Source organism: Citrobacter sp. RHB25-C09, from assembly GCF_013836145.1.
In the GTDB taxonomy this organism is placed as follows: Bacteria; Pseudomonadota; Gammaproteobacteria; order Enterobacterales; family Enterobacteriaceae; genus Citrobacter_A.
The window spans coordinates 3685061-3915746 of the sequence record NZ_CP057483.1 but is presented as its reverse complement, the minus strand read 5'-3'; the positions used below and the strand labels follow the sequence as shown (position 1 = coordinate 3915746).

The window sequence follows — 230686 nt, the reverse complement described above, 5'->3', positions numbered from 1 at the left end:
CGAACATGCGGAATGGCTGCCGATTCGCCCAACCACCGATGCGGCACTGGTCGCAGGGATGGCCCATACGCTCATCACCGAGCAACTGATTGATGAAGAGCAGGTCAACAAATACTGCGTCGGCTATGACCGCAGCACGCTGCCGGAAGGCGCGGCGGAGAATGCCAGCTATAAAGATTACGTGCTGGGAACAGGCAGCGACGGTATCGCCAAAACCCCGGAATGGGCGGCGGATATCACCGGTATTCCGGCGACGCGCATTCGCCAACTGGCGCGTGAAGTTGCCGCAGCGCGCGCCTGTTATATCTGCCAGGGCTGGGGGCCGCAGCGTCATGCCAACGGTGAGCAAACCGTTCGTGCCATCCAGACGCTGCCTGCATTAACTGGCCATTTCGGACTGCCGGGCACCAACAACGGTAACTGGCCATACGGCACACCTTATGGCGTCCCGCTGTTACCGATTTTGACCAACCCGATCAAAACGTCTATCCCGTGCTATCTGTGGACAGACGCCATCCAGAGTCCGGAGAAAATGACCGCCACCACCATGGGGGTGAAGGGCGCAGAAAAACTGAGTACCGGCATCAAACTGTTTTTCAACCAGGCCGGTAACACCTTGTTGAATCAGCATGGCGAAACCAATCGCACGCGCAAGATCCTTGCGGATGAGTCACTGTGTGAAACCATCATCGTGATTGAAAACCATATGACGCCGAGCGCGAAGTATGCTGACCTCCTGCTGCCGGAAACCAGCTATCTCGAAGCGGAAGATCTGGTCGACAGCTCGTATTCAACGGGCTCGCACAATTACATGATCGCCCTTCAGAAAACGGTCACCCCGATGTGGGAAGTGCGCAGTACTTACGATATCTGTGCCGACATCGCAGGGCATCTGGGGCTGCGCGAACAGTACACCGAGGGGAGAACTCAGGCGCAGTGGGCAGAAACACACTATCAGCAGATTCGTGAAAAACGCGCCTATCTGCCGGAGTGGTCGGTGGCGAAAGAGATGGGCGTGATTGACCAGCAAATCGCCACGGATAAGCAAAGCCTGGCGTTTGCGGATTTCCGCGCCGACGTAGAAGCCAACCCACTGAAGACACCGTCCGGTAAAATTGAAATTTACTCGCAGGCGCTGGCGGATCTGGCACAGGCGTGGACGCTGCCGGAAGGCGACCGCATTCCGGCGGTGCCGGAATTCTGCGAAGTGAAGGAATCTCACCTGAACAAAGTGATGACGGTGAAATATCCGCTGCAACTGAGCGGTTTTCATACCAAGGGCCACACCCATTCCACCTATACCAACGTGCCGATGCTGCATGAAGCGGTACCGGATGAAGTCTGGATCAACCCGCTCGACGCCGAGGCGCGTCAACTGAAATCAGGCGATCTGGTGCATGTCTTTAACGATCGCGGCGTGGTGGCGATCCCGTGCAAAGTGACCCAACGTATTATCCCCGGCGTGGTGGCAATGCCGCAGGGGGCGTGGACTCGACTGGACAGCAAAGGCGTGGACGTGGGCGGGTGCATCAACACCCTGACCAGCCACTTGCCTTCGCCGCTGGCGAAAGGGAATCCGCAGCATACCAATCTGGTTGAAATCAAACGCGCTTAAGGAGCCGCCACATGAAACAGTATGGTTTTTACGTAGACTCCTCGCGCTGCTCAGGGTGTAAAACCTGTCAGGTTAGCTGCAAGGATAATAAAGATCTGGACGTCGGTCCGAAGCTCCGCCGCGTATATGAATATGGCGGCGGTAGCTGGGTAAAAGAGGGGAATAGCTGGCATAACGACACCTTTACCTACTATCTCTCTATCGCCTGTAACCACTGCGATGATCCGGTGTGTGTGTCCGGTTGCCCAACCGGCGCGATGCACAAGCGTGAAGAAGATGGTCTGGTGCTGGTGAATGACAGCGTTTGTGTGGGCTGCCGTTACTGCGAAATGCGCTGTCCGTACGGCGCGCCGCAGTTCGATGCGCAGGCAAAAGTGATGCGTAAATGCGACGGCTGTCTCGACAGACTGCAGCAAAATCTGCGCCCGATTTGCGTAGATTCCTGCCCGCAGCGTGCGCTGGATTTCGGCCCGATTGACGAATTACGGGCGAAATATGGTACTGAAAATGAGATTGCACCGCTGCCAGCCGCGTCATTCACCCATCCGAACCTGATTATCAAGCCGCATCCGAAGGCCAGGCCGACGGGCGACAAGGAAGGCGCCATTGTGAATAACGGGGAGGTGCGTCATGCATGAGTTACCACTGGTCTTTTTCACTGTCTTTACTCAGAGCGCGGTCGGGGCGTTTGTATTGTTGCTGATTGGCGGCACTCTGGGACAGATCGAGGCGCGGCGAATGGCGGTCGGGCTGTTTTGCGCGATGTGTCTGTTCGGTATTGGCGTGGTGTTAGGGATTTTCCACGTCGGCCAGCCGCTGCGCGCGTTGAATATGCTGCTTCGTGTAGGGCATTCACCGATGAGCAACGAAATTGCGTTGTCGGCAGCGTTTGCTGCGCTTGGCGGCCTGGGCTCTCTCGGACTGCTAATCAGCCGTGGCACGAACGGGCTGTGTAAAGCACTGGTATGGCTGGCGGCGGCAGTCGGCGTGGTCTTTATCCTGGCGATCCCGCAGATTTACCAGCTACCGACGGTAGTGACGTGGCGTTCCTCTTACACCACGGTGATGATGATCCTGACGGCACTGATTGGCGGCGGAATGCTGGCAGCGCTATTTGGCCTGCGTCTGGGGCTGTTGGTTAGCGTACTGGCGATCCTGGTCAGCTTCTGCCTGCGTTCAGGGTATATATCGACGCTTATGAGTGCGGATGGCGTGTTAACTGCCGCGCAAACAAACTGGTTTACCGCACAGGCTGCGCTGCTGGCGCTGGGCATTGTTGGGGTTGTGATCTGGGTACGTCTGAAGGCGAATCCGGCGATCCTCGCGGTGACGGCAGTGGCAGTTATCGCCGCTGAACTGGTTGGCCGAATTGCGTTCTACAACCTGTGGACGTTGCCGATGTAACCTAACATCGCCGGATAGCGGCTTGCGCCTTATCCGGCCTACAGGTCCATCACCCCGTAGGCCTGATAAGCGTAGCGCCATCAGGCATAAATTCAGGAGTTTCCCACATGACCCCCAGTGCTGTCTTACCGCGCATCTTCGGTGCACTGTTTTATTACTCTCCGCAAAGGCCCGAGGTGAAGGCGCTTTTCGACTGTCTGCCAACGCTGCCAGAGCTTTATCCCTGGCGCGACGTGCAGAAAATAGCGCACCTTTGTGCTGACTGGCCTGTGCCGGATGAGGCCGCGTTCGCCTGGCAATTTTCCGTCCTGTTTGAAGGTCAGGGTGAAATGCCGGTGCCGCCGTGGGGCTCCGTGTATCTGGAAAAAGATAATCTGCTGATGGGTGAAACAACGGCAGAGTACCGCCAGTTTTTACGTGCGCAGGGTATGGTTTTTGAGACGCAACAAAAAGAACCTGAAGATCAGTTCGGCCTGATGCTCCTCGCCTTTAGCGCGCTGTTAGAGGCGGGCAACGACGCTGCGGCAAATCAGCTTTTCGCTGAGCACCTGCTCCCGTGGGGATACCGGTATCTTGAACGGTTGCAGGATAACGCCATCAGTCCCTTCTATGCCCGTCTGGCCGCCGTGGCTACCTGCTATTTACAGGATGTTGTGCACCAGCAGGGGCTGAAGCCGACAGTCAGACGGCTGTTTTTCTGATGGGCAAATCGGAAAAATATTATCAGGAACTCATGACCCACCGACACGTCAGTCGGCGTGGGCTGTTTCGTGCGTTTGTCAGCGCGGCGAAACAGTCGACCCCGCAGACATCGTCTTCTCATCCCGTTCATCCTTTGCCGCCGGGTGCTCTCCCGGATGCGCAATTTCGGCGCCAGTGTACGCAGTGCAACGCGTGCATTGAGGCTTGCCCGATGGGTATTTTGCAGCAGCACGATGATGGTTTTCCCCAGTTGGCAATTGAGTATGCCAGCTGTGATGGCTGCGGTTTGTGTATCGCTGCCTGTGAGCCGCAAGCGCTCCGGCCGCAGAGCCGCTTTGACACCGCGTTACGTCCTGTTTTCAGTAATGCCTGTCTGAATCCAACCCGGCCATGCCATCAGTGCGCCGAGCATTGTCCGGAGCTGGCCTGCACATTTGACCACGCGGGAATACCCATGGTGGATACTGAACGCTGTAACGGCTGCGGTGAGTGTCTGGTTCAATGTGATGTAGAAGCGGTGCGTCTGGAATTACGCAGCTAAATTAAAAAATTTCCAATATTTCCAGTTTCAGCTATATTTTATGAAATATCTTAATGTTCATTTTCTGCTGTTTCTAATTTCCCCGGAAAATCCCTCTCGCTATTAAGATTATTCACACCGCTTCGCGAGATATAAATCTGCCGTTCTTATTCCTGCGAGTTAACAATGCGTATGTATTCCACAGCAAACGTAGTGCTTTGTGGTGAAATTTTCCTTTGCTAGCATTTCAATCAGTTCAAGGGAGTGGCGCTAATTAATGCTGAACCATACAGGGTTAATTAATACCAGGACGTTACCGGAACAAAACAGAGAGTTGTTAGTAACCAAGCGAAATAACGATCGCGACATAATGACTCTTTATTTCTCAGGATATTGGTACAAACAGGAAATTGTTATGAAAATGAATAAAGTTGCTATTGCTGTTGCTTTCACTGCTGCGCTGGGTTCTATGTCTGTTTTAGCTGACACGACAAATGGCCAGATCGAATTCCAGGGTGAACTGGTGAATACCGCATGTGGCCTGGCACCAGGTTCCAGCCCGGTGACCGTTGATTTTGGTCAGGTTCCTGTTTCTGCACTGGCTAACGGTGCCCGTGCGGGTAACGTACATCAGAACATCGAACTGCAGCACTGTGACACCACCGTTGCGACCTCCGCTGTTGTCGCCTACAACCCAACCAGCATCAACCCAGGTGATGCAACGCTGGCTGCGTTCACTTCTGGTACAGCTTCCGGTGCCGGTATCGGCCTGCGTGACAGCGCCAGCCAGGATGTGGTTTGGGGCCAGGGTACTACAGCAGTTCAGCTGGTTAACGGCACTAACACCATTCCGTTTGTTGCCTACCTGAAAGCTGACAACGCTGCCAACACCGTGATGGCTGGTGCATTCCAGTCAACGGTTAACTTCGAGATTACTTACCAGTAATTGTGCAGAAGTGCTGAGTGCGGGAGCAAATCCCGCACTTATTTATCGGTATGAATGGAACCAGGGAGCGATGGAATGAAATTAAGCAACGCACTGACATTGCCGCTTTATTTGTGTGCCCTAGTCGGCTTTACGTCTGCTGCAGCCCCCTCTACCGTGACGATGGGTAAATTTGCCATGAGCGGTGAGCTGATTGAAGCGGCATGCAGTATCGATCCTAACACACGCGACGTGGAGGTTGAGTTCGGCGAAGTCTCCGCCAGCCTGATTAACCGCAACGATGAAGGGAATATCACGCGCCCATTCCGGGTTCGCCTTATCGGATGTTCCATGGTGAAAAGAGGCAACGATGGTTCGCTTTATCCTTATGCCAGGGTCACCTTTTTAGGAAGTGCTGCGGCATCTGATCCAACCGCGTTAATCATTAACGGTGAAGCCGATGGATTTGGCATCCGTTTACGTGACAGTCAGGGGGAAATATTAACGATTGGCCAACCCTCGCCGGGATACGAACTGAGCGAGAAGGATAACGATTTACAATTTTCCGCATCACTGGTGCCGATTGATCAATATATCAAGGCCGGCGAGTTCACTGCGGTTGCTCAATTTTTCATGGACTACAACTAACACAATAAAAATAGCGTGGCGGGACGCAGGACGTTTTTAACGGATTTATTCGGGACGAAAAATCATGTCGGTTAAATTAAAAACTAAAATCACCATCATTGCACTTCAGGTCATGAGTTGCTGTTACTCAGCGACGACATGGGCTGAAGATAGCGTGGAATTTAATACCGATGTCCTGGATGCTGCGGATCGTACTCGAATTGATCTGACGCGCTTTGCGACAGATAACTATATTACCCCTGGCGATTACCTGCTGGATATCCGTATTAACGGGCAACCGGTCGGCCAGGAGAAAATTCGTTACATCGACTCCCCTGAAGGCAAGCGCACGCTGCCGTGCATCAACGGCGATCTGCTGGACAAGCTGGCGCTGAAAGAAGAGGCGCGCCTTCAGGTTACTCAGGTTTACGAAAACTGCTACTCGCTGCAAAGTTTACCTGGGGCAAAGTTAACCAACTACGCCGGGGTGCTGGAAATCACCGTGCCCCAGGCCTGGATGAAGTACAACGATCCTAACTGGACGCCGCCTGAACGCTGGGACGAAGGGGTCGCAGGGCTTATTTTTGACTACAGCCTGAACGGACAGTTAACTCGCCAGTTTAATGACAACGAAAACTACAGTTCGATTTCCGGCTATGGACAGGCAGGAGCCAACATCGGCGGCTGGCGCGTGCGCGGCGAGTACCAGACCAGCTATTACAGCCAGAACCATCAGTTTGATTTCGAATGGAATCAGATTTACGCCTATCGTCCGCTGCCGATGATGGCGGCGAAACTGACGCTCGGTGAGATCTACCTCAACTCACAGGTGTTTGACACGGTGCGCTTCACCGGGGCCAACCTCGCCAGCGACGAGCGGATGCTGCCGCCGGCATTACAGGGTTATGCTCCTGAAATTCATGGTATTGCCCGCACCAACGCTAAAGTCACGGTCAGCCAGAGCGGACGGGTGATTTACGAAACGACCGTACCTGCCGGGCCGTTCAACATTCAGGATTTGCGCAGTTCAGTACGCGGCGTGCTCGATGTGCGGGTGGAGGAACAGGATGGTTCCGTCTCTACTTTCCAGGTCAACACCGCCAATATTCCTTACCTCACGCGTCCGGGCTACGTACGCTACAACATTTCTGGCGGTACGCCTTCACGTTATAACCACACGCTTCAGGGGCCAACTTTCGTTTCCGGTGATTTCTCCTGGGGTGTGACCAACGCCTGGTCGCTGTACGGCGGCTTGCAGTCCTCGGGCGAAGAGTACACCGCCGTGGCGCTGGGTATCGGCCGTGATTTAAGCGCCTTTGGCGCGATTTCTGTGGACGCCACGGAGTCATGGAGCCGCGAGCCAGACGGCGAACGTCTGAAAGGCACCTCTTACAAACTGAGCTACGCCAAAACGTTTGATGACTACAACAGCTCCATCACCTTCGCGGGCTATCGCTTCTCGCAGGAAGATTTCCGCACGATGGCGCAATACCTCGACGAGCGTTATCAGGGCTATGACCATATCGGCCGGGAAAAAGAGCTCTACACCATCACCGGTAATAAAACGTTCTGGGCCGATGATCCCAGCATGGCAACCACCGTTTTTCTCACCTGGACGCACCAGAACTACTGGGACAGACGCAGCCAGGATCGTTACGGCATGTCGATGGGACGTTCTTTCCGTATAGGCGCCATCAGCGGTATCACGGCTAACCTTTCTGCCTACCGTACCGACTACAAAGGGCGCAAGGATGACTCCATCTCTTTCTCCCTCTCCGTGCCGATTGGCGACAACAAGTGGGCGGGGCTGGATGTTCAGACCAACAACGGCAGAACCAGCCCGATGGCGTCGTACACCGACAACAGCGATTACAACAACCTGTGGCGTATTCGTGCAGGCGCCAGCCAGGACGGCAACGTGAGCGTCGATGGCTACTACCAGCATCGTTCACAACTTGCCGAAATCAACACCAACGCCAGCTACCAGCAAAACGAGTACATGGCGCTGAGCACGACTCTGCGCGGCGGCTTTACCGCCACCCGGCATGGCGCGGCGATGCACAACAGCGGCGCGACGATCAATACCGCCCGCGTAATGGTGGATACCAACGGCATTGGTGGCGTGCCGCTCAACGGCGAGAAGTCGCGAACCAACCGTTTCGGCATCGCCGTCGTACCGGATGTGGTGAGTTACAACAGCTTCGATACCCGCGTGGATGTGGATGCGATGGCCAACGATATCGAACCGTCAAAAGCCATCAGCACGACGACTCTCACCGAAGGGGCCATTGGTTACCAGGCCTTCGGTATGGCGAAAGGGATGAAGATGATGGGCACTCTGCGCCTTGCCGACGGAAGCGTACCGCCGTTTGGCGCAGAAATTTACAACGCCGATGGCGTCAGCGTCGCGATGGTTCTGGAAGACGGGCAGGCCTGGCTTGCGGGTGTGAACGCCAACGAAACACTGAACGTGATGTGGGGCGGGAAGCAGCAGTGCAAGGTCACGATACCGCCCGGCGCGGAGGGTTCACGTCCGGACACATTATTGCCGTGTCGTTAAGCGCAGCAAGAACGAGTTATCTCACTGTAATAAAAGGCCAAAAATGAGCAAGAAAAGACATAACGGATACCTGATGGCGGCGTTGGTGCTGGGTACGATTGCGGGCCATGCGCAAGCGGGGGTCTCCCTGGATCGTACTCGCGTCATTATTACGGAAAAAGATGCATCGTCGAGTGCGAATCTGTCTAACACCAGCCCAGAGATCCCTTTCCTGGCGCAATCGTGGGTGGAAGACGAGAACGGTAAAAAAATCACGTCGCCGCTGATTGTGTTACCGCCGTTACAGCGGATCAACGGTGGGCAGAAAGGGATCGCACGCGTGACCAAAACGGCAGGCATTGAGAAGCTGCCGCAGGATCGCGAGAGCCTGTTTTACCTCAACGTCAGAGAGATCCCGCCGAAGCCGGATAAGCCGAACACGTTGCAGTTAGCCATGCAGTCGCGCATCAAATTGTTTTACCGCCCGGCAGCCGTGATCCCGAAGAGTAAAAGCGAAGTCTGGCAGGACCAGGTGGTCTTCCATAAAAACGGCAACCAGATGACCGCCCAAAACCCGACGCCTTACTACATCACGATCCTTGGGCTGTCGAAAGGCGCCGGACAGAAGATCACCCGTTTCCCGGGGATCATGATTGCACCAAAGTCCAGTCAGCAGTTTGCGGTGACGGAAGGCGGTGTAGGCCAGTTCTCCATGATGTACGTGAATGATTATGGCGGCCATCCGGAACTGAAATATCGTTGCGATGGCAATACCTGTAAAGCGTTGCCGCCTGCACAGCAGGGCTAATCAAGAAGGAACCTGACAATGCAAAATCCTTTTCCCTATGTTGCCCTTCTGGCGCTGGGCGTCGCGTTTCAAAGCTGGGCGGATGTTCCGGCGCAGTCCCAACATCGCGCTCAGGGTCATGCCAGTGAAGATAGCGGCATTGTCCGGTTTCACGGCTCGGTTTTCGCCTCTCCTTGTGTGCTGATGACGCAGGGACGTATTCAGGACGTCGAGATGGGTGAGATCAGCGCCCAGCGCTTTCGTCAGGCCGGAGATCGCAGTGAGCCCGTGCGCTTCAAGGTCTATCTGAAAGATTGTCTGAAGGGCGCATCACAAGGGCGCAGAAGCATTGCCTCTCGTACCACCGGTAACGACTGGCGCGCCTACAGCACCGGCGAGCAGGCGGTACAGATGTCGTTTGTTGGCGAACCGGATGTCAATAATTCCCAGTTGTTACAAACCACGGGCAGTTCGCGCGGCGCAGGCGTGCGTTTGCTGGACCACGGTGGAAATGCGCTTAATGTGGGGCAGACCCACGCTCCCTGGCTGATTAATCCTGGGGACAGTGAAATGAATTTTATGGCTTCGCTGGAATCAACCGGGCAACACGTCAGCGCCGGTGATTTTCACAGCCTGGTTCGCCTGAAAATGGAGTATCAGTGATGAAATTGTCTGGCCTGTTATGCCGAAAAACGCCTGCTTTTCTGGCGCTGAGTATGTTCGCACTGCCGGGCGCGGCCTTGGCCGTGGATGGCGAGATTGAGCCAGTCAATGGAACCTATGACTATCTGATTAACATTGAGAATCACGATATTACTTCCAACCAGCCCGGTGCGACCGTGGTGGATGAATTTGACCTGGCGGGGATGTTTCAGGGCCGTGCTTACTGCTCGCAGCCAATGTCCAATCAGCCGGTCTATTTCTCCGCGCAGGCGACGTTAACCCAGTCCGGCATGACCGCAGGTTTTCTCAAGCTCAACGACTACATGGACGTCAAAATTGAGATCTACATCGGCGGTAACCTGCAACAGTACAAGACTGTGCCGTTTGAAAACGTCTCGAATGACGTGAACCAGAACTACTGCAACGTGCCCAGCACGATCCTGCAAAACCAGTTTGCCTCCGGCGCGCGCGGGAAGGTGACCTTTATGATCACCAAGCCCATTATCAACGGCGTGAACCTGCGCGGGTCTGAGATCGCCAGACTGTTTGGCCGCCTGGGACCTGGACCGATGGGAAGTACGCCGTTGTCACGCGTGACGATCGCCTCTGGGGTGATCACTGTGCCGGACAAATGCAAGATCAACCAGGGAACGCCGATTGTCGTCGACTTCAAAACGATCCCCGGAACGGGCAGTCGGTTGAACGGCACCAACTACAGCGAGAACGTGCCGATTCACGTGAAGTGTGAAGGTGGCAGTTTTGCCCAGGGCGCGCTGAACATCAAGCTGGGCATCCAGCAGGCGAACCCGGCCTTCGTCGACGGAAAGTACCTGAGTACGCAGGGGACGGTGGATCGCTCCGAGTTGGGCATTGCGCTGCGCGACAGCCACGGTACGCCGGTGATTCCCAATACGTTCTATGACGTACCGGGGTTTGCCAATAACGAAGGGGACTGGAACCTGATTGCCGCGCCGGTAGCCAGAAGCGCCACCTCTGTTATCCCGGAAGGTGAATTTCACGCTTCTGCCACGATTGTGGCTGAATTCCAGTAAGGAGGGAATATGAACCGTATGACGATCGCCCTCGCCATTTTGCTGACGACGTTATCCTCGCAATCTGCATGGGCGCTGGGCGAACTCATTGGCGGCGACCTCAGCTTTAAAGGCGTGGTGGTGGCTTATCCATGCAGTATCGCTCCGGAGTCAGAAAGGGTGCCCGTTGATTTTGGCAATATTTCCACAAAGTCATTGTATATCAACGGGAAAACAACGCCGATTCCGTTCACGATTAAATTGCAGGACTGCAACCCGAGCGTACTTAGTACCGTCACAGTGACGTTTAGCGGAACCCCGAATGCAGAACTGGCGGACAGATTGCAGATCACGGCATCTGCACCGGGCAACGCCAGCGGAGTGGGAATTGGGTTGCTGGAAGCCGATGACACGCCCGTTCGTTTGAACATCGCAACCACACCTGCGCCAATCAACGACACGATCCTGCAGCTGAACTTTAAGGCGTTTGTTGAAGCGGAGCCAGTGGCTTTAGCCAACGGGACATTAGCAACCGGACCTTTCACCGCGACGGCAAATTACACATTGAACTATCAATAGCGGTGTCAACAGGGAATTGAGGCATGGTATATCAGTGTTTCCTCTACGATAAAAATTTCTTTTATTCGCAGGGAATAAAAACCGTTATTACCGGTGTACTTGCCGACCGTTCTGAAATTTTCTATTCCTCAACGGACGATTATTTTCAGTTAATTGAACAGTTGCAAGTGAAGGTGAGTGACGATTGCTGTCAGTGGATCCTCTGCGATCTGGACAGTTTACCGCGTGAGCGGTTTCGCGCATTACAACTCATGAACGATTTTTATGAGCATAAAAATAAAAACCTGGTTATTTTGTTAAGCGAACATAATATGCCGCTCTTTTTTGCTCTGTATGCCTTGCTGCCGATGGCGCACTGGTTATTAAAAAGTGAAGAACTGGAGCATATTACACCATTTTTCCATGACTTATTTGCTAAACGACAGCAAAAGAGTTGTTTTAGCTATTCGCTGGTGAATTATACGCGACGAACGCTGCATAACGGAGAATCGTCGCATTCTATTTCCGGCAATGAGTGGTGGTTGATGGAGGAAATATTTAAAGGCAAGTCGCTTTCCCAGATTTCCGGGGAGACGAACATCGACGTTCGTCGCCTGAGCTATATCAAACGGCACTTAATGAAGAAACTGAATATCCGGAATAACATCGCGTTATTTTCCGCATTCAAAGGCATTATGCCCTGAGCGAAAGAAGTCGTTTTCGGTGGAATTGTCCGCCGATCGCACGGTGTAAATGATTACACCCTATTTAAACCACAGTAAGGAAAACAGAGATGAAGAAATTAACTGCTATCGAAACTGCTCACATTGTTGGCGGTACCTGCAAAACCTGCTCTACCAGCTACCAGAACGTGACCATTGGCGGCGTGACTTCCTGTAAAGAGCTGACCACCTGTAAGGATAAACACGGCACTACAACCACCATGAAAAATGCTGATGCCAGCAAGTGTGGTGGTATTCCTAACCGTTTTTAATCGGTCCTGGCCTGGGGGCGATATCCTCCAGGCCTTTCTGTCCCGTTGTGAGAATATTATGGCAACTCATTTTAAACGTATTACGATTATTAGCTATTCGCTGTTTCTGATCGTGACTTCATCGCTGATAACGGTGCTGTGTTATCACCTTTTTGTTTTTAATACTTTTTCGACGGACGATTCACAAACCCAGGCTTTTCGTGAAGTCAGTGCGGAACAAATTAGCAATAGTCCGATCAAAGAAGAACGAAGTATTATCGAAGTCATGTCCTATGGTTGCCATTATTGTGCCGCCAACGAAGAAAATCTGGCGGAGTTTTCGCGTAGTTTACCGCCGGGCAGCACATTTACCTCTATTCATATCGCCAGCGACAGTAATGGACTGGCCCAATATGCGCCAATTTTTGCCACGCTGGAAGAAATGGGTATTGAAAAAAACATCCGCGATAGCGCTTACAATACCATTATTACCCGCAACGTTAATCTTACCGAGCAAAAGGCGCTGGACGCCTGGTTAGCGAAGAATAATATCGATAGCGCAAAATTTAATGCGGTCCGCCAGAGTGCGGCGGTTAAAGAACGGCTCAGCTATATGGCTGCGATTACCGACCACTACGCTATTAATGCGACACCGATGTTTATTATCAATAAACGCTATGTCGTGGCTCAGGATAGCGAGTTCCCTCAATTTGCGCAGCGAATGCTGCAATTGCTGAAACAGGATAAATAAGACTCGTGGTCAGATTTTTCATTATCTGGGGCGTATTCAGTTTTAAAAACAGCGCGGAGACACTGGTCGCCGCGCGCCGCTATTTTTCGCGCACTACGCTGTTAGCGCTGCGCAAAATCCTGCGCTATGGACATCTGCCTCTGATTCTGGCGGTGACAAAAGGGCTGTGTGCGCTACGGTTGGTGGGACGACCGTTTCGTTTACAGAACGCGGTGGCGAACGAAAATTATCGCTGCCTGACGGGGCAGGCAGGGCGGGTGAACGCAACCTGGATTGCCGTTCGCCGTCGTCTGTTAGAAGAAGCTGCAACCTGGGGGCAAAACCCAGCGGTGTTGCAGCAAATTCGCGGCTGTGCGGCAGAGCTTGATGCCGTGATCGCGCCGTTACATCAGCAAAAAACGCCGTATATCCTGGCACCGCTGCATACCGTGTCTGACGTGCTGGCCGCCATGGTCGCCGCCTGCGTCACGCCGGGGCGGGCGAGTGTGGTGGTGTCTTCCAGCGCTGAGCTTTATAACGCGCAAACCCGCGCGCTCGGCGGCATTGCGCTTTCTTACTGTTCTATCCATCAGGAGAACAGAGCGCTTGCTGGCAACCTGATGAAGCTCGTCACCGATGTCGCCACCGGTCAGGAAAATATGGTGATTTTTCCGGATATCTCACCCGACTACACCCTTCAGGCCGAAGGTGCGCTGGCGGCGAAACTGCCGTGCCGTTTATTTGGTCGCAGCGCGAAATTGCACAATGGCGTCGTGCGACTGGCGGGGGTGATTTCAGCGCAAGTGGTGTTTTATCACCTCAGCTATGACAACGGCTTGCGCATCCATATTCATCCCCCGGTTGCCAGCAAGCAGGTCGCCAGCGCACTGCCCGGCATTATTGAATCCACGCTGCGGGAGCACCCGCAGGATTGGTTACTTTGGCACAGCCACTCTCTCTACTTTATTAATCACTAACTATAAAAATGAAAACCACGATCCCGAATTTGATTTTTCAGGAAGAAACCAACGAATGCGGACTGGCGTGCGTGGCGATGCTGGCACAAACGCAGGGGCAAACCGTGTCGCTGGAAACGCTTCGCGATATTTTTCCGGCGTCCGATCACGGCACGTCGCTGGATACGCTGATGGGCATCCTCGCGCGTCTTGGGATCGCGACGACGCCCGTGCTGTTTGAACATGATGAACTGAGCGATCTGCCGCTGCCAGCCATTCTCCATTACGGGGCGAGCCACTACGTGCTGCTGGCCTGGCGTAAGGGGAATCACGTCTGCGTGATGAACCCGGCCATTGGCGAGCAGTGGCTACCTTTTTCTGCGCTCAAGCAGGAGATCAGCGGCTATGCGCTGATAGTTGAACCGGAGCAGATGCTGGCGGCAGACCCTGATTTACCGCAATTGCAAAATGAAAAGCCCGCGCCGAGCGCGATGAGTATGAAGGAGACTGCTGCGGTACCGGGCATCTATCGCCTGATGCTGCTGACTTTCCTCGTCTCGCTCACGCTGTTTTTAATGCCGACGATGGTGAGTAACGCCATCAACCAGGCGTTTTCCGACGCGGGGAACAGCGACTTCCCCTACGGCTGGTTTATCGTGGCGTTCGTGGTGTCCACCCTGATCGCGCTGGGAGTAAGGGTGATCAGCGAGCGTTACATCAAGCGCTTTGTCCTGATCCACAGCGGTGTGGGTTTTTCGCGTTTGCTGAGTAACCCGCTGCGCTTTTTTGAAAAACGTGCGCCGGGGGAAATCTTCAGCCGCTTTACCGCCTGGCAGATTGGCCTGCTGCAAAAAATAGAACTGGATAACGGTCTGCGCTCTGACTGGGTGATCTGCGTGATTGCGTTAGCGATTATGTTCTGGATTGCCCCGGTACTGGCGGCAATCTCGGCGGTCGGCGTGACGGTGATGGGGATTATCAGTATCTGGGCGGTGATCCGCGACCGTTGGTTTACCCAACAGCTTCAACTGAAAAGCGCCAACCTGAACGACTTTTTCATGGAGACGATTCAGGGCATTTTGACCGTCAAAACCGCCGGGCTGGAAGCTCAACGTCAGGGGCAGTTTGCCAGTTTTAGTCGCGATCTGTTCTCTTGCCTGCAACGGCAGAAGGTCTACCAGCAGGTTAAAGAGGGGCTGTATCAGCTCACCGGAAGTCTGGAAATGGTGGTCTTTATGCTGGTGGTATTGCCGATGGTCCACAGCAAGCTTATCTCGCTGGGGGATTTCTTTGCCTACAGCTTCCTGCGGCAAATATTCACTTCCTACATCACGCAGATCTTCTACGCCATTATTCAGAAATCCCAGCTCAATGTGATCGACACGCGCGCCCATGCACTATTTGCCCAGCGGGACAGCGAACCCCCTGCGCCGCTGACGATGCAACCGCCCACCGATACGGTGCCGGACCTGAAATTTGACGGACTTTGCTATGCCTACGATCCCGCAAAACCTGTGCTTTCATCCGTTTCGCTGTTGCTGCATGCGGGGGAACAAATCGCGATTGTCGGCGAATCCGGCGCGGGGAAGAGTACGCTGCTGCGACTGATTGCCGGGCTGTTTTCCCCACAGGCGGGCGGATGCTATGTCGGCGATGTCGCAGTGCCACCTCAACAGTTGGCGCAGTTTGTCTGCCTGCAAAGTCAGGAGGACATTCTGTTCAACGCTTCAGTACGCGAAAACATCACCCTGTTTGATGCGCACTATCGTGAGAGCGATCGCGGGCGCATTGAAGCGCTGTTGAATTCCCTGGCTCTGGGCGATGTGGTGAGCGGATTACCGGGCGGAATTGACGCACTGATTCGCGAAAGCCACGCGGCGCTCTCGCTCGGCCAGCGCCAACGCTTACTGCTGGCGCGCGCCCTATACAGTTCACGTCCGGTTCTGCTGCTGGACGAGCCGACCGCCAACCTCGACGACGAGACGGCAGCCATCGTCATGGAGACGATCCGCACCCACTGCCGCAAAACCGGGAAATCGCTGATTGTCGTGACTCATAGTGACCAGGTGCTGTCGCGCTTTCAACAGGTGTACCAGTTGGCTGAGAGTCGGCTCACGCGTCTGGAGGCCAACGTATGACGCGTAAATCTCGTTGGCTGTTGATTGCTGTTGTCCTGCTGTCCGCCGCTATTACCGGCGTGGTGTGGACAACAATGGCTTCGTCTTCCGGGCAGGAAGCGCTTCCGCTGGAGACTATCGGTACGGGCGATATCGAAAAAGTGGTACTGGTGACGGGGACCCTGAAACCCGCCGTGCAGGTCAATGTCGGTGCCCAGGTCAACGGACAACTGCGCAAACTGTACGTTCGTCAGGGCGACAAAGTGCAAAAAGGCCAGTTGTTGGCGGAAATCGATCCGACGATACAGGAATCCGATCTCAACAATACCCGCGCCCAGCTTGCCAGTGCCAAAGCGCAAAAGCTGTCAGCTCAGGCCACGCTGTTGCATGATCGCCAGGAACTGAATCGTCAGAGCATGATGATGCGCGATGGCTCCGGTGTGCGCAGTGAATATGAGCAGGCTAAAGCGCAGTACGATGCGCAGGTGCAGCAAATTGCGGTCAGCGACGCGCAGATTGTACAGGCTGAAATGGCGGTAAAAACCGCAGAGGCCAACCTCAGCTATACGCGGATTGTTGCCCCGATTGACGGTGAGGTCCTCGGCATCGTGACACGTGAAGGGCAGACCATTGTCTCCTCACAGACAGCACCAACGATTCTGGTACTGGCCGATCTCGATACGATGCAGGTGCAGACGCGTATCTCAGAAGCGGACGTGCAAAAGATCCACCCCGGACAGTCGCTGAGTTTCTATGTGATTGCCAACCCCGACAAACGCTACACCAGCACGATGGGCTTTGTGCAGCCCGCGCCGCAGGAGGCGCTGGAAGCGACCGGCGAGAGCGGTATGGGCAACAATCAACAAGCAATGGCGGTGTATTACACCGGCACCTTTGAAGTGCCAAACATCGAGCGTGAGCTCAAGACATCAATGACCGCGCAGGTGTTTATTCAGATTGCGCAGGCGAAGAATGTCCTGCGCGTTCCGGTCGCCGCTTTGGGTCAGGCGCTGGATACCGAGCGCTACACCATCACCACCGTGGAGAACGGCAAGACGCACACCCGCACGATTCGCATCGGCATAAACGACAGACAGTACGCCGAAGTGCTGGAAGGGTTAAAGGCTGGCGATAGCGTAGTACTGGCGCAGGATACGGTGCAGGGGTAGCGGATGGAGCCAATCATCGTATTACGTCACGTGTGTCGCCGCTTTACTGCCGGGACGCAAACACTGCCGGTACTGAGCGACATTTCACTGACCATTAACGCCGGTGAAATGGTGGCGATCGTCGGCGCGTCAGGTTCCGGCAAGTCGACGCTGATGAACATTATCGGCTGTCTGGACAAACCCACTTCCGGCGAAGTGCTGATCAACGGGACGGCGGTGCACGATGCTGACAGCCTGCATCTTGCCGATCTGCGCAGCCGCTACCTGGGGTTTATTTTCCAGCGCTACCACCTGATGCCATACCTGACCGCGGAAGAGAACATCGCTATTCCGGCGCTGTACACCGCCATGTCGGAGCTGGAGCGTAAAGCGCGCACCGATCAACTGGCACGACAGCTCGGTCTGGAAAACCGTTTACAACACCGACCCGCGCAGCTTTCCGGCGGACAGCAGCAGCGGGTAAGCATCTGCCGGGCGCTGATCAACGGTGCGCATATCATTCTGGCGGATGAACCGACCGGCGCGCTCGACAGCGTTAGCGGCAAGGCGTTGATGGATGTGTTTCACCAACTGCATGTGGCGGGGCATACGGTGATTATTGTCACTCACGATCGCGACGTCGCCCGTCAGGCGCAGCGGATAATCGAAATCAGCGATGGGCGCATCGTCAGCGACGTTCGCCACGCGGCGGTGAGTCATCCCGTTGCGCTACTGGAGCGGGACAACGGGCGCGCTTCTCTGGGGCGCAGCCTGCGTGAATGTATCCGTATGGCGTGGCGTTCGCTATTGGGGCATCGGATGCGCGCATTTCTCTCGATGCTGGGGATCATCATCGGCATAGCGTCGGTAGTGTCGTCGATGGCGGTTGGTGAAGGTGCGCGTCAGGCGATCATGAGTGAGATCGGCAAGCTGGGAAGCACCACGCTGGAGATCCGTCCGGGAACGGGCTGGGGCAGCAAGCGGCCGGATATGGAGCGCGCATTGTCGATGGACGATGTCCGGAGCTTACAGGCACTGCCGTGGATTATGGGCGTTTCGCCCGTGGTAAGCAGCACTACGGTGGCACTGCGCCGCGGTCTTGATTCTTCAATGATGCTGTCCGGCGTTTCGCAGGATTTTTTCTCGCTGCAAGGGCTGCGCTTTGTGCAGGGGAACGGTTTTACCGTCCGTGATGTGGCGGAAGGGGAACCGGTGTTAATCCTTGATGAAACCGGGCGCGATACGTTGTTCCCCGGCGGTGAAAATCCGTTAGGCGAGATTGTGCAAATAGCCGGTGCGCCATGGCGGGTGATTGGCATTGCGTCTCGTCCGGGACCGAAGGTGGTCGGCGGGTTTATGGCCGCCTGGGTTCCGCATACGTCGTTACAACAGCGGATCACCGGTGAAAAACCGCTGGAATCGCTCATTTTGCGTTTCCACGAACCGCTGGAGCCGCACGAGGCGGCGCAAAAAGCAGAGCGTCATCTGCTGCGGGAACACGGGAAGAAGGATTTTTTCATCCAGACCGACGATCAGTTGGCCAACGCGTTACAAAAAACTTCCGATTCAATGTCGCTGTTGATCACGGCGATCGCAGGGATCTCATTGCTGGTGGGCGGCGTTGGGGTGATGAATATCATGCTGGTATCGGTCACGGAGCGGACGCATGAGATTGGTATCCGCTTATCCGTGGGGGCTCGACCGGTAGACATCATGAATCAGTTTCTTATTGAGGCGGTGATGATTTGCGCCTTCGGCGGGCTGATGGGCGTTTTAGGCTCGTGGCTGGCGGGGCAAATTTTCGCGTTTGCCACCGACGCATTCTCCATGGTGTTTACCGCTTTTCCGGTGCTGATGGCCTGTGGATTTTCCGCGCTGATCGGCCTGACGTTTGGCTATTTCCCGGCGCGCAGAGCGGCTCGCCTCAACCCCACGGAGGCGCTGGCACGCGAATGAGTATGCATCTGAAAAACATGCCCGATGGCACTGCGCTTATCGGGCCTACGGCGACGGTTCGGCGGCTCGGCGTTATTTGCCTGATGGCGCTGCTGCTCTCTGGTTGTGGTCAATTGACCCGTAGCGATTATCAGCGTCCTCTGCTGTCACTGCCTTCCCAATGGCAGCCTTCAACCGGAGATTCGCCGGTAAACGGCTGGCAGCGCTTTGGCGATCCCCGTCTTTCGCGGGTGATTGATCAGGTGCTGGAGAGCAATAACGATCTCGCTGCGGCGGCGATAACGCTTCAGCAGGCGCGCGTGGCCGCCGGGTTGACGAACACCAACCTGACGCCCGACGTGGCGGTCAGCGGTTCTGCCAGCAATAACAAAAACCTGCGCCGTAACACCGCGTCAGAGGAGAGCTACAGCAGCGGTGTCAGCATCAGCTACGAGCTGGATCTGTGGGGCAAACTGGCGCGAACCCGTGAGCAAAGCGAGTGGGAAGCGGTGGCGAGTGAACAGGATTATCACGCGACGGTGCTTTCCACCATTGGCACAACGGCTCAGCTTTACTGGCGCATCGCACTCTATAACCAGCAGATCCGCAATCAGCGTGATGGCCTGGCGATATCGGCGCAAACCGTACAGCAGGTGGCCTCCTGGTTTAATGCCGGAAAGGTCGGGCAGCTTGACGTCCTTCAGTCACAGCAGGCGTTACTTGAACGCCAAAACCAACTGCGGGAAATGGTGCAGCAGCGAGCGCTGGCGCGTAATGCGCTGGCGCTGTTGCTTAACAGACCGGCGGAACAGCATACCGACGAAGCGCCTTCGCTCGATGTTAACCAGCAGGTGCCGATTGCGCAGAAAACGCCGCTGCGGGTGATTGCTCAGCGACCCGATATTCAGGCGGCAGAGTCCCGCCTGCGCGGGGCGCTGGCCGGTTACGACGCCTCGCGGTTGCAGTTTTACCCCGCGCTTACTCTCGACGCTTCACTGAATGCCGGGAGCCAACTTTTCAGTCAGTGGTTTAGCAATCCGATTCGTACCGTTGGCGGAGCGCTGGCGTTGCCGTTTATTCAGTGGAATACCCAGCAGCTCACTGTAAAACAGGCCGACCTGGCAGTAAAACACGCGGCGATTGCCTTTCGTTCCACCGCCTACACCGCGCTTGCCGAGGTTGATGAGTTCATGGAAAACCGCGTAAGCGCGAGCGAACGGCGCACTCGAATTCACCAGTCACTGGCCCTCAGCCAGCGACGCTTAACCCTGACGGAAAGCCGCTACCGCGCAGGCGCAGTTGATTTTCAGACGCTACTAAATGCACAGGACGATCTTTTGACGTTAGAAAACTCCCTTGCACAAACCCAATACGACTACCTCTACGCCACATTGCAGCACTGGCTGGCGCAAGGGGGTGGCGAAACGCAATACAGGATAATGAATCATGAAGCTGAATAATGAATTTAAGCGAGTTGTCGTTACCGGGTATGGCGCCGTGACCCCGCTTGGCGTAACGGCCGACGAGAGCTGGCAGGCCATTATGGATAATCGCCTGGGTTACCGCTATGTCGATAAATCGGCGCAAAACATCAAAACCCATTTTCTTGGGCTGGTGGATAACGAACCGAGCCTGGCAGGCATTCCAGCCGCTATTCGTCGTCGCCTGCCGCGTTTCGCACGTTTTACCGTGGCTGCAGCGCGTCAGGCGATGACAATGGCTTTTGACGATAAACCACCTCAGGAGTTTTATAACACGCTGGACTGCGGCGCTATTATGGGAACCGGCTGGGCCGGGCTGGACGAATGCTACGATGCGCAGAGTGAATTTGCCGCAACGGGCGTGTCATCGCCGTTTAACTGTTTCTTCTCCATGCCCAGCGTGACGACCGCAGCCTGTAGCCAGTTTTGGGGGCTAAACGGTTATCAGAATACCGTGATTGCCGCCTGTGCGACGGGAACCATTGCCATTGGCGATGCCTTTGAAGTGATCCGCAGCGGCAGAGCGAAAATGATGTTGGCGGGCGCTGGGGAATCGCTGACCAGCCACTGTGCGGTATGGAACATTGATGTGCTGGGTGCCCTCAGCAAAGAAGAGTCCGATCCTCGTCGCGCCAGCTGTCCGTTCAGCGCCCATCGCAGCGGATTTGTCCTTTCGGAAGGTGCCGCGGTGCTGTGTCTGGAAGAGCGCGAAGGCGCACTGGCGCGTGGCGCAACGATTCTTGGCGAAATCACCGGCTATGCGAACTTCTCTGATGCCTGGGACTTTACGTCGCCCGCGGAAGATTGCCTCGCGCGGGTACAAACCATCACCCATGCCTTGCAACAGGCCGGGCTGGACGCGGAACAGCTTGATTACATTAATGCCCACGGTACGTCGACGCCGCTGAATGACATCAATGAAACGCAGGCGTTGAAAATGGCGCTGGGCGATGCGGCTTATGACATTCCCGTCTCCAGCACAAAATCGTATTCCGGACACTTGATATCCGCTGCGGGAACCTTCGAGAGCATTGTCTGTTTGCAGGCGATCGCGAACGGCGTTATGCCGGCGACCGCTAACTTTGAACAGGCGGATGAGCTCTGCGATCTCGATTATATTGTCGAGGGCCATCGTGCCGGTAATCTCCGCCGCACGCTGAATCTGAGCTTTGGCTTCGGCGGGGCGAATGCGGCGTTGATCCTGGAGAAACATGAATGATGCCACTCCATTACACCCAACTGGACGCCCGACGCTGGGCGGCATTCTCAGGCGACTATAACCCGGTTCATTTTGATGAAGCATGGGTGAAAGCGCAGGGCGGAACGTCGCTGAGCGTACACGGTATGCGTGCCTTACTGGATGTGAAGCGGTTTATCAGTCCTCCCGTCGACAGCATGCCATTCCTGAAATGTACGGTGCGGTTGCGCAGACCCCTGTGGCGCGATACCGCCTATCGCCTGATGCGCGAGGAGCATAAACGGGTTGCGGCGTCGGTCAGAGATGACACCGCCAATGAGACATGCCTTTCATGCCAGCTCATGCCGGAATACCACTTCCCGCTGACGACCGGGGAAAGCATTCAGCGTCTGGATGTTCAAACCCTGGTCGGCCTTCATCAACTGTTTGCGCCCCTGCTTGCCGATGCGCAGCAGTGGCATTTTCTGGATGCGCTGTTGTTTCGCCATCTTCTTCAGGACGATGCGCTCCTGCGCCAGGACGCCATCGCGTCCATGTTGCCGGAATGCCGCACGCTGGATGCATTATTCTCGCGTTACCCCGTGGTTCAGACCCACCAGGAAGTCATTTTTGACAGCCATTTATTGGCCCCCTGGCGGGCTGACGCTTTACCCGAAAGCCTTGAAATCGAGACTTTGCCTGCGCTGGTTGTGGGCGACCTCGTCAACGGCGCAGTGGTCCGTATTGCTGCGCGAACCTGCTATCAAAATCACTACATCAGCAACGCCGTGACGCTAAAAGTCGGCACTCTGACAAAAGGAAAACCCTATGAGCCAGCATGAAATTATCTACGACAAAATCAGTGAAATGATCTGTGACGCAAAAGATCTGGCGCCAGGCTCTCTGACGCCCGAAACCACGCTTCCCGAACTGGAACTGGACAGCCTGGACTATGTTGAGCTGATGGTGTTAGCGAAACGCGAATTTAATGTGACGCTCAATGCCGAGATGTTTGTGCAGAACCCGTATATGACGCTTCGCGAGCTGAGTGAGCGTATCGCCAAAGAAATGGCGGACTGATATGGCAAAGAAATGGATGCTGATCACCGGCGGCAGTCGGGGAATTGGCCAGGCGTTAGTGAATCATCTGCTGCCGGAATGGAACATCGTCTTTACTGGCCGAAACGAGGCTGGCCTTGCGAAAACACAGGAAATGGCGCGCGGTAAAAGTACGTCGAACTGGGTTAAGGGGTTTATCTGTGACGGCAGTGATGAGGCAAGTGTTGAGCAGTTGGCCACGTCGCTTATCGAGGAGTTGGGCGCGCCAGCGGCGATTATTCATAACGCCGGAATGACCCGGGATGCGCTGCACATCCATCAAAAAGCGCGGGACTGGGAACAGGTTCTGGGTAATAACCTGATTGCGGTCGTGAACTGGAACCGGATCCTCCTTCCCGCAATGATGATGCAGGGAAGCGGCGCGATCGTTTTTATGTCCTCCGTAACGGCGATAAAAGGCAACAGCGGGCAGACCGCGTATGCGGCAAGCAAGGCCGCGATGATTGGCCTTACACGCTCACTGGCGCGGGAGGTGGGCCGTTTTGATATTCGTGTCAACTGCCTGGCGCCGGGACTGATTGAAGGCGAAATGGTGCAGGCCATTCCTGAGGCGCAGTTGAAAGCGATGCGGCAGAACATTCCGCTGCGTCGCCTTGGCCGAACTCAGGACGTAGCCCGCACCGTTGCCTTTCTGGTGGGTGAGGGGAGTAACTACCTCACCGGGCAGACATTGGTTCTGGACGGTGGTTTGTCGGCATAAAAATAGACAACCGCGAGAACGTCAGTTTCTCGCGGTTTATGTCTGATTCAGGCGATTGATTCGTTCTACCAGTGCGAGCCGTTCTTTCACCGACTCCTGGAAAATTTGCAGTAACACGGCGCTCTGTTGCTGGACCATTCCCGCTAGTTCTGGCGCGATTTCTGCGGCGTCCCCCACCCGCGCTTTAAACTCTGAAGAGAGCGTAACTCCTTGCAGTAGCGAGGCCAGACAGACGCTGGCGCGAAGAATCATCACCTCCGGCGGGTAGGCGGATTTCGCCACAACGGTTTTCTGGATTTGACACCAGCCTGCGATATCTCTGATCGCTTCAATGGGGTGAAGCTCCTCCCATACGGCATTTTCATCGCCCGTATGCGCAGGAGCAGAGCACAGCGCCAGTGAAGGCAGATTATGCAACAGCCCCCCAATTTCTATTTTCAGACATTGCACCGGCGCAATGCCTATTTCTCGTGCCAGATAACCGGATATCCGGCCAACGACCAGCGAGTGCTGGACGCCATGTTTACTGAACCCATCGATAATAAACGCCAGCATTGCGGCAATATCACGGAAGTTATGTAATGAAACTGAATCATTGTGAATGCGAGGTATTTCTTTTATATAATCATCAAATTCCGTGGATTTAATCCGTAACCAAAAATGATCGCAGTTTGCTATTTTTCTGAATGCGTTGACATATTCTGGCTTATAAAGCGTATTTTCGCCCTGTATCACAATGTTAATTATTTCTTCTTTCACCGAAAGAATATCATTTGCCCGATAGCGTGCAATCAGAACATCTATACGATCGGCCAGATAAATGACATGGCTTTCTTTTGGCACTTTCTGTCCGTGAACATAAGCACCTTTGCCTCCATCCCAGCGCGTGTGGTGATAGAGGACAATCGGGCTTAGTGGCGTCAGTAATGGAACGCTTGCCAGAAGTTCGCTACCGACGGCAGCGTGGTTGTTGAGTTCATTGTCGTAGTAGCTCAGTGGCTGTAGGCGTAACTCCTCGTTCAACCCGCCAATATCATGGAGCAGGGCGGCAAGCAGTGTCTTGCGACACTGCGCAGGCGTGAACTGGGACTCCCGAGCTAAATGCCAGGCAATAAAGGCGGTTCTGACATGATGTAAGTTAAGCCTTGGGTTGATCATGTCTATTATTTTTGAAATGCAAGCCAGTGATTCTATTAAGTTTATAGTCATAATATGAGAAATGTAACTTAAGCTGTGCTTCGTGAAAGAAAACCACACAAATTAATTTCGTTTGCAACCATACTGCGGGAATGCGTGGTTACCAAAGAGTATTACATTATTATTAAGTTTATTCAGAAAAATAATTTTCTCATCAGCACCCTTGCCAAACAATAGGTCGATTGCAATCTTATCATCGACATTGTCTGTGCTGTCGCGGACAGTTTTGGTGCTCATTAATTTGTATAAGTGCGTATTCGCATTATACGTTTTGTATTTCATTTTCATTGTTCGCGAGATTAAATACTTTTTATCATTATGTGTGAGTAAACCGTCAATATTGAGTAGGAGTCGGTCATTTACTACATTGATGTATATTATTCCCTCAGCGCGAATATTGTCATTGTTAATGCTTTGAGCAACAGAGAACTGTGATTTACACGAAAATTCAGGCGCCCTGGCAAAGCAGTAAACGACACCGATCAGCATAAGCCCAACACAGGCTAAAAGAGACAGGATTCGTTTAGACATTGTTTTTTTCTCTGTAATAAAAGCTTATGCAGTTGCCCTGGTCACATTCGACCAGTAACAGTTGCATAATATTACCCAGTGTGCCGTGTACTTGTTGTCTGTATAAATACAACTCTTTCGCCCGTGAGCAGTCAAAGGGATGGCTGGTAAAATTAAAACTATTTTTGACATCGTTGAGAGAAAGTGACGAAGGCATAAAAATGATACATTGATCTTCGACCAGTTTCTGTACTCCCGTGTCAGCCCTGAAAGTCTCAGGTTTTATAATGAGAAGCAGAAACGCGATCGCCAGAGCGATAATTCGGAAAACCGGCTGACCTGTTCGCGGTGGCGGTGGAGCGACCGGAATTTCAGGCGTTTTTTCTTCCAGAAATGGCGTTCTGTACTCGCGATCGTTATTGATAATCGCATCTTCTGCAATTTTAAAACCGATGCGCGGAACCGTGACGATGATTTCTTTCTGTACCCCCAGATCGCTCAGATTTCTGCGTAAAGTTGAGATATATTGATTTAGATTACTATTTGACGCGCGAGCGCCATATTTATCAAAAACGGATTGAAAGATTTCATTTCTGGAGAGGATATCACCTTGATGGCTGAGTAATTCGGCCAACAGGCGTGTGGAGGTTTGGGATAATTCAACACAATCCCCCGTTAGCAGGTTTACGAGAGAAGTATCCTCTGTGTCAAAAGTGATAAATCCCTCAATATCGAACCTCATGCTCATCTCCGTACTAAGCGATGCTTCATTCTAATTTGCAGCGTTTTTATGATAAAACAAGATTAATATTAGATAAAAATCCTGTATCTGTGTTTATCATTAGCTAATGTTGCTGGATGATCGTGTGGGCTTCATACTACAAACATCTTTGAAACCCAGGAGTCTGCCAATGAAACTTTCTTTGTGTTCATACAACCCGGGTGCGGTACATCCAGGCTACAACTCGTCTCGCGACAATCTGCAGAGAATAGCGGCGGATATGGGAATAAGCGGCCTGGCGACAATCCGCGTACCAGAGCAAGTATTTATTCTCAATCTTTTAAAAGATCACAATGCCCATGGGCTTTCGACCAGGGAGCTAGCCGATCTCTGCGGCATTTCAATTTATAAAGTGAGGCACTTGCTTCTTCCGTTGGAAGAATATGGACAAGTTATACGAGATAAAATGCAAAAGCACCATCAATGGTTTTTGTCGAAAGAATCTTCTGAATTTAGCTGGCATTCTAACAAGGGGTATTTTCGTTTGCAACAATGACTGGAAAGTCAACGAGATAAGCTTAAAAAAAAGAAAGTGATTTATAATTATCTCGCGAAGTGTTCGGAAAAATCTCAATAAAATTTTAATGTCCCATCTAAGTCATCTATACGTCTTCTTTATTACGCCCGTGAAGCGCAATGCTCACGGGCAAACCCATGCGGTTTGTCTTTACGTTGCATACGCACGTTAATTAATAATTTAAAAAAACTTCCGTTGTATATAAAATAGCCAGCATCATGAGTCAATGGCGCTGTAAATCGACAACATTTAATCGGCGAGTACTTTTTTGCGTAATTTTGTTGTCCTTCTGTTAAAAATTACGCAAGGCGTAAAGTGACTGCGAACGACAGGTGAGTGTGGCGTTGATGCTGTTCATCGACATAATATGAAGGAAACTCATAAGTAAAGTGATTATTTTTTCAATGTGCAATTTGGATAACATGTTGATTAGCAACATGTGTAAAGCTAATTATTTCCCCCAGACAATTAATATTATTAATTAAACAAATTGCAGTTGAAGTCGATAACCATAGGAATATTTACCCCCCTCCTAAGGTATCTCTCTATGTCGTTGAAAAAATCATCACTGTTTGTATTGCTTTGCTTATTATTTTTCTTTGTTGCCAGCACGATCACCAGTATCGGACTTATCGTCAAAAGTAACAATTCCCTGGATAACGTGAATAATGAAATCCAGGTTGTGCTGTCTATTATTGACCCCATCAACCACAGCCGAACCCTGCGCGTGAGGGTGATGGAGTATGTGAAGATGGTGGAAGCGGGGGATTTAACGGACTCTGCGGCGAAACTGGAGGCCGTTAAAGAGGCGCTGACCAAAGCGGATAACGCGTTTGCGGCTTTTATGGCCTCACCGCGTCTGACGGACGAGTCACCGCAGGTCAGTGCTTACAAGGAGGCCTGGCAAACCTACCGTAATCAGGGGCTGGAGCCGTTGATTAATGCCGCTGCTGCGCACGATTTTGCGAAATTTGACGCAACCATTCCTGCGGTTTCTCAGCTCGATCGCAAATTTGAGATTGAACTTGACCAGGTTCTTTCCGTTCACCAGAAATACGCTAAGCGGCTGAATGAAGACGCAAGCAGCAATTTTATCTCCGGTCTGGTGATTATTACTGCCATTGCGCTACTGTTTGTGGTGGTGATTATCGCTGTAAGCATGCTGATGAAGCGCTTTGTACTTACGCCGGTAAATCTGGCGCGTGAACACTGTAGCCAGATCGCGGCAGGTAAGCTGGACAATCCTGTTCCGGTGAGGAGCAATGCACGCAACGAGATCGATCACCTGATGGGCTCCATGGAGCAGATGCGTCTGGCACTGCTGACGACCATTTCACAGGTTCGCGATGCCAGCCATACCGTGACCCATGCGGCACAGGAAATTGCATCCGGAAATATCGATCTTGCTTCTCGTACGGAGCAGCAGGCCTCTGCGCTGACCCAAACTGCGGCCAGCATGGAAGAACTGAGCGCGACCGTGGCGAATAACACTGATAACGTTCATCAGGCAGGCAAACTGGTGCAGGACGCTGTGAAAAACGCCCGCACTGGCGAGCAGGTTACCCGTGAAGTTATCGACACCATGAATACCATCGCGGATAACTCAAAACGCATTGAGGATATCACTAACGTTATCAACAGCATTGCATTCCAGACCAACATTCTGGCGCTGAACGCCGCCGTTGAAGCCGCCCGAGCCGGCACGCAGGGGCGTGGATTTGCCGTGGTGGCCAGTGAAGTGCGCACGCTGGCACAGAAGAGTGCGGCTGCTGCGAAGGACATTGAAAGCCTGATCTCGCAATCTGTTTCCAGCGTTAAAAATGGTGCCCGACTGGTGAACCGTTCAGGAGACGTGATTAACTCGATTATCGACTCCGTTAATAAAGTGAATACCCTGATGGAACAGATTTCTGTTGCTTCTGAAGAGCAAAGCCGGGGAATTGGTCAGGTTGGTCAGGCGGTGACTGAAATGGACGGCGTGACGCAGCAAAATGCCTCGCTGGTTCAAGAATCCGCCGCCGCGGCAGCTTCGCTGGAAGAGCAGGCTCAGCAGTTGTCGCAGAGTATTTCGAGCTTTAGTTTGCCAGCCCATGCGTGACGTTGATGCCTGATGGCGCTGCGCTTATCAGGCCTACGGAGCACGTTTTTTACGCCGCTATCCGGCAGAGGATGACAGACCCCCAGAAAGCATAAACCCGCCTTTTGGGCGGGTTCTTTAAATAGTGGTACCGGACTCGGGCTAACGCGGGAGGCGTTGAACAGCGCGCTCGGCGCGCTGGCCCCGAAGGGGTGAGCCGCTTGCGGCGAATAATCGAACGAAGTTCGATGGAGAGTCCGTTTCACCAAAAGCAAAAACCCGCCTTTTGGGCGGGTTCTTTAAATAGTGGTGCCCGGACTCGGAATCGAACCAAGGACACGGGGATTTTCAATCCCCTGCTCTACCGACTGAGCTATCCGGGCAACGGGGCGCATTAAACCGTAATCCACACACTCCGTCAACCAAATTTCACGTTTTATCTTCCGGTTGCTTAAGTTTGCGGCGATTAGACAGTCAGTAGAGAGAATTTGAGTTAAATCATTGGTTATGGCTGTCGTTTTCTTTGTCCTTGTAAGCTTTTACCTCACTCACAAAAGTGGGCAGCATCCGGGGTCCTCCCAGTTGGATTTCCCGACACCCTTCGGTGATGTATGCAAGGCTGTGGACGAAAGATTTTCCGTCCCAGGCCCACTCATCTCCGCTCAGGCAGTCAGCGATGCCACGACCTTTACTGACGAACGTTCTTTTGCCTTCCGCGTAGCTGGATGCGTCTGTAGTAACTGAACATCTTTAGTCCCTGTGCGTTGTTGAGATTCGTCAATCTTCAGAAACGTGGCATTCGCATCAGCGCTGGAGAGCGTTTTGCGCTGCCCGTTAAGGGCGATTTCAATTTTCATATCATGAGTCAGTGCCTGGATAAGCGCGATAATCTGGTTGCCATCCAGACGAAAATGTTCTTTATCTTGCGCTTTCAGCGCTCCCCAATTTTGGTCAGCAATAAACAGGCTCACGCTGGCATTATCCGGAATGCTGTTTTCAATCTGAGCGAATGTCGCCACAGTGTTGACGTGCTGTTGCAGACCCGCCTGGCGAGTGAGGAGAAAGCCAACCTCTCCACTATTAACACCATAGCCCGCCGCCCGGCAGGTGCCGGTGTTATCGCACGAGACTTCCCAGTCTTTGTGGGAAAATGAGAAACCGTTTAACGGTTGGGCAAGCAGGGGCGCGGTGATAAATACAGCGAGGAGAGCGCTGAAGAGAAGACGCATATAATTCCTTTTAGCGTGTCAATTATGACGAAATTATATGCGTTTCTGCAAGGCTTCGAAATCCGAATCAGGTTAACGCGCCGCCCTGTCGGCACTGGGCGAAGCGCAGGATGTCTTCCGCCAGCCGGTGCGCCGTTTCCACATCGGCGTGGCTGCGATTGACCAGCATCCGACTCAGGCAACCTTCCAACACCAGTTCCATCTGTCTGGCAACCATTGCCGGGTCGTCAATCTCCAGCGTGGTCAACTGTTCATGGGTAAAGTTATGCGCTGCCGTTTTCTGCTGATCGGCCAGTTGATGGATGGGGTGCGCAGGATCGGGATAAAACGTACAGGCAGCAATAAACAGACAGCCAGGATAGCGTTTATTGCTGACGCATTCCGCCAGCGCGTTGTAACGGGCCAGTAGCTTCTGTTCCGCACTCAGGGTGTCATCCAGCATCAACTGGCGACGCCAGATGTCGACCTGCTGACTAAGATAACGTAGCGCGTCATATAAAATGGCTTCTTTATCCGGCCAGAAGCGCTGCAGCTCATCAAGCGGGCGATCAACGCGCTCGGCCACCATCTCCAGCGTGGTGTTGGCTATCCCCTGGTTCTCTAATAATTTTAAGGCTTCTCCAAGGATATCTTCACGTTGCACGGTGTTTTCCTCCGTTTCTACTTTTGCAAGTGTTGCTCACGGTTGGCGATCGCGCAAATGTGCACTAAACGTCGCAGCATCCATAAAGCCTGTAACGCGTTCCTGCGGGTGTTCTTGTCCCTGGACATCAAAGAACAGGATGGTGGGCAAACCCAGCACCTGTAAATGCTTGAGCAGCGCCACGTCCTGCGCATTATTGGCAGTGACGTTGGCTTGCAGTAATACCGTGTCTCCCAGCGCCTGCTTTACCTGCGGATCGCTAAAAGTATATTTCTCGAACTCTTTACAGGCTACGCACCAGTCGGCATAGAGATCGAGCATCACCGGTTTGCCTTTTGCCTCGGCCAGCGCCTGATTCAACTGCTCAACGGTCGCCACCGGTTTAAAGTCCAGGTGCGCTTGCTGTTGAGTGACCGTAGTGCCGAATGCCCAGTCCTGTAGAGGACGCACGCTGATGAGTGCCGCCGCCAGCAGGACAATCTGTACCAGACGCATCCAGCCGCGCTTTGCTTGCAGACTGGTGATAAACGCCCAGCCAAAGAAAGCCACGCCAAGCAGCGACCACAGGCGTAATCCCCACGCATCGCCGATGACCCGCTCCAGCAAAAAGACCGGTAGTGCGAGGATGACAAAGCCAAAAGCGGTTTTGACATGCTCCATCCACGGGCCGCTTTTCGGCAGCAGTCGGTTGCCGAAGACGGTGACCAGCATCAGTGGCAGCCCCATCCCCAGCGCGTACAGATACAGCGTTCCGCCGCCAAGCCACATGTTCCCGCTCTGGGCGATGTAGAGCAGAATGGCGCTCAGTGGCGCAGTGGTACAGGGCGAGCAAATCAGTCCGGCAATGGCCCCCATTGCAAATACGCCGCCTACAGAGCCCCCCTGCTGGCGGTTGCTCATCAGCGTCAGGCGCGTTTGCAGCGAGGATGGCAGTTGCAGGGTGAACAGGCCAAACATTGACAGTGCGAGGAGAGTGAAGACAGCCGCCAGCCCGATTAACACATAGGGATGCTGAAGCGCGGCCTGGAACTGTAGCCCGGCGGCCGCGACCACCAGACCCAGCGCGGTATAGGTGAGCGCCATGCCCTGCACGTAGATGAAGGTCAGCAGTAATGCCCGCCCGGTAGAGAGCCGCTGTTTACCCCCCAACACGATACCGGAAATCAGCGGATACATGGGCAGGACGCACGGCGTAAAGGCGATACCAATCCCAATCAGCAAGGCCCACAGGGCTGAAAATGGCAGTTGCGCTTGAGGCTGCTCGGGTGCAAGTACGGGCGCTGCCGGAGCCGTTGGCTGCGGTTTTGCGCTGGCAACCACTTCGCTTAACGGTACCGTCCTGGTTTCGGGAGGATAACAAAAACCTGCATCGGCGCAGCCCTGATACGTCACCGTCAGCGTGGCGCCAGACGAGGCCTGTTCTACTGTTACTGGAACCGTCAGTTGCTTACGGTAAATTTCACTTTTGCCGTAGAACTCATCCTCATGCCACTCGCCTGCCGGGAGGGTAACATCAGCAATTTTTGCCTGTGCCGGGGTAATGTTGATTTGTTTACGGTACAGGTAATAGCCGTCCTTTACCTGCCAGGTGAGGTTGAGATCGTGCTGATTTTGCTGAAAATCGAAAGCAAAGGCCTGGTCAGCAGGTACAAACTGCGTCCGACCCGGCGCGTCAAAAAGTCCGGCAAAGGCGGTTGTGCTGCAAAAAAGCAGGATCAGCGTAAAGATGCGTTGAGCCATGAGAGGTAATCACTGTCTCCGTGAGTAACGGGTAAAACCAGAAGTTCGGGCGTTTGATATGGATGATGAGACTTCAGGCAATCGAGTAAGGCTTGCTGGTGCAAAACCGAGGTTTTAAGGATCATTTGTACTTCGTATTCCTGCTCCAGCTTTCCTTCCCAATAGTAGAGAGAAGTAGCACCAGGAATCAGTGTGGCACAGGCGGCCAGTTTTTCCGCCAGTACTTTGGCTGCCAGATCCTGGGCTGTTGCTTCATCGGGCGCAGTACAGAGCACGACGACGGCATCGGGGATGGACATATCCTGACTGCTAACATCAAGCATAAACACCTCGAAAGAACAGAATGACCCATAAATGAGTGGTCACTATACAACGGACGAGGGAAGGATGTTAGACAAAGGGTGGGGAAATGCGGGGCGCGAACACGCCCCGCAGGTGATACTTACAGCATCATACCGCCCAGCAGGAAGCCGAAGCTGACCGCGAGAGCGACGCCCAGGGTACCTGGGATGAAGAACGGGTGGTTAAAGACGAATTTACCGATACGGGTTGTGCCGGTGTCATCCATCTGTACTGCCGCAACCAGTGTTGGGTAAGTTGGCAGAATGAACAGACCAGATACCGCAGCGAAAGAAGCAACCGCAGTCAACGGAGAAACGTTCAGTGCCAGTGCCATCGGCATCAGTGCTTTAGCGGTTGCTGCCTGAGAGTACAGCAATGCAGAAGCAAAGAAGAAGATGACGGCCAGCAGCCAAGGCGTGCCCTGAATCACTTCACCCGCAGTGTCTTTGATCCAGTCAATGTTGTGGGACACGAAAGTGTCACCCAGCCACGCAACGCCCAGGATACAAATACAGGCGCTCATACCTGCTTTGAAGGTGCTGGAGTTGAGGATGGCATCGGTTTCCACTTTACACATGATGGTGGTCAGCGTCGCGACGCTCAGCATGATGATCAGGATCGCGTTAGTGGTGTTCATCAGCGGCTTCGCAACCAGGCCGAGGCTCGGGCTGTTGATAATCGCATAAATCACGACACAAACGACGCCCAGCAAGAACAGCCAGACGGAGCTTTTCGCCATCGGTTTGATTTCAATCTGCTTTTCACCGCGCAGTTCAATCAGACCCTCTTCCAGACGCTTCAGGTAAACCGGATCGTCAGAAAGTTTAGAGTTGAACAGCATGGTGACCAGGAAGGACATTACCAGTACCGCCAGCAGCGTGGACGGAATAACCACGGACAGCAGGTGGATGTAGCTGATGCCATGACCTTCCATAACAGAAGACATGTAAACCACTGCCGCAGAGATTGGCGACGCGGTGATCGCAATCTGTGCGGAAACCACTGCCGTAGAGAGCGGACGGCAAGGCTTAACGCCTTGTTCCTTCGCCACTTCAGCGATAACCGGCAGCGTTGCCAGAGAGATGTTCCCGGTACCTGCAAAGATGGTCAGGAAATAGGTCACAATCGGAGCAAGGATCGTGATGTATTTCGGGTTACGACGCAGCAGTTTTTCTGTCTGGTTAACCAGATAGTCCAGACCGCCTGCAACTTGCATAGCAGAGATGGCAGCGATAACCGCCATGATGATGGAAATTACATCGAACGGGATGTTACCGGGTTTTACGCCGATCGCGGCAAGAACCAGAACACCCAGTCCACCTGCGAATCCGATACCAATGCCCCCCAGTCTGGCACCCAAAAAGATTGCCAGCAAAACAATGATAAGTTCTACAACTATCATATTAGCCTTCCTAGTTGTTTAACGAGTTGATATTAAATTGTTGTTATTTAGTAACTTCTTATATGAAAAAGGGCACGTCAACTGACGTGCCCTTTTCGGTACTACCCTGTACGATTACTGTTCGCTTTCATCAGTATAACGTTTTGCTTTGTAAGCCGGGTGCATCAGGTTTTGAGCGGAGAAAATATCGTCCAGCTCGGCTTCAGTCAACAGGCCGCGCTCGAGAACGACTTCGCGGACGCTCTTGCCGGTTTCGGCACAAATCTTACCAACGATGTCGCCATTGTGGTGGCCGATGAACGGGTTGAGATAGGTGACGATACCGATGGAGTTATAAACGAAGGCTTCACACACTTCTTTGTTCGCGGTGATGCCGTCTACACATTTCTCCAGCAGGTTGTAGCAAGCGTTGCTCAGGATATGAATGGATTCAAACATCGCCTGACCAATCACTGGCTCCATAACGTTCAGCTGCAGCTGACCCGCTTCTGCGGCCATAGTGACGGTGATGTCGTTACCGATGACTTTGAAGCACACCTGGTTCACGACTTCCGGCACAACCGGGTTCACTTTTGCTGGCATGATGGAAGAGCCCGCCTGCAGTTCCGGCAGGTTGATCTCATTCAGGCCGGCACGTGGGCCAGAGGAGAGCAAACGCAGGTCGTTACAGATTTTGGACATTTTCACAGCCAGACGCTTCAGTGCGCTGTGTACCATCACGTAAGCGCCGCAGTCAGAGGTCGCTTCGATCAGGTCTTCCGCAGGAACGCAGGCGAAACCGGTAACTTCAGCCAGTTTCTGTACAGCCAGTGGAGAGTACTCTTTAGGGGTATTCAGACCGGTACCGATAGCCGTTGCGCCGAGGTTAACTTCCAGCAGCAGTTCAGCGGTACGTTCGATGTTTTTCACTTCTTCTTTCAGCAGTACGCTGAAAGCGCGGAATTCCTGACCGAGGGTCATTGGTACCGCGTCCTGCAACTGGGTACGACCCATTTTCAGGATGTCCTGGAACTCGACAGCTTTACGCTCGAAGCCTTCACGCAGTTGGTTGAGGGCATCAATCAGTTTAATAATTGAAGCGTATACCGCGATGCGGAAACCGGTTGGGTAGGCGTCGTTGGTAGACTGACATTTGTTCACGTGGTCGTTCGGGTTCAGGTACTGATATTCACCTTTCTGGTGACCCATCAGCTCCAGCCCGATATTGGCCAGCACTTCGTTGGTGTTCATGTTAACGGAGGTACCTGCACCGCCCTGGTAAACGTCTACCGGGAACTGGTCCATGCATTTGCCGTTGTTCAGGACTTCATCACATGCGGCAATGATGGCATTCGCCACACTTTTAGGAATGGTTTGCAACTCTTTGTTCGCCAGAGCCGCGGCCTTCTTGACCATAACCATACCGCGCACAAATTCAGGGATGTCACTGATTTTGCTATTGCTGATGTAAAAGTTTTCAATCGCTCTCAGAGTGTGAACACCATAGTAGGCTTCAGCTGGAACTTCCCTGGTACCCAACAGATCTTCTTCGATACGAATGTTGTTTAACATGTGAACCTTCTTGTTTAAAACTGCCAATGAATGCACTAAACACACAGAATATATGTGGTTTCGATTGTTTATTGACCGACGATTATCCCCTCCGCCGGTCTGGTAAACGAGATCATATTCTGCTTCAGAAATTGTGCCGTAATCTGGATCACTATAAATAGCGTAAATTACCCCTTAATTATTATTTTGTGAAATAGGTCAAGGCTTGAGGATTTACACTAGAAATAAGTGTACAAAGCGCTTGAAATTTTGCGAACAACCTCAATATCTGACTAATGCCGTATGTAACTATATTCCGGCCGACGTACCAGAAAACGGCGGTCATTAACAGGAGAACCCCTTGCGCTGGATACCTCTGATTGCTGTCTTTCTCTATGTTTACATTGAGATTTCTATTTTTATTCAGGTCGCTGGAGTGTTAGGCGTGCTGATGACGCTACTGCTGGTGATCTTCACCTCGGTGGTTGGGATGTCGCTGGTTCGCAACCAGGGATTTAAGAACTTTTTGCTGATGCAACAGAAAATGACTGCTGGTGAAAGCCCGGCAGAAGAGATGATAAAGAGTGTGTCGCTGATCATCGCTGGCCTTTTGTTGCTGCTGCCAGGCTTTTTTACCGACTTCCTCGGTCTTCTTCTTTTATTACCCCCAGTGCAAAAGCATCTGACGTTGAAGCTGCTGCCGCATTTGCGTTTTTCCCGGATGCCGGGGGGCGGTTTTAGCGCCGGAACGGGCGGTGGGGAGACATTTGATGGCGAATATCATCGTAAAGATGACGATCGCGACCGCATCGAACATAAAGACGATCGCCGCGACTGATCGCTTGCTTGACGAGTGACCCGGTAGCGTCGCGCTACCGGGCAACCGCGTAGGCATTGCCGGATGGCGCTAGCGCTTATTTGGTCTACGGGGCAAAAACAGCCACAGTACCGCCAGCATAATCAGCGCATACAGGCTCTTCCAGCCGACCATTGCCAGCAACAGCAGGCATAGCAATCCGCCGACCACCGCCAGCACGCGATATCGCCCCTGCAGTAATTTGCAGCCAGCCAACATGCACAGCAGATAGATCATAATAAAGATGCCGTTGGCGTAGATGATGAGCGCATCAAGATTGATCTGTAACGCATAAATGCCCAGGGTGCTAACGACGCAGCAGCCCAGCACGGCGTTTAATGCGTTGCGCGGGATATGGCGCGCAGAGAGCCGGGCCAGATAATGCTCTGGCTTGTATTGCGTCTGTGACCAGACCAGCCGGGCAAAACTCTGTATATAGATGTTGAGACTGGCGAAGCAGGCCAGATAGCCAATCACGCAGGCTACCCACAGCGCCTGAACGCCGAACAGTCGCACCACAATGTCAGGCAGCGAGGCCGCCGCCGCCATCGTTTCGCCGTAGGCATCAAAATGAAGTACCACCACGGTACAACCCCAATAGACAGAACCGGCAAGCAGCAGGCCAATCATCAACGCACGCGGAAAGTCGCGTTCGGGGTTTTTAAATTCCGATGCCAGATGGGCGAATGCTTCCAGCCCAACAAAGCACCAGAACATTACCGACAGCGCGGAGAACAATCCTGACATTTCAACATCGCCCGGCGCCGGGAAAGGAATCTCTGAAGGGGTAAGATCGCCTGCCCACCAGATGGCGACAATCAGCGCCACAATCAGCCCGGCTATGACGGTTTGCAGGTTGGCACTGGAGCTGGCACCGCGCGAACCGATGTACCACACCAGCGCCAGCGTACCCAGTTCCGCCAGCAGAAGTTGCCATCCCTGCCAGCCAAACATTGCCTGACCAAATCCGGCGGCGATATGCAGGGCAGCAGGGAGACCGACAGGAATGACCGATAAAAATAACCAGCCGGTCACGCGTTCAAGATGCGAACCAAACGCCATGCCGACGAAATGCGCCACGCCGCCCGCGCTGGGGTAGTGGCGACCCAGCAGGGCAAAAACAATCGCGATGGGAAAGACCAGAACGATCAACACCGGCCACGCCCACAGGCTGTTATTGCCTGCTACCAGCGCGGCCAGGGCCGGGACAGCGAAAACGCCTGTTCCTAATAATGATGTCGACAACAGGCCAATGCCCTGAGCCAGTCCCAGCTCTTGTTTCAGTCCACTCATGAGATGTTATCCGTTTGCGCCTGAATTTCAGGCAACTGCGCAGATTTTCGATGTTATCACAATCGTATTTGCTTATGACGTTGCGGGAAAAATAGGCGAGAAATGTGAGGTAAGTGGCTTTTTTACAGGATTTTTTGCTGTTCAGAATTTTTTTTTGCATTGCCCCTTGAAGGGGCAAATGCCCATCCCCATCTCTCTGGACACTAGCCGGGAACCATTAGCGGGCCGGCGTCACCCATAACTGATAAAGACTTTCTCAAAGGAGAGCTATCAATGAGTATTCGTCCGTTACATGATCGCGTGATCGTTAAACGTAAAGAAGTTGAATCCAAATCTGCTGGCGGCATCGTACTGACGGGTTCTGCTGCGGGTAAATCAACGCGTGGCGAAATCATCGCTGTCGGTAAGGGTCGCATCCTGGATAATGGCACCGTGCAACCGCTGGACGTGAAAGTCGGCGACATCGTCATTTTTAACGACGGTTACGGTGTGAAGTCTGAGAAGATCGACAATGAAGAAGTGTTGATCATGTCTGAAAGCGACATCCTGGCAATTGTTGAAGCGTAATCCGCGAACGATTCTGAACATACGAATTTAAGGGAAAGAAAAAATGGCAGCTAAAGACGTAAAATTCGGTAACGACGCTCGTGTGAAAATGCTGCGCGGCGTAAACGTACTGGCAGATGCAGTGAAAGTTACCCTCGGCCCGAAAGGCCGTAACGTAGTTCTGGATAAATCTTTCGGTGCACCGACCATCACTAAAGATGGTGTATCTGTAGCGCGTGAAATTGAACTGGAAGACAAGTTCGAAAACATGGGTGCACAGATGGTTAAAGAAGTAGCCTCTAAAGCGAACGACGCTGCGGGTGACGGTACTACCACCGCAACCGTTCTGGCTCAGTCCATCATCACTGAAGGTCTGAAAGCCGTTGCTGCGGGCATGAACCCGATGGACCTGAAGCGTGGTATCGACAAAGCGGTTGCTGCTGCAGTTGAAGAACTGAAAGCCCTGTCCGTACCGTGCTCCGACTCCAAAGCGATTGCTCAGGTAGGCACCATCTCCGCTAACTCCGACGAAACCGTAGGGAAACTGATCGCGGAAGCAATGGATAAAGTCGGTAAAGAAGGCGTGATCACCGTTGAAGACGGTACCGGCCTGCAGGACGAGCTGGACGTCGTTGAAGGTATGCAGTTTGACCGTGGCTACCTGTCTCCGTACTTCATCAACAAACCAGAAACTGGCGCAGTAGAACTGGAAAGCCCGTTCATTCTGCTGGCTGACAAGAAAATCTCCAACATCCGTGAAATGCTGCCGGTTCTGGAAGCCGTTGCTAAAGCAGGCAAACCGCTGCTGATCATCGCTGAAGATGTTGAAGGCGAAGCGCTGGCTACCCTGGTAGTGAACACCATGCGCGGTATCGTGAAAGTTGCAGCGGTGAAAGCACCTGGCTTCGGCGACCGTCGTAAAGCGATGCTGCAGGATATCGCTACCCTGACCGGTGGTACCGTGATCTCTGAAGAGATCGGTATGGAACTGGAAAAAGCTACCCTGGAAGATCTGGGTCAGGCAAAACGCGTTGTGATCAACAAAGACACCACCACCATCATCGATGGCGTGGGTGACGAAGCGGCAATCCAGGGTCGTGTGACTCAGATTCGTCAGCAGATCGAAGAAGCAACCTCTGATTACGACCGTGAAAAACTGCAGGAGCGCGTAGCGAAACTGGCTGGCGGCGTTGCGGTTATCAAAGTCGGTGCTGCAACCGAAGTTGAAATGAAAGAGAAGAAAGCACGCGTTGAAGATGCCCTGCACGCGACTCGTGCTGCGGTAGAAGAAGGCGTGGTTGCTGGTGGTGGCGTTGCGCTGATCCGCGTTGCTTCTAAAATCGCTGACCTGAAAGGCCAGAACGAAGATCAGAACGTCGGTATTAAAGTTGCGCTGCGTGCAATGGAAGCTCCGCTGCGTCAGATCGTTCTGAACTGCGGCGAAGAGCCGTCTGTGGTGGCTAACACCGTTAAAGCAGGCGACGGTAACTACGGTTACAACGCTGCAACTGAAGAATACGGCAACATGATCGACATGGGTATTCTGGACCCAACCAAAGTTACCCGTTCTGCTCTGCAGTACGCGGCATCTGTTGCTGGGCTGATGATTACCACCGAATGCATGGTAACCGACCTGCCGAAAAGCGATGCGCCTGACTTAGGTGCTGCTGGTGGTATGGGCGGCATGGGTGGTATGGGCGGCATGATGTAATTTAATCTTCATTCTTCACGCCGCAGCCTTCCTGCAACGTGAATTATTCGATTAAATACATATAGCGAACATATCGCGAAAAATGAGAAACCCCCGGGCAGAAATGCGCGGGGGTTTTTCTTTTGGTCATCTTTTTAGTATAAGATTCATACATGGGCGTGATTAGAATCGTCCAGCTCTTTGATTATGGGGAATAACATGCACGTGAAATACTTAGCAGGGATCGTCGGTGCCGCGCTACTGATGGCGGGTTGTAGCTCCAGCAATGAACTGAGCGGGGCTGGGCAGAGCGTCCGCTTCGTAGAAGACAAGCCGGGTGCTGAATGTCAGTTAATTGGCACTGCAACAGGAAAGCAGAGCAACTGGCTTTCTGGTCAGCACGGTGAAGAAGGCGGTTCTATGCGCGGTGCGGCAAATGACCTGCGCAACCAGGCCGCTGCAATGGGTGGCAACGTGATTTACGGCGTAAGCAGCCCATCACAGGGCATGTTATCCAGCTTTGTCCCGACCGCCAGTGAAATGAGTGGTCAGGTCTATAAGTGCCCGAATTAATCGCGTTGGCGTTGCCGGATGGCGGCGCCACGCGTCTCAGTTTAGTGTCTGTAGGCCTGATCAGCGCAGCGCCATCAGGCAGTCTGCGCCTTCTTAATGGCCTGTACGCGTAAATGATGTAGCGCATGCAGGCATTGATCCTGACTCAGCCTCTGAGACTTATCCGCCGTCAATGTTCTGACCATCACCTCACATGATTTACCTGCCAGCTTTTTCAGCCTTGGGCTAAAGTCGAGAATGCGACGAGAAATAGCTTCCGCTTCTTTGCTGCCGGACGGATCGCGGGTTTTGACCACCGCACCGCTAAACAGCGCTGCACCCGTTTCATCAGTAAAGCGATAAAGCACCGCGAGATAATGGCTAAAGAGAGCATGTTTCCAGTCTGGCTGAGCGTAGGCATCATATTCCAGGTTTTCGCTGTCTTTACAGTCCGCATCAAACAGCGGCAAAAAGTCTAATAACGAGGTAATGCGGATTGCCAGTTCGCGCATGCCGGCGTTATCGAGCGCCCGAATAATGGCATGTGCGAAAACCTCAATCTGCAACTCGTTAACCAGCAGTTCGCAGGTATTACCGTCATGAAGCGTGAATAAGAGAGTCAGGTTATCGCCACTGGCATCAGTAAGGACGACGGACATAACACGGTGCTTGATATCCGCATTGCGAAGTTCGCCTTCAACCATCTCAGGGATGTTTTCCAGCATCTTCTTGCTGACTTTAGCCCGTACTTTTTCATAGTGCTGACGTTCGTTGGCGTTCAAATGCTGCTTTTGATGCAGCCTGCTTTCCAGTGCGATAAGCAGATCCCGCAGTTCCAGCGCAGGCAGGAAAAACAGCGATTCCTTGTTTCTTGGCTCTTTGATTTTAAGGGCCAGCGCAAGGAATTCATTCGCTTTACGAATAACACCGGTATTCACGCCTTTGATAGTAATAGCCATAAAGGTTCTCCCTAACCAATTATTAATTAATCAATTGATTTATAGCGATATATATAATTATAAAATATCTCTTAAGCGAAGCAGGGCTAAAATAGCATATTGATGCGGCTTAATTAGGGTGTTTTGGTTAAGGGTGTCCGGAATCGGACACCCGATCGTTAATCATTGTTGGCGCAACTGCAAGTCCAGCGGCGTTTTACTGGGTTCCCCGCCGATCTCCCGCGCCAGTTTAGGCACCAGGTACCCCGATACCAGGGTTAACAGTTCACGCATAATCTGCCGCGCTTCATCATCCGTTACCATAAAGTGTGCCGCGCCCTGAACCTTGTCCAGAACGTGCAGGTAATAGGGCATCACACCGGCATCAAACAACGCGTTACTGAGACTGGCCAGCGTCCCGGCATTGTCATTTACGCCGCGCAGCAGCACGCTCTGATTGAGTAACGTAACGCCCGCAGCGCGCAGTTTTGCCACTCCCTGACGAAATGCGTCGTCAATTTCGTTGGCGTGGTTAATGTGATTCACCAATAAAATTTGCAGCGAAGAGCGGGTGAATCGGCTCACCAGTCCCTCGGTAATCCGTGCGGGAATGACAAGGGGCAGACGGCTGTGAATACGCAGGCGCTTGATATGCGTAATGGCTTCCAACTGAGTGATCAGCCAGTCAAGCTCATGATCTTTGGCCATCAGCGGATCGCCACCAGAGAAGATGATCTCATCCAGTTCCGGGTGCGCACTAATGTAGTCCAGGGCGGTCTGCCAGTTGCGCTTGTTACCCTGATTTTCGGCGTAAGGGAAGTGACGACGGAAACAATAGCGACAATTTACCGCACAGCCACCTTTTACCAGCAGCAGCGCCCGGTTACGGTATTTATGCAGCAAGCCGGGTACCACGCTGTGTTGTTCTTCCAGCGGATCGGTCGAGTAGCCGGGGGCGGCAACAAACTCTTCCTGCGAGGTAAGCACCTGACGTAAAAGCGGATCGTCAGGATTACCTTTCTCCATACGCGCGATAAAAGCACGCGGTACGCGCAGGGCGAAAAGCTGTCTCGCGTCGCGTCCAGCTAACAGTTTTTCATCAGCATCTATATTAAGAAGATGCAGAAGTTCATCGGGATTGGTCACAACATCGGCAAGTTGCGATAACCAATCTTCTCTGGATGGGGTATTTAGGGTTACAATATGCGCCATTTTGTGGCTTAGCTACCAGTTAACAATATTCAGAGGGCCTTATGGCAACGTACTATAGCAACGATTTTCGTGCTGGTCTTAAAATCATGTTGGACGGCGAACCTTATGCGGTTGAAGCCAGCGAATTCGTTAAACCAGGTAAAGGCCAGGCGTTTGCGCGCGTTAAGCTGCGCCGCCTGCTGACCGGTACTCGTGTAGAGAAAACCTTCAAGTCTACCGACTCTGCGGAAGGTGCAGATGTTGCCGATATGAACCTGACCTTCCTGTACAGCGATGGTGAATTCTGGCACTTCATGAACAACACCACGTTTGAACAGCTGGCTGCGGATGAGAAAGCAGTAGGTGATAACGCGAAGTGGCTGCTGGACCAGGCTGAATGCATCGTGACCCTGTGGAACGGTCAACCGATCGCTGTGACCCCGCCGAACTTTGTTGAACTGGAAGTTGTTGAAACCGACCCAGGCCTGAAAGGTGATACCGCAGGTACTGGCGGTAAGCCGGCAACGCTGTCTACTGGCGCAGTGGTTAAAGTTCCGCTGTTCGTACAGATTGGCGAAGTGATTAAAGTGGATACTCGTTCAGGCGAATACGTATCCCGCGTAAAATAATCCCCTTCCTCTCTGGCTGCCGTGATGCGGCGTGAGAGAATAGGTGGATTAATGAAATCATGGCGCAGTAGCCCTGCTGCGCCATCTCTTTACCAGGGCAGGAATGATGAAACGTCTTCTCGGTCTGATAACACTGATCCTTCTCACCACATCGTTGCTGGCAGGATGTAATACCGCGCGTGGCTTTGGTGAGGATATAAAGCATCTTGGCAGCTCTATCTCCAGCGCGGCCAGCTAATTTCTTCCCTTCGTCTTAAAAATCGTCCATCTCCCGTCATTTTGCGGGATCTTGTCTATGCTTAATGAGCAATACACAAATAACATTGGCTAGAAAAGGAAGACGTTATGGTTAAGAAGACAATTGCAGCGATCTTTTCTGTGTTGGTACTGACTTCTGTACTGACTGCTTGTAATACCACGCGTGGTGTCGGGGAGGATATCTCCGATGGCGGCGACGCCATTTCAGGTGCTGCAACTAAAGCGCAGCAATAGCAGTGTAAGCGGTACGACAGCTTTGTCGTGCCGTTAATTCTTTTGCTCAGAGAGCGCAAGAAACGGTGAAAAACGATTGTCCATATGCAACTTCATACGGATATTGCGTTTATAGGTATATACCGTTTTGCTGTGAATACTGAGCGCGCAGGCTATCGCATTGTTACTTGCGCCTTCCATCCACATGGTCAGAACCTTATCTTCCTGCGGCGTCAGCAGCGGCGATGCATTGCGCGGCGCTTCTGAAGTGGGGCCGGCCAGTAGTGCATCATGAATATTTTCAGCCAGCTCAGGCAGAGCAATCTGCTTGGATAACGTGGCATGTACCGGGTAGCGGTGCGTTTTTCCCAACCCGCCTGACTCCAGCAAAATCAAGGGACTCGTACCACAGGCCTGAAATAAAGGCTCAATGTGCTGGACCGATAAGGCATCATTGAGGAAACCATAGAGATCGGCTATTACCAGGTGCGGTTTCCACTGCTGAATATGTTCCTTAACCAATAAAAGATTGTTAAGGCCAGAAACCAGGAACGAACGGTTAAAGAATTCAGAGTGATTGAGCCATGCCTCTATTGCTGTGCGGGTAAAGTAGCAACGGTCAATAACGAGTATTTTCAGCATAATATTTTCGCATTCAGGAATGAGGCCTATGAGTTCCTGGCTTCAGAAAGCCTTTCATCATAGTGAATCAGTTAAATGCTGAATGCGTAAAGTGCGAGGCGAAATGCGTCTAATTCTTCCTTTTAGCAGCTTATGGCTAAAAGAGTTGAAATTCGCAACCACGCGGGCAAAAATACATTTTCAACCATCAGCTTTGCAGGACGACCTGCAAACGCTTCTTTCATCGGGGACGGCCCCATTTCTCTGGAGCCTGATATGTCCTGGATAGTCTTATTTATTGCCGGTTTACTGGAAGTGGTTTGGGCCGTTGGGCTGAAATATACCCACGGATTTAGCCGCCTGACCCCGAGCGTGATTACCATTGTGGCGATGGTGCTCAGCATGGCGCTACTGGCCTGGGCGATGAAAACCCTGCCCGTTGGTACCGCCTACGCAGTATGGACCGGCATTGGCGCCGTGGGCGCAGCCATTACCGGTATTCTGCTGCTGGGTGAATCTGCGAACCTGATGCGTCTCGCCAGCCTGGGGTTGATCGTGGTCGGCATTATTGGTCTGAAGCTCAGCACGCATTAATCGGACTGCTTCACCCAGATTAATTTGCTGACATCAAAGCCTTCCCGCGTCGCGACGGCCAGCATCTGCTGCTTCATCTCATCTGAAATCGTTGGTGAGCGTGACAGTATCCACAGGTAGTCGCGATTCGGGCCGCAGACCAGCGCGTGCTGGTAATCTCTGTCGAGCGCAATCACGTTATAGCCGCCGTAAAAAGGCCCGAAAAAGGAGACTTTCAGCGCCGCGCGAGTGGAGTCACCAGTAAAATAGGCTTTCCCTTCCGTTTTCTGCCACATGCCCCTTTCCGGGTTAAAACCTTTGTTGAGCACATTAATTCCGCCGTCATCACGTAGACTGTAGGTGGCGGTGACGCTATCCAGACCACGTTCAAAGCGGTGATCAAGGCGGGCTATCTCATACCACGTACCGAGATACCGTTTGGCATCAAAATTACTCACCACGGTAACGCCTTTAGGTGGCGTAGGTGTACTACAGGAGATAACAAGAAATGCAGCGGTCACAACAGCAACGATGGGAAGCAGGCGCATAGGCATTTTCCTTAGGTGGGGTGATTACCTAAGTGTAGAACCTGGCGAGGAAAAGACGGCGGAACGGGGGAAAGACGCCCTCTTATCGTGGATAAGAGGGCGGATAGCTTAGATGGTCAGAATACCAATCGCGGTGACGACGGTCAGGATTGCCGCCAGACCGTAGAATACCCATTTGCCTGCCGGCACGTGGATTTTCAGGTCATGCATCGCATGGTGCATACGGTGTAAGCCACACCACAGCGGCAGTACGATCATCAGGAACAGGAAAGCGCGACCGATAAAGCTCTGAGCAAATGCCAGAACGCGCTCATAGCTGAAGGCATCAGGAACGAAGCCTAGCGGCAGCATAATACCGACCAGCAGGATCATCACTGGCGCAATGATTGCGCTCCACATACCGCCTGCACCAAACAGGCCCCAGAATACGGGTTCATCGGAACGTTTTGGATTTGGATTAATCATTCCGGACTCCTTACCAGAACAGGGCAACAAACAGTATTACTACTGTCGCAACCACAGTAACCGCCCAAAGCCCTTTGATGATTGGCTCTGGCCCCATTTTTTCGTCTTTTACGATGATGTTGGCGGCTTTCGGCGCCAGCTCAAACCAGGTTTTGGTATGCAGCAGCGCTGCAGCCAGGGCGATCACGTTAAGGATCACCACCACCGGGTTTTGCAGGAACTCGACAAAGCCAGCCCAGGATTCTACACCGTGCTTGAGCGCGAACAGGCCGAAGATCAGCTCAATACTGAACCAGACAGCCGGAACGGCTGTGCCTTCACGCAGCATGTAAAAGCGATAAAACGGCAGTTTTTTCCACCAGGTGGACGTCATCGGCCGCACATAGGCGTTGCGTTTAGTCGTCATGTTGCACTCCTTAGCGTGGTTTCAGGGTAGCGATAAGAAAGTCTTTCGAGCTTTCTACTTTGCCCTGCTGAATGGCAGCAGCCGGATCGACATGCTTCGGACAGACTTCGGAGCAGTAGCCCACGAAAGTACAGGTCCAGACGCCGTTCGGACTGTTCAACTGCGCCATACGCTCCTTCTTACCGTGGTCACGGCTGTCTTCGTTGTAACGATGCGCCAGAGTAATTGCAGCCGGTCCAATGAACTCAGGGTTCAGGCCGAACTGCGGGCAAGCGGCATAGCACAGACCACAGTTGATGCAACCAGAGAACTGGTGATACTTCGCCATTTGCGCTGGGGTCTGGGTGTTTGTACCCTGATCCGGCGTGCGTGGGTTACCAATGATGTACGGCTTAATCGCTTCCAGGCTCTCGATAAAGTGCGTCATATCGACAACCAGATCGCGTTCGATCGGGAAGTTGCCCAGCGCTTCAACCTTCATGCCGTTGGTGTAATCACGCAGGAAGGTTTTGCATGCCAGCTTCGGCACATTATTGACCATCATGCCGCAGGAGCCGCAGATCGCCATACGGCAGGACCAGCGATAGCTCAGGTCTGGCGCCAGGTTATCCTTGATGTAACCCAACGCATCCAGTAGTGACGTTGTTTCATCATAAGGCACTTCATAGAAAACATTGTGCGGTGCGGTATCGGTTTCCGGGTTATAGCGCACCACCTCAATTTTCAGGTTTTTCATCTCAGCCATTACGCCTTCTCCTTCTTATCGGCTGCTTCCGCTTCCGCACCGTAAACACGTTTCGCTGGCGGCAGTGTGGTGATTTTCACGTCGCTATAGTCGAGGCGAGTCGTACCATCAGCATCACGGAAGGCAAGGGTATGTTTGAGGAAGTTGACGTCGTCACGCTCGGTGCAGCCTTCGTCCAGACGCTGGTGCGCCCCGCGTGATTCCTTACGTGCCAGCGCGGAGTGCGCCATACATTCAGCAACGTTCAGACCATGACCCAGCTCGATGGTGTAGAGCAGGTCGGTATTGAACACGCTGGACGTATCGGTAATACGTACGCGCTTAAAGCGTTCCTGCAGTTCAGCCAGCTTATCAACGGTTTTCTGCATGAGTTCTGGCGTACGGTAGATACCGCAACCTTCTTCCATGGAGAGACCCATTTCATCGCGGATCTTCGACCAGTTTTCGTTGCCTTCCTGGTTGACCAGGTCTTTCAGGCGTTTTTCAACACCGGCAACCTGCGCGTCGAGCGCAGCGTCGTTAGCTGTACCCGCCGTAGAAGCACGTTCCATCGCCTGCTCACCAGCCAGACGACCGAAGACCACCAGTTCTGCCAGGGAGTTAGAACCCAGACGGTTTGCGCCGTGCAGACCCACAGAGGAACATTCGCCGACGGCGAACAGACCTTTAATGCGGGTTTCGCAGTTCTGATCGGTTTCGATACCGCCCATAGTGTAGTGTGCGGTCGGACGAACCGGAATCGGCTCTTTAACCGGATCCACACCCACGTAAGCTTTCGCCAGTTCACAGATGAACGGCAGACGTTCGAGCAGTTTTTTCTCACCCAAATGACGCAGGTCGAGGTGAACCACATCGCCACGCGGCGTGGAGATGGTGTTGCCTTTACGCCATTCGTGCCAGAAAGCCTGCGAAACTTTGTCACGCGGACCGAGTTCCATGTATTTGTTTTTCGGCTCACCCAGCGGAGTTTCCGGACCCATGCCGTAATCTTGCAGGTAACGGTAGCCATTTTTGTTGACCAGGATACCGCCTTCACCACGGCAGCCTTCGGTCATCAGGATACCGGAACCCGGCAGACCGGTCGGGTGGTACTGAACGAATTCCATATCACGCAGCGGAACGCCGTGGCTCAATGCCATACCCATCCCGTCACCGGTCACGATACCGCCGTTGGTGTTGTAGCGATACACACGGCCTGCGCCGCCTGTTGCCATCACCACCGCGTTAGCGCGGATCTGAACCAGCGTGCCTTCCATCATGTTCATCGCGACCAGGCCGCGAGCATGACCATCATCTACGAGGATATCGAGGACAAAGTGTTCGTCGAAGCGTTGGATCTGCGGGAATTGCAGGGAAGTCTGGAAAAGCGTGTGCAGCATATGGAAGCCGGTCTTATCCGCAGCAAACCAGGTACGCTCAATTTTCATCCCACCGAAGCGACGAACGTTGACGCTACCGTCTTCACGACGACTCCACGGGCAACCCCACTGCTCCAGTTGGGTCATTTCAGTAGGACAATGGTGGACAAAGTAATCCACGACATCCTGTTCACACAGCCAATCTCCGCCAGCTACCGTATCATGAAAATGGTAGTCAAAGCTGTCATGATCCTGGGCGACAGCAGCTGAGCCCCCTTCGGCAGCAACAGTGTGACTGCGCATAGGGTACACTTTTGAGATCAGTGCGATTTTTGCATTAGGATTTGCCTGCGCGGCAGCAATTGCGGCACGTAATCCCGCGCCACCGGCGCCTATGATGGCAAGATCGGCTTGAAAAGTTTGCACGACATTCCTCCAGATTGTTGTAATTTCGCAACCATGCATGTCGGGTATAATTCCCTGACGTTAGCAGGTAGCGAACGTGTTTCCACTGCTCCTTTATAGGTACGTCAGTATAGTCGGTGCTAAGTGTGGGAAATTTGACGCGTTCGATTTTTTTAGTGCGTCAGTGGGCTGAATTATCACTGAATTTGATTAATTTAATTACTAAACCATCGATTCGCAATTTTTTAACCTGTAAGCATCACTTTAGTATTCCTGCGCAAAATTTGTTTCATGGACGCGTTACGAGTAGACTTCGTGCCCTTGTCTTAAACTGGAGAAATTACCATGAGCGAAACGGCATCCTGGCAGCCGAGCGCATCCATCCCAAACCTACTGAAGCGAGCCGCAATAATGACGGAAATTCGTCGTTTCTTTGCCGATCGTGGCGTACTAGAGGTGGAGACGCCCTGCATGAGCCAGGCGACGGTCACAGACATTCATCTGTTCCCGTTCGAGACGCGTTTCGTCGGCCCTGGTCACTCTCAGGGAATGAACCTGTATTTGATGACCAGCCCGGAATACCACATGAAGCGCCTCCTGGTCGCGGGGTGTGGCCCGGTGTACCAGTTGTGCCGGAGTTTTCGTAATGAAGAGATGGGGCGTCACCACAACCCGGAATTCACGATGCTGGAATGGTATCGTCCTCATTACGACATGTACCGTCTGATGAACGAAGTGGACGATCTGCTGCAGCAGGTGCTTGAATGCCCGGCGGCGGAAAGCCTCTCCTATCAGCAGGCATTCCAGCGCCATCTGGAGATCGACCCGCTCTCCGCAGACAAAACGCAGCTGCGTGAAGCGGCAGCAAAGCTGGACTTAAGCAACATCGCGGATACCGAAGAAGATCGCGATACATTACTGCAACTGTTGTTTACGATGGGCGTAGAGCCGCACATTGGGAAAGAGAAGCCGACATTTGTCTATCATTTCCCGGCGAGCCAGGCATCACTGGCGCAGATCAGTACTGAAGATCACCGCGTGGCTGAACGCTTTGAGGTCTATTATAAAGGTATTGAGCTGGCAAATGGTTTCCATGAACTGACGGACGCACGTGAACAGCAGCAACGTTTTGAGCAGGATAATCGCAAACGTGCCGCGCGGGGGTTACCGCAGCAGCCTATCGATAACAACCTGCTTGAGGCGCTGAAAGTCGGTATGCCAGACTGCTCTGGTGTTGCACTGGGCGTCGATCGTCTGGTGATGCTGGCACTGGGGGCCGAGAGCCTCGCTGAAGTTATTGCTTTCACCGTTGATCGTGCGTAATACATTCTGATGCCAAATAAAGTGGTGCTAAAAGCGCCACTTTGTAGCACAATTTTTCACTTTCCCTCTAATAGCCACATTTTACCTCTGGTGATTTGATATCATTCGGGTATCAATTCTGTATTGACTCCAGATTGCTGCCATCTTTTCTGTAAAGGTGGTGCGTTTCAGTGAGCGTGATTTACGCAATGCGCTCGTATGAGGGAAGGTTAAATGAGCCCAACAATTAAAAAGATGAGCCTGACTGGTCTCATCTTGATGATATTTACGTCCGTTTTTGGTTTTGCTAATAGTCCTTCCGCGTTTTACTTAATGGGTTATAGCGCCATCCCGTGGTATATCTTTTCTGCATTATTATTCTTTATTCCATTCGCATTAATGATGGCTGAAATGGGGTCCGCCTATCGTAAAGAAGAAGGCGGAATTTATTCGTGGATGAATAATAGCGTCGGTCCACGCTATGCGTTTATCGGCACGTTTATGTGGTTTTCTTCTTATGTGATATGGATGGTAAGCACTGCCGCGAAGGTCTGGGTGCCATTCTCAACGTTTGTGTACGGCGCGGATATGACGCAGCACTGGCGGATTGCCGGACTTGAGCCTACACAGGTTGTCGGGCTGCTCGCGGTGGCGTGGATGATTCTGGTGACCTGTGTTGCCGCCAGAGGCATTAATAAAATCGCGCGTATTACTGCAGTGGGCGGTATTGCGGTAATGTGTCTTAATTTAGTTTTACTGTTAGTGAGTGTCGCTATTTTGTTATTAAATGGTGGGCACTTTGCGCAGGATATTAATTTTACAGCGTCACCGAACCCGGGTTATCAATCCGGCCTTGCAATGTTGTCATTTGTTGTGTTTGCTATTTTTGCTTATGGCGGAATTGAAGCCGTCGGCGGTCTGGTTGATAAAACAGAGAAACCGGAAAAGAATTTCGCTAAAGGAATTGTTTTCGCGGCTATTATCATTTCCATCGGGTATTCACTGGCGATATTTTTGTGGGGTGTCAGTACCAACTGGCAGCAGGTACTCGGTAATAGTAGCGTAAACCTCGGCAATATCACTTATATTCTGATGAAAAGCCTGGGTATGACATTAGGCAATGCGCTACATCTGCCACCGGAATCGGCGGTGGCGATGGGCGTCTGGTTCGCGCGTATTACCGGGCTTTCGATGTTCCTCGCCTATACCGGCGCTTTTTTCACGCTCAGCTACTCGCCGCTGAAAGCGATTATTCAGGGAACGCCGAAAGCGTTGTGGCCTGCGCCTGTGACGAAGCTGAATGCTGTCGGGATGCCCGCTACGGCGATGTGGATGCAGTGCCTGCTGGTGAGCCTGTTTATTCTGTTGGTTTCGTTCGGCGGCGACACGGCTTCAGCGTTTTATAACAAGCTGACGCTGATGGCGAACGTCTCAATGACGCTGCCGTATCTGTTCCTTGCACTGGCTTTCCCATTCTTTAAAGCGCGTACGGATCTGGAAAGGCCGTTTGTGATTTTTAAAACGCGAGCGGCGACGTTACTGGCAACAGGCGTGGTGGTATTGGTAGTGACGTTTGCCAACGTGTTCACCATCATCCAGCCGGTGATTGAAGCCGGGGACTGGAACAGCGCATTGTGGATGACCGGCGGCCCGATCTTCTTCTCGCTGCTGGCGATGGCGATCTATCAGAACTATAGCCGACGGATGGCGAAGCTGCCGCAGTGGGTGACGGAGTAACATCCAGGCCGGATATGGCGGCGAAGCCGTATCCGGCTATTCTTGCCTGATGGCGCTGCGCTTATCAGGCCTACGCGTTACGCAGTCATGCGCTGCACCTTACAAACTCCCCGCCGGGCGGCTGGCTCTGCCCGCAGAACTTAAGGTTCTCCCCGTTTGTTTACCGCCCAGGCTCTCCAGACGCATCTGGAACGGTGGGAACGGCATATCGATGCCATGCTGATGGAAGCCCGCCAGGATCAGCTGGTGAATCTCATGGCGCAGCGGCATACGGTGTCCCATCTCAGCAGCATAGATACGCAGCTCAAAGATTTGAATCCCCTGTTGGAGATCCACCAGGAACACTTCGGGTGCGGGGTTGTCGATCACCAGCGAGCAGCGATGTGCCGCCGTCAGCAGAATTTGCGTCACCTCTTCGCTGTTGGCATCGGAAGGTGCCGGAATGGTCAACACCACGCGCGTTACCGAATCTGACAGCGACCAGTTGATAAACTGCTCGGTGATAAACGCTTTATTCGGCACAATAATCTCTTTGCGGTCCCAGTCGCTGATGGTGGTAGCACGGGTATTAATCTTCGTCACGCTGCCGGTAAGATCGCGAATAGTGACCGTATCGCCGATACGAATCGGTTTTTCAAACAGGATAATCAGGCCGGAGATAAAGTTGGCAAAGATCTCCTGTAGGCCAAAGCCCAGACCAACACCGAGGGCAGCGACCAGCCATTGCAGTTTTGACCATTCGATACCAATCATCGAGAACCCTACCAGTCCACCCACCAACATCAGCAGGTATTTGGTGATGGTGGTAATGGCATAGCCCGTGCCTGGCGTGAGATCGAGGTGCTGTAACAATGCAAGCTCCAGCAGCGCCGGAAGATTGCGCACCAGTTGGGTGGTGATGATAAACACCAGAATGGCGATCAGCACAGCCCCCAACGTTATCGGCTCTAAGCTTTCGACCCCCTGCACCGTGGAAGTCACATCCCACAGGGAGATATTTTCCAGGAAGCCGAATGCAGAATGGATCTCTGACCACAGCACAATGACCGACAGCAGGGCAATCAGCATCAGAATGGAGCGCACCAGACGCAGAGACTGCGCGCTGATGGCGTCGAGATCGACTTCGCTCTCATCGACATCAACGGTCCCCTCAAGGCTCATGGCATGCGCCGACTCGTCCTCGCCACGCGCGCGTTGCGCTAACATTTCTGCCCGGCGGTGTTTGGCACGATCAAACGCCAGTCTCCGGCGTTGAATTAGCATCCACCGACGAATAACGTGGTAGATCACCAGCAGCAGGAACCAAATCGCAACGGACGTTTCCAGACGCGCCAGCAAGGCCTGGGACGTTGCCAGATAACCCACTGCCGCCGCCAGAATCGCCAGCACTGGCGCGCCAATCATCATATTCCACAGGATGTGGTTGACCATATTGTCGCCGCTACCTTCTTTATCGAGATACAGCGGAATCCCGGCTTTTTTGAGGCTCAGCGTGACGAGGGCGAGGGAGCCGCAGATTAACATAAAGCACAGGCGGCCAAGCGAGCCGGAGAACTCCCGGTCATTCAGGTTATCGAACATAATGAGTGCCATAATCAGCGGCACAATCAGCCCGATACTCATCAGGTAATAACGCATCGCGCGAGAAACCCGCTCACGCGGCCAGCCGAAGTGGGCGATAAACAGTCCATTTGGACGGGCGAACGCCGCGCAGATCATCACTACCCACAGCAGCGGCACCGTCGCCGTGACCCCATCGCCGATGGCGACCGCAAGAGGATAAGGCCAGGCTTCTCGTAATCCATAGCCCAGCGTCATCCAGAGAACCGGCAGCGGTGAGGCGACCAGGATCGACCAGAAAACGGTGCGTAATGTCAGCCAGAAGTGGTCCTGTGTCACTTTGCCCACTCTGGCGGCAGAGCGTTCAAGAAACTCGGTGAAATGGCGGCGTGAATAGATACTGAACCCCACCAGAACCAGTGCACCAAACAGAGGTAACAGGCTCTCCCGGCTGGTTAACATCATCAGGCTGGCCTTGCCCAACTGGCTAAAGGTATCGAGCGAGAGCAGGCGACGCAGATCCTGCACGATCTCCAGCGGCCAGGCGAAGGTCATTGGCCGAACATCTGACGTCCAGAACAGATAGCGGTGAGTGGCTTCATTCACTTCTTTTAAGGCATCTTCGAGCTGACTATTGGAAACTTTTAGTTTGGTCAGTTCCAGGATCAGCGTATCGCCGCCCTGTAACAGTGACGTCAATAGTTCGCGCTGGGTACGCAGTTGTGCTTCCAGAATGCGATTTTGTTCGGCGGTCAGCGGCTGCCCATCCGCCTGCACAAGCTGGCGAAGCTGGGGCTGTTTATTGAGACGGTCTTCATAGCGCAGGCGCTGGACGCGCAGCTGTGCCAATTCCGTATCCAGTTGCTGCGGCTTCGGCATTTCCGGCAGTCGCGATACCTGGGCGCGCAGAGCTTCACCCAGCAGGTTTGAAGAGCCTAACCACTGTGACTGCTCACGCAGGGTGCTTAACGCCTGACGCACTTGTTGCGTCTGGCTTGCGGCCTGACGCTGCTGAGAGGCAACAAGATCCATTCGCTGCGCCTGTTGATTGAGCGCAGCTGACAGTTCACGGTTCACTTTAAACTGCGCGACAATATCCGGCGGCAGGTCGGCGCTGTTCTCCGCCAGCAATTCGGTACTTTCCAGCGCCTGTTCGGCTTCCCGCTGGCGCTGACTGTTGAGTTGGTTACGCAGCGCCTGCAACCAGGCATCGAGCTGCTGGCTTTGCTTGTCCGCCAGTTCGGAACGCATTCGTGCCAGTTCCTGACGGTTATTCGCCGAAAGTTGTGCCAGTTCCAGTTCGTCCACCTGCGCTTTCAGGCGGGCAGACTCGGCCTGCATGCTAAGATTTTGTGCCTGATTGAGCGGCGTGTTACCCGTGGCGGTGCCGAGGCGTCGTTCAATCTCGTTGAGCTGTCGGCGCGCATCGGTTTGCTGTTGGGGAAGTTGGCTCAGCGAGTCGGCTATTTCACGGGCACGCTCCTGCTCCTGCTGGGCCTGACGGCTTTTTTCCAGTAACTGGCTGCTAACCTGGAGAATTTCCTGGTTCAGCGCATCGGTGGACATGCCCGGCGGGACGCTGCGTGGCTCATCACGCAGGTTAGCAAGCTGCGCGCGCAGAGTAGCGGACAGCTTCGGGAAATTGTCGATAACCTGCTGATACTGTTTTGCGCGCTCAAGGGAACCTTTACGTTCCTCAAGCGCGTTCAGGGCGGACTGGAGCGCCTCTACGGTTTCCGGCTGGGCGGGTTTTGCCGCTTTTGCCTGCTCCAGTTCCTGGGTTATCTGTTTGGCGTCGGGGGCCGTCGCAGCGTACGCCCCCTGGCTGAGGCACCAGGCCATCAGAAAAGTGATAATCAGGCGCACAACAACCATCCTTTTTAATCAGGTTTCGTCTTTTTTGTCATCAACCAACGGGCTGGCTTCATGTTCTGCCCGGATCTCTTCTTCCGGAAGTGGCGCGGGCTCGGCATCAACGGGCGCAACGAACGTTTCCGTAGAGATGGCCAGCGGCTGGCCGATTTTGGTCACTGACAGGCTTTCCAACTGTTCGACGAGGTCAACTTTACCCGGTGCAAACAGGTTAATAACCGTAGAGCCCAGCTTGAAGCGGCCCATCTCCTGGCCTTTCAGCAGCGCCACAGACCCTTCGCTTTCCCCGGCAGGCCAGGTCCAGCGCTTGATAACACCTTCGCGCGGCGGCGTAATCGTGCCCGCCCAGACGGTTTCAATGCTGCCAACAATCGTAGCACCGACCAGGATTTGCGCCATTGGGCCAAACTCCGTATCAAACAGGCAGATCACACGCTCATTGCGGGCAAACAGATTCGGCACGTTCTGAGCGGTAAGATGATTCACTGAGAACAGATCGCCCGGTACGTAGATCATCTCGCGCAGAATGCCGTTGCATGGCATATGTACGCGGTGATAGTCGCGAGGGGAAAGGTAAGTGGTCACAAACGAACCGTTACGGAAAAGGTCTGCCATCAGGTAGTTACCCGCCAGCAGCGCTTCCAGGCTGTAGTTGTGGCCTTTGGCTTGCAAAATTTTATCTTCTTCGATGCGGCCAAGCTGACTGATGACACCATCGGCAGGCATTACCAGCACGTTCGGGTCAGTGTTCAGCGGGCGAACATCGTCACGCAGTGGGCGGACAAAGAAATCATTGAAGGTACGATAGCTGGCGGTATCTGGTTTTTGCGCCTCTTGCATATCGACCTTGTAGAACTTCACAAACAGGTCAATAACCAGTTTGGTCAACCATCCCGCTCGTTTGCTCGCGCCCCAGCCCGCCAGGCGAGTGAGCCACAGTTTTGGCAGAATATATTGCAGCGAAAGTTTAAATGAGTTTAACAAGGTAGCCTCCAGGCCATTGTTTATCATTCCCGATCCGGCGTTATGACCGGATCCTGAAAAAGGAGGACGATTCTAACGATGCTTAGCCTATCTGTCAGTCGTCGGTATCAGAAAAGTTTTTACGCGTTTTTACCTGATCCATGCTTTCAAGAATGCGGTGATAGTTTTCGAAGCGGGTTTCCGCAATTTCACCGTTCTCAACCGCGGCGCGGATAGCACAGCCAGGGTCGTTATCATGTTTACAGTCGCGATATTTACAAGCGCCTAAATATTCATGGAATTCGACAAAGCCATTAAAAATTTGTTCCGGTTCAAGATGCCACAAACCGAATTCACGCACCCCAGGGGAGTCAATGACGTCGCCGCCGTGCGGGAAGTGATACAGACGCGAAGCGGTCGTGGTGTGTTGACCCAGACCTGAAACGCCCGAAACATCGTTGGTCAGAATTTCCTGCTGGAGCCCAAGGAGATTATTCAGCAGGCTGGATTTACCCACCCCGGATTGCCCTGCGAAAATACTGATGCGGTCGGTCAGCGCTTCCTCAAGCGGCTTTAGCCCATCTTTGGTATGACTGGAAACCATCAATACCCGGTAACCTATTTTGCGGTAGATATCCATCTGTTCGTTAACAAATGCCAGGCCTTCGTCATCCAGCAGATCGATTTTGTTAAGCACGATAATCGGCTCGACTTCCAGCGTTTCGCAGGCAACCAGATAACGATCGATAATGTTAAGCGACAGCTCTGGCAAAATAGCCGAAACAACAACAATTTGATCAATATTGGCGGCAATCGGTTTTACGCCGTCATAGAAGTCCGGGCGGGTGAGAACAGAGGTACGTTCATGCACGGCTTCAACAATACCTTTGACGTTGACCCCTTCCGCTGCGGCTTTACCGGGACGCCAGACGACGCGGTCACCGGTAACCAGTGAACGAATGGTGCGGCGAATATTACAGCGGTGAATATCACCATCGGCAGATTCGACGTCAGCGTGCATGCCAAATCGACTGATCACAATGCCTTCAGCGGTTTCGCCAAACAGGTTGTCATCGTAGTCGGGCTTCTCTTTAGACGTTTTAAGACGACGCTGGTGATTGGCGTTCACGCGGCGCTGCTGGCCTTTAGAGAGTTTATTTTTACTCAATCGTACTGGCTCCTGGTCGCCCGTGTAGGGCAAAACCTCTATGATACACACTAATTAATACTAGTTAACCTGCTATGGCCGGTTATGCGAGAAGGGTGGAAAATAACATGAGTGCAAATGAAAACAACCTGATTTGGATTGATCTCGAGATGACCGGGCTTGATCCCGAGCGCGATCGCATTATTGAAATTGCCACGCTGGTCACCGACGCGAACCTGAATATCCTGGCTGAAGGGCCGACCATTGCGGTACATCAGCCGGATGAACAACTGGCGTTGATGGATGACTGGAACGTGCGTACCCACACGGGTAGCGGACTGGTAGAACGCGTCAAGGCCAGCGCGATGGGCGAACGTGAAGCGGAGCTTGCGACCCTTGAATTCCTGAAGGCGTGGGTACCGGCGGGCAAGTCGCCTATCTGTGGTAACAGTATTGGTCAGGATCGCCGTTTTTTGTTTAAGTACATGCCGGAACTGGAAAATTATTTCCACTATCGCTATCTGGACGTGAGCACGCTGAAAGAGCTGGCGCGCCGCTGGAAGCCAGAGATCCTGGACGGGTTCACCAAGCAGGGTACGCACCAGGCTATGGATGATATTCGCGAGTCGGTGGCGGAACTGGCTTACTACCGTGAGAACTTTATTAAGCTGTAAAGCTGAATGTTTGTCAGACGGCGGCTACGCTTAACCCGTCCTGGTGTGAACGGCGGGTTAGCTTGCGAAGGCGAGTAATTGGCGCTAAATTAAACGACTTGCTGATAAAATCATCATTCAGAAAGATTTCACAAAAATTTGCGTTGGGAGGGGTTGCAGGAGAAAGGATTTCTCGTATAATGCGCCTCCCGTAACGACAGAGATTTTCGCGTTACGACAGCAAGAAAATAATCACAGAATTTCAGGTAAGTTCCTGAAAGACGAAGATTAAGCGGGAATAGCTCAGTTGGTAGAGCACGACCTTGCCAAGGTCGGGGTCGCGAGTTCGAGTCTCGTTTCCCGCTCCAAATTTGAAAGCTGTAACAGACACATCCAATTAAAGGATTTCAGGTAAGTTCCTGGAAGACGAAGATTATGCGGGAATAGCTCAGTTGGTAGAGCACGACCTTGCCAAGGTCGGGGTCGCGAGTTCGAGTCTCGTTTCCCGCTCCAAAATTTGAAAGTGCCTATAAAGCACGGACCACCCAGTCGTAGTATTTCAGGTAAGCATCTGGAAGACGAAGATTAAGCGGGAATAGCTCAGTTGGTAGAGCACGACCTTGCCAAGGTCGGGGTCGCGAGTTCGAGTCTCGTTTCCCGCTCCAAAATTTCACATCCCTTAAAAGTATCCACAGTGTATAACAGCAGTGGGGCTATTTTATTTCGTCTTTGACAATCTTTTGTAAACAGAGTTATCCACAGCTTAAGATAATTCTCGCCGGAAAAGAAACGATTCGCACGGTGAACGATATCTTTATAACTATCTGAAATCTAACTGCAATTTAAGATCTTAAATTGTCGCTTAGATCACTTGACGATTTTCTCATTCTTGAATAGCAATGTGTTTTTATTTTTATACACAGCCTGTGGATGTTTCACGCATCCCGAATTAAACCCTTTTCAATGACTCTTACCAGCCGTTTATGCTGCGCAGTCTGCACCTCGACAACATCAGCATTTCGCTTCGCAATTTGCTGGGCCACCGCCCATTCAATATGTTCATCGAGAAGTGGGTGCTCACCCCGGCGACTTTCCAGCGCGGAAAGTGAGGCGTCGCTCCAGGGCGCATTACCGAGTGCTATTGCAATATTACGCAACCAGCGCAAATGCCCAATACGACGAATGGCTGATCCTTCAGTCACTTTTAAAAACGTTGCCTCACTCCATGCGAATAATTCAATTAACTCTGGCGCATGAAGTTGCTTGCGGGGACTGAAATCCTCTTCCGTCGTCAATTGCGAATAACGGTTCCACGGGCAAATCAACTGACAGTCGTCACAGCCGTAAATCCGGTTTCCCATTAATGGGCGAAGATCCTCGGGGATCGCCCCTTCGTGTTCAATCGTGAGATAGGAGATACAGCGACGCGCATCGACCGTATAAGGCTCAACGATAGCACCCGTCGGACAGAGGGTCATACAGGCCACGCATTTTCCACATCCTTCCTCTTGCGGCTTGTCCACTGGCAGGGGGATATCCACCAGTAATTCACCCAGAAAGAAGAAAGAGCCAGCCTCGCGATTAAGGATAAGTGAGTGCTTACCTGTCCAGCCAAGCCCGGCTTTTTCCGCCAGCGGGCGCTCAAGAACAGGCGCAGAATCGACAAAAGGTCTAAAATTCAGCGAAGCACTGTGCTGCTGAATCTTCTCACCCAGTTGTTTGAGACGGTTACGTAAAAGTTTATGGTAGTCGCGACCCAGCGCATAGCGGCTGATATAACCCTGTTCGGCGTTTTTTAGCGTACGGGCAAAGGCGGCATTGGCAGGAAGGTAGTTCATTCGCACGCTAATGACGCGCAACGTGCCCGGCAATAGCTCATGGGGACGCGCGCGCATCATGCCGTGACGGGCCATCCAGTCCATTTCACCGTGGTACTGTTTGTCCAGCCATGCCTGCAGTTTGGGTTCGGATTCGCTTAGGTCAGTATCGCAAATACCGACCTGCTGAAAGCCCAGTTCCAGCCCCCACTGCTTAATTAATTGTGCCAACTGATTGTAATCGAGGGGCTCTGACATGACGGACCATACAATGAAGAAAAACCTCACAAGTATACCACACTCCGTCTGGCCCGCCGACGACGTCAAGCGCCTGGAGTATGAAGCGGCCGATGCGTTGGGATTAACCTTATTTGAACTTATGCTGCGCGCAGGTGAAGCCGCGTTCCAGGCTGCCCGTGAAAACTGGCCTTATGCCCGCCGTTGGCTGGTGCTCTGTGGGCACGGTAATAATGGCGGTGACGGCTATGTCGTGGCGAGGTTGGCTAAAGCGTCAGGGATTGATGTCACGTTGCTCGCGCAAGAGAGTGAAAAGACGCTGCCAGAAGAGGCGGCGCTCGCACGTGAGGCCTGGCTCAATGCCGGTGGGTTGATCCATGCCCCGGACGTTAGCTGGCCGGAAAAGGTCGATTTAATCGTCGACGCACTCCTTGGCACGGGCTTAAAACAAGCGCCATATCCATCGGTTGGCGAACTCATTGAGAAGATGAATGCCCATTCTGCGCCCGTAGTGGCACTCGATATTCCTTCTGGTCTGTTGGCTCAAACGGGAGACGCACCCGGCGCAGTGGTTCAGGCCGATCTGACTGTGACCTTTATTGTTCTCAAACCCGGCCTGCTGACGGGCAAAGCGCGCGATGTGACCGGGAGGATACATTTTGATGCGCTGGGACTGGAAGAGTGGCTGGTGGGGCAAGAAGCGCCGATCCGGCGCATGGAAGCCAGCCAACTGGCGCGCTGGCTGCCTCCGCGTCGGGCAACGTCGCACAAAGGCGATCACGGCAGGTTGGTCATAATGGGTGGCGATCGGGGTATGGCTGGGGCGATTCGCATGGCTGGCGAAGCGGCCTTGCGTACCGGTGCCGGGCTGGTTAGGGTGCTTACGCGCGGGGAGAATATCGCGCCACTTGTGACTGCCCGTCCTGAACTCATGGTGCATGAACTGACGCCACAAACTCTGGATGAGAGCCTGGCGTGGGCGGATGTCGTCGTCATTGGTCCGGGTCTTGGCCAGGGAGAATGGGGCCGTAGCGCGCTGCAAAAAGTCGAAAATTTCCGTAAACCGATGCTCTGGGACGCTGATGCGTTGAACCTGCTGGCAATCAATCCCGATAAACGTCACAATCGCGTCATTACACCGCATCCGGGAGAAGCCGCACGGTTGCTGGGCTGTTCTGTTGCAGAAATTGAAAACAATCGCTTACTTTCTGCGCAGCGTCTGGTAAAACGTTACGGAGGCGTTGCGGTGTTGAAAGGCGCGGGAACGGTGGTTGCCGCTGAACCGAATGCGTTGGGGATTGTGGATGCCGGTAACGCGGGCATGGCTAGCGGCGGTATGGGCGATGTGCTATCGGGTATTATTGGCGCATTGCTTGGGCAGAAGCTTACCCCGTATGATGCGGCCTGCGCAGGATGTGTTGCCCACGGTGCGGCAGCCGATCTGTTAGCTGCACGTACGGGTATGCGTGGCATGCTGGCGACCGATCTCTTTTCTACGCTTCAGCGTATTGTTAACCCAGATGTGATTGACGTATATCATGATGACTCGAGTAATTCCGCTACCTGACGAACAGGCCACATTAGACCTGGGGCTTCGCGTAGCCAAAGCCTGCACTGGCGCGACCGTAATTTATTTATATGGGGATTTAGGTGCGGGTAAAACCACATTTAGCCGCGGCTTCCTGCAGGCGTTAGGCCATAAAGGGAATGTCAAAAGCCCGACCTACACGCTGGTCGAACCCTATTCGCTCGATAACCTGATGGTTTATCACTTCGATCTGTACCGCCTTGCCGATCCCGAGGAGCTGGAATTTATGGGGATCCGCGATTATTTTGCCGACGACGCCATTTGCCTGGTGGAATGGCCGCAACAGGGTAAAGGAGTACTCCCGGACCCGGATGTCGAAATACATATTGATTACCAGGCGCAAGGTCGTGAGGCGCGCATCAGTGCTGTCTCCACATCAGGTGATTTGTTGCTGGCGCGTTTAGCCGGTTAACCTCAAGGGTGGCGGGATGATTTATCGCATCAGAAAATGGATGGTGACTACGCTGGTCCTGCTGTGCGCGCAGGTCGGAGCGGCCAGCCTTTCCGATATACAGGTGTCCAACGGCGATCGGCAGGCGCGTATTACGCTCAGTTTTATCGGCGATCCCGAGTACGCCTTTTCGCATGAAAGCAAACGCGCCGTTGCGCTGGATATCAAACAAACCGGCGTGATCCAGGGACTTCCGCTGCAATTTAGCGGTAATAATCTGGTGAAGGCGATCCGTTCCGGCTCATCGAAGGATCCTCAGACATTACGCCTGGTGGTGGATCTCACCGAAAACGGTAAAACCAACGCGGTGAAACGGCAGAATGGTGGGAACTACACGGTTGTCTTTACCATCAATGCCGATGTTCCGCCGCCGCCACCACCGCCAGTGGTAGCAAAACGCGTGGAAGCGCCGGTGGTGTCGCCGCGTCCGAGCGAGCCTGCGCGCAATCCGTTTAAAGCCAGCAACGATCGGACCACTGCGGTGACCAGCAGTAATACGGTCACCCGTCCTGCGGTGCGGTCTATGCCCAGTAACGGCGACAAAGTCGTGATTGCGATTGATGCCGGGCATGGTGGGCAGGATCCCGGTGCAATTGGTCCTGGCGGTACGCGGGAGAAAAACGTCACTATTGCTGTTGCCCGCAAACTGCGCACATTGCTGAATGACGATCCGATGTTTAAAGGCGTCCTTACTCGCGACGGCGATTATTTTATCTCCGTGATGGGACGCTCTGACGTGGCGCGTAAGCAAAATGCCAACTTCCTGGTGTCGATTCACGCGGATGCGGCACCTAATCGCAGCGCGACTGGCGCCTCAGTGTGGGTGCTTTCTAACCGTCGCGCGAACAGCGAAATGGCAAACTGGCTGGAAGAGCATGAGAAGCAGTCTGAACTGCTGGGCGGTGCAGGTGACGTGCTGGCGAACAGTCAGTCCGATCCCTACTTAAGCCAGGCGGTACTGGATTTGCAGTTCGGTCATTCCCAGCGCGTAGGGTATGATGTGGCAGCCAAAATGCTGGGCCAGCTTGAACGTATCGGTTCCCTGCATAAGCGGCGTCCGGAACATGCCAGCCTGGGCGTTCTGCGCTCGCCGGATATTCCGTCGGTGCTGGTTGAAACTGGCTTTATCAGTAACCACGGCGAAGAACGCCTGCTGGCAAGCGATGATTATCAGCAACAACTCGCTGAGGCGATTTACGCCGGGCTGCGTAGCTACTTCCAGACGCATCCGATGCAGTCGGGGCCGCAGGGAAATGCGTCGCAGACCGCGAGTGCTGTTGCGCCAGGTGGATCGTTGATTAACTAAGGAATTTGCATGCCGATTCAGGTGCTACCGCCACAACTGGCGAACCAGATTGCCGCAGGTGAGGTGGTGGAACGGCCTGCGTCGGTGGTAAAAGAACTGGTCGAAAACAGTCTTGATGCGGGCGCGACGCGCATTGATATTGATATCGAACGCGGCGGCGCGAAGCTCATTCGTATTCGTGACAACGGCTGCGGTATTAAAAAAGACGAACTGGCGCTGGCGCTGGCGCGTCATGCGACCAGTAAAATTGCCTCGCTTGACGATCTGGAAGCCATCATCAGCCTTGGTTTTCGCGGTGAAGCGCTGGCGAGTATCAGTTCGGTGTCTCGTCTGACCCTGACTTCCCGCACGGAAGATCAGCAGGAGGCCTGGCAGGCCTACGCCGAAGGGCGCGACATGGACGTGACGGTGAAACCGGCGGCGCACCCGGTGGGGACGACGCTTGAAGTGCTCGATCTGTTCTACAACACCCCCGCTCGACGCAAGTTTATGCGTACCGAGAAAACTGAATTTAACCACATCGACGAAATTATTCGCCGCATTGCGCTGGCGCGTTTTGACGTGACGATTAATTTATCCCACAACGGAAAAATGGTGCGCCAGTATCGCGCGGTGGCGAAAGACGCGCCGCAAGAGCGCCGTCTTGGTAGCATTTGTGGGATGCCATTTCTGGAACACGCGCTGGCCATTGAATGGCAGCATGGCGATTTGATGCTGCGCGGTTGGGTGGCCGATCCTCAGCACACCACCACGGCGCTGGCAGAGATCCAGTACTGCTACGTTAACGGACGCATGATGCGCGACAGGTTGATCAACCACGCCATTCGTCAGGCGTGCGAAGCTAAGCTGGGAGCCGATCAACAGCCGGCATTCGTGCTGTATCTTGAGATTGATCCGCATCAGGTCGACGTGAATGTCCATCCGGCGAAACATGAAGTTCGTTTCCATCAGTCGCGTCTGGTGCATGACTTTATCTATCAGGGCGTATTGAGCGTTCTGCAACAGCAACTGGAATCGCCGCTACCGCTGGAAGCCAATGATGAGCCCACCACCAGACACGTGCCGGAAAATCGCGTGGCTGCCGGGCGCAACCATTTTGCTGAGCCTGAACCGGTGCGCGAAACGTCTGCACCGCGTTATTCTTCCTCAACTTCACCTGTGAGCGGCGGAACGCGTCCGGCACAGCCGAGCTGGCCGAATGCTCAGCCTGGCTACCAGAAACAGCAGGGCGAAGTGTACAGACAGCTTCTGCAAACGCCCGCACCTGCGGCAAGAGTGGCTGCGCCGGAACCCATTGCACCTGCGTTGACCGGCAATAGCCATGGTTTTGGTCGCGTTCTCACGATTGTGGGGCACGACTGCGCGTTGCTGGAACGTGATGGGCAGATTCAACTGCTGTCTTTACCCGTCGCAGAGCGTTGGCTACGCCAGGCACAGCTCACGCCGGGCGAAGGCCAGGTTTGCGCCCAGCCGCTGCTGATCCCGCTGCGTTTAAAAGTGACCGCCGAAGAAAAGGCGGCGCTGCAAAAGGCACAGCAGGCGCTGGTGGAATTAGGGATTGAGTTTCAATCGGATGCCCAGCATGTGACCATTCGAGCCGTGCCTTTACCCTTACGCCAACAAAATTTACAAATCTTGATTCCTGAACTGATAGGCTACCTGACGCAGCAGTCAGCGCTTGAACCTGGAAATATGGCGCAGTGGATTGCGCGTAATTTAATGAGCGAACACGCGCAATGGTCAATGGCCCAGGCCATTACCCTGTTGGCTGATGTGGAGCGGCTATGCCCACAGCTTGTGAAGGTGCCGCCGGGTGGTCTGTTACAACCTGTTGATTTACATTCGGTGATGAACGCCCTGAAACATGAGTGATACCAGTAAGGCAAGCCTGCCAAAGGCACTATTTTTGATGGGGCCAACGGCCTCCGGCAAAACGGCACTCGCGATTGAACTGCGTAAAGTTTTGCCAGTAGAGTTGATAAGCGTTGATTCTGCCCTCATTTACAAAGGGATGGATATCGGTACGGCAAAGCCGACGGCTTCAGAGTTAAAGGCCGCCCCGCACCGATTGCTGGATATTCGCGACCCCGCGCAGGCCTATTCGGCGGCTGATTTTCGCCGCGACGCGTTGGCAGAGATGGCGGATATCACCGCAGCGGGACGTATACCGCTGCTGGTCGGCGGAACAATGTTGTATTTCAAGGCGTTGCTGGAAGGGCTTTCGCCATTACCTTCGGCGGACCCTGAGGTCAGAGCCCGCATTGAGCAACAAGCGGTAGAGCAGGGATGGGATGCGTTACATCAGCAGCTTCAGGCCATCGATCCGGTTGCCGCTGCACGTATTCATCCAAATGATCCGCAAAGACTTTCCCGGGCACTGGAAGTTTTTTTCATTTCGGGTAAAACTTTAACGGAGCTGACGCAAACGTCGGGAGACGCTTTACCTTATCAGGTGCATCAGTTCGCTATCGCTCCGGCGAGCCGTGATTTGTTGCATCAACGCATTGAACAGCGTTTTCATCAGATGTTGGCTTCAGGATTTGAAGCAGAAGTTCGGGCGTTATTTGCCCGTGGAGATTTGCATACGGACTTGCCTTCCATTCGTTGTGTGGGATACCGCCAGATGTGGTCATACCTTGAAGGCGAAATTTCATACGATGAAATGGTTTATAGAGGTGTTTGCGCCACGAGACAGTTAGCGAAGCGGCAAATAACCTGGTTGCGTGGTTGGGAAGGGGTTCACTGGCTTGACAGCGAAAAACCGGAACAGGCACTCGAAGAAGTATTACAGGTTGTTGGTGCTATCGCGGACTGAATGTGTACAATTAAGGCGTATCGTGCGCAATTTTCAGAATCGAAAGATTCAAAGTACAAATAAGCATATAAGGAAAAGAGAGAATGGCTAAGGGGCAATCTTTACAAGATCCGTTCCTGAACGCATTGCGTCGGGAACGTGTTCCAGTTTCTATTTATTTGGTGAATGGTATTAAGCTTCAAGGTCAAATCGAGTCTTTTGATCAGTTTGTGATTCTGTTGAAAAACACGGTCAGCCAGATGGTTTATAAGCACGCGATTTCTACTGTTGTCCCGTCTCGTCCGGTTTCTCATCACAGTAACAATACCGGCGGCGGTACGAGCAGCAACTACCATCACGGTAGCAATGCGCAGGGTTCAACTGCGCAACAGGACAGCGAAGAATCTGAATAAGGTTTTTGCTGTTTTACACACGGGGAGCCAGCGAACCTGAGTTCCCCGCTGATTTATATTGAGGAGTTACGCTTGTTCGACCGTTATGATGCTGGTGAGCAGGCGGTACTGGTACACATCTATTTTTCGCAAGACAAAGATATGGAAGACCTCCAGGAGTTTGAATCTCTGGTTTCTTCCGCCGGTGTCGAAGCAATGCAGGTGATTACCGGGAGCCGTAAAGCACCGCACCCGAAGTATTTTGTTGGTGAAGGTAAAGCAGTTGAAATTGCGGAAGCCGTGAAAGCGACTGGCGCTGCCGTCGTGCTTTTTGACCATGCGTTGAGCCCGGCTCAGGAGCGTAACCTGGAGCGTTTGTGCGAGTGTCGTGTTATCGATCGCACAGGTCTTATCTTAGATATTTTCGCCCAACGTGCACGCACCCATGAGGGTAAATTGCAGGTTGAGCTGGCGCAGTTGCGCCATCTGGCTACGCGTCTTGTGCGTGGCTGGACCCACCTTGAAAGACAAAAAGGCGGGATTGGTTTGCGCGGCCCGGGTGAAACCCAGCTCGAAACCGACCGTCGTTTATTGCGTAACCGTATTTTGCAGATCCAGTCGCGCCTGGAAAAAGTTGAAAAGCAACGTGAGCAGGGGCGACAGTCGCGCATTAAAGCGGATGTCCCGACCGTCTCGCTGGTGGGGTATACCAACGCAGGAAAATCCACACTTTTCAACCAGATAACGGAAGCCAGGGTGTATGCAGCCGATCAGCTGTTCGCCACTCTGGACCCGACGCTGCGTCGGATTGACGTTGCGGACGTCGGTGAAACCGTCCTGGCGGATACCGTAGGGTTTATCCGCCATCTGCCGCACGATCTGGTGGCGGCATTTAAGGCGACCTTGCAAGAGACGCGTCAGGCCACGCTGTTATTACACGTTGTCGATGCGGCTGACGTACGGGTGCAGGAAAACATCGACGCAGTGGATACCGTTCTCGAAGAGATTGATGCTCACGAGATCCCAATGCTGATGGTGATGAACAAGATCGATATGCTGGACGATTTCGAGCCACGTATCGACAGGGACGAAGAGAACAAACCGATCCGTGTCTGGTTATCTGCCCAGACTGGAGTAGGAATACCACAGCTTTTTCAGGCTTTGACGGAGCGACTCTCCGGTGAGGTAGCGCAGCATACGTTGCGTTTGCCGCCGCAGGAAGGGCGACTGAGAAGCCGGTTTTATCAGCTTCAGGCAATAGAAAAAGAGTGGATGGAGGATGACGGCAGCGTAAGTCTGCAAGTTCGCATGCCGATCGTTGACTGGCGTCGCCTCTGTAAACAAGAACCGGCACTGGAAGACTATGTCATCTAATCTGCCGGCAATGGCTTGAAGATTATTTCGCCTCTATGCCTTATGGGTTTTGCGATGTTTACGCAGCGCAAAAGACACAGGTATAGCACCGCATAACAATTATGGAGCACAAACATGGCGTGGAATCAGCCCGGTAACAACGGACAAGACCGCGACCCGTGGGGAAGCAGCAAACCTGGCGGCAACTCTGAGGGAAATGGAAACAAAGGTGGTCGTGAGCAGGGACCCCCTGATCTCGATGATATCTTCCGTAAACTGAGCAAAAAACTCGGTGGTCTGGGTGGCGGTAAAGGTACCGGCTCTGGCGGCGGAAGCTCATCGCAAGGCCCTCGTCCACATTTGGGCGGGCGTGTCGTCAGCATTGCTGCGGCAGCGATTGTCATTATCTGGGCGGCAACGGGTTTCTATACCATCAAAGAAGCGGAACGCGGCGTAGTGACGCGTTTTGGTAAATTCAGCCATCTGGTTGAGCCGGGTCTTAACTGGAAGCCGACCTTTATCGACAACGTAACGCCGGTGAACGTGGAAGCCGTGCGCGAACTGGCTGCTTCTGGCGTGATGCTGACCTCTGACGAGAACGTAGTACGCGTTGAGATGAACGTCCAGTACCGCGTAACCGATCCACAGAAATACCTGTTTAGCGTGACCAGCGCCGATGACAGCCTGCGTCAGGCCACCGACAGCGCCCTGCGTGGCGTTATCGGTAAATACACCATGGACCGTATCCTGACCGAAGGGCGTACCGTTATTCGTAGCGATACCCAGCGTGAACTGGAAGAGACGATTCGTCCGTACAACATGGGTATCACCCTGCTGGACGTCAACTTCCAGGCTGCACGTCCGCCGGAAGAGGTGAAAGCCGCGTTTGACGATGCCATTGCCGCGCGTGAAAACGAACAGCAATACATCCGTGAAGCAGAAGCGTACACCAACGAAGTCCAGCCGCGTGCGAACGGTCAGGCACAGCGTATTCTTGAAGAAGCGCGTGCGTATAAGACTCAGACCATCCTGGAAGCTCAGGGTGAAGTTGCTCGTTTTGCGAAGATCCTGCCGGAATATAAAGCCGCACCGCAGATTACCCGCGAGCGTCTGTATATTGAGACGATGGAAAAAGTGTTGAGCCATACCCGTAAAGTACTGGTCAACGATAAAGGCAGTAATTTGATGGTTCTGCCGTTGGATCAGATGCTGAAAGGTGGAAACGCGCCAGCGGTAAAGAGCGATAGCGGATCGAATCTGCTGCGTTTACCGCCGGCCTCCTCTTCCAGCAGCGGAGCAAGCAACACCTCGTCCACCAGTCAGGGCGATATTATGGACCAACGCCGCGCTAACGCGCAGCGTAATGACTACCAGCGTCAGGGGGAATAACGATGCGTAAGTCTGTTATCGCGATTATCATCATCGTGCTGGTAGTGCTCTACATGTCTGTCTTTGTGGTCAAAGAGGGCGAGCGCGGAATTACGCTGCGCTTTGGTAAAGTTCTGCGTGACGATGACAACAAACCGTTGGTTTTTGAACCGGGTCTGCACTTCAAGATTCCTTTCATTGAATCAGTGAAAATGCTCGACGCACGTATTCAGACCATGGACAACCAGGCCGATCGCTTTGTCACCAAAGAGAAAAAAGACCTGATTGTTGATTCCTATATCAAGTGGCGTATCAGCGACTTCAGCCGTTACTACCTGGCGACAGGCGGTGGCGATGTTTCTCAGGCGGAAGTGCTGCTGAAACGTAAATTCTCGGACCGTCTGCGTTCTGAGATTGGTCGTCTGGATGTGAAAGACATTGTGACCGACTCCCGTGGTCGTCTGACGCTGGAAGTTCGCGACGCACTGAACTCCGGTTCTGCAGGCACTGAAGACGAAGTGGCAACGCCAGCGGCGGATAGCGCCATTGCGGAAGCCGCAGAACGTGTTCAGGCTGAAACCAATGGCAAAGTTGCTGTCATCAACCCGAACAGTATGGCGGCGTTGGGGATCGAAGTGGTGGATGTGCGGATCAAGCAAATCAACCTGCCGACGGAAGTCTCTGAAGCGATCTACAACCGTATGCGCGCAGAGCGTGAAGCTGTAGCCCGTCGTCACCGTTCGCAGGGTCAGGAAGAGGCCGAAAAACTGCGCGCGACAGCCGACTATGAAGTGACCAAAACGCTGGCGGAAGCTGAGCGTCAGGGACGCATCATGCGCGGTGAAGGCGATGCTGAAGCAGCGAAACTGTTTGCCGATGCGTTCAGCCAGGATCCTGACTTCTATGCCTTCATCCGTAGCCTGCGTGCTTACGAGAAGAGCTTTGAAGGAAACCAGGACGTCATGGTGATGAGCCCGGACAGTGATTTCTTCCGCTACATGAAGACACCGAGTACCGCAACGCGATAATCTCTCCTGCGGTTTTCAGTGAGTAAAACCACCAGCATCTTCCGGGATGCGGTGGTTTTCTTTTTATAAGGACATCTAATGAACTCAACAATCTGGTTGGCGCTGGCTCTGGTGTTAGTACTGGAAGGCTTAGGACCGATGCTCTATCCGCGAGCGTGGAAGAAGATGATCACCGCCATGACCTTGTTGCCGGAAAATACATTGCGTCGTTTTGGCGGCGGACTTGTGGTTGCGGGCGTTGTGGTCTACTACATGTTGAGGAAAACGATTGGCTGATTAAATAGTGTGCAAAATTAGCGGGTTTTTGCATGTAAAAACTGCTGTATATCTGAAAAAGCGATGGTAGAATCCATTTTTAAGCAAACGGTGATTTTGAAAAATGGGTAACAACGTCGTCGTACTGGGCACCCAATGGGGTGACGAAGGTAAAGGAAAGATCGTCGATCTTCTGACTGAACGGGCTAAATATGTTGTGCGCTATCAGGGCGGACACAACGCGGGCCATACTCTCGTAATCAACGGTGAAAAAACCGTCCTCCATCTTATTCCATCAGGTATTCTGCGCGAAAACGTCACCAGCATCATCGGTAACGGCGTTGTGCTGTCGCCTGCTGCGCTGATGAAAGAGATGAAAGGACTGGAAGACCGTGGTATCCCTGTCCGTGAGCGTCTGCTGCTGTCCGAAGCGTGTCCGCTGATCCTCGATTACCATGTTGCGTTGGATAACGCACGTGAGAAAGCGCGCGGCGCGAAAGCCATCGGCACCACTGGACGTGGTATCGGGCCTGCATACGAAGACAAAGTGGCTCGTCGCGGCCTGCGTGTTGGCGATCTGTTCGACAAAGCTACCTTCGCTGAAAAACTGAAAGAAGTGATGGAGTATCACAACTTCCAGCTGGTTAACTTCTACAAAGTGGAAGCTGTTGACTACCAGAAAGTGCTGGACGATGTCATGGCGATTGCCGACATCCTGACTGCTATGGTTGTTGATGTTTCCGATCTGCTTGACCAGGCGCGTAAGCGTGGCGATTTCGTCATGTTTGAAGGTGCGCAGGGTACGCTGCTGGATATCGACCACGGTACTTATCCGTACGTAACTTCCTCAAACACCACCGCAGGTGGCGTGGCGACCGGCTCTGGCCTGGGTCCGCGTTATGTGGATTACGTTCTGGGTATCATCAAAGCTTACTCCACTCGCGTGGGCGCGGGTCCGTTCCCGACTGAGCTGTTTGATGATATCGGTGAGTTCCTGTGCAAGCAGGGTAACGAATACGGTGCGACCACTGGTCGTCGTCGTCGTACCGGCTGGCTGGACTCCGTTGCTGTGCGTCGTGCGGTGCAGATCAACTCCTTGTCTGGCTTCTGCCTGACCAAACTGGACGTACTGGACGGTTTGAAAGAGGTGAAAATCTGTGTCGCTTATCGCATGCCGGACGGCCGTGAAGTGACCACAACGCCGCTGGCAGCTGACGACTGGAAAGGTATCGAGCCAATCTACGAAACCATGCCGGGCTGGACAGAGTCTACCTTTGGCGTGAAAGAACGTAGCGGCTTACCGCAGGCAGCGCTGAACTACATTAAGCGTATTGAAGAACTGACCGGTGTACCGATTGATATTATTTCTACCGGCCCAGACCGCACTGAAACGATGATTCTGCGCGACCCGTTCGACGCATAAGTCGTCATTGATGCCCGGTGGTGCTATACTCATCGGGCTTGTTAGCCGGATAAGGCATTATTTGCTGTCATCCGGCTTCGTTTAACACAAACTCCTCGCTTTTTTCCTTCCCGCATTGAAATAAATTAGCGACCTGGCTAGTGGCTGGTTTATCATCAATATAAATAAGTTGTATTTCGTTTCCCCCTTTCCCTTGAGGTTGATGTGCAGTTAACGAGTTTCACTGATTACGGATTACGTGCGCTAATCTATATGGCGTCGCTACCGGAAGGACGCCTGACCAGTATTTCTGAGGTGACAGAAGTCTACGGCGTATCCCGTAATCATATGGTCAAAATAATCAATCAACTTAGCCGGACGGGCTTCGTTACTGCCATCCGGGGAAAAAACGGCGGGATCCGTTTAGGCAAAGCGGCCAATACGATTCGTATCGGCGACGTGGTGCGTGAACTCGAACCGCTGTCGCTGGTGAATTGTAGCAGCGAGTTTTGCCATATCACCCCTGCCTGTCGACTAAAACAGGCGCTTTCTAAGGCCGTGCATAGTTTTCTGACGGAGTTGGACAACTACACGCTTGCCGATTTGGTTGAAGAGAATCAACCGCTTTATAAATTATTGCTGGTGGAGTGACGAAAATCTTCATCAGAGCTGACAATGGAGGAACCTCAATGTCACAAGATCCTTTCCAGGAACGCGAAGCAGAAAAATACGCGAACCCTATCCCAAGCCGGGAATTTATCCTCGAACATTTAACCAAACGTGAAAAACCGGCCAACCGCGATGAGCTGGCGGTTGAACTCAACATTGAAGGCGAAGAGCAAATTGAAGCGCTTCGCCGCCGTCTGCGCGCGATGGAGCGTGACGGACAACTGGTCTTTACCCGCCGTCAGTGCTATGCACTGCCGGAACGTCTCGATCTGCTGAAAGGTACCGTTATTGGCCACCGTGATGGCTACGGCTTTCTGCGCGTCGAGGGACGTAAAGACGATCTGTACCTTTCCAGCGAGCAGATGAAGACCTGCATCCATGGCGACCAGGTACTGGCACAGCCGCTGGGGGCGGACCGTAAAGGCCGTCGTGAGGCGCGCATCGTGCGTATCCTCGTACCAAAAACCAGCCAGATTGTTGGTCGCTATTTTACCGACGCAGGCGTGGGCTTTGTTGTTCCGGACGATAGCCGCCTGAGCTTCGACATCCTGATCCCGCCTGAAGAGGTGATGGGCGCCCGAATGGGCTTTGTGGTGGTGGTTGAACTTACCCAGCGTCCGACGCGTCGTACCAAAGCGGTAGGTAAAATCGTAGAAGTGCTGGGCGATAATATGGGCACCGGTATGGCCGTTGATATGGCGCTGCGTACCCACGAAATTCCCTACATCTGGCCGCAGGCGGTAGAGAAGCAGGTTGCCGGACTGAAAGAAGAAGTGCCGGAAGAGGCCAAAGTCGGGCGCGTGGATTTACGTGATTTACCGCTGGTGACCATCGACGGTGAAGATGCCCGCGACTTCGACGATGCGGTTTATTGTGAGAAGAAACGCGGTGGTGGCTGGCGTTTGTGGGTGGCAATTGCTGACGTAAGCTATTACGTGCGTCCGCCAACGCCGCTGGATCAAGAAGCGCGCAACCGTGGCACCTCCGTGTACTTCCCGTCTCAGGTTGTGCCGATGCTGCCGGAAGTGCTCTCTAACGGCCTGTGTTCACTGAATCCTCAAGTAGATCGTCTGTGTATGGTCTGCGAAATGACGGTCTCAACCAAAGGTCGTCTGACGGGCTATAAGTTCTATGAAGCCGTAATGAGCTCCCATGCGCGCCTGACCTACACCAAAGTCTGGCATATGCTGCAAGGCGACCAGGAGCTGCGTGAACAGTATGCGCCACTGGTTAAGCATATCGAAGAGCTGCACAACCTCTACAAGGTGCTGGATCAAGCCCGTGAGGAGCGTGGAGGCATTTCCTTCGAGAGCGAAGAAGCCAAGTTTATTTTCAATGCGGAACGTCGTATTGAGCGTATCGAACAAACCCATCGTAACGATGCGCACAAACTGATCGAGGAGTGCATGATCCTGGCGAATATCTCAGCGGCACGTTTCGTCGAGAAAGCTAAAGAGCCTGCGCTGTTCCGTATCCACGATAAGCCGACCACCGAGGCGATCACCTCGTTCCGTTCAGTACTTGCTGAATTGGGGCTTGAACTGCCGGGCGGCAACAAGCCGGAACCGCGCGATTACGCCGAGTTGCTGGAATCCGTCGCCGATCGTCCAGACGCAGAGATGTTGCAGACCATGCTGCTGCGTTCCATGAAACAGGCGATTTACGATCCGGAAAACCGGGGCCACTTTGGGCTGGCATTGCAGTCGTATGCTCACTTTACGTCACCCATCCGCCGTTATCCGGACCTTTCTTTGCACCGCGCCATTAAGTATCTGTTGGCGAAAGAGCAGGGGCATAAGGGCAACACTACAGAAACCGGCGGCTATCACTATTCGATGGAAGAGATGCTGCAACTGGGTCAGCACTGTTCCATGGCAGAACGTCGTGCTGACGAAGCGACGCGTGACGTTTCTGACTGGCTGAAGTGTGACTTTATGCTGGATCAGGTCGGCAACGTGTTTAAAGGCGTGATTGCCAGCGTAACCGGCTTTGGCTTCTTTGTCCGTCTTGATGAGCTGTTTATTGATGGCCTGGTGCATGTCTCCTCACTGGATAACGACTACTACCGTTTTGACCAGGTTGGACAGCGTCTGACCGGCGAATCCAGCGGCCAGACTTATCGTCTTGGCGACCGCGTGGAAGTTCGCGTAGAAGCGGTCAATATGGATGAGCGTAAAATCGACTTCAGCCTGATCTCCAGCGAGCGTGCGCCGCGTAATGTCGGCAAAACGGCGCGCGAGAACGCGAAAAAAGGCGATGCGGGTAAAAAGTCCGGGCGTCGCCGCCAGGCAGGCAAAAAAGTGAACTTTGAGCCAGACAGCGCTTTCCGTGGTGAGAAGAAACAAAAGCCAAAGGCGGCGAAGAAAGAGGCCAAAAAAGCGAAAAAGCCTTCTGAGAAAACGCAAAAAATAGCGGCGGCGACAAAAGCAAAGCGTGCCGCTAAAAAGAAACCCGCGTAGTAATTGCTTCTAATAACCCCTTCCAGACGAAGGGGTTATTCTTTTTTGCTGTAAGTCATTCCGCATAAGAATATTCAATATCTGTATTACCCCTTTCTTGTTGCTTATTCATTTTTCAGTAATCGTTATTTATTCTTTTTGATTAGCCATCTTCGGCAGATGTGTATAGTGAATTTCACTTTTTGAAATCATTAATAGCAAGGAGCACTTATGCATCTGGCTCGTTTTCCAAGAGTTTCTCTTGGCCATTTTCCCACGCCGCTGGAGCCGCTGAGTAATTTAAGTAAATTATTAGGTGGTCCAAATATATGGATTAAACGCGACGACGCGACCGGTCTGGCAAGTGGCGGAAATAAAACCCGCAAGCTGGAATTCCTTCTGGCAGATGCACTGGAGAAAAAAGCGGATGTGGTCATCACCCAGGGGGCGACGCAATCAAACCATGTCCGTCAGACAATCGCAGGTGCTGCAAAGCTTGGGTTAAAAGCGAAAGCGCTGTTGGAAAAACGCGTGACTGATTTTGGCGAAGATTATCAGCGCTCTGGCAATGTATTACTCGATAACTTGCTGGGAGGGGAAATCGTTGCTCATCTGCCTGGTGGCACGGATATGCAGCAGGCAATGGAAGAGTATGCCGCAACGTTGCGCGATCAAGGGTACAACCCATATATCATTCCGGGGGGCGGTTCGAACCCGACGGGAGCGCTGGGTTATGTCGCCTGTGCTGAAGAGCTGCTGTATCAGTCATCTGAACGCCGACTGCGCATTGATCACGTCGTTCATGCCACGGGCAGTACCGGTACTCAGGCGGGATTAGTAGCGGGCTTTACGGCAACCCACAGCCATGTTTCCGTGCTGGGTATCAGCGTGCGGGCACCTAAAGCAAAACAGGAAGAGAACGTGTGGAATCTGGCTTCCCGTACGCGGGAACGGCTTGGCGTACCGGGAGAGTTGTCGCGTCACGCGGTAGTGGTGAATAGTGATTATGTTGGCGATGGGTACGGTTTGCCGACGGAAGGGACACTGGAGGCGCTGACGTTGCTGGCTCGTCATGAAGGTATTTTGCTTGATCCCGTTTACTCCGCAAAAGGTATGGCAGGGTTGATTGACCTTATTCGTAAAGGTCACTTCCGCCGGGATGAGAACATTGTCTTTATCCATACCGGGGGATCGGCGGGGCTGTTTGGTTACCGGCAGGTGCTGGAGCATGGCTAAACCCTTCTTGCTTGGCGTGTTGGGGGGAATGGGTCCCCTGGCGACGCTGGATTTTCAACGTCGCCTGCTGGATGCCACGCCTGCGCAAAGCGATCAGCAGCAAATCCCCATGGTCGTCTGGAATGTGCCGCAAATAGCGGATCGCCAGCAAGCGCTGGCAGGAACGGGACCGTCACCTCTACCACAACTGCTACACGGTATCAGGACGCTAAATCAGGTGGGAGCAAGCCATATTGCAATCCCTTGTAATACGGCACACCACTGGTATAACGCGCTCAGTGAAGTGAGTAACGCGCCCATCTTGCATATCGTTGACGCCACGCTGGAGGCATTGGCTCAGTCTGATGACAAACCTTCGCGAGTGGGCATTATCGCGACAAAAGGCACGCTGGATGCTGGATGGTATCAGCAGAGGCTGGCTGCGCAGGGCATTACTGTGCTGGAGCCAACAGCAGAGGAGCTGACACAGTGGTTCGTACCCGGTTGTTATGCCGTCAAACGCGGCGCGCTGGCTGAAGGGGGAGCGTTGTTAGTGCGGCAGGCTAATGCATTGTTTAAGCGTGGGGCGCAAAAGCTGGTGCTGGCGTGTACAGAAGTACCTGTCGCACTAGCGGCGATCAATACTCCATTTCATCATCTGACATATGACCCGGCTCAGGCACTGGCAGAGCGATGTTCGCAGTTATGGCAAATTAACTAACGTCTTAAATATAGGCGTAGTCCGTTACGATGTCGGACTCAATATTCGGATTCTTCAAAGGATAAATAAAATGAAAAGAACTCTCTTATTATTAACGGCCGTGGGTGGTTTGTGGGCGAATATGAGTTTTGCTGAGACGCCAACTGAAGTTCGGGTGGCATATAGCGGTGGCTCTCAGGTATTAATGTTGGCAAAAGCGGATGGTTCTCTGGATAAAGCCTTAAACACGAAAGTGAAATGGGTGCAATTTGCTTCAGGCGCTGATGCGCTAAATTATTTCGCCAGCAATGCGATTGATATTGCCAATTTTGGCTCCAGTCCGGCGACGGCAGGTATTGTCCGTAAATTACCGGTGGAGATTATTGGTGTTTCAGGGGTGATAGCCAACTATGAGCGTCTGATTGGGAAAGACGACATAGTCAACATCAAGGATATTGAGGGTAAACGCGTCGGATATCCACCAAATTCGACGGCGCAGTATGCCCTTGAAGCCGCGATCAGCGTGAACAAGCTGGATCGTAGCAAAATCACGCTGTTACCGCTGCGCCCTGCTGAGATGGTGGCGGCCTGGAAACGTGGTGATATTGATGCTGGTTATGTCTGGGCACCGTTCGCTCAGGAACTGGAAGCTTCGGGTGGGCATCAGGTTTTTGCGACCAAAGATCTGCAAAAAGATGGCTATCTGATCTACAACAACTATGTTGTGCGTAAAGCCTTTGCTGAGCAGTATCCTGATGCGGTTACCGCTTTCCTGCGTGTGCATCAGCAGAAAGTGGATGAGTTCAAAAACGATCCGGAACGTGCTGCTGGGATTGTCTCCAAAGAGGTTGGCGCGCCAGTCACTACGGCTGCAAATACCCTGGGCGGACTGGAATATCCCACGCTTGCCGAGCAAGGAACCGCTGACTGGTTGGGGAACGGTACGCAAACCACTGACAGCGGTATTGGCAAAGCGTTGAGCAAAACCTCCCATTTCCTTGCCGGTATTGGTGAGATCCGTAAGCGTGATATTCCGGCTAATTGGGATACGGCGATTGATTCTCGTTACATTCGCGAAGCGGCGGCAAAATGAGATTACGTCAGCATATCGCCATCAGTGTGTTGTCGGTGGTGGTTTTCTTTATCGTCTGGCAGCTGGCGGCGACACGGCAGTGGGTTGACTCACTGCTGTTACCGTCTCTCACCGATATTGGTCTGACAACGGAAGAACTGATGGCCGACGGCTACCGTCAGGTGCCGCTGTGGGAACATATTGTGATTAGCCTGGCGCGTGCGCTAAGCGCGTTTGCGGTGGCGATTGCTATCGGTATTCCTCTGGGTCTGTTGATGGGGATGTCGGATGGCCTGGCGGCGGTGCTTAATCCTTTTGTTCAGTTTCTTCGTCCTTTGCCAAAAATTGCGCTGATCCCGCTGGCAGTAGTCTGGTTGGGAATCGGTGAGGCATCGAAGTTTTTCCTGATCTTTATTGCCACGTTTTTGAGCGTGGTGGTCGGCGCTTCGGCAGCCGTTGACCGCATTGGGCGTTCGCGGATTCGCGTGGCACAAACGCTCGGCGCTTCACGCAGGCAGATCTTTATGCGTGTGGTATTGCCCGACGCGTTACCCGATCTCTTCACGACCGTCAGACTCTCCATTGGCATAGGCTGGACGTCACTGATTGCCGCAGAGATGGTTGCGGCCAGTTCTGGTCTGGGCTGGATGGTGATCAACGCCAGCTCTTATTTGCGCACTGATATCGTCATGCTGGGAATTTTACTTCTGGGCGGTATTGGATACTTGCTCGATTTGTTGTTGCTGGGGTTACAGCGTCTGGCTGTTCCCTGGGCGGGGAAAGAATAATGAGTGCGATTACCCTGGAAAATGTCTCGCTCTCCTTTGCGGCAAAACCGCAGCCGTTTACGGTGTTGGAAGACATTAACCTGTCGTTAAACAGCGGCGAGTTTGTGGTACTGCTTGGACCCTCTGGTTGTGGGAAGTCCACTATCCTGAACCTGGTCGCTGGATTTAATCAACCGGATCGGGGACGAGTGGTTGCGGGGGGAAAAGCGGTAACACAACCGGGCCCGGATCGCGGAATGATCTTCCAGCAGCCCAATCTTTTCCCGTGGCTATCGGTGCTGGACAACGTCACTTTTGGCCCCCGTTTGGGCAAACATCGTAAAGATGAAACCAACGCCCAGGCGCAGTTATGGCTGGAACGCGTAGGGCTGAAGGGCTTTGAACATCATGCGCCCTGGCAGCTTTCTGGTGGTATGAAACAACGTGTGGCGCTGGCTCGTGCCTGGCTTCCTGGCCCGGAAGTGCTACTGCTTGATGAACCATTTGGTGCGCTGGATGCGCAAACCCGACTGATGATGCAAGAGTTATTGCGTGAGGCCTGGCTGTCCACGGGCACCACATTACTGTTCGTCACCCACGACGTGGAGGAGGCGCTCTTTCTGGCTGACCGTATTCTGATCATGTCGGCAAAACCGGGAAAAATCGTCGATGAGATTCGTCTGCCGTTTGGGCGGGAACGGAATATTGAAACCCTTGCTGAACATCCCTTGTATAGCGAGATTAAGCATCACGTCCTGCATCGGGTTCGTCAGGAGGCGAAGCGTCACTTACGTTAATAAGTGGTTTAAATGACGGTGTCAGTCAGTGGTTAAGGCTGACAGGGTCGATTTGAAGGCCGGGTCGGTTATAATGGGGGCATGTGAGTTTTCTCACGGCTAATTTAACCCGGCGCACACCGCCCAAAACGAGTAAGTTTAATGAGTGAAATGATTTATGGCATCCATGCGGTGCAGGCCCTGCTGGAGCGCGCTCCTGAACGTTTTCAGGATGTTTTTATTCTCAAAGGCCGTGAAGATAAACGCCTGCTGCCGCTGATCCATGCTCTTGAAGCGCAGGGCGTGGTCATCCAACTGGCGAACCGTCAATTTCTGGATGAGAAAAGCGAAGGTGCCGTGCATCAGGGCATCATTGCCCGCGTGAAACCGGGGCGTCAGTACCAGGAGAACGATCTACCGGATCTGATCGCCTCACTCGACCAGCCTTTCTTGCTGATCCTCGACGGCGTCACCGATCCGCATAACCTCGGGGCCTGCCTGCGTAGTGCAGATGCCGCTGGCGTCCATGCGGTGATCGTCCCGAAAGATCGCTCTGCACAGCTGAATGCGACCGCGAAGAAAGTCGCTTGTGGGGCAGCAGAAAGCGTACCGTTGATTCGTGTCACGAACCTGGCGCGCACCATGCGTATGCTCCAGGAAGAGAACATCTGGATTGTGGGGACGGCGGGTGAAGCTGACCATACGCTGTACCAGAGCAAAATGACCGGTCGCATGGCATTAGTGATGGGGGCAGAAGGTGAAGGTATGCGCCGTCTGACTCGCGAACACTGCGACGAGCTGATCAGCATTCCGATGGCCGGCAGCGTGTCATCGCTCAACGTTTCCGTTGCGACGGGCATCTGCCTTTTTGAGGCCGTTCGTCAACGCAGCTAAATTTATTTTTCAGAATAAACCATCCCTTTGTGGATGGTTTTTTTTTATCGGTTATGCGTAATATATGAGGCGAAATTAGATATACAAATAATTAATCGTTAAATAATTAACATATGGATTAATATATGACATGGAGCCCGCAGGCGCTGGCTAATGCGCTACGTACCGCTGATGGTATGAATATAGATCTCATCGATAACGATAATTCAATAATCATTAAAATGAATGATTATGGTGATTTGCAATTGTCGGTATTATTTACTTCTCGCCAGATCATTATTGAAACCCTTATTTGTCCGGTGAGTCGTATTCCAAATCAGGCAGAATTTAACGTATTCTTATTACGCAACCAAAAAATTCTACCGTTATCTTCGGTGGGTATCTCTCGCGTGCAGAACGAAGAATATTATGTGGTTTTTGGCGCATTATCACTAGGTTCCTCACTGGCTGATGTGACCCTCGAAATGACAACGCTGGTAGAAAACGCGCTGGATCTTGCTGAAATCACGGAAGAGTACGCTCAGGCATAATAAGGAATATACAGAATGGGAATTTTGAAAAGTTTATTCACGCTCGGCAAATCGATGATTTCCCAGGCGGAGTCTTCTATTGAAGAAGCACAGGGTGTACGGATGCTGGAACAGCATATTCGTGATGCGAAAGGTGAACTCGATAAGGCCGGGAAGTCTCGTGTGGATCTGCTTGCCCGGGTAAAACTGAGTAATGACAAACTGAAGGATCTGCGCGAGCGAAAATCCAGCCTCGAAAAGCGTGCCCTGGAAGCGTTGAGTAAAAATGTCGATGCTGGCTTAGTGAATGAGGTCGCCGAAGAGATTGCGCGTCTGGAGAACCTGATTACTGCTGAAGAACACGTACTTGCGAACCTTGAAGTCGCGCGAAATGCCGTAGAGAAAGCCGTGACGGCGACCGCCCAGCGTATTTCACAATTTGAGCAGCAGCTTGAAGTGGTTAAAGCCACAGAAGCGATGCAGCGCGCACAGCAGTCCGTGACGACCTCAACCCTGGGCGCAACCACCAATGTCTCTACAGCGGCGGAATCGCTCAAGCGTATCCAGACGCGGCAGGCCGAGCGTCAGGCGCGACTGGATGCGGCGACGCAACTGGAGAAAGTGACCGATGGTCGCGATCTGGACGAGCGTCTGGCTGAGGTCGGCATTGGCGGAGCAAATAAAAGCTCTGCTCAGGACGTTCTGGCGCGACTGCAGCAACAGAAAGGCGAGTAATGCTGTTTACCTGGCTGGTCAGAACCTGTCAGCGCCATCTGAGTAGATTAACCTGGCCCGCCCTGACCGGGATGTTTATCGGCCAGTATCTGTTGTGTTACCTGGTTATGAGGTTATTGCATGAAACCGCTCTGGTTGGCAGCCTGAGCGATTTTGTTTATTACAGTTCCGTGGTGGGCTCCACGCTGGGGTTTGGCGATCTGAGTCCTCAAACGACCGGAGGGCGCTTGTTCACGGCGCTCTGGCAAATTCCGGTCAGCGTCGGGTTATTCGGCGCTTTTATGGGAAAAGTCATCGCGCAGGTACAGGGAATGTTAGCGAAAGGAATGACAGGGATGGGCGATTTTCGTCATCTGCACAAGCATATGCTGGTGATTGGCTGGCGCGGTCACCAGACTGAGAAAATGATTTCGTTGCTGTTGTACGACACCCGTCGGGCCTTTGAGCGGGTGTTGTTATGCGAGTGGGACGATATTCAGCACCCGCTGGCGGGTAACAGCTGGGTGGATTTTATCCGCGTAAGCAATGTTAATGACCCGCAAGAGCACCAGCGAATGGGGCTTCGCCACTGTCAAAGCGTCATTATTTTCGCCCGAACGGACGAGCAAACCTTCACGTCGGCACTGTCGCTGGCCGATTTCATTCCTGAACATTGTCACGTTGTCGTTTATCTCGAAGATGAACGCTATGCCGGACTGCTGGAAACGCACTGTCCTCATATGGAAATTGTGCGCAATCTTTCCGCTGAACAGCTTTCACGCTCCATTCAGGATCCGGGTTCCTCACAATCCGTTGCGTCGATCATGAACCCGATGCTTGGCGATACGGGCTTTGTCTTACCGGTTCCGGAAACGGTGCCACCGATGCACTACGGCGCGTTAATGCGCTATATGAAACTGCATCACGATGCCACAGTGCTGGGTATCAGCCACTGTAAAAACGGACGTGGGATGGAACTCAATCCCGTTATCTCAACCGAGGTGCGGGGCGGTATGTGGTTACATCTTGTCGGAAATAGCCGGATCCTTGCGGAAGAGGTCGCCTGGCAAGAAATAAGGGAAGCATTATGAAGCAATTTTTGCAACGACTGCTGGGTGGAAACACAGCAGAGCCGGCACGGATTCGCGGCCCGCTGGGGCTGCATTTACGGGCCGGTTTTACGCTGGATACGCTCGCGTTTCGCCTGCTGGAAGAGGACATGATGATTGAGCTTCCCGGCGAGGAATATACCGTTGCGGCGATCAGCCATATCGACCTTGGCGGGGGTAGCCAGATTTTCCGTTATTACACTTCCGGCGACGAGTTTCTGCAAATCAGTACCACCGGGGGTGCTGACGTTGACGACATTGAAGACATCAAACTGTTTGTTTATGAAGCGTGTCACGGCATCAATCAGGAATCTCACTGGCGTTCCGCCATTAGCCCGAAGGCGATGGGCACACCAACAATAGTCTGGCAAGAGCAACAGTGGGAACGCTTCTTTAACAGCGAAGAGCCGGGAAATATCGAACCCATCTTCATGCTGGAAAAAGTGGAAAACCAGCAACATGCAAAGTGGGATGTCCATAATTTTACAATGGGCTACCAGCGGCAAATTAACGAAGAAACCTGGGAGTACTTGCTCCTTAATGGTGAAGAGACATTTAACGAACAGGGCGAGCTGGAGTGGGTTTTCTCGCGCGCGTTGGGCGTCGATATTCCACTAACATCGCTTAATATAATTGGTTAATTACAGGGAAGAATGAGATGCACATACTGGATTCATTACTGGCCTTCTGTGCCTATTTTTTTATTGGCGCAGCAATGACAATACTATTCCTTTTTATCTACTCAAAAATTACGCCGCATAATGAGTGGCAACTGATTAAAAATAGTAATACGGCTGCATCACTGGCCTTTAGTGGCACCCTGTTGGGATATGTTATTCCTTTATCCAGCGCGGCAATCAACTCCGTCAGTATTCCCGATTACTTTGCCTGGGGGGGTATTGCGCTGGTGATCCAGTTGATTATTTATGGTGGCGTCCGGCTCTATATGCCAGCGCTCAGCGAGAAGATTATTAATCACAACACTGCGGCAGGACTCTTCATGGGGACAGCTGCGTTAGCGGGCGGTATTTTTAACGCTGCCTGCATGACATGGTAACGGACGATCATGGCTAAGAAACCAAGAAACAGGCGGCGGAATGCAGGCGTGGGCCATTCCGCAATTACCCGGATTGACCGTCCGGTAAATCCTTTTGAACCCAAACGCAGTCGGTACAGCGGTAAATTTCTGACGTTAGCGATCATGGGTGGCGCTGCCTTCTTTGTCTTAAAAGGGTGCAGCGACAGCGATGATGTTGATAACGATGGCGATGGAATATTTTATTCGACGGTGCAGGACTGCATTGATGACGGCAATAACGCCAGCGTTTGCGCGGAAGGGTGGAATAATGCGAAGACCGATTTTTACGCGAATTTGCCGAAGGACATGACGCAGAACAGTTGCCAGTCTCAATTTGGTAACTGTTATTACGACAATATTGGACAAAGCTGGATCCCGGTTATTTCCGGCTTCCTGCTCAGCCGCGCGATCCGCAAAGACAGGGATGAGCAGTACGTTTATTCCAGCGGAGGCTCTTCCTACGCATCGCGCCCTGTCTGGCGTACCACCTCCGGGGACTATTCCTGGCGTACGGGCTCCGGGAAAAGCAACACCGCTACCAGCCATAGCTACAGCACGAAGAAAGCGTCGACGGTTTCTCGCGGCGGTTACGGGCGCTCGTCCAGCGCACGTGGAAGCTGGGGAGGCTAATCATGCTGCGACATGATGTGCCTGTGCGGCGAGATCTGGATAAAATCGCCGACGATCACGGTTTCGATTTTCATATCATTGATAACGAAATTTACTGGGATGAAAGTCGCGCATACCGCTTTACGTTGCGACAGGTCGAAGAGCAGATCGAAAAGCCGACTGCTGAACTCCATCAAATGTGTCTGGAGGTGGTGGATCGTGCGGTGAAGGATGAGCAAATCCTTGAGCAACTGGCGATTCCTCCGCTGTACTGGGACGTTATTGCGGAAAGCTGGCGCAGTCGCGATCCGACGCTGTATGGCCGGATGGATTTTGTCTGGTGCGGAAGCGACCCGGTTAAGTTACTGGAATATAACGCGGATACGCCAACCTCGCTGTATGAGTCGGCTTATTTTCAATGGCTGTGGCTGGAGGATGCGCGTCGCAGCGGCGTTATTCCGCGCGATGCCGATCAGTACAACGCGATCCAGGAGCGTTTGATCTCGCGTTTTGCTGAGCTATACAGCCCGGAACCGTTCTATTTCTGCTGTTGCCAGGATACCGACGAAGATCGCACCACGGTGCTCTATTTGCAGGATTGCGCGCAGCAGGCGGGGCAGGAAACGCGGTTCATCTATCTGGAAGAATTGGGTTTAGGTGTCGGCGGAGTGTTGACCGATCTGGATGACAATGTGATTCGTCGCGCGTTTAAGCTCTATCCGCTTGAGTGGATGATGCGTGACGATAACGGTCCTCTACTGCGGAAACGCCGGGAACAGTGGGTTGAGCCGCTCTGGAAGAGCATCCTCAGCAACAAAGGTCTGATGCCGCTGCTGTGGCGATTCTTCCCCAATCACCCAAACCTGCTTCCGTCCTGGTTCGACGGTGAAAAGCCGCTTGTCGGCGCAGGCGAAAGCTATGTGCGCAAGCCGATCTTTTCCCGTGAAGGCGGAAACGTCACCATTTTTGACGGAAAGCAGCAGGTTCTTGAACATGCAGAGGGCGATTATGCCGATGAGCCGATGATCTACCAGGCATTTCAGCCGTTGCCGCGTTTTGGTGACAGTTACACGCTGATCGGCAGTTGGATCGTCGATGACGAAGCGTGTGGTATGGGGATCCGTGAAGATAATACCTTGATCACTAAAGATACTTCGCGTTTCATCCCGCATTACATCGCGGGTTAATCCCACTTTTGTGATCTCCCTCAGTCGCCATTCACTCGGCTGTGACCATAATTAATGGTGCCGCCGTTGAAGGAGGGAGACACAATGAATTGGCACACTCATACCGTTTTCAACCAACCGACTCCGCTTAATAACAGTAATTTATTCCTGTCCGATGGCGCTCTTTGCGAGGCTGTGGCCCGTGAAGGTGCTGGCTGGGATAGCGAACTTCTCGCCAGTATCGGACAGCAACTCGGCACAGGAGAATCACTTGAGCTGGGGCGACTGGCTAATGCCTGGCCACCAGAACTCCTGCGTTACGATCCGCAGGGACAGCGTCTGGATGACGTTCGTTTTCACCCCGCATGGCATTTGTTGATGCAGGGACTCTGCGGCAACCGCGTTCATAATCTCCCCTGGGAAGACGAAGCCCGCGCGGGATCGTTCACCGCCCGTGCTGCGCGCTTTGTCCTGCATGCCCAGGTTGAAGCGGGGACGCTATGCCCCATCACTATGACTTTTGCGGCCACTCCGTTGTTGCAACGCATGTTACCCGACACCTTTTCCGACTGGCAGACACCGCTCCAGAGCGATCGCTATGACTCGCATTTGGTGCCTGGCGGGCAAAAGCGAGGGTTACTCATTGGAATGGGAATGACCGAAAAACAAGGTGGTTCCGATGTGTTGAGTAATTCTACCCGGGCAGAGCGACTGGAGGATGGCACGTATCGGCTGGTGGGACATAAATGGTTTTTCTCTGTGCCGCAAAGCGATGCGCATTTGATACTGGCTCAGGCAAAAGGCGGTCTGTCCTGCTTTTTTGTCCCGCGTTTTTTACCTGATGGTCAGCGCAATGCCGTCCGAATCGAACGATTAAAAGACAAACTGGGGAACCGTTCTAATGCCAGTTGTGAAGTGGAGTTTCAGGATGCTATCGGCTGGCTGTTAGGTGAGGAAGGTGAAGGGATCCGTCACATCCTGAAGATGGGCGGTATGACGCGTTTTGATTGCGCGCTCGGCAGCCATGGACTCATGCGGCGTGCGTTTTCCATTGCGGTTTACCATGCGCATCAGCGGCAGGTCTTTGGTAAGCCGCTGATCGAACAACCGATGATGCGTCAGGTGTTAAGCCGCATGGCGCTTCAGTTAGAAGGGCAAACCGCGTTGCTGTTTCGTCTGGCTCGCGCCTGGGATCGTCGTCACGAGGCAGAAGAGATGCTTTGGGCTCGTCTGTTCACGCCAGCGGCGAAATTCGCCGTCTGTAAGGGGGGGATTCCCTTTGTTGCTGAGGCGATGGAAGTGCTTGGTGGGATCGGGTATTGCGAAGAGAGTGAACTGCCAAGGCTGTATCGGGAAATGCCGGTAAATAGCATCTGGGAAGGATCGGGCAACGTAATGTGTCTGGATGTGCTTCGCGTGCTGAGTAAACAAACAGGTATTGACGAGTTACTCAATGCTGCCTTTTCTAAGGTCAAAGGCCAGGACAGGCATTATGATCGTGCGGTCCGTCAGCTTCAGCAACGCCTGCGCAAACCGTCTGAAGAGCTGGGGCGTGAGATCACACAGCAGCTTTTCCTGCTGGGCTGTGGCGCTGAGATGCTGCAACATGCTTCTCCACCCATTGCACAGGCCTGGTGCCAGATGATGCTGGATACGCGCGGAGGAATTCGTTTATCAGAACAGGTGCAAGACGCGGTATTACTGAGGGCGACGGGAGGGGGACGGTAATATTTTATGCCTGATGGCGACGCTATCGCGTCTTATCAGCCTACGGTCTGTGTAGGACGAATAAGTTTTCGCCATCCGGCACATGATTACGCATACAGAATAGCCTTTACGCGCCAGTTATCTGGCTGCTGATCTTCATACATTTGAACAATGCGATACCATGATGCGCCTTGTTCATCCGCTTTCAACGCGACAATACGTTCCACATCTTGCGGATTACCTTCAATATTACTGACAGAAATCAGGCCAATTTCATTCAGACCGGTAACACAATCCGCGCTGGCAAATTCTGCAGACTGCGCCGTCGTCGTCGCCAGTCCGGCGGTAAGCAGCAGTGAGGATAAGGTAAGTGATTGTTTCATTGTCAGCTCCATTTTACGTTTCCTCGCTTTTAACGAGGTATTCCATCGGCGAAATAAACGTCCAGCCTCTGGCTGATGGTTTATTGTGCACAGGTAAACGCACAGAGATGCAAAGCAATGTAAAAACAAATAAAAATCAATGTACTGTTATTTACGATACAAAATAGCCTGTGAGTACCACTGGCCCGTTATGATGGTTTCATCAACCATAACGATAACGTAATAATCTGCTTTCGCGGCAACGGCTTTGGCTTTGACTTCTGCTATTGCATCATCCGGAGAACCTCTCACCAGCGAGGTCACAGAACCCATGCGCTGCAATCCTTGTGTCTGGTCGCGGCGGATCTCCTGAGGATGATCGGCAACAGGCGGTGCGGGTTGCGGTGTACCCTGCAGTACGCTACATCCGCTTAACAATAAAGCCAGCATCAAAGTAGCAAACCGACGCATAACTCTCTCTCGTTTCCTGATAGCCATAGTGTAGTGCCTTATTAATTTCCCTTTGGGGGAATGTTCCCAAAATGTTACCTTCCGCGCGATTTTCGAATGAAAATGTCGCGAAAGCGTAATCCAGTTCTCAACATTATGAATCGTTACCGCGCACTTAGCCTTGCTTAATGGAATGCCTCATGGCATACCAGAGAAAAAAGGGGCCTCAAATGATTGAAATTGAAACGCGTCAATTTGCTGAACATTCTTTGTTGCACGCATTTCCTGAAGGTAAACGCGTTACGCCTTTACCGACTATTGTCTTCTACCACGGATTCACCTCCTCCAACCTGGTTTATAGCTACTTTGCCGTGGCGTTAGCACAGGCGGGTTTTCGCGTCATTATGCCAGATGCGCCAGATCACGGAGAGCGCTTCAAGGGGAATACGCAGGAGCGGATGGGGCATTTCTGGCAGATATTGCAGCAAAATTTTCAAGAGTTTGCGGCGTTACGTGCGCTTATTACGGCGGAGAACTGGCTACTGGACGATCGGCTGGCGGTCGGTGGAGCGTCCATGGGGGCAATGACCGCCCTGGGGATTATGACCCAGCATCCGGAAGTTAAATGCGTCGCCAGCTTAATGGGCTCGGGCTATTTTACTCACCTGGCCCACACGCTGTTTCCCCCCAGCGCGCAGGATGCGTTCGAGAGCGTTATTGCACCGTTAGCGAAGTGGGAGGTGTCAACGCAACTCGCGCGTCTGGCGGACAGACCGCTGTTGTTATGGCATGGCGAAGATGACGACGTCGTGCCGGCGGCGGAATCCCTCCGCTTACAGCAGGCATTGATGCAGGCGGGTCTTGACCAGAATCTGATCTGTCAGTGGCAGCCAGGGGTTCGTCACCGTATTACTCCTGAGGCACTGGCGACGACCGTCTCATTTTTCCGCCAACACCTTTAAACGCGAAGAACGCTAACGCCCTGTTTCTCAAGTTCCTGCAGGATCTGCGGATTCGCATTTTTACCGGTGATAAGCATATCGATTTGATCCGCGCGGCTGAACAACATACCCGCGCGTTCGCCGATTTTACTGCTATCCACCAGAACCACCAACTTCCCGACCACGCTCAGCATTTTCTGTTCCGCCATCGCCGTCAGCATATCGGTCTTATACAGACCATCGGCGGTCAACCCTTTACCGCTGGTAAACATCCAGTGCCCTGCATACAGGCTGTTTTCGCTGCCCTGCGGGCTGAGGGTAATTGACTGGCTTTTATTGTACTGGCCTCCCATGATGATCACGCTTTCATGTTCCTGATCGATCAGGAAGTTTGCCAGAGGAAGATAGTTAGTAATGATCTGCACGGGTTTACCGCACATTTCACGGCCCAGTAAAAACGCAGTTGAGCCACAGTTAATGACGACGCTTTCACCGGGATTAACCAGTTGTGATGCGGCCTTAGCAATCCGCACTTTCTGATCGTGGTTCTGCGCCTGATGTAAATTCATCGGCGTCCAGCGTGGCCGCTGCTGGGTGATGGCTTCAGCTCCGTTGCGGACTTTCTTAAGTTTGCCGCTCTCATCGAGTTTATTAATGTCGCGACGTGCCGTAGCGGGGGAGATCCCAAGTCGTTCAACGACATTCTCAACGGTTACGAAGCCCAACTGTGCCAGCATATCCAATAAGATTTGATGTCTTTGTGCTTCAGTCATGAGCTATTCCGATACAAAATGATGGTAAAAGATGATATTTGAAATAGCCTGAAAATACTAAGATAAAAATGGAGAATTTCTGGGATCATTTTGCCTGATAAGTGCAGCGCCATCAGGCATCTGCCCTTTTTGCGTATTACAGGAAGGACTTAAACGGCAGATCCGGCTCGATAGTAAAGCAATCATCAAAGCCACGCGGATAGTGATACTCAAAGTTATCTTTATCCAGAGGCCAGGTGAATTTCCCGCCCACCTGCCAGATGAACGGCTTAAAGCCGTACTTCAGACGATCTTTCTTCATCTCCCACAGTACGCGGATCTCCTGCGGATCGGCCTGGAAATTTGACCAGATGTCATGGTGGAACGGGATCACCACTTTGGTGTTTAACGCTTCTGCCATGCGTAGCATATCGGCGCTGGTCATTTTGTCAGTAATGCCACGAGGGTTTTCGCCGTACGAGCCCAGCGCGACGTCAATCTGATGCTCGTTACCGTGCTTCGCGTAATAGTTGGAATAGTGGGAATCACCGCTATGGTACAGCGAGCCACCCGGCGTTTTGAACAGATAGTTCACAGCGCGCGCATCCATTCCGTCAGGCAGAACGCCAGCGGCTTTTTGATCGGCCGGCAGGGTGATCAACGCGGTGCGGTCAAACGCATCAAGCGCATGAATTTCAATGTCTTTGACTTTTACGACATCGCCCGGTTTAACCACGATGCAGCGCTCTTTCGGCACGCCCCAACCGATCCACAGATCGACACAGGTTTGCGGGCCAATAAACGGAACATCGTCCGCACAGTTCTGCATGACCGCCGCGGCAACGTTGACATCAATATGATCGTTGTGGTCGTGAGTCGCCAGTACGGCATCAATCTGACGAATGGCGAAAGGATCAAGGACAAACGGTGTGGTGCGCAGGTTAGGCTGCAATTTCTTCACCCCTGCCATGCGCTGCATCTGATGACCCGCTTTCATTAACGGATTGCCGTGGCTTTGTTTACCGGTGCCACACCAGAAATCGACGCATACATTAGTGCCGCCCTCAGATTTCAGCCAGATCCCAGTACAGCCCAGCCACCACATCGCAAAGGTGCCCGGTGCGACCTGTTCTTGTTCGATCTCCTCGTTCAGCCAGCTTCCCCACTCTGGAAAGGTGTTCAGGATCCAAGATTCCCGCGTGATGCTTTTCACTTTACTCATCGTTTGACTCCCGGTTTAAATCAAAAGTAATCATGATGTGATTTGTTGTGATTAATGCTTGCATCATTTTGAGCGTTTTGCAATGGCTAAAAAGTGGAATTTTAACTTCGCCAGCTCACAGATTCTCTGATTTCTGGGTGCTAAACTTATCCATATATCTCATCAACATGATGAATTATAAGGCATAATTTATTTCTATGTTGCCAGGTTGAAAATCATTACGCAGTGAGTGGAAATAATTTGCGTGACGCGTCACAAATAATCAAATTCAATCTTGTGGTGATTATTTTTGATTACTAGAGTGTTGACACCAACCACGCAGGGTTTCCCCTTGTGTTCCCATTTTTTTCTGGAGAGAGTTATGGAGATCCTCTACAACATCTTTACCGTTTTTTTTAATCAGGTTATGACCAATGCCCCGCTATTGCTGGGTATCGTGACCTGTCTTGGCTATATCCTGCTGCGTAAAAGCGTCAGCGTAATTATCAAAGGCACCATTAAAACCATCATCGGTTTTATGCTTTTGCAGGCCGGGTCAGGCATCCTGACAAGCACTTTTAAACCTGTCGTCGCGAAGATGTCTGAGGTTTACGGTATCAACGGGGCGATCTCTGACACCTACGCGTCGATGATGGCGACTATTGAGCGGATGGGCGACGCCTACAGTTGGGTCGGCTATGCCGTACTGTTGGCGCTGGCGCTGAACATCTGTTACGTCCTGCTGCGGCGTATCACCGGTATCCGTACCATCATGCTTACCGGGCATATCATGTTTCAGCAGGCGGGTTTAATCGCTGTTTCCTTCTATATCTTCGGCTATCCGATGTGGACCACGATTATCTGTACAGCGGTGCTGGTTTCCCTGTACTGGGGCATCACGTCCAACATGATGTACAAGCCGACGCAGGAAGTGACAGACGGCTGCGGTTTCTCTATTGGTCACCAGCAGCAGTTCGCCTCCTGGATCGCCTATAAAGTCGCGCCGTATCTGGGTAAGAAAGAAGAGAGTGTTGAAGATCTTAAGCTGCCTGGCTGGCTGAATATTTTCCATGACAACATCGTGTCTACGGCGATCGTAATGACGATTTTCTTCGGTGCGATTCTGCTCTCCTTTGGTATCGACGTTGTGCAGGCGATGGCGGGTAAAACCCACTGGACGGTCTACATTCTGCAAACCGGCTTCTCGTTTGCCGTCGCGATTTTCATCATCACTCAGGGCGTGCGCATGTTCGTCGCTGAGCTCTCTGAAGCGTTTAACGGTATCTCCCAGCGCCTGATTCCAGGTGCCGTACTGGCGATTGACTGCGCCGCGATTTATAGCTTCGCGCCGAACGCAGTTGTCTGGGGCTTTATGTGGGGCACCATCGGCCAGCTGATCGCGGTGGGTATCCTCGTAGGCTGCGGCTCTTCCATTCTGATTATTCCGGGCTTTATCCCGATGTTCTTCTCTAACGCCACTATCGGCGTGTTTGCTAACCACTTCGGCGGCTGGCGCGCGGCACTCAAGATTTGTCTGGTGATGGGGATGATCGAGATCTTTGGCTGCGTGTGGGCAGTGAAGCTGACAGGCATGAGCGCCTGGATGGGTATGGCGGACTGGTCAATTCTGGCACCGCCGATGATGCAGGGCTTCTTCTCCGTCGGCATCGTCTTCATGGCCGTCATTATCGTAATCGCACTGGCTTATATGGTCTTCGCAGGGCGTGCATTGCGCGCTGAAGAAGACGCTGAAAAACAACTGGCAGAAAACGCTGCTTAATTAGGAGTTTGATTATGACCGTACGTATCCTGGCTGTCTGTGGCAACGGGCAAGGAAGCTCCATGATCATGAAAATGAAAGTGGACCAGTTTTTGACCCAATCAAATATTGACCACACCGTAAACAGCTGCGCAGTGGGCGAATACAAAAGTGAACTGGGTGGCGCGGACATCATTATCGCTTCTACTCATATCGCCGGTGAGATCACCGTGACGGGTAATAAATATGTGGTTGGCGTGCGCAACATGCTGTCGCCTGCCGATTTTGGCCCAAAGCTGCTGGAAGTGATCAACGAACATTTCCCGCAGGGCGTGAAGTAAGGGGGACTGATGAAATTACGTGATTCGCTCGCCGAAAATAACTCCATCCTGTTACAGGCAGAAGCCAGCACCTGGCAGGAGGCGGTAAAGCTGAGTGTGGATCTACTGGTTAAGGCTGACGTCGTCGAGCCGCGTTACTACCAGGCCATTCTTGATGGCGTGGAACAGTTCGGTCCCTACTTTGTGTTGGCGCCGGGGCTGGCAATGCCGCATGGTCGTCCGGAAGAGGGCGTTAAAAAAACCGGGTTTGCGCTGGTGACATTGAAAGAGCCGCTGGTGTTTAACCATGAAGATAACGATCCGGTCGACATCCTGATCACCATGGCGGCGGTTGATGCCAATACCCACCAGGAAGTGGGCATCATGCAGATCGTCAATCTCTTTGAAGATGAAGCCAATTTTGACCGTTTACGTGCCTGCCGTACCGAGCAGGACGTTCTTGATTTAATTGACCGCGCTAACGCGGCTTCCGTTTAAGAGGAAAGTATCATGTCATTACCTATGTTGCAGGTCGCGCTGGATAACCAAACGCTCTCTCACGCCTATGAAACGACTCGTCTGATTGCGGAAGAAGTCGACATTATCGAGGTCGGTACCATTCTGTGCGTCGGCGAAGGCGTTCGCGCGGTCCGTGATTTAAAAGCACTCTATCCGCACAAGATTGTCCTGGCTGATGCCAAAATTGCCGATGCCGGCAAAATCCTTTCCCGCATGTGTTTTGAAGCCAACGCCGACTGGGTCACCGTTATCTGCTGTGCGGATATCAACACCGCAAAAGGCGCGCTGGATGTGGCAAAAGAGTTCAACGGCGATGTGCAGATTGAACTGACAGGATTCTGGACCTGGGAGCAGGCGCAGGAGTGGCGCGATGCGGGCATTCAGCAGGTGGTCTATCACCGTAGCCGCGATGCCCAGGCCGCTGGCGTGGCATGGGGTGAAGCGGATATCAGCGCCATCAAGCGTCTGGCCGATATGGGCTTCAAAGTCACTGTCACGGGTGGCCTGGCGCTGGAAGATCTGCCGCTGTTCAAAGGCATTCCGATTCACGTATTCATTGCGGGTCGCAGCATTCGCGATGCGGCTTCTCCTGTTGAAGCGGCGCGTCAGTTTAAACGTTCCATCGCCCAGTTGTGGGGATAAGGAGCGGATATGCTGTCGAAACAGATCCCGCTTGGCATCTATGAAAAAGCGCTCCCCGCCGGGGAGTGCTGGCTGGAACGTCTGCGGATGGCGAACGCGTTGGGTTTTGACTTTGTTGAAATGTCGGTGGATGAAACCGACGCACGCCTGGCGCGTCTCGACTGGAATCAGGAACAGCGCCTGGCGCTGGTGAAAGCGATTGCCGACACGGGCGTTCGGGTACCCTCCATGTGCCTGAGCGCGCACCGACGATTTCCTCTCGGCAGTGAAGATGACGCCGTGCGTGCTCAAGGACTTGAAATCATGCGCAAAGCCATTCGCTTTGCACAGGATGTCGGTATCCGCGTGATCCAACTAGCTGGTTATGACGTCTATTATCAGGAAGCTAACGATGAAACGCGCCGTCGTTTTCGTGACGGCCTAAAAGAGAGCGTTGAAATGGCGAGCCGTGCGCAGGTGACGCTGGCGATGGAAATCATGGATTACCCGCTGATGAATTCCATTAGCAAGGCGTTGGGGTATGCCCACTACCTGAACAATCCATGGTTCCAGCTTTATCCTGATATCGGTAATTTGTCGGCATGGGACAACGATGTGCAGATGGAATTACAGGCTGGCATGGGGCATATCGTCGCAGTGCATGTCAAAGACACTAAACCGGGCGTGTTCAAGAATGTGCCGTTCGGTGAAGGCATTGTCGAATTTGAACGTTGTTTTGAGACGCTCAAGCAGAGTGGGTATTGCGGGCCATACCTGATTGAGATGTGGAGTGAAACGGCGGACGATCCGGCACTTGAGGTGGCGAAAGCGCGCGATTGGGTGAAAGCGCGCATGGCCAGTGCGGGCCTGGTGGAGGCGGCGTAATGCAAAAGCTAAAACAGCAGGTGTTTGACGCCAACATGGATTTGCCGCGTTACGGCTTAGTGACTTTTACCTGGGGCAACGTCAGCGCTATCGATCGCGAACGCGGCCTGGTGGTTATTAAACCCAGCGGGGTTGCCTACGAAACCATGCAGATGGATGACATGGTTGTCGTCGATATGCGGGGTAACGTCGTGGAAGGGCGCTATCGCCCTTCCTCAGATACTGCCACTCATCTGGCGTTGTATCAGCGTTATCCTTCCCTCGGTGGTGTGGTGCATACGCACTCAACTCACGCGACGGCGTGGGCGCAGGCAGGGCTGGCGATTCCGGCGCTTGGCACGACCCATGCCGACTACTTCTTTGGCGATATACCCTGTACACGGGCTTTAACGGAAGAAGAAGTGCAGGGGGAATACGAGCTGAATACGGGCAAGGTGATCATCGAAACGTTGAGCGACGCCGAACCACTGCATACGCCGGGCATCGTGGTGTATCAGCATGGTCCGTTTGCCTGGGGTAAAGATGCTCATGACGCGGTGCATAACGCCGTAGTTATGGAAGAGGTGGCACGCATGGCATGGATTGCTCGCGGCATTAACCCTGGCCTTAACCCGATCGACGGTTACCTGATGAACAAACACTTTATGCGTAAGCATGGCCCGGATGCTTATTACGGGCAGAAATGAGTAGCAAGAAGTAAAAAAACGCTCCGGAACCCACTCCTTCTGAGGATGTCACCGGTCAGGGTTCCGGGGCCGTTTTTCACAAAAAAAGCCCCCAGGAAGGGGGCAAGTCAAAGAGTGGCTATCTTGTTGTTGGTTATTCCTGGTGCTAGCGATAAAAATCCGCGCTGATACGTTGAGTTTCAGGTTCCTGAATCAGGAGCACATGACCGTATTGCGCATCTCGCGCGTTGGTCTTTTCATTCTGGGGCTGACCTGCTTCACTTTCAGTGGCATTGTTATGATTAATGTAAATCACGCCTAAGCTCTGCACGTCATCCATATTTCTGGCTTGCTGGTGGTCGAATGTAATGGCTGCCATCGCATTTGCGCTTAGCAAAAGCCCAGCCAGAAGGGTTAAAATACAGGTTCTCATCTTTACCTCCTCAACAGCTGACTCTGGTCGGACGGTTCTCCTCTCTGTTCGTTGTCTCTGATTTAATTTTAATCACTGCTGACAAAGTCGTTAACGACCATTTCTGATGCAGTTGTTCAAAAAATTATCGCATCATCGTCTTCTCGTTAAATAACAGCCATCTGCCTGCGAAGCGGGGGCTGCGCAAGAAATATTATTGATATCACCTTGAGTTTACCGCTCGTCGCCAGTATTATGACGCGTCATTTTTCAGCCGACCTTTAACACGTTCCTTGCCTCCATGGGCCTCGGCTGACCCAGACAGGAGGCTGAATAATCCGTAAGGAGCAATTCGATGCGTCATTACGAAATCGTTTTTATGGTCCATCCTGACCAGAGCGAACAGGTTCCGGGTATGATCGAACGCTACACTGCTGCCATCACTGGTGCAGAAGGCACGATCCACCGTCTGGAAGACTGGGGCCGCCGTCAGCTGGCTTACCCGATCAACAAACTGCACAAAGCTCACTACGTTCTGATGAACGTTGAAGCGCCGCAGGAAGTGATCGATGAGCTGGAAACAACTTTCCGCTTCAACGATGCCGTTATCCGTAGCATGGTAATGCGTACTAAGCACGCTGTTACCGAAGCATCTCCGATGGTTAAAGCGAAAGACGAGCGCCGTGAGCGTCGCGATGATTTCGCAAACGAAACCGCAGATGATGCAGATGCTGGGGATTCTGAAGAGTAATTTCTGATGACCAACCGTCTGGCGTTGTCCGGCATCGTATGCAGGGCCCCCCTTCGAAAGGTCAGTCCATCAGGAATTCCGCATTGCCAGTTCGTGCTTGAGCATCGTTCTGTGCAAGAGGAAGCCGGGTTTCACCGGCAGGCGTGGTGCCAAATGCCCGTTATTGTTAGCGGACACGAAAACCAGGCCATTACTCACAGTATAACGGTCGGTAGCGCAGTGACCGTTCAGGGGTTCATCTCTTGCCACAAGGCAAAGAACGGCCTGAGCAAAATGGTTCTGCATGCCGAGCAGATTGAATTGATAGATTCTGGAGACTAGCCATATGGCACGTTATTTCCGTCGTCGCAAGTTCTGCCGTTTCACCGCGGAAGGCGTTCAAGAGATCGACTATAAAGATATCGCTACGCTGAAAAACTACATCACCGAAAGCGGTAAGATTGTCCCAAGCCGTATCACCGGTACCCGTGCAAAATACCAGCGTCAGCTGGCTCGCGCTATCAAACGCGCTCGCTACCTGTCCCTGCTGCCGTACACTGATCGTCATCAGTAATCGGTCACGGTCCATTAATACGACTTTGAGAGGATAAGGTAATGCAAGTTATTCTGCTTGATAAAGTAGCAAACCTGGGTAGCCTGGGTGATCAGGTTAACGTTAAAGCGGGCTATGCTCGTAACTTCCTGGTACCACAGGGTAAAGCTGTTCCTGCTACCAAGAAAAACGTTGAATATTTCGAAGCACGTCGCGCTGAACTGGAAGCTAAACTGGCTGACGTTCTGGCTGCTGCAAATGCACGCGCTGAGAAAATCAACGCACTGGAAACCGTAACCATCGCGTCTAAAGCAGGCGACGAAGGTAAACTGTTCGGTTCCATCGGTACCCGCGACATCGCTGACGCTGTAACTGCAGCTGGCGTTGAAGTGGCTAAGAGCGAAGTTCGTCTGCCGAACGGCGTTCTGCGTACCACTGGTGAGCACGTAGTGGACTTCCAGGTTCACAGCGAAGTATTCGCTAAGCTGACCATTAACGTTGTTGCAGAATAAGTTTTTATTCTGACAGCTTCGTGAGAAACGCCGACCTTGTGTCGGCGTTTTGCTTTTCTGTTTCCTGCATTTTCGTTCTGGCTATTCGCGATCCTTTTCTGGATAATCAATAAAAATAAAACATAATTTCAATGTGGTGAAGAATGGATACCGCGCACCCGCAATCGCTGTTTTCACGTAAAAATATTGTCTACCTCAGCGCCGCGTTTTGCTGCCTGCTCTGGGGAAGTGCCTATCCGGCGATTAAAAGTGGCTATGAGATCTTTCAGATAGCGGCTGATGACATCCCCTCCAAGATTGTCTTTGCCGGATATCGGTTTTTATTCGCCGGCCTGTTGCTACTGCTGCTGGCGATGGCGCAACGCAAACCGATCGGCAGACTGAACGCCCGCCAGTTTGGTCAGCTAACGCTGCTGGGACTGACGCAAACCACATTGCAGTACATCTTCTTTTATATCGGGTTGGCATTTACCACAGGGGTGAAAGGCTCGATCATGAACGCCACCGGCACCTTCTTTAGCGTGCTGCTGGCACATTTCATCTATCAGAACGACAAGCTTAGCTACAACAAAACGTTAGGCTGTATTCTCGGCTTCACGGGCGTGATGGTGGTAAACTTCAATAGTGGACTGATGGACTTCAGCTTCAGCCTGGCGGGAGACGGTTCCATTGTGCTGGCCGCATTTATTCTCTCTGCCGCAACGCTTTATGGTAAGCGAATCTCACAGACGGTGGATCCGACGGTGATGACGGGCTACCAGTTAGGCATAGGCGGTTTGGTACTGGTTATTGGTGGTTACGCTTTTGGCGGCACGCTTACCGTCCATGGCTTTGCATCTGTCGCGATTCTGGGCTATCTGACGTTACTTTCATCGGTGGCTTTTGCGCTGTGGAGCATTTTGCTTAAATACAACCGCGTGGGGATGATTGCCCCGTTTAACTTCCTGATCCCGGTTTCCGGTGCGGTACTGTCGGCCATTTTCCTTGGCGAAAATATTCTTGAATGGAAATACGCTATCGCGCTGCTGTTGGTATGCTCGGGAATAGCCTGGGTCAATAAGGTGCGGAAAGGTTAACCGCCTGCCCGGTGGCGAGCAGCGATCCGAGCCTACAAAGGCGTATCAGTTTGTAGGCCGGATAAGAAATTGTTTTTTATTCACCGGGCCCGGACAAAACTGCCGTCCGGCTGACGGGTAAACAGTACCTGTTGATTATTGCCAGTATCAATGGTCAGCCCGGTGACGACGCCATTCGCATTCTGACGAATCTGAACCATCTGCCCGTTTTGCAAATTGCTGAGTGGCTTGCCTGCTCCTTCTACCTGCGCCATGGCATACACGTCTGTTGGCGGCAAACCGTGATCGCGGAACAGTTGCGCCATCGTTTTACCCGCTTCGACCCGATAAGAGCGCCACTGCTGGTCAATACCGCTATCCGGCTGTAAAGGCTGGGTTTGTGTCTGAGGCTGCTCGTCTGGTTGGCCTTCCTGAATCGGTTCCGGCGCAACCGGGGCGACTTGCCCTGGGTCGTTTTGCGGCGTGACAAGCTGCGACTGAAGCTGTGCTTCGGTCGGCGGCTGAGACTGTGATTGCAGATCTAACTGGGCGTCGCGGGTGACAACCGGCGCATTGTTGCTGTCGCCAGAAGGAAGCAGGAAACCGACCACCAACACGATGGCGGCAATGATAATGCCACGACGGTGCATCGGCGGAAGCGGATCCATGAGGCGAAAATTGTCCGGTGCATGCCAGATTTTCGCCAGGGTTGATTTTAGTTCAAAGCGCCCGGGCATGACTTTCCTCCTGCTCCGCGTCTCGTTCCTCAAACATAGAGTATAGACAGCTAACACTCTGATGTTCGTGATAATCCCCGCTTTTGTCATATTCGTAGGGGATATGACTATTGTTTCTTTTTCCCTGTGATTTGTCATCCTCAACCAGACAACATTTTACCGAAAGGGGCGTGGCTGTTATGCTGCCCGCTACTTTATATCCGATAAAAGGAAATACGATGGCAACCCCAACTTTTGACACTATCGAAGCGCAAGCAAGCTACGGCATTGGTTTGCAGGTAGGCCAGCAACTGAGCGAATCCGGACTGGAAGGGCTGTTGCCTGAAGCGCTGGTTGCGGGTATTGCTGATGCGCTGGAAGGTAAACAACCTGCCGTGCCGGTTGATGTGGTACATCGCGCCCTGCGTGAAATTCATGAGCGTGCGGATGCCGTTCGTCGCGAGCGCTTCCAGGCGATGGCAGCAGATGGCGTGAAATATCTGGAACAGAACCGTGAAAAAGAAGGCGTAAACAGCACCGAGTCAGGCCTGCAATTCCGCGTACTGACCCAGGGCGAAGGCGCTATCCCGGCACGTACTGACCGCGTTCGCGTTCACTACACCGGTAAACTGATCGATGGTACCGTCTTTGACAGCTCTGTTGCCCGTGGCGAACCGGCTGAATTCCCGGTTAACGGCGTGATCCCAGGCTGGATTGAAGCGCTGACCCTGATGCCGGTTGGCTCAAAATGGGAACTGACCATCCCTCAGGAACTGGCCTATGGCGAGCGTGGCGCAGGCGCTGCAATCCCGCCGTTCAGCACCCTGGTATTTGACGTCGAGCTGCTGGAAATCCTGTAAGCCGTATCTTCTGTTCCCTTCATTCGGAGGGAACAGACGTAAAATAATAAAACCGCTGAATCAACTGAAGACGGTATTTTATCTTGCTAAAAGATAAGTGATGCGTATTTTTGTGAACTAATTCCCATTAGCATAGTGATATGACACTCACTTTAAACATATAATTAACATTATTGCTAAATCGTAGTACTCATCCCTCCGATTCTTACCTAATATCGATGAGTCCTGATAACAGGATCGTCGTATCATAGCCTTACTATGAACACATTAAAGGCCGCAGAGCCCGCACAACACAGACAGGTACAGGAAGAAAAAACATGGTAGATCAGGTCAAAGTCGCTGCCGACGAACAGGCTCCGACCGAACAGTCGCTACGGCGCAATCTTACAAACCGACATATTCAGCTTATCGCGATTGGCGGTGCCATTGGCACTGGCTTGTTTATGGGATCGGGCAAAACGATCAGTCTCGCCGGACCGTCGATCATTTTTGTTTATATGATCATCGGCTTCATGCTCTTTTTCGTGATGCGTGCAATGGGAGAATTGCTGCTCTCGAATCTTGAATACAAATCTTTCAGCGATTTCGCCTCCGATCTGCTTGGGCCGTGGGCGGGCTATTTCACGGGCTGGACCTACTGGTTCTGCTGGGTGGTCACCGGTATGGCGGACGTCGTGGCTATCACTGCCTATGCGCAGTTCTGGTTCCCCGGGCTTTCGGATTGGGTCGCCTCGCTGGCGGTTATTGTCCTGCTGCTAAGCCTGAACCTCGCCACCGTGAAAATGTTTGGTGAAATGGAGTTCTGGTTTGCGATGATCAAAATCGTGGCTATCGTTTCGCTGATTATTGTCGGTCTGGTGATGGTTGCCATGCACTTCCAGTCGCCAACCGGTGTGGAAGCGTCTTTTGCTCATCTGTGGAATGACGGCGGATGGTTCCCGAAAGGGATTAGCGGCTTCTTTGCAGGCTTCCAGATTGCGGTGTTCGCGTTTGTGGGTATTGAACTGGTGGGAACGACTGCGGCGGAAACGAAAGATCCAGAGAAATCTCTGCCGCGTGCGATTAACTCTATTCCGATTCGTATCATCATGTTCTACGTCTTCGCGCTGATTGTCATTATGTCCGTGACGCCGTGGAGTTCCGTGGTGCCGGATAAGAGCCCGTTCGTGGAACTGTTTGTCCTGGTCGGCCTGCCTGCGGCGGCCAGCGTGATCAACTTTGTGGTACTCACCTCTGCGGCTTCGTCGGCAAACAGCGGTGTGTTCTCCACCAGCCGTATGTTATTCGGTCTGGCGCAGGAAGGCGTAGCACCGAGCGCGTTCGCCAAACTGTCTAAACGCGCGGTGCCGGCGAAAGGGCTAACCTTCTCCTGTATCTGCCTGCTGGGCGGGGTGGTCATGCTGTACGTGAACCCAAGCGTAATTGGCGCATTCACCATGATTACCACGGTCTCGGCGATCCTGTTTATGTTTGTGTGGACGATTATCCTTTGTTCCTACCTGGTGTATCGCAAACAGCGTCCGCACCTGCATGAGAAATCGATCTACAAGATGCCGCTCGGGAAACTGATGTGCTGGGTCTGCATGGCGTTCTTTGTGTTCGTCATCGTGCTGCTGACGCTGGAGGACGATACCCGCCAGGCGCTGATCGTTACGCCGCTGTGGTTTATCGCGCTGGGGCTGGGCTGGTTATTTATCGGTAAAAAGCGCAAGGCAGGCGTACGTTAATGGCAATGCCCGGTGGCGCTAGCGCTTACCGGGCCTACGGTTAAGCATGATTTGTAGGCCGGATAAGGCGCAGCCGCCATCCGGCAAAGTGTTATTCCCCGGCTAACGCACGCGGGAACAGAACATTATTTTCCAGACTGATGTGCTCCATCAGATCATCGATCAGTTCGTTAATCCCGTTATACATCGCTTTCCATGTGGTACATGCTTCCGGCGGAATGGTCACGTTCTGGGTGGTGTGCTTAATCACTTCCAGCAGTTCGCCCGCTTCGTCATGCTCACTTTCCATCACGCTGATGGGCCCCATCGCCTGGCTGCCCATACCTTGCTTGATCATCGGGAACAGGATCTGTTCCTCTTTCATCATGTGGCTGGAAAGCTCCTGATGCAGCATGGTCAGATATTTTGCCAACCCTTTCGGTACATTCGGCTTGTCGGCATGAACGCGCTCAACCTTGGTTGCTTGCAGGATCAGCTCCGGTAACTGTTCGCGGTGTCTGTCATGGTAACGGACAATGATATGGTCGATGATTTCAGCCAGCGGAGCCACACGCCAGTCTTTTTCAACCGGCTGTTCAGCCAGCAGCGCCAGTTCGGCTTCAATCGACTCAACGTCCAGCTCTTTACGCGCAGCAGCGCGGGCCAGCGTCTGTTTACCGCCGCAGCAGTAATCCATATCGTACTTACGAAACAGTGCCGAAGCGCGAGGAATAGAGAGCGCCAGTTCACCTAAGGGTTGATCGCGATAAGCCATAGCCGTTACCTCATTCTTAATAATATAAAGTGCATTTTAAATGCATCTTTAAAGCGAAGCTATAACTCTTTCGGAGCAGGGGTGTTCTCAGGAAGTGAAACGGGCACCAGGTTAGGCTTTTCTGGCTTTGCTCTGACCGCCACCACAACGCCGACAACCAGTAGCACGATGCCGCTGACGGTCAGTGCAGGCGGGAGTTCCTGACGTAAAATGAAGGTATACAGCAGGCCCGCGAGCGTCTCAAAAACGATTAACGGACCGAGGATCACCGTTGGCAATCGCTGGCTGGCGACGTTCCAGCAGAGCGCGCCAACCCATGAGCACAGGATCGCAATCGCCAGCATTAGCCCAATAAATACCGCAGGGCGAGGGCCGAAGGGCAGCGTGAAGTCCGGCGTTTGGTTATGCAGCCACAGGCAGGCGATAAGGTATCCCAGAAGCGATACGGGCAGTGTTACCAGCGCCTGCGCCGTCGCCCACATCATCGGGTGTTTATCGGAATTCTCCCGCAGCCAACGGGCATTACGCAGCGCATACCAGGCCCAGCATCCCACCGAGACCAGCGCCAGCGCAATACCTGAACCATAGCGCCAGCCGCTAAAATCGGACAGTCCCTGATTCCACTCCGCAATGTTTACGCACAGTAGACCAAGCCCCATCAGCACCAGCGCAGGCGCTAAGCGCCGCCAGGATAGCCTGCCGTCGCGATGGCTATAGAGCAGATTAGCGAATATCGGAATGACCACCGGCAACGTACCGATAATCATCGTTGATACCGGCGCACCGGTGCGCTGAATAGCACTGGCGAGGCAGACGTAGTAAATCAGGTTGCCCATCATCGTCAGCGCCAGCGCGGTCAGCCAGTCTTTACGCGTGAGGTGTCGAAGTCGTACACGGCCGAGCCAGGCCAGCGGCAGGGCGATCAGTCCCAACGCCAGATAGCGCCCCATTGACTGCAATACTGCCGGATAGTCCGGTACGATCAGCGGTCCAACGAAGATGAGTCCCCACATTAGCCCCGCCAGCAGGGCATACATCACGCCGCTAATCATTTTTTACATCCGCATTGAGAGAGTGGTGGAAAGTGTAGGCAGGGAAAACGGAAGCGTATTGTATGAGCTTGCGCATTAGCGAGAATAAACCTGCTTTTGATAGCGCACGGGAGTAATCCCGTAACGATGCGTAAAAGCGCGGGTAAGGTGAGACTGATCGGTCAGGCCAGTGGCGGCGGCGACGTCTGCTGCGGGCATACCGAGGGTAAGAAATGACTTTGCCCGCCACAGGCGAATCGCCATCAGCATCTGGTGTGGTGTAACGTGGAAGTGCGCTTTGAACTGACGCTGAAAATGCCAGGGGCTGAGTGCCGCAACGCGCGCCAGTTCATCCAGAGTCACCGGGTGCATATAGTTGTCATGCAGATACTCCCGCACGCGCGTAAAGCGATGACCGCCTTCCTGCGCGACCGGCGCATGACGGGCCAGTGGCCGGAACGTGTCGATGAGATCGAGCAGCATTCCTTTTTGCGCTAACGGATCGTCGGTATGCCAGAGCCCATGGATATGCGAGCAGATCTTCTGTGAACGCCCGGGGTCGTGGCGGGTGACGTCGTGAAACCACCAGTGGCGGATCCCGGTCACCTCTTCCAACAGGTCTGGCTCCAGATAGATCATCCGATAGCGCCAGCCGTCGGCCGTTTCGGCTTCGCCAGTGTGAAGTTCATCCGGATTCATGGTCACGACGGAGTACGCGGGGGCAACGTACTGGGTCCCCCGATAGCGAAAGCGTTCAGCACCGGCTTCTATCGCGCCAATGCCGAAGGCTTCATGAGTGTGCGGCTCAAAGGCGTAGCGCGAGATATGCGCATGATACAACTCCACGCCCGGGATCTGCGCCAGGTGGCGGAAGCGGGCGCGGTCTTTCTCATCGCTAAACTGCTCGGGTACACCTTGCACGTCATTTCTCCCAGGACATCGTCTTGTCATTATCAGAGAGGATGCCCCAGGACGCCACAACAGTTAACTAATTATTAACACTACAGTATGCCTTTGACACTGTTGGCCAGCGTTGTCGTCGGGCGACCAATCAATTTGCTCAGCGTGTGGCTGTCATCGAAGAGTCCTCCCTTTGAGGCGCCGGTATCAGAGTCAGCCAGCATATCCGCAAGGCCCGCAGGTAACCCGACCCCCTTTAGCGCCGCGGCAAAATCGGCTTCGCTTAAGTTCTGGTAGACGACATTTTTACCGCTCTGTTTACTCAGTTCAGCGGCCAGTTGGCCCAGTGTCCAGCTCTCATCACCGGCCAGTTCGTACACTTTCCCGGCATGACCCTCGGTACCGATCACTTGTGCAGCGGCGGCGGCATAATCTGCACGCGTCGCGGAGGCAATCCGGCCCTCGCCGGCAGCTCCAATAAATACGCCATGTTCCAGAGCGGCAGGCGCACTTGCCAGATAGTTTTCGGTATACCAACCGTTACGCAACAGCGCATAAGGAATTGAAGATTCCGCGAGCATCTTTTCCGTTTCAACATGCTCGACGTGCAGGCCAAGCGGGGAACGATCTGCATGTAGCAGGCTGGTGTAGGCGATAAATTTCACTCCAGCGCGCTTCGCCGCGTTGATCACCTTGCGATGCTGCGACGCGCGCTGTCCAACCTCGCTTGAAGATATCAGCAGTAATTTTTCGACATCCTGCAACGCAGCGGTGAATGTGGTTTCATCGTTGTAGTCAGCCTGGCGCACGGAAATCCCCCGTTGGCTCAATGCGGCGGCTTTCGCTGGGTTGCGCACTATCGCGACAATTTGGCTCGCAGGAACGGTGTTTAGCAGGCTTTCGATAACGTGTTGGCCTAGTTGGCCTGTTGCGCCGGTAATAGCAATCATGAGGTGACTCCTTAACGTATCTATTGTGTTTGAGTACGCTACCACTTAAACTTACTTTTAGTAAGTACGCACAAAAAGGTAAGTATGAAATGTCCTCTCCGACGCTTTCTCAACAACTACGCGACGGCAATTTATTTGCCGAACAGTGCCCATCTCGCGATGTGCTTAAACATGTCACTAGTCGCTGGGGCGTTTTGATTCTGGTCGCGCTACGTGAAGGTACGCATCGATTCAGCGATTTACGCCGTAAGATGGGCGGCGTGAGCGAAAAAATGCTGGCACAATCGCTCCAGGCGCTGGAGCAGGATGGGTTTATCAATCGCGTGTCGTATCCGGTGGTCCCGCCACACGTGGAGTACAGCCTGACGCCGCTTGGCATGCAGGTCAGCGAGAAAGTGGCCGCGCTGGCAGACTGGATTGAATTGAACCTGCCACAGGTGCTGGCGCAAAGAGAAAGTGCCTGATGGCGGCTAACGCCTTATCTGGCCTGCAAACCGTAGGCCTCATAAGCGCAGCGCCATCCGGCACTCAGGTTATTTACGCAAATCGACCTGATAAATCGCGAAACCAATCTCATCATTCGCGACGTGCTTCAGCGGATATTGCCCTTTCTCTTTAATAAACGCGGCGGCTTTTTCCGTGGGCGACGTTTCGAAACGGATATCGAGCGTCTTGTCGCTGTGAATCGGAGCCAGTCGCCAGTTGTTATCCGCCGCCGGATGAATTTCTCCCGCCCGTTTAGATTCTGCGCTAATCCATGCTGCCAGTACCGAGCGGTTCTCATCAGGGGAGGCAAAAGCAATGTGGCTGTCGCCGGTTCCGGCAAATTTGCCGCCATAGGCGCGATAGTTATTGGTGGCGACGAGGAACGTGGCGTTCGGAGCGATGGGTTTACCCTTAAAGGTCAGGTTCTTGATGCGCTCGGCTTTCGGGTTCACCGTCTGACATTCACCGTCATAGCGGGCAGGTTGTGAAACATCAATCTGGTACTCCACGCCGTCGATCACGTCGAAATTATAGGTGCGGAAACCGTCCCAGTTGATCAGCGACTGCGGTTGGCTGCTGTTCACATCAATCTGGTTAAATTGACCGGCCGAGCACTCGAGCCACTCTTTCACCTCTTTACCACTGGCTTTGACCACCACCAGGGTGTTCGGGTAGAGGTAGAGATCGGCAGCATTACGGAAGGTGAGCTGACCTTTTTCAACTTCAGAAAAACTTGCCGGATCGTTCTTACGTCCGCCAACCTTAAACGGCGCAGCGGCAGACAGTACCGGTAGTTTCGCCAGGTCCGGATCGCCCTGAATAAAATGTTCCACATACGCTTTCTGCGCATTGTTCACCACCTGAATGGTCGGGTCGTCCTGTACCAGGGCCAGATAGCTATACATATTATCGGCGGATTTACCGATCGGCTTGCTGACAAACTCGCGCGTGGCGTCGTGGTCGGTCTTCAGGATATCCACCAGCTTGCTGTCTTCAGCGGCGAGGGATTTCTTCGCGACGGCATCGTAAATCGGGCGCGCCTCGGCTTTTGCCTGAGTGACCAGCCATTTTCCACCGTCATTGTTGAGTACCAGATCGACCACGCCCAGATGATCGCCCCACATGCCCGGCATCACCGCCGGTACGCCGTTCAGGGTGCCTTTCGCGATATCCGCACCTTTGATACTGGCAAAATCCTTGCCGGGGAAAACGGCATGAGCATGACCAAACATAATGGCGTCAACGCCAGGCACTTCGCTGAGGTAGTAAACTGAGTTTTCCGCCATGCTCTGATACGGATCGGCAGACAACCCGGAGTGAGCAATCACGACCACCACATCGGCGCCTTTCTCGCGCATTTCCGGCACATATTTGCGTGCGGTTTCAGTGATGTCATTCACCGTCACTTTGCCGCTCAGGTTGGCCTTATCCCAGGTCATGATCTGCGGCGGTACAAAACCGATATAGCCGATCTTTAGCGTCTGCTTATTGCCTTCTTTATCAACGACGTCCGTCTCTTTAATCAGATAAGGCGTAAAAAGCGGCTTTTGCGTCTTAACGTCGATGATGTTGGCATTAACGTAGGGGAATTTCGCGCCAGCCAGCGCCTTATGAAGATATTCCAGTCCGTAGTTAAATTCGTGATTACCCAGGTTACCGACGGCGTAATCCAGCGTATTCAGCGCCTTATAGACGGGATGGATGTCGCCATCCTTTAGTCCTTTTGCCGCCATATAGTCACCCAGCGGGCTCCCCTGAATCAGATCGCCGTTATCCACCAACACGCTGTTTTTCACTTCACCACGCGCGGCGTTGATCAGACTTGCAGTACGCACCAGGCCAAATTTTTCGGTTGCGGTATCTTTGTAATAATCGAAATCCATCATATTGCTATGCAAATCAGTGGTTTCCATAATACGAAGATCGACGGTCGCGGCGTTCACGCTGGCTGCGATCAGCGTGGCCAGTAGCGTTGCACTAAACTTAATCATCAGGGGGCATCCTTTAAGATCTGAACCACAAAAGAAAATGTATATAAGCTTTTTTGCTTACATAACTGTGAATCATGCCATGAAATCAGCAGTGGAAACCGCAGTCGCTATCACAGTTGGCGGATCCTCCAACGATAGGGTATAAGTAAAACAACGAGTTAAGGCCACTGCCATAAAAGAGGTGGAGAATGTTAGAACATGTATGCCAGCTTGCACGGAATGCGGGCGATGCCATTATGCAAGTCTATGATGGAATCAAGCCGATGGAGGTGACCAGCAAGCCGGATGATTCTCCGGTCACGGCGGCGGATATTGCTGCTCATACCGTCATCCTGGAGGGGTTAACGCAGTTAACGCCAGACATCCCGGTACTCTCTGAAGAAGCCCCCCCGAGCTGGGAGGCGCGTCAACACTGGCAGCGTTACTGGCTGGTCGACCCACTGGACGGTACCAAAGAGTTTATTAAGCGCAATGGCGAGTTTACCGTCAATATCGCGCTGATCGAGAACGGTAAGCCGGTTTTGGGCGTGGTTTACGCCCCGGTGATGAAGGTGATGTACAGCGCGGCAGACGGTAAAGCCTGGAAAGAAGAGTGCGGCGTGCGCAAGCAGATCCAGGTTCGTGATGCGCGTCCTCCGCTGGTGGTGATCAGCCGTTCTCATGCGGACAACGAGCTAAAAGAGTATTTACAGCAACTGGGTGAACACCAGACCACGTCAATCGGCTCGTCACTGAAATTTTGCCTGGTGGCGGAAGGACAGGCGCAGCTGTATCCGCGCTTCGGGCCGACCTGTGTCTGGGATACCGCCGCAGGTCACGCCGTGGCTGCTGCTGCCGGGGCGCACGTTCACGACTGGCAGGGCAAGCCGCTGGACTACACCCCGCGCGAATCGTTCCTCAACCCCGGCTTCCGGGTCTCTATTTACTGAGTAACTTATGCAGCAGGTCGATCACCTGCTGCACCTCCTGCTGGGTTAACCCACCGTCTTTTGCCCACTGAACGCGACCGTCTTTGTCCAGCACCACAATAGCGGAGCTTTCTTCGTCAAGCTGCCAGGCCTTACGTGCCACGCCGTTGCTGTCGACAATAAACTGCGACCACGGATAGAGCTTCTTATTGCTCTCCAGACTGCTGCGTACAAACATGCTGGTGCCGGGAATGGCATCATCCGTGTTGACGATCGTCGTGGTCTGATAGGTGTCATGTGGGAGATTTGCTGATTTGATCGCCTCGATCAGCGTCGCGTTTTTCTCTTTAGCCGAAGAGCGTCCGGCGATGTGCTGGAGAATGCGCACTTTCCCGGGCAACTGCGCGCTGTTCCAGCTTTTGTAGCTGAACTCGTCCTTATTCAGCAGCAGTTCGCCACGGTCGGCAACCCCTACCGGCGGGACGCGCTGACCGGTTTCGAAGTTATGGGCAGAAGCCATCATCGGTATTAACAGGCACGCCAGCACCAGCATCTTGCGTAAGGTCATGGTATTTCCTTTTTATCGTTTGCAGGTGATCCGACCACTTTGGTCTGATTGTTAATCATATGTGCGAATAGTGCTTTTTCACGTAATCACGGCGCAGATTGCGGACGGGCGCACAATTCATAAGAAAAATGCCGGCCTATACTGCATTTAGTGATGCAGGTAGAGATAAGTCTGAATAACTGTAACCAGATGGTAAATAAACTTATACATGCTGGAAACATCGCCCAGATAGTCTATAGTCAAATGGCATTAAAATTTGCGCCTTATAACTGTTGGACCGATTGTGGTACCGCAAGGGCGCTAGACTCAGCAGGAGATAACAATGAAAATTTTCCAACGGTACAACCCGCTGCAAGTGGCGAAGTACGTGAAAATCCTGTTCCGTGGACGGTTATATATCAAGGACGTTGGCGCTTTTGAGTTTGATAAGGGTAAGATTCTTATCCCAAAAGTGAAGGACAAACAGCACTTGTCTGTGATGTCCGAAGTCAACCGTCAGGTTCTGCGTCTGCAAACTGAGATGGCTTAACCAAAGTGCTATGCAGTAGTTTATAAAAGTATAAAACGGCTCCCAATGGGGGCCGTTGATGTTTGTAGGGGATAGACTTTTTTATCCGACTCAAAGGCGATGAGTAGCAGGTAACGCCGCCGCTAAACAGTCAGTTCCGTTTGAATTTAACGAGTTAGAGAAGGCTGATTACGAAGTATTGATGAGGGGCAACGGCGTGTTGCCCCCGAAGGTCATCAGGAAGGCTGCTCTTCTTTCGCATCCGGTAATTTCGGCACCAGCACATTTGGCTTGCTGTCGAGACGGGTCACCAGCAATTGGTCGATACGGTAGTTATCGATATCCACCACTTCGAATTTATACCCCGAGAATTTCACCGAATCGGTACGTTTCGGGATTTTTCGCAGCATAAACATCATAAAGCCGCCGATGGTTTCGTAGTTGCCAGACTGCGGGAATTCATCGATATCCAGCACGCGCATCACGTCGTCAATTGGCGTACCGCCATCGATCAGCCATGAGTTCTCATCACGCGCCACAATCTGTTCTTCCAGCCCCTGACCGACCAGGTCACCCATCAGCGTGGTCATCACGTCATTCAGGGTGATGATACCGACCACTAACGCGTATTCATTCATGATCACCGCGAAGTCTTCACCTGCGGTTTTAAAGCTTTCGAGCGCTTCCGAAAGGGTCAGCGTATCAGGAACAATCAGGGTGTTGCGGATCTGCACGCCGCTGTTGAGCGCCATGCTTTGATTTGCCAGCACGCGGTTCAGGAGGTCTTTAGAATCAACGTACCCAATGATGTGGTCAATGTCTTCATTACAGACCAGAAACTTGGAGTGCGGATGTTCCGACACTTTATTCTTCAGGCTCTGCTCATCTTCGTGTAAATCAAACCAGATCACATTTTCACGCGGCGTCATGGAGGACGGCACGGTACGGGATTCCAGTTCGAACACGTTTTCAATCAGCTCGTGCTCCTGTTTACGCAGCACCCCGGCCAGCGCCCCGGCTTCTACCACGGCATAGATATCATCAGAGGTAATGTCATCTTTGCGCACCATCGGCAGTTTGAAAATGCGGAAGATAACGTTCGCTAACCCGTTGAAGAACCACACCAGCGGCGTGAATACATACAGACAGAAGCGCATCGGGTTGATGATACGCAAAGCCACAGCTTCTGGTGCAATCATACCGATGCGTTTCGGGGTTAAGTCCGCGAAGAGAATAAACATACCGGTGACCAGCGAGAAGGAGAGGATAAAGCTCAACTGCTCGGAGATTTCCGATGATAAGTACTGCGAAAACACAGAATAAAACGCGGGTGAAAAAGCAGCATCGCCCACAATACCGCCCAGAATAGCCACGGCGTTAAGACCAATTTGCACCACCGTGAAGAACATCCCAGGGTTTTCCTGCATCTTCAACACGCGCTGCGCATTGAGATTGCCTTCATCAGCCAGCAATTTGAGTTTAATTTTACGTGAGGCAGCAAGCGAGATCTCGGATATCGAGAAGAACGCACTTACAGCGATCAGGCAAAGAATGATTAAAATACTGTTTAACATATCTTTTCCGGCGTAACGCCAGATCCTCGGAAGGGAAGTTTATACTCGTCGTCTTTCAAGCTGCAGGTGCGTTGGTTGCACTCATTCCCCCCAGTCACAGAGTTATCTATGCTCCTGGGGATTCACGAGCTTGCCGTCTTCCTGCAACTCGAAATCCATAGAGTATTTATCCATAAGATTTACACATTGAAAACCGGCTCGTGGAAGTGAGCCGGTAAGTTCAGGGGCTAGTATAGCGTAAGGGACTGTTAAGCCGCCAGAGGCTTAATTTTTCGGCAATATCAGAACCGCACTCTCAGCGTTGTGGCGGCAAACAAACGCCAATACCGCCAATGCCGCAATAGCCATACGGGTTTTTGTGTAAATACTGTTGGTGGTCATCTTCGGCGTAGTAAAACGGTGTGGGGTTGCCGATTTCGGTCGTCACTGGGCGCTCGTCGCCCGCTTCTTTCATTGCAGCCTGGAAGCGTTCAAGGCTGGCGCGGGCGGCGGCGTCCTGTTCAGGCGTGAGGGGGTAAATGGCCGAGCGGTATTGTGTGCCGTGGTCGTTACCCTGGCGCATACCCTGCGCCGGATCATGGTTTTCCCAAAAGACCTGCAACAGTTGCTCGTAGCTAATGACTGCCGGATCGTAAACCACTCTTACCGCTTCGGCGTGACCGGTTTCACCGGAACAGACTTCACGATAGGTCGGGTTTGGCGTATATCCGCCCGCGTAGCCCGCAGCGGTACTATAGACGCCCGGAAGCTGCCAGAACAGGCGTTCAACGCCCCAGAAGCAGCCCATCGCAAAAAGGGCTATTTCCATCCCGTCTGGCACGTTGGTCATTGAATGTTGGTTAACCGCATGTAACGTTGCCACCGGCATCGGGGTATTGCGCCCAGGTAATGCATCTGACGGTGAGATCAGGTGCTTTTTATCAAATATACTCATGGTGCCATTCTCCCGAATATCTGTAATTGGGGTTAAGGTTGTAACAAGACGCGTATTTGCAGACAATAACAGTCGCGAATGTGTCTACAGTAAACATAAGAAATATTTGGGTTGTCGTCTTTTTTTCAATCCTGATTGTTGGGTTTTTGTTAAGCCGAGGATCGGCATCAAACGTGTTTCCAGGGCCGGGGATAAGGGATATTCAGGAGAAAAAGTGTCACAAATTCGTCAGTTATGCTGGATGAGCTTACTGTGCTTAAGCAGTTCTGCCTTTGCCGCCAACGTCCGTCTGCAGGTCGAGGGGCTTTCAGGAGAACTGGAGAAAAACGTCCGTGCGCAGCTCTCTACTATCGAAAGCGATGAAGTCACGCCAGACAGACGGTTTCGCGCGCGGGTAGATGATGCCATCCGCGAAGGACTAAAAGCGCTCGGCTATTATGAGCCGACGATTGATTTTGACCTGCGACCGCCTCCGGCAAAAGGGCGGCAGGTCCTGATTGCCAAAGTGACGCCTGGTGAACCGGTGCGTATTGGCGGTACTGAAGTCATTTTACGCGGCGGCGCGCGCACCGACAGAGATTACCTGGACCTGCTGAAAACGCGCCCGGCAATCGGTACGGTACTTAATCATGGTGACTATGACAGCTTCAAAAAGTCCCTCACCAGCGTGGCGCTACGTAAAGGGTATTTCGACAGTGAATTCAACAAAAGCCAGTTAGGGGTCGCGGTCGATCGCCACCAGGCTTTCTGGGATATCGATTACAACAGCGGCGAACGTTACCGTTTTGGTCACGTGACCTTTGAAGGTTCGCAGATCCGCGACGAGTACCTGCAACACCTGGTACCGTTCAAAGAGGGCGATGAGTACGAGTCGAAAGATCTCGGCGAACTTAACCGCCGTCTCTCGGCGACCGGATGGTTTAACTCCGTCGTCGTAGCGCCAGAATTTGATAAAGCGCGTAAAACGAAAGTGCTGCCGCTAAAAGGCGTCGTCTCTCCGCGTACTGAAAATACCATCGAGACGGGGGTGGGCTATTCCACCGATGTGGGACCGCGCGTCAAAGCGACGTGGAAAAAGCCGTGGATGAACTCGTATGGTCACAGCCTGACCACCAGCGCCAGCATCTCGGCGCCTGAACAGCAGCTGGACTTCAGTTACAAAATTCCCCTCCTGAAGAATCCCCTGGAACAGTACTACCTTGTCCAGGGCGGTTTTAAGCGGACCGATCTTAACGATACCGAGCAGGATTCCACCACGCTGGCGCTTTCGCGCTACTGGGACCTCTCCAGCGGCTGGCAGCGTGCCATCAACCTGCGCTGGAGTCTTGACCACTTTACTCAGGGTGAGGTGACCAACACCACGATGCTGCTCTATCCTGGCGTGATGATCAGCCGCACGCGCTCGCGCGGTGGCCTGATGCCGACCTGGGGGGACTCGCAGCGTTATTCGGTGGATTACTCCAACACTGCGTGGGGGTCGGATGTTGATTTCTCGGTTATTCAGGCGCAAAACGTCTGGATCCGCACGTTGTACGACCGTCATCGCTTTGTGATGCGCGGCAATCTCGGTTGGATCGAAACCGGTGATTTCGACAAAGTGCCGCCGGACCTGCGTTTCTTCGCCGGGGGCGACCGCAGTATTCGCGGCTATAAATACAAATCTATCTCACCAAAAGACAGCAACGGCGATCTGAAAGGCGCCTCGAAGCTGGCGACCGGGTCGCTGGAGTACCAGTACAACGTCACCGGAAAATGGTGGGGAGCCATGTTTGTCGACAGTGGCGAAGCGGTGAGTGATATCCGTAAAAGCGACTTCAAAACCGGGGCTGGGGTGGGCGTGCGCTGGCAGTCACCGGTCGGGCCGATCAAGCTCGATTTGGCCGCGCCAATCGGCGACAAAGACGAACACGGTTTACAGTTTTATATCGGTCTGGGGCCTGAATTATGAGTTTATGGAAGAAGATAAGCCTCGGTGTTCTGATTGTTCTCCTGCTGCTGCTGGGAACGGCGGCGTTTCTGGTGGGCACGACAACCGGTCTGCATCTGGTTTTCAGCGCTGCGAACCGCTGGGTGCCAGGGCTGGAAATAGGCCAGGTGACCGGCGGCTGGCGTGATTTATCGTTAAAAAATATCCGCTACGACCAGCCCGGCGTGGCGGTTAACGCCGGGGAAGTGCATCTGGCCGTTGGGCTAAATTGCCTGTGGAACAGCAGCCTGTGCGTCAACGACCTGTCGCTTAAAGACATCAACGTGGCTATCGACAGCAAAAAGATGCCGCCTGCCGAACAGGTTGAAGAAGAAGAGGACAGCGGCCCGCTGGATCTTTCTACGCCGTATCCCATCACCCTTTCCCGCGTGGCGCTGAATAACGTCAATATCAAAATTGATGACACCACCGTTTCGGTGATGGATTTCGCCTCCGGCCTCACCTGGCAAGAGAAAAACCTGACTCTCAAACCCACCTCGCTGCAGGGACTACTGATTGCGCTGCCGAAGGTAGCGGAAGTGGCGCAGGAAGAGGTGGTTGAGCCGAAAATCGAAAACCCACAGCCTAATGAAAAGCCACTCGGCGAGACGTTGAAAGATCTGTTCTCACAGCCGGTACTGCCAGAGATGACGGATGTGCATCTGCCGCTCAATCTCAACATTGAAGAGTTCAAAGGCGAGCAGTTACGCATTACGGGCGATACCGATCTCACCGTGCATAGCCTGCTGTTAAAAGTCAGCAGCATCGACGGCAATATGCAGCTCGATACGTTGGATATCGACTCAAATCAGGGCACGGTGAACGCGACCGGCACGGCTCAGCTTGCCAATAACTGGCCGGTGGATATTACCCTCAACAGCACCCTGAACATCGATCCGCTGAAAGGTGAGAAGGTGAAACTGAAGGTTGGCGGCGCACTGCGTGAACAACTTGAAGTGGGTGTTAATCTTTCCGGCCCGGTGGACATGGTTCTGCGCGCCCAGACGCGTCTGGCGGAAGCCGGACTGCCGCTCAACCTGGAAGTGGTGAGCGAGCAGATCTACTGGCCGTTTACCGGCGACAGGCAGTTTCAGGCCGATGATATCAAGCTCAAGCTGACCGGCAATATGACCGACTATACGCTGTCGATGCGCGCGGCGGTGAAAGGGCAGGATATCCCGCCAGCGACCATTACGCTGGATGCTAAAGGTAACGAGCAGCAGATCAACCTCGACAAACTCAGCGTTGCGGCGCTGGAGGGGAAAACCGAGCTGAAAGCGCTGGTGGACTGGCAACAGGCAATCAGTTGGCGTGGTGAACTGACGCTGGACGGCATCAATACGGCGAAAGAGGTGCCGGACTGGCCGTCGAAGCTTAACGGGTTGATTAAAACCCGGGGCAGTTTGTATGGCGGAAGCTGGCAGATGGAGATCCCCGAGCTGAAGCTGACCGGCAACGTCAAACAGAACAAGGTTAACGTTGACGGATCGCTAAAGGGCAACAGCTACATGCAGTGGACCATTCCGGAGCTGCACCTGGAACTCGGCCCGAACAGCGCGGAAGTGAAAGGCGAGCTGGGCGTGAAAGATCTTAATCTGGATGCCACCATCGACGCTCCGGGTCTGGACAACGCGCTGCCGGGGTTAGGCGGTACAGCGAAAGGGCGGGTGAAAGTGCGCGGTACGGTTGAGGCACCACAGCTACTGGCGGATATCACCGCGCGTAATCTGCGCTGGCAGGAACTGTCCGTGGCGCAGGTACGCGTGGAAGGCGATATTAAATCGACCGACCAGATTGCCGGGAAGCTGGACGTTCGCGTAGAACGCATCTCGCAGCCGGATGTGAATATCAACCTGGTGACCCTGAACGCCAAAGGCAGCGAGAAGCAGCATGAATTGCAGTTGCGCGTACAGGGGGAGCCGGTTTCCGGTCAGTTGGATCTGGCGGGAAGTTTTGACCGCAAAGAAGAACGCTGGAAAGGAAACCTGAGCAACACCCGCTTCCAGACGCCGGTCGGGCCGCTGTCTTTGACACGACCGATTGCGCTGGATTACCGCAACCAGGAGCAAAAAATCAGTATTGGGCCGCACTGCTGGGCGAACCCGAATGCTGAATTGTGCGTACCCCAGACCATTGATGCCGGCGCTGAAGGACGGGCGGTTGTTAATCTTAACCGTTTTGACCTGGCGATGTTGAAGCCGTTTATGCCAGAGACGACGCAGGCCAGCGGAGTATTCACCGGTAAAGCCGATGTCTCCTGGGACACCACCAAAGAGGGGCTGCCGCAAGGCAACGTGACGCTCTCCGGGCGTAGCGTGAAGGTGACGCAGACGGTTAACGATGCGCCGCTACCGCTGGCCTTTGATACCCTCAACGTGAGCGCCGATCTGCACAATAATCGCGCCCAGTTGGGCTGGCTGATTCGTCTGGCCAATAACGGTCAGCTTGAAGGGCAGGTACAGGTGACCGATCCGCAAGGACGGCGCAATCTTGGCGGCACAGTGGCGATTCGCAACCTCAATCTGGCGATGGTTAACCCGATTTTCGCGCGTGGCGAAAAAGCGGCGGGCATGCTGAATGCGAATCTGCGCCTGGGGGGCGATCTGCAAAGCCCGCAGATGTTTGGGCAGATGCAGCTAAGCGGGCTGGATATCGACGGTAACTTTATGCCATTTGATATGCAGCCAAGCCAACTGGCGATGAATTTCACCGGCACGCGTTCAACGTTAGCAGGGGAGATCCGCACGCAGCAGGGACAAATCAACCTTAGCGGTGATGCCGACTGGAGCCAGATCGACAACTGGCGCGCTCGCGTGGCGGCGAAAGGGAGTAAGGTGCGGATCACCGTACCGCCGATGGTGCGGCTCGACGTCTCGCCGGACGTGGTGTTTGAAGCCACGCCGAACCTGTTTACGCTTGACGGGCGTGTCGATGTACCGTGGGCGCGCATCGTGGTGCATGAGTTGCCAGAGAGCGCCGTGGGCGTTTCCAGCGATGAAGTGATTCTGAATGATGAGTTGCAGCCGGAGAAACCGCAGACCGCAGGGATCCCGATCAACAGTAACCTGATTGTCCACGTCGGCAATAACGTGCGTATAGACGCATTTGGCCTGAAAGCGCGACTCACTGGCGATCTGAAAGTCGCGCAGGATAAGCAGGGGCTGGGGCTAAACGGGCAAATTAATATTCCGCAAGGCCGCTTCCACGCTTACGGTCAGGATCTGATCGTGCGTAAAGGCGAGCTGCTATTCTCCGGCCCGCCGGATCAACCGCTGCTGAATATCGAAGCGATTCGTAATCCGGAGGCGACAGAAGACGATGTGATCGCAGGCGTTCGTGTTACCGGAACGGCGGACGAACCGAAGGCGGAGATCTTCTCCGACCCGGCAATGTCGCAGCAAATGGCGCTTTCCTACCTGCTTCGTGGCCAGGGGCTGGACAGCGAACAGAGCGACAGTGCAGCGATGACCTCAATGCTTATTGGCCTGGGGGTTGCACAAAGTGGTCAGGTTGTGGGTAAAATCGGGGAGACTTTTGGCGTAAGCAATTTGGCGCTGGACACCCAGGGTGTGGGGGACTCATCCCAGGTCGTGGTCAGCGGATACGTATTGCCAGGTCTACAGGTGAAATATGGCGTGGGGATATTTGACTCATTGGCGACTCTCACGTTACGTTATCGCCTGATGCCTAAGCTATATCTGGAAGCCGTGTCTGGCGTAGATCAGGCACTGGATTTGCTCTATCAGTTTGAGTTTTAGCAATGCGAATATTTGTCTACGGCAGTTTACGTACCAATCAAGGCAACAGCCACTGGATGACCAACGCCCAGTTGCTGGGGAATTACAGTATCGATAACTACCAGTTGTATAGTCTGGGCCACTATCCAGGCGCAGTTCCGGGGAACGGAACAGTACACGGTGAGGTTTATCGTATTGATAATGCCACGCTGGCTGAACTTGATGCCTTGCGCACCAGGGGCGGCGAATACGCGCGTCAGTTGATCCAGACGCCATACGGCAGTGCATGGATGTACGTGTACCAACGTCCGGTTGAGGGATTAACACTGATCGAAAGCGGTAACTGGTTAGACAGAAACCAGTACTGATGCAAACACGCCACCCTCGGGTGGCGTTGTTTTAACAAGTTGCAACTGTAATCCCTGGGATCAGGATGCATTTGTCTTTTTCTTCATTGCGCTAAAATGCTAATTTAGAGAACCTCTAATTAGTCGGAGTTATTATTTCTCTAAAAGCATAATGTTGCATAATTGCAGAGGAATATGATCTCGCTAGCGGAAAATGTTTTATTTAAGTCGCACTCTCATTCTGCAGAATAATTATCCAGTAAGGATAGTAATAGAATGAGTAATATTGTTTATCTTAGACTCACTGGTGAGCAACAAGGTGATGTTTCTGAGGGATGTGGCACAACTGTCTCAGTCGGTAATCGTTGGCAGCAGAATCATATCAATGAAATATTTGTGTTTTCAGTAAGCGCAGGGGTAACGAATGCAAGTAAAGGCGCGAACCGACAGAAATTAACATTCAGTAAGCAAATAGATAGAAGTTCGCCGCTGTTAGTGAATGCAATTAATAACAATGAAAATATGTTTATGGAGTTTTGGTTTTATCGAATAAATAGATATGGTCAATGGGAAAAATATTATTATGTTCAGCTCAGAGGCGCTTCCATATCAGGGATTCAGCTCCGTATTACAAAAGACGAGATAGATACAGAAACAATATCAGTCAATTATGACTATATTCTTAGTAAACACCTGATAAGTAATACCGAGTTTAGCTATCTTGCTCTGCCTGCGGAATACAATAAGCTTTTTGTTCCTGCTATGAAACCCCAAACCCAAACCCAAACCCAAACCCAAACCCTTAACAGCGCTGGCGTAGGGCAACTGCTGGCGGCGGGGGGGATTTATAACAGCAATATTGAGGGATTCAGGGACACTGCCGAAAAACTGGGCGGTGATGCCGTCAAAGGCTACGATCAGATCCTTAATGACAAAACGGTCGGTGCTGCCATAACCGCTGCTTCGATTGCCGCAGGTTATGGGCTTGGGAGGATGGAGTTAGGCTCGAGAATAAGAAGTCTTGAGAAGTTGAGACGGATTGATACTAAGGGTGTATCATTAGGCCATATTACCACCACTGATAATTTATATCGTCGGACTAGTAATATTGAAATCTTTTCAGATCTAAAAGTGCCTATGCAAATGCGCTATGTTGAACAGGCTGCGCGTGAAGGTGGGGTAGGTTTAGGGGGAGTAAAAGTGAAAATTATCAGGGATCCTGACCTGAAAGGAAAGAATATCTATGGTTATACTCACCCTAATGGCGATATTGATTTGTACCCGGATGCTTTTACAGATATTGAGCAATTAGTAAAAACATTAGGACACGAAAGAATGCATACCATGCAAATCGATCTCTTTAAGCATCCAAATACATATGCTAATGATGCAATTAAGATGAATAGAGAATTGATACTGAATGAAAAGGCCGCTCATGGCATTGAGGATAGTTTTTGGCTATTTTACCTTAAGAATAAGACTGGAAAACTCGAGGAGTACAAATAGATGAACTCTTTGACCTATCTTGAATGGATGAAACACTTACCAAAAGATGATAGTAGTTACACCTCATGTGAATGCCCCGTATGTGGTGAAAAGACTCTTTCTTATCAATACTTTGGTTCCGAGGATAGTAATATCGGATGGAAAGTTATTTGGTGCGAAACCTGTAAATCGGGAGTGAAAGTTTCGAGAACTAAAATACCATTAGGGGCTAGCAGGTTAATTGATTTTCAAGAACAAGAACGGTTCTTTGAAACGAAACCTGAACTGAAGCTACTCGTTTAGAGTAGCATTAATAAAAGCCCCTCATAAAACAAGGGGCTTCAAAAGTAAAGCAGACCTTAGAAAGGCAACTTACTTCTTCGCGCGCTCGAAAGACGCAACGATTTCCGCTTTAGCGGCTTCTGCGTTGTCCCAACCGTCAACTTTAACCCATTTGCCGGCTTCGAGGTCTTTGTAGTGCTCGAAGAAGTGGGTGATCTGCGCTTTCAGCAGTTCTGGCAGGTCGTTCACGTCTTTAATGTGATCGTATTCTTTGCTCAGCTTGGTGTGCGGTACCGCAACCAGTTTTGCATCTTCACCAGATTCGTCGGTCATTTTCAGAACGCCAACCGGACGGCAACGGATCACAGAACCTGGCTGCAGCGGGTATGGTGTTGGGACCAGAACGTCAACCGGGTCACCGTCCAGAGACAGGGTGTGGTTGATGTAACCGTAGTTGCACGGATAGAACATCGCGGTGGACATGAAGCGGTCAACGAACAGCGCGCCGCTCTCTTTGTCGACTTCGTATTTGATCGGATCTGCGTTTGCCGGGATCTCAATAACAACGTAGATATCTTCCGGCAGGTCTTTACCTGCTGGGACGTTGAGTAAGCTCATGTCTGTTTCCTTTAACTGTTACATAAACAAGTGGCAAGTATTATAGCTATCTCGCGCCGAATGTCTCCGCCTGTTTTTGCCTTTAGCCTGTTCACAGCGCCATTTTCAGACCCTTTCCATGACAGGAAAATCCATATCCACAGCCGCTTTTTTCATAGGTAAATGAAAGCGATTACAAAGTTGTGATTAACGTTCTATTTACTTTTTTGAAGTGTGATGTAACGCAATCCGTTACATGCTCGATTGTCTATAGTTTTTTCGGCGACTGTTTCTTAACCAACAATAAACTACCCTACGAGGACACAGTTATGTGGAAGCGCTTACTTTTAGTCACAGCAGTTTCGGCAGCCATGTCGTCTATGGTCATGGCCGCTCCGTTAACCGTTGGATTTTCGCAGGTCGGCTCTGAGTCCGGCTGGCGCGCCGCAGAAACCAACGTGGCGAAGAGCGAGGCCGAAAAACGCGGCATTACGCTGAAAATCGCCGACGGCCAGCAAAAGCAGGAAAACCAGATTAAAGCGGTACGCTCGTTTGTTGCTCAGGGCGTCGATGCCATCTTTATCGCCCCGGTGGTGGCAACAGGTTGGGAACCGGTATTGAAGGAAGCCAAAGATGCTGAAATCCCGGTCTTCTTGCTCGATCGTTCCATCGACGTAAAAGACAAATCTCTCTATATGACCACGGTCACCGCCGATAACGTTCTTGAAGGTAAATTGATCGGTGAATGGCTGATCAAAGAGGTCAACGGCAAGCCGTGTAACGTAGTGGAGTTACAGGGAACTGTCGGGGCTAGTGTGGCTATCGACCGTAAGAAAGGCTTTGCGGAAGCTATCGCCAGTGCGCCAAATATCAAAATTATCCGTTCCCAGTCCGGTGACTTCACCCGTAGTAAAGGGAAAGAGGTCATGGAAAGCTTTATCAAAGCTGAGAACAACGGTAAGAACATCTGCATGGTTTACGCCCACAACGATGACATGGTGATCGGTGCGATCCAGGCCATTAAAGAAGCGGGGCTGAAACCGGGCAAAGATATTCTGACCGGGTCTATCGACGGCGTACCGGATATCTTTAAAGCCATGATCGATGGGGATGCGAATGCCAGCGTTGAACTGACGCCGAACATGGCAGGCCCGGCTTTCGACGCGCTCGAGAAGTTCAAGAAAGATGGCACGATGCCTGAGAAAGTCACCATCACGAAATCGACGCTCTATCTGCCGGATACGGCGAAAGAAGAGTTAGAGAAGAAGAAAAACATGGGCTATTAAGCCCGGTCGCTGTCCGTTGTGTTGCCGGATGGCGGCGTGAACGCCTTATCCGGCCTACGGTTCGGGAGTTCTGTAGGCCTGATAAGCGCAACGTCAACGCCTTATCCGGCCTACGGGGCGCTTTTGTACCGGAGGGAGAAAATGATCGCGGAACAACACCAGGAAATTCTCCGAACAGAGGGATTAAGCAAGTTCTTTCCCGGCGTCAAAGCGCTGGATAACGTTGATTTCAGCCTGCGGCGTGGCGAAATTATGGCGCTGCTCGGCGAGAACGGTGCCGGAAAATCAACGCTGATTAAGGCGCTGACCGGTGTTTATCATGCCGATCGTGGCACGATCTTCCTCGAAGGTAACGCCATTTCCCCAAAAAATACCGCCCACGCACAGCAACTTGGCATTGGTACGGTATACCAGGAGGTCAACCTGCTACCGAACATGTCGGTGGCCGACAACCTGTTTATCGGTCGTGAACCACGCCGTTTTGGCCTGCTGCGGCGCAAAGAGATGGAAAAGCGCGCCACGGAGCTGATGGCCTCTTACGGTTTTTCTCTCGACGTGCGCGAGCCGCTCAACCGATTCTCTGTCGCCATGCAGCAGATCGTGGCGATCTGTCGGGCAATCGATCTCTCCGCAAAAGTCTTGATCCTTGATGAACCCACCGCCAGCCTCGATACGCAAGAGGTTGAAATGCTGTTTGGTCTGATGCGCCATCTGCGCGATCGCGGCGTCAGCCTGATCTTCGTCACCCATTTTCTCGATCAGGTTTATCAGGTCAGCGATCGGATCACGGTGCTACGCAACGGCACTTTTGTCGGCTGCCGCGAAACTCGCGAGCTACCGCAGATCGAGCTGGTAAAAATGATGCTTGGACGTGAACTGGATACTCAGGCTCTGCAACGCGCAGGCCGCACATTACTGAGCGAAAAACCGGTTGCCGCCTTTAAAAACTACGGTAAGAAGGGGACGATCTCCCCATTCGATCTTGAGGTGCGTCCCGGCGAGATTGTCGGACTGGCGGGGCTGCTGGGATCCGGACGCACTGAAACGGCTGAAGTCATCTTCGGTATTAAGCCAGCCGACAGCGGTAGCGCGCAGATCAAAGGCAAACCGCAGACATTGCGATCGCCGCATCAGGCGTCTTGTCTTGGGATCGGCTTCTGCCCGGAAGATCGCAAAACGGACGGGATCATTGCCGCCGCCTCGGTGCGCGAAAACATTGTTCTTGCTTTGCAGGCTCAGCGCGGCTGGCTGCGACCAATCCCGCGAAAAGAACAAAATGACATCGCCGAGCGTTTTATTCGCCAGCTTGGCATCCGTACCCCCAGCGCGGAACAACCGATCGAATTTCTTTCCGGCGGCAATCAGCAAAAAGTGTTGCTTTCACGCTGGTTGCTGACCAAACCGCAGTTCCTGATCCTCGACGAGCCCACACGCGGCATCGACGTTGGAGCGCATGCGGAGATCATCCGACTCATCGAAACCCTGTGCGCTGACGGTCTGGCGCTGCTGGTCATCTCTTCGGAGCTGGAAGAGCTGGTGGGATATGCGGATCGGGTGATCATCATGCGTGACCGTAAACAGGTGGCGGAGATCCCACTGGCCGAACTGTCCGTTCCGGCGATCATGAACGCCATCGCGGCGTAAGGAGACACTTGTGATGCCCCAATCTCTCCCGCAGAGCACGCCGCCAAAACGCCGTTTCCGTTGGCCAACGGGTATGCCGCAGCTGATCGCACTCCTGCTGGTGCTGATCGTCGACAGCCTGGTCGCGCCGCATTTTTATCAGGTTATCCTGCAGGATGGCCGTCTCTTCGGCAGCCCGATTGATATCCTCAACCGGGCCGCCCCCGTTGCGCTGCTGGCGATTGGTATGACGCTGGTGATTGCCACCGGGGGAATCGATCTTTCCGTGGGTGCGGTCATGGCGATCGCAGGCGCGACTACCGCTGCCATGACCGTCGCCGGACACAGCCTGCCGGTGGTGCTGTGTGCCGCGCTGGGCACCGGCATACTCGCCGGACTGTGGAACGGCATCCTGGTGGCGATCCTGAAAATTCAGCCCTTTGTCGCCACGCTGATCCTGATGGTCGCTGGACGCGGCGTGGCACAACTGATCACCTCCGGACAGATTGTCACCTTTAACTCACCTGCGCTTTCGTGGTTTGGCAGCGGCTCACTGCTGCTGTTTCCCACGCCGGTTATTATCGCGCTCATTACGCTGGTGCTTTTCTGGCTACTGACCCGGAAAACGGCGCTGGGCATGTTCATTGAGGCGGTGGGGATCAATATCCGGGCGGCGAAAAATGCCGGCGTCAATACGCGGATCATCGTCATGCTCACCTATGTGCTGAGCGGGTTGTGCGCGGCGATCGCCGGCATCATCGTCACGGCGGATATTCGCGGTGCCGACGCCAACAACGCCGGATTATGGCTGGAGCTCGATGCCATCCTGGCGGTGGTGATTGGTGGAGGATCGCTGATGGGTGGGCGATTTAACCTTCTGCTCTCAGTGGTGGGCGCGTTGATTATCCAGGGGATGAACACAGGAATTTTGCTGTCAGGCTTCCCGCCTGAGATGAACCAGGTCGTTAAGGCCATTGTGGTGCTTTGCGTGTTGATTGTGCAATCGCAGCGCTTTATCAGTCTGATAAAAGGAGTGCGTGGCCGTGATAAAACGTAACTTACCGTTGATGATCACCCTCGGGGTCTTCGTGCTGGGCTATCTCTATTGTCTGACCCAGTTTCCCGGATTCGCCTCGACGCGGGTGATCTGCAACATACTGACTGATAATGCCTTCCTCGGAATTATCGCCGTCGGTATGACGTTTGTGATCCTCTCAGGGGGTATCGATCTTTCCGTCGGTTCGGTGATCGCGTTTACCGGTGTTTTTCTGGCAAAAGCGATTGGTTACTGGGGGCTCTCGCCACTGGTTGCCTTCCCGCTGGTACTGGCAATGGGCTGCGCGTTTGGGGCATTTATGGGGCTGCTGATTGATGCGCTGAAGATCCCGGCATTCATTATCACCCTCGCAGGAATGTTCTTTTTACGTGGTGTGAGCTATCTGGTGTCGGAGGAGTCGATCCCGATTAACCACCCTATTTACGACACGCTTTCCAGTCTGGCATGGAAGATTCCCGGCGGTGGTCGCTTAAGTGCAATGGGACTACTGATGCTGGCGGTCGTGGTGATCGGGATTTTCCTCGCGCACCGTACGCGGTTTGGCAATCAGGTTTATGCCATTGGCGGAAACGCGACGTCAGCGAACCTGATGGGCATTTCCACCCGCAGCACTACCATTCGCATTTATATGCTCTCTACCGGGTTGGCGACGCTGGCCGGGATCGTCTTTTCGATCTACACCCAGGCGGGTTATGCTCTGGCAGGCGTGGGTGTCGAGTTGGATGCCATTGCCTCGGTGGTCATCGGCGGCACGCTGTTGAGCGGTGGCGTCGGTACGGTGCTGGGCACGCTATTCGGCGTTGCTATTCAGGGGTTGATTCAGACCTATATTAACTTTGACGGCACGCTCAGTTCGTGGTGGACGAAGATTGCAATTGGCGTTTTATTATTTATTTTCATCGCCTTGCAGCGCGGATTAACGGTGCTGTGGGAAAATCGCCAGAGTTCACCGGTGACGCGGGTAAACTCAGCTGCTTCACCAAAGTCATACTGAAACACCTAAACTTTTTCCGGTTGTAGTCGATAGCCTTTATATATCCTACAACCGGAAAAAATAATGCCTAAATCCCTCTCGCTTCGAACAACGCTGTTGGTGTTACTTTCCCTCACCGTCCTGCTCCTGTTGCTGACGTGTGGTATGGGAATATATGCATCGACGCATGTCATATCTTCGTGGATCTATTATGGCGTCATGGCTTGTGCGTCATTGACCGCCACCGGGCTGTTGCTGGTGGTCTGGCTGCTGCTGCGCGCTAAACTTTTGCGACCGCTTGATAGCCTCGTGGAACAACTGGAGCGGCTGGCGACGGGCGATCTGTCTGCAACTGAAAACCGTATTGCCAGCGCTGAATTTAACCGTCTCCAGGCAGCGCTTGAAGGTATGCGGGTAGCGCTGACGGTGTCGGTGCAGCGCGTGCGTGACGCCAGCACCCAGATCGATACTGGCAGTCGTGAATTGACCGCAGGCAACCTCCATCTGGCTTCACGTACCGAATCCACAGCGACTTCGCTGGAGCAAACGGCTGCCAGCATGGAACAGCTGACGGCAACCGTAAAACAGAACGCCGAAAACGCGAATCAGGCGCACCAGTTGGCGAAGTCGGTTTCTGATACCGCCGATCGTGGCAGCGAAATGGTCTGTTACGTCATTGAAAAAATGCGCGATATTTCCGGAAGCTCCAACCGAATTGCCGACATCCTTAGCGTGATCGACGGGATTGCCTTCCAGACGAACATTCTGGCGCTGAACGCCTCAGTGGAAGCCGCACGCGCAGGTGAGCAGGGACGAGGGTTTGCTGTCGTTGCGGGTGAAGTGCGCAACCTGGCGAGCCGCAGTGCTGATGCGGCAAAAGAGATCCGCTCACTGATTAGCGACTCTCAAACGCAGGTTGGCGAAGGGAGCGATTTGGCGATGCAGGCCGGTGAAACAATGGACGAGATTGCCAGCGAAGTGATGCGCATGACCAAACTGATGCGCGAAATCGCCAGTGCGTCGCAAGAGCAGAGCCGTGGGATCGAGCAGGTCAATATCGCCGTTAACCAGATGGATGAAACAGCACAGCAAAATGCCGCGCTGGTTCAACAGTCTTCAGCGGCAACCCGCTCGCTGGAAGAGCAGTCTCACGCATTACTCGAAGCGATGGCTTCCTTTAAGTTGCAGACGGCATAACCCGAAAATACGGGCCGGATAAAACGCGATGCGACTTATCCGGCCGACATGCGAACGAATTACGCGTCCGGGAACTCTCGGATAAAGCGTTCCACATCGTCGACCATATGGTCGTTACCGACGAAGAACGAACGGCGCTGGTGCAGGCTTTCCGGAATAATATCCAGAATACGTTCTTTACCGTCACTCGCTTTACCGCCCGCTTGCTCCGCCAGGAATGCCATTGGGTTGCACTCATACAGCAGGCGCAGTTTCCCTTCCGGATGGCTGGCAGTGCTTGGGTAAAGGTAGATCCCACCCTTCAGCAGATTGCGATGGAAATCGGCGACCAGCGAGCCAATATAACGCGAGGTATATGGACGGCTCGTGGACTTGTCCTCTTCCTGACAGAACTTAATGTACTTCTTCACACCGTTCGGGAATCTGATGTAGTTGCCTTCGTTAATGGAGTAGGTTTTGCCGCGCTCCGGGAAGCGCATGCGTTCCTGGCTCAGGCAAAATACGCCCAGTGACGGATCGTAGGTGAAGGCATGGACGCCACAACCCGTGGTGTAGACCAGCATGGTAGAAGAACCATAAACCACATAGCCTGCAGCGACCTGTTTGTTCCCCGGTTGCAGGAAATCTTCTTCGGTAACAGGCGTACCTACCGGCGTAACGCGACGATAGATAGAGAAAATCGTACCGACGGAGACGTTAACATCGATGTTGGACGAGCCATCCAGCGGGTCCATCAGCACCACGTACTTCGCGTGTTCACAGCCTTCAAAGACGACGATTTCATCTTCTTCTTCAGAGGCGATGCCCGCGACAATATCGCGCGCTTTGAGTGCAGCTTTCAGTTTTTCGTTCGCGAACAGGTCGAGTTTCTGTTGCACTTCGCCCTGCACGTTTTCTGCACCGCTGGCACCCAGGATATCGACCAGTCCGGCCTTGTTGATATCGCGGTGGATGATCTTGGCGCCCAGTTTTATTGCCGACAACAAAGCAGTCAGTTCACCGGTAGCATGAGAAAACTCGTGCTGCTTTTCGACAATAAATTCACCTAACGTTTTCATAACACTTTCCCTGCAATTGATATGGAGTAAAGCGACCGTAACAATCTTAACAAATATTTCAGGGGCTGCGCTCAGGTGAATCGCGCCAGCAAAGTACGGATAATCCTGAAATGCGTTTCTCACTTGCCAGACATATGCGTAAAATGGCCCCCAGATTAAAAAAGGACAGTGACGTATGCGCATTCATATTTTGGGAATTTGTGGAACTTTCATGGGCGGTCTGGCGATGCTGGCAAGGTCGCTCGGCCATGAAGTAACGGGTTCGGACGCCAATGTGTATCCGCCGATGAGCACTTTACTTGAGAATCAGGGCATTGATCTGATTCAGGGTTATGATGCGAGCCAGCTTGATCCGCAGCCGGATCTGGTCATCATTGGCAACGCGATGACGCGCGGCAATCCGTGCGTTGAGGCGGTGCTGGAGAAAAATATTCCTTACATGTCGGGCCCGCAGTGGCTGCACGACTTTGTGCTGCGCGATCGCTGGGTGCTGGCCGTTGCGGGAACGCACGGTAAAACCACCACTGCAGGCATGGCGACCTGGATCCTGGAAGCCTGCGGCTACAAGCCAGGCTTTGTAATCGGCGGCGTGCCGGGGAATTTTGAGGTGTCTGCGCGTCTGGGCGAGAGCGATTTTTTCGTGATTGAAGCAGACGAATACGACTGTGCCTTCTTCGATAAGCGTTCCAAGTTTGTTCATTACTGCCCGCGCACGCTGATCCTCAATAACCTTGAGTTTGATCATGCGGACATTTTTGACGATCTGAAAGCGATCCAGAAACAGTTCCACCATCTGGTACGTATCGTGCCGGGTCAGGGGCGCATCATCTACCCGGAACACGACATCAACCTGAAGCAGACTATTGCGATGGGCTGCTGGAGTGAGCAGGAGCTGGTGGGCGAACAGGGGCACTGGCAGGCGAAGAAATTAAGCGCCGATGCCTCCGAATGGGAAGTGTGGCTGGACGGCGAAAAAGTCGGCGAAGTGAAGTGGTCGCTGGTAGGCGAACACAACATGCATAACGGTTTGATGGCGATTGCCGCCGCCCGTCACGTCGGCGTTCAGCCGGTCGATGCCGCGAATGCGTTAGGTTCATTTATTAACGCCCGCCGCCGTCTGGAACTGCGCGGCGAAGCCAACGGCGTCACCGTGTATGACGATTTTGCCCATCACCCGACGGCGATCCTGGCAACGCTGGCTGCACTGCGTGGCAAAGTGGGTGGTACGGCGCGTATTCTCGCGGTGCTGGAACCACGTTCTAACACCATGAAAATGGGGCTGTGCAAAGACGATCTGGCGCCATCATTAGGGCGGGCGGATGAAGTGTATCTGCTGCAACCGCAGAATATTTCATGGCAGGTCGCGGAAGTTGCCGAAGCCTGCATTCAGCCTGCTCACTGGAGTGGCGATGTGGATGTGCTGGCGGAGATGGTGGTGAAATCAGCCCAGCCGGGAGATCACATTCTGGTGATGAGCAACGGCGGGTTTGGTGGAATTCACCAGAAGCTGCTGGATGGTCTGGCGAAGAAAGCGAAAGCTGTAGAAGAGTAAAAAAATGCCCGGTGGCGCTGACGCTTACCGGGCCTACGTATTGTCTGTAGGCCGGATAAGGCATTTATGCCGCCATCCGGCACTCTCTCCGTGCGGAATTACGCTTCGTTCTCCGCCAGCTCTCGCAGATACTGGAAGATCTGTCGCGCTGATTTCGGCGGCTTATTCCCTTCTTTCTCTTTCTTCGCGTTGCGGATCAAAGACCGTAACTGCTGACGGTCGGCGTTTGGCCACAAAGCCAGCACTTCCGCGACCGCATCGTCACCCTCATCGACCAGACGATCACGCAGTTGCTCAAGCTTATGGAACAGCACCACCTGCTGGTTGTGGCGGTTTTTTAGCTTGTCCAGCGCCTGGCGAATCGGCTCCACGTCACGCTGACGCAGCATCTTGCCAATCAACTGGAGCTGGCGGCGGCGTCCTTCCATTTTGATACGCTGCGCCAGTTCAATGGCGGCACGCAGGTCAGGGTCGAGCGGGATTTTATCCAGCGCGTTTTTCCCCAAATCCACCAGTTCCGCGCCCAGGCGTTTTAACTCTTCGGCATCGCGTTTAATTTCACTTTTGCTGACCCAGATAATTTCATCGTCTTCGTCTTCGATGTCATCACCGGGAACGTCGTCGAGCCAGTCTTCGGGCTGCTTTGTCATTTCAGGCTCCTTAAAAAAAGAGGCTAATGTTACCAGTTAAGATGCGCACTGAAAAACGGTTCTCTGTTAGACTTCAGAGAAACTCTCTACAGTATGGCATTTGCGATGAAAGTAATCTCACAAGTTGAAGCGCAGCGTAAGCTTCTTGAAGAAGCCGTCTCCACCGCGCTGGAGTTAGCCTCAGGCAAATCAGACGGGGCGGAAGTCGCCGTCAGCAAGACCACCGGCATCAGCGTAAGCACCCGTTACGGTGAAGTGGAGAACGTCGAATTCAATAGCGATGGTGCGTTGGGCATCACCGTTTATCACCAGAACCGCAAAGGCAGTGCGTCCTCCACGGATTTAAGTCCGCAGGCGATCGCCCGTACCGTACAGGCAGCGTTGGATATCGCACGCTACACCTCACCGGATCCCTGCGCGGGCGTGGCGGATAAAGACCTGCTGGCCTTTGACGCCCCGGATCTGGATCTGTTCCACCCGGCGGAAGTCTCCCCTGACGAGGCCATCGAACTGGCCGCGCGGGCAGAACAGGCCGCGTTGCAGGCAGACAAGCGCATCACTAACACCGAAGGCGGCAGTTTTAACAGCCACTACGGCATTAAGGTGTTTGGCAACAGCCACGGGATGCTGCAGGGCTATTGCTCAACGCGTCATTCGCTCTCCAGCTGCGTGATTGCCGAAGAAAACGGCGATATGGAACGCGATTATGCTTACACCATTGGCCGTGCGTTAGGCGATCTAAAAACGCCGGAATGGGTCGGTGCCGACTGTGCGCGCCGCACGTTATCCCGTCTCTCGCCGCGTAAATTGTCGACCATGAAAGCGCCGGTAATTTTTGCCAATGAAGTCGCAACCGGGCTGTTTGGTCATCTGGTTGGCGCGATTGCGGGCGGTTCGGTCTATCGCAAATCCACTTTCCTGCTGGACTCGCTGGGTAAACAAATCCTCCCGGAATGGCTGACTATCGAAGAACATCCGCACCTGCTCAAAGGGCTGGCATCTTCACCGTTCGACAGTGAAGGCGTGCGTACCGAACGTCGCGACATTATCAAAGATGGTGTACTGACCCAGTGGCTGCTGACCAACTATTCCGCGCGCAAGCTGGGGCTGAAAAGCACCGGACACGCGGGCGGTATTCATAACTGGCGCATTGCCGGCCAGGGGCTGAGCTTCGAGCAGATGCTTAAAGAGATGGGCACGGGCCTGGTGGTCACGGAACTGATGGGACAGGGGGTAAGCGGCATCACCGGCGATTATTCCCGTGGCGCGGCCGGTTTCTGGGTAGAAAACGGTGAAATTCAGTATCCTGTGAGCGAAATCACCATTGCTGGAAATTTAAAAGAGATGTGGCGCAATATTGTGACAATTGGTAACGATATTGAAACACGCAGCAATATACAGTGTGGTTCGGTGCTGTTACCGGAGATGAAAATCGCCGGCCAATAATACCCGTCATACTTCGCGTCTCAGGTCTATTGCCTGCAACGCGAAGTATTCAGAGTATGAGAAGTCATTGTTGAATAATAAAAAAAGGAAGTAAGCAATGCGTAAACACCTGTTAGCAATCATCGCAGTATCAACGCTGGCGCTTGGATCTTCGGCTTTTGCCGCCGATCTGGAAGACAATATGGAAATCCTCAACGACAACCTTAAAGTCGTTGAGAAAGCGGATAACGCGACCGAAGTAAAAGATGCGTTAACCAAAATGCGTGCCGCCGCGCTGGATGCGCAAAAAGCCACGCCGCCGAAGCTGGAAAGCAAAGCCGCTGATGCGCCTGAAATGAAAGACTATCGTCACGGCTTCGATGAGCTGGTAGGGCAGATCGACGGCGCGCTGAAGCTGGCGAACGAAGGCAAAGTCACCGAAGCTAAAGCCGCTGCGGAAGAGTTCAAAACCACCCGTAACGCGTATCACAAGAAGTATCGTTAATTTACACGTTCCGGCCTGCAGACGACGTAGGCCGGATAAGACGCTCGCGTCGCCATCCGGCAGTCTTCATCTCCGCTGAGTAAACGTCATATTCATCACAGTTTCACATTTTCACAGCACCTTCATCGTCCGTTTCCCTTGCTCTGTTTTCACTACATTTTGTGATGCTCATCACATTTAAGCCGCGCTAAATCGTCAAAAGCCCAATTTCTGTGGAGCAGATCACTATTGCCCCTCGCCTTTCCACTTCGAAGTGGAAAACAACTCGCTACAAACTTTTTACCCCCGCCGCTAGTTTTAACTCAGAGCCATTAACGGGGTAAGACGAGTGAATAACGGAGCAGTAATGAACGACACGGGAGATCGGGTGACGCAAACCGCAGAACTGGCCGATCGCATGCTGGCACAGATTTATGCCCTCTTGCGTAACCACCACATCATCCCCAACGCCGTACAGGAACAAATGCTGACGTCTCATGTTCGCGCCATGGCGCACCGGTCAGTGACCGGCGAGCCTTTGCCGGAAGTGGAAGCCAGCTTATTTGATGAAATTTCAGCCGAGTCAATGGCGCTTGCCCGCGACGTGGTCGCAGCATTTGGCAATCTTCCTGAAGAAGAGGCCTGGCTGCTGTCAGTCCACTTTGAAGTCGCGAAAGACAACCTTTAAGGAGCAAAAAGATGGAACAAATTACCGTTGTGATTGGCGATCGTCTGGGTAAAGGCCAGAAAGTGGCAGCAGGCGTGGAAAAAGCGGGCGGACGTGCGGTCGTCGTACCGGGCGTTGCGGCTGACATGAAACTGGGCGACGTGATGAAGGCGGAAAATGCCACCTTTGGCATCTCCTTTTGCGGCAGCGGCGGCGCGGGGGCAATCACCGCGCAAAACAAACACGGCTACAAAGCGAAATACGGTATGCGCTCGGTGGACGAAGGCGTAACGGCGATAAACGAAGGCTGCAATGTGCTGGGTTTCGGCTTTATGGATAAAGAAGAGCTCGGCGAACGTCTGGTTCAGGCGTGGCAGAAGAAGTACGGCGCTTAAACATGAAAGAACAATTCACCACCACGGTGAGAGTCACAGGTAAAGGCGAAGCCAAAGCGCGCGCCTTTGCCGATGCCCTGAACCACGTTCAGGCTGCGGTGATGAAAGCATCGCCGCATATTTTACTGCGTATTGAGCCACAGGATGTGCAGGTTGTTCATGCGCGTGAAACGGTGCGTAAAGAAGCCTTTCTGTTCTTCTTTCTGCGCCGGGAAAGACACACTTACAGCGTGGAGCTGGATGTGACCGTCAACGTGACAGCCATCAATCTGGAGAAGGTGGATTTTGTCTCGCAACGCTGATTCTTTTAAAGAAGGCTAACTATGTTCCTGATAATTTTAATAAAATCGCTCATCATCGGTGCCCTTGTCGGCGTAGGTGTGGGTGCTGGGGCTGCACGCATGTTTCATGCGCCTACCACACAGGGGATGGGCGCGTTTCGTACTCTGGGAGAACTGAATTCCTGCGAAGGGGATCCGGCTTCTCACTTCTCGTTTGGTCTGGGATTCTTCTTCAACGCCTGGGCTTCTTCCGTTGCAGCAGGTTCATTTACCCAGGACGTTGATCACCGCATTATCCCTAACTGGGGTGCCGCAGCGCTGATGCTCAAAAACCGAAATGTCGGCGAAACGCTGCATGACCCGAAAAAAATGGCGATTGCCTGCGGCGTTATCGGCATGATCGTCGTCACCTTCCTTAACCTCACCGCCTCTTCCGTACCGGAAGCATTGCAGGTCACCGCCGTTAAAGTACTGGTGCCGGCTGCAAACCTGTTGGTGAACACCGTGATGCCAGTGATCTTCTGGCTGGCGGCCATCGACGCCGGTAAGAAATCAGGCTTCTGGGCGACCGTATTCGGCGGCGCAGCGCAGCTGATTATGGGGAACGCCGTACCGGGTCTGGTTCTGGGTATCCTGATCGGTAAAGGCGTTGAGGAAAGCGGCTGGAACCATGTAACCAAAGTAATGATGGTCGCCATTGTTCTGCTGTTTGTCCTGAGCGGCTTCTTCCGTGGCTTCGACATGAAGATGATCGAATCCTTCCACATGATCGTGCCGAACTGGCTCGAACTGATCCACAACTCGCTTAGCGGCAAATAACGGAGGCCACAATGGAACAGAATAAAGGTTTTTGGTTTGCCGACTGGTCGTTCCCGATCTTCGTTGGCCTGCTCTCTTCCGGTGTATTTGCCGGGACGCACATGTACTACCTGTATGGGATCGGCGCGTTCAACGAAGTGGCCTTCGTGGCTATGCTGAAAGCGGGAATTGATACCGGCTCCTACGGCGCAGTAGCGGCGTTTGGCGCGAGCTTCCTGTTTGCCCGCATCATTGAAGGTTCCCTGGTGGGAATTCTGGATATCGGCGGCGCCATTCAGACCGGCGTGGGCTTAGGCGTTCCGGCACTGCTGTTGGGTGCGGGCATCATTTTCCCGGTCGAAAACTTTATCGCCGCGCTGGCAACGGGGCTGGGCATTGGTCTGCTGATTGGTTACATCATCATTCTGGCGCGTAAGTTCACCATCAACCAGAGCGACTCAACCTATGGGGCGGATGTGATGATGGGGGCCGGTAACGCTTCCGGTCGCTTCCTCGGTCCGTTGATTATCCTCAGCGCGATGACCGCGTCTATTCCAATCGGGATCGGTTCTCTGGTGGGCGCTCTGTTGTTTTATCTCTGGCAGAAACCGATCACCGGTGGCGCGATCCTTGGGGCAATGATTTTAGGGTCTATTTTCCCGATCGCGATTAGCTAACTGCAACTTTGTAGGCCGGATAAGGCGGTTATGCCGCCATCCGGCAAAAGGAGAGAGACATGTTTGATTTACTCCTGCGCCGCGCGCGTCTGGTTGACGACACGGTCTGTGATATCGCAGTTCAGGACGGCAAAATTGCCGCGCTGGGCGAAATCAACGGTCCTGCAGTGAAAACCGTGGATTTGCAGGGTGAGATTTTCGTCAGTGCAGGGTGGATAGATTCGCACGTTCACTGCTACCCGAAATCTCCGATTTATCATGACGAACCGGACAGCGTGGGGATTGCCACGGGCGTCACTACCGTCGTCGATGCAGGCAGCACGGGTGCTGATGATATTGACGATTTCTACACCCTCACGCATGACGCAGCAACCGAGGTTTACGCGCTGCTCAACATTTCCCGCGTCGGACTGATTGCACAAAACGAGCTGGCCAACATGGCCAATATTGATGCCGATGCGGTGAAGCAGGCGGTTCAACGCCACCCGGATTTCATCGTTGGCCTGAAGGCGCGCATGAGCAGCAGCGTGGTCGGCGAAAACGGCATTACGCCGCTGGATCGCGCTAAAGCGATGCAGAAAGAGAATGGCGATTTGCCGTTGATGGTCCACATCGGCAATAACCCGCCGGATCTGGATGAGATTGCAGAGCGTCTGAGTGCGGGCGATATCATCACCCACTGTTTCAACGGTAAACCCAACCGCATTTTGACGCCGGAAGGTGAACTGCGTGCGTCAGTAACCCGGGCGATTCAGCGTGGCGTCCGTCTTGATGTTGGGCATGGCACCGCCAGCCTGAGCTTTGCGGTGGCGAAACGCGCGATCGGCTTAGGCATTCTGCCGCACACCATCAGCTCAGATATCTATTGCCGTAACCGGATTAGCGGTCCGGTTCATTCTCTGGCGAATGTTATGTCGAAATTCCTCGCCATCGGCATGTCACTGCCACAGGTTATTGAGTGCGTGACGGCCAATGCCGCCGACGGTCTGAACCTGAAAACCAAAGGTCGCCTCCAGCCGGGTCTGGACGCCGATTTCACCCTCTTTACGCTTAAGCGCCAGCCCTCCGTGCTGGTGGATGCTGAAAATGACAGCCTGCAGGCTGAGAAACTGCTGGTGCCGCTTGCTGCGATTCGCGCGGGCAAGGGCTACATGACCGAACAAGGGAGCGCGGAACATGCCTTCGATTTTTGAGAAATACCACCTGAAACAAGTCATCAACACCTCCGGCCGCATGACGGCGCTGGGCGTTTCCACGCCGCGTCCGGAAGTGGTAGAGGCGGCGATGGCCGGAATGAATCAGTATTTCGAGATGAAAGATCTGGTCAATAAAACCGGAGAATACATTGCGAAGTTACTGGATGTGGAAGGGGCAACGGTTGTCTCGTGTGCCTCTGCGGGCATCGCCCAGTCGGTTGCCGCCGTGCTGGTTCAGGACAGCGACTGGCTGCTGGAAAATCTGCACGTTACGCCAATTGATAATAACGAAATCGTGCTGCCGAAGGGCCATAACGTCAATTTTGGCGCGCCGGTCGGCACGATGGTGGCGCTGGGCGGCGGTAAGCTGGTGGAAGCGGGCTACGCGAACGAATGTTCTGCTGCTCAACTGGCGGCGGCGATCACCCCGCGTACGGCGGCGATCCTCTACATCAAATCTCACCACTGCGTACAGAAAAGCATGCTCAGCGTCGAGCAAGCGGTCGTGGTCGCGCGGAAACACAACCTGCCGCTGATCGTCGATGCGGCAGCGGAAGAAGATTTGCAGTGCTATTACCGTGCCGGTGCGGACCTGGTGATTTACAGCGGGGCGAAGGCCATCGAAGGGCCGACAAGCGGGCTGGTGATCGGCAAAACGCAGTACGTTGAGTGGGTGAAACGCCAGACGGCCGGTATTGGCCGGGCAATGAAGGTTGGTAAAGAGGGGATCCTCGGTCTGACCTGCGCCATCGAACTCTACCTGAATGCTCAGAAAGAGAGTGGCGCGGAGATGGTCGAAAAAATGACGCCATTTATCGAAGCGATGAATCAGCTTCACGGCGTGAGCGCTCGCGTAGTCTGGGACAGCGCCGGACGGGATATCGCCCGCGCGGAAATCAAATTTGATGAGGCGGTTACCGGCATTGCCACCGGCGAACTGGTCGAAGCGCTCAAGCAGGGTGAATACGCGATTTACTTCCGTGGATACAAAGCCAACGAAGGGATTATTGAAGCCGACGTGCGCAGCGTAGACCGCGCACAGTTGGACATTGTGGCGCGCCGCATTGGCGAAGTGATTAATCAGGAGAAAAAAGCATGAAACTGACCCCGAACTTTTACCGCGACCGCGTCTGCCTGAATGTGCTGGCCGGTTCCAAAGAAAATGCCCGCGAGATTTACGCGGCGGCGGAAGGTCATGTGCTGGTCGGTGTGCTGTCAAAAAACTACCCTGATGTCGCCAGTGCCGTCGCGGATATGCGTGAATATGCGGCGCTGATAGACAACGCGCTGTCCGTTGGCCTTGGCGCGGGCGATCCAAACCAGTCCGCGATGGTCAGCGAGATCTCGCGTCAGGTTCAGCCGCAGCACGTTAATCAGGTTTTCACCGGCGTGGCGACCAGCCGTGCGCTGCTTGGACAGAAAGGCACGGTGGTGAACGGTCTGGTTTCACCTACCGGCACGCCCGGCATGGTGAAGATTTCTACGGGGCCGCTGAGCAGTAAAGCTGCCGACGGCATTGTGCCGGTCGAAACGGCTATCGCCCTGCTGAAAGACATGGGGGGAAGCTCAATCAAGTACTTCCCGATGGGCGGTCTGAAGTGCCGTGACGAGTATAAAGCGGTGGCAGAAGCCTGTGCGCGCCATGATTTCTGGCTGGAACCGACGGGCGGTATCGATCTTGAAAATTACGCCGAGATTCTGCAAATCGCGCTTGATGCCGGGGTCAGCAAAATCATTCCTCACATTTATAGTTCTATTATTGATAAGGTGAGTGGAAATACACGTCCCGATGATGTACGCCAGTTGTTGGCGCTTACCCGGGCGTGCGTCGGTTAATAACGAGGAGAGTGACGTGCGATTCCCCAACCAACGTTTAGCGCAACTGTTTTCGATGCTGCAAAACGAGACGCTGCCACAAGATGAGCTGGCGCAGCGGTTGTCGGTTTCAACACGTACTGTCCGGGCGGATATTACTGCGCTCAATGCCCTCCTGAACGAGCACGGGGCGCAGTTTATTCTCAGCCGAGGTAATGGCTATCAGTTACGCATTGATGACCATGCCAGCTTTAAGACCTTACAAACGCAGCAGCCTGCCGCGCTGCGCATTCCTCGAACCAGTCAGGAGCGCGTACATTATTTGATGGTGCGTTTTCTGACTTCTGCCTTTTCTCTCAAGCTTGAAGATTTAGCTGATGAATGGTTTGTCAGCCGGGCGACGCTACAAAACGACATGGCGGAAGTGCGGGAATGGTTACAGCGATATCACCTGACGCTGGAAACGCGTCCGCGCCATGGCATGAAACTGTTTGGCAGTGAGATGGCGATTCGCGCCTGTCTGACCGATCTCCTGTGGACCCTGACACAGCAGGATCCGGCGCATCCGCTGGTGACAGAAGAGGCGCTGTATGCCGGGATCCCGTCACAGCTTCAGCCGGTGCTGGAAGATATCTTCACCCGTTTTCATATCCGCCTTACCGATGAAGGCGATCTGTTTTTACGCTTATACTGCGCGGTCGCCGTGCGTCGCATTAGCGAAGGTTACCCGCTGTCGGATTTTACGACGGAAGAGGTCGAGGAGAATGTCTCCCTGGCTGCGCGTGAGATTGCCGGTGTCGTGCAGCATCTGGCGGAGCACCCGCTTTCCGTATCAGAAGAGAACTGGCTGAAGGTGCATATCGCTGCGCGCCAGGTACAGGAGGTAGCGCCGAGCGCGATCAATGCCGATGATGAAGAGGCGTTGGTGAACTACATCCTGCGGTTTATCAATACCCAGTACAACTATAACCTGTTAAACGATCAGCAACTGCATGCTGACCTGCTTACCCACATCAAAACGATGATCACCCGGGTTCGTTACCAGATTATGATCCCGAACCCACTGCTTGAGAACATTAAGCAGCACTACCCCATGGCGTGGGATATGACGTTAGCGGCGGTATCCAGTTGGGGCAAATATACCCCTTATGCCATCAATGAGAACGAGATTGGCTTTTTAGTCTTACACATTGGCGTGGGGTTGGAGCGTAGTTACAACATTGGTTACCAGCGTCAACCTAAGGTCCTGCTGGTGTGCGACGCAGGTAATGCGATGGTGCGGATGATCGAAGCGGTGTTGGCGCGTAAATATCCGCAGATTGAGATCGTGCGAACGCTGACGCTGCGCGACTATGAGCAGCGGGAGAGTATTGCGGAAGACTTCGTTATTTCCACTGCGCGAATCGCTGAAAAAGACAAACCGGTTGTACAGATTGCGCCATTCCCGACGGATTACCAGCTTGAGCAGATTGGTAAACTGGTGCTGGTGGACCGAACTCGCCCGTGGATGCTGAACAAATACTTCGATGCGACCCATTTTCTCATTATCAACGACGCGATGGATCAACAGACGCTGTTTAAAACGCTGTGCGATCAGTTACAGCGCGAAGGGTTTGTGGGGAGCGAATTCCTCGATTCGGTGGTTGAGCGTGAAGCCATCGTCAGCACAATGTTGGGTGACAGTATCGCTCTGCCGCACGCCCTTGGTCTGTTGGCGAAGAAGACGGTGGTATACACGGTTCTGGCCCCGCAGGGCATTGCCTGGGGCGACGAAACGGCACACGTGATCTTTTTACTCGCGATCAGTAAAAGCGAATACGAAGAGGCGATGGCGATCTACGATATTTTCGTGACTTTCCTGCGCGAGCGTGCCATGACGCGCCTGTGCGCCAGCCAGAATTTCGCCGAGTTTAAAACAGTAGCGATGGAGTGCGTTAGCCGGTTTTGAGAGGCATTTTCCAGAAATGAATGTAATGCAGATGTAATGCTATAATGCATTACATCTGCATTCACGCTGGAGGCATAATGGCCACAATTAACGTCAGACTGGACGATAAACTCAAAAACGAGGCCTATGCGGTGCTGGAAAAACTCAATATCACGCCAACGGAAGCGGTACGACTGTTATTTCAGTATGTCGCCGAAAATGGCCGCATGCCGGTAAAAACGGTCACCCTTAGCGATAATGAAGAGGCGCTGTTACAGACCGTCCGGGAGCGACTGGCGAATCCGCAAAAGGGCGTAAAGGTCAGGCTGGATGAGCTATGAACTAGAGTTTGATCCGCGCGCGCTGAAAGAATGGCAAAAATTGGGTGATAACGTAAAAAACCAGTTTAAAAAGAAACTTGCCGAGGTGCTGATAAACCCCAGGATCGAATCAGCCCGCTTACATGGACTGCCTGATTGCTACAAAATTACACTAAAATCATTGGGTTATCGTCTGGTCTATCGGGTCCAGGATGAGGTTGTGACAGTGTTTGTGATTGCGACTGGTAAAAGGGAAAAATCCGCCGTCTATCAAATAGCTGACAAGCGGCGTTAACGATGTGACTAGCGCAAATGATGCACAACCTGATTACTGCTGCCGCGCCAGATTAGCGCCGGGTCTTTGAGATCCTGCACAAATTTGCCGTCGACCAGTACGTTGATCAGATCCACCACTTCCCTTTGTGCGGCGTTGAGTTCTTCCAGCTTATAGCCGGTCCACACCCAGATATCTTTGCCGGGGCATTCCGCGCGAATGCGCTGCACCAGTTGCAGGATCTCCGGCACGTTTTGCGGATGCAGCGGATCGCCGCCGGAAAGGGAAATGCCCTGACGGTGGATACGCGTGTCGTTGAGATCGTTAATGATCTGGTCTGCCATCTCTTTCGTGAATGGCACACCCGAATTCAAACGCCAGGTGCTTTTGTTATAGCAACCCGGACATTCATGTACGCACCCGGAGACAAATAGTGTGCAGCGAGTGCCGGGACCGTTGACGATGTCGACAGGGTAATATTGATGAATCCTCATTTTCGCTTCTCAATTAGCGCCATAGCCGCGTTGGCTGCGCTCACTCACCCCAGTCATGTACACAATGTACGCTCCTGGGGATTCCTTCGTTTACCGCTTTGCTCTGACGCGAATTGCTTTGCGAAAAACGCAGAGAATGTTAATGCGGAGAGCCTGAAATGTGTAGGCCGGATAAGGTGTTTGCACCACCATCCGGCAATACTTCGCAAACGTATTAACCGATTTGCCCGTTGCCTAAATGCTTCACGCGGCGCTTCACTTCTTCCTGCTTACCGGCGTTGAACGGACGAGCGTCCGGGCTGCCTAAATATCCGCAGACGCGGCGGGTTACCGACACGCGCGCGGCGTCGTGGTTACCGCATTTCGGGCAGGTAAAGCCTTTGCTGGTACATTCGAACTCACCGGTAAAGCCACACTCATAACACTCGTCAATGGGCGTGTTGGTGCCGTAATACGGAACGTGTTGATAGCTGTAATCCCACACGTCTTCCAGCGCCTTCAGGTTGTGTTGAATATTCGGGTATTCGCCGTAGCAAATGAAGCCCCCGCTCGCCAGCGGCGGGTAAGGCGCTTCGAAATCGATTTTGTCGTACGGGTTCACCTTCTTCTCCACGTCAAGGTGGAAGCTGTTGGTGTAGTAACCTTTATCGGTCACACCCGGCACGACGCCAAATTCGGCGGTATCCAGACGGCAGAAACGGTCGCAAAGATTCTCACTCGGCGTACTGTACAGGCTGAAGCCGTAGCCGGTTTCTTCTTTCCACTGATCGACCGCCTGACGCAGGCGTTCAACAATCGCAACCCCTTTCGCGCGCAGCGCTTCGCTGTCGTAAAGGTGCTCATTGCCAAACAGGGCATTGATCGTTTCATGAATGCCAATGTAACCCAGCGAAATTGAAGCACGACCGTTTTTGAAGATTTCAGAAACATCATCATCGGCTTTCAGACGCACGCCGCAGGCACCTTCCATATAGAGGATCGGCGCTACGCGCGCTTTCACGCCTTCCAGACGGGCGATACGCGTCATCAGTGCTTTACGTGCGAGCACCAGACGATCGTCCAGCAGTTTCCAGAAGGTGGCTTCATCGCGGCTGGCTTCCAGCGCGATGCGCGGCAGGTTCAGGCTGATCACGCCCAGGTTATTACGACCATCGTGAACCTGTTCGCCATTTTCGTTTTCCCACACGCCGAGGAAGCTGCGGCAGCCCATCGGGGTTTTAAAGGAACCGGTGACCTTCACAACCTGATCGTAGTTCAGGATATCCGGATACATGCGTTTGCTCGCGCATTCCAGCGCCAGTTGCTTAATGTCGTAGTTAGGATCGCCAAACTTATGGTTCAGGCCGTCGCGAATCGCAAACACCAGTTTCGGGAACACGGCGGTTTTGCGGTTTTTGCCCAGGCCAGCAATACGGTTACGCAGGATAGACTGCTGGATCAGACGCGATTCCCAACTGGTGCCCAGACCGAAACCAAAGGTCACAAACGGCGTCTGGCCGTTGGCGGTATGCAGCGTATTCACCTCATATTCCAGGGACTGGAACGCGTCGTAACACTCTTTCTCGGTACGGGACTTTGCATAGCCGTCGGCATCAGGGATCTGCCATTCGTCCGCCGTCTTACGGTGCTTTTTGAAGCTGGCGGCAACAAACGGTGCCAGCACTTCATCAATCCGGTTAATGGTGGTGCCGCCGTAAATATGGCTGGCAACCTGGGCAATGATCTGCGCGGTGACCGCGGTGGCGGTAGAGATCGACTTCGGCGGTTCGATCTCCGCGTTGCCCATTTTAAAGCCTTTGGTCAGCATGCCTTTCAGGTCGATCAGCATGCAGTTGAACATCGGGAAGAACGGAGAATAGTCGAGATCGTGATAGTGAATATCCCCGCGCTCGTGCGCCTGTACGACATCACGCGGCAGCAGATGCTGACGAGCGTAGTGCTTGGCGACGATACCGGCCAGCAGATCGCGCTGGGTCGGGATCACTTTACTGTCTTTATTGGCGTTTTCGTTGAGCAACGCGGAGTTAGTTTGCTCGACCAGACCACGGATCTCCTGGTTCAGGCGACCGCGTTTCTCACGCTGAATGTCGCGATCGTGACGATACTCAATGTACGCACGGGCGAGTTGCTTATACGGCCCGGACATCAGCTGGTTTTCAACGGCGGTCTGGATCTCATTGATGTCGACCTGCGCGCGTTCACCCATCTGGCTGCTAACGATTTCTGCGACGGTGGCGCAGTAATCTGCGTCATCGACACCCGCTGCTTTAGCTGCACGCAGAATGGCTTCTTTGATGCGCTCTGATTTAAACGGCACTTTACAGCCATCACGTTTCATCACATGCGGTGTCATGATCACTCCATATATATAAATAGTTTATCCACAGAGGTCGGGTAAGGATGAAATGCGTTATTCGTACGCTATCCAATGACTTCCCGTAATCTCACCCACTTTTATCCACATTTTTTCATTTAAGGTACGTTGCGGCTGTTGCAATTATAGACAATTAATACAACATGTAGGGTCGGAACGCATTTTAAATTCTATATGTAGTGCTTTGCACGAACGATGTTTGAAGTTTTATTGATGTAGCGCAAAGTAAAAACCAGAGCGCACAGATGGCGGGCATTTAGCGGGCGTAAAATATTCTAAGAAAAATCTGATTGATTATTAAGCAATTACAAAAAATGGCGACTGTAGAAAATATTCAGCCCGAGAATTATTTTCTGCGGGCTGAATGCGATCTATGGGCTACGACTGTAACCACCAGATGGCTTCAAACGGGCGCAGCGTCATGGATGAAGGTTGCAGGGCGACTTCATCGTAATTGTGCATCATGACCTGCCAGCGACCGTGATACTGTTCCGGTTGCCAGGACTGACACTCGCTGCTCAGATTCGCCACCACCAGCAGCGTTTGCCCCTGCCATTCGCGGCGATAGCACCAGAGATGCGGGCTGTCCGGCATCAGGTCATGATAATCACCCCAGGTCAGTACCGGTTCCGCCTTTCGCAGCGCGATTAGCCGCTGATAGGTATAAAACACAGAAGATTGATCGGCGAGCGCTGCCGCCACGTTGATGTCGGCGGCATTGTCGCAAAGTGCGATCCACGGCTCGCCCTCGCTGAAACCGGCATTTTTACTACCGTCCCATTGCATTGGCGTGCGGCTGTTGTCGCGGGATTTACTGGCCAGGATCGCCAGCAGCTCATCCGCATCGTCTCCCCGGGCGCGTCGCTCGGCAAACATATTGTGGCTCTCGACGTCGCGGTAGTCGGTTATACGGGTGAAGTGCGGGTTGGTCATGCCAATCTCTTCGCCCTGATAAATGTACGGCGTTCCCTGCATCCCGTGCAGTACCATCGCCAGCATTTTCGCCGCTGCAACCCGGTATTCACCCTCGTCGCCAAAACGTGAAACGATGCGCGGTTGATCGTGGTTACACCAGAACAGGGCGTTCCAGGCAACGTTGTGCATCCCCTGTTGCCAGTGGCGGAACAGCGCTTTGAGCGCCACAAAATCCGGTTTTGCCAGCGTCCACTTTTCACCGCCGGGATAGTCCACTTTCAGATGGTGAAAATTAAAGGTCATCGACAGTTCGCTGCCGGTAAGTGCGGCATAGCGTTGACAGTGTTCCAGGGTCGTCGAGGACATTTCGCCCACGGTCATGAGCTTACGCGGCGTAAAGACATCGCGGTTCATCTCGTGCAGAAATTCGTGCGCGCGCGGACCGTCGGTGTAATAGCGGCGTCCGTCACCGTCCAGATCGTTAGGGAAGGTCTGATCTTTGGAGATCAGATTGACGACGTCCAGCCGCAGGCCGTCCACGCCGCGATCGGCCCAGAATTCGCAGACTTTTTTCAGTTCGGCGCGAACCGCCGGGTTTTCCCAGTTCAGATCCGCCTGCTCAGGCGCGAAGAGGTGCAGATAGTACTGCTCGCTCTGGGCATGCCAGCGCCAGGCGCTGCCGCCAAATTTGGAGCGCCAGTTATTCGGGGCAACGTCAGGTGTCCCGTCGCGCCAGATATAGAATTCGCGGTACGGACTGTTTTTGTCCTGCGCCTCATGAAACCAGGCGTGCTGGGTGGAGGTGTGGTTGAACACCATATCGAGAATGACGCGAATGCCGAGGGATTTCGCCTGGGCGACCAGTTCGTCAAAATCATCCAGCGTCCCGTAAGCGGGATCGATCGCGGTGTAATTTGCAACGTCGTAGCCATTATCTACCTGCGGCGAGATATAAAACGGCGTCAGCCAGATGGCGTCGACGCCCAGCTTATGCAGATAGCCAAGGCGCTGGGTCACGCCGCGTAAGTCGCCGGTGCCGCTGCCGGTGGTGTCCTGGAAACTCCGGGGATAGATCTGATAGATAACGCCGTTTTGCCACCAGTGGGGAAGGGTATTCATGCTTATTACCTGTGTGCGAGGGGGCGCAAGTGCGCCCCGAAAAAATCAAACAATCTCTAACGTGCCCAGACGATATTTGCGCTGGTAAACAAACGAGGTCAGTACAATCGGGATGACAATAGAAATTGCCATCGCCACGCCGTAGACCTGCCAGTAGGTCGGTTGGATCGAGAGGATACCCGGTACGCCGCCGACGCCGATACCGTTCGCCATCACGCCGTTCAGACCACACAGCAGACCCGCGAGGCCGGAACCGACCATGGCGCAAAGCATCGGGAAGCGGTACTTCAGGTTGATACCGTACATCGCCGGTTCGGTAACGCCCAGATAAGCGGAGATGGCGGCAGGTACGGAAATTTCGCGTTCATTATGCTTACGGCTGGAGATGATGATCCCCACCACGGCGGAGGCCTGAGCAATGTTGGACAGCGCAATAAGTGGCCACACCGGCGTTCCACCCAGGCTCTGAATCATCTGCATATCGATAGCGAGAGTGGTCTGGTGTACGCCGGTGATCACCAGCGGGGCGTACAGGAAACCGAACAGCGCCGCGCCAATTGGGGCAAAGCTGCCGGTCATCAGATGACGCACGGCAAAGGCTACACCGTCGCCGATCAGGCGGCCAAACGGACCGATTAGCGCATGAGCGAGGAACACTGCAAGGATCAAGGAACACACCGGAACGACGACCAGATACAGATAGTCCGGCACGATGCGCTTGAGGCGAGTTTCAATAAAGCCCAGCGCCAGACCGGCCAGCAGAGCCGGGATCACCTGTGCCTGGTAGCCCACTTTGGCGATGGTGAACATGCCGAAGTTCCACACTTCCGGCATCTGTTGACCTAACAGATAGGCGTTCATCAGTTGTGGTGATACCAGCGTCACTCCAAGTACGATGCCTAGGATCGGCGTGCCACCCATTTTCTTGACCGCAGACCAGCAGATGCCCACCGGCAGGTAGAAGAAGATCGCTTCACCAATCAGCCACAGGAAGTCATAGATCGTTTTCAGCGCCGGATACATCTGCGCCAGCGTCTGGCCGTTGCTCATCGGCAAATCGCCAATCACGTTGCGGAAACCTAAAATCAGACCTCCGCTGATCAGGGCTGGCAGCAGCGGAAAGAAGATTTCTGCGAAGTGGGAGATCAACTGCTCATGCCATTTCATATTCTGACGAGCCGCTTTTTTCGCCTGTTCTTTATCGGCGTGGGACTGCCCGGTCGTTGCCAGCAGCGCTTTGTAGTAGTCACCGACATCGGTGCCGATCACCACCTGAAATTGACCGGCGTTGGTGAAGCAGCCTTTGACCATTGATAACTGCTCAATCTCTTTCGGTTTCGCATTGGCCGGTTGGTTCAGCACAAAACGCAGGCGCGTGATGCAGTGGCTTACCGTGGCGATATTTTCTCGCCCACCGACCAGCTCAATTAACCTGTCGATATCCGTTTGTTTAACTTTGCTCATAGTGAAATCCCATGGCGATGACTGTGAAAGGTGTGTTGTTGGAATGGCGACAGGATATCTCTGTGTGGAATTTTAAAAAATGGGAACGTTCCCGAAACGTAGCGAAGATCACAAATTATCGTTCATAAAGCGATCAATACCGCGTCAGGAAAGGGTCGAAGGGATCACGATCTGGCGCAGGCCGCAGCGATCGTTGATCTGCTCGATCAGCTGGGAAGCCGCCTGGCGTCCGGCTTCGGCGTAGCCAGGATCGACCGTCACGATTTCAGGATGGAGGAATTTCATCAGCGGTGTGTTGCCCACGCTTGCCAGCTGGATTTTGTCGATCCGTTGTTCCTGCAGATATTTACTGACGCCCAACGCGAGGGTATCGGTCGCGCAGACCAGAGCAGTGGTTTCCGGGGTGATGACGCTGGCGGCATGATCGAAGCCCTGTTTCATCGCCAGACCAGGCAGGGCAGCGACAGGGTGCAGCTTTTTCTGTTTGCAAAAAGCCAGATAGGCTTCATGGCGACGTTTGCCGGTGGTGACGTCACTGTGCGGAACGCCAAGAAAACTGATCTGTCGGTGTCCCTGCTCGTATAGTCGCTGCATCAGGATGTTAATCGCGCCTTCATCGTCGTAACAGACTGAGGCGAATCCTTTGGCATCGCGCGCCAACAGAACCAGTGAAGCCTGCCAGGGGGCAATCATCGCCTCCGTGATCCCGGTAAAGCCAAACAGCACCACACCGTCAATGTTGCGTCGGCTCAGCATTCCCAAATGTTCTTCCACCATCGCAGGGGAAAACTGGCTTTCCATCATGATGGGATCGTAACCCTGCTCATAAAAGACCGGTAGCATGGTCTGGACGGCGAGATTTTCTGACAGTGAATCGAGACGGGTCACAATAATGGCGACCACTTTATCGCTTTGCCCACGCATGGCGCGCGCAGAACGAGAGGGGGAAAATCCGTGCTGATTCATTACCGCTTCCACGCGTTCGCGGGTGCGTTCACTCACGCCGCTTTCGTTGTTCAGCACGCGGGAAACGGTGGATTTTCCCACGCCGCTTAAGCGGGCTATGTCTTTGATGGTCAGCCGATTTTGCATCCTGAATTCCCGTGGTACGCAGCGATAATGTTAAGAGGGTAACTTTAATCAAGTGAAGGTCAATGCGCAAAGTCTGGTTTATTATTGATTTAATCACAGAAAGTTATTATATCGCGTGGTGGGTCGCGATTTTTGAGGAAAGCAGGAAAAATGCCGAATGGCGTTTCGCTTATCCGGCCTACGTGGGGGGAACCTGTAGGTCGGATAAGACGTGAACCGTCATCCGGCTTTAACGCAACTTAGTTCTTCAGGATCCACGCTTCTTTCCAGTGAGCGCCAACGCCTGGCTCAAACTGGTTCGCGGTTGGGGAATACTGGACGCAGTAGCCGCTGTATGGGAAAGGCTTACATTCGTAGGTCTTACCGTCTTTCGGCTGCAGCACCACGGTACCCGCTTTGTAAGAACCGATATTTTCCGGGAAAGTGAAGTCATGGTGGCCGGTGTTACCGGACGCTGCTTCGCCTTCCAGTATCATATCCAGAACATCCTGCGCAAACAGGGTGCCGTCTTTGTTGGTCGCATAGTATTTCAGCATATGGTGACCCGCAGTGACGTCAGTCAGGGTCAGGGTGACATCCTGGTTGGCGTTATTCATGTCCTGTTTCAGGTAACCTTTCTCTGCGCCATGATGGTTCATTACGCGCGCTTCGAAATTCACATCACCCTGGGTGTTGACGTGGAAGGTTACGGTCGCGTTACCGTTTTCGATTTTGCTGTACTGCATGTTAGAAACGGCGATGGTTTCGTTAACCGCCGCTTTCTGCTCTTCATAAGAAATGGCAACGGATTGCAGGGTGCTGCCATCTTTAACGAACACACTGTTCGCGCCATGTACCGGAGCGATTTCGCCGCCTTCATCTTTCACGCCAACGCGAACATCGCTATGGGTATTGTTGATCAGTTGCGCCATATCGTAAGACCACTGGTTAGCATCGCCTTGTGCAGCGGAGGCAATAGTCATTTCGGTGCGCAGAGAGGTAACTTCACCGTTAGCATCGAAGAAACGCGCAATGACTTTGTCGCCTGCATTCAGGTTGTTACCGGCGATAGAACCGCTCAGCGTTTTGCTCCATTGAGAAACAACAGCCGGCGTTTCATCTGGCGTCACGTTGCCGCCGTTACCGAAGTCGACGTCGATAGCCTGGTAGAAGCTATTGGTGGTGTCCGCAATTTCCCAAACGCCATAAATAACCTGATAACCGGTACGTTCTGGCACATTACAGTTCATAGACTGGGTGACTGCCGGTGCCTGGTTATTTCCGTTAATGGTACAGAATGGGGTTAATTCAAACTGATCGCGAGTCAGTGGCTTATTTGGATCCCAATTTTGTTTGGTGATGTAATAACGCCAGTTGGTGGTTTTATGCGGCGCAGTATGGTGCCATACAAACTGATGTGGGCCAGCCGTCATTGGGTTTTTGGTCCACGCATTCAGGCTTTGTTTATCAAGCTGAGAATAGTTGGCAATACCCGCACTGGCGAGCTGTCCGTCTGGTGGCAGGGCGCCGGTCGGGAAACCAGAGGTTTTTTCAACGCTCTGCGGTTCATATTGCACAGTACCACAGTCAATATTCTGCCCCAGTTTACACATATAAGCGCGACTGGCAGGTGATTCAATATAACCGTGTGCGAACGCTGAAGAGGCAACGGTCAATGTTGCCATTGCCAGCGCAATTTTAGAAAGTTTCATAAATAATCCATTAAAGAGTTAAAACCACGAGTTTCAGGCGCAGTGTATTAATGGAAGGTTTATGCTGTCATTGCATGCTGAGGAGAAAAAGAATCAAAAAAGATTATGACTGGATTTTTAAAAGATAAAGCAGCCAACGCTGCTTTATCTTTATTGCGTGTTAATTAACGACGAACGGCGATCGCTTCAATCTCAATCTTCACGTCTTTCGGCAGACGCGCCACTTCCACACAGGAGCGTGCCGGGAAGGTCGCCTTATGCTCGGTGAAGAAGGCTTCGTAAGTGGCGTTCACGGTGGCGAAATCGTTCAGATCTTTTACAAATACGGTCGTTTTAACGATATCGCCCACTTTCAGGCCAGCCGCTTCAACGATGGCTTTAACGTTTTCAAGCGACTGACGTGCCTGAGCGGACACGTCTTCCGGTACGCTGCCGGTTTTCGGATCAACCGGGATCTGACCGGAAGTGATGATCATGCTGCCCAGATCTACGCCCTGAACATATGGACCGATAGCTGCGGGTGCATTTTCCGTCGCGATTGTTTTGCTCATGATTTCTCCTGAATTACAGCGGTAATAGAATGTTCTCGGCCATTATAAGGAGCCGAGAATTTATAACCAACCCCAATTAGTTGGCCAGCACCACATAATGAGAAAACTCTTTTTCACAGTATTTACATTTGAGCGCGATATCATCCGCGCGCTTTTTCACTGCAAAACTGGATGAAACGGGCTCAGCATGGCTGATGCAATTGCTGTTCGGGCAGACCAGTACGCTGTCGATGCGATCCGGCAGGCTTGGGCGTGATTTACCAACCACTTCGTAATTATCGATACGGTTCACGGTGGCCTGCGGAGCGTACAGAGAAAGCTGGTTAACCTGCTCGGCGGTCAGGAAGGTATTCTCGATTTTGATCAGGTCTTTGCGGCCCATTTCGCCGGAAGGTAAATTCAGGCCGATGGTGATGCGCTGATCTGTTTCGGTCAGCTTGAACAGGGTCAGCAATTTAAAACCGATCTGGGCGGGAATGTGGTCGATTACGGTACCGCGTTTGATCGCTTCAACCTGCAGTTTATTATCGTGTGTCATTTTGTTTTCTCCCCTTACAGTGCCAGATCGCTAGTCAGAACCAGTGCCAGTAACGCCTGGCGCGCGAAAATACCGTTACCCGCCTGCTGAAAGTACCAGGCATGCGGCGTCTTATCGACATCAGTGGCGATTTCATCAATGCGCGGCAGCGGATGCAGGACTTTCATATTTTCACGCGCGCCGACCAGATCGCTGGCGCGCAGGACAAACTGCGCCTTCACGTTGGCGTATTCAGAAGGATCCAGGCGCTCTTTCTGCACGCGGGTCATGTACAGAATATCCACTTCCGCCATCACCTCTTCAATTGAGGCGTGCAGGCTCCAGGCGATGCCTTTTTCGTCGAGCATATCCAGAATGTACTGCGGCATCGCCAGCGCGTCCGGCGCGATAAAGTAGAAGCGGTTGCCGTCAAACTTCGCCAGGGCCTGGGTCAGGGAGTGAACGGTACGGCCATACTTCAGGTCGCCAACCATCGCCACGTGCAGATTATCCAGACGGCCCTGGGTTTCCTGAATGGTGAACAGATCCAGCAGCGTCTGGGTAGGGTGTTGGTTCGAACCGTCGCCGGCGTTCAGCACCGGCACGTTGCCCGAGAACTCGGTCGCCAGGCGCGCTGCGCCTTCCTGCGGGTGGCGCATAACGATGGCGTCGACGTAGGTGCTGATTACTGAGATGGTATCCGCCAGCGTTTCACCTTTCTTGCCCAGGGAGGTATTGGCGCTATCAGAGAAACCGACCACGCTGGCGCCCAGACGATGCATTGAGGTTTCGAATGACAGGCGGGTGCGGGTGGACGCTTCAAAGAAGCAGCTGGCAATCACCTTGTGCTTCAGCAGCTCAGGCTGCGGGTTCGCTTTTAATTTCGCCGCTGTCGCCAGCACCAGATTGAGTTCATCGCGGTTGAGGTCGTTTATGGAAATGATGTGTTTTTGATATAGCGGGTTAGCCATGTTTATCTCCTGACGCCTGGGCAAAAAAAAGCCCCTCAATTGAGGGGCTGGGAATAGGTGAGCAACGGAAAGAAAAACGGCAGGCCAGCGTCTGTTTTCAGACGCGGTAAGACAGAATGTCGTACACACTGGACCATACTTCCTCCCGGCAAATTGTCCGCGATTATACTCAGGTCCGTTTGCGGATCAAGCAAAAAATGACGATTTTATTCAACGCAAACGGTTTTAATGAATATTAATTCATTCTTAGTAAGTAATTAATCCTTTTGTGGACCAGGCCGGTTCGCTGTATCACCCTTGGTGCGACCCAGACGATATTGCTACCTGCTACCACACCAAGAATCTCAGGCATCGCGTGATAGTCCAGAATTCTGGCGACTGCGCTGCCGTATCCAGCCACGGTATGGATAAGGATAAACTCGCTGTTATGCTCCACGCTTACCACCATTTCCGCCACCGAACGGGCGGCATCCGGCGCGGGATGTAAATGCGGATTCACGGAATAAATCTTTTGTCCTTTCGAATTACGAATTTTTATGACGCCAAGCAGCTTCAGCAGTCGTGACACCGACGACTGGCTAATACTGACAAAACCATGATCTTGCATATCCCGGCGTATCTCTTCCTGAGAGAGGTAACTTTTTCCGCTAATCAGGCGCTGACAAACCGCCAGTTGCTGCTGCTCTTTGGCGGAGTAATCATCATAATCCTTCATAAATGCACCTTACTTTATTATTCGCCAACGCCAACATGGTACAGCCGTTCAGAGCCTCCATACCGCCGTAAAATGCCGACAATAAACATGCGCTGACGCAAAACTTCGCAAGATAGAGATGGTACGCCAGCAAATTTTCTCGTATAACAAATAAAAATGAAACGCTGTTTTGAATGTGAGGTATGAGATGATCGTTGGCAATATTCACCATCTACAATCCTGGCTTCCTGAAGAGCTGCGCCAGGCCATTGAGTTCATAAAAGCAAACGTCACCGAAGCAACGGAAAAAGGGAAACATGACATTGACGGCAGCCGTCTGTTTTACCTGATTTCCGAAGACATGACCGAGCCACACGAGAAGCGCCGTGCGGAGTATCACGCGCGTTATCTTGATATCCAGATTGTCCTGAAGGGTCAGGAAGGAATGACCTTCAGCGTACTGCCTGCGGGTACGCCGGAAACGGACTGGCTGGCGGATAAAGACATCGCATTTTTACCGGAAGGTGAACAAGAGAAAACCGTCATTCTGAATGACGGTGATTTCGTCGTCTTTTATCCGGGTGAAGTCCACAAGCCGCTTTGCGCGGTCGGCGCACCGGCAACGGTACGTAAAGCCGTGGTGAAACTGCTGGTGGAGTAAGGCTTTTTCTGCCGGAGGGTACCCGGCCTACTGAACATGTAGGCCGGATAAGACGCTGCGCGTCGCCATCCGGCAAAACGCCCCATCACTGAGCTAACGTCGCCACCATCACCGCTTTAATGGTGTGCATCCGGTTCTCGGCCTGGTCGAACACGATGCTGGCCGCCGATTCAAAGACCTCATCGGTCACTTCCATTCCGCCGTGCAGGCCATATTCCGCCGCCATCTTTTTACCAAGTGTCGTCTGGTCATCATGGAACGCGGGCAGGCAGTGCAGAAACTTCACCTGCGGGTTACCAGTCAGCGTCATCATCTGGCTGTTTACCTGATAATCGCGCAGCAGGGCGATCCGTTCCGCCCATTTTTCTTTTGGCTCACCCATCGACACCCAGACATCGGTATAGATAAAGTCCGCGCCCTTAACGCCGGCGGCGATATCTTCCGTTAACGTAATCGCCCCCCCGTTTTTCTTCGCCATTGCGCTACATTCCGCCACCAGCGCGGCTTCTGGCCAGCAGGCTTTAGGGGCTACCAGGCGCAGGTCCAGACCGGTCAGCGCCGCGGCTTCCAGCATCGAGTTGCCCATGTTGTTACGCGCATCGCCGGTGTAAACCAGCGTCATTTCGTTGAACGCTTTGCCCGGTAAATGCTCCTGCATCGTTAGCAGATCCGCCAGCAGTTGGGTCGGGTGGAACTCGTCGGTTAAGCCGTTCCATACCGGAACGCCGGAATATTCAGCCAGCGTTTCCACAATCTCCTGGCCATAGCCGCGATACTGAATGCCGTCATACATACGGCCCAGCACGCGGGCCGTGTCTTTAATTGATTCTTTATGCCCAATCTGGCTACCGCTGGATCCGAGATAGGTAACGCGAGCACCCTGGTCGTAAGCGGCAACTTCGAAAGAGCATCGTGTACGGGTCGAGTCTTTTTCGAAGATGAGCGCGATGTTTTTACCAGTAAGTTTTTGTTCTTCTTTGCCGTTTTTTTTATCGGCTTTCAGTTTGGCGGCGAGTTGCACCAGCGCGGTGAGTTCAGCAGAGGTGAAATCGAGTAACTTCAAAAAATGCTTCTGATAAAAACCTGACATAGTTCCCTCCTGAGGCATAAGCCACTTATTGAATTAAAATTCAATTTATATGGATGGTTATGCATTTGCAACCCCGTTTAACAAATCTTTTCTGGAAAGGTGGAGGCAATGACGGTGGTATGTGACAATAAGAGTATCGGCAGGACATTATGAGGAACGAGCCATGGCAAACCCGGAACTACTGGAAGAGCAGCGTGAAGAGACGCGCCTGATTATTGAAGAATTACTGGATGATGGCAGCGACCCGGACGCGCTGTATACCATCGAGCACCATCTTTCCGCAGACGATTTCGAAACCCTGGAAAAAGCCGCGGTAGAAGCTTTCAAGCTCGGCTATGAAGTCACCGAGCCGGAAGAGCTGGAAGTGGAAGAAGGTGACACGGTGATTTGCTGTGACATCCTTAGCGAATGCGCGCTGAATGCTGAACTGATCGACGCTCAGGTTGAACAACTGATGAACCTGGCAGAGAAGTATGAGGTCGAATACGACGGCTGGGGCACCTACTTTGAAGATCCGAACGGCGAAGAAGGTGAAGACGGCGAAGATGAAGACTACATCGACGACGAAGACGACGGCGTGCGTCACTAAGGACTTCAAATACTGAAAGTGCGGCGGCACTCGCTGCCGTACTGTTTCAACAGGTTACTCATGGACTACCCGCAAATACTCTCTCCGGTTCTCTCATTTCTGCACTGTCCGACGCCGCAAGCGTGGATTGACCAGGCGCGGCTGCCGCAGCATCTTCCTCTCTTACTCACCGACCATCTCATCTGCGAACTGAAAGCGGCGCAAACCGCGATGCTGCTGGTGCGTAAATATGTGGCGGATAAACCGGGGGCGGATGCACTGTTGAGCTGGCTACAGCCCTATGAAGCTTTTGCTTTCCGGGAAGGGCCCGAGCCAGACTTTATGGCATTACAGAAGCAGATTAGTAAAAGCGTCATGCCTGAAACGGACGATCCGTGGGGGCGGAGGCTCATCGACAGTATGGTGCTTTTGATTAAAGAAGAACTGCATCATTTCTGGCAGGTGCGTGAAGCCATGCAGGCACGCAATATTCCCTATGTGAAGATCACCGCCAGCCGCTATGCCAAAGGGATGCTAAAAGGTGTGCGCACGCACGAGCCGTTGACCTTAATCGACAAGCTCATCTGCGGAGCCTACATTGAAGCGCGTTCCTGCGAACGCTTTGCGGCTTTAGCGCCGTACCTCGACGATGAATTACAAAAATTCTATCTCTCTTTGCTGCGTTCTGAAGCGCGTCATTACCAGGATTACCTCGCGCTGGCGCAGGCGGTATCACGAGACGATATTGCGCCTCGTATTCGCTATTTCGGCGAAGTGGAAGCCGCATTAATAACATCGCCAGACGCGGAATTCCGTTTTCACAGCGGCGTTCCTGTGGCCTCTTAATTCCGGTAGTTCTGCTAAATGTGCAGTGACAAAGCGCGCAACGGGGTGAAAAATATCCCTTTTTTATCCTCTGCACCTTTTGATGTCGCAGGTAAGGAATCTTGATGAACTGGACACACGTCATTCTCGCAGGCTACGTTGGCGCGGTTATCGCTGCTGTCGTTGGCCTGTTTCGTAAAAAAGGTTGGCTCGGCAAAGTCTCCGGCGTAGTGGTGATGCTGGTAGCGATCGCCGTGTGGAACGTTTTTGATGTGCATTACCTGATCCCAAGGGAAAAGGCGGCCTCCGGTCAAAGCGAAGAGCAACAGTTCAGTGACGCAATGTCTTCACTGCCGACGATGCAGGTATTGAAGGAGCAAGAGCCCGCGCTGTGGACGCAGATCCGCGATCAGACAATCCAGATGCGTAAAGAAGGGAAGACGGAGCAGCAGCTCATTGATGCCGTGCAGCCGCAGATCCTCCAGGTTCAGATGGCGCGCCTGCAAAATGCGCCGGATGAAAACGTCATCGACTATATGAAAATCAATCTCGAACAAATTGCAGCGGTGCAGAAAAAAGGCAACGAGGAGTGTTTCCGTTTTCTTTTTCCGGCGGTAAAAGGCGGAATAAACCCGATGCGTCTTATCCCGAAGGAGATTATCAATCGTCGAATGGACAGTGATGTTGCGATGATGCGAGCGGCGTACGGAACAGGCCGGCACGCGGTAACGGATGCGGAAAAACAGCAGGCATTGCAGGATCTACGCAGCGTGGTTCCAGCACTGGCGCAACGCTACGGTCAGAATTTGCAAATTATGGCCGAACCGCAGAAAGGGATAGGCAAAGAGAAAGTGGCTTGCGATCTGATTCAGGACATGTGGAAGGATGTTTTGAAATTACCAGCAGCCAATGCTGCTGGCGTAATTCGACTTTCCGTCTCGCCAGAAATGCAATAACGAGGTTTACAGGGGTTTGAGCATCCGCACTTCGCAGTCGACGTGCCCGGTGCAGCCTAACGGCTCGCTGATATGCTCAAATCCTAAATGTTCGTACAGACCAATCGCCTCGCGGAGAAACGCAGTTGTTTCCAGATAGCAGCGTTTAAATCCCAGCTCGCGGGCGTGATCCAACGCCATCAGCGCCAGCTTCTTCGCCAGCCCCTGGCCGCGTATGGTCGGCAAAAAGTACATTTTTTGCAGTTCACAAATATCCGGTTCGCTACAGGATAACGGGGCAATGCCGCCGCCGCCCACGACTGCGCCATTGTGCTCCACGACCCAATAGGCGTGACCGGGCTGAGAGTAAAGCTGATACAGTTCGTCCAGATTCGGATCGGCAACGGTATAGCCTTTATCTGCGGTGAGACCATATTCGGCGGAAACCTGACGAATAACCGCGGCGATAGCCTGGTTATCGTTAATCGTCAGACGACGTAACGTGAGAGACGCGACTACATTCATTTCACTACCCGGTTAATAACACTCATAATTTGCACTAATAGCACCCTCTGCCAGGCGATGCAAGTGCCTTATAACGCGGACGACTGATGTTAATTTAAACAGTAATCAGGTAATATTAATTACGCAGGTAATACGCTTGCCTGCTAATAATTAGGATTTTTAAGGATAAAACACTCAGGGATTTATTATGCAGGAAAATCTTATAAAAGGGACGCCTCCGTCTCATGCCTTTGAATTTCGTGGCGATGGCGGGAGTTATTTTCTTATTTGCCTTGTCAATTCATTACTGGTTCTGGTGACGCTCGGAATATATTTACCGTGGGCATTAATGAAGTGCCGCCGCTACATTTATTCCAACATGACATTAAACGGACAGCCGTTTGCCTGGAAGGTGACCGGCGGCGATGTTTTTTTTAGTTGGTTTATGCTGCTCGCTATTTATATTATAAGTATCGTTTTGATTAGTATGGATTATCCAATAGCAGGCGCATTAGTGATCGGCTTGTTGCTCCTCGCCATTCCGGTGCTGATCGTGAAAAGCCTCCAGTTCCAGGCACTGATGACGTCGCTCAATAATGTGCGCTTCGGCTTCCACTGCTCTTTGCTGAAGGCGTACTGGACTGTCTTTTTCCTGCCGATGTTGATGCTACTGGCGTGGGCGGTCGTGTTTGCCATTCTGCTACAGATCTGCCCGGTGGAAAGCGTTGGGGAGATCGTATTCACTGTGATTTTACTGGGCCTGTTTAGCATTTTTGGGCTTGGTACCGTGAGTGGCGTGACCTACAGTCGGCTGATGACCCTTGTCGGCCAGGGCGGGAATTATGGTATCCACCGTTTTACGGTTCAGGTTAACGTCTGGCACTGTATTAAGTCGGCGATGTTAGCGCTGGCGGCACTGGCACCTTTTCTCCTGGTCGTGGGGTTAATTGCAGCTGCATTAATTCAGTCGATAGCGGAACTTGACGTATCGGGTATGTCGGAAAGCGAGATTGAAGCGTTGATTATAATTGAATATCAGCGCCAGTACTGGATGTGCCAGATTATTTATTATCTGGGTATTGGGGTAACCGTCAGTTATATGATCGTGGCGTTCCGCAATCATTTCCTCAATAACCTGCAGTTAGCGAATGGTCAAATTCGTTTTCGTTCAACGCTGACGTTTCACGGCATGGTTTATCGCATGGGCGGTCTGTATGTCCTTTCGGCGATCACGGCCGGTCTGGCGTATCCGCTGCTAAGAATGTGGCTGATTGCCTGGCTGGCGAAAAATACTTACGTGGTGGGCGATCTGGATGCGCTGGAATTGACGGACAGTGATGAACGCGTTGACGGTGGTGTGGTATCTCGTCTGTCTCGCGGCATCATGCCAACGTTCTATTTTATGTAATAAAAAAGCCGGATGCGGCATTGCCTTATCCGGCCTGGAAACTCCCGTAGGCCGGATAAGACGCAGCGCGTCACCATCCGGCATTCCGTCAGCGGCACTCCGCTTACAGCGCGGCGATAACCGCCTGCTGTTCAATCAGCTTCGCTTTCGCTTCGGCATAACCTTCCAGCTTCTCGCGCTCTTTGGCGATCACCGCTTCAGGTGCGCGCTCCACAAAGCCTTCGTTGGAAAGTTTGCTTTCAATGCGGCCAATTTCAGCTTCGACTTTCGCCACTTCTTTCGCCAGACGTGCCAGCTCGGCCTCTTTGTCGATCAGACCCGCCATCGGGATCAGCAGTTCAGCGCCGTCGATAATCTTGGTCACGGAAACCGGACCTTTGTCATCGGCAGGCAGCACGGTGATGCTTTCCAGACGAGCCAGGTTCAACAGGAAGCTACGGTTGTCGTTAACACGACGCATCGCGTCAGCGCTGCAACCACGCAGCAGCAACTCCAGCGGTTTGCCCGGTGCGATGTTCATTTCCGCACGAATGTTACGCACGGCAACGATCGCCTGCTTCAGCCATTCGGTATCGGCCAGCGCCGCTTCGTCTACCTGTGCCGCGTTATACTCCGGGAACGGCTGCAGCATGATGGTGTCTGCGCTAATGCCGCAAATCAACTTCACGCGCTGCCAGATGGTTTCCGTAATAAATGGAATAATCGGGTGCGCCAGGCGCAGCAGACCTTCCAGCACTGTAACCAGCGTATGGCGGGTGCCGCGCAGCTCGGCTTCAGAACCGCCGTTCATCACCGGCTTGGTCAGTTCCAGATACCAGTCACAGAACTGGTTCCAGGTGAACTCATACAGAATGCCTGCGGCGATATCGAAGCGGAAGTTATCCAGCGCTTCGCGGTACGCTTTAACGGTCTGGTTAAATTCCGCGAGGATCCAGCGATCCGCCAGCGACAGCGTCATTTCACCGCCGTTGAAGCCGCAATCCTGATCTTCGGTATTCATCAGCACAAAGCGGCTGGCGTTCCACAGCTTGTTACAGAAGTTACGGTAACCTTCCAGTCGCTTCATATCCCAGTTGATATCGCGACCGGTAGAGGCCAGTGCTGCCAGGGTGAAACGCAGGGCGTCGGTACCGTGCGGTTCGATGCCGTTCGGGAATTGCTTCTCGGTACGTTTGGCGATCTTCTCAGCCAGCTGCGGCTGCATCATATTGCCGGTACGTTTTTCCAGCAGTTCGGCCAGCGTAATACCGTCGACCATATCCAGCGGGTCAATCACGTTGCCCTTGGACTTGGACATCTTCTGGCCTTCGTCGTCACGAATCAGACCGGTCATGTAGACGGTATGGAACGGAACCTGCGGCTTGCCGTTTTCATCTTTGATGAAGTGCATGGTCATCATGATCATGCGGGCAATCCAGAAGAAGATAATGTCGAAACCGGAGACCATCACGCTGGTGGGATGGAACTGACGCAGGGCGTCGGTGTTTTCCGGCCAGCCGAGGGTAGAGAAGGTCCACAGCGCGGAGGAGAACCAGGTGTCGAGAACGTCTTCGTCCTGACGAAGCTGAACGTCGGCACCGAGGTTGTTTTCCTGACGCACTTCGTCTTCGGTACGGCCAACGTAGACGTTGCCCGCTTCGTCGTACCATGCCGGGATACGGTGTCCCCACCACAGCTGACGGGAGATACACCAGTCCTGAATATCACGCATCCAGGAGAAGTACATGTTTTCGTACTGCTTCGGCACGAACTGAATGCTGCCGTTTTCAACGGCTTCAACCGCCGGTTTTGCCAGCACGTCGGCACGGACGTACCACTGGTCGGTCAGCATCGGTTCGATAACCACGCCGCCACGGTCGCCGTAAGGCACGGTCAGGTCGTGCGGTTTAATCTCTTCCAGCAGGCCGAGTGCGTCAATTGCGGCAACCACGGCTTTACGCGCAGCAAAGCGCTCCAGCTTCTGGAATTCAGCCGGGATCTCACTGGAATAAACGTCAGTCTCTTCGCCTTTGGTGTCGTACACTTCCGCGCTTTCACGGATATCGCCATCAAAGGTCAGAATGTTGATCATCGGCAGGGCGTGACGACGACCCACTTCATAATCGTTGAAATCGTGCGCTGGCGTGATCTTCACGCAGCCGGTGCCTTTTTCCATGTCGGCGTGTTCGTCACCAACGATCGGGATGCGGCGGTCAACCAGCGGCAGCATGACGAATTTGCCGATCAGATCTTTATAACGCGGATCTTCCGGGTTCACGGCCACGCCCGTATCGCCCAGCAGGGTTTCCGGACGGGTGGTCGCAACGACCAGATAATCTTTACCGTCTGCGGTTTTCGCGCCGTCGGCCAGCGGATAGCGGATGTGCCACATCGAGCCTTTGGACTCGCGGTTTTCCACTTCCAGATCAGAGATCGCGGTGCGCAGTTTCGGGTCCCAGTTGACCAGGCGCTTGCCACGATAAATCAGATCTTCTTTATACAGGCGAACGAAGACTTCTTTCACGGCATTGGAAAGGCCTTCGTCCATGGTGAAGCGCTCGCGCTCCCAGTCCACAGAGTTGCCGAGACGGCGCATCTGACGGGTAATGGTGCCGCCAGATTCCGCTTTCCACTGCCAGATTTTGTCGATGAACGCTTCGCGGCCATAGTCGTGACGCGTTTTACCTTCTTCAGCGGCAATCTTACGCTCAACCACCATCTGGGTAGCGATACCCGCGTGGTCAGTACCGGCCTGCCACAGGGTGTTTTTGCCCTGCATGCGCTGGTAGCGGATCATGGTGTCCATGATGGTTTGCTGGAAAGCATGACCCATATGCAAACTGCCGGTGACGTTCGGCGGCGGGATCATGATGCAGAAGGACTCTTTGCTTTCGTCGCCGTTAGGCTTGAAATAGCCCTGCTTTTCCCAGTGCTCGTAAAGCGGCTGTTCGATATCTTGTGGGTTATATGTCTTTTCCATTATTTCCAGGTTGCCGTATTCAGGTTAAAACCCGCCACGCGGTAGGCCTTATAGCGTTCGCGTGCGGATTGTTTCAAAGAATCTTCGTGAGGAACGAAGTCTATCACTTCTGTGAAAGCGGTGGCAAAATCTGCAAAGTCGACGCGCAGACTAATGAGCAGATCGCGCGGGCTGCTGTTGCGTTTTTCCGGCCAGGCAATCTCCACTGGCGCACCGCCACGCGGACCTTCTCCCGCCAGATTATGCGGAACAAAGCTGTCCGCAGGTCTGGCCCACAGCGCTTCATCCAGGCGGATCGCCTGTTTTTCATCCTGACAAGCGATAAGTACGCGTTTGCCACTGCGCCAACGTTCTGCGGCAATTTCACACACCAGTTGTTCGACGGCGCTGAGACCGTCCACGGTGTTGTCATTGTCCAGAAGGTAGAACGTTGCATTCTTCATATATGGGGCTTCTTGTGGTGGATTTAAATATAAGGCCGGGTGACTCGGCCTTATTGCATGATGGCGACGCTCGCGCGTCTTATCAGGCCTACAGCGTGCGGCTTCGTAGGCCGGATAAACGTAGCGCCATCCGGCATTTACACATTACTCTTCGCCGTTAAAACCCGCTCGGTTGAGCAGGAATTGCGACAGCAACGCCACAGGACGACCGGTTGCGCCTTTGGCTTTACCGGAACGCCATGCGGTACCGGCGATGTCCAGGTGCGCCCAGTTGTACTTGCGGGTAAAGCGCGACAGGAAGCAGCCTGCGGTGATGGCACCACCAGGACGGCCGCCGATATTCGCCATATCCGCAAAGTTAGACTCCAGCTGTTCCTGATATTCATCGCCCAGCGGCAGACGCCATGCGCGATCGCCGGCCTGCTCAGAGGCACCGATCAGCTCGTGCGCCAGCGGGTTATGGTTCGACATCAGGCCGGTGATGTGATGGCCGAGCGCGATTACGCAGGCTCCGGTCAGCGTTGCTACGTCGATCACCGCTTCTGGCTCGAAGCGTTCAACGTAGGTCAGCACGTCGCACAGCACCAGACGGCCTTCGGCATCGGTATTCAGCACTTCGACCGTCTGACCAGACATCGTGGTCAACACGTCACCCGGGCGGTACGCGCGGCCGCCAGGCATGTTTTCACAGCCCGCCAGCACGCCGATGACGTTAATGGGTAACTGAAGCTCCGCCACCATGCGCATCACGCCGTATACTGCCGCCGCACCGCACATGTCGTACTTCATCTCGTCCATGCCTTCGGCAGGCTTGATGGAGATACCGCCGGAGTCAAAGGTTAACCCTTTACCCACCAGTACAATTGGCCGCACGTCTTCGGACGGATTGCCCTTGTACTCGATCACCGACATCAGCGATTCGTTCTGTGAACCGTGGCCGACGGCGAGATAGGAACACATCCCCAGCTCACGCATTTGCTGTTCGCCAATCACGCGGGTCACGACGTTTTTGCTGTAGCTGTCCGCCAGCTGGCGCGCCTGGGAGGCGAGGTAGGCGGCGTTACAGATATTCGGCGGCATATTGCCGAGATCTTTCGCCGCTTTAATGCCGGCAGCAATCGCCAGACCGTGCTGAATCGCACGTTCGCCGCTGGTCAGTTCCCGGCGGGTCGGCACGTTGAAGACCATTTTACGCAGCGGGCGACGCGGCTCGCTTTTATTGGTCTTCAGTTGATCAAAGCTGTACAGCGTCTCTTTGGCCGTCTCAACGGCCTGACGCACTTTCCAGTAGTTATTGCGGCCTTTCACGTGCAGTTCGGTCAGGAAGCAGACCGCTTCCATCGAGCCAGTATCATTCAGGGTATTTATCGTTTTCTGAATAACCTGCTTATACTGACGCTCATCCAGCTCGCGCTCTTTGCCACAACCGATGAGGAGAATACGCTCGGAGAGAACGTTAGGAACATGGTGCAACAACAGTGTCTGCCCCGGTTTTCCTTCCAGTTCGCCACGACGCAGCAGGGCACTGATGTACCCGTCGCTGATTTTATCGAGCTGTTCTGCAATCGGAGAAAGGCGGCGTGGTTCAAAGACGCCCACGACGATGCAGGCACTCCGCTGTTTCTCCGGGCTACCGCTTTTTACACTAAACTCCATGCACTACGCTCCTGAATCTTAAAGACAACGGCGGCGGCTACGGATAGAATTGCAAGCTTTCGTAACTCATGTCCGCTGTTGCGATGACTTCGTGTTAATCTTAACGATATTACGGCACTGGCTCGTCAGAACGCATTCTGAGCGGCGTATCCGCTGAGTATAATAATTTTAGCGACGATTTCGACGACTCAAGAGAATAAATGACGTTTAAGCCATGAAACAAGCTAAATTCCTGCAAAAAACGAGTTTTTACGGGCGTATTTAAAGTGATAATCATAAGATATCTGGTGCGGGAGACGCTCAAAAGCCAACTTGCCATCCTCTTCATCCTGCTTTTGATCTTCTTTTGTCAAAAACTGGTGAGGATCCTCGGCGCGGCGGTTGACGGTGACATTCCGGCAAATCTGGTGCTCTCGCTGCTGGGCCTTGGCGTACCTGAAATGGCGCAGCTTATCCTGCCGCTCAGCCTGTTCCTCGGACTGCTGATGACGCTGGGCAAACTGTATACCGAAAGTGAAATTACGGTTATGCACGCCTGTGGCTTGAGCCGAACCGTGTTGGTGAAAGCCGCCATGATTCTGGCGTTGTTCACCGGCGCGGTTGCCGCCGTTAACGTGATGTGGGCGGGGCCGTGGTCGTCAAAGCATCAGGATGAAGTGCTGGCGGAAGCCAAAGCCAACCCCGGTATGGCGGCGTTAGCGCAGGGGCAGTTCCAGCAGGCGACGAACGGTAGTTCGGTGCTGTTTATTGAAAGCGTCGACGGCAGCGACTTCAAAGATGTCTTCCTTGCGCAGATTCGTCCGAAAGGTAACGCCCGTCCGTCCGTCGTGGTGGCCGATTCCGGACATTTAACCCAACTGCGCGACGGTTCGCAGGTGGTCTCTCTCAACAAGGGAACCCGTTTTGAAGGGACCGCGCTGCTGCGCGATTTCCGTATTACTGACTTCCAGGACTACCAGGCGATTATCGGTCACCAGGCCGTGGCGCTCGATCCGAACGATACCGACCAGATGGACATGCGCACGTTGTGGTCCACCGATACCGATCGCGCCCGTGCTGAACTGCACTGGCGAATCACGCTAGTATTCACCGTATTTATGATGGCGCTGATGGTCGTGCCGCTGAGCGTGGTTAACCCGCGCCAGGGGCGCGTATTGTCTATGCTGCCAGCAATGCTGCTCTACCTGATGTTCTTCCTGATCCAGACCTCCCTGAAGTCGAACGGGGGCAAAGGCAGGCTGGATCCGGCTGTCTGGATGTGGGTCGTCAACCTGGCGTATCTGGCGCTGGCGGTAGGACTGAACCTGTGGGATACAGTGCCGGTGCGCCGACTGCGCGCCCGTTTTTCGCGTAAAGGAGCGGTGTGATGCAGCCATTTGGTGTACTTGACCGCTATATCGGTAAAACCATTTTCACCACCATCATGATGACGTTATTCATGCTGGTATCGCTTTCCGGCATCATCAAGTTCGTCGACCAGCTGAAAAAAGCCGGGCAGGGGAACTACGATGCGCTCGGCGCCGGGGTGTACACCCTGCTCAGCGTACCGAAAGACGTGCAGATCTTCTTCCCGATGGCGGCGCTGCTTGGCGCGCTGTTGGGGTTAGGAATGCTGGCGCAGCGCAGCGAACTGGTCGTGATGCAGGCTTCCGGCTTCACCCGTATGCAGGTGGCGCTCTCGGTGATGAAGACCGCTATTCCGCTGGTGCTGCTGACCATGGCTATCGGCGAATGGGTTGCGCCTAAAGGCGAGCAAATGGCGCGGAATTATCGTGCGCAGGCGATGTACGGCGGTTCGTTGCTTTCTACCCAGCAGGGGCTGTGGGCGAAAGACGGCGACAGCTTTGTCTACATCGAGCGCGTGAAAGGCGACGAAGAGCTAGGCGGGATCAGTATCTACACGTTTAACGATCAGCGTCGTTTGCAGTCCGTGCGCTACGCCGCGACGGCTAAGTTTGATAAGGACCATAAGGTCTGGCGTTTGTCGCAGGTGGATGAGTCCAACCTGCAAAACCCGAAACAGATCACCGGTTCTCAGACGGTGAGTGGAACCTGGAAAACCAACCTCACGCCGGATAAGCTGGGCGTGGTGGCGCTGGATCCGGATGCGCTCTCCATCAGTGGTTTGCATAACTACGTGAAGTATCTGAAATCCAGCGGCCAGGATGCCGGGCGCTACCAGCTCAATATGTGGAGTAAAATCTTCCAGCCGCTTTCGGTGGCGGTGATGATGCTGATGGCGCTGTCGTTTATCTTCGGACCGCTGCGTAGCGTACCGATGGGCGTGCGCGTGGTGACGGGGATTAGCTTCGGGTTTGTCTTCTACGTGCTGGACCAGATCTTCGGCCCGCTGACGCTGGTTTACGGCATTCCGCCGGTCGTCGGTGCGCTGCTGCCAAGCGCCTCGTTCTTCCTGATCAGCCTCTGGCTGATGATACGTAAGTCATAGCGCTTATACAGTGCCGGGGGCGCTGCGCTTGCCCGGCCTACATAGTGCAGCGCTGTAGGCCGGATAAGGCGTTTACGCCGCCATCCGGCGCAATAACCCTAGCGCCTTCTGCCGCCCAATAAACTTCCCAACACGCCACGAATGATCTGATTGGTGACCTGACGCGCCGCACTTTTCGCCACGCTCTGCACTATGCCATCGCGCTTACCGCCACGCGGCCCGGTCGAACCAAACAGGATGTCCTTCAACCCACCCATAATGCCGTCGTCCACCTCGACCTCTTTGCCCCTGGCCGCAGGATTGTTCTGCTGCTCGGTCGCCGCCTGCACGCTTTTTTGCAGCATCTCAAACGCGGACTCACGATCCAGGTCATCTTCGTATTTCCCGTAAACCGGGGAGTGATTGATCAGCCCGTTGCGCTCGTCGTCAGTGACCGGTCCCATCCGCGAGCACGGCGCGATAACCATTGCCCGTTCGACTACCGAAGGACTGCCTTTGGCATCGAGGAACGAGATCAACGCTTCGCCGGTGCCCAGTTCCTGGATCGCCTTCTCCGTATCGAATGCCGGATTGGCGCGCATGGTTTGTGCAGCGGTTTTTACCGCTTTCTGATCCTTCGGCGTAAAGGCGCGCAGCGCATGCTGGACGCGGTTGCCCAACTGCCCAAGGACGTTATCCGGCACATCCGCCGGGTTTTGCGAGACGAACCAGACGCCGACGCCTTTCGAGCGGATAAGGCGGATCACCTGTTCGATTTTATCCAGCAGTACCTGCGGTGCGTCGTTGAACAGCAGATGCGCTTCGTCGAAGAAGAACACCAGCTTTGGTTTTTCCAGATCGCCCGCTTCCGGCAACTGCTCGTATAGCTCGGAGAGCATCCACAGCAGGCTGGCGGCGTACAGTTTTGGCATCTGGTAGAGCTTTTCCGCGCTGAGGATATTGATGATCCCTTTGCCGTTGGCATCGGTACGCATCCAGTCTTTAATATCGAGCATCGGCTCGCCGAAGAAGTGCGTCGCACCCTGTTGTTCAAGCGTCAGCAGACCGCGCTGGATCGCCCCGACCGAGGCGCTGCTGATGTTGCCGTACTGATTCTGGAAGGATTTGGCGTTATCGCCGATATACTGCGTAATTGACCGCAGGTCTTTAAAGTCGAGCAGCAGTAGCCCCTGGTCGTCGGCAATGCGGAAGATAATATTGAGCACGCCGGACTGCACTTCGTTGAGGTTCAGCAGACGCGCCAGCAGCAGCGGACCGAGATCCGAGACGGTGGCGCGGACCGGGTGGCCTTTCTCGCCGAAGATATCCCACAGCACCACCGGATTGCCGTGTGGCTGCCAGTCGGTAATACCGATATTTTTCAGCCGTGCGAGCAGCTTCTCAGAGGCTTGTCCTTCCTGCGCGACACCCGTCAGGTCGCCCTTTACGTCGGCCATAAAGACCGGAACGCCGATTTCCGACAGCGATTCGGCCAGCTTTTGCAGGGTGACCGTTTTCCCGGTCCCGGTCGCTCCGGTAATCAGCCCGTGACGATTTGCCATGCCTGGCAATAAAAACAGTTCAGTGTCCGGCGTGCGGGCAATTAGCAAGGGTGCACTCATAAGGTTTCCTCCATTTATCCTGCGTGGAGTATAGGCAATGTCAATGAAAGAGAATATGCGCTGCGGAGAGAAAATCACTTAAAGCGTATTACCGTGATAGATCTGGTAGCCCAAATCAACGGTATTGTGATTGTGGTCGTTGTTCTTGATTTTACTGAGTAACATCTGCGCCGCCATACGACCGATGTCGAAGCGAGGCGTTATTACGCTGGCAAGACTGGGGATCATCTGCCGACCCATCTCCAGCCCATGGAAACCGGCGATGGAGATATGTTCGGGGACGCAAAGATCGCGTTCACGGCAGAACAACAGTGCGCCCATCGCAATATCATCATTGGTGCAAAAGACACCGTCTAAATCCGGGTGGGCAATAAGCGCGTCACGCATCAGCTGTGTCCCCAGATGAATCGAAGAGATGGCGCGAGGGTTAACGCGCAGTGGTGTCAGACCCCGCAGCGTCATCGCGTCGCAATACCCTCTGAAGCGTTGTTCGTCGCGGATGTCGTCTTTGGATCCGAGATAGATAATTTTGTGCCGCTGGCGTTTTTCCAGCATTGTGCTGACCATATCAAACGCCGCCTGGCGGTTATCAAACCCGACCTCCATATCCAGACGATCGCCCTGGATATCCATTAACTCGATGATCGGAATGGCGGCAGAACGCAGGAATTTCACTGTTCGTAGGGTGTGGTATTTTTCGCAAAGAATAATGCCGTCGATGTTGTACGTAAGCAGATTAATGACGGACTCTTCTTCCGATTCGCGATCGTAGTTGTAGTTCGCAATCAGCGTCTGGTAGTTGTGATCGGAGGTAACAGATTCAATACCGGCAAGAATATCGGCGAAGAGCTGGTTTTGAAACGAGGGGATAAGTACCCCCATTGTGTAACTTTGCGCATTCAACAGCATCGCAGGTGCGCGGTTGGGGATGTAGTTAATCTCCTCCATGATCTGCGCTATACGCTCCCCGGTTTCCTTTGATACCTTTTTAGGCGAGCGAATATAGCGGCTGACCGTCATTTTAGTCACACCGGCGAGCGTGGCGATATCCTGCAAAGAAATTCTGTGGTTCCTCATTTCCTCTCCAGTACCGGGGAACGGCGTCGACATCGCTCCCCGGCAGTAAAACACGCGTTAATGCAGAATCGCGTTTAACGCCAGTACACCCAGCAGCCCCATAACGGAAATCAGCGTTTCCATTACGGTCCAGGTCTTCAGTGTCTCACCCACGGTGAGGTTAAAGTACCCTTTAAACAGCCAGAAACCCGGGTCGTTAACATGTGAGGCGATAACGCTCCCCGCGCCGGTTGCCAGCACCATCAGTGCCGGATCAACATGGGTGACGTTGATAATCGGTAGCACCACACCTGCCGTGGTGATTGCCGCGACCGTCGCTGACCCCAGCGCGATACGCAGCAGTGCCGCGACAGTCCAGCACATCAGCAACGGTGACAGCGAGGAGCCGGTCATCAGTTGTGAGATATACTGGCCTACCCCGCTGTCCACCAGTACCTGCTTGAACGCCCCACCGCCAGCGATGATAAACACAATCATAGCGATGGCGCCGATAGAGTCACTGACAATATCCATGATCTGTTCAATCGTCCGGCCATTGCGGCGACCGAGTGTGAAAATCGCCAGCACAATGGCGATAAACAGCGCGACCGCAGGGTTGCCGATAAATTCAAAGAATACCCGTACTGAGTTGGTTTTTGGCAGGGTAAATTCACAAACTGCAGCAATGGCCATCAGTATGACGGGGATCACCGCTGCAAAGATACTGTTCCAGAACGACGGCATCTCCTCTTCGGTGAAAAGATGTGGGTTAAACAGGCCTTCCGGTGGCGCTTTTTCAAAACGGGTCAGTAGCTTCGAAAACAGCGGGCCTGCAACGATCACAGTTGGAATGGTGATAATGAAGCCATACAGCAGCGTTGTGCCGAGATTGGCTTCAAAAATTGTCGCAATCGCCGTGGGGCCAGGGTGCGGTGGCAGAAAACAGTGTGTCACCGAGAGCGCGGCGACCATCGGTACGCCGACATACAGTAACGGCAAACCGGAAGAGGCCACTACCGTAAAGACCAACGGCAGCAGCAGAACAAAACCCACTTCGAAAAACATCGCCAGGCCGACAACCAGCCCGGTGATGAGCAGCGCCCACTGCACACGCTTCGCCCCAAAGGTATCAATCAGCGTGGTCGCTATGCGCTGTGCCGCTCCGGTATCGGAAATCAATTTCCCCAGCATTGCGCCAAAACCGAGGATCATCGCCAGCCCGCCAAGGGTGCCGCCAATACCGCTTTGTATGGATTTTAAAACGGCCTGTGCGTCCATACCTTCGGCAAATCCTACAACGGCTGCCACCAGAACCAGGGCAATGAATCCATTGACTTTAAAGCCAATCATCAGGACCAGAAGCAGCGCGACGCCTGCCGCAATTATGATTAATGGCATAATCTTATCTCTTATGTGTGCCAAAAAAGCAGCGCCTGCGCGCTGCGTAGGGGTGCTCAGAGGTTACACAGCGACCAGCATGCCGCCATCAACAAAAAGCAGGTGTCCGTTGACGAAGTCCGACGCTTTGGAAGAGAGGAATACCGCTGCGCCAATCAGCTCTTGCGGATCGCCCCAGCGGGCGGCAGGGGTGCGTTTGCACAGCCATGAGGTGAAGGCTTCATCTTCAACCAGTGCCTTAGTCATTTCGGTTTTGAAGTATCCCGGCGCAATGCCGTTAACCTGAATGTTATGGCGAGCCAGTTCTACGCACATACCGCGCGTCAGCATCTTCACGGCACCTTTTGAAGCGGCATACGGCGTGATGGTATCTCGCCCCAATTCGCTCTGCATGGAGCAGATATTGATGACTTTACCGGCCTGGCGCTCCACCATTCGGCGGGTGACTGCCTGAGAGACGAGGAAGACGGCGGTCTGGTTGACGGCAATCACGTCATTCCATTCCTGCTCCGGGAATTCGGTAAACGGATGGCGACGCTGTATTCCGGCGTTATTCACCAGCACGTCAATCGGGCCAATATCTTTTTCGATATGGTCAACCGCAGCGTCAATATCCAGCTTTTGGGTGACATTAAAGGGGGCCGCCACGGCGCGGATCCCTTCCTGCTGCAATTTAGCCACCGCCGCTTCCGCCCGTTCTGACGTAATATCGTTAACGATAATTTGGGCACCATATTGACCGAGCCCGGTTGCCAGTAAATAACCAATCCCCTGAGCTGAACCGGTGATCAGAATATTTTTGCCGTCCAGTGAAAAAAGATTTTTCATCATGCTGTTCCTTATTTAATGTCTTCAAAGACGAGCTGGACTTTCGCCGCCTGGGTTTTATCACTGGCGAAGATCAGCGCCGGTTCCAGTTCGGTAAAGGGATACTCCGCACTCAGCAACGGCAGCGGATCGATAACGCCATTGGCCAGCCACGACACGGCAGTGTTGAACTCGGTGGTAAAGCGGAACGAGCCTTTGAGCGAAATTTCTTTGCCGATCAGCATCATCATCGGGAAATCCGGCACGGGACCGCCCATACCGACCTGCACCATCACGCCTTTTGCTCGAGTGACTTCCAGACAGGTGGTGACAGAAGAAGGGTGACCCGAGACTTCGAAACTGACGTCGAAGTAGCCTTTCTCTTTTTTCCACTCGTCGATCGGATCCTGCTGCGGGTTAGTGAGCGTATCAGCGCCCATCTGATGAGCCAGTGACAGTGAGCGAGCACTTACATCTGCGCAGACGACTTCCGCTGCGCCCAGCGTTTTCACCGCACTGACGATCAGGCAACCGATGGGGCCGACGCCGGAGATAAAGACTTTCTTACCCTGCAAATCGCCCGCCTCATGTGCGGCATGGATAGCCACAGCCAGCGGTTCGGCGAAAGCCATCACCTTTTCATCTGCCTGTTCCGGGTAAGGTATGCACTGAGCGGTATCGACCGTTTTAAATTGAGTAAAACCGCCATCAACGTGCGGAAAATACATCGCACTGCCAAAGAAACGCATTTCCGTGCATTGATTTTCTTCATGCTGCAGACAATATTTACAATGACCGCACGGCTTAGACGGATTAATGGCAATCGACTGTCCTTCGCGTAATGTTTCTGAATCGCTATGGACCACTTTGCCAATAACTTCATGGCCTAAGATCATTGGCGCTTTGACGGTGAAATTACCGACTTTACCTTCCTGATAATAATGTAAATCGGAACCGCAAATGCCTCCTCGGGTTATTTTTACAAGCGTACCTTTATTATCCCATTCGATATTCTGTTCTTTTACGGCAACAGAGCGCTTACCCGCTACAACGCAGGATTGAGTTTTAACTTGCATAAATGCCTCACTGGTTCATGCCTTATCTGGGGGGCATTTAAGCGGTTTTAATTATCTTTAATTGTGATCGGCGTCACGCTGGAAAATTGTTACACTACAATGTTACGCATAACGTGATGCGCTTTATACTTCTCATCTCTGGAAATAAAAAAGGGTGAGTTTGCCGATCGTACAGGCGTAATATCGCGGCAGGAAATATGACACAGAGGTTTTTACATGGCCGGAGAAAGCTATATTTTGATGGGTGTTTCAGGAAGCGGTAAATCGTTAATTGGCAGCAAAGTCGCGGCTTTATTATCGGCGAAATTCATTGATGGCGACGATCTCCATCCCGCCAAAAACATTGATAAAATGTCGCAGGGAATTCCGTTAACCGATGAAGACCGACTGCCATGGTTAGAGCGATTAAATGATGCTTCCTATAGCCTTTATAAAAAAAATGAGACGGGATTTATTGTGTGTTCATCATTAAAAAAACAGTATCGGGATATTTTGCGCAAGGGGAGTCCAAACGTGCATTTTCTCTGGTTAGATGGTGATTACGATATCATTCTGGCGCGGATGCAGCGTCGGGCGGGGCACTTTATGCCGGTTGGCCTGTTAAAAAGCCAGTTTGAGGCGCTGGAGTGTCCGCAGGCGGAAGAAGCTGACATTGCGCGTATCGACATTAATCATGACGTAGAGAACGTTGCTGCACAGTGCCAGCAGGCGGTAGCGGTTTTTCGGCAGGCGCGTGAGCGACTCAACGCCTCGATCTGAGACTAAGGCGTTGAGTCTGACCATTAGAAGTCGGCTTTCAGCACCACGCGATAACGGGCCTTGCCGTCACGTACGTGCTGAATAGCCTCGTTTATTTTCGACATCGGGAACTCCTCCGTCGTTGGCGAGACTTTGCTGCGTCCGGCAAACTTCATCAGTTTGCGCAGTTCAAACGGCGTACCGGTAGCGGAACCGGAGATACTGCGATCGCCTGCAATCAGCGTAAATGCCGGTACCGGCAGCGGCTTCAGCACCGCCCCGACGGTATGGAAGTTGCCGCCATAGGCCAGCGCTTCGAAGTAGGGCTGCCAGTCGAGATCGACGTTCACCGTATTGATGATGAGATCGAACTGGCCCGCGAGCGCTTTTAAAGCGTCCGGATCGCGGCTGTTCACCACTTTATCGGCACCCATCGCCAGCACTTCCTGCTCTTTCGCCGGATTCGAGCTGAACGCCGTGACCTCACAGCCCATCGCATGCAGCAGCTTAATGGCGATATGCCCCAGCCCACCAATACCAATCACCCCAACGCGGCTGGTGGCGGTGACGTGGTGCATCAGCAGGGGTTTAAACACCGTGATGCCGCCGCACAGTAGCGGACCGGCGGAGGCGATATCAATACTTTCCGGAAGCGGGATCACCCACTGCCAGTCTGCGCGCAGCTTCTCGGCAAAGCCGCCGCGATTGAGGATAGTGGGAACCGTACCTTCCTGACAGTTGACATGATTGCCGCTGATACAGGCGTCGCAGTGCCCGCAACTGCGTGCCGTCCAGCCGATGCCGACGCGCTGACCGACCTTCAGACCTTTGTCCTGCGCCGCGCTGCCGAGGGCAACGACGCGACCAATCACCTCATGCCCGGCAACCAGCGGATACTGCGAGAAGCCCCATTCGTTATCGATCATCGACAAATCCGAATGGCAGACGCCGCAGTAGTCGACCTGCACCTCGACATCTTCCGGCTTCAGTTCACCCGCATCGTATTCAAAGAGCTCAAGTTCGCCGCCCGCTTCTTTTGCGGCATAGCTTTTTATCGTGGACATCGTGATTCCCTCAGTGTGGTGTTGAACTGGAAGTGTAGAGCATGGGAAGCGGGGATGCTGTTCAGGTCTTTTTCTTGAGCAACGCGTTTAGCCATATCTCGTCGCGTTCCGGTCGCTTGTCTGACGTTTTCCATTGCGAGGCAAGGGTGATGTCAGTAAGGGGGGCAAGCAGCTTCTCAAGACCCTGTTCTGTCAGATCGGTAAAATGGCGATCGTCTTTAACTCTTTCCGTCTCGCCATATTTAAACGATACGTACCAGATGCCGCCGGGTTTAAGGGCTCGGGCCAGCTTACCCATCACCTCCGGAAGCGCTTCGGCGCTGACGTGCAGCAACGAAGCGCAGCACCAGATCCCGTCGTATTGCTCAACGGCAGTCATATCCTCAAAGGCCATCTGCTCAACAGGAATTGCGGCGTGCTGACTTGCCAGTTTCACCATTTCCGACGAGGCATCGAACGCATCAACCTGATACCCCTTCATAACGAAGGCCCGGCTGTCGCGACCAGAACCGCATCCGGCATCCAGAATCCGCCCGCCAGTTCCGATATTTGCCAGAAATGGCTGATACAGTGAATCCATATCAACGTTAACTGTCGAGGTGAAAAAACCTTGTGCATTGCGCTGATAATATTCGAGAGTCATCAGAATGTGTCCGTGCCTTGTGCTATGGGTTCCCACTGGTGAAAGAGTATTCTAATCGCTTCGTTCCAGTTGTCGTTCAGAAATGTGTTTCTGAGTTGTGGTGAGTTGCCTGTCTGACGTATCAGCGTTTCGCGAAGTGGAAGGTGGCTGTTAATAAAATATTCATTCCTGTCGTGCAGGCGCTGAAGCAGTCTGGCAGAAGGAAGCTGTGCAAACTTTCCTTTTTCACCACGATTACACTCCTTACAGGCCAGAACCAGATTCCAGACACCGTCAATATTTGCGACATGACTGCGTGCTTTCCAGGGGATGAAGTGATCGACATCGGCATAGGTTTCATCACCCGGGTGTAAGCTAATGGGGGCAAAGCAGTAGAAGCAGCGTCCTTTCTGATAGCCGTTCAGACTGTCTCGGCAACTGGAGATTGCGACCCGGCGATCGTGATTGCGGCTGAAAAGCATTTGGTCGTCGTTATCGTATTCGATGTTGAGCAGATGACTGGATATATTCATCGCCCAGGCCTGCTCTACCAGATTCCAGCGAGCATCTGTTTCAAGGCTAAAATTTTGATACTGTGGCTGTTCGCTCAGTCGGTAAAAATTATCGGTAATTCGAATGCCCTGATGCGTTTTGCGTTCATCAATAAAGAACCGTTTTTCTATCTCACCCAGGTTCACATTGTGAAAAGCATCGATGACGTTATTGAAGCCCTGACGGACGGTGATAACTGTCATCTCGTCCCGAGTAATTTCGCCCTGATTATATTGCTCACAGGCGGCGATGTACTTACTGCTGCGAGAGGTAATTTGCTTGGGAGCGTGCCGGAGATGGCGGCACAGATGCTCGCTGAATGGCACCGCCAAATCTTCCAGCAGGATCAGATCGCTACCGTTTGCCCTGAGATCGTACAAGGCATGAGCGAGCGCAAACTTGTAGGATGCGACATTTTTGCCAAAGAGGATAATGCCGCGCCAGTAGTTCTCCAGCGTGGGCTCGACCTGATAAAAGCGCATAACGGAGTCCTGATGCGGTTGATGAGTGCTATTAAGAGATTCAGTAAGGTGATCTCATAACAAACAGCCGCAAATGTAAACCGACCAGGTCACGTTGCATTTTTTTGCGAGCCGGATTCCGGGAAATGCGTGGCAGGGAGGGGGACGAAAGGAAAGAGGGTTAGGAGGGTGGTACTAAAGGTGAGGAGCGCTGATTTTTTCGACACTTAGCGGAGAAGAGCGACGCTACTGCTTGCATGGCGGCGAGCGACAGGTATAATCCACAACGTTTTCCGCATCCCTTCCGTGCCGGAGTGGCGAAATCGGTAGACGCAGTTGATTCAAAATCAACCGTAGAAATACGTGCCGGTTCGAGTCCGGCCTTCGGCACCAAAAGCATGTAAATGGACCTCAACTGAGGTCTTTTTTTATGTCTAAAATCCAGTATTTACCCATCATTCCCGCTATATTAACTCTCTCAAGGTCAATCGGCTTCAACGTACATCTACCAACAGATGTTGGTATAGATGATGGTATTTCCGGTTCGATAACGCTTGTACCAACAGGGAGGGGATAAGCATGGCTCTAACAGATATCAAAGTCAGAACAGCAAAGCCAATGGATAAGCAATTCAAGCTTACTGATGGCAACGGTATGCATCTTCTCGTCCACCCAAATGGTTCAAGATACTGGCGTCTGCAGTACCGCTATGGCGGAAAGCAAAAGATGCTGGCTTTAGGTGTTTACCCTGACGTATCTCTTGCAGATGCTAGGGCTCGTCGCGATGATGCTCGTAAGCTTTTAGCAAACGGCATCGATCCGGGAGATAAAAAGAAAAATGATAAGATTGAGCAGGAGGAAGCACGTACTTTTGAGCAGCTTGCTATTGAGTGGCATGCCACAAATAAAAAGTGGTCGGAAGAACATAGTCGACGAGTGCTTAAAAGCCTGGAGGACAATCTCTTCCCTGCCATAGGTAAGCGGAATATCGCTGAGCTTAAAACTAGAGACCTGCTGGCCCCAATCAAAGCGGTAGAACTGTCAGGACGGCTTGAGGTTGCTTCACGATTACAACAGCGAACCACGGCAATTATGCGCTATGCCGTACAGAGTGGTTTACTGGACTATAACCCCGCGCAGGAGATGGTTGGCGCTGTTGCTTCAAGTAACAGGCAGCATCGACCTGCTCTTCAGTTGAAGCGAATCCCAGAACTATTACGGCGCATAGATAGTTATACCGGTAGACCTCTTACTAGACTTGCCGTCGAACTCACGCTCCTAGTATTCATTCGTTCAAGTGAACTACGCTTTGCTCGTTGGTCTGAGATCGATTTCGAAACATCAATGTGGACAATACCTGCAGAGCGCGAAGCTATTGAAGGAGTAAAGCATTCACAGCGTGGTTCAAAAATGCGTACGCCTCATCTGGTGCCGCTTTCTCATCAAGCTATAGCAATTCTTAAAGATGTTTACAAACTTAGTGGTGATCGCGATTTTGTTTTCATCGGCGATCATGACCATCGCAAACCGATGAGTGAAAACACGGTGAACAAGGCGCTGCGCGTTATGGGTTATGACACGAAGGTAGAGGTTTGTGGGCACGGTTTCAGGACAATGGCCTGTAGTTCATTGATCGAGTCTGGATTGTGGTCGAGGGATGCAGTGGAAAGGCAGATGAGCCATATGGAACGTAACTCAGTACGCGCAGCTTACATTCATAAGGCCGAACATCTTGATGAACGGCGACTGATGCTGCAGTGGTGGGCTGATTTTTTGGATGCGAATCGTGAGAAGGCGGAGAGTCCGTTTGATTTTGCCAAATTAAGCATGGAATGATTAGATGTATTTAAGGTATGTGTCTGACATACCTTATTTTTTTCTTTAACATGGCTTCTGATGCGGTGTTGGTTTTTGTAATGAAATCTGTTGTTCAATGCCAAAAACTCATATTGTAAGCTTGGTTCAAGTGATAGGTAGTTTTACACTGTTTCATCAGAAAAGCAGCATCTGAGATTTAGCCATTCATTCAGATAGAAGCGTTCTTACTGTTACATTAAAGGCAGGAGCCATGACTAGTCGCCCACAGATGATTATTAATGTTCTTCAGGCTAATCCTGATGAGCAATTTACAGCCCGTCAGCTTGCCCAAAAAATCATTGATCACTATGGCGCAGAGCTTGCTGTGAAGCGTCAAAATCCTCGATTCGCTAGTGATGAAGATTTCTTGAGTCAAATAGCTGCTGAAGTCGGTGGGAGCAGAACCGTTCAGGCAAAAGCGATGTGTCCTCAGGTTATGACGCGTGACAAACCTCGGCCCAGACTTTATTACTGGGGTAAGGAAATCGATAATGGCATGCAACAAGAGTCATCTTTTGATATTGCTCCGACTCCGTCTGCTGAGACGGTAGCTTTTTCTGAGCATGCTCTTTACCCGCTTTTGATTGAGTACCTTTCTGAAGAAGAAGAATTGCTTTGCCGTCGTATCGATGAAAAGCGTTCAAGCAACAACAAAGGTCTTGGGGCAAATCATTGGCTTTATCCGGATATTGTTGCTTTGCAGCCTCTTGATAAAGGTTGGGATAGCGTTGTGCAAAACTGCGTACGGTATAGCGAAGGGCGTTTAACCCGTCTGTGGTCTTTTGAGGTAAAACGTCAGCTTAACCGTAGCAATGTTCGAGAATGTTTCTTCCAGGCAGTGAGCAATTCAAGCTGGGCCCATTTTGGTTATCTTGTCGCGACCGAAATAAATGAAGATAAGCAGCGTGGTGTAGAAAGAGAGCTGCAGATGTTGTGTGCATTGCATGGTATTGGCGTGATCCTTCTTAATCCGCAAGATCCCGGTAATAGTCAAACACTGATTCCTGCACGAGAGCGAACAAGTATTGATTGGCAATCCGTCAACCGCCTGGTGGTTGAGAACAAGGATTTTAAAGAGTTTATCGATCTGGTTTCCGATTATCACCAGACAGGAAAAATACACAAAGCGCTCTGGAATAGATAATCTGCTCTAATGTTTCTTAATAAAATATTAGAGTGGATTAAAAAATATAGATTGATGAACAGTGAGATATTTAGAGTTAGTGGTATTTAAAAACTCTGTCTGCAAATCGATGGAGTAGTGAATATAATAAAGATGGGAAAATAGGTGCTCACCAAATATCAGAATAAATAAATCCATGTAGATAGGTTAACTTATCTAAATTGTGTTGGCTATGATTTTACCTGACATAGCTATGGCACAGATCTAAACCTAATCTATCAGGCAGCTCTGTGCCAAGAGCTGATGTTTTAGATATACTAGTCTTACGCTTCAATGATTCTTTGAGCTTCTATTAACTTATTGTAAAATAATACATATTCATTGATTCGCTGAACTCCGCTGGTTTGCAGTATTGAACATCCTGATTTATACTATTAAAGTGAAAATAGTTTGTTAAAGCATGAAAGTTGCATGAGTTTAATTAAAGAATTTGGTATGATTTATGCGAAATTAAAACTAAATTTTTGACATTAATGACTACATAGCCCATATCCAATAATTTGAGTTAAATACTTTCCATGGAGGAAATTATGGACGCTAAAATCTTCTCATTAGAATCTCAGAAGAGTAAAATTTATGACAGAAGAACTAGAAAATACTTTGAAGAGGTTTACAAAAGCTATGCTAATGGTTGTTACCGCTCTGCAACTGTAATGCTATGGTCAGTAGTTGTCTGTGATGTTATTTTTAAACTCCAAGAACTGAGAGATGTTCATAATGATACTGTAGCGGAAAAAATATTATTAGAAATAGAGACCCTACAAAATGATGATCCTTACTCTCCAAAATGGGAGAAGGAACTTATTAAACGAGTTTTTGAAAGAACTCAATTATTAGATACTGCTTCTAATCATAAAGTTTTACTTATTCAAGAGCACAGGCATTTATCAGCTCATCCAGTTATCAGTGATGAAGATACGTTGTTTGAACCAACACAGGAAATGATTCGAAGTGACATTAGAAATAGTATAGAGGTAATGTTAAGCAAACCACCTTTTATGTCTCAAAAGATACTTTCCACATTTGTTATAGACTTAGAAAAAGTAAAGGATCTATTCCCTTCCGATAACGCTCTAAAAAAATACTTAGATGTTAAATACTTCAAGTCTTTAAATAAAGAAGTTTTGGTTAAGATATTCAAGGGGTTGTGGACGTTTTCATTCAGGTCGGAAGAAGCTAAGCCAATAGAGAATAGAGATATAAACATTCGGGCTATGCGACTGATATTTGAAAAAGACAGGCAAGCCATGGTGGACTCGATTAAAGCAGAAGCAGCTTATTACTCCAATGTTTCTAATAATCATGATGCAATTAAAGCACTCATTGAGTTCATTTCTATGGAAAAAGATATATATAACTCTCTAGATGCTTCGGCAAAAGAGCTCATAAAACCTATAATAAAAGATAATATATCTTATTTTGGAATAGCTTTTTTTATATCTGAGTCACCGGAGGAGCATGTTAATCTTGTAATCAATAGAATATCTGATAAATTTTATAAAAAATACGGTGATAATGGAAATTTTCTTAACTCAAAGCATTTGGCGATTTTTAAAAGTGTCTGTACCGAGTTAGGGTTGGAATCAGAGTATCGCGATTTTGGGATTGCTTGTTTTATCAATAGTGCTGATTTCGAGCGAGCCGATATTTATTTTGATAGATTCATTGATAAAAATTTAGAAATATACTCAAGTGATCAAATGTTAGTTCTACTTGAAGGGGCAAACAAAAACAACCAATGTTATTGGCGAAATCGTTCCAGAAATGGTAATGATTCAATAAGAATTTTAAAAGCCGCAAAAAACAAGCTTCCCGTTGGTTTTGATTTTTCAATTTATGACAACCTTCCTGTAGATAAGATAGATCATCTTTTAGAAGAGGATGCTGGGGAAAGGTAATAGTTAAAAATAACTAATAAAATCTAATTCAAACTTGATCTAGGTATCAATAGCAGATACCTAGATTTGAACTTCAAACTTATAATTCTATTCTATATGCATATAGAAAGATGGGACCTCTAGTTAGAATATAATTAGACTAAGAAGTCTGCTTTTCGCTCACAGTGGATCTTCAGCTCAGTTACCTGTTCCGTTTCGTGCCAGTGTAAATAGACCCGTTTTAGTTCCAGGCATTTTTTGAGATCCCGGCCAAATTGTAAATAGACCCGTTTTAGTTCCAGGCATTTTTTGAGATCCCGGCCAAATAATGGTGTTGTCGATATTCCTCTGGCGTCATATTGTTCAGTGATTCATGCGGGCGTTCACAGTTATATTCTGACACCCATCTTTCCGTGATTTCCCGCACTTCATTCAGCGTTCTGAACAGATAAAAATCGAGTATTTCTGTACGGTATGTTCGGTTAAAGCGCTCAATAAAAGCGTTCTGCGTCGGCTTACCCGGCTGAATAAATTCCAGTTTTACTGCATGTTGCTCTGCCCATTCAGCAAGTACAAGTGAGATAAATTCCGGACCATTATCCATGCGTAGCATGACCGGATAGCCGCGATTTGCCGCGATCCTGTCGAGTACCCGGACGACGCGAAGAGCTGGCAGATTCAGATCGATTTCAATCGACAACGCCTCACGGTTAAAGTCATCAACGACATTGAACGTGCGAAAACGACGGCCACAGACCAGGGCATCATGCATAAAATCGACAGACCAGCTCTGGTTCAGCGCTTCCGGTGTGGCCAGTGGCGAGGGATTACGTACTGGCAACCGTTGTTTGCCTTTACGGCGAAAATTCAGTTTCAGCAGACAATAAATACGATGGATCCTTTTGTGATTCCACGGGTATCCCTGCCGCCGCAGAACCTGGAAAAGTTTTGGAAAACCGTACCGTGGGTATCGCTCTGCCACTGCCTGCAACGCGACAATAACGGGTTCGTCACGCGTGGTATCCGGACGGTAATGGTAAACCGTTCTGCTCAGGTTAAGACTCCGGCAGGCCTGACGGATACTGAGTCCAAATGTCGTTATCAGATGAGTGACCAGCTCACGCTTAAAGGCTGGTTTTAAAGCTTTTTTTCGATAACGTCTTTCAGCGCCCGGTTCTCAAGGCTCAGGTCGGCAAACATCTGTTTGAGACGCCGATTCTCGTCCTCAAGATCCTTGATCTTTTTAATATCAGAAGCCTCCATGCCGCCGTATCTGGACTTCCAGTTGTAGTAGGTGGCTTCAGATATACCGGCCTCCCGGCAGACATCCTTAACAGTTCGTCCGGCTTCAACCGATTTAATTACGGCAATGATCTGATGCTCAGTAAAACGGGCTTTACGCATAGCGATCTCCTTTGTTGGCAGATTGATTATGCCGGAGGATCTCTAAATGTGAATGGCACGATTATGCGGGATACTTACAGCCAATGCCCATCCCGAGCGTTAAGACCATCATGCCAAAAAACGCAGTTCTGAAGGAATAATGGTCTGCGACGTGCTGCTGCTGGCTCATGCGATACCCATTGTTATTCTGTGTGCGAAAATGCCAAGAGTAACAAGTTTATAACAAATGGGGAAAAGCGTGTCGCTGAATTATTGTTCTGCGCCAGGCGTGAAACGGTAAAAGAGATTAGGCTCCGCGACGATAAAGATCGTCCCGCGATCGTCCATCGCGATGCCTTCCGCCTGGCGAATCTCTTTTGCCAGTCCGTGACGGCCGCGGGTGAGAGACATCTCGCCAATGGCTTCCCCCGCCGTGGTGACCTCTTTGAGGACCTGCGACTCATGGGAGAGGATTAATAAACTCTTCTTTTGCGCATTAAATTCCGCACCGGAGATGTCCTTCACATCCAGATTATTTTGCAGCGTTACGTCGTGGCCAATCGTCAGATCGTCATTCCGCAACAGCCCCTTTACGGTGTAGATCTCAATGGGGTTACGCTCTTTAAAGAACCAGAAGGTGCGATCGTTGGGTGACCACGCCAGCCCTTCAATACCGCTGTTGGTTGGCGTTGTCTGCATCGCGAAATTGATTTTTTTTACAATGTTGACCTGCGACTGCGCATTTAGGGTAATCACATAAATGGTGTAGTCGCTTTCATCGCTGACCACAAACGTATCGTTACCCACATATTCGATGGTTTCCATATCGCGGACAAAATCGAGCGGGATCGTGCGCAGCAGATCGCCTTCCGGCGTCAGTTCAATGATGGTTGCTGGCTTATTCAGGGTGCTGAACAGGGTGTTGCTTTTCTTCGACCAGGTGAGGGAGGAGATATTTTTGGTGATGCCGGCAATGGGCTTACCGTCAATCGTGGCGCGATAGGCGTGGGGTGACGATTCCGCGCGTTCGCTCAGCGCCCCGGCAAGCAGAAAGTAGCCGAACCCGGCAACAAGCGCAATGAGAATGACGATCCCCGTCAGAGGGCGCTTCAAAAAACGGACAATCCTGTTCATTATGTTCCATGTAATAAAATCAGCGAGATACGTGGGCAGTATAGATAAAAATCTTACCAGAAGCTTAACGTTCGGATAAACGTATTCTGAAACTTCTGGAAACCTGTGAATGTTCCGTCCATGTCATGATCACTGCCGGATGGCGGCTGACGCCTTATCCAGCCTACGGTTGGGCGCTCTGTAGGCCTGATAAGCGTAACGCCATCAGGCATGGCCAGACGGATCTGTTCGATCTGTTACAGGATAAAGCGCTACGTTTCGCCGATGGTTCGGTTTGCCCGTTTTACCCTCTATGCGCGCTGGCCGATAGCCTAAGCGCGGAGCTCGCGAGCCTGAAGCATTAATACTGGGCCGCGCTGAGTACGGCGGGGAGTTGTGAAAGAAGATACAACAGCAGCCCGATGGTGCCGCCGACCAGCGTGCCGTTGACGCGAATAAACTGCAAATCTTTACCGATGTTGAGTTCAATTTGTCGCGACATATCGCGGGCATCCCAGCTTTTCACCGTGTCGCTGATGTGGCGGGTCAGGAAGGTGGCAAAATCGGGCGCCACCCGGTGCGCAGCCTGCTCAAGGTGCCCGTTCAACGACGCACGCAGCGCATCGTCGGCGATCAGCGTTTCGCCAAACCACTGCCCTGCATGGGCAATGCGCTGCTTAACGCGGGAATCCTGGGCATTAATATCTGTTTTCAGCCACTCGCGGAGATCTGCCCATAATTCGCCGAGGTAGCGGTTAAACGCCTCATCTTCTTTCAGATAATCTTTGATCTTTTCTGCCCGGTTCGCCATTTCCGGGTCGGTTTTCAGTTTGTCGATAAGCTTAAAGGTGGCGCGATCGAAGGCGTGGCGGATCTGATGAGCACGATCCTGGCTGATGTCGTCCAGCAGAGAATTCACCGCATCGGACACCAGTTCGGCGCTGTGCTCGCCCAGCCACTCGGTCGGCAGAATTCGGGCTTTAAGCGGATGCTCCGTTTCCAGCCAGCGCACGATCTGCTGGGCGATGAACGCTCGCGAGCTATCGCGCTGAAGCAGAGCGATCATCTGGGCGATCAGCGTATCAAGCAGCACCTGATGACGATCGTTTTTGGTCATGCTTTCCAGCATCAGCGCGCTGGTGCCTGAGAGATCGACCTTATCAATCGCTTTATGCACCGCCCGCTTGAGCAGGCGTTGGATCCGCGCATCGTCGGTCAGTTCGAGAAAGCCACTGGTGATTTGCAGCAAATGCTGGCCGATCCGCTGTGCGTTTTCCGGCTGGCTGAACCATTTGCCAATCAGCAACGCCGGTTCATGACGGCGGATCAGCGCGACCAGCGACTGGGTATCGAGGAATTTCTCCTGCACAAACTGGCCAAGATTCTCGCCGATCCGATCCTTATTCCGGGGAATGATCGCCGTATGGCGGGAAATAAACGGGATCGGTACGCGGCGAAATAGCGCAACGACCGCAAACCAGTCTGCCAGCGCACCGACCATTGCCGCTTCGGCAATCGCTTTGATCCCGTTCACCCAAAAACTGGCAGGCAGGAAAAGCGTGACGACAAAGGTGCTGGCGGCGATCAGCAGCAGAGAGAGCGCCAGCAGCTTGGCGCGTTTGAGTTCAGTGATTTTATTCATACCCTTAAGGATAGAGCCGGACGGGGCGATCGTGCAAAATCATCGATCCGTTAGTCGGGGATCCAGTTATCCCAGGCGGGCAGCGTGCCCAGTTCTGCAACCAGAAAATCAATAAACGATCGCACCTTGGGATTACTGTATTTGCTCGGGAAATAGAGGGCATAGAGGGTGTGGGTTTCGCAGGTGATGGTGCCGTCGAGCATCAGCGGCGTGATCTCCTCCTTCTGAATATGATCGCCGATCAAATAGGTAGGCAAATAGGCCACCCCCTGATCCTCGAGCACCGACTTCAGTAGCACCAGGCTACTGTTGGCCTGGATCGGCATATGCAGTTTCAGTTGATGCAGACGATCCTGTTCGTCGGCCACCTTCAAAACCGGCGTCAGGCCGGGATAAACCAGACAGTCATGATTGACCAGATCGGCGCGGCGCAGCGGCAACCCTTTTCTGGCGAGGTAGCCCGGGGAAGCGCACCACGCCCAGCGGACCGGCACCAGTTTACGCATCGCGTAGTTTTGCGGCGGCGCAGTAGAGATACGCAGCGCGATGTCAAAATCCGTATCGTTAAGATTAACGAAGTTATCGTTGAGATCGATATACAGATTCACATCCGGATACTGGGTGCGATATTTATCCACAAGGTTGACCAGTCGGGAATAGCCAAAGGCAATGGAGCAGGTGATCCGTAATTCCCCCTGCGGGTTGTGATAATAACCTGAGGTGGTATTTAACGTTTCATCAAATTCTTTCAGTAACTTATTCGCACGGTTAAAGAAATATTGCCCGGCGTCGGTCAGGGTAATACTGCGGGTGGTCCGTTTAATTAATGTCGTACCTAACGTATCTTCCATTGCCGCCAGGCTTTTACTCACCGCTGACGGCGAGACATTAAGCTGCGTGGCAGCTTCAGATAATCCTCCGCAATCCACTATGCGGACAAAAAACTCTAAATGCTTGAGAGAAATGGGTGTGCTCATTGTTTCCTTTTGCTCACAAGTGATTTGCAAAAACGGTACGAATAGGCCGTTACATTCGCTTTTGAAACATGCAACTATTGAATCACAGGAAACAACGTAATGACAAAATGAAAAAATAACAACTTAAGTGAGTTACGTCACAAAATATCAAGGAGGAAAATTCATAAGGTCAATAAATTGTGAATTTAATCTCATTAATATTCTCATTAAAATAAAGGTGCCTGTTATGTGGTCACGACTCGAACCCTACAAATCGTCAATTATCTTATTACTTGCGCTGGTTGCAGGCGGCTTATTAGGAATTTACGCGCCAGCATTTGCCAGTAAACTTCAACCCATCGGTCAGATTTTCCTGAACCTGTTGTTTATGATTATTGTTCCGCTGGTGGGAATCAGCGTGATGTCCTCTATCGCCAGTATGACCGACCTGAAACGCTTAGGACGGATTATGGCGATCATCTTTATTGTTTCTATCGCCATGGCCTTTATCCCGGCGGCCGGAATTGTTGCGCTTGCCCTGTGGTATAACCCGGCGCAAGGGGTCACGATCGATCTTTCCCAGTCCGTACAGGCGGGCAGCGGCAAGATGGATTTTGTCAGCATGATCACCACTAACGACTTTGTCGGCCTGTTTTCTAAGTCGAATATTCTGGCGCTGATCGTGATGGCGATTATTGCCGGGGTGGCTATCGGCCAGTCAGAGCAGGCGGGGAAACGCATCGCTTCGCTGCTGGAAGATGCGAACACCATTATTATGAAGATCGTGTCGATCATTATGAAGGTCGCACCGGTTGGCCTTGGCTGTTACTTTGCGGCGACGATGGCCAGTCAGGATTCCGGACTGCTCCTGACCTTCGCCCGCGCCATCGGCCTGTTTATGGTCGCCACGCTGGTGTACTACATCTTTGGCTCTATTCTTTATTCCTGGATCGGCGGCGGCTTACCGGCGGTAAAAGCCTTCTGGCGACACGCCATTGAACCTTCCGTGACGGCGCTTGGCACCTGCTCTTCTCTGGGGACGTTGCCGGTCACCCTGCGTGCGGGTAAAGCGATGGGGATCAACCCAGAAATCGTTGATGTCTCGGTGCCACTGCTCGTCAACCTGAACAAGGGCGGCGTGGCAATGATCGCGGCGCTGAAGATCGTCTTTATCTATTCAGTTCTGGGGATGGAGTTCACGACGGAAACCTTCTTCCTGACCATGCTGATTGCCGTACTCTCGGCGATTATCGTCGGCGGCGTACCGGGTGGTGCATTCCTTGGTGAGATTTTTATCGTCACCACGCTGGGACTGCCGATGGAGGCCATTCCGATGCTGGTGGTGCTGGGCACCATCACCGATGCGCCGGCTACGCTGATTAACGTCATTCATGATTTGAACGCGGCGCAGATTGTTGAGCGCTTCGCCGGAAAGAAACAGGCCAATGCTGATATTAGCCCTGCCACTGCGGTAGTGTAGGATTTACGCACGGATTAAGGATAAAAACGTATGAAAGATTCACTGAAGATCGAAACCCAGTTAGTCATTGCCGGACGTGATAAGCGTTACACCCAGGGGGCGGTTAACCCCGTGATCCAACGCGCGTCTTCGCTGGTGTTCGAGACTGTAAAGGACAAAAAATTCGCCACGGCTAATCGTGCCAACGGGGAGTTGTTTTACGGTCGTCGCGGCACCTATACCCACTTCGCTTTTCAAAAGGCGATGAGCGACCTGGAGGGGGGCGTGGGCTGTGCGCTTTATCCGTGCGGCGCGGCGGCAGTCACGAATGCGATCCTCGCTTTCGTCGAGGGGGGCGATCACCTGCTGATGACCGGCGCGGCCTACGAACCGACGCAGGACTTCTGCAATAAGATCCTGAGTAAATTCAACGTTGAAACCACTTATTACGATCCGATGATTGGCGCGGGGATTGCCGACCTGATCCGCCCGGAAACGAAAGTGGTGTTCCTTGAGTCGCCGAGTTCGATCACCATGGAAGTGCAGGACGTGCCGGGCATGGTGAAGGCGATCCGCGCGGTGAATCCGGAGATCGTCATTATGATCGACAACACCTGGGCGGCTGGCGTGCTGTTTAAGGCGCTGGACTATGGCGTGGATATTTCGATTCAGGCGGGCACTAAATACACCATCGGCCATTCGGACGGTATGCTGGGGACGGCGGTGTCAAACGCCCGCTGCTGGGATCGTCTGCGTGAGAATTCGTACCTGATGGGGCAGACGCTGGACGCCGACACTGCCTATAACGGCAGCCGTGGGCTGCGCACGCTGGCAGTGCGCCTGAAGCAGCATCAGGAAAGCAGCATTGAGATTGCGCGCTGGTTATCTGCCAGACCAGAAGTGGCGCGGGTGAACCATCCGGCGTTGCCGGAGTGTCCGGGGCACGAGTATTTCGCGCGCGATTTCACGGGGAGTTCAGGTCTGTTCTCCTTCGTGCTGAAAAAGCGGTTGTCGGATGAGGAGCTGGCGAATTACCTCGATAACTTCTCGCTGTTCCATATGGCATATTCATGGGGCGGGTTTGAGTCGCTGATCCTGGCGAACCAGCCGGAGGAGTTGAACAGCATTCGCCCGGCGGCAGACGTCGATTTCAGCGGAACGCTGGTGAGGGTGCATATCGGGCTGGAAGACATTGGCGATTTGATTGCCGATCTTGAAGCGGGTTTTGCGCGCATCGCGTAACGTTGCAGGAATGCCGGATGGCGGTGCAAGCACCTTATCCGGCCTACGGGACTGGACTCTGTAGGCCGGATAAGCGTCAGCGCCATCCGGGGCTCTATTATTTCTCCGTCGCCAGTTCCGTGCTGCTATACTGGCGCACACGCAGTAACAGTCCCCGCAGTGTAAATACCACCAATACCCCCGCGATAACGGCCAGCAGATGAAACGGAATACGTCCGCCGTTAAACCACAGCCAACGTGCGACTTCGACCGCCCCCGCCATTATCGCCAGGATCACCATATTAAGCGCCGCCGAGACAGTGCCTTTCGGCAGGTTGTTGGTAAACAGCGTGAAGCGAAACAGCGTTGGGAAGATCATGCCAATGCCAAACGCATACAGGCTGGTGCCAGTCACCGACCACAGCCAGACGTGCGGCCACAACACGTTTCCCGCGATCAGCACTGCTAACCCGCAAAGCTGAATGGGTACTGCGCGCCAGATAAAATGTGGGTCGGTGGGGTCTTTTACCCATCGAGCGACAATCATATTGGCAAGGATCACCGCGCCGAATACCGGCACCTGCGTCCACGCAAATTGTGTTGTGGTCATTCCGCCTGCATCGATAAGAATGACCGGGGAAACCGCAACCCACGTCATCATCGGGATATAGCTCAACGCAATGGTTGCCGCGCCAAACAGGAACACTCGATTGCGAAAGACGTCGCGGAAATCCCGCAGCACGCTTAGCGCACTAAACGGCACCGCGCCGCGCTGCACTGTTTCTGGCATCGTCATCAGCAGCCCCAGAAAGGCGATAAACCCCATGACCGCGATAATGCCGAACAGCACCTTCCAGTGGACAAAATGCATAAGTGCCGCACCCGACAGCGGGCCAATAATCGGCGCAACCAGTACGATAGAGGTGATGATCGCCATCAGCTTGATGCCTTTCGTCTCACCAAAGGCTTCCTGGATGGTGACGTAACCCACCGTCGCGATAAAGCAGATGCTGGTGCCTTGTACCACGCGCGCCACCAGAAATTGCGTCATGGTGGTAGTGAACAGCGTGGCGGCACAGGCGAGGGCAAAAATAAGCGCACCGGTAATCAGTACCGGACGCCGACCGATGCGGTCAGAAAGCGGTCCAAGCAGCCATTGCAGCACCATTCCACCTGCGAGGTAGAGGCTGACGGCCGCAGGTGCCAGACTGACATCCGCATTAAAGTCCCGCACCACGTTAATGATGCCAGGCTGTATCATGTCTGTCGTCAGATAGGCGGCAAAGTCATAGATAATCAACGCCATTGGGAAGAAAAAAGCCGTGGCGTGCCGGGAGAAAAAACTCATCATCCGTTGCATAAAAACGCACTCCATGTGGGAAAACCCCCGAAGGGGAAGCGAAAAGAAATACCGTCACATGGACGTCAGGCAGAGGAATTACTTATACAGATTAAGCTTAATTAAAATTTGATGGTAATCAAAAAGAGTTTACCCCATCTCAGAAAAGAAAACGCAGTACGACCCCGCAGGCAAAGGCGATTAATACGCCCCCCGCGACACGTTCGATCCACACGATCCCACGACTTAAGCGGCTTTGAATCCAGGGTAAGCCGATACACAAGACAACCACTAAGTCCCAGACCAGCACGACGCTTGTCATCCAGATCCCACTTATCGCCTGCTGTAAAAACGTCACCGTCGGGCCAAGTAGCGAAGTCATCAGCGCCAGATAGAACAGCGCATTTTTGGGATTGAGCAGCGATGAACCCAGCCCCAGCATGACCTGTTTTCCCACTCCGGGACAGCTCAACGGTTTCTCTTTGTCCGTCAGCGATGGCGGACGACTGCGCAGCAGCAGACTGCCGATCCATAACAAATAAAGCGCACCAGCCAGTTCGATAAGGGTAAACAGCAGAGGCGCGTGCCGAAGGATGCCCCAGCCAGCAATGGCCAACAGGATATACAGCCCGTTACCGGCGGCGATACCAACACATAAACCGGCGCTGCCGCGCAGGCGATAACGCACGGCATAGCCAACCAGCAAGAAGAAATCAGGCCCCGGACTGAGCAGCGCCACAAAATGCGCCAGCGCCAGCGCGGGAAAGGCAGAAGGGAAGAGTACAGACAGATGTTCCATAGTGACCTCAGCAAGGGAATCTGAGGTCACGCTATCCAACATCAGGCGCTATTTATTGTCTGATATTGATCTCCCTGAGGCGTACTGGCGCGGCGTGGCGGCGGTATAGGTGACAAAGGTGCGGTGAAAATGGCTTTGATCGGCAAAACCGCTCTGATAACCAACGTCGGCGATCTCCTCTCCGGCACGCAGACGCTCTCTCGCGTAGTCGAGACGGGCGATGTTCAGATAGCATCCCGGCGTCAGCCCGGTGTCCTGCTTAAAGGTGCGGATCAGCGTTTCCTTCCGAATGCCAAATTCCTGTGCGAGCGCATCCAGCGAGGGGGGAGAAAGGAGATTACTTACCAGACGTTCCCGCAGATACCGGCTGGTGGCGCGCGGGTCATCCGGTTCAGCAGACTGTAACGGCAACACGCGCAGCAGCGTACCGACGGCATCGGCGAGTTGCGTTGTTTGTTGTTGCTCCATCAACGTCACAATCTCGAGGTAATGCTGAAAAAGCAGGGGATTGCGGATAACGGGATCAGGCGCAGAAAGCCGCATACCGGCATCAGCCTCGGTTAGTTGAGTAAGACACCAGTCAGCGTCCAGATAGAGCATATGATAGCTGCGACAGTGCCCGTCAACCGGATTACAGCTGTGCGGGACCTCTGGTGGGATCACGATCAGATCGCCCACCTGCAAACGGTACGCTTTGCCATCATAAATACAGCAGGTTTCACCTTCCAGAATTGCGCCAACGGAGAGCTGCGGATGGCAATGGCGCTTATAGGGCTGACGGCTCCGCCAGGTACTGCGCAGCTCCAGCCACGGCAACCGTTCGTCGCGCCAGAACGACTGCGGAATATTTCGGGTGTGGGTCACGGTCAGCACCTCCAGTAGATAATGAAAGTTATACCACAGGCCGAACGATGGAAAAGGGGCAATCGTCGCTGCTGCTTCGAATCTGCGTAGCGCGTTCCGCGATAATGATGCTGTTACATATGGCGCCAGATTTAGCTGATAACGCCTCGCAAATAGAACAATTGGCGCATGAAGCAGTGGATGAGACGCGATAACGTGGCACCCACTTTTTTCAGGTGACGGACCGCCATGAGCAAACCGACCACATCCACACCGCATGACGCCGTGTTTAAAACCTTCCTGCGTCATCCGGAAACAGCCCGAGATTTTCTGGATATTCATCTACCGGGTGCGCTGCGAAAACTGTGCGATTTGCAGACGCTGAAGCTCGAGTCGACCAGTTTTATTGAGGAGAACCTGCGTGCCTATTATTCAGATGTACTGTGGTCAGTAAAAACCACCGACGGCGATGGTTACATCTATGTGGTTATCGAACACCAAAGTACGCCCGATGCGCATATGGCATTCAGACTGATGCGCTATGCCATTGCAGCAATGCAGCAGCATTTAGATGCCGGGCATAAGCGGTTGCCGTTGGTGGTTCCTATGCTGTTTTATCACGGCGCAGAGAGTCCCTATCCTTTTACTCTGAACTGGCTGGATGAATTTGCCGACCCTGAACTTGCGCGTGAGATCTACAGCGCCGCTTTCCCGTTGGTGGATATCACGGTGATTCCGGATGATGAAATTATGCAGCATAGGCGGATGGCACTGCTTGAACTGATCCAAAAGCATATTCGTCGGCGGGATTTGCTGGGGCTGGTTGAACAACTGGCATCGCTAGTCGTTACCGGTTGCGCTAATGACAGACAGCTGAAAGCGCTGTTTAATTATTTGCAGCGACAGCATGGGCATACGCCGCGATTTACCGTATTTCTGGAAGAACTGGCGGAGCAGATACCACAACATAAGGAGCGATTGATGACGGTTGCAGAAAGATTTCGCAATGCGATTCTCAGAAAAGGAATCCGCCAGGGCCTGGAACAAGGAAAACAGGAAGGCAGACAGGAAGGCAGACTGGAAGGGTTGGCTGAAGGCCAACGCGCCGCTGCGCGGCGCATTGCCGAAACGATGCTCGCGGAGGGGATTGATCGTCAAACGGTACAGCGTCTGACCGGACTCTCCACAGACGACATGCAGAACGTTGTGCATTGAGAGACTGACATCCAGTAACCAAAGCGGAGCGGCTGTCAGAGGCTACTCCATCGCCACCTTTATCGCCTCGCCAAGCTGTTGCATCACCTGCTGATGTTTCTCGTCTGGCGACAACGCACAGTTAATGCGCACGCAGTTACGGTATTTTCCGGAGGCGGAAAAAAGTGAACCTGGCGCGACCTGAATTTTCAGGCGGCAAAGCTGTTTGGCAACGCAGACCATATCAACCTGCTCGGGTAATTCAACCCACAGCAGAAAGCCACCTTTTGGGCGGGTAATGCAGATGCCACAGGGGAAATATTCCCGTACCCAGCAGGTATAGATATCAATATTACGCTGATAGATCTGGCGCATCCGGCGAACATGGCGGTGATAATGCCCTTCCCGGACAAACGCCGCTGCGGCCAGTTGAGTGGCGGGGACATTGGTACCGATAACCGCATATTTCATGTGCAGCAGCTTGTCATGATAGCGACCCGGTGCGACCCAACCGACTCGCAGACCGGGTGCCACAGATTTGGTAAAGGAACTGCACAGGATCACCCGACCGTCAATATCCCAGGAGTGGATGGTTCGTGGGCGAGGATAGTCCGAGGCCAGTTCGCCGTAGACGTCATCTTCAAAAATGACGATATCATGGCGCTGGGCGAGGGCCAGAACCGCTTTTTTCCGCGCGTCCGGCATGATAAATCCAAGCGGGTTATTGCAGTTGGGGACCAGAATCACGCCTTTGATCGGCCACTGCTCCAGCGCCATTTCCAGTGCTTCTATGCTGATCCCCTGCTCTGAATCAGTGGGGATTTCAATCACTCTTATCCCTAAGCCGCGTAGCAATTGCATGGTGCCGTAATAGGCCGGAGATTCGACGGCGACAATATCCCCCACCTGACAAACGGCCAGCAGCGCCAGCGACATTCCGCTCTGGCTGCCGTTGGTGATCACGATATCATCGGCGTTAACGACCGAACCATCGTCAAGCATCAGTCGCGCAATCTGTTGACGTAATTCGCGACAGCCAGGCAGTTCGTCATAGCCCAGTACTGTCCCCTGATTATGCTGCGACACCCGGCTTAATTCTCGCCACAGAGGTTTTAAGCTGGGCTGGCTGACATCGGGGACGCCGCTGCTAAACGGAATGATGGATTTGTCGTGATGACCTGCCAGCATATCCAGCACCTGATCCCACTGGGTGATTTCAACGGGACGCTGTACTGGTCGTGACATAGGAGGCGTTGGCGGTTGCGCCTTGCGAGGCGCGACAAAATAGCCCGAACGCGGCTGTGGGGTAATGAGCTGCAGCGTTTCGAGCGTCTGGTACGCCTGTTGCACGGTACTGATACTGACCCCGTGCTCCTGACTCAGGCTTCGCACCGACGGCAATTTCTCCCCGTGACGATACAGACCTTGCTCAATACGTTCAGCCAGTAAATTGGCCAGATGCTGATAACGCGCCATGCTGTATCCCTCGTGGATGCCATACAGATACAAAAACCAGTACAGACAGATGCAATATTTGCTGTGCAGATACTGTTTTAACCAATCTGTATGTTAAATAAAAGTGTTTTGTGAGTCTGTATTGTTCCTCCGCAAAAGCGCCAGAATAACGTCATTGATGAGGCGGGGAGGTACAGCATGGAATTTCACGAGAACAGAGCGAAACAGCCGTTCATTGGCTTTGTACAGGTCTGGCGAGCAATACAACGATGGCGGCTGCGGGCGCAAACAAGACGCATTTTGCAGCAGATGAGCGACGAGCGGTTGAAAGATCTGGGGTTAAGGCGGGATCAGGTTGAGTAACGGCAGGTTGGCTAACTGTCAGCCGCATTGCCGGATGGCGGCTTCGCCTTATCCGGCCTACGCGTTGCCAGGCCCGATAAGCGCAGCGCCATCGGGCAATTGATGATAATTACTTCTTCAACCCGGCGAACGCGGCGCGGATCTCTTCTTCCGGCAGATTAATACCGATAAATACCAGGGTGCTGTGTGGCTGTTCATCGCCCCACGGACGGTCCCAGTCGGCGCTGTAGAGGCGTTGGACGCCCTGAAACAGCAGGCGGTTTGGCTCGCCGTCAATCCACAGCATGCCTTTGTAACGTAACAGCTTTTCCGCAGATTCCAGCAGCAGGTTTTCCATGACTCGCGATACTTCACTGATGTCTACCGGGTAGTCTAATTCCACCACAATTGACGAGATATCGTTTTGCTTGTCGGCGATAAAATGGAAGCGTGGTTTGGCGCTGACCACGTTCTCTTCGAGCATAAAGCCGTTGGTGTCGAACAGCAGGGAGAGATCGATATCGCCATGCGTTACGGTGTACACCGGGGCACGGGCGTTGATGCGCGCCAGGCGCTCACGCAGTTTTTCGCTATCGCCTGCGACGTCGGTTTTGGTCAGCAGAATGCGGTCGGCATAGCCCACCTGCGACTGAGCGATGGTGAACTGGTTCATCTGTTCATCCGCGTGAACGGTATCAACCAGCGCAATGACGCCGTCCAGCAGGTAGCGCTGGCAAATCACTTCATGGGAGAAAAAGGTCTGAATGATCGGCCCGGGATCGGCCATGCCGGTGCACTCAATGACCAGACGGTCGAAGTTGATGTTGCCTTTGTCAAGGTTATCAAGCAGGTCTAACAGGGCGTCTTCAAGTTCGTTCGAACGGGTGCAGCAGATGCAACCGTTGGTCAGCGTTTTGATCTGGGTAGCACGATCGCCAATCAGCTGATCGTCTACGGAAACTTCGCCGAATTCATTTTCGATAACAGCAATTTTATAGCCGTGCTGTTCGTTAAGGATGTGGCGCAACAGGGTTGTTTTACCTGCGCCCAGAAAACCGGTGAGTAGGGTGACTGCAATCGGGGTCATTCACTTCTCCTTCTAACAGCAGCGCATGCCGCCTTTACCGTCGCCGCCGTAGCGCGCCTGCTGGCGCTCGCGGAAGAATTCTTCATAGCTCATGTACGGCTTATCAGGATGGTTGGTCTGCATATGCTCGACGTAGTTGTCGTAGTCTGGAATGCCAATCAACATCTTCGCCGCCTGGCCGAGGTACTTTTTAGCCTGCCCTAAGTTACCAAACATTCTGCCGTCCTGTTAATGATTAAAGCCGGATGGCGGCTAACGCCTTATCCGGCCTACTTTATTGCGGAACGCATGATTTGTAGGCCGGGTAAGCGTAGCGCCACCCGGCATCAGGTTTAGTGATGTGAAGAGGTCTTCACGCCGCCTTCAGGAACCGGAACGTACGGAGTTTCTTTATCGGTACGTTTGTCCACGTTGCGCACTTTCAACCAGGTCTTGAAACCGTAGAAGATAATGCTGTACACCACCACCAGGAACAGGATACTCAGGCCTGCGTTGGTGTAGTTGTTAACAACGATGTGGTTCATGTTGGCAATCTGCTGGGCGGTCAGTTCGCCGCCGTTAGCAATCTTCTCTTTGTACTGGTTAGCCATGTAGAAGAAGCCTTCCATCTGCGGATTGGCGCTGAACAGTTTCAGACCCAGTGCCCAGGTGGTGCAGATCAGCAGCCATACTGCAGGGACGACGGTGACCCAGATGTATTTGGTGCGCTGCATTTTAATCAGTACCACGGTGCCCAGAACCAGCGCCACGGCAGCCAGCATCTGGTTAGAGATACCGAACAGCGGCCACAGGCTCTTCACGCCGCCCAGCGGATCGACCACGCCCTGATACAGCAGGTAGCCCCACAGACCCACACAGCCCGCAGTACCGATAATGCCCGCAACCAGAGAGTCGGTTTTCTTCAGGAACGGTACGAAGTTACCCAGCAGGTCTTGCAGCATAAAGCGGCCAGAACGGGTACCCGCATCCAGTGCGGTCAGGATGAACAGCGCTTCGAACAGAATACCGAAGTGGTACCAGAAGCCCATGTCAGCCATCGGCAGTACTTTATGGAAGACGTGTGCAATACCCACAGCCAGCGTTGGTGCGCCACCCGCGCGGTTCAGTACGGACGGTTCGCCGATGTCTTTCGCCGTTTGCAGGATCTGCTCAGGTGAAATCACGAAGCCCCAGGAGCTCACGGTCGCGGCCGCATGTGCCGTCACATCTTTCAGTTGCGCCATAATCAACGGCGCGTTCTCGCCACCCATTTCATGCAGGTTTGGCATGGTGATGCCAAGGCCAGCAGGCGGGGTGTTCATCGCGAAATACAGACCCGGTTCGATGATGGATGCCGCAACCAGCGCCATAATCGCCACGAAGGATTCCATCAACATCGCGCCGTAGCCGATGAAACGCGCGTCGGTTTCACAGGCCAGCAGTTTCGGCGTGGTACCGGAGGAGATCAGGGCGTGGAAGCCAGATACCGCACCACAAGCGATGGTAATGAACAGGAACGGGAACAGTGCTCCTTTCCACAACGGACCGGTGCCGTCGATATACTGCGTCATCGCTGGCATTTTTAGCTCTGGGTTCAGGATCACGATACCCAGCGCCAGGCCGACGATAACGCCGATCTTCAGGAAGGTAGCCAGATAGTCGCGCGGTGCGAGAATCAGCCATACCGGCAGCAGCGCAGAGATAAACGCATAGCCGATCAGGGCGAAGGTAATGGTGGTGTCTTTAAAGGTCAGCGCCGGGCCCCAGTAAGGGTCGTGGGCAATCACGCCGCCGAAATAGATGGAAGCCACCAGCAGAACGATACCGATTACTGACACTTCACCCACGCGTCCTGGACGCAGGAATCGCATGTAGATCCCCATGAACAGCGCGATAGGCACCGTAGAGCAAACGGTGAATACACCCCACGGGCTTTCGGCCAGTGCTTTTACCACGATCAGCGCCAGCACGGCGAGGATGATGATCATGATTAAGAAGCAGCCGAACAGGGCGATCGTCCCCGGTACCGGGCCCATCTCTTCTTTGATCATCTCACCCAGAGATGCGCCGTTACGGCGAGAAGAGATAAACAGCACCATGAAGTCCTGCACTGCACCGGCCAGCACTACGCCCGCCAGCAGCCACAGGGTACCCGGCAGGTAGCCCATCTGTGCTGCCAGAACCGGCCCCACTAACGGACCTGCACCGGCGATAGCGGCGAAGTGGTGACCGAACAGCACGTAGCGGTTGGTCGGGACATAGTTCAGGCCATCATTATTGATGACCGCAGGCGTCGAGCGTGTAGGGTCGAGCTTCATCACCTTCTGGGCGATGTAAAGGCTGTAGTAGCGGTAAGCCACCAGATATACCGACACGGAAGCAACCACGATCCACAGTGCGCTGACGTGTTCACCCCGACGTAAGGCCACTACCGAGAGGCAGAAGGCCCCGATGATCCCGAGGATCACCCAGGGTATGTGCTTGAATATCTTTTTAGTATCCATAGTAAAACCTGGTTTTTTAAGATTAAAAATTGGCCGAAGCCGTTTGGTTGAGTTGCGTTTGAAGAGGTAAATGGACTGCTATGCTGTGGGGATCTTGCCAGATCATCGCGCGCGTAAAGTTCAGTAAATATGTGAGTGGTCAAATGCAGAGTTAAGCGGTCAGGAGTGTCAGTAAGCGGTAAAGGAGATCGCAATACCGATGCAATTATGTGATTGAGATCACAATAGAAAGTTTGCCAGCGAATCGAGATTAGCGTCTACGCTTATTGCCGAAAACCTTATAAGGAGAAGAACATGGAAACAGTAAACCTCGCAATATCGGAGGCTTACGCGCTGGCACGCGACGTGCTAAGCAAGAATGGGTTTAGCGCTGAACACGCCGATGCGATCGCGCGTAACGTGACGGCGGGAGAGCGGGACGGCTGTGCGTCACACGGGCTGTGGCGGCTACTGGGGATCGTCGAAACGCTGCGAAAAGGGAAAGTCTCTGCCGATGCGCGGCCAGTGATTATTGACCAGGCCCCGGCGATTGTTAAAGCCGATGCAGGCGGCGCGTTCTCGCTGGTGGCCTACGAGCAGGCGCTGCCGTTGCTTATCAGCAAAGCCAAAGCGTGCGGGATTGCGGCGCTGGCGATCAACCGCTGCGTGCATTTTTCCGCGCTGTTTGCGGACATCGAACCGCTCACCGATGCCGGACTGGTCGGCTACGCCTGTACGCCAAGCCACGCCTGGGTTGCGCCGGCGGGGGGCACGCGTCCGCTGTTTGGTACCAACCCGATTGCCTTCGGCTGGCCGCGTAAAGGTAAGCCGCCCTATATTTTTGATATGGCGACCAGCGCGGCGGCGCGGGGTGAGATCCAGTTACATCATCGTGCAGGAAAAGCCATTCCTGAGGGCTGGGGGATTGACCAGGAAGGCAAACCTTCTACCGATCCGCAGGCGGTGCTAAACGGCGCGATGCTGACCTTTGGCGGCCATAAGGGATCCGCGTTTGCCGCGATGGTGGAGCTGCTTGCCGGGCCGCTTATTGGCGATATGACCAGCGCCGAGTCTTTGGCCTGGGATGAAGGTGCGGGCGGTTTACCCTACGGCGGCGAACTCATTCTGGCGCTCGATCCTACCCGCTTCCTGGGCGAAGAGGCTGAAATACACCTTGATCGGGCGGAAACGTTGTTTGCGGCGATGCAGGATCAAGGCGCACGTCTGCCGGGCGAGCGACGCTTTACCTCACGTGAGAAATCGCAACTGGAAGGGGTGACGATTACGCGTTCCCTGTTTGATGATATTTCGGCGCTATTGTAGAGATCAGGCGAGGCGTACTGCCTCGCCAGCCATTGCCAATATCAGAAAAGCGTATCCAGCTCTTCCAGTACGGTGTAATCGTCATCTGTCAGCAGCAGCGTTTTCCACTTATCGAAGGTCAGGCAGGGATGTGAAGTACCAAATATCAAAATATCACCGACCTGAACGTCACTTTTTGCACTGATTTGCAGCATGCAATGTTGATCCATAATGCCAACGCTGCGGACCGTTTGGGCATCGAATGGCAGTCGCTTTCCATCACGGTAGTGGGCAATGGGTTGAGGTAAGCCCGCGTCGAAAGCACAGTCTCGCTTGCCGAAATTGACCACCGCGCGATTCTGCTCAGGCACGGACTGCACCAGTGCAACGAGTTCCAGTGCCGAGGTGAGATCGCCAGCCAAATCGCAGGCGATACGATCGCGCGCCTTCAGTTGCTGCTGGGCGTCATCATAAATTCCCAGGTCATGAGTGATATAGCAACCGGGACGGATTACGATTCGGCAGTTTTTGGGTTTGTCCGCTGCAAGCCAAATGTTGCATACCACATCGTACCAGACGGTTCCTGCCCCGGTGAGAATAAACTCACCTGTAACGTATTTTTCCATATCGCAGGCAAGCCGTGCGGCTTCGCGCAGAAGAGTTTCCACCTGCGGTTGTGCATCGTCACCATGTAATACCCCTTCGTACAGTTCCAGCCCGCGAAGTCGAAGGGCGGGATACGATGAAATTTGTTCAGCCAGCGTCAATGCGGCATGTGTACCGCGACAGCCGCAGCGTCCACCGCTTACGCCAAGCTCGATCATCACGTCCAGCGTTTGCTGGCGCTGCGTAAAAAAGGCTGAAAGCGCACGGGCGTTCTCCAGACTATCGACGCAGCAGATGAATTCTGCTGTCGGATATAGCTCTTTTAACTGAGAAATCAGCAACATATTCGCTTTCCCCACGAGCTGATTCACCATCAGTATGCGCTGAATGCCGCTCGCCATTGCGGCACCCGCCTGCCACGCGCTGCCTACGCCGATTGCCCAGGCTCCAGCCTCCTGTTGTGCCTGAAAAATCCGTGGCGTCATCGTGGTTTTACCGTGTGGGGCCAGGGAAACGCCGCGGGCATCCGCATAGCGCTGCATCCAGTCAATGTTGTTCTCAAGCGCCGATTTTTTGATGACGGCTGCAGGCAGGCAGACATCTTCTGCCACGACGCAGGCGGGCATTTTCATCAGTGCGGCTTTATGGGGTACTCGCGTTCCGTTTTGGTATTTCATAACATCAACCTTTTTGGTTTTAACGCCGTTTCGGATAGTGGTATCAAATTTATTTTATTGAAAATAAATAAATAAATTATTGCTTTGTGGTTTTTATGAATAAAAGTATCAGTAATTGATATGGATTTTGCGTAGTTTTCCACTGTTTTTAACTCCTGTAAATGGTTAACTTGTCGACACAGCAGAAAGGAGTGAACAAAGATGATGGTTGACTGGTTATTCAAGAATGTGACGGTAATCGACGGCAGCGGGGGTCCTCAATATCGCGGTGATGTCGCAGTGGCCGGCGATCGGATTGTAGATATCGCGCCGTCACTGAACGTCGATGCTGCACAGATCATTAACGGTGCAGGGCAGGTGTTGGCACCCGGTTTTATCGATGTTCATACCCATGACGACATCAATGTCATCCGCATGCCGGAATATTTACCGAAAATGAGTCAGGGCATTACCACGGTTATTGTCGGGAACTGTGGGATCAGCGCGGCGGCGGCAACCATGAAAGGTGCAGTGCCCGACCCAATGAACCTCCTGGGCGAAGCGCAGCATTTTATTTACCCAACAGTTGAGGCTTATGCCCAGGCGGTAGAAGCAGCCAGGCCCGCCCTCAACGTAGGGACACTGATTGGTCATACTGCGTTACGCAATAACCATATGGACAATCTTTTTCGTCCGGCAACCGTTTCTGAAATCACCGCTATGCGTAACGATCTCCGCGAGGCGCTGAAACAAGGCGCTCTTGGGATGAGTTCCGGGTTGGCGTATGCCACCGCATTTGAGTCAACGACGGAAGAAGTGATGGCGCTGGCCGAAGAGCTTTCGGAGGCGCAGGGCGTTTACACGACCCACTTACGCTCAGAGTTTGAACCCATTCTGGAGGCGCTGGACGAAGCATTTCGCATAGGCCGCCATGCGCAGGTTCCGGTTGTGGTTTCCCACCATAAATGCGCTGGGGCGAAAAACTGGGGGCGAACGAAAGAGACGCTGGCATTTTTCGACAAAATGCGAGCGCAGCAGGAGATTGGCTGCGACTGCTACCCCTACTCAGCGAGTTCCTCAACGTTGGATCTGAAACAGGTTACCGACGAGTTCGACATTGTCATCACCTGGTCAGAACCTCATCCGGATCAGGCGGGCAAAAAGCTTCAACAAATCGCCGATGACTGGCAGATGAGTATGTTGGAGGCGGCAAAATTACTGATGCCTGCCGGGGCTATCTATTACAACATGGATGAGCAGGACGTGCGTCGCGTGCTGAGCTATCCGGTGACGATGATCGGTTCTGACGGTCTGCCAAATGACCCCATGCCGCATCCTCGTTTATGGGGGGCATTTCCCCGCGTGCTGGGGCATTACTGCCGGGATGAAAGGTTATTTCCACTGACCATGGCGATACACAAAATGACCGGCCTTTCCGCCGCCCGTTTTCAATTGCCGGAGCGTGGGCTAATTAAGACCGGTTACTATGCGGACTTGGTGTTACTTGATCCGCAAACGGTGCGGGATGTCGCAAGTTTCTCCGATCCGCAGCAGCCTGCGGATGGGATCAATGCAGTAATGGTCAATGGCGTAATGAGTTACGGCCGCGACAAACATATTATCGGCCGCGCGGGTCGTTTTCTGCGCCGCCAGTCCCAGTCTGGTAAGGAGTAAAAATGAGCATTAAACGTTACGGTACGGAAGGTGGAACGGGCACGGGTGGTCAGCATTTACCGTTTGCCAGAGCTGTTGAAGCGGGCGGGTGGCTCTATGTGTCAGGTCAGACCCCAATGAAGAATGGCGAAGTCGTAGAGGGAGGGATCGTCGAACAGTCTCGCCTGGCGATTCAGAACTGCGTCGATATCATGACTGAAGCGGGCTACACCCTGGCAGATGTGGTACACGTTAAAGTGATCCTCACCGACTCACGCTATTTCCAGTCGTTTAATAAGGTATTTCGCGAGTTTTTTGGTGAACATCCGCCAGCCCGTATTTGCTGTGTCGCCGATCTGGTTGTCGATTGCAAAGTAGAAGTGGACGTCACCTGTTTTAACGCGAACCGAATATAGTCCTAAAAAATAAAATTGCGATCGTTTCTGAGCGCTGAATTCATTCAGCGCTCCGGGCACGCTTACATCATTTTCTTACTACTGGCAGGATGTGAATAATGAACAGTGATATCTTTTTAATCGGCTTTATTATTTATGCCATCGCTATGATTTGGCTTGGCTGGTATGTATCTCGTAATCAAAAAAGTGGTGAAGATTTCCTGCTGGGAGGCCGTTCGCTGCCGTTATTTCTGACACTTGGATCAACGGTGGCGACCATGGTAGGAACGGGTTCCAGCATGGGGGCTGTAGGTTTTGGTTATAGCAATGGCTGGGCCGGAATGCTTTATGGTATCGGCGGTGCAGTCGGGATATTGCTGGTTGCCTGGCTGTTCGCGCCGGTGCGTAAACTGCGCTTTATGACGATGAGCGAAGAACTTTCGTATTATACCGGCGGTAGCCACATAATAAAAAATATTGTCGGCCTGATGATATTTATCGCTTCGATTGGCTGGTTAGGTGCCCATATTTTGGGGGGCAGCATGTATCTTGCCTGGGCTACCGGAATTGATCTGACGCTCGCAAAATTAATTATTGCAATGGCGTTTGCAATCTACGTCATTATTGGCGGTTACTCGGCGGTGGTCTGGACCGATACAATCCAGGCGCTGATTCTGTTTTTTGGCTTTATTTTGATGGCGATTCTCGCGGTGGTACACGTCGGTGGCTGGAGCGCTATTGAGCAGGCGATGGATCCCAGAGCGCTGAGCTTTTTCGCGATTGATAAAATGGGAGCCTTGCCCGCACTGTCCCTGGCGATGGTGATCGGCGTTGGAGTACTGGCAACACCGTCTTACCGTCAGCGAATCTACTCAGGTAAAGATGTCTCCTCGGTGCGTCGCTCATTTGTTTATACCGGCGTGCTGTATCTTTTCTTTTCGATTTTACCGGCCATTATCGGGATGGCGGCGTTCGTGATGAATCCCAATCTGGAAAACAGCAATTACGCATTCCTGTTTGCCACCAGTTTCCTTCCCTCAATACTGGGTCTGGTGGTCTTAATTGCTGGACTGTCGGCCACGATGTCATCTGCCAGCTCCGATGCCATCGCCGCCGTTGCCATCATGATGCGAGACGTCTACACCATCGTGACGGGCAGAATGCCGCCAGAGCACCGTGCCATTACGCTGTCCCGCTGGATGCTGACCTTTGTGATAGGACTGGCGCTGGTTTTCGCACTGACGTCTAACGACATCATTAGTTACATCACCAAAATGATCTCCATGCTGATGTCAGGTCTGTTTGTCTGTTCGATTCTGGGTCGCTTCTGGTTGCGCTTCAACTGGCAAGGCGCGTTGACGGCGTTGCTCAGCGGCATGCTGGTTTCTATTGTGATTCTGGTTAATCCAACATGGCTGGCATTTTGGGGAAATCCTTGTATTCCTTCGGTTCTCGGCAGCCTGGTTTCCGCCGTCTTTGTGACGTTAATGACGCCAGCCAGCAAAGTCAGTCGTGAAGAAGCGCTGGCGATGATTACGAATGAACGGGAAAACCAGAGCGTCGCAGCGGTGGGTGGAAAGGTGGAAAAGGCATGAACCACGAAAATTATATTGCGGTTGACTGGGGGTCCACCCACCTCCGGGCGTGGCATGTTCAGCAGAACGAAATCAAAAACCAGCTACAGGTCGCGATGGGCGTAACGCGCCTGGGCTCGACGAACGCGGCGGAGGTTTTTGCTCAGTATATTGCTCCCTGGCGTGATGCGCTTGATGTGCCCGTGGTGATGGCCGGGATGATCGGCAGTGAGGCCGGATGGAAGTCTATTCCCTATGTTAGCTGCCCCGTCTCCCTGGTTTCTCTGGCGCAACATCTGTGCCCGGTGGGTGAACAGATATGGATTGTCCCAGGCCTGAAAGTGGAAGAGGCCGATGTCAGCAACGTGATGCGGGGCGAAGAGACGCAATTGCTCGGCGCTTCTCAGCTCTCTCCATCTTCCTGGTACGTCATGCCCGGAACCCACTGCAAATGGGTTCAGATGAATGAAGGACAGGTCGTGCATTTTGAAACCGTCATGACCGGTGAGTTGCACCATCTGTTAATGACCCATTCGCTTCTGGGGGCGGGACTCCCGCAGCAGGAATCGGATGAGGCCGCGTTTGAGCAAGGGGTGCAAAAAGGCCTTCAGTCCCCCTCGATCTTACCCCGACTGTTTGAAACGCGGGCAGCATGGGTACTGAATTCGCTCCCCCGCGCGTCAGTCTCTGACTTCTTATCCGGCTTGCTGATCGGGGCCGAGGTCGCCGCACAATGCCACGCCTGGCAGCCATCATCGGTGACGCTGGTCGGAAATCAGTCGCTGACTACGCGTTATCAACAAGCTTTAAGCCGGGCCGGGATCGGCGTTCAGTGTTGTGATGGTGATGCGGCATTTCTCCAGGGTGTAAGGAGCATTATTTATGCAGGACAATAAGTTAGTGGCCATTCTGCGCGGCATTACACCGGCAGAGGTTGACGATCATGTTGACGTCTTACTGGATGCCGGGTTTCGCTACATTGAGATACCGTTAAATTCTCCAGACTGGCAGTTAAGCATTCCTCGGGCGATTGCCAGAGCAGGTAGCAGGGCGATGATTGGCGCGGGTACGGTCTTAACGTCGGCACAGGTGGATACGCTGGCGGAGATGGGGGCCAGGCTGATTGTGACCCCCAATATCCAGCCCGCAGTCATTCGCCGTGCGGTTGAGCACGGCCTGCTGGTGTGCCCGGGGTGCGCGACAGCGACCGAAGCGTTTAATGCCCTTGAGGCTGGCGCACAATGGCTGAAAATTTTCCCCTCGGTGGCGTTTGGCCCGGACTATATTCGGGCGTTAAAGGCTGTTCTCCCGCCAACGATTCCTGTGCTGGCGGTTGGCGGTGTGACTCCCGATAACCTGGCCGAGTATTTAGCAGCAGGCTGTGCAGGCGCAGGCACCGGGGGCGATCTATACCGCGCCGGGCAAAGCGTTACCCGAACCCAGGAACAGGCAACACGCTTTATGAACGCCTGGCGTGCGGCTCTTTAATCACCCAGCGGTTGGCGGTTGGCCCCGCCGCGATGGCTGTCTAAAGCCAGTTTGATACGACGCAGGCGATCTTTCGCCTGCGCTTTATTTGCCATCGCCAGTTCTGTCGCCAGGACATCCACCATCGCCAGCATAGCGTAGCGCGATGGACTGGGCTTAAAGATGTAGTCATTCTCCTCAACCAGCAGTGGCAACACCAAATCGGCCTGTTCTGCCAGCGGTGTTTGCGCAGGCGTAATCGCAATCACTTTTGCGCCGTATTGCCGGGCGATTGCGGCGCTTTCGAGGATTTCTGGCGTATATCCGCCCAGCGACAACACAACAACCACATCCTGAGGGGTGACCGCAGAACACATCATGCGCATCATGAGTGCATCATTTTGACTCACGACCGGTAGGCCGAGACGGAATAAGCGATACTGAATCTCTTGTGCGCAAATCGTTGAACCGCCGCCCGTTCCGATGGCAAGGATCTGACGCGCCTGGCTTAGCCAGTTGACGGCCTGACTGAGGGTTGTTGTGTCAAGAGAACGGCGATTCGTATCAAGCACGCTGATTATAGATTCGTAAATACCCTGAATGCCTTCGAGATCGGGAACGTCAAGAATAAACCGTTGCCCTACCGCCAGCGACTGGGCCAGCTTAACCTTTAACTCTCTTACGTCTTTGCATCCCAGCGCACGGGCAAAACGGGTGACAGACGCCTGGCTGGTATCCGTTAAGCGCGCCAGTTCGGCAATAGGCAGTTCAACCGCGGTTGCAACATCATCAAGAATAAACTGCGCGATTCGTTTTTCCGTGGCGGTTAACGCCAAAAAGCGCTCGGTAATGCAGGAAATAATGTCGATTGTATAAGCCATAGCGAAGCACACGGTGACAGGAGAATGGTACTTTGTACCATAAAAAAGCATTCAGAGCCGCTGGCTTCGTGAAACCGATGAAAACAGTCAGTTGTAAATATTCCCTATTGCCAGTTAGTTAAGCAAATTACCTGATGCTCTCCTGTCTTTTCCATAAAGTTTTCTTATTCCAGGCCGACAACCAGAGTATCTGTCTAGTGGAAAGAGAAAACATGTTAAAACGTATCAAAATTGTGACCAGCCTGATGCTGGTTTTGGCATTATTTGGCCTTTTACAACTCGCATCCGGTGGTTTGTTCTTTAACGCGTTAAAGAATGACAAAGAGAACTTCACCGTATTGCAGACCATTCGCCAGCAGCAGTCCACGCTGAATGGCAGTTGGGTTGCTCTGCTGCAAACCCGTAACACGCTCAACCGCGCGGGTATTCGCTACATGATGGATCAGAACAACATCGGCAGCGGCGCGACCGTTGCGGATCTGATGCAGATTGCCAGCGTATCCCTGAAACAGGCGGAGAAGAATTGGGCAGATTACGAAGCGCTGCCGCGCGATCCGCGTCAAAGTGAGGCGGCGTCTGCTGAAATCAAACGTAATTACGACATCTATCACAACGCGCTGGCTGAGCTGATCCAATTGTTGGGCGCCGGCAAGATCAATGAGTTTTTTGATCAGCCCACCCAGGGATATCAGGACGGGTTTGAGAAGCAGTATGTGAACTACCTGCAGCAGAACGACCGTCTGTATGACATCGCTGTTGCTGATAACGTCAGCTCTTATAGCCAGGCGATGTGGATTCTGGGTAGCGTTCTTTTCGCCGTGCTGGTGGTGATTGTTGTCGTCTGGTCAGGGATCAAACTAACGCTTCTCGCACCGATGAACCGTCTGATTGACAGTATTCGTCATATTGCCAGTGGCGATCTGGTGAAGCGTATTGATGTCGAAGGCACGAATGAGATGGGCCAACTGGCCGAAAGCCTGCGCCACATGCAGAGCGAGCTGATGCGCACCGTGGGAGACGTACGTAACGGGGCGAACGCTATTTATAGCGGCGCAAGCGAAATTGCGATGGGTAACAACGATCTCTCTTCCCGTACCGAACAGCAGGCCGCTTCTCTGGAAGAAACGGCTGCCAGCATGGAAGAGCTGACCGCTACCGTGAAGCAGAACGCCGAAAACGCCCGTCAGGCGAGCCATCTGGCGCTGAGTGCTTCTGAGACGGCCCAGAAAGGCGGTAAAGTGGTCGATAACGTGGTGCAGACCATGCGCGACATCGCTTCCAGTTCGCAGAAAATTGCCGACATTATCAGCGTGATCGACGGCATTGCTTTCCAGACTAACATTCTGGCGCTGAACGCAGCGGTCGAAGCCGCACGTGCGGGCGAGCAGGGGCGTGGATTTGCGGTGGTAGCGGGTGAAGTACGTAACCTGGCACAGCGCAGTGCCCAGGCGGCGCGTGAAATCAAGAGCCTGATTGAAGACTCGGTAAGCCGCGTTGACGTCGGTTCTACGCTGGTAGAAAGCGCGGGTGAAACCATGGATGAGATCGTGAATGCGGTGACACGCGTGACCGATATCATGGGTGAAATCGCTTCGGCATCCGATGAGCAGAGTCGCGGGATCGATCAGGTGGGGCTGGCCGTGGCTGAGATGGATCGTGTCACTCAGCAGAACGCCTCGCTGGTAGAGGAATCTGCCGCCGCAGCCGCTGCGCTGGAAGAACAGGCCAGCCGACTGACGCAGGCTGTTGCCGTGTTCCGTATCCAACAGGAACAGCAGCGTGCACGTGAAATGAGCTTCGTGAAACCTGCTTCCACACAGGTACAACCCCGTAAGACCGCTGTTGCGGACGCCGGGGACAACTGGGAAACGTTCTAAACCTGTGATGCCGGATGGCGCTGTCGCTTATCCGGCCTATGGGGTACGTTACGGCATTCTGTAGGCCCGATAAGGCGTAGCCGCCATCGGGCAATTAACGTAACATCAGGCGCATGGCGCAGCGTGACTCAAACGCCAAACCTTGCGCCGCTTCCTCTTCTCTTTTCTGGCGCAGCGTTGCGGGAAGCGTCTCGTCAGCCAGCATTTCAAATCCCAGTCGCGCGTACCATAAGGCATTCCATGGCACATCACGGAAGGTGGTCAGCGTGAGTGACGTAAAACCTTTCTCGTGCGCCTGTTCAGTCACATAGCCAATCAATCTGCGGCCAATTCCTTTTCCCTGCCACGCCATATGCAGTGAAAGTTCAGCAATAAACAGCGATGAGCCCAGCGTTTCGGCAACCAAAAAACCGACAGGGTGCTCGTCGACCAGCGCCAGCCAGCTCATACCGGCCTCGGCGTAGGCCCGGTGCTGCGCCTCACCGATAATGGTGTCATCGGCAATCCAGGCTAAATCCGGGACGTCTAAAAATCGCCGACCTGCCGAACGCTCAATGGCGGGCAGGGCGGCGATATCAAACAATGTGGTTGGGCGACAGAGTATTTTCATCTACTCAGTATATCCCTTTCACTCCTTGCGCGGATCGCTGATGGGGTGACGGACAAAGAAAATGTAGGCCAACGCCCCGACGACGGTGACGCAACCGCAGATGATCAGTGCCAGGCGGAATGAGTGCGTCGTATCCACGATAAAGCCGGTCACAATGGGCGCGAATGAAGCGCAGATGAAGCTGGCAAAATTCTGGATACTGCCAACGGAGGCGGTCATACGCGAGGCGACAGCAACGTGGATCAGCCCCCAGCAGGAGGTGCCGGCAAAATGAATACAGAACAGCGCCATGCCAATCAGCAGTACCGCGCTCATTGACGTGGTAGCGCTCGGCACCACGAAAGTGAAGGCCGCAGAGCAAAACATCCCGGCAATAATGCAAATCTTGCGGCTCTTAATGGGTTGCATTCCGCCTTTTACCAGCCAATCCGTAACATAACCGTTGACCAGCATCCCGGCCGCACCGAACAAAAAGGGGATCGCTGCCATCAGCCCGGTACTTTTTAAATCCAGATTGTAGGCAGTTTGCAGATAGCCCGGTAGCCAGGCCAAATAGAGCCACGCGGTGTAGTTAATGCCGCTAAAGCCCAGCATCATCCCCCACATGGTACGGTTGCGAAACAGGCTGCGCCATTCGGCAAAGCTGAGCGGATCGCGGCGGGCATTAACGCTCCCGGCATTCAAATATGCCTGCTCAACGGCGGTCAACTCGACCTGTTCGCGGTTGCGGTACAGCATGTACCAGCCGATGGCGAGAAAAATCCCCAGTACGCCGATGGTGATAAACATCCCGCGCCAGCCCATGACCAGCATCATCGCCGCGAGGATCGGTGGGCTTATCGCCACGCCGATGGTGGACGCCGCGTTAAAAATGCCCATCGGACGGCCACGCTCTTTGATGTTGAACCAGTCGTTAATCACTTTAACGCCACACGGGTTCATCGGCGCTTCGCCAATCCCCATGCCAATACGCACCAGTACGAACTGGGTAAAACTCTGAACCATGCCGGAGAGCGCCTGGAACAACGACCAGAAGAACATGCCGAGGCCCAGCATAATGCGCGGGCCTTTGCGATCCAGCAGTGGGCCGCAGGGCAGTTGCGCAATGCCATAAGCGAGTGAAAACACCGACAACAGGGCGCCGATCTCCGTGGCGGTGAGGCCTAACTCTTCACGAATAGTGAGATTCGCCACCGAAAGTGAACTGCGATCGAGATAATTAATGACCGCTGCAAAAAATAACAGGATCATTGCCGTTGTCTGAATACGTTTAATTCGGCTACTGCGTTGTACCATACCCTCCGGCGGGACGGTAATATCCGCAGGGGTTGGTCTGGTAAATGAAGAACGCGGGTCGAGGGTAATATTCTCTTTTTCCACGCCGGACTCCTTTAATGTTTTATTATTCTCTTTGCATTTTTAATACGCAGAGTGGGTTTTAACGACCGGTGAAGTATTATTTGCACCCGGTACTCACGAAGGTTTTTAAATATAGTCGACCGATCGTGAGCATAGGTAAGAGATATTTTTCTCGCGTTTTTATTTTGATAAAAGCGTGCAGTTGCTTCCGATTTCCTGTTTTTAATCGGTACTTAATAGGCACTCTGTACACTCTGATCTATCGAGCGAATCATCGATTGTTTAGCAGAATTCAAATGGTTACGCAGTGCGAGGGTCGCATCAAGGTCGCTGCGACAGATCAGCGCGCTAAGAATGGTCATATGCTCGTCTATGGCGATGATATTGCGCTGTTTGAGATCGCTCTCATCCCACTGGTAGTGGAAATGAAAGATCACTGAAATGATTTCAAGTGATTGATTAAAAAATATATTGTCTGCGGCGGAAAGCAGCAGCGCGTGAAAATCACGGTCTAATTGGGAAAATTTACGGAAGCTGCTGCCGATGCTATCGCGCAATGCTCGGTGACGTTCCAGCAGGGTTTTGGCTTGTAACCATCGAGGGTCCTCATGGGGTAAGTTGAGAAAGTGCTGTAATGCATGGGTTTCCAGCATTTCCCGAAGCTCAAAGAGCTGTTCGGCATAGGCCTGATCGAACTGCTTCATACTCCACTGACCACGTTTTTCACTTTGAATCAGATTGTAACGCTCGAATTTTAATAGATATTCCCGCACTACGACCGGGCTGACGCCTGCCGTGCGCGCCAGTTGCAGTTCGGAGAACGTCTTCCCCGGTAGCAACTGACGTTGGTGAATCAGGGTGAAAAACGCCTGCTCAAAAATGCGATTTTGTTCCGCCATCGACGCGGAGGTACAGGCGAAGCCATCCTGCTGAGTCGGGCGACGGGTAATGACAAAGTCGCTTGCCACTTGCGTCAGAACACCGCAGGCACAGAGGTGACTCAGGATGTGGCGCACGGTTGTTCGGCTAATGTTGTACATTTCGGCCAGCGCGCTTTGTGATGGCAGGGGGGAGGGGATATGGCCGCAGGCCATATCGTCGATGACTTGATTGATTACATTGTGACGCAAATTTTGTGAACGGCTCATAAATCTCTCCTTTTTCGGTATTAAAACCCGATTTAAAACAATTTAATGCGGGTAATTTCACAAACTGGCTGACTTGTTACGCGGCTATTTCTTTTTTCATCAATATCTGAAGCATCAAAGAAACAGGAGTACGTAATGATGTCTACAATGAATATATTGATTTGCCAACAGCCGAAAGAATTAATACATCAGACCCGAAGTATTCCGATTCCGGATAAAAATGAAGCGTTAATCAAAATTAAAAGTGTCGGTATTTGTGGGACAGATATTCATGCCTGGGGAGGTAATCAGCCTTTTTTCAGTTATCCACGCGTATTAGGCCATGAAATATGTGGGGACATTGTGGCGGTTGGCGAAGATATTGCCGATTTACGCGTCGGTCAGCAGGTGGCGGTGATCCCCTACGTTGCCTGTCAGCAGTGTCCGGCCTGCCTGAGCGGCAGGACTAACTGTTGCGAAAAGATCTCCGTCATTGGCGTACATCAGGACGGTGGTTTTAGTGAATATCTCAGCGTGCCCGCGACGAATCTCCTGTTGGTGGAGGGAATTGAGCCAGTGGCGGCGGCGCTGATTGAGCCGTTTGCGATTAGCGCGCATGCGGTACGCCGTGGAGCGATTGCCGCCGGTGAGCAGGTTCTGGTCGTTGGCGCGGGGCCAATTGGTCTGGGTGCCGCTGCCATTGCTAAAGCGGACGGCGCGCAGGTTGTGGTGGCCGATACCAGTCCTGCCCGGCGCGACCACGTTGTCTCCCGTCTGGGAGTGACGGCCCTGGATCCCGCTGCCGGTGACTTTGTGGATCGACTGCGCGCGGCGTTTAACGGTTCTCTGGCGCAGAAAGTGCTTGATGCAACAGGCAACCAACATGCGATGAACAACACCGTCAATTTGATTCGTCACGGCGGCACCATCGTTTTTGTCGGATTATTTAAGGGTGACCTTCAATTTTCAGACCCCGAATTTCACAAGAAAGAGACGACGATGATGGGGAGTCGTAATGCCACTCCGGAAGATTTTGCCCGGGTTGGGCGACTGATGACAGAGGGCAAGTTGACTGCCGATATGATGCTGACGCATCGTTATCCGTTCAGTGGACTTGCCGAGGTGTTTGAGCAGGACGTGATCAACAATCGTGAGTTAATCAAAGGGGTGGTCACGTTCTGATACGATTGCCATGCAGCGCCCGGGGCGTGTTGGGCGCTGTCTTTTTTAACCCTCAACCTTCACCACTTTGAGTTCGACCATGCCAATACCCAGCTTACGCGGCGAGTGACCCAGGATGTTACCCTCGTTGGTGGCTATGGGCTCTGGCGGAACAATAACCAGCGTATCCGCATCATCCGGGTTCTCAAAATGTAGCGTGGTGGTGGAAGCCTCATGACCTAAAATTAAGGTTTGCTCCGTTTTACCTACGCGTACTGGAATGGGTTGATTCGCGTTACCGCCAAACGCTTTGGCCGTAATCACCAGGTCAAACTTCTTCGGCAGCGGCGCTTTATACTCGATTTTGACCTCATCGGTGAGCTGCGCATTCGACCAGCGCCCCCATGACTCCGGACGGGAAATGCCGCTGAACTGCTTCACCTCTTCCGGTGCGCCAGCGACGTTGAAGATAAAGCTATCGGCTTTGTAGCGGATGTCATTATCAACAATTTTTAACGTGTCCACGTTGCCCTTGTAGCGCTCCATGTCGATGAGGGTATCTTTAAACGCCGTTTTGCCTTTCCACTGCGCTTTATCGACGTGCTGCACGGTTTGCTCTCCGCCCAGTTGACCCTGCGAGACGCACCAGTCGGTTGAGAGCGCCACGTCCGGTGCCCACAGTTGCCCCATCTTGTAGCAGCGATCAATCCAGACGAAGTTATCGCGCGGGGCAAAATCTGCAAGCTGATAGCGCAACGGCGCGGAATATTCACTCTCCGGCAGCGGTTCAACGCGTTTATCTGATACCCGCAGCAGCAGCGGCAGACGGAAGTGGCTTCCGGAGAAGGCGATCATGTTTTTATCGCGATCGACGGTGAACTCTTTGATCTCTTTCGGGAAATTCCACAGACGAATGATGTCCGGCTTCATCGCCATAATCTTTTCTTTGCTGTTCAGGAAAATTTCCGACAGCGACTGCCCGGAAAGACTGCTCCGCCCGAGGCCGATAAAGTTATCGCCGCCCAGGATATCAAGTATCGTTGCGCCGTTGTCCATGGTGTTACGTTTGACCGCCAGCGTATCCTGCTGTGGCTGGTCGCCGCGAATCACAAAAAACAGATTGCTGCGATCCTGTTTGTTCAGGTATTTCCACGCGGTGTTGTTCATCGCCAGATGGTCAGAAGAGACGACAATAACCGTGTCTTTAAACCACGGTGACGCTTTGATTTTGTTAATAAATGCAGCGATATTCTCCTGGCTGCAACTGACGGCGCTAAAAGATTGGTTTAGCTTGCCGTCGATGTCATAACGCTTGCGGTTACAGGTTCGCGAGATAAAGCCATCCGGGTGATGGGTATCGACGGTGAGCGTAAACAGCGAGAAACGCTGGCCAGAACGGGAGAGCGTTTCAAACTTCTTCCAGGCTTCATCCAGCACGGTGTCGTCATAGAAACCCCAGTCGTTGCGATAGGTCGGGTCCGCGACTACGCTCTTTAGCTCTTCCGCGCCATACAGGTAATCGAAGCCGTGGGATTTCAGGAACACGTCTTTGCCGGCGAAACGCAGATTTGCGCCCTGCACAAAGTAGTTCTGATAACCGGAGTTTTTCAGGATATCCCCAAGACAGATATTCTGCGGGAAGAAGCTGGAAACCGATGCCGATGCGTTGCCTTCAAACGGCGCAAACAGCGGAATGCCGCACTGAGAGGCGACCATACCGGCGATGGTATAATCTGTGCCCGGCAACTGCATTGTGTTACTGAAATCCAGCCCTTCATTTTTTAACGCGCCAAGTTCCGGCGTGAGCGCCGGGAAGGCGGCATCATCGAAATAGGTGCGCTCCAGGCTTTCGCCGTAGATATAAACCAGGTTCAGTTTAGGATTCGGGATGGTTTTTGACGGCTCTTTATAGTAAGTCGCGAAGTCCGGATCGCCCTCGCGCGACTGGGATTTCACCAGCTCGGTGATCTGACGGAATGCCGGGCTGGCATCCACAGAACCTAAGGCCAGCAGCAGCGCCAGCAGACTGTAGCCAACATGGTGCGGGTGATGTCGACGACGGCGTAAAATCCAGCCTAATGCGCCAAACACCGTTACGATCGCCAGAAAAATCCCGATGCCAGGCAGGATATATTTGCCTACGCCCGCGCCCGTAAGGCTGTTGGTTAATGTGTAGAGAACTGCGTCGTTAATGCCGTCGCCAGTGAAGTAGTCACTGGCATACAGCGTGATATTTAGAACTACAAAAAGCCCCAACACCGCCAGCGTGGCGATAAACCACCAGGTGTTGCGACCCGCTTTCCAGGCGTAAATCAGCACGGATGCGAGAAACAGAGTAATGGAGAGTAACTCAGACAACTGATCGATCCTCACAAATAGCCTTGTGCAAAGGCTCTACACCAGACGTCGGCTGGTAGCTCATCTTTTTTCGGGAAGTACAATGTAATGGGCTTGTAACTCTGCTGCAATTCTAGTGACATAAAATTACGTTGTTATTCAGAATTGGTTTAGATATGGGAAATTTTGATCGTCGTCACTTCCCATTACGCGGGGAGCCCGGTAGCGCTGAGGGGAAAGAGGGGAGAGCACCGCGCTTACAGGGAAACGCGGCGTTTGCGGTCAGGAGATAAAACTCATCCCTTGTTTAAGGACCAGGTCGCAGGCTTTGGTTTTCACTTTCTCAGCCAGCGGCGTGCTGCCAATGTTGTTCAGGTTAAGCTGTTGTCCGTCTTTGGTATTCAGCAGACCCTGAATGCCGTCCAGGTAGTTTGTGTCCTGTTTTTGCTCCGTTGTACCCAGCCCCAGTTTATCCAGAACCTGATTTTTCACATTCTCTGCATCGGTAACTGAAGCCAGCTTCTGCTTCGCGCAGTATTGCAAAATACCGGCCGCGTTGTTCATGTTGTTCGCGCTAAGCGCCTGGTTGCCGCCGTTCAGCAGACTGGTCAGGGAAGCGAGCGATGTGCCGCCTTGCGATGCGTTACCGCTTTGTTTGCTGAGCTCACTGGCGGCGCTGGTGAGGGAGTCCTGCCAGGATGCGGCGACGCTGCTGGTAGTAATGAACGCGCTGGCGGCAATCGCACAGCACAGAAGACGTTTCGCTGTTTTCATCGTGATAACTCGTAAATTAACCTGCGTCGCAGTATACCGCTGCTGTTACTCGGAATTGTCTCAATACTCTTTGCCCGTCACCCGGCTGCGATAGCTGTCCCAGTTGAAGATGACCCACAGACTGTTGCCCAACCGCATGCGATCCATAACCCGCTCGCCCAGCAGCTTATTCATTTCATCCATATTGCTGTTCGTGAGCATACCGGTGGGACGCTTGGAGGAGGATCGACGATCGACAATCTGGTTGATAATCACTTTTTCATAGCGTGATTCGGTCTGTACGCCGATCTCGTCGATCACCAGCAGATCGACATTACTCAGATCGTTTAACAGCTGCTCTTCGCTGGTTTCGCGATTGCTGAAGGTTTCTTTCATCGCCGACATGATATCGGCCACGGTGATGATCAGCACCGATTTGCCGCGCAGCAGCAGTTCGTTGCAGATGGCCGCTGCCAGGTGATTTTTCCCGGTTCCCGGTTTCCCCGAAAAGATAAAGCTGGCGATATTACCGTCAAATTCTTCGACGTACTGACGCGCTTTACTCAGGGCGTTCATTTGACCTTCACATTCAACGTGGTAGTTATCAAATGAACAGTTCTGATGCAGTGGGCGAATGCCGGAACGGTTAAAGGTACGCTGCATTTTCATCGCCCGGTTTTCACGTGCCAGCGCAGCGGCACGGATCTCACCTTGCTCTTTCTGCCAGGCCAGCAACTCTTCACCCGTTTTGAAGGCGGGTTTGATATGGGCGGGCATCATTTTTTGCAGACGCTTCATCAGTTCGCCAACGTTCTTCATCGTTAACCTCTAAAACCCGGTGGAATTTGATTGTCTGGTTCGCTGACCGTGTTCACATCGCGTTTTGGCAACCCCCCGTTGCTGGACCGGCTGATTTGTACGCTACGTGCCAGTTTTTGCTGCCATTGCACATGGTGGAAGACTTTGCCCTCTGCATGCCAGTAAGCCACAAACGAGGCCAACTCTTCAGCAGTGACAGGCTCTTTTAAGGCTACGCCCCATAATGCCGCCTGACGTTGAAAATCGGCATCTGGCTGCCAGTCCGGATACATTGCGAATTTCCCCAGCGGAATGGCGACCGGAGAGGGCTGCGGTTCGTCATAAAACTGCGCATCCAGTGTGATGTCGCTTCCCGGTCGCGCCAGTTTTTCTTCAAGCGCCAGCAGTTCCGCCAGACGTGCGGGCGTCACCGCGTAAAAAGCCGGAACGTTGTTGGCAAACACGGCGACAGCGCCACCTTCAGACTTTGCCAGTACGGTCTGGTGATCGTCGACCAGGGCGTCAATACCAATGACATCCGGGGTTAAAATTCTGCAAGACATAACGTTTCTCAATACTCGCTGCAATCGAGAAGGAACACTGCTTTTATAGTAACACACTGATGGGATTCAACGGCAGGGCTGAGCCTGCCGTTGTGATTAAACGCGGGGACGTTTGCGGTAGAGCCACAGGCCAGGTACGGAAAGGCCAATGGAGAGCGCGCCGACGATTGAGGAAGCCTTCAGGAAATTGGTCAACAGCGTGATCATCAGCGGTTCGCTGTAGCCAAAATGACTGATCTTCACGGCGGAGATCATCGCGGTGTAGGCCGAAATCCCTGGGAACATAGGGATGACGGCCGCGACGGTAAACACTTTAGGATGTGCCAGATACCAGCGTGACCACTGAATACCGATACTGCCAATCAGCAGGGAGGCGACGAAGGTAGACCATTCAATGTTAAAACCGGCGGTCATCATCACCATACGCGACCCGTGGCCCAGCGCGCCGAGCAGGGCACACCAGGGGAGCGCGCGGTGCGGAACATTAAATACCATCGCAAACCCCACCGCCGGGATAGCGGCCAGAAGCATGTCCTGCATCAGTGCGAGAATAAAATCGATTACGCCCATCCTGGAAGCCCCCAAAGTGTTAATGCCATCACCACGCCCACGCAGGTCGCCAGCGTCAGCAAACTGGCGATGGCCCAGCGGGCAAGCCCGGTATTAATATGCCCTTTAAACATATCCGCCACGGCGTTGATCAAGGGAAAACCGGGTACCAAAAGCAGCACGCTCGCAGCCATCGCTACCGTTGGCGTCTGGCTAAAGGTGGGGAGGTGCAGCAAAAGGCCGGAAATGGTAGTGGCGACGAACGCGGTAATACAAAAGTTAATCTGCGGATGCAAATGGCGCTGCGCCAGAAGTTGGCGGATGTACATGGCGACCATACTGGCGAAAAAGGTAATCACCGCGCCATCCCAGCCGCCGTTATTCAGCTTGCAGAAGCAGGCACAGGAAAGACCCACCATCAATGCCACAAGCCAGCGCGGATAACGTAAGGGTTTAAGCTGACTAAACCGCTTTTCAACGCCCTGGCAATCCAGCAGCTTGTGTTCCGCGAGGATGACGATGTGCTGCACCTCTGTCACCACATGCATATTAATGCCGCGATCCTGATTTTTCCGCGTAGACGTCAGGCACTGCCCGTCTTTAATGGTGGTCAGAACGATAGCGTTGGAGGAGATGGCGCTTTCGACGCTATCCATTCCCAACGCCAGACCAAGTCGGGTAGAGAGTTCATCGACCAGCGCGCTCTCAGCGCTGTGTTGCAATAAAAAAAGCCCGCACTGAATGGATAGCCGTGTAACCGTACGCTGATAAGATTGCTCTGCTTGCATGACTCGCCCTGACTGAAAAGACGCGTGGTGTGTTCGAATAACGAAAGATCTCTTTGTATCACGAAGCGCCCATTTTTTGGCTCTGGCTGAGACCAATCTTTGTGTCGAAAGCCGAATCCGTCACTTAGACGGCGGCGTTTATCGCAAACTATTCGCACTCTGATTGGGTGAGTCTCCATCTATTGATGGATTAGTAGCATAATTATCTTATTCTGCCTTCAACTTTGTTGTCTTTTACACAGAGGAATTGATGGCGGCTATCGTTAATGCCTAATTGAAATTAGAGGAGCTAACGTACTTATTTAGAAATTTTTAATATTTTCTTGCGGCTTTATAGGTGACTATTAAGGATGTTGAATTGCGTGATACTTAGTAAGGAACAGTATCATGCATTGTATGGACTCACGATAAATACCAGGGATAAACAATTCATACAATCTATTATTTTTGCCTTAATATTGCATTAAAGCATATATCACTAAATGCATATGTATGCGCTGTAGAGAGAGCAGAAATAAAGAGAGGGTGATATGTGGAGAGATTATGTTGCCAGGACGCTGCAAAAACGGAATTATTATCAGTAAAGTACCTGTAATACAGACAGGGTTAAGTGGGGTAATGCAGAAGCATTTCCCGGATCATGAATTAACTGTTTGTCGCGCAGTAGAAGAACTGACGTTATTACAATTACGTCGTTCTGATTTAGTGATTGCCGATCTCACCGGGGAGTGCCATTACCCGCGTAACGTCTGTGAGCAATACTATACGCTCATTTCACAATATCCTGATATTCATTGGGTTTTTCTGGTATCCAGAGCCTACTACTCGCAGGCTGTCGAACTGCTGATTTCCCCTGTCAGTACGCTATTGTCGGACGTTGAGCCTATCGAGAGTCTGGTCAGTACGATTCGCGCTGGAAATAACAATGCTGAACGGGTCAGCAAAGCATTACTCTCGCCTGTCCGTTCAGAACATCAGGAATTTGGTACCCGTTCTATTATTTTGACCCTGTCAGAACGCAAAGTCTTACGGCTGTTAGGGAAAGGCTGGGGAATTAATCAGATTGCGACATTACTTAAGAAGAGTAATAAAACGATCAGCGCCCAGAAAAACAGTGCCATGCGTCGTTTATCGATACACAGCAATGCTGAAATGTATGCATGGATTAACAGCACTCAAGGAGCCAGAGAGCTGAATTTACCTTCAGTATATGGAGACACCACGGAATGGAAAACCAAAGCGCTAAGAGAAATGTCGCACTCGTAGAAAAATGTTTTATGAGTCGCATTGGTATTCAGAGTTTATTTAATACCGATGCTGAAAATAATTATGAATTACATCTTTTTTCTACACGGGATGAATTTCAGGACGCCATGACGAAGATGGCTTTTTCAGCCGTTATTTTCTCTCTCTCCTCGATCAGAAAAGATCGTCGGATGGGGTTGATTTGTCTGAACGAACTGGCGACCAACTTTCCGGGAATGCGCCGTCTGGTCATTGCGGATGATGAAGTCGAAGCGCGTCTGATTGGCGCGCTATCGCCATCACCACTGGATGGTGTACTGAGCAAAGAGGCGGCGCTTCCTGAGTTGCAGGAGGCGCTGTTTTCCATGCTGAGCGGAACCCGCCGAATCAACGAAAATACCAACAACCTCTGGTATCTCAATCAGAGCCGAATGCTAAGCCCGACCGAGCGTGAAATTCTGCGCTTTATGTCGCATGGTTATTCAATGCCGCAGATCGCGGTTGAGCTGGAACGGAATATCAAGACCATCCGGGCGCACAAGTTTAATGTGATGTCCAAACTGGGAGTGAATTCTGACGCCGGGTTGTTGAATGCCGCTGATATTTTGCTTTACCTGCGCGCGGGAGAGACTCACCCTACGCTGCATACCGCATAATGCGCCGTGCCGAAGAGATCCGGCGCGGCACTCTTTTTACAGGCAGACATCAACCCAGGTCGCTGCGGTGATTTCGGCCATGCGCTCTGGTGAAATACGGATTGCGCTATGTGTCGCACCCGCGGCCGGCAACACCTCGCTGAACGCTTTCAGGGAAATGTCACAGTAGACAGGTAACGGCATTTCCAGCCCAAAAGGGCACACTCCGCCCACGGGGTGGCCCGTTGCGTTGACCACTTCATCGCTGCTGAGCATACGTGCTTTCGCGCCAAACGTACTTTTTAGCTTCTTATTATCCAGCCGCGCATCGCCTTTGGCGACAATCAGGATGATGGCGTCTTTGACCTTCAGTGAGAGGGTTTTGGCGATCTGCCCTGGCACGACATTATGGGCTTTAGCTGCCAGTTCTACCGTTGCAGTGCTTTGATTTGATTCAATGATTTCTATATCGGGGGCGTGTTCGGCCAAAAATTGCCGTACAGATTGTAGACTCATTCGGTTCTCCAGACTTCCTCTTTCGCAACCCGCTCTTCTAATGAAAACGGCTGGCGTAATTTGGCATAAACCCCAGAACGCTGTAAATATTCTGTAATGACAAATCAATAATCTAAGATATTTTTCGATCCTCTTCACAATCACGGAAACCGGTTACCGTAACCGGTTGCAGTCCGTCAAAGCGCGATTAATACTGCTGTTGTCACTTCCTCTGTATCACATAAAAAGAGCCAATTATGAAATCTACTCACCCAGCAGTCTTTAATGTGATTTTCCGGTTTGTTGAGAATTATGTCAGTCCGATAGCCGGGCGGATATCTTCACAGCGTCACGTAATGGCAATCCGCGATGGCTTTATTTCCGCTATGCCTTTCATGATTGTCGGATCGTTTCTGTTAGTGTTCGCTTATCCTCCGTTTTCTCCGGATACCACCTGGGGATTCGCGCGGGCGTGGTTGGATCTGGCAAAGCAATTTGAAGGTCAGATTCTGACTCCCTTCGATATGACGATGGGCATTATGTCTATCTATATCTGTGCCGCTATCGCCTATAACCTGGGGAAACACTATGCAAAGACGCATCAGTTGGATCCCTTTATGTGCGCAATGCTTTCCATTATGGCTTTCTTATTGATTGCGGCACCCAAGACGAAAGGGACGTTACCTGTCGATAGCCTTGGCGGGACGGGGATTTTTACCGCGATCCTGGTGGCGATCTACTGTGTGGAGATGATGCGTTTTCTTAAGGCGCACAACATCGGTATACGCCTGCCTGAGCAGGTCCCGCCGATGATCAAGAACTCCTTCGATCTCTTAATTCCGGTGCTGGTGGTCGTGCTGACCCTGTATCCGCTGAGCCTGCTCATCCAGTCGCAGTTCGATATGCTGATCCCACAGGCGATTATGGCTATCTTTAAACCGCTGGTGTCGGCTGCGGATTCGCTACCGGCCATCTTGCTGGCGGTGTTGATTGGCCATTTGCTGTGGTTTGCAGGCATTCACGGTGCGGCCATAGTCTCCGGGATGCTGCAAATGTTCTGGTTGACTAACCTGGGTATGAACCAGACCGCGCTGGCGCAGGGCGCGCCATTACCGCACATTTTTATGGAGGCGTTCTGGACCTTCTTTATCGTGATTGGGGGTTCCGGGGCAACGATGGGGCTGGTTATTTGCTATCTGCGTAGCCGCTCTGTGCACCTGCGCTCGATTGGTCGTTTGAGTATCGTACCCAGCATCTTCAACATTAACGAGCCGGTCATCTTCGGTACCCCAATCGTGATGAACCCGGTATTCTTCATTCCATTCTTACTGGCGCCGATGGTCAACGCCGTCCTGGCCTGGGCAGCGATGCAATTCGATTTGATCGGTCGTGTCATCTCGGTGGTGCCGTGGACCGCGCCAGCCCCGGTGGGCGCAGCATGGGCGTTAGGCTGGGATTATCGTGCGGCGATCCTGGTCGTGGTTCTGGCACTGGTGTCCGCCATTATTTACTATCCGTTCTTTAAGGTTTATGAGAAGCAGCTACTGGCTCAGGAAGCTGAAGAAACACAACGTTCTGACGCTGAAAATGAGCAGATTGCGCTGTAAGTAAGTCGTAAAGGCAGGACTCTTGCGGGAGTCCTGCTGGCTTAGCCCGGCTGATACCCTTCATCCGGCCTGCCTAACCGATGCTGGCACCACGCTGCGAGAAATTCCACGCAGACTCTCAGCTTGACGCTGCGGTACAGCGGCTCCTGATAGACTGCCCAGATATTGGCGCTTTGTGCATATTCCGGCAACACCCGAACCAGTTTGCCGCTCGCGAGAAAGGGCTGCACGTCCCACTCTGAACGCAGCATGATCCCTTTTCCTTCCAGTGCCCACTGCAACACAATTTCACCGCTATTGGAGGAGAGGTGCCCGGTGACTTTCACCGACTTTTTCTCCTGACCGTTTCCCAGTTCCCAAATGCCGTGAGTCATGTCACGTTCTTTTGTCACCAGGCAGTCGTGTCGACTTAATTCTTGTAGCGTCTGTGGTTCTGGATATTTTTGTAAATACGAGGGTGCTGCACATAATATTCTTTTATTTTTTGTTAACAAATGTGCAATATAATAATCCGGGATTTCATCGTTAATTCTAATATCCAGATCGATATTGTCCTGTATCAGATCAATCTGCCGATCAAACAGTTCAAAATGGACTAATAATTCAGGATAACTGCGCATCAGTTCCGTAATTGCTGGGGCAATATGACTGCGACCAAAGCCAAAGCTACAGCCAATACGAATTAACCCTTCCGGGCGCGTTTTAATTTGTGTGACATCATCGAACAGCCGCTGGTATTGCGTGAGGATCGACAGCGCATGCTCATAGCAGCACTGCCCGCTTTCAGTGAGCGCCACGCCCCTGGCCGAGCGGTTCAATAGCGTGGTGGCAAGCGTTGTCTCGAGTATCTGGATCCGTTTTGTGACAAAGGCTGGCGTCTGCCCCAGTGCCGCCGCTGCCGCGCTAAAACTTCCCGTATGGACAATTTCAATAAGCACCTGCAGGTCTTTGGCTAAGGGCCATGTTTTCAGCATTTTCGTGTTATCCGTGACGTTGACTGTTGCAGTGTAATTCGCAAAACCGGGATAAACTCTGCACTTGCTCAATATTCATCATCTTTCTTCAGCGAGATTCACGATCTGTTAATTACATATACACAGTCGCAAAAAATATAAAGGCACACTTTTGGTGGTAGTTTGTTGAGGAGAATTTATTTCCAGACGAATAAAAAACTGGAGTTGATATAATGAGCAATGAAAATAAACAAAATGCAGTGAATAAGCTGACGGAGATCGTCGCTGATTTTACTGCGATGATTTCCACCCGAATGCCCGACGATGTCGTGGATAAATTAAAGCAATTGCGGGCAGCTGAAACATCGCCTATGGGGAAAATTATTTACCATACGATGTTCGACAACATGCAGAAGGCGATTGACCTGAATCGTCCAGCCTGCCAGGACACCGGCGAAATCATGTTCTTTGTGAAGGTGGGGTCCCGTTTTCCTCTTTTAGGCGAACTGCAGAGCATCCTCAAGCAGGCGGTAGAAGACGCCACCGTTAAAGCGCCGCTGCGTCATAACGCGGTAGAGATTTTTGACGAAATCAATACCGGGAAAAACACCGGTAGCGGTGTGCCGTGGGTCACCTGGGACATTATCCCGGATGGCGAAGACGCGGAAATTGAAGTCTATATGGCGGGCGGCGGCTGTACTCTGCCAGGGCGCTCAAAAGTACTGATGCCTTCAGAAGGTTATGAAGGGGTAGTGAAATTTGTCTTTGAAAATATCTCTACATTAGCCGTTAACGCCTGTCCGCCGGTACTGGTAGGTGTGGGGATTGCCACCTCTGTTGAAACGGCGGCGGTTTTGTCACGCAAAGCGATTCTGCGGCCCATTGGCACGCGTCACCCTAATCCGAAAGCGGCAGAGCTTGAACTCCGTCTGGAAGAGGGGCTTAACCGCCTCGGCATTGGTCCGCAAGGACTGACCGGAAACAGTTCGGTGATGGGGGTTCATATCGAATCTGCCGCGCGCCACCCGTCAACGATTGGCGTGGCGGTCTCTACGGGCTGCTGGGCACACCGCCGCGGTACGCTGCTGGTCCATTCTGACCTCTCCTTCGAAAACCTGTCTCATACCCGGAGCGCGTTATGAAAAAGATCCTGACAACCCCGATCAAAGCCGAAGATCTGGAGGATATTCGCGTTGGCGATGTGATCTATCTGACCGGGACGCTGGTGACCTGCCGTGACGTCTGCCATCGTCGCCTGATCGAGCTTAAGCGCCCCATCCCTTACGACCTGAACGGCAAAGCGATATTCCACGCCGGGCCGATCGTGCGTAAAAACGGCGAAAAATGGGAAATGGTATCCGTTGGCCCAACGACCAGTATGCGCATGGAAACGTTTGAAAAAGAGTTCATTGAACAGACCGGTGTGAAGTTGGTGGTCGGTAAAGGCGGTATGGGACCGCTGACCGAAGAGGGCTGCCAGAAGTTCAAAGCGCTCCATGTGATCTTCCCGGCGGGCTGTGCGGTGCTGGCGGCAACTCAGGTCGAAGAGATTGAAGAAGTGCACTGGACGGAACTGGGTATGCCGGAATCGCTCTGGGTGTGCCGCGTGAAGGAGTTTGGCCCGCTGATCGTCTCTATCGACACGCAGGGCAATAACCTGATCGCTGAAAACAAAAAACAGTTCGCAGAGCGTCGCGGCCCTATCGTGGACGAAATCTGTGAACACGTGCATTACATAAAATAACCCTTCCGGAGAGGCTCTGCGCCTCTCCCCTTTTACAGGGATAGAACAATGGCACCTTTATCTGGTTGGTGGCGATACCTGGCTCCGCTGGTGGTTATCGCCATTATTGCTGTTTTGCCCGCCCCTGCCGGTCTTGAGAGCCACACCTGGCTCTATTTTGCGGTCTTTACCGGCGTCATCGTGGGACTCATTCTGGAACCCTTGCCCGGCGCGGTGGTCGCAATGATTGGTGTTTCAATCATCGCCGTGCTTTCCCCCTGGCTGCTGTTCAGCCCTGAACAGCTTGCACAGGAAGGATTCAAATTTACCGCCAAATCGCTGTCGTGGGCGGTTTCGGGATTTTCAAACTCCGTTATCTGGTTGATATTCGCTGCTTTTATGTTTGGCGCGGGCTACGAAAAAACCGGCCTTGGTCGACGCATTGCGCTCATGCTGGTCAAAAAAATGGGGCACCGGACGCTATTTCTTGGCTATGCGGTGATGCTTTCGGAGCTGATTCTCGCTCCGGTAACGCCGTCAAACTCCGCGCGCGGCGCAGGGATTATCTACCCGATTATTCGCAACCTCCCGCCGCTCTATAACTCCCAGCCTAACGACCCCAGCGCCCGTTCCATCGGTTCTTATATCATGTGGATGGGGATTACCGCTGACTGCGTGACCAGCGCCATTTTCCTGACGGCGATGGCACCGAACCTGCTGCTGATCGGCCTGATGAAAAGCGCATCCAATACGGCGCTGAGTTGGGGTGACTGGTTCCTGGGAATGCTGCCGCTCAGTATATTGCTGGTATTGCTGGTGCCCTGGCTGGCTTATGTGCTGTACCCGCCGGTGCTGAAGTCTGGCGATCAGGTACCGCGCTGGGCTGAGGGTGAGCTGAAAGCGATGGGGCCGCTGTGTGCGCGTGAGAAAAAGATGCTGGTGCTGATGGTAGGGGCGCTGGTGCTGTGGATTTTCGGCGGTGCATATATTGATGCGGCCATGGTTGGCTATAGCGTCGTGGCGCTGATGCTGGTGCTGGGCATCATCGCCTGGGATGACATCATCAGTAACAAAGCAGCCTGGAACGTCTTTTTCTGGCTGGCTTCGCTGATCGCCCTGGCGACCGGGTTAAACAATACCGGTTTCATCGGCTGGTTTGGCAAACTGTTGGCGGACGGGCTCAGCGGCTACTCGCCGGTGATGGTGATGTCAGCGCTGATCGTCGTGTTTTATCTTCTGCGCTACTTCTTTGCCAGCGCCACTGCTTACACCTCCGCACTGGCCCCGATGATGATCGCGGCAGCGTTAGCGATGCCGGATATTTCGTTACCCGTTTTCTGCATGATGGTCGGTGGGGCCATCGGTCTGGGGAGTATCCTCACGCCGTATGCGACGGGGCCAAGCCCAATCTACTACGGTAGCGGATATTTACCTACGGCGGATTACTGGCGGCTGGGGGCGATTTTTGGCCTGATATTCCTGGTGTTACTGGTGATTTCCGGGCTGCTCTGGATGCCACTCGTGCTGTAACAATCAGGCTTGCCGATGGTAGTGCGTTGTCATCGGCTTATCATTTATTTCAGCGTGCAGTCTCCGCACTGCTGAACGTCCGGCAGGCGGTAACGCTGACAGCAGGTTCTGCGCACCAGCACACCTTCGCGGGAAACCACGGTGCGCCAGAGCGGATTATCTGCGCCGCAGGAAAGCTGTTTTTCAAAAAAACAGGACTGACGCAGGGTGTTCAGCAATTCATCTCCTAACAGCGGTTTCATTTCCGTGAGATACCAGTTGATCAAATAACCGGTATTGCTCCAGATAAGTTTACCGTTGATGTCACCTGTCGCTTCCAGTGCCGAAATGACGGGGAACAGCGCCTGTTTAACCAGCGTCTCCATCCGCGCCTGCGGTGACTGTGCTGAGGTTTTGCGATCCGGCTGAACGTCAATCCAGAAGCAGGCGGCACGCCCCGTTTCATGAAATTCCACGTGGATATGCTCGGGAGAAACATCAATGGCAGTCTCCTGCGTTAACAGTGCGAGCATAAGCGGTGGGACCATTAACCCGATGTACCATTGCGCCCACAGTGAGATCAGCGGTTTATTTTCCCGCGGCTGCGTAGGCTGGTTGCGATAAATATGGTCGGAATAGATTGCCAGCAGCGAGCGAAGTTCACTCGGACGACGCCATTGCGCCAGCGTCATGGCACCCTGTGGGGCTGGTTCATCCAGACGGATAAAATCAAGCAGATGTGCTCGCGTTTGCGCGATAGTTTCGCGCACGGCATCAGCCAGCGAAGGCATCTGTGGATGGAGATGCGTTCGCCAAATTACATCGTCAATGATTGGGGCGGAACGATAAGCCATAGTCTGGATAGTAATCTAAATGATAATGATTACTAATCCTAGCGATAGGCATAAACGATAGCAAGATCTTTATCAGAGAGGTGCGCGCGTACGCACGAATACGCAAGGCGCGTCAGGTGATCTCCACATCCTCGCTCGTCAGAATGTAATTACGCCCGTGGTTTTTTGCTTTGTAGAGCGCTTTATCCGCGTTGGTGATGGCGCTTTCTACGTCCTGTGCCAGCAGCGGGGCAATTCCCATGCTAACCGTGACATGCGTGCCGACGCTTTCGTTAAACATGTGTGGAATTTTAAGATCGTAAACCGCCTGGCGAATGCGTTCCGCAGTGGCATAGGCTTGCTGAGCATTAGCGAAGGTGAGCAGCACCAAAAACTCTTCGCCGCCGAAACGCACAACGATATCGCGTGAGCGGACCGTATTGCGGATCGCAGCAGAAACGCGAATCAGCGCCTGATCGCCCATCATGTGCCCATAGTTATCGTTGTAGGCTTTGAAGTGATCGATATCGATCAGCAAAACGTGCCGCTGTTGGGTATCCATATCCAGCAGGATATCCAGCTTATTTTTCAATCCCCGGCGGTTGTATAACCCTGTCAGCGGGTCGAGCATGCTCAGGTCGCTTAGCGTCTGCTTTTCGGCAAGCAGTTTGTACATCAGCTGTTGAGCAAAATTGTCGTTACGTTTCTGAATGATATGCTGAATGGCGATGCCGGCCATCGGCAGTGCCATAAAATAGAGAATGCGTAGACCATGGTCACGACCGTCAAGCCACAGGCAAGCGAATACAGCAGGAAGTGAATGCAAAGTAAAGGCAACTATATTATTGGCAAAAGCAATTGAACCAATAAATAAAACCGTCAAAAGCGCAATCAGCATAAAGGAATAGTCTTGATGCTGAAGGAAATTATATTTCAGGGTTATATGCGTCGCCCATAACACACCAAAAATTAACGAGATGATGTGCAGGTTAATTTTTCTGGAGGCATATTTACCATGCCAGGCCAGCAGGACCACGCTCAGAACAAGGATGGTCAAGGCCGGTGCGAACGGGGCTTTGCTCGGGTATATAGGAAAAACAAGGGCAAACAACGCCGAAACGGCATTGAGCAACAATAAAAGGCGTAAAGCGAATTGGTATTTTTTTATGCGTAAGGCTTGCCAGGTTTTTACAGTCATATGAGAAGTCGTTATTAATCTAACAATTATGCAGTACTGAATACCTGGGTAAGGAATTAAGGACGCAGGGAGTCTCGCCTAAAACAGCGGAGTCGTGAATCTTTAAATTAAACGCTGGGTAATTTATCACCGAAAAACATTCATGTCATCAATAGTTGAAGGCGGTAAGCATCGGTGCGGCACGATTATGTGACAAATGAGAAATTTTATCATATGATATTGTTTATCATTATCACTGCGAGAGGTGAAACCATGTTGCAGCGAGCGCTGGGCAGTGGGTGGGGAGTCCTGTTGTCAGGCATGGTCATTGCCGGACTGACGTTTGCGGATCTTTCTCCCGAAGCATGGAAAGTGATTATCGTTTCCGGACTGTTAGCGACGCCGGTTATGCTTTATCACAAACAGTTACGCCACTTTGTATTGTTGCCATCGTGTATAGCGCTGATTGGGGGCATGATGTTGGTATTGATGACGATGAATCAGTGATAATAAAGCAGGGAGTGAAGCAGAGAGGAACAAGATAAGTGGTGCGAGGGGGGGGACTCGAACCCCCACATCCTAAGGACACTAACACCTGAAGCTAGCGCGTCTACCAATTCCGCCACCTTCGCACAGTTATCTTATTTTTTGATATCGCCTCGTTGGTGCGAGGGGGGGGACTCGAACCCCCACATCCTAAGGACACTAACACCTGAAGCTAGCGCGTCTACCAATTCCGCCACCTTCGCCCAGTGCGAGCAATATCAACGTGGATTATGGTGCGAGGGGGGGGACTTGAACCCCCACGTCCGTAAGGACACTAACACCTGAAGCTAGCGCGTCTACCAATTCCGCCACCTTCGCATACCATCGATTCATAAAAAGAATCGTTACCACGGAGGCGCATTCTAGTGGTTTTCAACTTTTCGTCAATAGATAATTGCCCTGGTGGCGTTTAATTGATGTAAAAATGGGCGCTAACCGAAGGCCGGATAAGCGAAGCGTCATCCGGCCTGGAAAGGGAAGGCTTACTTCTTCGCCTGACGGGTCATTACCGTGCGGTAAACCTTGAAGCGTCCGGTCTGGGCGATCACCTCATGGAAGCCAAAGGTTTCGTCCAGCACCTGCGGGTAAGGCAGGAAAGCGTTGGCAACAATGCGCAGTTCACCGCCGCTGTTCAGATGGCGCACCGCGCCGCGAATCAGGGTTTGCGCCGCATCCAGGCTGGTTTGCAGCCCATCGTGGAATGGCGGGTTCGAAATGATCATGTCGAAACGGCCATTCACCTCAGAAAAGACGTTGCTGGCAAAGACGTTGCCTTCAATGCCGTTCGCGGCAAGCGTGGCGCGGCTGGCTTCCACGGCCGGCGCGCTCACATCGCATAATGATAAACGCACTTTGGGTGAGTGGCTGGCCAGCGCAACAGAGAGCACGCCTGCGCCACAGCCGACGTCCAGCACTTTCCCCTTGGTGTGCGGCGTCAGAGTGGAAAGCAGCAGTTGGCTGCCCACATCCAGACCGTCACGGCTGAAAACACCCGGCAGAGTTTTGATGGTCAGGCCGTCAACGTGGTACTCGCCCCAGAACTTTTCAGCGTCAAATGTCGGCTGTTTTTCCAGTCGGCCGTGATAAAGGCCGCAGCGACGGGCGCTATCGATTTTGTTCAACGGGGCATAGTCTGCCAGCATCTGCTCGGCGCTACGTACACCGCTGCGGTTTTCGCCGACGACAAAAATGTCGGTGCCCACCGGCAGCAGCGACAA

Annotated in this window: 227 protein-coding genes and 8 tRNA genes (2 of these 235 cut by a window edge); 140 read left to right on the top strand and 95 right to left on the bottom strand. The window is 52.9% G+C overall.

What is annotated here, in order from left to right; genetic code table 11:
* The 24 genes from HVY19_RS18550 to HVY19_RS18435 form a co-directional block, all read left to right on the top strand.
* Positions 1-1615 carry the 3' portion of a DMSO/selenate family reductase complex A subunit gene (locus HVY19_RS18550; protein WP_181682068.1) on the top strand. Its footprint begins 818 nt before the window's first position, so the window shows 1615 of its 2433 coding nt (coding positions 819-2433); its start codon lies off the left edge, out of view; its stop codon occupies positions 1613-1615.
* 11 nt (positions 1616-1626) lie between these two features.
* Complete coding sequence (locus HVY19_RS18545; RefSeq protein ID WP_181682067.1) at positions 1627-2253, top strand: DMSO/selenate family reductase complex B subunit; 627 nt, start codon at positions 1627-1629, stop codon at positions 2251-2253.
* Complete coding sequence (locus tag HVY19_RS18540) at positions 2246-3019, top strand: DmsC/YnfH family molybdoenzyme membrane anchor subunit (RefSeq protein ID WP_181682066.1); 774 nt, start codon at positions 2246-2248, stop codon at positions 3017-3019. The genes HVY19_RS18545 and HVY19_RS18540 overlap by 8 nt, the downstream gene beginning before the upstream one ends.
* Before the next feature lie 107 nt (positions 3020-3126).
* Positions 3127-3720 (top strand): molecular chaperone, encoded by a 594-nt coding sequence (locus tag HVY19_RS18535; RefSeq protein ID WP_181682065.1) that lies wholly within the window; start codon positions 3127-3129, stop codon positions 3718-3720.
* A 32-nt stretch (positions 3721-3752) separates the two neighbouring features.
* Positions 3753-4262, top strand: a complete 510-nt coding sequence (napF, locus tag HVY19_RS18530; RefSeq protein ID WP_249419092.1) for a ferredoxin-type protein NapF — start codon at positions 3753-3755, stop codon at positions 4260-4262.
* Positions 4263-4656: 394 nt separating this feature from the next.
* The gene (locus HVY19_RS18525) at positions 4657-5187 is read left to right on the top strand and encodes a fimbrial protein (protein ID WP_181682063.1); all 531 of its coding nucleotides are present in this window, start codon (positions 4657-4659) and stop codon (positions 5185-5187) included.
* Positions 5188-5262: 75 nt separating this feature from the next.
* Positions 5263-5814: a fimbrial protein gene (locus HVY19_RS18520; protein ID WP_181682062.1), complete on the top strand. Its 552-nt coding sequence runs from the start codon at positions 5263-5265 to the stop codon at positions 5812-5814.
* A gap of 64 nt (positions 5815-5878) precedes the next feature.
* Positions 5879-8353, top strand: a complete 2475-nt coding sequence (locus HVY19_RS18515; RefSeq protein ID WP_181682061.1) for a fimbria/pilus outer membrane usher protein — start codon at positions 5879-5881, stop codon at positions 8351-8353.
* A 73-nt stretch (positions 8354-8426) separates the two neighbouring features.
* Positions 8427-9140 carry a molecular chaperone gene (locus HVY19_RS18510; RefSeq protein WP_181684327.1) on the top strand — a complete coding sequence of 238 codons (714 nt, stop codon included), beginning with the start codon at positions 8427-8429 and terminating at the stop codon, positions 9138-9140.
* Positions 9141-9158: 18 nt separating this feature from the next.
* On the top strand, positions 9159-9782 hold the full coding sequence (locus HVY19_RS18505; protein ID WP_181682060.1) for a fimbrial protein: 624 nt from the start codon (positions 9159-9161) through the stop codon (positions 9780-9782).
* A 53-nt stretch (positions 9783-9835) separates the two neighbouring features.
* Positions 9836-10834: a fimbrial protein gene (locus HVY19_RS18500; RefSeq protein ID WP_249419122.1), complete on the top strand. Its 999-nt coding sequence runs from the start codon at positions 9836-9838 to the stop codon at positions 10832-10834.
* A gap of 9 nt (positions 10835-10843) precedes the next feature.
* Positions 10844-11392, top strand: coding sequence for a fimbrial protein (locus tag HVY19_RS18495; protein WP_181682059.1), 549 nt, complete (start codon positions 10844-10846; stop codon positions 11390-11392).
* 23 nt (positions 11393-11415) lie between these two features.
* Positions 11416-12075 (top strand): LuxR C-terminal-related transcriptional regulator, encoded by a 660-nt coding sequence (locus HVY19_RS18490; RefSeq protein WP_181682058.1) that lies wholly within the window; start codon positions 11416-11418, stop codon positions 12073-12075.
* An 89-nt stretch (positions 12076-12164) separates the two neighbouring features.
* On the top strand, positions 12165-12365 hold the full coding sequence (locus HVY19_RS18485; protein ID WP_181682057.1) for a DUF4762 family protein: 201 nt from the start codon (positions 12165-12167) through the stop codon (positions 12363-12365).
* A gap of 58 nt (positions 12366-12423) precedes the next feature.
* The gene (locus HVY19_RS18480; RefSeq protein ID WP_181682056.1) at positions 12424-13095 is read left to right on the top strand and encodes a DsbA family protein; all 672 of its coding nucleotides are present in this window, start codon (positions 12424-12426) and stop codon (positions 13093-13095) included.
* Positions 13096-13100: 5 nt separating this feature from the next.
* A complete protein-coding gene (locus tag HVY19_RS18475) occupies positions 13101-14051 on the top strand; it encodes an ABC transporter (protein WP_181682055.1) in 951 nt (316 codons plus the stop codon).
* A gap of 8 nt (positions 14052-14059) precedes the next feature.
* On the top strand, positions 14060-16168 hold the full coding sequence (locus HVY19_RS18470; protein WP_181682054.1) for a cysteine peptidase family C39 domain-containing protein: 2109 nt from the start codon (positions 14060-14062) through the stop codon (positions 16166-16168).
* On the top strand, positions 16165-17316 hold the full coding sequence (locus tag HVY19_RS18465; RefSeq protein WP_181682053.1) for an efflux RND transporter periplasmic adaptor subunit: 1152 nt from the start codon (positions 16165-16167) through the stop codon (positions 17314-17316). The genes HVY19_RS18470 and HVY19_RS18465 overlap by 4 nt, the downstream gene beginning before the upstream one ends.
* A 3-nt stretch (positions 17317-17319) precedes the next feature.
* A complete protein-coding gene (locus tag HVY19_RS18460) occupies positions 17320-19251 on the top strand; it encodes an ABC transporter permease (RefSeq protein ID WP_181682052.1) in 1932 nt (643 codons plus the stop codon).
* Positions 19248-20690: a TolC family protein gene (locus tag HVY19_RS18455; RefSeq protein ID WP_249419091.1), complete on the top strand. Its 1443-nt coding sequence runs from the start codon at positions 19248-19250 to the stop codon at positions 20688-20690. Before HVY19_RS18460 ends, HVY19_RS18455 begins: the two co-directional genes overlap by 4 nt.
* Positions 20677-21930: a beta-ketoacyl-[acyl-carrier-protein] synthase family protein gene (locus HVY19_RS18450; RefSeq protein WP_181682051.1), complete on the top strand. Its 1254-nt coding sequence runs from the start codon at positions 20677-20679 to the stop codon at positions 21928-21930. The genes HVY19_RS18455 and HVY19_RS18450 overlap by 14 nt, the downstream gene beginning before the upstream one ends.
* A complete protein-coding gene (locus tag HVY19_RS18445) occupies positions 21927-22730 on the top strand; it encodes a MaoC family dehydratase (RefSeq protein ID WP_181682050.1) in 804 nt (267 codons plus the stop codon). The genes HVY19_RS18450 and HVY19_RS18445 overlap by 4 nt, the downstream gene beginning before the upstream one ends.
* Positions 22717-22968, top strand: a complete 252-nt coding sequence (locus HVY19_RS18440) for an acyl carrier protein (RefSeq protein ID WP_181682049.1) — start codon at positions 22717-22719, stop codon at positions 22966-22968. The genes HVY19_RS18445 and HVY19_RS18440 overlap by 14 nt, the downstream gene beginning before the upstream one ends.
* A 1-nt stretch (position 22969) precedes the next feature.
* On the top strand, positions 22970-23707 hold the full coding sequence (locus tag HVY19_RS18435; protein ID WP_181682048.1) for an SDR family oxidoreductase: 738 nt from the start codon (positions 22970-22972) through the stop codon (positions 23705-23707).
* Between the two features lie 36 nt (positions 23708-23743).
* On the opposite strand, the gene HVY19_RS18430 is transcribed toward HVY19_RS18435, so the two are convergent.
* The 3 genes from HVY19_RS18430 to HVY19_RS18420 are packed head-to-tail and all read right to left on the bottom strand — an operon-like array spanning position 23744 to position 26156.
* Positions 23744-24964, bottom strand: coding sequence for an HD domain-containing protein (locus HVY19_RS18430; protein WP_249419090.1), 1221 nt, complete (start codon positions 24962-24964; stop codon positions 23744-23746).
* A 3-nt stretch (positions 24965-24967) separates the two neighbouring features.
* A complete protein-coding gene (locus HVY19_RS18425; RefSeq protein ID WP_181682047.1) occupies positions 24968-25435 on the bottom strand; it encodes a FidL-like protein in 468 nt (155 codons plus the stop codon).
* Entirely contained in the window at positions 25428-26156 is a 729-nt protein-coding gene (locus HVY19_RS18420) for a helix-turn-helix domain-containing protein (protein ID WP_181682046.1), read from the bottom strand. The genes HVY19_RS18425 and HVY19_RS18420 overlap by 8 nt, the downstream gene beginning before the upstream one ends.
* Before the next feature lie 169 nt (positions 26157-26325).
* Here HVY19_RS18420 and HVY19_RS18415 point away from each other — a divergent pair, with 169 nt between their 5' ends.
* Together HVY19_RS18415 and HVY19_RS18410 are read left to right on the top strand one after the other, a co-directional pair.
* On the top strand, positions 26326-26691 hold the full coding sequence (locus HVY19_RS18415; protein WP_181682045.1) for a FaeA/PapI family transcriptional regulator: 366 nt from the start codon (positions 26326-26328) through the stop codon (positions 26689-26691).
* A 568-nt stretch (positions 26692-27259) separates the two neighbouring features.
* Positions 27260-28810 carry a methyl-accepting chemotaxis protein gene (locus HVY19_RS18410; protein WP_181682044.1) on the top strand — a complete coding sequence of 517 codons (1551 nt, stop codon included), beginning with the start codon at positions 27260-27262 and terminating at the stop codon, positions 28808-28810.
* A 286-nt stretch (positions 28811-29096) separates the two neighbouring features.
* Here HVY19_RS18410 and HVY19_RS18405 read toward each other — a convergent pair.
* The 8 genes from HVY19_RS18405 to aspA form a co-directional block, all read right to left on the bottom strand.
* Positions 29097-29172 (bottom strand) — tRNA-Phe (locus tag HVY19_RS18405).
* Between the two features lie 115 nt (positions 29173-29287).
* Positions 29288-29455: a hypothetical protein gene (locus tag HVY19_RS20840; protein ID WP_346342165.1), complete on the bottom strand. Its 168-nt coding sequence runs from the start codon at positions 29453-29455 to the stop codon at positions 29288-29290.
* Positions 29452-30018 (bottom strand): DUF1176 domain-containing protein, encoded by a 567-nt coding sequence (locus HVY19_RS18400; RefSeq protein WP_249419089.1) that lies wholly within the window; start codon positions 30016-30018, stop codon positions 29452-29454. Before HVY19_RS18400 ends, HVY19_RS20840 begins: the two co-directional genes overlap by 4 nt.
* Before the next feature lie 67 nt (positions 30019-30085).
* Positions 30086-30661, bottom strand: a complete 576-nt coding sequence (locus HVY19_RS18395; RefSeq protein ID WP_181682043.1) for a transcriptional regulator — start codon at positions 30659-30661, stop codon at positions 30086-30088.
* 36 nt (positions 30662-30697) lie between these two features.
* On the bottom strand, positions 30698-32401 hold the full coding sequence (locus HVY19_RS18390) for a protein-disulfide reductase DsbD (protein ID WP_181682042.1): 1704 nt from the start codon (positions 32399-32401) through the stop codon (positions 30698-30700).
* Positions 32377-32724 carry a divalent cation tolerance protein CutA gene (cutA, locus tag HVY19_RS18385; RefSeq protein WP_181682041.1) on the bottom strand — a complete coding sequence of 116 codons (348 nt, stop codon included), beginning with the start codon at positions 32722-32724 and terminating at the stop codon, positions 32377-32379. Before cutA ends, HVY19_RS18390 begins: the two co-directional genes overlap by 25 nt.
* 119 nt (positions 32725-32843) lie before the next feature.
* Positions 32844-34145: an anaerobic C4-dicarboxylate transporter DcuA gene (dcuA, locus tag HVY19_RS18380; protein ID WP_181682040.1), complete on the bottom strand. Its 1302-nt coding sequence runs from the start codon at positions 34143-34145 to the stop codon at positions 32844-32846.
* Between the two features lie 114 nt (positions 34146-34259).
* Complete coding sequence (gene aspA / locus HVY19_RS18375) at positions 34260-35696, bottom strand: aspartate ammonia-lyase (RefSeq protein ID WP_181682039.1); 1437 nt, start codon at positions 35694-35696, stop codon at positions 34260-34262.
* 340 nt (positions 35697-36036) lie between these two features.
* Between aspA and HVY19_RS18370 the strand changes: the two genes are divergently transcribed.
* A complete protein-coding gene (locus HVY19_RS18370) occupies positions 36037-36513 on the top strand; it encodes an FxsA family protein (protein ID WP_181682038.1) in 477 nt (158 codons plus the stop codon).
* 69 nt (positions 36514-36582) lie between these two features.
* On the opposite strand, the gene yjeH is transcribed toward HVY19_RS18370, so the two are convergent.
* Positions 36583-37824 (bottom strand): L-methionine/branched-chain amino acid transporter, encoded by a 1242-nt coding sequence (gene yjeH, locus HVY19_RS18365; protein ID WP_181682037.1) that lies wholly within the window; start codon positions 37822-37824, stop codon positions 36583-36585.
* A gap of 273 nt (positions 37825-38097) precedes the next feature.
* Here yjeH and HVY19_RS18360 point away from each other — a divergent pair, with 273 nt between their 5' ends.
* From HVY19_RS18360 to HVY19_RS18350, 3 genes are all read left to right on the top strand, one after another.
* Complete coding sequence (locus tag HVY19_RS18360; protein WP_000027827.1) at positions 38098-38391, top strand: co-chaperone GroES; 294 nt, start codon at positions 38098-38100, stop codon at positions 38389-38391.
* 43 nt (positions 38392-38434) lie between these two features.
* Positions 38435-40081 carry a chaperonin GroEL gene (gene groL / locus HVY19_RS18355; RefSeq protein ID WP_181682036.1) on the top strand — a complete coding sequence of 549 codons (1647 nt, stop codon included), beginning with the start codon at positions 38435-38437 and terminating at the stop codon, positions 40079-40081.
* Positions 40082-40279: 198 nt separating this feature from the next.
* The gene (locus HVY19_RS18350) at positions 40280-40633 is read left to right on the top strand and encodes a DUF4156 domain-containing protein (RefSeq protein WP_181682034.1); all 354 of its coding nucleotides are present in this window, start codon (positions 40280-40282) and stop codon (positions 40631-40633) included.
* A gap of 74 nt (positions 40634-40707) precedes the next feature.
* Here the strand turns inward: HVY19_RS18350 and yjeJ are convergent, their stop codons facing one another.
* Entirely contained in the window at positions 40708-41571 is an 864-nt protein-coding gene (gene yjeJ / locus HVY19_RS18345) for a YjeJ family protein (protein WP_181682032.1), read from the bottom strand.
* A 162-nt stretch (positions 41572-41733) separates the two neighbouring features.
* Complete coding sequence (epmB, locus tag HVY19_RS18340; RefSeq protein ID WP_181682030.1) at positions 41734-42762, bottom strand: EF-P beta-lysylation protein EpmB; 1029 nt, start codon at positions 42760-42762, stop codon at positions 41734-41736.
* 41 nt (positions 42763-42803) lie between these two features.
* Between epmB and efp the strand changes: the two genes are divergently transcribed.
* The 3 genes from efp to ecnB all read left to right on the top strand — a co-directional run bounded on the left by efp (position 42804) and on the right by ecnB (position 43862).
* Positions 42804-43370, top strand: coding sequence for an elongation factor P (efp, locus tag HVY19_RS18335; RefSeq protein ID WP_181682028.1), 567 nt, complete (start codon positions 42804-42806; stop codon positions 43368-43370).
* 103 nt (positions 43371-43473) lie between these two features.
* Positions 43474-43608: an entericidin A/B family lipoprotein gene (locus HVY19_RS18330; RefSeq protein ID WP_181682026.1), complete on the top strand. Its 135-nt coding sequence runs from the start codon at positions 43474-43476 to the stop codon at positions 43606-43608.
* A gap of 107 nt (positions 43609-43715) precedes the next feature.
* On the top strand, positions 43716-43862 hold the full coding sequence (ecnB, locus tag HVY19_RS18325; protein ID WP_181682024.1) for a lipoprotein toxin entericidin B: 147 nt from the start codon (positions 43716-43718) through the stop codon (positions 43860-43862).
* A gap of 33 nt (positions 43863-43895) precedes the next feature.
* Here ecnB and HVY19_RS18320 read toward each other — a convergent pair whose 3' ends face one another.
* On the bottom strand, positions 43896-44483 hold the full coding sequence (locus tag HVY19_RS18320) for a LuxR family transcriptional regulator (RefSeq protein ID WP_181682023.1): 588 nt from the start codon (positions 44481-44483) through the stop codon (positions 43896-43898).
* A gap of 255 nt (positions 44484-44738) precedes the next feature.
* On the opposite strand from HVY19_RS18320, the gene sugE reads away from it, so the two are divergent.
* Positions 44739-45056, top strand: coding sequence for a quaternary ammonium compound efflux SMR transporter SugE (gene sugE / locus HVY19_RS18315; protein ID WP_181682021.1), 318 nt, complete (start codon positions 44739-44741; stop codon positions 45054-45056).
* On the opposite strand, the gene HVY19_RS18310 is transcribed toward sugE, so the two are convergent.
* From HVY19_RS18310 to frdA, 5 genes are all read right to left on the bottom strand, one after another.
* On the bottom strand, positions 45053-45583 hold the full coding sequence (locus tag HVY19_RS18310; protein WP_181682019.1) for a lipocalin family protein: 531 nt from the start codon (positions 45581-45583) through the stop codon (positions 45053-45055). The two genes, sugE and HVY19_RS18310, sit on opposite strands and share 4 nt — an antisense overlap.
* 108 nt (positions 45584-45691) lie before the next feature.
* A complete protein-coding gene (gene frdD / locus HVY19_RS18305) occupies positions 45692-46048 on the bottom strand; it encodes a fumarate reductase subunit FrdD (protein WP_003025535.1) in 357 nt (118 codons plus the stop codon).
* Positions 46049-46058: 10 nt separating this feature from the next.
* Positions 46059-46454, bottom strand: a complete 396-nt coding sequence (gene frdC / locus HVY19_RS18300; protein ID WP_181682017.1) for a fumarate reductase subunit FrdC — start codon at positions 46452-46454, stop codon at positions 46059-46061.
* Between the two features lie 10 nt (positions 46455-46464).
* Positions 46465-47199, bottom strand: a complete 735-nt coding sequence (gene frdB, locus HVY19_RS18295) for a fumarate reductase iron-sulfur protein (RefSeq protein WP_181682015.1) — start codon at positions 47197-47199, stop codon at positions 46465-46467.
* Positions 47199-48983, bottom strand: a complete 1785-nt coding sequence (frdA, locus tag HVY19_RS18290; protein WP_181682013.1) for a fumarate reductase (quinol) flavoprotein subunit — start codon at positions 48981-48983, stop codon at positions 47199-47201. The genes frdB and frdA overlap by 1 nt, the downstream gene beginning before the upstream one ends.
* A gap of 324 nt (positions 48984-49307) precedes the next feature.
* On the opposite strand from frdA, the gene epmA reads away from it, so the two are divergent.
* Together epmA and yjeM are read left to right on the top strand one after the other, a co-directional pair.
* Positions 49308-50285, top strand: a complete 978-nt coding sequence (epmA, locus tag HVY19_RS18285; protein WP_181682011.1) for an elongation factor P--(R)-beta-lysine ligase — start codon at positions 49308-49310, stop codon at positions 50283-50285.
* 213 nt (positions 50286-50498) lie between these two features.
* Entirely contained in the window at positions 50499-52001 is a 1503-nt protein-coding gene (gene yjeM / locus HVY19_RS18280) for a glutamate/gamma-aminobutyrate family transporter YjeM (protein WP_181682009.1), read from the top strand.
* Positions 52002-52100: 99 nt separating this feature from the next.
* Here the strand turns inward: yjeM and mscM are convergent, their stop codons facing one another.
* The 3 genes from mscM to rsgA form a co-directional block, all read right to left on the bottom strand.
* Positions 52101-55427, bottom strand: a complete 3327-nt coding sequence (mscM, locus tag HVY19_RS18275; RefSeq protein WP_181682008.1) for a miniconductance mechanosensitive channel MscM — start codon at positions 55425-55427, stop codon at positions 52101-52103.
* Between the two features lie 18 nt (positions 55428-55445).
* Positions 55446-56417 (bottom strand): archaetidylserine decarboxylase, encoded by a 972-nt coding sequence (asd, locus tag HVY19_RS18270; RefSeq protein ID WP_181682006.1) that lies wholly within the window; start codon positions 56415-56417, stop codon positions 55446-55448.
* Between the two features lie 94 nt (positions 56418-56511).
* Positions 56512-57564 carry a small ribosomal subunit biogenesis GTPase RsgA gene (rsgA, locus tag HVY19_RS18265; protein ID WP_181682005.1) on the bottom strand — a complete coding sequence of 351 codons (1053 nt, stop codon included), beginning with the start codon at positions 57562-57564 and terminating at the stop codon, positions 56512-56514.
* Positions 57565-57671: 107 nt separating this feature from the next.
* Here rsgA and orn point away from each other — a divergent pair, with 107 nt between their 5' ends.
* The 4 genes from orn (at position 57672) to HVY19_RS18245 (ending at position 58861) form a co-directional block, all read left to right on the top strand.
* Positions 57672-58217 (top strand): oligoribonuclease, encoded by a 546-nt coding sequence (orn, locus tag HVY19_RS18260; RefSeq protein WP_181682003.1) that lies wholly within the window; start codon positions 57672-57674, stop codon positions 58215-58217.
* Between the two features lie 271 nt (positions 58218-58488).
* Positions 58489-58564: transfer RNA gene (locus tag HVY19_RS18255), tRNA-Gly, on the top strand.
* Positions 58565-58633: 69 nt separating this feature from the next.
* Positions 58634-58709 (top strand) — tRNA-Gly (locus HVY19_RS18250).
* Between the two features lie 76 nt (positions 58710-58785).
* A tRNA-Gly gene (locus tag HVY19_RS18245) sits at positions 58786-58861 on the top strand.
* 270 nt (positions 58862-59131) lie between these two features.
* Here HVY19_RS18245 and queG read toward each other — a convergent pair.
* Positions 59132-60271 carry a tRNA epoxyqueuosine(34) reductase QueG gene (gene queG / locus HVY19_RS18240; RefSeq protein ID WP_181682002.1) on the bottom strand — a complete coding sequence of 380 codons (1140 nt, stop codon included), beginning with the start codon at positions 60269-60271 and terminating at the stop codon, positions 59132-59134.
* Here queG and nnr point away from each other — a divergent pair.
* The 27 genes from nnr (at position 60270) to HVY19_RS18105 (ending at position 87631) form a co-directional block, all read left to right on the top strand.
* Complete coding sequence (nnr, locus tag HVY19_RS18235; protein ID WP_181682000.1) at positions 60270-61817, top strand: bifunctional ADP-dependent NAD(P)H-hydrate dehydratase/NAD(P)H-hydrate epimerase; 1548 nt, start codon at positions 60270-60272, stop codon at positions 61815-61817. The two genes, queG and nnr, sit on opposite strands and share 2 nt — an antisense overlap.
* Entirely contained in the window at positions 61789-62250 is a 462-nt protein-coding gene (tsaE, locus tag HVY19_RS18230) for a tRNA (adenosine(37)-N6)-threonylcarbamoyltransferase complex ATPase subunit type 1 TsaE (protein WP_181681998.1), read from the top strand. The genes nnr and tsaE overlap by 29 nt, the downstream gene beginning before the upstream one ends.
* A gap of 16 nt (positions 62251-62266) precedes the next feature.
* Positions 62267-63595 carry an N-acetylmuramoyl-L-alanine amidase AmiB gene (gene amiB / locus HVY19_RS18225; protein WP_181681996.1) on the top strand — a complete coding sequence of 443 codons (1329 nt, stop codon included), beginning with the start codon at positions 62267-62269 and terminating at the stop codon, positions 63593-63595.
* Between the two features lie 9 nt (positions 63596-63604).
* Positions 63605-65467, top strand: a complete 1863-nt coding sequence (mutL, locus tag HVY19_RS18220; protein ID WP_181681994.1) for a DNA mismatch repair endonuclease MutL — start codon at positions 63605-63607, stop codon at positions 65465-65467.
* On the top strand, positions 65460-66410 hold the full coding sequence (miaA, locus tag HVY19_RS18215) for a tRNA (adenosine(37)-N6)-dimethylallyltransferase MiaA (protein WP_181681992.1): 951 nt from the start codon (positions 65460-65462) through the stop codon (positions 66408-66410). The genes mutL and miaA overlap by 8 nt, the downstream gene beginning before the upstream one ends.
* Positions 66411-66493: 83 nt before the next feature.
* A complete protein-coding gene (gene hfq / locus HVY19_RS18210; RefSeq protein ID WP_181681990.1) occupies positions 66494-66802 on the top strand; it encodes an RNA chaperone Hfq in 309 nt (102 codons plus the stop codon).
* A 72-nt stretch (positions 66803-66874) separates the two neighbouring features.
* Positions 66875-68155: a ribosome rescue GTPase HflX gene (hflX, locus tag HVY19_RS18205; RefSeq protein ID WP_181681988.1), complete on the top strand. Its 1281-nt coding sequence runs from the start codon at positions 66875-66877 to the stop codon at positions 68153-68155.
* A gap of 114 nt (positions 68156-68269) precedes the next feature.
* Positions 68270-69523, top strand: a complete 1254-nt coding sequence (hflK, locus tag HVY19_RS18200) for an FtsH protease activity modulator HflK (RefSeq protein ID WP_181681986.1) — start codon at positions 68270-68272, stop codon at positions 69521-69523.
* Positions 69524-69525: 2 nt separating this feature from the next.
* Positions 69526-70530, top strand: coding sequence for a protease modulator HflC (gene hflC, locus HVY19_RS18195; RefSeq protein WP_181681984.1), 1005 nt, complete (start codon positions 69526-69528; stop codon positions 70528-70530).
* 78 nt (positions 70531-70608) lie between these two features.
* Entirely contained in the window at positions 70609-70806 is a 198-nt protein-coding gene (locus tag HVY19_RS18190) for a DUF2065 domain-containing protein (protein ID WP_181681982.1), read from the top strand.
* 103 nt (positions 70807-70909) lie between these two features.
* Positions 70910-72208 carry an adenylosuccinate synthase gene (gene purA / locus HVY19_RS18185; RefSeq protein WP_181681980.1) on the top strand — a complete coding sequence of 433 codons (1299 nt, stop codon included), beginning with the start codon at positions 70910-70912 and terminating at the stop codon, positions 72206-72208.
* Positions 72209-72412: 204 nt separating this feature from the next.
* On the top strand, positions 72413-72838 hold the full coding sequence (nsrR, locus tag HVY19_RS18180) for a nitric oxide-sensing transcriptional repressor NsrR (RefSeq protein WP_181681978.1): 426 nt from the start codon (positions 72413-72415) through the stop codon (positions 72836-72838).
* A gap of 38 nt (positions 72839-72876) precedes the next feature.
* Positions 72877-75315 carry a ribonuclease R gene (gene rnr / locus HVY19_RS18175; RefSeq protein WP_181681976.1) on the top strand — a complete coding sequence of 813 codons (2439 nt, stop codon included), beginning with the start codon at positions 72877-72879 and terminating at the stop codon, positions 75313-75315.
* Between the two features lie 210 nt (positions 75316-75525).
* Positions 75526-76530, top strand: a complete 1005-nt coding sequence (locus HVY19_RS18170) for a D-cysteine desulfhydrase (RefSeq protein WP_181681974.1) — start codon at positions 75526-75528, stop codon at positions 76528-76530.
* A complete protein-coding gene (locus HVY19_RS18165) occupies positions 76523-77230 on the top strand; it encodes an amino acid racemase (protein ID WP_181681972.1) in 708 nt (235 codons plus the stop codon). The genes HVY19_RS18170 and HVY19_RS18165 overlap by 8 nt, the downstream gene beginning before the upstream one ends.
* Positions 77231-77300: 70 nt before the next feature.
* Positions 77301-78302 (top strand): glycine betaine ABC transporter substrate-binding protein, encoded by a 1002-nt coding sequence (locus HVY19_RS18160; RefSeq protein WP_181681970.1) that lies wholly within the window; start codon positions 77301-77303, stop codon positions 78300-78302.
* Positions 78299-79069, top strand: coding sequence for an ABC transporter permease (locus tag HVY19_RS18155; protein WP_181681968.1), 771 nt, complete (start codon positions 78299-78301; stop codon positions 79067-79069). Before HVY19_RS18160 ends, HVY19_RS18155 begins: the two co-directional genes overlap by 4 nt.
* Positions 79069-79845: an ABC transporter ATP-binding protein gene (locus tag HVY19_RS18150; protein ID WP_181681966.1), complete on the top strand. Its 777-nt coding sequence runs from the start codon at positions 79069-79071 to the stop codon at positions 79843-79845. The genes HVY19_RS18155 and HVY19_RS18150 overlap by 1 nt, the downstream gene beginning before the upstream one ends.
* Positions 79846-79986: 141 nt before the next feature.
* Complete coding sequence (gene rlmB / locus HVY19_RS18145; protein ID WP_181681964.1) at positions 79987-80718, top strand: 23S rRNA (guanosine(2251)-2'-O)-methyltransferase RlmB; 732 nt, start codon at positions 79987-79989, stop codon at positions 80716-80718.
* 125 nt (positions 80719-80843) lie between these two features.
* Positions 80844-81248 carry a DUF2170 family protein gene (locus HVY19_RS18140; protein ID WP_181681962.1) on the top strand — a complete coding sequence of 135 codons (405 nt, stop codon included), beginning with the start codon at positions 80844-80846 and terminating at the stop codon, positions 81246-81248.
* A 15-nt stretch (positions 81249-81263) separates the two neighbouring features.
* The gene (locus tag HVY19_RS18135) at positions 81264-81962 is read left to right on the top strand and encodes a PspA/IM30 family protein (RefSeq protein ID WP_181681960.1); all 699 of its coding nucleotides are present in this window, start codon (positions 81264-81266) and stop codon (positions 81960-81962) included.
* Entirely contained in the window at positions 81962-83032 is a 1071-nt protein-coding gene (locus HVY19_RS18130; protein ID WP_181681958.1) for a potassium channel family protein, read from the top strand. Before HVY19_RS18135 ends, HVY19_RS18130 begins: the two co-directional genes overlap by 1 nt.
* Positions 83029-83691: a YjfK family protein gene (locus HVY19_RS18125; RefSeq protein ID WP_181681957.1), complete on the top strand. Its 663-nt coding sequence runs from the start codon at positions 83029-83031 to the stop codon at positions 83689-83691. Before HVY19_RS18130 ends, HVY19_RS18125 begins: the two co-directional genes overlap by 4 nt.
* A gap of 17 nt (positions 83692-83708) precedes the next feature.
* Positions 83709-84107, top strand: coding sequence for a DUF350 domain-containing protein (locus HVY19_RS18120; protein WP_181681955.1), 399 nt, complete (start codon positions 83709-83711; stop codon positions 84105-84107).
* 9 nt (positions 84108-84116) lie between these two features.
* A complete protein-coding gene (locus HVY19_RS18115; RefSeq protein WP_181681953.1) occupies positions 84117-84758 on the top strand; it encodes a DUF1190 domain-containing protein in 642 nt (213 codons plus the stop codon).
* Between the two features lie 2 nt (positions 84759-84760).
* Complete coding sequence (locus tag HVY19_RS18110) at positions 84761-85924, top strand: glutathionylspermidine synthase family protein (RefSeq protein WP_181681951.1); 1164 nt, start codon at positions 84761-84763, stop codon at positions 85922-85924.
* A gap of 84 nt (positions 85925-86008) precedes the next feature.
* The gene (locus tag HVY19_RS18105) at positions 86009-87631 is read left to right on the top strand and encodes an isovaleryl-CoA dehydrogenase (RefSeq protein WP_181681949.1); all 1623 of its coding nucleotides are present in this window, start codon (positions 86009-86011) and stop codon (positions 87629-87631) included.
* Between the two features lie 86 nt (positions 87632-87717).
* On the opposite strand, the gene yjfN is transcribed toward HVY19_RS18105, so the two are convergent.
* Both yjfN and bsmA read right to left on the bottom strand, forming a co-directional pair.
* Complete coding sequence (gene yjfN, locus HVY19_RS18100) at positions 87718-87993, bottom strand: DUF1471 family protease activator YjfN (RefSeq protein WP_181681947.1); 276 nt, start codon at positions 87991-87993, stop codon at positions 87718-87720.
* A gap of 147 nt (positions 87994-88140) precedes the next feature.
* Positions 88141-88470, bottom strand: coding sequence for a biofilm peroxide resistance protein BsmA (gene bsmA, locus HVY19_RS18095; RefSeq protein WP_181681945.1), 330 nt, complete (start codon positions 88468-88470; stop codon positions 88141-88143).
* Positions 88471-88652: 182 nt separating this feature from the next.
* On the opposite strand from bsmA, the gene yjfP reads away from it, so the two are divergent.
* Positions 88653-89384 (top strand): esterase, encoded by a 732-nt coding sequence (yjfP, locus tag HVY19_RS18090; protein WP_181681942.1) that lies wholly within the window; start codon positions 88653-88655, stop codon positions 89382-89384.
* Here the strand turns inward: yjfP and ulaR are convergent.
* Both ulaR and ulaG read right to left on the bottom strand, forming a co-directional pair.
* On the bottom strand, positions 89381-90136 hold the full coding sequence (ulaR, locus tag HVY19_RS18085; RefSeq protein ID WP_181681940.1) for an HTH-type transcriptional regulator UlaR: 756 nt from the start codon (positions 90134-90136) through the stop codon (positions 89381-89383). The genes yjfP and ulaR overlap by 4 nt on opposite strands.
* Positions 90137-90272: 136 nt before the next feature.
* Positions 90273-91337, bottom strand: coding sequence for an L-ascorbate 6-phosphate lactonase (gene ulaG, locus HVY19_RS18080; protein ID WP_181681938.1), 1065 nt, complete (start codon positions 91335-91337; stop codon positions 90273-90275).
* A 361-nt stretch (positions 91338-91698) separates the two neighbouring features.
* On the opposite strand from ulaG, the gene ulaA reads away from it, so the two are divergent.
* The 6 genes from ulaA to HVY19_RS18050 are packed head-to-tail and all read left to right on the top strand — an operon-like array spanning position 91699 to position 96106.
* Entirely contained in the window at positions 91699-93096 is a 1398-nt protein-coding gene (gene ulaA, locus HVY19_RS18075; protein ID WP_181681936.1) for a PTS ascorbate transporter subunit IIC, read from the top strand.
* A gap of 14 nt (positions 93097-93110) precedes the next feature.
* Complete coding sequence (ulaB, locus tag HVY19_RS18070; protein ID WP_181681934.1) at positions 93111-93416, top strand: PTS ascorbate transporter subunit IIB; 306 nt, start codon at positions 93111-93113, stop codon at positions 93414-93416.
* Positions 93417-93425: 9 nt separating this feature from the next.
* Positions 93426-93893, top strand: a complete 468-nt coding sequence (gene ulaC, locus HVY19_RS18065) for a PTS ascorbate transporter subunit IIA (RefSeq protein WP_181681932.1) — start codon at positions 93426-93428, stop codon at positions 93891-93893.
* A 12-nt stretch (positions 93894-93905) separates the two neighbouring features.
* Positions 93906-94556, top strand: a complete 651-nt coding sequence (ulaD, locus tag HVY19_RS18060; RefSeq protein WP_008502901.1) for a 3-keto-L-gulonate-6-phosphate decarboxylase UlaD — start codon at positions 93906-93908, stop codon at positions 94554-94556.
* Positions 94557-94565: 9 nt separating this feature from the next.
* Positions 94566-95420: an L-ribulose-5-phosphate 3-epimerase gene (locus tag HVY19_RS18055; RefSeq protein ID WP_181681930.1), complete on the top strand. Its 855-nt coding sequence runs from the start codon at positions 94566-94568 to the stop codon at positions 95418-95420.
* Positions 95420-96106, top strand: a complete 687-nt coding sequence (locus HVY19_RS18050) for an L-ribulose-5-phosphate 4-epimerase (protein ID WP_181681928.1) — start codon at positions 95420-95422, stop codon at positions 96104-96106. Before HVY19_RS18055 ends, HVY19_RS18050 begins: the two co-directional genes overlap by 1 nt.
* 145 nt (positions 96107-96251) lie before the next feature.
* Here HVY19_RS18050 and HVY19_RS18045 read toward each other — a convergent pair whose 3' ends face one another.
* Complete coding sequence (locus HVY19_RS18045) at positions 96252-96518, bottom strand: DUF1471 domain-containing protein (protein ID WP_181681926.1); 267 nt, start codon at positions 96516-96518, stop codon at positions 96252-96254.
* Positions 96519-96852: 334 nt separating this feature from the next.
* Between HVY19_RS18045 and rpsF the strand changes: the two genes are divergently transcribed.
* From rpsF to HVY19_RS18020, 5 genes are all read left to right on the top strand, one after another.
* Positions 96853-97248 (top strand): 30S ribosomal protein S6, encoded by a 396-nt coding sequence (gene rpsF, locus HVY19_RS18040; RefSeq protein ID WP_181681924.1) that lies wholly within the window; start codon positions 96853-96855, stop codon positions 97246-97248.
* A gap of 6 nt (positions 97249-97254) precedes the next feature.
* A complete protein-coding gene (gene priB, locus HVY19_RS18035) occupies positions 97255-97569 on the top strand; it encodes a primosomal replication protein N (RefSeq protein WP_181681922.1) in 315 nt (104 codons plus the stop codon).
* Positions 97570-97573: 4 nt separating this feature from the next.
* Positions 97574-97801: a 30S ribosomal protein S18 gene (gene rpsR / locus HVY19_RS18030; RefSeq protein WP_000135199.1), complete on the top strand. Its 228-nt coding sequence runs from the start codon at positions 97574-97576 to the stop codon at positions 97799-97801.
* Positions 97802-97842: 41 nt separating this feature from the next.
* A complete protein-coding gene (gene rplI / locus HVY19_RS18025; protein ID WP_181681920.1) occupies positions 97843-98292 on the top strand; it encodes a 50S ribosomal protein L9 in 450 nt (149 codons plus the stop codon).
* Between the two features lie 143 nt (positions 98293-98435).
* Positions 98436-99368 (top strand): DMT family transporter, encoded by a 933-nt coding sequence (locus tag HVY19_RS18020; RefSeq protein ID WP_181681919.1) that lies wholly within the window; start codon positions 98436-98438, stop codon positions 99366-99368.
* 80 nt (positions 99369-99448) lie between these two features.
* Here the strand turns inward: HVY19_RS18020 and HVY19_RS18015 are convergent, their stop codons facing one another.
* Positions 99449-100084: an OapA family protein gene (locus tag HVY19_RS18015; RefSeq protein WP_181681917.1), complete on the bottom strand. Its 636-nt coding sequence runs from the start codon at positions 100082-100084 to the stop codon at positions 99449-99451.
* Between the two features lie 218 nt (positions 100085-100302).
* Between HVY19_RS18015 and fklB the strand changes: the two genes are divergently transcribed.
* On the top strand, positions 100303-100923 hold the full coding sequence (gene fklB, locus HVY19_RS18010; RefSeq protein ID WP_181681915.1) for an FKBP-type peptidyl-prolyl cis-trans isomerase: 621 nt from the start codon (positions 100303-100305) through the stop codon (positions 100921-100923).
* A 317-nt stretch (positions 100924-101240) separates the two neighbouring features.
* The gene (gene cycA, locus HVY19_RS18005) at positions 101241-102650 is read left to right on the top strand and encodes a D-serine/D-alanine/glycine transporter (protein ID WP_181681913.1); all 1410 of its coding nucleotides are present in this window, start codon (positions 101241-101243) and stop codon (positions 102648-102650) included.
* Positions 102651-102741: 91 nt separating this feature from the next.
* Here the strand turns inward: cycA and ytfE are convergent, their stop codons facing one another.
* The 4 genes from ytfE to HVY19_RS17985 all read right to left on the bottom strand — a co-directional run bounded on the left by ytfE (position 102742) and on the right by HVY19_RS17985 (position 106285).
* Positions 102742-103404: an iron-sulfur cluster repair protein YtfE gene (ytfE, locus tag HVY19_RS18000; RefSeq protein WP_181681911.1), complete on the bottom strand. Its 663-nt coding sequence runs from the start codon at positions 103402-103404 to the stop codon at positions 102742-102744.
* 59 nt (positions 103405-103463) lie between these two features.
* The gene (locus tag HVY19_RS17995; RefSeq protein WP_181681909.1) at positions 103464-104456 is read right to left on the bottom strand and encodes a DMT family transporter; all 993 of its coding nucleotides are present in this window, start codon (positions 104454-104456) and stop codon (positions 103464-103466) included.
* A 75-nt stretch (positions 104457-104531) separates the two neighbouring features.
* A complete protein-coding gene (locus HVY19_RS17990) occupies positions 104532-105356 on the bottom strand; it encodes an AraC family transcriptional regulator (RefSeq protein WP_181681907.1) in 825 nt (274 codons plus the stop codon).
* An 80-nt stretch (positions 105357-105436) separates the two neighbouring features.
* A complete protein-coding gene (locus tag HVY19_RS17985) occupies positions 105437-106285 on the bottom strand; it encodes an SDR family oxidoreductase (protein WP_181681905.1) in 849 nt (282 codons plus the stop codon).
* Positions 106286-106374: 89 nt separating this feature from the next.
* Here HVY19_RS17985 and HVY19_RS17980 point away from each other — a divergent pair, with 89 nt between their 5' ends.
* Positions 106375-106749, top strand: coding sequence for a helix-turn-helix domain-containing protein (locus tag HVY19_RS17980; RefSeq protein ID WP_181681903.1), 375 nt, complete (start codon positions 106375-106377; stop codon positions 106747-106749).
* Positions 106750-106818: 69 nt separating this feature from the next.
* Here HVY19_RS17980 and HVY19_RS17975 read toward each other — a convergent pair whose 3' ends face one another.
* On the bottom strand, positions 106819-108762 hold the full coding sequence (locus tag HVY19_RS17975; protein ID WP_181681901.1) for a bifunctional 2',3'-cyclic-nucleotide 2'-phosphodiesterase/3'-nucleotidase: 1944 nt from the start codon (positions 108760-108762) through the stop codon (positions 106819-106821).
* 188 nt (positions 108763-108950) lie between these two features.
* On the opposite strand from HVY19_RS17975, the gene cysQ reads away from it, so the two are divergent.
* Entirely contained in the window at positions 108951-109691 is a 741-nt protein-coding gene (gene cysQ, locus HVY19_RS17970; protein WP_181681899.1) for a 3'(2'),5'-bisphosphate nucleotidase CysQ, read from the top strand.
* Here cysQ and HVY19_RS17965 read toward each other — a convergent pair.
* A complete protein-coding gene (locus HVY19_RS17965) occupies positions 109681-110238 on the bottom strand; it encodes a YtfJ family protein (protein WP_181681897.1) in 558 nt (185 codons plus the stop codon). The genes cysQ and HVY19_RS17965 overlap by 11 nt on opposite strands.
* A gap of 322 nt (positions 110239-110560) precedes the next feature.
* Here HVY19_RS17965 and HVY19_RS17960 point away from each other — a divergent pair, with 322 nt between their 5' ends.
* Positions 110561-110767 carry a DUF1107 domain-containing protein gene (locus HVY19_RS17960; RefSeq protein WP_004857160.1) on the top strand — a complete coding sequence of 69 codons (207 nt, stop codon included), beginning with the start codon at positions 110561-110563 and terminating at the stop codon, positions 110765-110767.
* Between the two features lie 215 nt (positions 110768-110982).
* Here the strand turns inward: HVY19_RS17960 and HVY19_RS17955 are convergent, their stop codons facing one another.
* Both HVY19_RS17955 and msrA read right to left on the bottom strand, forming a co-directional pair.
* Positions 110983-112320: a hemolysin family protein gene (locus HVY19_RS17955; RefSeq protein WP_181681895.1), complete on the bottom strand. Its 1338-nt coding sequence runs from the start codon at positions 112318-112320 to the stop codon at positions 110983-110985.
* 295 nt (positions 112321-112615) lie between these two features.
* A complete protein-coding gene (gene msrA / locus HVY19_RS17950; RefSeq protein WP_181681893.1) occupies positions 112616-113254 on the bottom strand; it encodes a peptide-methionine (S)-S-oxide reductase MsrA in 639 nt (212 codons plus the stop codon).
* Between the two features lie 214 nt (positions 113255-113468).
* Between msrA and tamA the strand changes: the two genes are divergently transcribed.
* The 4 genes from tamA to tssD all read left to right on the top strand — a co-directional run bounded on the left by tamA (position 113469) and on the right by tssD (position 120810).
* Positions 113469-115202 (top strand): autotransporter assembly complex protein TamA, encoded by a 1734-nt coding sequence (tamA, locus tag HVY19_RS17945; protein ID WP_181681891.1) that lies wholly within the window; start codon positions 113469-113471, stop codon positions 115200-115202.
* Positions 115199-118978: an autotransporter assembly complex protein TamB gene (gene tamB / locus HVY19_RS17940; RefSeq protein ID WP_181681889.1), complete on the top strand. Its 3780-nt coding sequence runs from the start codon at positions 115199-115201 to the stop codon at positions 118976-118978. Before tamA ends, tamB begins: the two co-directional genes overlap by 4 nt.
* Before the next feature lie 2 nt (positions 118979-118980).
* A complete protein-coding gene (locus HVY19_RS17935; RefSeq protein ID WP_181681887.1) occupies positions 118981-119325 on the top strand; it encodes a gamma-glutamylcyclotransferase in 345 nt (114 codons plus the stop codon).
* Positions 119326-119580: 255 nt separating this feature from the next.
* Complete coding sequence (gene tssD, locus HVY19_RS17930; protein ID WP_181681885.1) at positions 119581-120810, top strand: type VI secretion system tube protein TssD; 1230 nt, start codon at positions 119581-119583, stop codon at positions 120808-120810.
* A gap of 351 nt (positions 120811-121161) precedes the next feature.
* Here the strand turns inward: tssD and ppa are convergent, their stop codons facing one another.
* Positions 121162-121689 carry an inorganic diphosphatase gene (gene ppa / locus HVY19_RS17925; RefSeq protein ID WP_004109025.1) on the bottom strand — a complete coding sequence of 176 codons (528 nt, stop codon included), beginning with the start codon at positions 121687-121689 and terminating at the stop codon, positions 121162-121164.
* A 308-nt stretch (positions 121690-121997) separates the two neighbouring features.
* Between ppa and ytfQ the strand changes: the two genes are divergently transcribed.
* From ytfQ to HVY19_RS17900, 5 genes are all read left to right on the top strand, one after another.
* Entirely contained in the window at positions 121998-122954 is a 957-nt protein-coding gene (gene ytfQ / locus HVY19_RS17920; protein ID WP_181681883.1) for a galactofuranose ABC transporter substrate-binding protein YtfQ, read from the top strand.
* A 141-nt stretch (positions 122955-123095) separates the two neighbouring features.
* Positions 123096-124598, top strand: a complete 1503-nt coding sequence (ytfR, locus tag HVY19_RS17915; RefSeq protein ID WP_181681881.1) for a galactofuranose ABC transporter, ATP-binding protein YtfR — start codon at positions 123096-123098, stop codon at positions 124596-124598.
* A gap of 13 nt (positions 124599-124611) precedes the next feature.
* Complete coding sequence (ytfT, locus tag HVY19_RS17910; RefSeq protein WP_181684323.1) at positions 124612-125634, top strand: galactofuranose ABC transporter, ATP-binding protein YtfT; 1023 nt, start codon at positions 124612-124614, stop codon at positions 125632-125634.
* On the top strand, positions 125621-126628 hold the full coding sequence (gene yjfF, locus HVY19_RS17905; protein ID WP_181681879.1) for a galactofuranose ABC transporter, permease protein YjfF: 1008 nt from the start codon (positions 125621-125623) through the stop codon (positions 126626-126628). The genes ytfT and yjfF overlap by 14 nt, the downstream gene beginning before the upstream one ends.
* Before the next feature lie 63 nt (positions 126629-126691).
* On the top strand, positions 126692-127804 hold the full coding sequence (locus tag HVY19_RS17900) for a methyl-accepting chemotaxis protein (RefSeq protein ID WP_181681877.1): 1113 nt from the start codon (positions 126692-126694) through the stop codon (positions 127802-127804).
* A 59-nt stretch (positions 127805-127863) separates the two neighbouring features.
* Here the strand turns inward: HVY19_RS17900 and fbp are convergent, their stop codons facing one another.
* Positions 127864-128862, bottom strand: a complete 999-nt coding sequence (gene fbp / locus HVY19_RS17895; protein ID WP_181681875.1) for a class 1 fructose-bisphosphatase — start codon at positions 128860-128862, stop codon at positions 127864-127866.
* 175 nt (positions 128863-129037) lie between these two features.
* On the opposite strand from fbp, the gene mpl reads away from it, so the two are divergent.
* Positions 129038-130414, top strand: coding sequence for a UDP-N-acetylmuramate:L-alanyl-gamma-D-glutamyl-meso-diaminopimelate ligase (gene mpl / locus HVY19_RS17890; protein WP_181681873.1), 1377 nt, complete (start codon positions 129038-129040; stop codon positions 130412-130414).
* Positions 130415-130512: 98 nt separating this feature from the next.
* Here the strand turns inward: mpl and yjgA are convergent, their stop codons facing one another.
* Positions 130513-131064 carry a ribosome biogenesis factor YjgA gene (yjgA, locus tag HVY19_RS17885; protein ID WP_181681871.1) on the bottom strand — a complete coding sequence of 184 codons (552 nt, stop codon included), beginning with the start codon at positions 131062-131064 and terminating at the stop codon, positions 130513-130515.
* A gap of 93 nt (positions 131065-131157) precedes the next feature.
* On the opposite strand from yjgA, the gene pmbA reads away from it, so the two are divergent.
* From pmbA to HVY19_RS17820, 13 genes are all read left to right on the top strand, one after another.
* The gene (gene pmbA, locus HVY19_RS17880; protein ID WP_181681869.1) at positions 131158-132510 is read left to right on the top strand and encodes a metalloprotease PmbA; all 1353 of its coding nucleotides are present in this window, start codon (positions 131158-131160) and stop codon (positions 132508-132510) included.
* A 97-nt stretch (positions 132511-132607) separates the two neighbouring features.
* On the top strand, positions 132608-132994 hold the full coding sequence (gene cybC / locus HVY19_RS17875; RefSeq protein ID WP_181681867.1) for a cytochrome b562: 387 nt from the start codon (positions 132608-132610) through the stop codon (positions 132992-132994).
* 346 nt (positions 132995-133340) lie between these two features.
* On the top strand, positions 133341-133661 hold the full coding sequence (locus tag HVY19_RS17870) for a glycine dehydrogenase (protein ID WP_181681865.1): 321 nt from the start codon (positions 133341-133343) through the stop codon (positions 133659-133661).
* 11 nt (positions 133662-133672) lie between these two features.
* Positions 133673-134035, top strand: coding sequence for an SFCGS family glycine-rich protein (locus tag HVY19_RS17865; protein ID WP_000435389.1), 363 nt, complete (start codon positions 133673-133675; stop codon positions 134033-134035).
* A gap of 2 nt (positions 134036-134037) precedes the next feature.
* The gene (locus HVY19_RS17860) at positions 134038-134337 is read left to right on the top strand and encodes a DUF4312 family protein (RefSeq protein WP_181681863.1); all 300 of its coding nucleotides are present in this window, start codon (positions 134038-134040) and stop codon (positions 134335-134337) included.
* Between the two features lie 21 nt (positions 134338-134358).
* A complete protein-coding gene (locus tag HVY19_RS17855) occupies positions 134359-135135 on the top strand; it encodes a DUF4311 domain-containing protein (RefSeq protein WP_181681861.1) in 777 nt (258 codons plus the stop codon).
* Positions 135136-135146: 11 nt separating this feature from the next.
* Positions 135147-135791: a DUF4310 family protein gene (locus HVY19_RS17850; protein ID WP_181681859.1), complete on the top strand. Its 645-nt coding sequence runs from the start codon at positions 135147-135149 to the stop codon at positions 135789-135791.
* A gap of 59 nt (positions 135792-135850) precedes the next feature.
* Positions 135851-136984, top strand: coding sequence for an amidohydrolase/deacetylase family metallohydrolase (locus tag HVY19_RS17845; protein WP_181681857.1), 1134 nt, complete (start codon positions 135851-135853; stop codon positions 136982-136984).
* On the top strand, positions 136968-138086 hold the full coding sequence (locus HVY19_RS17840) for a DgaE family pyridoxal phosphate-dependent ammonia lyase (protein ID WP_181681855.1): 1119 nt from the start codon (positions 136968-136970) through the stop codon (positions 138084-138086). Before HVY19_RS17845 ends, HVY19_RS17840 begins: the two co-directional genes overlap by 17 nt.
* Positions 138083-138823, top strand: a complete 741-nt coding sequence (locus tag HVY19_RS17835) for a KDGP aldolase family protein (protein WP_181681853.1) — start codon at positions 138083-138085, stop codon at positions 138821-138823. The genes HVY19_RS17840 and HVY19_RS17835 overlap by 4 nt, the downstream gene beginning before the upstream one ends.
* 16 nt (positions 138824-138839) lie before the next feature.
* Positions 138840-140750 (top strand): PRD domain-containing protein, encoded by a 1911-nt coding sequence (locus tag HVY19_RS17830; protein ID WP_181681851.1) that lies wholly within the window; start codon positions 138840-138842, stop codon positions 140748-140750.
* A 77-nt stretch (positions 140751-140827) separates the two neighbouring features.
* Positions 140828-141070: a type II toxin-antitoxin system RelB/DinJ family antitoxin gene (locus HVY19_RS17825; RefSeq protein ID WP_181681849.1), complete on the top strand. Its 243-nt coding sequence runs from the start codon at positions 140828-140830 to the stop codon at positions 141068-141070.
* A complete protein-coding gene (locus HVY19_RS17820) occupies positions 141060-141344 on the top strand; it encodes a type II toxin-antitoxin system RelE/ParE family toxin (RefSeq protein WP_181681847.1) in 285 nt (94 codons plus the stop codon). The genes HVY19_RS17825 and HVY19_RS17820 overlap by 11 nt, the downstream gene beginning before the upstream one ends.
* An 8-nt stretch (positions 141345-141352) precedes the next feature.
* Here the strand turns inward: HVY19_RS17820 and nrdG are convergent, their stop codons facing one another.
* The 11 genes from nrdG to HVY19_RS17765 form a co-directional block, all read right to left on the bottom strand.
* Positions 141353-141817 carry an anaerobic ribonucleoside-triphosphate reductase-activating protein gene (gene nrdG / locus HVY19_RS17815; protein ID WP_181681845.1) on the bottom strand — a complete coding sequence of 155 codons (465 nt, stop codon included), beginning with the start codon at positions 141815-141817 and terminating at the stop codon, positions 141353-141355.
* 214 nt (positions 141818-142031) lie between these two features.
* Entirely contained in the window at positions 142032-144170 is a 2139-nt protein-coding gene (gene nrdD, locus HVY19_RS17810; RefSeq protein ID WP_181681843.1) for an anaerobic ribonucleoside-triphosphate reductase, read from the bottom strand.
* Between the two features lie 399 nt (positions 144171-144569).
* Positions 144570-146225: an alpha,alpha-phosphotrehalase gene (gene treC, locus HVY19_RS17805; RefSeq protein WP_181681841.1), complete on the bottom strand. Its 1656-nt coding sequence runs from the start codon at positions 146223-146225 to the stop codon at positions 144570-144572.
* Positions 146226-146270: 45 nt separating this feature from the next.
* Entirely contained in the window at positions 146271-147689 is a 1419-nt protein-coding gene (gene treB / locus HVY19_RS17800) for a PTS trehalose transporter subunit IIBC (protein ID WP_181681839.1), read from the bottom strand.
* Positions 147690-147833: 144 nt separating this feature from the next.
* The gene (gene treR / locus HVY19_RS17795; protein ID WP_181681837.1) at positions 147834-148781 is read right to left on the bottom strand and encodes a trehalose operon repressor TreR; all 948 of its coding nucleotides are present in this window, start codon (positions 148779-148781) and stop codon (positions 147834-147836) included.
* Between the two features lie 239 nt (positions 148782-149020).
* Entirely contained in the window at positions 149021-150472 is a 1452-nt protein-coding gene (gbpA, locus tag HVY19_RS17790; protein WP_181681835.1) for an N-acetylglucosamine-binding protein GbpA, read from the bottom strand.
* Between the two features lie 164 nt (positions 150473-150636).
* Positions 150637-151023, bottom strand: a complete 387-nt coding sequence (gene ridA / locus HVY19_RS17785) for a 2-iminobutanoate/2-iminopropanoate deaminase (RefSeq protein ID WP_181681833.1) — start codon at positions 151021-151023, stop codon at positions 150637-150639.
* 76 nt (positions 151024-151099) lie between these two features.
* Positions 151100-151561 carry an aspartate carbamoyltransferase regulatory subunit gene (gene pyrI / locus HVY19_RS17780; RefSeq protein WP_181681831.1) on the bottom strand — a complete coding sequence of 154 codons (462 nt, stop codon included), beginning with the start codon at positions 151559-151561 and terminating at the stop codon, positions 151100-151102.
* Between the two features lie 14 nt (positions 151562-151575).
* Complete coding sequence (pyrB, locus tag HVY19_RS17775; RefSeq protein WP_181681829.1) at positions 151576-152511, bottom strand: aspartate carbamoyltransferase; 936 nt, start codon at positions 152509-152511, stop codon at positions 151576-151578.
* A gap of 35 nt (positions 152512-152546) precedes the next feature.
* Positions 152547-152648 (bottom strand): pyr operon leader peptide, encoded by a 102-nt coding sequence (gene pyrL, locus HVY19_RS17770; protein WP_042289418.1) that lies wholly within the window; start codon positions 152646-152648, stop codon positions 152547-152549.
* Between the two features lie 98 nt (positions 152649-152746).
* Positions 152747-153226, bottom strand: coding sequence for an ArgR family transcriptional regulator (locus HVY19_RS17765; RefSeq protein WP_181681827.1), 480 nt, complete (start codon positions 153224-153226; stop codon positions 152747-152749).
* Positions 153227-153413: 187 nt separating this feature from the next.
* Here HVY19_RS17765 and HVY19_RS17760 point away from each other — a divergent pair, with 187 nt between their 5' ends.
* Positions 153414-153866: a YhcH/YjgK/YiaL family protein gene (locus tag HVY19_RS17760; protein ID WP_181681825.1), complete on the top strand. Its 453-nt coding sequence runs from the start codon at positions 153414-153416 to the stop codon at positions 153864-153866.
* An 85-nt stretch (positions 153867-153951) separates the two neighbouring features.
* Here the strand turns inward: HVY19_RS17760 and argF are convergent, their stop codons facing one another.
* Positions 153952-154956 (bottom strand): ornithine carbamoyltransferase, encoded by a 1005-nt coding sequence (gene argF / locus HVY19_RS17755; RefSeq protein WP_181681822.1) that lies wholly within the window; start codon positions 154954-154956, stop codon positions 153952-153954.
* 163 nt (positions 154957-155119) lie between these two features.
* Between argF and rraB the strand changes: the two genes are divergently transcribed.
* The 3 genes from rraB (at position 155120) to HVY19_RS17740 (ending at position 157305) form a co-directional block, all read left to right on the top strand.
* The gene (gene rraB, locus HVY19_RS17750) at positions 155120-155545 is read left to right on the top strand and encodes a ribonuclease E inhibitor RraB (RefSeq protein WP_181681820.1); all 426 of its coding nucleotides are present in this window, start codon (positions 155120-155122) and stop codon (positions 155543-155545) included.
* Positions 155546-155557: 12 nt separating this feature from the next.
* The gene (miaE, locus tag HVY19_RS17745) at positions 155558-156370 is read left to right on the top strand and encodes a tRNA isopentenyl-2-thiomethyl-A-37 hydroxylase MiaE (RefSeq protein WP_181684322.1); all 813 of its coding nucleotides are present in this window, start codon (positions 155558-155560) and stop codon (positions 156368-156370) included.
* Between the two features lie 104 nt (positions 156371-156474).
* Positions 156475-157305, top strand: a complete 831-nt coding sequence (locus HVY19_RS17740) for a topoisomerase II (RefSeq protein ID WP_181681818.1) — start codon at positions 156475-156477, stop codon at positions 157303-157305.
* A 6-nt stretch (positions 157306-157311) separates the two neighbouring features.
* Here the strand turns inward: HVY19_RS17740 and HVY19_RS17735 are convergent, their stop codons facing one another.
* Complete coding sequence (locus HVY19_RS17735) at positions 157312-157809, bottom strand: GNAT family N-acetyltransferase (protein ID WP_181681816.1); 498 nt, start codon at positions 157807-157809, stop codon at positions 157312-157314.
* Positions 157810-157996: 187 nt separating this feature from the next.
* Between HVY19_RS17735 and HVY19_RS17730 the strand changes: the two genes are divergently transcribed.
* Positions 157997-159196, top strand: a complete 1200-nt coding sequence (locus HVY19_RS17730) for a DUF898 family protein (protein WP_181681814.1) — start codon at positions 157997-157999, stop codon at positions 159194-159196.
* A gap of 103 nt (positions 159197-159299) precedes the next feature.
* Here HVY19_RS17730 and HVY19_RS17725 read toward each other — a convergent pair whose 3' ends face one another.
* The 3 genes from HVY19_RS17725 to pepA all read right to left on the bottom strand — a co-directional run bounded on the left by HVY19_RS17725 (position 159300) and on the right by pepA (position 164254).
* Complete coding sequence (locus HVY19_RS17725) at positions 159300-162155, bottom strand: valine--tRNA ligase (RefSeq protein WP_181681812.1); 2856 nt, start codon at positions 162153-162155, stop codon at positions 159300-159302.
* Positions 162155-162598 (bottom strand): DNA polymerase III subunit chi, encoded by a 444-nt coding sequence (holC, locus tag HVY19_RS17720; protein ID WP_181681810.1) that lies wholly within the window; start codon positions 162596-162598, stop codon positions 162155-162157. Before holC ends, HVY19_RS17725 begins: the two co-directional genes overlap by 1 nt.
* A 144-nt stretch (positions 162599-162742) precedes the next feature.
* Positions 162743-164254 carry a leucyl aminopeptidase gene (gene pepA / locus HVY19_RS17715; protein ID WP_181681808.1) on the bottom strand — a complete coding sequence of 504 codons (1512 nt, stop codon included), beginning with the start codon at positions 164252-164254 and terminating at the stop codon, positions 162743-162745.
* 153 nt (positions 164255-164407) lie between these two features.
* On the opposite strand from pepA, the gene ytgA reads away from it, so the two are divergent.
* The 3 genes from ytgA (at position 164408) to lptG (ending at position 166703) form a co-directional block, all read left to right on the top strand.
* Positions 164408-164458 carry a protein YtgA gene (ytgA, locus tag HVY19_RS20715; RefSeq protein ID WP_211180521.1) on the top strand — a complete coding sequence of 17 codons (51 nt, stop codon included), beginning with the start codon at positions 164408-164410 and terminating at the stop codon, positions 164456-164458.
* Positions 164459-164520: 62 nt separating this feature from the next.
* Entirely contained in the window at positions 164521-165621 is a 1101-nt protein-coding gene (gene lptF, locus HVY19_RS17710) for an LPS export ABC transporter permease LptF (RefSeq protein WP_181681806.1), read from the top strand.
* A complete protein-coding gene (gene lptG, locus HVY19_RS17705) occupies positions 165621-166703 on the top strand; it encodes an LPS export ABC transporter permease LptG (protein WP_181681804.1) in 1083 nt (360 codons plus the stop codon). The genes lptF and lptG overlap by 1 nt, the downstream gene beginning before the upstream one ends.
* A 98-nt stretch (positions 166704-166801) precedes the next feature.
* Here lptG and HVY19_RS17700 read toward each other — a convergent pair whose 3' ends face one another.
* The 5 genes from HVY19_RS17700 to idnD form a co-directional block, all read right to left on the bottom strand.
* Positions 166802-168304: a helicase HerA-like C-terminal domain-containing protein gene (locus tag HVY19_RS17700; protein ID WP_181681802.1), complete on the bottom strand. Its 1503-nt coding sequence runs from the start codon at positions 168302-168304 to the stop codon at positions 166802-166804.
* Between the two features lie 78 nt (positions 168305-168382).
* A complete protein-coding gene (locus HVY19_RS17695) occupies positions 168383-169381 on the bottom strand; it encodes a LacI family DNA-binding transcriptional regulator (RefSeq protein WP_181681800.1) in 999 nt (332 codons plus the stop codon).
* 57 nt (positions 169382-169438) lie between these two features.
* Positions 169439-170758: a gnt-II system L-idonate transporter gene (idnT, locus tag HVY19_RS17690; RefSeq protein ID WP_181681798.1), complete on the bottom strand. Its 1320-nt coding sequence runs from the start codon at positions 170756-170758 to the stop codon at positions 169439-169441.
* 63 nt (positions 170759-170821) lie between these two features.
* On the bottom strand, positions 170822-171586 hold the full coding sequence (gene idnO / locus HVY19_RS17685; protein WP_181684321.1) for a gluconate 5-dehydrogenase: 765 nt from the start codon (positions 171584-171586) through the stop codon (positions 170822-170824).
* An 11-nt stretch (positions 171587-171597) separates the two neighbouring features.
* Positions 171598-172641 carry an L-idonate 5-dehydrogenase gene (gene idnD, locus HVY19_RS17680; RefSeq protein ID WP_181681796.1) on the bottom strand — a complete coding sequence of 348 codons (1044 nt, stop codon included), beginning with the start codon at positions 172639-172641 and terminating at the stop codon, positions 171598-171600.
* A gap of 216 nt (positions 172642-172857) precedes the next feature.
* Here idnD and idnK point away from each other — a divergent pair, with 216 nt between their 5' ends.
* Positions 172858-173400, top strand: coding sequence for a gluconokinase (gene idnK, locus HVY19_RS17675; protein WP_181681794.1), 543 nt, complete (start codon positions 172858-172860; stop codon positions 173398-173400).
* 23 nt (positions 173401-173423) lie between these two features.
* Here idnK and HVY19_RS17670 read toward each other — a convergent pair whose 3' ends face one another.
* From HVY19_RS17670 to HVY19_RS17660, 3 genes are all read right to left on the bottom strand, one after another.
* Complete coding sequence (locus HVY19_RS17670) at positions 173424-174443, bottom strand: NAD(P)-dependent alcohol dehydrogenase (protein WP_181681792.1); 1020 nt, start codon at positions 174441-174443, stop codon at positions 173424-173426.
* Positions 174444-174504: 61 nt separating this feature from the next.
* Positions 174505-175086: a class I SAM-dependent methyltransferase gene (locus HVY19_RS17665; protein WP_181681791.1), complete on the bottom strand. Its 582-nt coding sequence runs from the start codon at positions 175084-175086 to the stop codon at positions 174505-174507.
* On the bottom strand, positions 175086-176099 hold the full coding sequence (locus tag HVY19_RS17660; RefSeq protein ID WP_181681789.1) for an HNH endonuclease: 1014 nt from the start codon (positions 176097-176099) through the stop codon (positions 175086-175088). Before HVY19_RS17660 ends, HVY19_RS17665 begins: the two co-directional genes overlap by 1 nt.
* Before the next feature lie 287 nt (positions 176100-176386).
* Between HVY19_RS17660 and HVY19_RS17655 the strand changes: the two genes are divergently transcribed.
* From HVY19_RS17655 to HVY19_RS17640, 4 genes are all read left to right on the top strand, one after another.
* Positions 176387-176471, top strand: a tRNA-Leu gene (locus HVY19_RS17655).
* A gap of 186 nt (positions 176472-176657) precedes the next feature.
* Positions 176658-177914 (top strand): integrase arm-type DNA-binding domain-containing protein, encoded by a 1257-nt coding sequence (locus HVY19_RS17650; protein ID WP_181681786.1) that lies wholly within the window; start codon positions 176658-176660, stop codon positions 177912-177914.
* Positions 177915-178146: 232 nt separating this feature from the next.
* Positions 178147-179079, top strand: coding sequence for an HrgA protein (locus HVY19_RS17645; protein WP_181681785.1), 933 nt, complete (start codon positions 178147-178149; stop codon positions 179077-179079).
* 569 nt (positions 179080-179648) lie between these two features.
* Positions 179649-181016 carry a hypothetical protein gene (locus HVY19_RS17640; protein WP_181681783.1) on the top strand — a complete coding sequence of 456 codons (1368 nt, stop codon included), beginning with the start codon at positions 179649-179651 and terminating at the stop codon, positions 181014-181016.
* A 271-nt stretch (positions 181017-181287) separates the two neighbouring features.
* On the opposite strand, the gene HVY19_RS17635 is transcribed toward HVY19_RS17640, so the two are convergent.
* Both HVY19_RS17635 and HVY19_RS17630 read right to left on the bottom strand, forming a co-directional pair.
* Positions 181288-182399, bottom strand: a protein-coding gene (locus HVY19_RS17635) for an IS3 family transposase (RefSeq protein WP_181681781.1) whose coding sequence is annotated in 2 segments (ribosomal slippage) — positions 181288-182138 and positions 182138-182399 — 1113 coding nt in all. Because the reading frame shifts where the segments join, the coding sequence is not laid out codon by codon here.
* 249 nt (positions 182400-182648) lie between these two features.
* Positions 182649-183512 carry an SdiA-regulated domain-containing protein gene (locus HVY19_RS17630; protein ID WP_181681779.1) on the bottom strand — a complete coding sequence of 288 codons (864 nt, stop codon included), beginning with the start codon at positions 183510-183512 and terminating at the stop codon, positions 182649-182651.
* Positions 183513-183637: 125 nt separating this feature from the next.
* Between HVY19_RS17630 and HVY19_RS17625 the strand changes: the two genes are divergently transcribed.
* A complete protein-coding gene (locus tag HVY19_RS17625) occupies positions 183638-183856 on the top strand; it encodes a hypothetical protein (protein WP_181681777.1) in 219 nt (72 codons plus the stop codon).
* Here the strand turns inward: HVY19_RS17625 and HVY19_RS17620 are convergent.
* Together HVY19_RS17620 and HVY19_RS17615 are read right to left on the bottom strand one after the other, a co-directional pair.
* The gene (locus tag HVY19_RS17620; protein WP_181681775.1) at positions 183853-185133 is read right to left on the bottom strand and encodes a DUF445 domain-containing protein; all 1281 of its coding nucleotides are present in this window, start codon (positions 185131-185133) and stop codon (positions 183853-183855) included. The two genes, HVY19_RS17625 and HVY19_RS17620, sit on opposite strands and share 4 nt — an antisense overlap.
* Before the next feature lie 50 nt (positions 185134-185183).
* Positions 185184-186110: a LysR family transcriptional regulator gene (locus tag HVY19_RS17615; RefSeq protein ID WP_181681773.1), complete on the bottom strand. Its 927-nt coding sequence runs from the start codon at positions 186108-186110 to the stop codon at positions 185184-185186.
* Between the two features lie 226 nt (positions 186111-186336).
* Between HVY19_RS17615 and HVY19_RS17610 the strand changes: the two genes are divergently transcribed.
* Both HVY19_RS17610 and metC read left to right on the top strand, forming a co-directional pair.
* Complete coding sequence (locus HVY19_RS17610) at positions 186337-187569, top strand: dicarboxylate/amino acid:cation symporter (protein WP_181681771.1); 1233 nt, start codon at positions 186337-186339, stop codon at positions 187567-187569.
* Positions 187570-187599: 30 nt separating this feature from the next.
* The gene (metC, locus tag HVY19_RS17605) at positions 187600-188790 is read left to right on the top strand and encodes a cystathionine beta-lyase (protein WP_181681769.1); all 1191 of its coding nucleotides are present in this window, start codon (positions 187600-187602) and stop codon (positions 188788-188790) included.
* A gap of 97 nt (positions 188791-188887) precedes the next feature.
* Here the strand turns inward: metC and mdtM are convergent, their stop codons facing one another.
* From mdtM to HVY19_RS17590, 3 genes are all read right to left on the bottom strand, one after another.
* On the bottom strand, positions 188888-190120 hold the full coding sequence (gene mdtM, locus HVY19_RS17600; RefSeq protein ID WP_181684320.1) for a multidrug efflux MFS transporter MdtM: 1233 nt from the start codon (positions 190118-190120) through the stop codon (positions 188888-188890).
* Positions 190121-190268: 148 nt separating this feature from the next.
* Positions 190269-190907, bottom strand: a complete 639-nt coding sequence (locus tag HVY19_RS17595; RefSeq protein ID WP_181681767.1) for a LysE family translocator — start codon at positions 190905-190907, stop codon at positions 190269-190271.
* A 48-nt stretch (positions 190908-190955) separates the two neighbouring features.
* Positions 190956-191771: an AraC family transcriptional regulator gene (locus HVY19_RS17590; protein ID WP_181681765.1), complete on the bottom strand. Its 816-nt coding sequence runs from the start codon at positions 191769-191771 to the stop codon at positions 190956-190958.
* A gap of 228 nt (positions 191772-191999) precedes the next feature.
* On the opposite strand from HVY19_RS17590, the gene HVY19_RS17585 reads away from it, so the two are divergent.
* Positions 192000-192965 carry an Rpn family recombination-promoting nuclease/putative transposase gene (locus HVY19_RS17585; RefSeq protein WP_181681763.1) on the top strand — a complete coding sequence of 322 codons (966 nt, stop codon included), beginning with the start codon at positions 192000-192002 and terminating at the stop codon, positions 192963-192965.
* A gap of 42 nt (positions 192966-193007) precedes the next feature.
* Here HVY19_RS17585 and HVY19_RS17580 read toward each other — a convergent pair whose 3' ends face one another.
* Complete coding sequence (locus tag HVY19_RS17580; RefSeq protein WP_181681762.1) at positions 193008-194420, bottom strand: PLP-dependent aminotransferase family protein; 1413 nt, start codon at positions 194418-194420, stop codon at positions 193008-193010.
* A 177-nt stretch (positions 194421-194597) separates the two neighbouring features.
* Between HVY19_RS17580 and HVY19_RS17575 the strand changes: the two genes are divergently transcribed.
* Positions 194598-194762, top strand: coding sequence for a DUF1127 domain-containing protein (locus tag HVY19_RS17575; RefSeq protein ID WP_181681760.1), 165 nt, complete (start codon positions 194598-194600; stop codon positions 194760-194762).
* Positions 194763-194871: 109 nt separating this feature from the next.
* On the opposite strand, the gene yjiA is transcribed toward HVY19_RS17575, so the two are convergent.
* The 3 genes from yjiA to btsT form a co-directional block, all read right to left on the bottom strand.
* Positions 194872-195828 (bottom strand): GTPase, encoded by a 957-nt coding sequence (gene yjiA / locus HVY19_RS17570; protein ID WP_181681758.1) that lies wholly within the window; start codon positions 195826-195828, stop codon positions 194872-194874.
* 12 nt (positions 195829-195840) lie between these two features.
* The gene (locus HVY19_RS17565; protein WP_024130742.1) at positions 195841-196044 is read right to left on the bottom strand and encodes a YbdD/YjiX family protein; all 204 of its coding nucleotides are present in this window, start codon (positions 196042-196044) and stop codon (positions 195841-195843) included.
* Between the two features lie 116 nt (positions 196045-196160).
* Positions 196161-198311 (bottom strand): pyruvate/proton symporter BtsT, encoded by a 2151-nt coding sequence (gene btsT, locus HVY19_RS17560; protein WP_181681756.1) that lies wholly within the window; start codon positions 198309-198311, stop codon positions 196161-196163.
* A 294-nt stretch (positions 198312-198605) separates the two neighbouring features.
* Between btsT and HVY19_RS17555 the strand changes: the two genes are divergently transcribed.
* A complete protein-coding gene (locus HVY19_RS17555; protein WP_181681754.1) occupies positions 198606-199613 on the top strand; it encodes an Ldh family oxidoreductase in 1008 nt (335 codons plus the stop codon).
* A gap of 41 nt (positions 199614-199654) precedes the next feature.
* On the opposite strand, the gene HVY19_RS17550 is transcribed toward HVY19_RS17555, so the two are convergent.
* On the bottom strand, positions 199655-200875 hold the full coding sequence (locus HVY19_RS17550) for an amino acid deaminase (RefSeq protein ID WP_181681752.1): 1221 nt from the start codon (positions 200873-200875) through the stop codon (positions 199655-199657).
* A 201-nt stretch (positions 200876-201076) separates the two neighbouring features.
* Between HVY19_RS17550 and HVY19_RS17545 the strand changes: the two genes are divergently transcribed.
* From HVY19_RS17545 to HVY19_RS17525, 5 genes are all read left to right on the top strand, one after another.
* The gene (locus tag HVY19_RS17545) at positions 201077-202528 is read left to right on the top strand and encodes a D-aminoacylase (protein ID WP_181681750.1); all 1452 of its coding nucleotides are present in this window, start codon (positions 201077-201079) and stop codon (positions 202526-202528) included.
* A 2-nt stretch (positions 202529-202530) separates the two neighbouring features.
* On the top strand, positions 202531-202923 hold the full coding sequence (locus tag HVY19_RS17540; RefSeq protein WP_181681749.1) for a RidA family protein: 393 nt from the start codon (positions 202531-202533) through the stop codon (positions 202921-202923).
* 98 nt (positions 202924-203021) lie between these two features.
* Entirely contained in the window at positions 203022-204497 is a 1476-nt protein-coding gene (locus HVY19_RS17535) for a sodium:solute symporter family protein (RefSeq protein WP_181681748.1), read from the top strand.
* The gene (locus tag HVY19_RS17530) at positions 204494-205372 is read left to right on the top strand and encodes a 2-dehydro-3-deoxygalactonokinase (RefSeq protein ID WP_181681747.1); all 879 of its coding nucleotides are present in this window, start codon (positions 204494-204496) and stop codon (positions 205370-205372) included. Before HVY19_RS17535 ends, HVY19_RS17530 begins: the two co-directional genes overlap by 4 nt.
* Positions 205359-205964, top strand: a complete 606-nt coding sequence (locus HVY19_RS17525; protein WP_181681746.1) for a 2-dehydro-3-deoxy-6-phosphogalactonate aldolase — start codon at positions 205359-205361, stop codon at positions 205962-205964. Before HVY19_RS17530 ends, HVY19_RS17525 begins: the two co-directional genes overlap by 14 nt.
* Here HVY19_RS17525 and HVY19_RS17520 read toward each other — a convergent pair.
* Complete coding sequence (locus HVY19_RS17520) at positions 205961-206824, bottom strand: MurR/RpiR family transcriptional regulator (RefSeq protein ID WP_181681745.1); 864 nt, start codon at positions 206822-206824, stop codon at positions 205961-205963. The genes HVY19_RS17525 and HVY19_RS17520 overlap by 4 nt on opposite strands.
* A 212-nt stretch (positions 206825-207036) precedes the next feature.
* On the opposite strand from HVY19_RS17520, the gene tsr reads away from it, so the two are divergent.
* Positions 207037-208701, top strand: a complete 1665-nt coding sequence (gene tsr, locus HVY19_RS17515) for a methyl-accepting chemotaxis protein (protein ID WP_181681744.1) — start codon at positions 207037-207039, stop codon at positions 208699-208701.
* A gap of 94 nt (positions 208702-208795) precedes the next feature.
* Here the strand turns inward: tsr and HVY19_RS17510 are convergent, their stop codons facing one another.
* The 3 genes from HVY19_RS17510 to HVY19_RS17500 all read right to left on the bottom strand — a co-directional run bounded on the left by HVY19_RS17510 (position 208796) and on the right by HVY19_RS17500 (position 211818).
* Positions 208796-209311, bottom strand: coding sequence for a GNAT family N-acetyltransferase (locus HVY19_RS17510; protein ID WP_181681743.1), 516 nt, complete (start codon positions 209309-209311; stop codon positions 208796-208798).
* Positions 209312-209329: 18 nt separating this feature from the next.
* Entirely contained in the window at positions 209330-210691 is a 1362-nt protein-coding gene (locus HVY19_RS17505; RefSeq protein ID WP_181681742.1) for an MFS transporter, read from the bottom strand.
* 212 nt (positions 210692-210903) lie between these two features.
* The gene (locus HVY19_RS17500) at positions 210904-211818 is read right to left on the bottom strand and encodes a GntR family transcriptional regulator (RefSeq protein ID WP_181681741.1); all 915 of its coding nucleotides are present in this window, start codon (positions 211816-211818) and stop codon (positions 210904-210906) included.
* Positions 211819-211956: 138 nt separating this feature from the next.
* Between HVY19_RS17500 and HVY19_RS17495 the strand changes: the two genes are divergently transcribed.
* A complete protein-coding gene (locus HVY19_RS17495) occupies positions 211957-212979 on the top strand; it encodes a zinc-binding alcohol dehydrogenase family protein (protein WP_181684319.1) in 1023 nt (340 codons plus the stop codon).
* A 45-nt stretch (positions 212980-213024) separates the two neighbouring features.
* Here the strand turns inward: HVY19_RS17495 and opgB are convergent, their stop codons facing one another.
* From opgB to HVY19_RS17465, 6 genes are all read right to left on the bottom strand, one after another.
* Positions 213025-215316 carry a phosphatidylglycerol--membrane-oligosaccharide glycerophosphotransferase gene (gene opgB / locus HVY19_RS17490; protein WP_181681740.1) on the bottom strand — a complete coding sequence of 764 codons (2292 nt, stop codon included), beginning with the start codon at positions 215314-215316 and terminating at the stop codon, positions 213025-213027.
* A 261-nt stretch (positions 215317-215577) separates the two neighbouring features.
* On the bottom strand, positions 215578-216069 hold the full coding sequence (locus tag HVY19_RS17485) for a DUF2501 domain-containing protein (RefSeq protein WP_181681739.1): 492 nt from the start codon (positions 216067-216069) through the stop codon (positions 215578-215580).
* 60 nt (positions 216070-216129) lie between these two features.
* Positions 216130-216867, bottom strand: coding sequence for a DNA replication protein DnaC (gene dnaC, locus HVY19_RS17480; protein WP_181681738.1), 738 nt, complete (start codon positions 216865-216867; stop codon positions 216130-216132).
* A gap of 2 nt (positions 216868-216869) precedes the next feature.
* Positions 216870-217409 carry a primosomal protein DnaT gene (dnaT, locus tag HVY19_RS17475; RefSeq protein WP_181681737.1) on the bottom strand — a complete coding sequence of 180 codons (540 nt, stop codon included), beginning with the start codon at positions 217407-217409 and terminating at the stop codon, positions 216870-216872.
* Between the two features lie 96 nt (positions 217410-217505).
* Positions 217506-217979 carry a threonine/serine exporter gene (locus HVY19_RS17470; RefSeq protein WP_181681736.1) on the bottom strand — a complete coding sequence of 158 codons (474 nt, stop codon included), beginning with the start codon at positions 217977-217979 and terminating at the stop codon, positions 217506-217508.
* Positions 217970-218746, bottom strand: a complete 777-nt coding sequence (locus HVY19_RS17465; RefSeq protein ID WP_181681735.1) for a threonine/serine exporter ThrE family protein — start codon at positions 218744-218746, stop codon at positions 217970-217972. Before HVY19_RS17465 ends, HVY19_RS17470 begins: the two co-directional genes overlap by 10 nt.
* A gap of 543 nt (positions 218747-219289) precedes the next feature.
* Between HVY19_RS17465 and HVY19_RS17460 the strand changes: the two genes are divergently transcribed.
* Together HVY19_RS17460 and bglJ are read left to right on the top strand one after the other, a co-directional pair.
* Entirely contained in the window at positions 219290-220012 is a 723-nt protein-coding gene (locus tag HVY19_RS17460) for a response regulator transcription factor (RefSeq protein WP_181681734.1), read from the top strand.
* The gene (bglJ, locus tag HVY19_RS17455) at positions 219973-220647 is read left to right on the top strand and encodes a DNA-binding transcriptional activator BglJ (protein ID WP_181681733.1); all 675 of its coding nucleotides are present in this window, start codon (positions 219973-219975) and stop codon (positions 220645-220647) included. Before HVY19_RS17460 ends, bglJ begins: the two co-directional genes overlap by 40 nt.
* 36 nt (positions 220648-220683) lie before the next feature.
* On the opposite strand, the gene HVY19_RS17450 is transcribed toward bglJ, so the two are convergent.
* Positions 220684-221142, bottom strand: coding sequence for a YbaK/EbsC family protein (locus HVY19_RS17450; protein ID WP_181681732.1), 459 nt, complete (start codon positions 221140-221142; stop codon positions 220684-220686).
* A gap of 236 nt (positions 221143-221378) precedes the next feature.
* Between HVY19_RS17450 and HVY19_RS17445 the strand changes: the two genes are divergently transcribed.
* Positions 221379-222728, top strand: a complete 1350-nt coding sequence (locus HVY19_RS17445; RefSeq protein ID WP_181681731.1) for a PTS sugar transporter subunit IIC — start codon at positions 221379-221381, stop codon at positions 222726-222728.
* Between the two features lie 41 nt (positions 222729-222769).
* Here the strand turns inward: HVY19_RS17445 and HVY19_RS17440 are convergent, their stop codons facing one another.
* Entirely contained in the window at positions 222770-223702 is a 933-nt protein-coding gene (locus HVY19_RS17440; protein WP_181681730.1) for a LysR family transcriptional regulator, read from the bottom strand.
* A 209-nt stretch (positions 223703-223911) separates the two neighbouring features.
* Here HVY19_RS17440 and ttdA point away from each other — a divergent pair, with 209 nt between their 5' ends.
* The 3 genes from ttdA to HVY19_RS17425 are packed head-to-tail and all read left to right on the top strand — an operon-like array spanning position 223912 to position 226934.
* Positions 223912-224823, top strand: coding sequence for a L(+)-tartrate dehydratase subunit alpha (gene ttdA / locus HVY19_RS17435; protein WP_181684318.1), 912 nt, complete (start codon positions 223912-223914; stop codon positions 224821-224823).
* Positions 224820-225425 carry a L(+)-tartrate dehydratase subunit beta gene (ttdB, locus tag HVY19_RS17430; protein WP_181681729.1) on the top strand — a complete coding sequence of 202 codons (606 nt, stop codon included), beginning with the start codon at positions 224820-224822 and terminating at the stop codon, positions 225423-225425. The genes ttdA and ttdB overlap by 4 nt, the downstream gene beginning before the upstream one ends.
* 48 nt (positions 225426-225473) lie before the next feature.
* Positions 225474-226934 carry an anion permease gene (locus HVY19_RS17425; protein WP_181681728.1) on the top strand — a complete coding sequence of 487 codons (1461 nt, stop codon included), beginning with the start codon at positions 225474-225476 and terminating at the stop codon, positions 226932-226934.
* 44 nt (positions 226935-226978) lie between these two features.
* Here HVY19_RS17425 and fhuF read toward each other — a convergent pair whose 3' ends face one another.
* Together fhuF and HVY19_RS17415 are read right to left on the bottom strand one after the other, a co-directional pair.
* Positions 226979-227767 (bottom strand): siderophore-iron reductase FhuF, encoded by a 789-nt coding sequence (gene fhuF, locus HVY19_RS17420; RefSeq protein WP_181681727.1) that lies wholly within the window; start codon positions 227765-227767, stop codon positions 226979-226981.
* 112 nt (positions 227768-227879) lie between these two features.
* Complete coding sequence (locus tag HVY19_RS17415; protein WP_181681726.1) at positions 227880-228944, bottom strand: GGDEF domain-containing protein; 1065 nt, start codon at positions 228942-228944, stop codon at positions 227880-227882.
* Positions 228945-229157: 213 nt separating this feature from the next.
* On the opposite strand from HVY19_RS17415, the gene HVY19_RS17410 reads away from it, so the two are divergent.
* Positions 229158-229430: a DUF1435 domain-containing protein gene (locus HVY19_RS17410; protein WP_181681725.1), complete on the top strand. Its 273-nt coding sequence runs from the start codon at positions 229158-229160 to the stop codon at positions 229428-229430.
* A gap of 39 nt (positions 229431-229469) precedes the next feature.
* Here HVY19_RS17410 and HVY19_RS17405 read toward each other — a convergent pair.
* From HVY19_RS17405 to rsmC, 4 genes are all read right to left on the bottom strand, one after another.
* A tRNA-Leu gene (locus HVY19_RS17405) sits at positions 229470-229555 on the bottom strand.
* A gap of 31 nt (positions 229556-229586) precedes the next feature.
* Positions 229587-229672: transfer RNA gene (locus HVY19_RS17400), tRNA-Leu, on the bottom strand.
* A gap of 28 nt (positions 229673-229700) precedes the next feature.
* Positions 229701-229787 (bottom strand) — tRNA-Leu (locus HVY19_RS17395).
* Positions 229788-229951: 164 nt separating this feature from the next.
* Positions 229952-230686, bottom strand: partial view of a 16S rRNA (guanine(1207)-N(2))-methyltransferase RsmC gene (gene rsmC / locus HVY19_RS17390; RefSeq protein ID WP_181681724.1) — the 3' portion only. Its footprint extends 294 nt past the window's final position; 735 of the gene's 1029 nt are visible here — the last part of the coding sequence; its start codon lies beyond the right edge, outside the window; its stop codon occupies positions 229952-229954.

Bases quoted from the DNA above. Each gene is read 5' to 3' on its own strand.
- HVY19_RS18545 (WP_181682067.1), top strand. From the start codon at position 1,627: ATGAAACAGTATGGTTTTTACGTAGACTCCTCGCGCTGCTCAGGGTGT.
- HVY19_RS18540 (WP_181682066.1), top strand. From the start codon at position 2,246: ATGCATGAGTTACCACTGGTCTTTTTCACTGTCTTTACTCAGAGCGCG.
- HVY19_RS18535 (WP_181682065.1), top strand. From the start codon at position 3,127: ATGACCCCCAGTGCTGTCTTACCGCGCATCTTCGGTGCACTGTTTTAT.
- napF (WP_249419092.1), top strand. From the start codon at position 3,753: ATGACCCACCGACACGTCAGTCGGCGTGGGCTGTTTCGTGCGTTTGTC.
- HVY19_RS18525 (WP_181682063.1), top strand. From the start codon at position 4,657: ATGAAAATGAATAAAGTTGCTATTGCTGTTGCTTTCACTGCTGCGCTG.
- HVY19_RS18520 (WP_181682062.1), top strand. From the start codon at position 5,263: ATGAAATTAAGCAACGCACTGACATTGCCGCTTTATTTGTGTGCCCTA.
- HVY19_RS18515 (WP_181682061.1), top strand. From the start codon at position 5,879: ATGTCGGTTAAATTAAAAACTAAAATCACCATCATTGCACTTCAGGTC.
- HVY19_RS18510 (WP_181684327.1), top strand. From the start codon at position 8,427: ATGGCGGCGTTGGTGCTGGGTACGATTGCGGGCCATGCGCAAGCGGGG.
- HVY19_RS18505 (WP_181682060.1), top strand. From the start codon at position 9,159: ATGCAAAATCCTTTTCCCTATGTTGCCCTTCTGGCGCTGGGCGTCGCG.
- HVY19_RS18500 (WP_249419122.1), top strand. From the start codon at position 9,836: ATGTTCGCACTGCCGGGCGCGGCCTTGGCCGTGGATGGCGAGATTGAG.
- HVY19_RS18495 (WP_181682059.1), top strand. From the start codon at position 10,844: ATGAACCGTATGACGATCGCCCTCGCCATTTTGCTGACGACGTTATCC.
- HVY19_RS18490 (WP_181682058.1), top strand. From the start codon at position 11,416: ATGGTATATCAGTGTTTCCTCTACGATAAAAATTTCTTTTATTCGCAG.
- HVY19_RS18485 (WP_181682057.1), top strand. From the start codon at position 12,165: ATGAAGAAATTAACTGCTATCGAAACTGCTCACATTGTTGGCGGTACC.
- HVY19_RS18480 (WP_181682056.1), top strand. From the start codon at position 12,424: ATGGCAACTCATTTTAAACGTATTACGATTATTAGCTATTCGCTGTTT.
- HVY19_RS18470 (WP_181682054.1), top strand. From the start codon at position 14,060: ATGAAAACCACGATCCCGAATTTGATTTTTCAGGAAGAAACCAACGAA.
- HVY19_RS18465 (WP_181682053.1), top strand. From the start codon at position 16,165: ATGACGCGTAAATCTCGTTGGCTGTTGATTGCTGTTGTCCTGCTGTCC.
- HVY19_RS18460 (WP_181682052.1), top strand. From the start codon at position 17,320: ATGGAGCCAATCATCGTATTACGTCACGTGTGTCGCCGCTTTACTGCC.
- HVY19_RS18455 (WP_249419091.1), top strand. From the start codon at position 19,248: ATGAGTATGCATCTGAAAAACATGCCCGATGGCACTGCGCTTATCGGG.
- HVY19_RS18450 (WP_181682051.1), top strand. From the start codon at position 20,677: ATGAAGCTGAATAATGAATTTAAGCGAGTTGTCGTTACCGGGTATGGC.
- HVY19_RS18445 (WP_181682050.1), top strand. From the start codon at position 21,927: ATGATGCCACTCCATTACACCCAACTGGACGCCCGACGCTGGGCGGCA.
- HVY19_RS18440 (WP_181682049.1), top strand. From the start codon at position 22,717: ATGAGCCAGCATGAAATTATCTACGACAAAATCAGTGAAATGATCTGT.
- HVY19_RS18435 (WP_181682048.1), top strand. From the start codon at position 22,970: ATGGCAAAGAAATGGATGCTGATCACCGGCGGCAGTCGGGGAATTGGC.
- HVY19_RS18425 (WP_181682047.1), bottom strand. From the start codon at position 25,435: ATGTCTAAACGAATCCTGTCTCTTTTAGCCTGTGTTGGGCTTATGCTG.
- HVY19_RS18420 (WP_181682046.1), bottom strand. From the start codon at position 26,156: ATGAGGTTCGATATTGAGGGATTTATCACTTTTGACACAGAGGATACT.
- HVY19_RS18415 (WP_181682045.1), top strand. From the start codon at position 26,326: ATGAAACTTTCTTTGTGTTCATACAACCCGGGTGCGGTACATCCAGGC.
- HVY19_RS18410 (WP_181682044.1), top strand. From the start codon at position 27,260: ATGTCGTTGAAAAAATCATCACTGTTTGTATTGCTTTGCTTATTATTT.
- HVY19_RS18400 (WP_249419089.1), bottom strand. From the start codon at position 30,018: ATGCGTCTTCTCTTCAGCGCTCTCCTCGCTGTATTTATCACCGCGCCC.
- HVY19_RS18390 (WP_181682042.1), bottom strand. From the start codon at position 32,401: ATGGCTCAACGCATCTTTACGCTGATCCTGCTTTTTTGCAGCACAACC.
- cutA (WP_181682041.1), bottom strand. From the start codon at position 32,724: ATGCTTGATGTTAGCAGTCAGGATATGTCCATCCCCGATGCCGTCGTC.
- dcuA (WP_181682040.1), bottom strand. From the start codon at position 34,145: ATGATAGTTGTAGAACTTATCATTGTTTTGCTGGCAATCTTTTTGGGT.
- aspA (WP_181682039.1), bottom strand. From the start codon at position 35,696: ATGTTAAACAACATTCGTATCGAAGAAGATCTGTTGGGTACCAGGGAA.
- yjeH (WP_181682037.1), bottom strand. From the start codon at position 37,824: ATGAGTGGACTGAAACAAGAGCTGGGACTGGCTCAGGGCATTGGCCTG.
- HVY19_RS18360 (WP_000027827.1), top strand. From the start codon at position 38,098: ATGAGTATTCGTCCGTTACATGATCGCGTGATCGTTAAACGTAAAGAA.
- groL (WP_181682036.1), top strand. From the start codon at position 38,435: ATGGCAGCTAAAGACGTAAAATTCGGTAACGACGCTCGTGTGAAAATG.
- HVY19_RS18350 (WP_181682034.1), top strand. From the start codon at position 40,280: ATGCACGTGAAATACTTAGCAGGGATCGTCGGTGCCGCGCTACTGATG.
- yjeJ (WP_181682032.1), bottom strand. From the start codon at position 41,571: ATGGCTATTACTATCAAAGGCGTGAATACCGGTGTTATTCGTAAAGCG.
- epmB (WP_181682030.1), bottom strand. From the start codon at position 42,762: ATGGCGCATATTGTAACCCTAAATACCCCATCCAGAGAAGATTGGTTA.
- efp (WP_181682028.1), top strand. From the start codon at position 42,804: ATGGCAACGTACTATAGCAACGATTTTCGTGCTGGTCTTAAAATCATG.
- HVY19_RS18330 (WP_181682026.1), top strand. From the start codon at position 43,474: ATGATGAAACGTCTTCTCGGTCTGATAACACTGATCCTTCTCACCACA.
- ecnB (WP_181682024.1), top strand. From the start codon at position 43,716: ATGGTTAAGAAGACAATTGCAGCGATCTTTTCTGTGTTGGTACTGACT.
- HVY19_RS18320 (WP_181682023.1), bottom strand. From the start codon at position 44,483: ATGCTGAAAATACTCGTTATTGACCGTTGCTACTTTACCCGCACAGCA.
- sugE (WP_181682021.1), top strand. From the start codon at position 44,739: ATGTCCTGGATAGTCTTATTTATTGCCGGTTTACTGGAAGTGGTTTGG.
- HVY19_RS18310 (WP_181682019.1), bottom strand. From the start codon at position 45,583: ATGCGCCTGCTTCCCATCGTTGCTGTTGTGACCGCTGCATTTCTTGTT.
- frdD (WP_003025535.1), bottom strand. From the start codon at position 46,048: ATGATTAATCCAAATCCAAAACGTTCCGATGAACCCGTATTCTGGGGC.
- frdC (WP_181682017.1), bottom strand. From the start codon at position 46,454: ATGACGACTAAACGCAACGCCTATGTGCGGCCGATGACGTCCACCTGG.
- frdB (WP_181682015.1), bottom strand. From the start codon at position 47,199: ATGGCTGAGATGAAAAACCTGAAAATTGAGGTGGTGCGCTATAACCCG.
- epmA (WP_181682011.1), top strand. From the start codon at position 49,308: ATGAGCGAAACGGCATCCTGGCAGCCGAGCGCATCCATCCCAAACCTA.
- yjeM (WP_181682009.1), top strand. From the start codon at position 50,499: ATGAGCCCAACAATTAAAAAGATGAGCCTGACTGGTCTCATCTTGATG.
- orn (WP_181682003.1), top strand. From the start codon at position 57,672: ATGAGTGCAAATGAAAACAACCTGATTTGGATTGATCTCGAGATGACC.
- nnr (WP_181682000.1), top strand. From the start codon at position 60,270: ATGACGGACCATACAATGAAGAAAAACCTCACAAGTATACCACACTCC.
- queG (WP_181682002.1), bottom strand. From the start codon at position 60,271: ATGTCAGAGCCCCTCGATTACAATCAGTTGGCACAATTAATTAAGCAG.
- tsaE (WP_181681998.1), top strand. From the start codon at position 61,789: ATGATGACTCGAGTAATTCCGCTACCTGACGAACAGGCCACATTAGAC.
- amiB (WP_181681996.1), top strand. From the start codon at position 62,267: ATGATTTATCGCATCAGAAAATGGATGGTGACTACGCTGGTCCTGCTG.
- mutL (WP_181681994.1), top strand. From the start codon at position 63,605: ATGCCGATTCAGGTGCTACCGCCACAACTGGCGAACCAGATTGCCGCA.
- miaA (WP_181681992.1), top strand. From the start codon at position 65,460: ATGAGTGATACCAGTAAGGCAAGCCTGCCAAAGGCACTATTTTTGATG.
- hfq (WP_181681990.1), top strand. From the start codon at position 66,494: ATGGCTAAGGGGCAATCTTTACAAGATCCGTTCCTGAACGCATTGCGT.
- hflK (WP_181681986.1), top strand. From the start codon at position 68,270: ATGGCGTGGAATCAGCCCGGTAACAACGGACAAGACCGCGACCCGTGG.
- hflC (WP_181681984.1), top strand. From the start codon at position 69,526: ATGCGTAAGTCTGTTATCGCGATTATCATCATCGTGCTGGTAGTGCTC.
- HVY19_RS18190 (WP_181681982.1), top strand. From the start codon at position 70,609: ATGAACTCAACAATCTGGTTGGCGCTGGCTCTGGTGTTAGTACTGGAA.
- purA (WP_181681980.1), top strand. From the start codon at position 70,910: ATGGGTAACAACGTCGTCGTACTGGGCACCCAATGGGGTGACGAAGGT.
- rnr (WP_181681976.1), top strand. From the start codon at position 72,877: ATGTCACAAGATCCTTTCCAGGAACGCGAAGCAGAAAAATACGCGAAC.
- HVY19_RS18170 (WP_181681974.1), top strand. From the start codon at position 75,526: ATGCATCTGGCTCGTTTTCCAAGAGTTTCTCTTGGCCATTTTCCCACG.
- HVY19_RS18165 (WP_181681972.1), top strand. From the start codon at position 76,523: ATGGCTAAACCCTTCTTGCTTGGCGTGTTGGGGGGAATGGGTCCCCTG.
- HVY19_RS18160 (WP_181681970.1), top strand. From the start codon at position 77,301: ATGAAAAGAACTCTCTTATTATTAACGGCCGTGGGTGGTTTGTGGGCG.
- HVY19_RS18155 (WP_181681968.1), top strand. From the start codon at position 78,299: ATGAGATTACGTCAGCATATCGCCATCAGTGTGTTGTCGGTGGTGGTT.
- HVY19_RS18150 (WP_181681966.1), top strand. From the start codon at position 79,069: ATGAGTGCGATTACCCTGGAAAATGTCTCGCTCTCCTTTGCGGCAAAA.
- rlmB (WP_181681964.1), top strand. From the start codon at position 79,987: ATGAGTGAAATGATTTATGGCATCCATGCGGTGCAGGCCCTGCTGGAG.
- HVY19_RS18140 (WP_181681962.1), top strand. From the start codon at position 80,844: ATGACATGGAGCCCGCAGGCGCTGGCTAATGCGCTACGTACCGCTGAT.
- HVY19_RS18135 (WP_181681960.1), top strand. From the start codon at position 81,264: ATGGGAATTTTGAAAAGTTTATTCACGCTCGGCAAATCGATGATTTCC.
- HVY19_RS18130 (WP_181681958.1), top strand. From the start codon at position 81,962: ATGCTGTTTACCTGGCTGGTCAGAACCTGTCAGCGCCATCTGAGTAGA.
- HVY19_RS18125 (WP_181681957.1), top strand. From the start codon at position 83,029: ATGAAGCAATTTTTGCAACGACTGCTGGGTGGAAACACAGCAGAGCCG.
- HVY19_RS18120 (WP_181681955.1), top strand. From the start codon at position 83,709: ATGCACATACTGGATTCATTACTGGCCTTCTGTGCCTATTTTTTTATT.
- HVY19_RS18115 (WP_181681953.1), top strand. From the start codon at position 84,117: ATGGCTAAGAAACCAAGAAACAGGCGGCGGAATGCAGGCGTGGGCCAT.
- HVY19_RS18110 (WP_181681951.1), top strand. From the start codon at position 84,761: ATGCTGCGACATGATGTGCCTGTGCGGCGAGATCTGGATAAAATCGCC.
- HVY19_RS18105 (WP_181681949.1), top strand. From the start codon at position 86,009: ATGAATTGGCACACTCATACCGTTTTCAACCAACCGACTCCGCTTAAT.
- yjfN (WP_181681947.1), bottom strand. From the start codon at position 87,993: ATGAAACAATCACTTACCTTATCCTCACTGCTGCTTACCGCCGGACTG.
- bsmA (WP_181681945.1), bottom strand. From the start codon at position 88,470: ATGGCTATCAGGAAACGAGAGAGAGTTATGCGTCGGTTTGCTACTTTG.
- yjfP (WP_181681942.1), top strand. From the start codon at position 88,653: ATGATTGAAATTGAAACGCGTCAATTTGCTGAACATTCTTTGTTGCAC.
- ulaR (WP_181681940.1), bottom strand. From the start codon at position 90,136: ATGACTGAAGCACAAAGACATCAAATCTTATTGGATATGCTGGCACAG.
- ulaG (WP_181681938.1), bottom strand. From the start codon at position 91,337: ATGAGTAAAGTGAAAAGCATCACGCGGGAATCTTGGATCCTGAACACC.
- ulaA (WP_181681936.1), top strand. From the start codon at position 91,699: ATGGAGATCCTCTACAACATCTTTACCGTTTTTTTTAATCAGGTTATG.
- ulaB (WP_181681934.1), top strand. From the start codon at position 93,111: ATGACCGTACGTATCCTGGCTGTCTGTGGCAACGGGCAAGGAAGCTCC.
- ulaC (WP_181681932.1), top strand. From the start codon at position 93,426: ATGAAATTACGTGATTCGCTCGCCGAAAATAACTCCATCCTGTTACAG.
- ulaD (WP_008502901.1), top strand. From the start codon at position 93,906: ATGTCATTACCTATGTTGCAGGTCGCGCTGGATAACCAAACGCTCTCT.
- HVY19_RS18055 (WP_181681930.1), top strand. From the start codon at position 94,566: ATGCTGTCGAAACAGATCCCGCTTGGCATCTATGAAAAAGCGCTCCCC.
- HVY19_RS18050 (WP_181681928.1), top strand. From the start codon at position 95,420: ATGCAAAAGCTAAAACAGCAGGTGTTTGACGCCAACATGGATTTGCCG.
- HVY19_RS18045 (WP_181681926.1), bottom strand. From the start codon at position 96,518: ATGAGAACCTGTATTTTAACCCTTCTGGCTGGGCTTTTGCTAAGCGCA.
- rpsF (WP_181681924.1), top strand. From the start codon at position 96,853: ATGCGTCATTACGAAATCGTTTTTATGGTCCATCCTGACCAGAGCGAA.
- priB (WP_181681922.1), top strand. From the start codon at position 97,255: ATGACCAACCGTCTGGCGTTGTCCGGCATCGTATGCAGGGCCCCCCTT.
- rpsR (WP_000135199.1), top strand. From the start codon at position 97,574: ATGGCACGTTATTTCCGTCGTCGCAAGTTCTGCCGTTTCACCGCGGAA.
- rplI (WP_181681920.1), top strand. From the start codon at position 97,843: ATGCAAGTTATTCTGCTTGATAAAGTAGCAAACCTGGGTAGCCTGGGT.
- HVY19_RS18020 (WP_181681919.1), top strand. From the start codon at position 98,436: ATGGATACCGCGCACCCGCAATCGCTGTTTTCACGTAAAAATATTGTC.
- HVY19_RS18015 (WP_181681917.1), bottom strand. From the start codon at position 100,084: ATGCCCGGGCGCTTTGAACTAAAATCAACCCTGGCGAAAATCTGGCAT.
- fklB (WP_181681915.1), top strand. From the start codon at position 100,303: ATGGCAACCCCAACTTTTGACACTATCGAAGCGCAAGCAAGCTACGGC.
- cycA (WP_181681913.1), top strand. From the start codon at position 101,241: ATGGTAGATCAGGTCAAAGTCGCTGCCGACGAACAGGCTCCGACCGAA.
- ytfE (WP_181681911.1), bottom strand. From the start codon at position 103,404: ATGGCTTATCGCGATCAACCCTTAGGTGAACTGGCGCTCTCTATTCCT.
- HVY19_RS17995 (WP_181681909.1), bottom strand. From the start codon at position 104,456: ATGATTAGCGGCGTGATGTATGCCCTGCTGGCGGGGCTAATGTGGGGA.
- HVY19_RS17985 (WP_181681905.1), bottom strand. From the start codon at position 106,285: ATGATTGCTATTACCGGCGCAACAGGCCAACTAGGCCAACACGTTATC.
- HVY19_RS17980 (WP_181681903.1), top strand. From the start codon at position 106,375: ATGTCCTCTCCGACGCTTTCTCAACAACTACGCGACGGCAATTTATTT.
- HVY19_RS17975 (WP_181681901.1), bottom strand. From the start codon at position 108,762: ATGATTAAGTTTAGTGCAACGCTACTGGCCACGCTGATCGCAGCCAGC.
- cysQ (WP_181681899.1), top strand. From the start codon at position 108,951: ATGTTAGAACATGTATGCCAGCTTGCACGGAATGCGGGCGATGCCATT.
- HVY19_RS17965 (WP_181681897.1), bottom strand. From the start codon at position 110,238: ATGACCTTACGCAAGATGCTGGTGCTGGCGTGCCTGTTAATACCGATG.
- HVY19_RS17960 (WP_004857160.1), top strand. From the start codon at position 110,561: ATGAAAATTTTCCAACGGTACAACCCGCTGCAAGTGGCGAAGTACGTG.
- HVY19_RS17955 (WP_181681895.1), bottom strand. From the start codon at position 112,320: ATGTTAAACAGTATTTTAATCATTCTTTGCCTGATCGCTGTAAGTGCG.
- msrA (WP_181681893.1), bottom strand. From the start codon at position 113,254: ATGAGTATATTTGATAAAAAGCACCTGATCTCACCGTCAGATGCATTA.
- tamB (WP_181681889.1), top strand. From the start codon at position 115,199: ATGAGTTTATGGAAGAAGATAAGCCTCGGTGTTCTGATTGTTCTCCTG.
- HVY19_RS17935 (WP_181681887.1), top strand. From the start codon at position 118,981: ATGCGAATATTTGTCTACGGCAGTTTACGTACCAATCAAGGCAACAGC.
- tssD (WP_181681885.1), top strand. From the start codon at position 119,581: ATGAGTAATATTGTTTATCTTAGACTCACTGGTGAGCAACAAGGTGAT.
- ppa (WP_004109025.1), bottom strand. From the start codon at position 121,689: ATGAGCTTACTCAACGTCCCAGCAGGTAAAGACCTGCCGGAAGATATC.
- ytfQ (WP_181681883.1), top strand. From the start codon at position 121,998: ATGTGGAAGCGCTTACTTTTAGTCACAGCAGTTTCGGCAGCCATGTCG.
- ytfR (WP_181681881.1), top strand. From the start codon at position 123,096: ATGATCGCGGAACAACACCAGGAAATTCTCCGAACAGAGGGATTAAGC.
- ytfT (WP_181684323.1), top strand. From the start codon at position 124,612: ATGCCCCAATCTCTCCCGCAGAGCACGCCGCCAAAACGCCGTTTCCGT.
- HVY19_RS17900 (WP_181681877.1), top strand. From the start codon at position 126,692: ATGCCTAAATCCCTCTCGCTTCGAACAACGCTGTTGGTGTTACTTTCC.
- fbp (WP_181681875.1), bottom strand. From the start codon at position 128,862: ATGAAAACGTTAGGTGAATTTATTGTCGAAAAGCAGCACGAGTTTTCT.
- mpl (WP_181681873.1), top strand. From the start codon at position 129,038: ATGCGCATTCATATTTTGGGAATTTGTGGAACTTTCATGGGCGGTCTG.
- yjgA (WP_181681871.1), bottom strand. From the start codon at position 131,064: ATGACAAAGCAGCCCGAAGACTGGCTCGACGACGTTCCCGGTGATGAC.
- pmbA (WP_181681869.1), top strand. From the start codon at position 131,158: ATGGCATTTGCGATGAAAGTAATCTCACAAGTTGAAGCGCAGCGTAAG.
- cybC (WP_181681867.1), top strand. From the start codon at position 132,608: ATGCGTAAACACCTGTTAGCAATCATCGCAGTATCAACGCTGGCGCTT.
- HVY19_RS17870 (WP_181681865.1), top strand. From the start codon at position 133,341: ATGAACGACACGGGAGATCGGGTGACGCAAACCGCAGAACTGGCCGAT.
- HVY19_RS17865 (WP_000435389.1), top strand. From the start codon at position 133,673: ATGGAACAAATTACCGTTGTGATTGGCGATCGTCTGGGTAAAGGCCAG.
- HVY19_RS17860 (WP_181681863.1), top strand. From the start codon at position 134,038: ATGAAAGAACAATTCACCACCACGGTGAGAGTCACAGGTAAAGGCGAA.
- HVY19_RS17855 (WP_181681861.1), top strand. From the start codon at position 134,359: ATGTTCCTGATAATTTTAATAAAATCGCTCATCATCGGTGCCCTTGTC.
- HVY19_RS17850 (WP_181681859.1), top strand. From the start codon at position 135,147: ATGGAACAGAATAAAGGTTTTTGGTTTGCCGACTGGTCGTTCCCGATC.
- HVY19_RS17845 (WP_181681857.1), top strand. From the start codon at position 135,851: ATGTTTGATTTACTCCTGCGCCGCGCGCGTCTGGTTGACGACACGGTC.
- HVY19_RS17840 (WP_181681855.1), top strand. From the start codon at position 136,968: ATGCCTTCGATTTTTGAGAAATACCACCTGAAACAAGTCATCAACACC.
- HVY19_RS17835 (WP_181681853.1), top strand. From the start codon at position 138,083: ATGAAACTGACCCCGAACTTTTACCGCGACCGCGTCTGCCTGAATGTG.
- HVY19_RS17825 (WP_181681849.1), top strand. From the start codon at position 140,828: ATGGCCACAATTAACGTCAGACTGGACGATAAACTCAAAAACGAGGCC.
- HVY19_RS17820 (WP_181681847.1), top strand. From the start codon at position 141,060: ATGAGCTATGAACTAGAGTTTGATCCGCGCGCGCTGAAAGAATGGCAA.
- nrdG (WP_181681845.1), bottom strand. From the start codon at position 141,817: ATGAGGATTCATCAATATTACCCTGTCGACATCGTCAACGGTCCCGGC.
- nrdD (WP_181681843.1), bottom strand. From the start codon at position 144,170: ATGACACCGCATGTGATGAAACGTGATGGCTGTAAAGTGCCGTTTAAA.
- treC (WP_181681841.1), bottom strand. From the start codon at position 146,225: ATGAATACCCTTCCCCACTGGTGGCAAAACGGCGTTATCTATCAGATC.
- treB (WP_181681839.1), bottom strand. From the start codon at position 147,689: ATGAGCAAAGTTAAACAAACGGATATCGACAGGTTAATTGAGCTGGTC.
- treR (WP_181681837.1), bottom strand. From the start codon at position 148,781: ATGCAAAATCGGCTGACCATCAAAGACATAGCCCGCTTAAGCGGCGTG.
- gbpA (WP_181681835.1), bottom strand. From the start codon at position 150,472: ATGAAACTTTCTAAAATTGCGCTGGCAATGGCAACATTGACCGTTGCC.
- ridA (WP_181681833.1), bottom strand. From the start codon at position 151,023: ATGAGCAAAACAATCGCGACGGAAAATGCACCCGCAGCTATCGGTCCA.
- pyrI (WP_181681831.1), bottom strand. From the start codon at position 151,561: ATGACACACGATAATAAACTGCAGGTTGAAGCGATCAAACGCGGTACC.
- pyrB (WP_181681829.1), bottom strand. From the start codon at position 152,511: ATGGCTAACCCGCTATATCAAAAACACATCATTTCCATAAACGACCTC.
- pyrL (WP_042289418.1), bottom strand. From the start codon at position 152,648: ATGGTCCAGTGTGTACGACATTCTGTCTTACCGCGTCTGAAAACAGAC.
- HVY19_RS17765 (WP_181681827.1), bottom strand. From the start codon at position 153,226: ATGAAGGATTATGATGATTACTCCGCCAAAGAGCAGCAGCAACTGGCG.
- HVY19_RS17760 (WP_181681825.1), top strand. From the start codon at position 153,414: ATGATCGTTGGCAATATTCACCATCTACAATCCTGGCTTCCTGAAGAG.
- argF (WP_181681822.1), bottom strand. From the start codon at position 154,956: ATGTCAGGTTTTTATCAGAAGCATTTTTTGAAGTTACTCGATTTCACC.
- rraB (WP_181681820.1), top strand. From the start codon at position 155,120: ATGGCAAACCCGGAACTACTGGAAGAGCAGCGTGAAGAGACGCGCCTG.
- HVY19_RS17740 (WP_181681818.1), top strand. From the start codon at position 156,475: ATGAACTGGACACACGTCATTCTCGCAGGCTACGTTGGCGCGGTTATC.
- HVY19_RS17735 (WP_181681816.1), bottom strand. From the start codon at position 157,809: ATGAATGTAGTCGCGTCTCTCACGTTACGTCGTCTGACGATTAACGAT.
- HVY19_RS17730 (WP_181681814.1), top strand. From the start codon at position 157,997: ATGCAGGAAAATCTTATAAAAGGGACGCCTCCGTCTCATGCCTTTGAA.
- HVY19_RS17725 (WP_181681812.1), bottom strand. From the start codon at position 162,155: ATGGAAAAGACATATAACCCACAAGATATCGAACAGCCGCTTTACGAG.
- holC (WP_181681810.1), bottom strand. From the start codon at position 162,598: ATGAAGAATGCAACGTTCTACCTTCTGGACAATGACAACACCGTGGAC.
- pepA (WP_181681808.1), bottom strand. From the start codon at position 164,254: ATGGAGTTTAGTGTAAAAAGCGGTAGCCCGGAGAAACAGCGGAGTGCC.
- lptG (WP_181681804.1), top strand. From the start codon at position 165,621: ATGCAGCCATTTGGTGTACTTGACCGCTATATCGGTAAAACCATTTTC.
- HVY19_RS17700 (WP_181681802.1), bottom strand. From the start codon at position 168,304: ATGAGTGCACCCTTGCTAATTGCCCGCACGCCGGACACTGAACTGTTT.
- HVY19_RS17695 (WP_181681800.1), bottom strand. From the start codon at position 169,381: ATGAGGAACCACAGAATTTCTTTGCAGGATATCGCCACGCTCGCCGGT.
- idnT (WP_181681798.1), bottom strand. From the start codon at position 170,758: ATGCCATTAATCATAATTGCGGCAGGCGTCGCGCTGCTTCTGGTCCTG.
- idnO (WP_181684321.1), bottom strand. From the start codon at position 171,586: ATGAAAAATCTTTTTTCACTGGACGGCAAAAATATTCTGATCACCGGT.
- idnD (WP_181681796.1), bottom strand. From the start codon at position 172,641: ATGCAAGTTAAAACTCAATCCTGCGTTGTAGCGGGTAAGCGCTCTGTT.
- idnK (WP_181681794.1), top strand. From the start codon at position 172,858: ATGGCCGGAGAAAGCTATATTTTGATGGGTGTTTCAGGAAGCGGTAAA.
- HVY19_RS17670 (WP_181681792.1), bottom strand. From the start codon at position 174,443: ATGTCCACGATAAAAAGCTATGCCGCAAAAGAAGCGGGCGGCGAACTT.
- HVY19_RS17665 (WP_181681791.1), bottom strand. From the start codon at position 175,086: ATGACTCTCGAATATTATCAGCGCAATGCACAAGGTTTTTTCACCTCG.
- HVY19_RS17660 (WP_181681789.1), bottom strand. From the start codon at position 176,099: ATGCGCTTTTATCAGGTCGAGCCCACGCTGGAGAACTACTGGCGCGGC.
- HVY19_RS17650 (WP_181681786.1), top strand. From the start codon at position 176,658: ATGGCTCTAACAGATATCAAAGTCAGAACAGCAAAGCCAATGGATAAG.
- HVY19_RS17645 (WP_181681785.1), top strand. From the start codon at position 178,147: ATGACTAGTCGCCCACAGATGATTATTAATGTTCTTCAGGCTAATCCT.
- HVY19_RS17640 (WP_181681783.1), top strand. From the start codon at position 179,649: ATGGACGCTAAAATCTTCTCATTAGAATCTCAGAAGAGTAAAATTTAT.
- HVY19_RS17630 (WP_181681779.1), bottom strand. From the start codon at position 183,512: ATGAACAGGATTGTCCGTTTTTTGAAGCGCCCTCTGACGGGGATCGTC.
- HVY19_RS17625 (WP_181681777.1), top strand. From the start codon at position 183,638: ATGATCACTGCCGGATGGCGGCTGACGCCTTATCCAGCCTACGGTTGG.
- HVY19_RS17620 (WP_181681775.1), bottom strand. From the start codon at position 185,133: ATGAATAAAATCACTGAACTCAAACGCGCCAAGCTGCTGGCGCTCTCT.
- HVY19_RS17615 (WP_181681773.1), bottom strand. From the start codon at position 186,110: ATGAGCACACCCATTTCTCTCAAGCATTTAGAGTTTTTTGTCCGCATA.
- HVY19_RS17610 (WP_181681771.1), top strand. From the start codon at position 186,337: ATGTGGTCACGACTCGAACCCTACAAATCGTCAATTATCTTATTACTT.
- metC (WP_181681769.1), top strand. From the start codon at position 187,600: ATGAAAGATTCACTGAAGATCGAAACCCAGTTAGTCATTGCCGGACGT.
- mdtM (WP_181684320.1), bottom strand. From the start codon at position 190,120: ATGATGAGTTTTTTCTCCCGGCACGCCACGGCTTTTTTCTTCCCAATG.
- HVY19_RS17595 (WP_181681767.1), bottom strand. From the start codon at position 190,907: ATGGAACATCTGTCTGTACTCTTCCCTTCTGCCTTTCCCGCGCTGGCG.
- HVY19_RS17585 (WP_181681763.1), top strand. From the start codon at position 192,000: ATGAGCAAACCGACCACATCCACACCGCATGACGCCGTGTTTAAAACC.
- HVY19_RS17580 (WP_181681762.1), bottom strand. From the start codon at position 194,420: ATGGCGCGTTATCAGCATCTGGCCAATTTACTGGCTGAACGTATTGAG.
- HVY19_RS17575 (WP_181681760.1), top strand. From the start codon at position 194,598: ATGGAATTTCACGAGAACAGAGCGAAACAGCCGTTCATTGGCTTTGTA.
- yjiA (WP_181681758.1), bottom strand. From the start codon at position 195,828: ATGACCCCGATTGCAGTCACCCTACTCACCGGTTTTCTGGGCGCAGGT.
- HVY19_RS17565 (WP_024130742.1), bottom strand. From the start codon at position 196,044: ATGTTTGGTAACTTAGGGCAGGCTAAAAAGTACCTCGGCCAGGCGGCG.
- btsT (WP_181681756.1), bottom strand. From the start codon at position 198,311: ATGGATACTAAAAAGATATTCAAGCACATACCCTGGGTGATCCTCGGG.
- HVY19_RS17555 (WP_181681754.1), top strand. From the start codon at position 198,606: ATGGAAACAGTAAACCTCGCAATATCGGAGGCTTACGCGCTGGCACGC.
- HVY19_RS17550 (WP_181681752.1), bottom strand. From the start codon at position 200,875: ATGAAATACCAAAACGGAACGCGAGTACCCCATAAAGCCGCACTGATG.
- HVY19_RS17545 (WP_181681750.1), top strand. From the start codon at position 201,077: ATGATGGTTGACTGGTTATTCAAGAATGTGACGGTAATCGACGGCAGC.
- HVY19_RS17540 (WP_181681749.1), top strand. From the start codon at position 202,531: ATGAGCATTAAACGTTACGGTACGGAAGGTGGAACGGGCACGGGTGGT.
- HVY19_RS17535 (WP_181681748.1), top strand. From the start codon at position 203,022: ATGAACAGTGATATCTTTTTAATCGGCTTTATTATTTATGCCATCGCT.
- HVY19_RS17530 (WP_181681747.1), top strand. From the start codon at position 204,494: ATGAACCACGAAAATTATATTGCGGTTGACTGGGGGTCCACCCACCTC.
- HVY19_RS17525 (WP_181681746.1), top strand. From the start codon at position 205,359: ATGCAGGACAATAAGTTAGTGGCCATTCTGCGCGGCATTACACCGGCA.
- HVY19_RS17520 (WP_181681745.1), bottom strand. From the start codon at position 206,824: ATGGCTTATACAATCGACATTATTTCCTGCATTACCGAGCGCTTTTTG.
- tsr (WP_181681744.1), top strand. From the start codon at position 207,037: ATGTTAAAACGTATCAAAATTGTGACCAGCCTGATGCTGGTTTTGGCA.
- HVY19_RS17510 (WP_181681743.1), bottom strand. From the start codon at position 209,311: ATGAAAATACTCTGTCGCCCAACCACATTGTTTGATATCGCCGCCCTG.
- HVY19_RS17500 (WP_181681741.1), bottom strand. From the start codon at position 211,818: ATGAGCCGTTCACAAAATTTGCGTCACAATGTAATCAATCAAGTCATC.
- HVY19_RS17495 (WP_181684319.1), top strand. From the start codon at position 211,957: ATGTCTACAATGAATATATTGATTTGCCAACAGCCGAAAGAATTAATA.
- HVY19_RS17485 (WP_181681739.1), bottom strand. From the start codon at position 216,069: ATGAAAACAGCGAAACGTCTTCTGTGCTGTGCGATTGCCGCCAGCGCG.
- dnaC (WP_181681738.1), bottom strand. From the start codon at position 216,867: ATGAAGAACGTTGGCGAACTGATGAAGCGTCTGCAAAAAATGATGCCC.
- dnaT (WP_181681737.1), bottom strand. From the start codon at position 217,409: ATGTCTTGCAGAATTTTAACCCCGGATGTCATTGGTATTGACGCCCTG.
- HVY19_RS17470 (WP_181681736.1), bottom strand. From the start codon at position 217,979: ATGGGCGTAATCGATTTTATTCTCGCACTGATGCAGGACATGCTTCTG.
- HVY19_RS17465 (WP_181681735.1), bottom strand. From the start codon at position 218,746: ATGCAAGCAGAGCAATCTTATCAGCGTACGGTTACACGGCTATCCATT.
- HVY19_RS17460 (WP_181681734.1), top strand. From the start codon at position 219,290: ATGTTGCCAGGACGCTGCAAAAACGGAATTATTATCAGTAAAGTACCT.
- bglJ (WP_181681733.1), top strand. From the start codon at position 219,973: ATGGAAAACCAAAGCGCTAAGAGAAATGTCGCACTCGTAGAAAAATGT.
- HVY19_RS17450 (WP_181681732.1), bottom strand. From the start codon at position 221,142: ATGAGTCTACAATCTGTACGGCAATTTTTGGCCGAACACGCCCCCGAT.
- HVY19_RS17445 (WP_181681731.1), top strand. From the start codon at position 221,379: ATGAAATCTACTCACCCAGCAGTCTTTAATGTGATTTTCCGGTTTGTT.
- HVY19_RS17440 (WP_181681730.1), bottom strand. From the start codon at position 223,702: ATGCTGAAAACATGGCCCTTAGCCAAAGACCTGCAGGTGCTTATTGAA.
- ttdB (WP_181681729.1), top strand. From the start codon at position 224,820: ATGAAAAAGATCCTGACAACCCCGATCAAAGCCGAAGATCTGGAGGAT.
- HVY19_RS17425 (WP_181681728.1), top strand. From the start codon at position 225,474: ATGGCACCTTTATCTGGTTGGTGGCGATACCTGGCTCCGCTGGTGGTT.
- fhuF (WP_181681727.1), bottom strand. From the start codon at position 227,767: ATGGCTTATCGTTCCGCCCCAATCATTGACGATGTAATTTGGCGAACG.
- HVY19_RS17415 (WP_181681726.1), bottom strand. From the start codon at position 228,944: ATGACTGTAAAAACCTGGCAAGCCTTACGCATAAAAAAATACCAATTC.
- HVY19_RS17410 (WP_181681725.1), top strand. From the start codon at position 229,158: ATGATATTGTTTATCATTATCACTGCGAGAGGTGAAACCATGTTGCAG.